Origin of the sequence: Loktanella fryxellensis (genome assembly GCF_900110065.1) — a bacterium.
GTDB lineage: Bacteria > Pseudomonadota > Alphaproteobacteria > Rhodobacterales > Rhodobacteraceae > Loktanella > Loktanella fryxellensis.
Window position 1 is genome coordinate 1 of record NZ_FOCI01000001.1, and the last position, 226,467, is coordinate 226,467.

Annotated in this window: 224 protein-coding genes, 4 tRNA genes and 1 other annotated feature (1 of these 229 only partly in view); of the genes, 114 read left to right on the forward strand and 114 right to left on the reverse strand. The window is 66.8% G+C overall.

Features of this window, described 5'->3' with window-relative positions; all coding sequences use genetic code 11:
* Positions 1–234, reverse strand: a 234-nt coding sequence (locus tag BMX16_RS00005) for a helix-turn-helix domain-containing protein (RefSeq protein WP_143057969.1), incomplete at its 3' end; no start/stop codon positions are given.
* Between the two features lie 234 nt (positions 235–468).
* Here BMX16_RS00005 and BMX16_RS00010 point away from each other — a divergent pair.
* Both BMX16_RS00010 and BMX16_RS00015 read left to right on the forward strand, forming a co-directional pair.
* A complete protein-coding gene (locus BMX16_RS00010) occupies positions 469–1,131 on the forward strand; it encodes a potassium channel family protein (RefSeq protein ID WP_089897420.1) in 663 nt (220 codons plus the stop codon).
* Positions 1,132–1,140: 9 nt separating this feature from the next.
* The gene (locus BMX16_RS00015; RefSeq protein WP_245731184.1) at positions 1,141–2,484 is read left to right on the forward strand and encodes a TrkH family potassium uptake protein; all 1,344 of its coding nucleotides are present in this window, start codon (positions 1,141–1,143) and stop codon (positions 2,482–2,484) included.
* A 96-nt stretch (positions 2,485–2,580) separates the two neighbouring features.
* Here BMX16_RS00015 and tsf read toward each other — a convergent pair whose 3' ends face one another.
* Positions 2,581–3,453, reverse strand: a complete 873-nt coding sequence (tsf, locus tag BMX16_RS00020; protein ID WP_089897422.1) for a translation elongation factor Ts — start codon at positions 3,451–3,453, stop codon at positions 2,581–2,583.
* Positions 3,454–3,542: 89 nt separating this feature from the next.
* Positions 3,543–4,328, reverse strand: coding sequence for a 30S ribosomal protein S2 (gene rpsB, locus BMX16_RS00025; RefSeq protein WP_089897424.1), 786 nt, complete (start codon positions 4,326–4,328; stop codon positions 3,543–3,545).
* Between the two features lie 205 nt (positions 4,329–4,533).
* On the opposite strand from rpsB, the gene BMX16_RS00030 reads away from it, so the two are divergent.
* The 4 genes from BMX16_RS00030 (at position 4,534) to BMX16_RS00045 (ending at position 7,737) form a co-directional block, all read left to right on the forward strand.
* Positions 4,534–5,427 carry a PfkB family carbohydrate kinase gene (locus tag BMX16_RS00030; RefSeq protein WP_089898259.1) on the forward strand — a complete coding sequence of 298 codons (894 nt, stop codon included), beginning with the start codon at positions 4,534–4,536 and terminating at the stop codon, positions 5,425–5,427.
* Entirely contained in the window at positions 5,424–6,338 is a 915-nt protein-coding gene (locus BMX16_RS00035) for a pseudouridine-5'-phosphate glycosidase (protein ID WP_089897425.1), read from the forward strand. The genes BMX16_RS00030 and BMX16_RS00035 overlap by 4 nt, the downstream gene beginning before the upstream one ends.
* Positions 6,339–6,406: 68 nt before the next feature.
* Positions 6,407–7,135, forward strand: coding sequence for a DUF502 domain-containing protein (locus BMX16_RS00040; protein WP_089897428.1), 729 nt, complete (start codon positions 6,407–6,409; stop codon positions 7,133–7,135).
* Complete coding sequence (locus BMX16_RS00045) at positions 7,132–7,737, forward strand: LysE/ArgO family amino acid transporter (protein ID WP_089897430.1); 606 nt, start codon at positions 7,132–7,134, stop codon at positions 7,735–7,737. Before BMX16_RS00040 ends, BMX16_RS00045 begins: the two co-directional genes overlap by 4 nt.
* 9 nt (positions 7,738–7,746) lie before the next feature.
* Here the strand turns inward: BMX16_RS00045 and BMX16_RS00050 are convergent, their stop codons facing one another.
* On the reverse strand, positions 7,747–8,778 hold the full coding sequence (locus BMX16_RS00050; protein ID WP_089897431.1) for a patatin-like phospholipase family protein: 1,032 nt from the start codon (positions 8,776–8,778) through the stop codon (positions 7,747–7,749).
* A 488-nt stretch (positions 8,779–9,266) separates the two neighbouring features.
* Between BMX16_RS00050 and BMX16_RS00055 the strand changes: the two genes are divergently transcribed.
* From BMX16_RS00055 to BMX16_RS00065, 4 genes are all read left to right on the forward strand, one after another.
* Positions 9,267–11,081 carry an extracellular solute-binding protein gene (locus BMX16_RS00055; protein ID WP_245731185.1) on the forward strand — a complete coding sequence of 605 codons (1,815 nt, stop codon included), beginning with the start codon at positions 9,267–9,269 and terminating at the stop codon, positions 11,079–11,081.
* Positions 11,078–11,203 (forward strand): hypothetical protein, encoded by a 126-nt coding sequence (locus tag BMX16_RS18145; RefSeq protein ID WP_281242534.1) that lies wholly within the window; start codon positions 11,078–11,080, stop codon positions 11,201–11,203. Before BMX16_RS00055 ends, BMX16_RS18145 begins: the two co-directional genes overlap by 4 nt.
* Before the next feature lie 317 nt (positions 11,204–11,520).
* The gene (locus BMX16_RS00060; protein WP_089897433.1) at positions 11,521–11,868 is read left to right on the forward strand and encodes a hypothetical protein; all 348 of its coding nucleotides are present in this window, start codon (positions 11,521–11,523) and stop codon (positions 11,866–11,868) included.
* Positions 11,869–12,063: 195 nt separating this feature from the next.
* Entirely contained in the window at positions 12,064–12,708 is a 645-nt protein-coding gene (locus BMX16_RS00065; protein WP_089897435.1) for a DsbA family oxidoreductase, read from the forward strand.
* A 3-nt stretch (positions 12,709–12,711) separates the two neighbouring features.
* Here the strand turns inward: BMX16_RS00065 and BMX16_RS00070 are convergent, their stop codons facing one another.
* Genes BMX16_RS00070 through BMX16_RS00080 form a run of 3 tightly spaced genes read right to left on the reverse strand, consistent with a single transcriptional unit; the run spans position 12,712 to position 17,053 of the window.
* Complete coding sequence (locus tag BMX16_RS00070) at positions 12,712–12,984, reverse strand: hypothetical protein (protein ID WP_218139804.1); 273 nt, start codon at positions 12,982–12,984, stop codon at positions 12,712–12,714.
* Positions 12,985–13,038: 54 nt separating this feature from the next.
* Positions 13,039–16,482, reverse strand: a complete 3,444-nt coding sequence (gene mfd / locus BMX16_RS00075; protein WP_089897437.1) for a transcription-repair coupling factor — start codon at positions 16,480–16,482, stop codon at positions 13,039–13,041.
* A 46-nt stretch (positions 16,483–16,528) separates the two neighbouring features.
* Positions 16,529–17,053, reverse strand: coding sequence for a component of SufBCD complex (locus tag BMX16_RS00080; RefSeq protein ID WP_089897439.1), 525 nt, complete (start codon positions 17,051–17,053; stop codon positions 16,529–16,531).
* 124 nt (positions 17,054–17,177) lie between these two features.
* On the opposite strand from BMX16_RS00080, the gene hemB reads away from it, so the two are divergent.
* The 3 genes from hemB to BMX16_RS00095 all read left to right on the forward strand — a co-directional run bounded on the left by hemB (position 17,178) and on the right by BMX16_RS00095 (position 19,434).
* Positions 17,178–18,179 (forward strand): porphobilinogen synthase, encoded by a 1,002-nt coding sequence (gene hemB, locus BMX16_RS00085; RefSeq protein WP_089897441.1) that lies wholly within the window; start codon positions 17,178–17,180, stop codon positions 18,177–18,179.
* A gap of 111 nt (positions 18,180–18,290) precedes the next feature.
* Positions 18,291–18,845 (forward strand): lipid-binding SYLF domain-containing protein, encoded by a 555-nt coding sequence (locus tag BMX16_RS00090; RefSeq protein ID WP_089897442.1) that lies wholly within the window; start codon positions 18,291–18,293, stop codon positions 18,843–18,845.
* A gap of 1 nt (position 18,846) precedes the next feature.
* Positions 18,847–19,434 (forward strand): nucleotidyltransferase family protein, encoded by a 588-nt coding sequence (locus BMX16_RS00095; protein ID WP_089897444.1) that lies wholly within the window; start codon positions 18,847–18,849, stop codon positions 19,432–19,434.
* Positions 19,435–19,539: 105 nt separating this feature from the next.
* Here the strand turns inward: BMX16_RS00095 and BMX16_RS00100 are convergent, their stop codons facing one another.
* From BMX16_RS00100 to ypfJ, 3 genes are all read right to left on the reverse strand, one after another.
* Entirely contained in the window at positions 19,540–24,306 is a 4,767-nt protein-coding gene (locus BMX16_RS00100; RefSeq protein ID WP_089897445.1) for a Hint domain-containing protein, read from the reverse strand.
* A 684-nt stretch (positions 24,307–24,990) separates the two neighbouring features.
* Positions 24,991–25,076, reverse strand: a tRNA-Leu gene (locus tag BMX16_RS00105).
* A 135-nt stretch (positions 25,077–25,211) separates the two neighbouring features.
* Entirely contained in the window at positions 25,212–26,069 is an 858-nt protein-coding gene (gene ypfJ, locus BMX16_RS00110; protein ID WP_089898269.1) for a KPN_02809 family neutral zinc metallopeptidase, read from the reverse strand.
* Between the two features lie 217 nt (positions 26,070–26,286).
* Here ypfJ and BMX16_RS00115 point away from each other — a divergent pair, with 217 nt between their 5' ends.
* Together BMX16_RS00115 and rocF are read left to right on the forward strand one after the other, a co-directional pair.
* Positions 26,287–26,769 (forward strand): disulfide bond formation protein B, encoded by a 483-nt coding sequence (locus BMX16_RS00115; protein WP_089897447.1) that lies wholly within the window; start codon positions 26,287–26,289, stop codon positions 26,767–26,769.
* A complete protein-coding gene (gene rocF / locus BMX16_RS00120; RefSeq protein ID WP_089897449.1) occupies positions 26,766–27,695 on the forward strand; it encodes an arginase in 930 nt (309 codons plus the stop codon). The genes BMX16_RS00115 and rocF overlap by 4 nt, the downstream gene beginning before the upstream one ends.
* A gap of 90 nt (positions 27,696–27,785) precedes the next feature.
* Here the strand turns inward: rocF and BMX16_RS00125 are convergent, their stop codons facing one another.
* The gene (locus tag BMX16_RS00125) at positions 27,786–28,055 is read right to left on the reverse strand and encodes an usg protein (RefSeq protein WP_089897451.1); all 270 of its coding nucleotides are present in this window, start codon (positions 28,053–28,055) and stop codon (positions 27,786–27,788) included.
* A gap of 194 nt (positions 28,056–28,249) precedes the next feature.
* Here BMX16_RS00125 and gyrA point away from each other — a divergent pair, with 194 nt between their 5' ends.
* From gyrA to gluQRS, 4 genes are all read left to right on the forward strand, one after another.
* Entirely contained in the window at positions 28,250–31,006 is a 2,757-nt protein-coding gene (gyrA, locus tag BMX16_RS00130; protein ID WP_089897453.1) for a DNA gyrase subunit A, read from the forward strand.
* Positions 31,007–31,145: 139 nt separating this feature from the next.
* A complete protein-coding gene (locus BMX16_RS00135; protein WP_089897455.1) occupies positions 31,146–31,817 on the forward strand; it encodes a hypothetical protein in 672 nt (223 codons plus the stop codon).
* 39 nt (positions 31,818–31,856) lie between these two features.
* Positions 31,857–33,218 (forward strand): methylenetetrahydrofolate--tRNA-(uracil(54)-C(5))-methyltransferase (FADH(2)-oxidizing) TrmFO, encoded by a 1,362-nt coding sequence (gene trmFO / locus BMX16_RS00140; RefSeq protein WP_089898271.1) that lies wholly within the window; start codon positions 31,857–31,859, stop codon positions 33,216–33,218.
* Complete coding sequence (gluQRS, locus tag BMX16_RS00145) at positions 33,215–34,015, forward strand: tRNA glutamyl-Q(34) synthetase GluQRS (protein WP_245731186.1); 801 nt, start codon at positions 33,215–33,217, stop codon at positions 34,013–34,015. Before trmFO ends, gluQRS begins: the two co-directional genes overlap by 4 nt.
* 39 nt (positions 34,016–34,054) lie before the next feature.
* Here gluQRS and hisI read toward each other — a convergent pair whose 3' ends face one another.
* Positions 34,055–34,417: a phosphoribosyl-AMP cyclohydrolase gene (hisI, locus tag BMX16_RS00150; protein ID WP_089897459.1), complete on the reverse strand. Its 363-nt coding sequence runs from the start codon at positions 34,415–34,417 to the stop codon at positions 34,055–34,057.
* 66 nt (positions 34,418–34,483) lie between these two features.
* Here hisI and BMX16_RS00155 point away from each other — a divergent pair, with 66 nt between their 5' ends.
* Positions 34,484–34,930 (forward strand): iron-sulfur cluster assembly scaffold protein, encoded by a 447-nt coding sequence (locus BMX16_RS00155; RefSeq protein WP_089897461.1) that lies wholly within the window; start codon positions 34,484–34,486, stop codon positions 34,928–34,930.
* Between the two features lie 149 nt (positions 34,931–35,079).
* On the opposite strand, the gene BMX16_RS18150 is transcribed toward BMX16_RS00155, so the two are convergent.
* The 5 genes from BMX16_RS18150 to sciP all read right to left on the reverse strand — a co-directional run bounded on the left by BMX16_RS18150 (position 35,080) and on the right by sciP (position 40,882).
* The gene (locus BMX16_RS18150; protein ID WP_281242535.1) at positions 35,080–35,202 is read right to left on the reverse strand and encodes a hypothetical protein; all 123 of its coding nucleotides are present in this window, start codon (positions 35,200–35,202) and stop codon (positions 35,080–35,082) included.
* Positions 35,203–35,308: 106 nt separating this feature from the next.
* Positions 35,309–37,399 carry an ATP-dependent DNA helicase RecG gene (recG, locus tag BMX16_RS00160; protein ID WP_089897462.1) on the reverse strand — a complete coding sequence of 697 codons (2,091 nt, stop codon included), beginning with the start codon at positions 37,397–37,399 and terminating at the stop codon, positions 35,309–35,311.
* Positions 37,396–39,651: an NAD-dependent DNA ligase LigA gene (gene ligA / locus BMX16_RS00165; RefSeq protein WP_089898273.1), complete on the reverse strand. Its 2,256-nt coding sequence runs from the start codon at positions 39,649–39,651 to the stop codon at positions 37,396–37,398. The genes recG and ligA overlap by 4 nt, the downstream gene beginning before the upstream one ends.
* Before the next feature lie 149 nt (positions 39,652–39,800).
* Positions 39,801–40,514, reverse strand: coding sequence for a response regulator transcription factor CtrA (ctrA, locus tag BMX16_RS00170; protein ID WP_089897464.1), 714 nt, complete (start codon positions 40,512–40,514; stop codon positions 39,801–39,803).
* A gap of 74 nt (positions 40,515–40,588) precedes the next feature.
* The gene (gene sciP / locus BMX16_RS00175) at positions 40,589–40,882 is read right to left on the reverse strand and encodes a CtrA inhibitor SciP (protein WP_089897466.1); all 294 of its coding nucleotides are present in this window, start codon (positions 40,880–40,882) and stop codon (positions 40,589–40,591) included.
* Between the two features lie 130 nt (positions 40,883–41,012).
* On the opposite strand from sciP, the gene mnmA reads away from it, so the two are divergent.
* The 7 genes from mnmA (at position 41,013) to BMX16_RS00210 (ending at position 47,135) form a co-directional block, all read left to right on the forward strand.
* Positions 41,013–42,152 (forward strand): tRNA 2-thiouridine(34) synthase MnmA, encoded by a 1,140-nt coding sequence (mnmA, locus tag BMX16_RS00180; RefSeq protein ID WP_089897468.1) that lies wholly within the window; start codon positions 41,013–41,015, stop codon positions 42,150–42,152.
* Positions 42,153–42,201: 49 nt separating this feature from the next.
* Positions 42,202–43,074 carry an ATPase gene (locus BMX16_RS00185; protein WP_089897470.1) on the forward strand — a complete coding sequence of 291 codons (873 nt, stop codon included), beginning with the start codon at positions 42,202–42,204 and terminating at the stop codon, positions 43,072–43,074.
* 40 nt (positions 43,075–43,114) lie between these two features.
* Positions 43,115–44,038, forward strand: coding sequence for a homoserine O-succinyltransferase (locus tag BMX16_RS00190; RefSeq protein ID WP_089897472.1), 924 nt, complete (start codon positions 43,115–43,117; stop codon positions 44,036–44,038).
* Positions 44,022–45,023, forward strand: a complete 1,002-nt coding sequence (locus BMX16_RS00195) for an alpha/beta fold hydrolase (protein WP_089897473.1) — start codon at positions 44,022–44,024, stop codon at positions 45,021–45,023. The genes BMX16_RS00190 and BMX16_RS00195 overlap by 17 nt, the downstream gene beginning before the upstream one ends.
* Before the next feature lie 44 nt (positions 45,024–45,067).
* Positions 45,068–45,937 carry a polyphosphate kinase 2 gene (gene ppk2, locus BMX16_RS00200; protein WP_089897475.1) on the forward strand — a complete coding sequence of 290 codons (870 nt, stop codon included), beginning with the start codon at positions 45,068–45,070 and terminating at the stop codon, positions 45,935–45,937.
* On the forward strand, positions 45,930–46,547 hold the full coding sequence (locus BMX16_RS00205; protein ID WP_089897477.1) for a TetR/AcrR family transcriptional regulator: 618 nt from the start codon (positions 45,930–45,932) through the stop codon (positions 46,545–46,547). Before ppk2 ends, BMX16_RS00205 begins: the two co-directional genes overlap by 8 nt.
* Positions 46,548–46,628: 81 nt before the next feature.
* Positions 46,629–47,135: an acyloxyacyl hydrolase gene (locus BMX16_RS00210; protein ID WP_143057970.1), complete on the forward strand. Its 507-nt coding sequence runs from the start codon at positions 46,629–46,631 to the stop codon at positions 47,133–47,135.
* On the opposite strand, the gene BMX16_RS00215 is transcribed toward BMX16_RS00210, so the two are convergent.
* The 6 genes from BMX16_RS00215 to BMX16_RS00240 form a co-directional block, all read right to left on the reverse strand.
* A complete protein-coding gene (locus BMX16_RS00215) occupies positions 47,132–48,214 on the reverse strand; it encodes an ABC transporter ATP-binding protein (protein WP_089897480.1) in 1,083 nt (360 codons plus the stop codon). The two genes, BMX16_RS00210 and BMX16_RS00215, sit on opposite strands and share 4 nt — an antisense overlap.
* A complete protein-coding gene (locus BMX16_RS00220) occupies positions 48,211–49,011 on the reverse strand; it encodes an ABC transporter permease (RefSeq protein WP_089897482.1) in 801 nt (266 codons plus the stop codon). The genes BMX16_RS00215 and BMX16_RS00220 overlap by 4 nt, the downstream gene beginning before the upstream one ends.
* The gene (locus BMX16_RS00225; protein ID WP_089897484.1) at positions 49,008–49,883 is read right to left on the reverse strand and encodes an ABC transporter permease; all 876 of its coding nucleotides are present in this window, start codon (positions 49,881–49,883) and stop codon (positions 49,008–49,010) included. Before BMX16_RS00225 ends, BMX16_RS00220 begins: the two co-directional genes overlap by 4 nt.
* A gap of 193 nt (positions 49,884–50,076) precedes the next feature.
* Positions 50,077–50,568, reverse strand: a complete 492-nt coding sequence (rpsI, locus tag BMX16_RS00230) for a 30S ribosomal protein S9 (protein ID WP_089898275.1) — start codon at positions 50,566–50,568, stop codon at positions 50,077–50,079.
* A complete protein-coding gene (gene rplM, locus BMX16_RS00235) occupies positions 50,568–51,029 on the reverse strand; it encodes a 50S ribosomal protein L13 (RefSeq protein ID WP_089897485.1) in 462 nt (153 codons plus the stop codon). Before rplM ends, rpsI begins: the two co-directional genes overlap by 1 nt.
* Positions 51,030–51,180: 151 nt before the next feature.
* Positions 51,181–52,620, reverse strand: a complete 1,440-nt coding sequence (locus BMX16_RS00240) for an aminotransferase-like domain-containing protein (RefSeq protein ID WP_089897487.1) — start codon at positions 52,618–52,620, stop codon at positions 51,181–51,183.
* An 84-nt stretch (positions 52,621–52,704) separates the two neighbouring features.
* Here BMX16_RS00240 and BMX16_RS00245 point away from each other — a divergent pair, with 84 nt between their 5' ends.
* The gene (locus BMX16_RS00245) at positions 52,705–52,932 is read left to right on the forward strand and encodes a DUF1127 domain-containing protein (RefSeq protein ID WP_089897489.1); all 228 of its coding nucleotides are present in this window, start codon (positions 52,705–52,707) and stop codon (positions 52,930–52,932) included.
* A gap of 55 nt (positions 52,933–52,987) precedes the next feature.
* Here the strand turns inward: BMX16_RS00245 and BMX16_RS00250 are convergent, their stop codons facing one another.
* Positions 52,988–53,425, reverse strand: a complete 438-nt coding sequence (locus BMX16_RS00250; protein ID WP_089897491.1) for a PaaI family thioesterase — start codon at positions 53,423–53,425, stop codon at positions 52,988–52,990.
* Positions 53,426–53,482: 57 nt separating this feature from the next.
* On the opposite strand from BMX16_RS00250, the gene BMX16_RS00255 reads away from it, so the two are divergent.
* Positions 53,483–54,286: an enoyl-CoA hydratase gene (locus BMX16_RS00255; protein ID WP_089897493.1), complete on the forward strand. Its 804-nt coding sequence runs from the start codon at positions 53,483–53,485 to the stop codon at positions 54,284–54,286.
* Positions 54,287–54,367: 81 nt separating this feature from the next.
* Here the strand turns inward: BMX16_RS00255 and BMX16_RS00260 are convergent, their stop codons facing one another.
* The 3 genes from BMX16_RS00260 to BMX16_RS00270 are packed head-to-tail and all read right to left on the reverse strand — an operon-like array spanning position 54,368 to position 57,786.
* Entirely contained in the window at positions 54,368–55,840 is a 1,473-nt protein-coding gene (locus tag BMX16_RS00260) for a carboxypeptidase M32 (RefSeq protein ID WP_089897495.1), read from the reverse strand.
* Positions 55,837–56,982: a heme A synthase gene (gene ctaA / locus BMX16_RS00265; protein ID WP_089897497.1), complete on the reverse strand. Its 1,146-nt coding sequence runs from the start codon at positions 56,980–56,982 to the stop codon at positions 55,837–55,839. Before ctaA ends, BMX16_RS00260 begins: the two co-directional genes overlap by 4 nt.
* A 27-nt stretch (positions 56,983–57,009) precedes the next feature.
* Complete coding sequence (locus tag BMX16_RS00270; RefSeq protein WP_089897499.1) at positions 57,010–57,786, reverse strand: GNAT family N-acetyltransferase; 777 nt, start codon at positions 57,784–57,786, stop codon at positions 57,010–57,012.
* A gap of 100 nt (positions 57,787–57,886) precedes the next feature.
* Between BMX16_RS00270 and msrB the strand changes: the two genes are divergently transcribed.
* A complete protein-coding gene (msrB, locus tag BMX16_RS00275; protein ID WP_089897500.1) occupies positions 57,887–58,279 on the forward strand; it encodes a peptide-methionine (R)-S-oxide reductase MsrB in 393 nt (130 codons plus the stop codon).
* A gap of 49 nt (positions 58,280–58,328) precedes the next feature.
* Here the strand turns inward: msrB and BMX16_RS00280 are convergent, their stop codons facing one another.
* On the reverse strand, positions 58,329–58,805 hold the full coding sequence (locus BMX16_RS00280; RefSeq protein WP_089897502.1) for an outer membrane protein assembly factor BamE: 477 nt from the start codon (positions 58,803–58,805) through the stop codon (positions 58,329–58,331).
* A gap of 110 nt (positions 58,806–58,915) precedes the next feature.
* On the opposite strand from BMX16_RS00280, the gene BMX16_RS00285 reads away from it, so the two are divergent.
* The 8 genes from BMX16_RS00285 (at position 58,916) to BMX16_RS00320 (ending at position 64,431) form a co-directional block, all read left to right on the forward strand.
* Positions 58,916–59,500 carry a YceD family protein gene (locus tag BMX16_RS00285; RefSeq protein WP_089897504.1) on the forward strand — a complete coding sequence of 195 codons (585 nt, stop codon included), beginning with the start codon at positions 58,916–58,918 and terminating at the stop codon, positions 59,498–59,500.
* Positions 59,501–59,694: 194 nt separating this feature from the next.
* Positions 59,695–59,898: a 50S ribosomal protein L32 gene (rpmF, locus tag BMX16_RS00290; RefSeq protein ID WP_089897506.1), complete on the forward strand. Its 204-nt coding sequence runs from the start codon at positions 59,695–59,697 to the stop codon at positions 59,896–59,898.
* A 31-nt stretch (positions 59,899–59,929) separates the two neighbouring features.
* A complete protein-coding gene (plsX, locus tag BMX16_RS00295; protein ID WP_089897507.1) occupies positions 59,930–61,030 on the forward strand; it encodes a phosphate acyltransferase PlsX in 1,101 nt (366 codons plus the stop codon).
* On the forward strand, positions 61,027–61,998 hold the full coding sequence (locus BMX16_RS00300) for a beta-ketoacyl-ACP synthase III (protein ID WP_089897509.1): 972 nt from the start codon (positions 61,027–61,029) through the stop codon (positions 61,996–61,998). The genes plsX and BMX16_RS00300 overlap by 4 nt, the downstream gene beginning before the upstream one ends.
* Positions 61,999–62,081: 83 nt before the next feature.
* The gene (ihfA, locus tag BMX16_RS00305) at positions 62,082–62,384 is read left to right on the forward strand and encodes an integration host factor subunit alpha (protein ID WP_089897511.1); all 303 of its coding nucleotides are present in this window, start codon (positions 62,082–62,084) and stop codon (positions 62,382–62,384) included.
* A gap of 13 nt (positions 62,385–62,397) precedes the next feature.
* Positions 62,398–63,108, forward strand: coding sequence for a MerR family transcriptional regulator (locus BMX16_RS00310; protein WP_089897513.1), 711 nt, complete (start codon positions 62,398–62,400; stop codon positions 63,106–63,108).
* 101 nt (positions 63,109–63,209) lie between these two features.
* Positions 63,210–63,286: transfer RNA gene (locus BMX16_RS00315), tRNA-Pro, on the forward strand.
* A 59-nt stretch (positions 63,287–63,345) separates the two neighbouring features.
* Positions 63,346–64,431, forward strand: a complete 1,086-nt coding sequence (locus BMX16_RS00320; RefSeq protein ID WP_089897514.1) for a 2'-deoxycytidine 5'-triphosphate deaminase — start codon at positions 63,346–63,348, stop codon at positions 64,429–64,431.
* Positions 64,432–64,567: 136 nt separating this feature from the next.
* Here the strand turns inward: BMX16_RS00320 and scpB are convergent, their stop codons facing one another.
* The 6 genes from scpB to BMX16_RS00350 all read right to left on the reverse strand — a co-directional run bounded on the left by scpB (position 64,568) and on the right by BMX16_RS00350 (position 71,195).
* Positions 64,568–65,203: an SMC-Scp complex subunit ScpB gene (gene scpB, locus BMX16_RS00325; protein WP_089898277.1), complete on the reverse strand. Its 636-nt coding sequence runs from the start codon at positions 65,201–65,203 to the stop codon at positions 64,568–64,570.
* Positions 65,196–65,990 carry a segregation and condensation protein A gene (locus BMX16_RS00330; protein ID WP_089897516.1) on the reverse strand — a complete coding sequence of 265 codons (795 nt, stop codon included), beginning with the start codon at positions 65,988–65,990 and terminating at the stop codon, positions 65,196–65,198. The genes scpB and BMX16_RS00330 overlap by 8 nt, the downstream gene beginning before the upstream one ends.
* 9 nt (positions 65,991–65,999) lie before the next feature.
* Complete coding sequence (locus tag BMX16_RS00335; RefSeq protein WP_245731187.1) at positions 66,000–66,989, reverse strand: glycoside hydrolase family 3 N-terminal domain-containing protein; 990 nt, start codon at positions 66,987–66,989, stop codon at positions 66,000–66,002.
* Positions 66,979–68,139 carry an SPOR domain-containing protein gene (locus tag BMX16_RS00340; RefSeq protein ID WP_089897520.1) on the reverse strand — a complete coding sequence of 387 codons (1,161 nt, stop codon included), beginning with the start codon at positions 68,137–68,139 and terminating at the stop codon, positions 66,979–66,981. Before BMX16_RS00340 ends, BMX16_RS00335 begins: the two co-directional genes overlap by 11 nt.
* A gap of 70 nt (positions 68,140–68,209) precedes the next feature.
* Positions 68,210–69,952 carry an arginine--tRNA ligase gene (gene argS / locus BMX16_RS00345; RefSeq protein ID WP_089897522.1) on the reverse strand — a complete coding sequence of 581 codons (1,743 nt, stop codon included), beginning with the start codon at positions 69,950–69,952 and terminating at the stop codon, positions 68,210–68,212.
* Positions 69,953–70,022: 70 nt separating this feature from the next.
* Positions 70,023–71,195: a deoxyguanosinetriphosphate triphosphohydrolase gene (locus tag BMX16_RS00350; protein ID WP_089897524.1), complete on the reverse strand. Its 1,173-nt coding sequence runs from the start codon at positions 71,193–71,195 to the stop codon at positions 70,023–70,025.
* A 72-nt stretch (positions 71,196–71,267) separates the two neighbouring features.
* On the opposite strand from BMX16_RS00350, the gene BMX16_RS00355 reads away from it, so the two are divergent.
* From BMX16_RS00355 to BMX16_RS00365, 3 genes are all read left to right on the forward strand, one after another.
* Complete coding sequence (locus BMX16_RS00355) at positions 71,268–71,591, forward strand: HesB/IscA family protein (protein ID WP_483869195.1); 324 nt, start codon at positions 71,268–71,270, stop codon at positions 71,589–71,591.
* A gap of 263 nt (positions 71,592–71,854) precedes the next feature.
* On the forward strand, positions 71,855–72,637 hold the full coding sequence (xth, locus tag BMX16_RS00360; protein ID WP_089897528.1) for an exodeoxyribonuclease III: 783 nt from the start codon (positions 71,855–71,857) through the stop codon (positions 72,635–72,637).
* A gap of 77 nt (positions 72,638–72,714) precedes the next feature.
* Positions 72,715–72,969: a hypothetical protein gene (locus tag BMX16_RS00365; RefSeq protein WP_143057971.1), complete on the forward strand. Its 255-nt coding sequence runs from the start codon at positions 72,715–72,717 to the stop codon at positions 72,967–72,969.
* A 6-nt stretch (positions 72,970–72,975) separates the two neighbouring features.
* Here BMX16_RS00365 and BMX16_RS00370 read toward each other — a convergent pair whose 3' ends face one another.
* Both BMX16_RS00370 and dksA read right to left on the reverse strand, forming a co-directional pair.
* Complete coding sequence (locus BMX16_RS00370) at positions 72,976–74,091, reverse strand: FAD-dependent monooxygenase (protein WP_089897532.1); 1,116 nt, start codon at positions 74,089–74,091, stop codon at positions 72,976–72,978.
* 1 nt (position 74,092) lies between these two features.
* Positions 74,093–74,515, reverse strand: a complete 423-nt coding sequence (dksA, locus tag BMX16_RS00375; RefSeq protein ID WP_089897534.1) for an RNA polymerase-binding protein DksA — start codon at positions 74,513–74,515, stop codon at positions 74,093–74,095.
* Between the two features lie 261 nt (positions 74,516–74,776).
* Here dksA and BMX16_RS00380 point away from each other — a divergent pair, with 261 nt between their 5' ends.
* The 4 genes from BMX16_RS00380 to BMX16_RS00395 all read left to right on the forward strand — a co-directional run bounded on the left by BMX16_RS00380 (position 74,777) and on the right by BMX16_RS00395 (position 78,650).
* Positions 74,777–75,622 (forward strand): AAA family ATPase, encoded by an 846-nt coding sequence (locus BMX16_RS00380; protein ID WP_089897536.1) that lies wholly within the window; start codon positions 74,777–74,779, stop codon positions 75,620–75,622.
* A 300-nt stretch (positions 75,623–75,922) separates the two neighbouring features.
* Positions 75,923–77,272 (forward strand): DUF2927 domain-containing protein, encoded by a 1,350-nt coding sequence (locus BMX16_RS00385; protein WP_245731188.1) that lies wholly within the window; start codon positions 75,923–75,925, stop codon positions 77,270–77,272.
* 13 nt (positions 77,273–77,285) lie between these two features.
* Positions 77,286–77,459, forward strand: coding sequence for a hypothetical protein (locus tag BMX16_RS17475; RefSeq protein WP_089897540.1), 174 nt, complete (start codon positions 77,286–77,288; stop codon positions 77,457–77,459).
* 6 nt (positions 77,460–77,465) lie between these two features.
* Positions 77,466–78,650 (forward strand): vWA domain-containing protein, encoded by a 1,185-nt coding sequence (locus tag BMX16_RS00395; RefSeq protein ID WP_089897542.1) that lies wholly within the window; start codon positions 77,466–77,468, stop codon positions 78,648–78,650.
* Between the two features lie 12 nt (positions 78,651–78,662).
* On the opposite strand, the gene BMX16_RS17480 is transcribed toward BMX16_RS00395, so the two are convergent.
* Positions 78,663–78,809 (reverse strand): hypothetical protein, encoded by a 147-nt coding sequence (locus tag BMX16_RS17480; RefSeq protein ID WP_177174529.1) that lies wholly within the window; start codon positions 78,807–78,809, stop codon positions 78,663–78,665.
* Between the two features lie 165 nt (positions 78,810–78,974).
* On the opposite strand from BMX16_RS17480, the gene BMX16_RS00400 reads away from it, so the two are divergent.
* Positions 78,975–79,658, forward strand: coding sequence for a M48 family metallopeptidase (locus BMX16_RS00400; protein ID WP_089897544.1), 684 nt, complete (start codon positions 78,975–78,977; stop codon positions 79,656–79,658).
* On the opposite strand, the gene BMX16_RS00405 is transcribed toward BMX16_RS00400, so the two are convergent.
* Positions 79,655–80,209, reverse strand: coding sequence for an RSP_2648 family PIN domain-containing protein (locus tag BMX16_RS00405; RefSeq protein ID WP_089897546.1), 555 nt, complete (start codon positions 80,207–80,209; stop codon positions 79,655–79,657). The two genes, BMX16_RS00400 and BMX16_RS00405, sit on opposite strands and share 4 nt — an antisense overlap.
* A gap of 11 nt (positions 80,210–80,220) precedes the next feature.
* On the reverse strand, positions 80,221–81,447 hold the full coding sequence (locus BMX16_RS00410; RefSeq protein ID WP_089898279.1) for an RSP_2647 family RNA methyltransferase: 1,227 nt from the start codon (positions 81,445–81,447) through the stop codon (positions 80,221–80,223).
* Positions 81,448–81,573: 126 nt separating this feature from the next.
* Between BMX16_RS00410 and edd the strand changes: the two genes are divergently transcribed.
* Both edd and eda read left to right on the forward strand, forming a co-directional pair.
* Positions 81,574–83,379 carry a phosphogluconate dehydratase gene (edd, locus tag BMX16_RS00415; protein WP_089897548.1) on the forward strand — a complete coding sequence of 602 codons (1,806 nt, stop codon included), beginning with the start codon at positions 81,574–81,576 and terminating at the stop codon, positions 83,377–83,379.
* Positions 83,380–83,460: 81 nt separating this feature from the next.
* Positions 83,461–84,105 carry a bifunctional 4-hydroxy-2-oxoglutarate aldolase/2-dehydro-3-deoxy-phosphogluconate aldolase gene (gene eda, locus BMX16_RS00420; protein WP_089897550.1) on the forward strand — a complete coding sequence of 215 codons (645 nt, stop codon included), beginning with the start codon at positions 83,461–83,463 and terminating at the stop codon, positions 84,103–84,105.
* Between the two features lie 98 nt (positions 84,106–84,203).
* Here eda and BMX16_RS00425 read toward each other — a convergent pair whose 3' ends face one another.
* Positions 84,204–87,008 (reverse strand): [protein-PII] uridylyltransferase family protein, encoded by a 2,805-nt coding sequence (locus BMX16_RS00425; protein ID WP_089897552.1) that lies wholly within the window; start codon positions 87,006–87,008, stop codon positions 84,204–84,206.
* 78 nt (positions 87,009–87,086) lie between these two features.
* On the opposite strand from BMX16_RS00425, the gene BMX16_RS00430 reads away from it, so the two are divergent.
* The 4 genes from BMX16_RS00430 to BMX16_RS00445 all read left to right on the forward strand — a co-directional run bounded on the left by BMX16_RS00430 (position 87,087) and on the right by BMX16_RS00445 (position 89,673).
* Entirely contained in the window at positions 87,087–87,557 is a 471-nt protein-coding gene (locus BMX16_RS00430; protein ID WP_089897554.1) for a YbaK/EbsC family protein, read from the forward strand.
* 153 nt (positions 87,558–87,710) lie between these two features.
* Entirely contained in the window at positions 87,711–88,154 is a 444-nt protein-coding gene (locus BMX16_RS00435; RefSeq protein WP_089897556.1) for a DUF2852 domain-containing protein, read from the forward strand.
* Positions 88,155–88,233: 79 nt separating this feature from the next.
* Positions 88,234–88,686, forward strand: coding sequence for an RDD family protein (locus tag BMX16_RS00440; protein WP_089897557.1), 453 nt, complete (start codon positions 88,234–88,236; stop codon positions 88,684–88,686).
* 159 nt (positions 88,687–88,845) lie between these two features.
* The gene (locus tag BMX16_RS00445) at positions 88,846–89,673 is read left to right on the forward strand and encodes an arginyltransferase (RefSeq protein ID WP_089897559.1); all 828 of its coding nucleotides are present in this window, start codon (positions 88,846–88,848) and stop codon (positions 89,671–89,673) included.
* 238 nt (positions 89,674–89,911) lie between these two features.
* Here BMX16_RS00445 and BMX16_RS00450 read toward each other — a convergent pair whose 3' ends face one another.
* The gene (locus BMX16_RS00450; protein WP_218139805.1) at positions 89,912–90,712 is read right to left on the reverse strand and encodes a Type 1 glutamine amidotransferase-like domain-containing protein; all 801 of its coding nucleotides are present in this window, start codon (positions 90,710–90,712) and stop codon (positions 89,912–89,914) included.
* A gap of 41 nt (positions 90,713–90,753) precedes the next feature.
* On the opposite strand from BMX16_RS00450, the gene yghU reads away from it, so the two are divergent.
* The 6 genes from yghU (at position 90,754) to BMX16_RS00480 (ending at position 97,282) form a co-directional block, all read left to right on the forward strand.
* Complete coding sequence (gene yghU / locus BMX16_RS00455) at positions 90,754–91,617, forward strand: glutathione-dependent disulfide-bond oxidoreductase (protein WP_089897563.1); 864 nt, start codon at positions 90,754–90,756, stop codon at positions 91,615–91,617.
* 402 nt (positions 91,618–92,019) lie between these two features.
* Complete coding sequence (locus tag BMX16_RS00460) at positions 92,020–93,771, forward strand: acetolactate synthase 3 large subunit (RefSeq protein ID WP_089897565.1); 1,752 nt, start codon at positions 92,020–92,022, stop codon at positions 93,769–93,771.
* Between the two features lie 58 nt (positions 93,772–93,829).
* Positions 93,830–94,402 carry an acetolactate synthase small subunit gene (ilvN, locus tag BMX16_RS00465; protein WP_089897567.1) on the forward strand — a complete coding sequence of 191 codons (573 nt, stop codon included), beginning with the start codon at positions 93,830–93,832 and terminating at the stop codon, positions 94,400–94,402.
* 89 nt (positions 94,403–94,491) lie between these two features.
* On the forward strand, positions 94,492–95,427 hold the full coding sequence (locus BMX16_RS00470) for a nucleoside hydrolase (protein ID WP_089897569.1): 936 nt from the start codon (positions 94,492–94,494) through the stop codon (positions 95,425–95,427).
* A complete protein-coding gene (locus BMX16_RS00475) occupies positions 95,424–95,876 on the forward strand; it encodes a GNAT family N-acetyltransferase (protein ID WP_089897572.1) in 453 nt (150 codons plus the stop codon). The genes BMX16_RS00470 and BMX16_RS00475 overlap by 4 nt, the downstream gene beginning before the upstream one ends.
* Positions 95,873–97,282 (forward strand): protein adenylyltransferase SelO, encoded by a 1,410-nt coding sequence (locus tag BMX16_RS00480; protein WP_089897574.1) that lies wholly within the window; start codon positions 95,873–95,875, stop codon positions 97,280–97,282. Before BMX16_RS00475 ends, BMX16_RS00480 begins: the two co-directional genes overlap by 4 nt.
* Positions 97,283–97,402: 120 nt before the next feature.
* Here BMX16_RS00480 and BMX16_RS00485 read toward each other — a convergent pair whose 3' ends face one another.
* The gene (locus BMX16_RS00485) at positions 97,403–97,951 is read right to left on the reverse strand and encodes a peptidylprolyl isomerase (protein ID WP_089897575.1); all 549 of its coding nucleotides are present in this window, start codon (positions 97,949–97,951) and stop codon (positions 97,403–97,405) included.
* Complete coding sequence (locus BMX16_RS00490) at positions 97,944–98,450, reverse strand: peptidylprolyl isomerase (RefSeq protein WP_089897577.1); 507 nt, start codon at positions 98,448–98,450, stop codon at positions 97,944–97,946. Before BMX16_RS00490 ends, BMX16_RS00485 begins: the two co-directional genes overlap by 8 nt.
* Positions 98,451–98,595: 145 nt before the next feature.
* Between BMX16_RS00490 and BMX16_RS00495 the strand changes: the two genes are divergently transcribed.
* From BMX16_RS00495 to BMX16_RS00520, 6 genes are all read left to right on the forward strand, one after another.
* Positions 98,596–99,774 (forward strand): phosphoglycerate kinase, encoded by a 1,179-nt coding sequence (locus BMX16_RS00495; RefSeq protein WP_089897578.1) that lies wholly within the window; start codon positions 98,596–98,598, stop codon positions 99,772–99,774.
* A 99-nt stretch (positions 99,775–99,873) separates the two neighbouring features.
* Positions 99,874–100,764 carry a fructose bisphosphate aldolase gene (locus BMX16_RS00500; protein WP_089897580.1) on the forward strand — a complete coding sequence of 297 codons (891 nt, stop codon included), beginning with the start codon at positions 99,874–99,876 and terminating at the stop codon, positions 100,762–100,764.
* Positions 100,765–100,881: 117 nt separating this feature from the next.
* Positions 100,882–101,181 carry an FtsB family cell division protein gene (locus tag BMX16_RS00505; protein ID WP_089897582.1) on the forward strand — a complete coding sequence of 100 codons (300 nt, stop codon included), beginning with the start codon at positions 100,882–100,884 and terminating at the stop codon, positions 101,179–101,181.
* Positions 101,182–101,296: 115 nt separating this feature from the next.
* Positions 101,297–102,319: a pyruvate dehydrogenase (acetyl-transferring) E1 component subunit alpha gene (gene pdhA, locus BMX16_RS00510; protein ID WP_089897584.1), complete on the forward strand. Its 1,023-nt coding sequence runs from the start codon at positions 101,297–101,299 to the stop codon at positions 102,317–102,319.
* A gap of 3 nt (positions 102,320–102,322) precedes the next feature.
* The gene (locus BMX16_RS00515) at positions 102,323–103,726 is read left to right on the forward strand and encodes a pyruvate dehydrogenase complex E1 component subunit beta (protein ID WP_089897585.1); all 1,404 of its coding nucleotides are present in this window, start codon (positions 102,323–102,325) and stop codon (positions 103,724–103,726) included.
* Between the two features lie 11 nt (positions 103,727–103,737).
* A complete protein-coding gene (locus BMX16_RS00520) occupies positions 103,738–105,114 on the forward strand; it encodes a pyruvate dehydrogenase complex dihydrolipoamide acetyltransferase (RefSeq protein WP_089897587.1) in 1,377 nt (458 codons plus the stop codon).
* 76 nt (positions 105,115–105,190) lie between these two features.
* Here the strand turns inward: BMX16_RS00520 and cysE are convergent, their stop codons facing one another.
* The 21 genes from cysE to fabF form a co-directional block, all read right to left on the reverse strand.
* Positions 105,191–106,009, reverse strand: a complete 819-nt coding sequence (cysE, locus tag BMX16_RS00525; RefSeq protein WP_089897590.1) for a serine O-acetyltransferase — start codon at positions 106,007–106,009, stop codon at positions 105,191–105,193.
* A gap of 56 nt (positions 106,010–106,065) precedes the next feature.
* Positions 106,066–106,332, reverse strand: coding sequence for a DUF7742 family protein (locus BMX16_RS00530; protein WP_089897592.1), 267 nt, complete (start codon positions 106,330–106,332; stop codon positions 106,066–106,068).
* Positions 106,332–110,237, reverse strand: coding sequence for a baseplate multidomain protein megatron (locus BMX16_RS00535; RefSeq protein ID WP_089897594.1), 3,906 nt, complete (start codon positions 110,235–110,237; stop codon positions 106,332–106,334). Before BMX16_RS00535 ends, BMX16_RS00530 begins: the two co-directional genes overlap by 1 nt.
* 3 nt (positions 110,238–110,240) lie before the next feature.
* Positions 110,241–110,666, reverse strand: coding sequence for an NlpC/P60 family protein (locus BMX16_RS00540; protein WP_089897595.1), 426 nt, complete (start codon positions 110,664–110,666; stop codon positions 110,241–110,243).
* Complete coding sequence (locus BMX16_RS00545; RefSeq protein WP_089897597.1) at positions 110,663–111,544, reverse strand: DUF2163 domain-containing protein; 882 nt, start codon at positions 111,542–111,544, stop codon at positions 110,663–110,665. Before BMX16_RS00545 ends, BMX16_RS00540 begins: the two co-directional genes overlap by 4 nt.
* Positions 111,541–112,173 carry a DUF2460 domain-containing protein gene (locus BMX16_RS00550; protein ID WP_089897599.1) on the reverse strand — a complete coding sequence of 211 codons (633 nt, stop codon included), beginning with the start codon at positions 112,171–112,173 and terminating at the stop codon, positions 111,541–111,543. The genes BMX16_RS00545 and BMX16_RS00550 overlap by 4 nt, the downstream gene beginning before the upstream one ends.
* A gap of 14 nt (positions 112,174–112,187) precedes the next feature.
* On the reverse strand, positions 112,188–112,847 hold the full coding sequence (locus BMX16_RS00555) for a phage tail tape measure protein (RefSeq protein WP_089897600.1): 660 nt from the start codon (positions 112,845–112,847) through the stop codon (positions 112,188–112,190).
* A gap of 4 nt (positions 112,848–112,851) precedes the next feature.
* Positions 112,852–113,046, reverse strand: coding sequence for a rcc01693 family protein (locus tag BMX16_RS00560; protein ID WP_089897602.1), 195 nt, complete (start codon positions 113,044–113,046; stop codon positions 112,852–112,854).
* Positions 113,043–113,357 (reverse strand): gene transfer agent family protein, encoded by a 315-nt coding sequence (locus BMX16_RS00565; protein ID WP_089897603.1) that lies wholly within the window; start codon positions 113,355–113,357, stop codon positions 113,043–113,045. The genes BMX16_RS00560 and BMX16_RS00565 overlap by 4 nt, the downstream gene beginning before the upstream one ends.
* Positions 113,358–113,774, reverse strand: a complete 417-nt coding sequence (locus tag BMX16_RS00570; RefSeq protein WP_089897606.1) for a phage major tail protein, TP901-1 family — start codon at positions 113,772–113,774, stop codon at positions 113,358–113,360. It lies immediately after the preceding gene.
* Positions 113,775–113,802: 28 nt separating this feature from the next.
* Positions 113,803–114,213, reverse strand: coding sequence for a DUF3168 domain-containing protein (locus tag BMX16_RS00575; protein ID WP_089897608.1), 411 nt, complete (start codon positions 114,211–114,213; stop codon positions 113,803–113,805).
* Positions 114,210–114,548 (reverse strand): head-tail adaptor protein, encoded by a 339-nt coding sequence (locus BMX16_RS00580; RefSeq protein WP_089897610.1) that lies wholly within the window; start codon positions 114,546–114,548, stop codon positions 114,210–114,212. The genes BMX16_RS00575 and BMX16_RS00580 overlap by 4 nt, the downstream gene beginning before the upstream one ends.
* Positions 114,545–115,144, reverse strand: a complete 600-nt coding sequence (locus BMX16_RS00585) for a head-tail connector protein (RefSeq protein WP_089897612.1) — start codon at positions 115,142–115,144, stop codon at positions 114,545–114,547. Before BMX16_RS00585 ends, BMX16_RS00580 begins: the two co-directional genes overlap by 4 nt.
* Positions 115,145–115,330: 186 nt before the next feature.
* On the reverse strand, positions 115,331–116,509 hold the full coding sequence (locus BMX16_RS00590; protein ID WP_089897615.1) for a phage major capsid protein: 1,179 nt from the start codon (positions 116,507–116,509) through the stop codon (positions 115,331–115,333).
* A 29-nt stretch (positions 116,510–116,538) separates the two neighbouring features.
* Positions 116,539–117,105: an HK97 family phage prohead protease gene (locus BMX16_RS00595; RefSeq protein ID WP_089897617.1), complete on the reverse strand. Its 567-nt coding sequence runs from the start codon at positions 117,103–117,105 to the stop codon at positions 116,539–116,541.
* Positions 117,106–117,116: 11 nt separating this feature from the next.
* On the reverse strand, positions 117,117–117,323 hold the full coding sequence (locus BMX16_RS00600; RefSeq protein ID WP_089897619.1) for a hypothetical protein: 207 nt from the start codon (positions 117,321–117,323) through the stop codon (positions 117,117–117,119).
* Positions 117,323–118,507, reverse strand: coding sequence for a phage portal protein (locus tag BMX16_RS00605; RefSeq protein WP_089897620.1), 1,185 nt, complete (start codon positions 118,505–118,507; stop codon positions 117,323–117,325). The genes BMX16_RS00600 and BMX16_RS00605 overlap by 1 nt, the downstream gene beginning before the upstream one ends.
* A 118-nt stretch (positions 118,508–118,625) precedes the next feature.
* Positions 118,626–119,927 carry a DNA-packaging protein gene (locus tag BMX16_RS00610; protein WP_245731189.1) on the reverse strand — a complete coding sequence of 434 codons (1,302 nt, stop codon included), beginning with the start codon at positions 119,925–119,927 and terminating at the stop codon, positions 118,626–118,628.
* On the reverse strand, positions 119,824–120,333 hold the full coding sequence (locus tag BMX16_RS17860; protein ID WP_245731190.1) for a hypothetical protein: 510 nt from the start codon (positions 120,331–120,333) through the stop codon (positions 119,824–119,826). The genes BMX16_RS00610 and BMX16_RS17860 overlap by 104 nt, the downstream gene beginning before the upstream one ends.
* 205 nt (positions 120,334–120,538) lie before the next feature.
* On the reverse strand, positions 120,539–121,699 hold the full coding sequence (gene mltG, locus BMX16_RS00615) for an endolytic transglycosylase MltG (RefSeq protein ID WP_089897624.1): 1,161 nt from the start codon (positions 121,697–121,699) through the stop codon (positions 120,539–120,541).
* Positions 121,699–122,961 (reverse strand): beta-ketoacyl-ACP synthase II, encoded by a 1,263-nt coding sequence (gene fabF / locus BMX16_RS00620; RefSeq protein ID WP_089897626.1) that lies wholly within the window; start codon positions 122,959–122,961, stop codon positions 121,699–121,701. The genes mltG and fabF overlap by 1 nt, the downstream gene beginning before the upstream one ends.
* A 261-nt stretch (positions 122,962–123,222) precedes the next feature.
* Here fabF and BMX16_RS00625 point away from each other — a divergent pair, with 261 nt between their 5' ends.
* Positions 123,223–123,564 (forward strand): GFA family protein, encoded by a 342-nt coding sequence (locus BMX16_RS00625; protein ID WP_245731191.1) that lies wholly within the window; start codon positions 123,223–123,225, stop codon positions 123,562–123,564.
* A gap of 68 nt (positions 123,565–123,632) precedes the next feature.
* On the opposite strand, the gene BMX16_RS00630 is transcribed toward BMX16_RS00625, so the two are convergent.
* The 3 genes from BMX16_RS00630 to fabD form a co-directional block, all read right to left on the reverse strand.
* On the reverse strand, positions 123,633–123,866 hold the full coding sequence (locus tag BMX16_RS00630) for an acyl carrier protein (protein WP_089897629.1): 234 nt from the start codon (positions 123,864–123,866) through the stop codon (positions 123,633–123,635).
* A 152-nt stretch (positions 123,867–124,018) separates the two neighbouring features.
* Positions 124,019–124,756: a 3-oxoacyl-[acyl-carrier-protein] reductase gene (gene fabG, locus BMX16_RS00635; RefSeq protein WP_089898281.1), complete on the reverse strand. Its 738-nt coding sequence runs from the start codon at positions 124,754–124,756 to the stop codon at positions 124,019–124,021.
* Positions 124,756–125,700, reverse strand: a complete 945-nt coding sequence (gene fabD, locus BMX16_RS00640; RefSeq protein WP_089897631.1) for an ACP S-malonyltransferase — start codon at positions 125,698–125,700, stop codon at positions 124,756–124,758. The genes fabG and fabD overlap by 1 nt, the downstream gene beginning before the upstream one ends.
* 139 nt (positions 125,701–125,839) lie before the next feature.
* On the opposite strand from fabD, the gene BMX16_RS00645 reads away from it, so the two are divergent.
* A complete protein-coding gene (locus tag BMX16_RS00645) occupies positions 125,840–127,036 on the forward strand; it encodes a cytochrome b/b6 domain-containing protein (RefSeq protein ID WP_089897634.1) in 1,197 nt (398 codons plus the stop codon).
* 126 nt (positions 127,037–127,162) lie between these two features.
* Positions 127,163–127,396: a hypothetical protein gene (locus BMX16_RS00650; protein WP_089897637.1), complete on the forward strand. Its 234-nt coding sequence runs from the start codon at positions 127,163–127,165 to the stop codon at positions 127,394–127,396.
* Here the strand turns inward: BMX16_RS00650 and BMX16_RS00655 are convergent.
* The 3 genes from BMX16_RS00655 to BMX16_RS00665 form a co-directional block, all read right to left on the reverse strand.
* Positions 127,393–127,710, reverse strand: a complete 318-nt coding sequence (locus tag BMX16_RS00655; protein WP_143057972.1) for a hypothetical protein — start codon at positions 127,708–127,710, stop codon at positions 127,393–127,395. The genes BMX16_RS00650 and BMX16_RS00655 overlap by 4 nt on opposite strands.
* 199 nt (positions 127,711–127,909) lie before the next feature.
* Positions 127,910–128,485 (reverse strand): YceI family protein, encoded by a 576-nt coding sequence (locus BMX16_RS00660; protein WP_089897641.1) that lies wholly within the window; start codon positions 128,483–128,485, stop codon positions 127,910–127,912.
* A gap of 120 nt (positions 128,486–128,605) precedes the next feature.
* A complete protein-coding gene (locus tag BMX16_RS00665) occupies positions 128,606–129,181 on the reverse strand; it encodes a hypothetical protein (protein WP_143057973.1) in 576 nt (191 codons plus the stop codon).
* A 298-nt stretch (positions 129,182–129,479) separates the two neighbouring features.
* Between BMX16_RS00665 and rpsF the strand changes: the two genes are divergently transcribed.
* From rpsF to BMX16_RS00690, 5 genes are all read left to right on the forward strand, one after another.
* Complete coding sequence (gene rpsF, locus BMX16_RS00670) at positions 129,480–129,833, forward strand: 30S ribosomal protein S6 (RefSeq protein ID WP_089897646.1); 354 nt, start codon at positions 129,480–129,482, stop codon at positions 129,831–129,833.
* A 26-nt stretch (positions 129,834–129,859) separates the two neighbouring features.
* Positions 129,860–130,087 carry a 30S ribosomal protein S18 gene (gene rpsR, locus BMX16_RS00675; protein ID WP_089897662.1) on the forward strand — a complete coding sequence of 76 codons (228 nt, stop codon included), beginning with the start codon at positions 129,860–129,862 and terminating at the stop codon, positions 130,085–130,087.
* Between the two features lie 12 nt (positions 130,088–130,099).
* Positions 130,100–130,699: a 50S ribosomal protein L9 gene (gene rplI / locus BMX16_RS00680; RefSeq protein WP_089897664.1), complete on the forward strand. Its 600-nt coding sequence runs from the start codon at positions 130,100–130,102 to the stop codon at positions 130,697–130,699.
* Between the two features lie 196 nt (positions 130,700–130,895).
* Positions 130,896–131,405 (forward strand): hypothetical protein, encoded by a 510-nt coding sequence (locus BMX16_RS00685; RefSeq protein ID WP_089897666.1) that lies wholly within the window; start codon positions 130,896–130,898, stop codon positions 131,403–131,405.
* Positions 131,406–131,501: 96 nt separating this feature from the next.
* On the forward strand, positions 131,502–133,460 hold the full coding sequence (locus tag BMX16_RS00690) for a bifunctional 2',3'-cyclic-nucleotide 2'-phosphodiesterase/3'-nucleotidase (RefSeq protein ID WP_089897668.1): 1,959 nt from the start codon (positions 131,502–131,504) through the stop codon (positions 133,458–133,460).
* Between the two features lie 33 nt (positions 133,461–133,493).
* On the opposite strand, the gene BMX16_RS00695 is transcribed toward BMX16_RS00690, so the two are convergent.
* The 4 genes from BMX16_RS00695 to BMX16_RS00710 form a co-directional block, all read right to left on the reverse strand.
* A complete protein-coding gene (locus BMX16_RS00695; RefSeq protein WP_089897670.1) occupies positions 133,494–133,961 on the reverse strand; it encodes a hypothetical protein in 468 nt (155 codons plus the stop codon).
* A gap of 86 nt (positions 133,962–134,047) precedes the next feature.
* Positions 134,048–134,530 (reverse strand): hypothetical protein, encoded by a 483-nt coding sequence (locus BMX16_RS00700; protein WP_089897672.1) that lies wholly within the window; start codon positions 134,528–134,530, stop codon positions 134,048–134,050.
* A gap of 161 nt (positions 134,531–134,691) precedes the next feature.
* A complete protein-coding gene (gene tig / locus BMX16_RS00705; RefSeq protein WP_089897674.1) occupies positions 134,692–136,026 on the reverse strand; it encodes a trigger factor in 1,335 nt (444 codons plus the stop codon).
* Between the two features lie 26 nt (positions 136,027–136,052).
* A tRNA-Leu gene (locus BMX16_RS00710) sits at positions 136,053–136,136 on the reverse strand.
* 429 nt (positions 136,137–136,565) lie between these two features.
* On the opposite strand from BMX16_RS00710, the gene BMX16_RS00715 reads away from it, so the two are divergent.
* The 4 genes from BMX16_RS00715 to BMX16_RS17485 all read left to right on the forward strand — a co-directional run bounded on the left by BMX16_RS00715 (position 136,566) and on the right by BMX16_RS17485 (position 140,101).
* A complete protein-coding gene (locus tag BMX16_RS00715; RefSeq protein ID WP_089897676.1) occupies positions 136,566–136,904 on the forward strand; it encodes a P-II family nitrogen regulator in 339 nt (112 codons plus the stop codon).
* A gap of 66 nt (positions 136,905–136,970) precedes the next feature.
* Positions 136,971–138,389 carry a type I glutamate--ammonia ligase gene (gene glnA, locus BMX16_RS00720; protein ID WP_089897678.1) on the forward strand — a complete coding sequence of 473 codons (1,419 nt, stop codon included), beginning with the start codon at positions 136,971–136,973 and terminating at the stop codon, positions 138,387–138,389.
* Positions 138,390–138,532: 143 nt separating this feature from the next.
* Positions 138,533–139,840 carry an adenylosuccinate lyase gene (gene purB / locus BMX16_RS00725; RefSeq protein WP_089897680.1) on the forward strand — a complete coding sequence of 436 codons (1,308 nt, stop codon included), beginning with the start codon at positions 138,533–138,535 and terminating at the stop codon, positions 139,838–139,840.
* A 102-nt stretch (positions 139,841–139,942) separates the two neighbouring features.
* Positions 139,943–140,101: a hypothetical protein gene (locus BMX16_RS17485; RefSeq protein ID WP_177174530.1), complete on the forward strand. Its 159-nt coding sequence runs from the start codon at positions 139,943–139,945 to the stop codon at positions 140,099–140,101.
* Between the two features lie 76 nt (positions 140,102–140,177).
* Here the strand turns inward: BMX16_RS17485 and BMX16_RS00730 are convergent, their stop codons facing one another.
* Entirely contained in the window at positions 140,178–140,774 is a 597-nt protein-coding gene (locus tag BMX16_RS00730; RefSeq protein WP_245731192.1) for a helix-turn-helix transcriptional regulator, read from the reverse strand.
* A gap of 143 nt (positions 140,775–140,917) precedes the next feature.
* Here BMX16_RS00730 and BMX16_RS00735 point away from each other — a divergent pair, with 143 nt between their 5' ends.
* Genes BMX16_RS00735 through BMX16_RS00745 form a run of 3 tightly spaced genes read left to right on the forward strand, consistent with a single transcriptional unit; the run spans position 140,918 to position 143,454 of the window.
* A complete protein-coding gene (locus BMX16_RS00735) occupies positions 140,918–141,421 on the forward strand; it encodes an autoinducer binding domain-containing protein (protein WP_089897684.1) in 504 nt (167 codons plus the stop codon).
* Between the two features lie 24 nt (positions 141,422–141,445).
* Complete coding sequence (locus tag BMX16_RS00740; protein WP_089897686.1) at positions 141,446–142,510, forward strand: flagellar motor switch protein FliG; 1,065 nt, start codon at positions 141,446–141,448, stop codon at positions 142,508–142,510.
* Positions 142,511–142,560: 50 nt separating this feature from the next.
* Entirely contained in the window at positions 142,561–143,454 is an 894-nt protein-coding gene (locus BMX16_RS00745) for a lysophospholipid acyltransferase family protein (RefSeq protein ID WP_089897688.1), read from the forward strand.
* Positions 143,455–143,475: 21 nt separating this feature from the next.
* Here the strand turns inward: BMX16_RS00745 and BMX16_RS00750 are convergent, their stop codons facing one another.
* Complete coding sequence (locus tag BMX16_RS00750) at positions 143,476–144,183, reverse strand: DUF1223 domain-containing protein (RefSeq protein ID WP_089897689.1); 708 nt, start codon at positions 144,181–144,183, stop codon at positions 143,476–143,478.
* 232 nt (positions 144,184–144,415) lie between these two features.
* Here BMX16_RS00750 and acnA point away from each other — a divergent pair, with 232 nt between their 5' ends.
* Positions 144,416–147,190 (forward strand): aconitate hydratase AcnA, encoded by a 2,775-nt coding sequence (gene acnA, locus BMX16_RS00755; RefSeq protein WP_089897691.1) that lies wholly within the window; start codon positions 144,416–144,418, stop codon positions 147,188–147,190.
* A 133-nt stretch (positions 147,191–147,323) separates the two neighbouring features.
* Here acnA and BMX16_RS00760 read toward each other — a convergent pair whose 3' ends face one another.
* The 5 genes from BMX16_RS00760 to BMX16_RS00780 form a co-directional block, all read right to left on the reverse strand.
* On the reverse strand, positions 147,324–148,091 hold the full coding sequence (locus tag BMX16_RS00760) for a squalene/phytoene synthase family protein (protein WP_089897693.1): 768 nt from the start codon (positions 148,089–148,091) through the stop codon (positions 147,324–147,326).
* Positions 148,092–148,116: 25 nt separating this feature from the next.
* Positions 148,117–149,742: a citramalate synthase gene (gene cimA / locus BMX16_RS00765; RefSeq protein ID WP_089897695.1), complete on the reverse strand. Its 1,626-nt coding sequence runs from the start codon at positions 149,740–149,742 to the stop codon at positions 148,117–148,119.
* The gene (gene cysS, locus BMX16_RS00770; protein ID WP_245731194.1) at positions 149,739–151,211 is read right to left on the reverse strand and encodes a cysteine--tRNA ligase; all 1,473 of its coding nucleotides are present in this window, start codon (positions 151,209–151,211) and stop codon (positions 149,739–149,741) included. Before cysS ends, cimA begins: the two co-directional genes overlap by 4 nt.
* Positions 151,212–151,472: 261 nt before the next feature.
* Entirely contained in the window at positions 151,473–152,072 is a 600-nt protein-coding gene (locus BMX16_RS00775) for an outer membrane protein (protein ID WP_089897697.1), read from the reverse strand.
* Between the two features lie 118 nt (positions 152,073–152,190).
* Positions 152,191–153,291 (reverse strand): anhydro-N-acetylmuramic acid kinase, encoded by a 1,101-nt coding sequence (locus BMX16_RS00780; protein WP_089897699.1) that lies wholly within the window; start codon positions 153,289–153,291, stop codon positions 152,191–152,193.
* A 61-nt stretch (positions 153,292–153,352) separates the two neighbouring features.
* Here BMX16_RS00780 and tyrS point away from each other — a divergent pair, with 61 nt between their 5' ends.
* Positions 153,353–154,603: a tyrosine--tRNA ligase gene (gene tyrS, locus BMX16_RS00785; protein WP_089897701.1), complete on the forward strand. Its 1,251-nt coding sequence runs from the start codon at positions 153,353–153,355 to the stop codon at positions 154,601–154,603.
* On the opposite strand, the gene BMX16_RS18155 is transcribed toward tyrS, so the two are convergent.
* Positions 154,600–154,728, reverse strand: a complete 129-nt coding sequence (locus tag BMX16_RS18155; protein ID WP_281242539.1) for a hypothetical protein — start codon at positions 154,726–154,728, stop codon at positions 154,600–154,602. The genes tyrS and BMX16_RS18155 overlap by 4 nt on opposite strands.
* A gap of 66 nt (positions 154,729–154,794) precedes the next feature.
* Here BMX16_RS18155 and BMX16_RS00790 point away from each other — a divergent pair, with 66 nt between their 5' ends.
* On the forward strand, positions 154,795–155,682 hold the full coding sequence (locus BMX16_RS00790; protein WP_245731195.1) for a GNAT family N-acetyltransferase: 888 nt from the start codon (positions 154,795–154,797) through the stop codon (positions 155,680–155,682).
* A 146-nt stretch (positions 155,683–155,828) separates the two neighbouring features.
* Positions 155,829–156,869 (forward strand): CorA family divalent cation transporter, encoded by a 1,041-nt coding sequence (locus BMX16_RS00795; RefSeq protein ID WP_177174531.1) that lies wholly within the window; start codon positions 155,829–155,831, stop codon positions 156,867–156,869.
* Here the strand turns inward: BMX16_RS00795 and BMX16_RS00800 are convergent.
* Positions 156,866–157,696, reverse strand: coding sequence for a DUF533 domain-containing protein (locus BMX16_RS00800; RefSeq protein ID WP_177174532.1), 831 nt, complete (start codon positions 157,694–157,696; stop codon positions 156,866–156,868). The genes BMX16_RS00795 and BMX16_RS00800 overlap by 4 nt on opposite strands.
* A gap of 175 nt (positions 157,697–157,871) precedes the next feature.
* On the opposite strand from BMX16_RS00800, the gene BMX16_RS00805 reads away from it, so the two are divergent.
* From BMX16_RS00805 to typA, 11 genes are all read left to right on the forward strand, one after another.
* Positions 157,872–158,300 (forward strand): Fur family transcriptional regulator, encoded by a 429-nt coding sequence (locus BMX16_RS00805; RefSeq protein ID WP_089897706.1) that lies wholly within the window; start codon positions 157,872–157,874, stop codon positions 158,298–158,300.
* A 90-nt stretch (positions 158,301–158,390) separates the two neighbouring features.
* Complete coding sequence (locus BMX16_RS00810; RefSeq protein WP_089898288.1) at positions 158,391–159,284, forward strand: DMT family transporter; 894 nt, start codon at positions 158,391–158,393, stop codon at positions 159,282–159,284.
* A 44-nt stretch (positions 159,285–159,328) separates the two neighbouring features.
* Positions 159,329–160,606, forward strand: a complete 1,278-nt coding sequence (eno, locus tag BMX16_RS00815; protein ID WP_089897708.1) for a phosphopyruvate hydratase — start codon at positions 159,329–159,331, stop codon at positions 160,604–160,606.
* Between the two features lie 55 nt (positions 160,607–160,661).
* Positions 160,662–161,084, forward strand: coding sequence for a cupin domain-containing protein (locus BMX16_RS00820; RefSeq protein ID WP_089897710.1), 423 nt, complete (start codon positions 160,662–160,664; stop codon positions 161,082–161,084).
* Between the two features lie 152 nt (positions 161,085–161,236).
* Positions 161,237–162,220, forward strand: a complete 984-nt coding sequence (locus tag BMX16_RS00825) for a quinone oxidoreductase family protein (protein WP_089897712.1) — start codon at positions 161,237–161,239, stop codon at positions 162,218–162,220.
* A 66-nt stretch (positions 162,221–162,286) separates the two neighbouring features.
* Positions 162,287–163,297, forward strand: a complete 1,011-nt coding sequence (locus BMX16_RS00830) for a serine hydrolase domain-containing protein (protein ID WP_089897715.1) — start codon at positions 162,287–162,289, stop codon at positions 163,295–163,297.
* Positions 163,298–163,396: 99 nt separating this feature from the next.
* Positions 163,397–164,605, forward strand: a complete 1,209-nt coding sequence (locus tag BMX16_RS00835; protein WP_089897717.1) for an NADP-dependent isocitrate dehydrogenase — start codon at positions 163,397–163,399, stop codon at positions 164,603–164,605.
* A 99-nt stretch (positions 164,606–164,704) separates the two neighbouring features.
* Complete coding sequence (locus BMX16_RS00840) at positions 164,705–165,310, forward strand: YitT family protein (RefSeq protein ID WP_177174533.1); 606 nt, start codon at positions 164,705–164,707, stop codon at positions 165,308–165,310.
* A gap of 255 nt (positions 165,311–165,565) precedes the next feature.
* Positions 165,566–166,576, forward strand: a complete 1,011-nt coding sequence (locus BMX16_RS00845; RefSeq protein WP_089897718.1) for a hypothetical protein — start codon at positions 165,566–165,568, stop codon at positions 166,574–166,576.
* A 106-nt stretch (positions 166,577–166,682) separates the two neighbouring features.
* A complete protein-coding gene (locus tag BMX16_RS00850) occupies positions 166,683–167,018 on the forward strand; it encodes a DMT family transporter (RefSeq protein ID WP_089898292.1) in 336 nt (111 codons plus the stop codon).
* 63 nt (positions 167,019–167,081) lie between these two features.
* Positions 167,082–168,899 (forward strand): translational GTPase TypA, encoded by a 1,818-nt coding sequence (gene typA, locus BMX16_RS00855; RefSeq protein WP_089897720.1) that lies wholly within the window; start codon positions 167,082–167,084, stop codon positions 168,897–168,899.
* Between the two features lie 173 nt (positions 168,900–169,072).
* Here typA and BMX16_RS00860 read toward each other — a convergent pair whose 3' ends face one another.
* From BMX16_RS00860 to recA, 4 genes are all read right to left on the reverse strand, one after another.
* Positions 169,073–169,477: an MOSC domain-containing protein gene (locus tag BMX16_RS00860; RefSeq protein WP_245731196.1), complete on the reverse strand. Its 405-nt coding sequence runs from the start codon at positions 169,475–169,477 to the stop codon at positions 169,073–169,075.
* 62 nt (positions 169,478–169,539) lie between these two features.
* Positions 169,540–169,830 carry a DUF1330 domain-containing protein gene (locus BMX16_RS00865; RefSeq protein WP_089897722.1) on the reverse strand — a complete coding sequence of 97 codons (291 nt, stop codon included), beginning with the start codon at positions 169,828–169,830 and terminating at the stop codon, positions 169,540–169,542.
* Complete coding sequence (gene alaS / locus BMX16_RS00870) at positions 169,827–172,478, reverse strand: alanine--tRNA ligase (protein ID WP_089897724.1); 2,652 nt, start codon at positions 172,476–172,478, stop codon at positions 169,827–169,829. Before alaS ends, BMX16_RS00865 begins: the two co-directional genes overlap by 4 nt.
* 172 nt (positions 172,479–172,650) lie before the next feature.
* Positions 172,651–173,730, reverse strand: coding sequence for a recombinase RecA (gene recA / locus BMX16_RS00875; protein ID WP_089897726.1), 1,080 nt, complete (start codon positions 173,728–173,730; stop codon positions 172,651–172,653).
* Between the two features lie 197 nt (positions 173,731–173,927).
* Here recA and BMX16_RS00880 point away from each other — a divergent pair, with 197 nt between their 5' ends.
* The gene (locus BMX16_RS00880; protein WP_089897728.1) at positions 173,928–174,530 is read left to right on the forward strand and encodes a sulfotransferase family protein; all 603 of its coding nucleotides are present in this window, start codon (positions 173,928–173,930) and stop codon (positions 174,528–174,530) included.
* On the opposite strand, the gene BMX16_RS00885 is transcribed toward BMX16_RS00880, so the two are convergent.
* From BMX16_RS00885 to BMX16_RS00900, 4 genes are all read right to left on the reverse strand, one after another.
* Positions 174,521–175,270, reverse strand: coding sequence for an RlmE family RNA methyltransferase (locus BMX16_RS00885; protein WP_089897730.1), 750 nt, complete (start codon positions 175,268–175,270; stop codon positions 174,521–174,523). The genes BMX16_RS00880 and BMX16_RS00885 overlap by 10 nt on opposite strands.
* A 66-nt stretch (positions 175,271–175,336) precedes the next feature.
* Positions 175,337–176,449, reverse strand: coding sequence for a Ppx/GppA phosphatase family protein (locus BMX16_RS00890; protein WP_089897731.1), 1,113 nt, complete (start codon positions 176,447–176,449; stop codon positions 175,337–175,339).
* A 70-nt stretch (positions 176,450–176,519) separates the two neighbouring features.
* Positions 176,520–177,317, reverse strand: coding sequence for an HpcH/HpaI aldolase family protein (locus BMX16_RS00895; protein ID WP_089897732.1), 798 nt, complete (start codon positions 177,315–177,317; stop codon positions 176,520–176,522).
* A gap of 3 nt (positions 177,318–177,320) precedes the next feature.
* Positions 177,321–178,970, reverse strand: a complete 1,650-nt coding sequence (locus BMX16_RS00900; protein ID WP_089897734.1) for an alpha-amylase family glycosyl hydrolase — start codon at positions 178,968–178,970, stop codon at positions 177,321–177,323.
* A 140-nt stretch (positions 178,971–179,110) separates the two neighbouring features.
* Between BMX16_RS00900 and BMX16_RS00905 the strand changes: the two genes are divergently transcribed.
* Together BMX16_RS00905 and BMX16_RS00910 are read left to right on the forward strand one after the other, a co-directional pair.
* Complete coding sequence (locus BMX16_RS00905; RefSeq protein ID WP_089897735.1) at positions 179,111–180,442, forward strand: GH1 family beta-glucosidase; 1,332 nt, start codon at positions 179,111–179,113, stop codon at positions 180,440–180,442.
* Complete coding sequence (locus BMX16_RS00910; RefSeq protein WP_089897738.1) at positions 180,439–181,428, forward strand: glucokinase; 990 nt, start codon at positions 180,439–180,441, stop codon at positions 181,426–181,428. Before BMX16_RS00905 ends, BMX16_RS00910 begins: the two co-directional genes overlap by 4 nt.
* A 387-nt stretch (positions 181,429–181,815) precedes the next feature.
* Here the strand turns inward: BMX16_RS00910 and BMX16_RS00915 are convergent, their stop codons facing one another.
* The 3 genes from BMX16_RS00915 to guaB all read right to left on the reverse strand — a co-directional run bounded on the left by BMX16_RS00915 (position 181,816) and on the right by guaB (position 186,913).
* Positions 181,816–184,170 (reverse strand): ATP-binding protein, encoded by a 2,355-nt coding sequence (locus BMX16_RS00915; RefSeq protein WP_089897740.1) that lies wholly within the window; start codon positions 184,168–184,170, stop codon positions 181,816–181,818.
* A 120-nt stretch (positions 184,171–184,290) separates the two neighbouring features.
* Positions 184,291–185,457 carry an RsmB/NOP family class I SAM-dependent RNA methyltransferase gene (locus tag BMX16_RS00920; protein WP_089897742.1) on the reverse strand — a complete coding sequence of 389 codons (1,167 nt, stop codon included), beginning with the start codon at positions 185,455–185,457 and terminating at the stop codon, positions 184,291–184,293.
* A gap of 4 nt (positions 185,458–185,461) precedes the next feature.
* Complete coding sequence (guaB, locus tag BMX16_RS00925) at positions 185,462–186,913, reverse strand: IMP dehydrogenase (RefSeq protein WP_089898296.1); 1,452 nt, start codon at positions 186,911–186,913, stop codon at positions 185,462–185,464.
* Between the two features lie 210 nt (positions 186,914–187,123).
* On the opposite strand from guaB, the gene BMX16_RS00930 reads away from it, so the two are divergent.
* Complete coding sequence (locus BMX16_RS00930) at positions 187,124–187,804, forward strand: hypothetical protein (RefSeq protein ID WP_143057975.1); 681 nt, start codon at positions 187,124–187,126, stop codon at positions 187,802–187,804.
* Between the two features lie 661 nt (positions 187,805–188,465).
* On the opposite strand, the gene BMX16_RS00935 is transcribed toward BMX16_RS00930, so the two are convergent.
* The 10 genes from BMX16_RS00935 to pdxH all read right to left on the reverse strand — a co-directional run bounded on the left by BMX16_RS00935 (position 188,466) and on the right by pdxH (position 199,903).
* Positions 188,466–188,696: a hypothetical protein gene (locus tag BMX16_RS00935; RefSeq protein WP_089897746.1), complete on the reverse strand. Its 231-nt coding sequence runs from the start codon at positions 188,694–188,696 to the stop codon at positions 188,466–188,468.
* 309 nt (positions 188,697–189,005) lie between these two features.
* A complete protein-coding gene (locus BMX16_RS00940) occupies positions 189,006–192,647 on the reverse strand; it encodes a vitamin B12-dependent ribonucleotide reductase (protein ID WP_089897748.1) in 3,642 nt (1,213 codons plus the stop codon).
* Positions 192,648–193,124: 477 nt separating this feature from the next.
* A complete protein-coding gene (locus BMX16_RS00945) occupies positions 193,125–194,030 on the reverse strand; it encodes an NAD-dependent epimerase/dehydratase family protein (RefSeq protein WP_089897750.1) in 906 nt (301 codons plus the stop codon).
* The gene (locus BMX16_RS00950) at positions 194,027–194,839 is read right to left on the reverse strand and encodes a glycosyltransferase (protein WP_089897752.1); all 813 of its coding nucleotides are present in this window, start codon (positions 194,837–194,839) and stop codon (positions 194,027–194,029) included. The genes BMX16_RS00945 and BMX16_RS00950 overlap by 4 nt, the downstream gene beginning before the upstream one ends.
* A complete protein-coding gene (locus tag BMX16_RS00955; RefSeq protein ID WP_089897754.1) occupies positions 194,839–196,056 on the reverse strand; it encodes an NAD-dependent epimerase/dehydratase family protein in 1,218 nt (405 codons plus the stop codon). Before BMX16_RS00955 ends, BMX16_RS00950 begins: the two co-directional genes overlap by 1 nt.
* Before the next feature lie 186 nt (positions 196,057–196,242).
* Positions 196,243–197,742, reverse strand: a complete 1,500-nt coding sequence (locus tag BMX16_RS00960) for a SulP family inorganic anion transporter (protein ID WP_089897756.1) — start codon at positions 197,740–197,742, stop codon at positions 196,243–196,245.
* 72 nt (positions 197,743–197,814) lie between these two features.
* Positions 197,815–197,870: a sequence feature (sul1 is cis-regulatory element that is thought to sense ions involved in sulfur or methionine metabolism; They are found in Alphaproteobacteria), on the reverse strand.
* A 131-nt stretch (positions 197,871–198,001) separates the two neighbouring features.
* Positions 198,002–198,078, reverse strand: a tRNA-Pro gene (locus tag BMX16_RS00965).
* 47 nt (positions 198,079–198,125) lie between these two features.
* Positions 198,126–198,590 carry a DUF192 domain-containing protein gene (locus tag BMX16_RS00970; protein ID WP_089897759.1) on the reverse strand — a complete coding sequence of 155 codons (465 nt, stop codon included), beginning with the start codon at positions 198,588–198,590 and terminating at the stop codon, positions 198,126–198,128.
* Positions 198,587–199,195: a cold-shock protein gene (locus BMX16_RS00975; RefSeq protein ID WP_089897761.1), complete on the reverse strand. Its 609-nt coding sequence runs from the start codon at positions 199,193–199,195 to the stop codon at positions 198,587–198,589. The genes BMX16_RS00970 and BMX16_RS00975 overlap by 4 nt, the downstream gene beginning before the upstream one ends.
* 84 nt (positions 199,196–199,279) lie before the next feature.
* Positions 199,280–199,903, reverse strand: coding sequence for a pyridoxamine 5'-phosphate oxidase (gene pdxH, locus BMX16_RS00980; RefSeq protein ID WP_089897763.1), 624 nt, complete (start codon positions 199,901–199,903; stop codon positions 199,280–199,282).
* 145 nt (positions 199,904–200,048) lie between these two features.
* Between pdxH and fabI the strand changes: the two genes are divergently transcribed.
* The 7 genes from fabI (at position 200,049) to BMX16_RS01015 (ending at position 207,372) form a co-directional block, all read left to right on the forward strand.
* Positions 200,049–200,879 (forward strand): enoyl-ACP reductase FabI, encoded by an 831-nt coding sequence (gene fabI, locus BMX16_RS00985; protein ID WP_089897765.1) that lies wholly within the window; start codon positions 200,049–200,051, stop codon positions 200,877–200,879.
* A 7-nt stretch (positions 200,880–200,886) separates the two neighbouring features.
* Entirely contained in the window at positions 200,887–201,501 is a 615-nt protein-coding gene (locus BMX16_RS00990) for a LysE family translocator (RefSeq protein WP_089897767.1), read from the forward strand.
* Positions 201,502–201,512: 11 nt separating this feature from the next.
* A complete protein-coding gene (gpt, locus tag BMX16_RS00995) occupies positions 201,513–202,043 on the forward strand; it encodes a xanthine phosphoribosyltransferase (protein ID WP_089897769.1) in 531 nt (176 codons plus the stop codon).
* Positions 202,044–202,271: 228 nt separating this feature from the next.
* The gene (locus tag BMX16_RS01000) at positions 202,272–203,447 is read left to right on the forward strand and encodes an aminotransferase (RefSeq protein WP_089897771.1); all 1,176 of its coding nucleotides are present in this window, start codon (positions 202,272–202,274) and stop codon (positions 203,445–203,447) included.
* 81 nt (positions 203,448–203,528) lie between these two features.
* Complete coding sequence (locus BMX16_RS01005) at positions 203,529–205,373, forward strand: peptidyl-prolyl cis-trans isomerase (RefSeq protein WP_089897774.1); 1,845 nt, start codon at positions 203,529–203,531, stop codon at positions 205,371–205,373.
* A gap of 175 nt (positions 205,374–205,548) precedes the next feature.
* On the forward strand, positions 205,549–207,057 hold the full coding sequence (gene trpE, locus BMX16_RS01010) for an anthranilate synthase component I (protein WP_089897775.1): 1,509 nt from the start codon (positions 205,549–205,551) through the stop codon (positions 207,055–207,057).
* Positions 207,058–207,081: 24 nt separating this feature from the next.
* Positions 207,082–207,372, forward strand: a complete 291-nt coding sequence (locus BMX16_RS01015; protein ID WP_089897777.1) for an SH3 domain-containing protein — start codon at positions 207,082–207,084, stop codon at positions 207,370–207,372.
* Positions 207,373–207,400: 28 nt separating this feature from the next.
* Here BMX16_RS01015 and BMX16_RS01020 read toward each other — a convergent pair whose 3' ends face one another.
* Positions 207,401–209,257, reverse strand: coding sequence for a divergent polysaccharide deacetylase family protein (locus BMX16_RS01020; RefSeq protein ID WP_089897779.1), 1,857 nt, complete (start codon positions 209,255–209,257; stop codon positions 207,401–207,403).
* Between the two features lie 192 nt (positions 209,258–209,449).
* Here BMX16_RS01020 and BMX16_RS01025 point away from each other — a divergent pair, with 192 nt between their 5' ends.
* From BMX16_RS01025 to lexA, 7 genes are all read left to right on the forward strand, one after another.
* The gene (locus BMX16_RS01025) at positions 209,450–210,031 is read left to right on the forward strand and encodes an anthranilate synthase component II (protein ID WP_089897781.1); all 582 of its coding nucleotides are present in this window, start codon (positions 209,450–209,452) and stop codon (positions 210,029–210,031) included.
* Complete coding sequence (gene trpD, locus BMX16_RS01030) at positions 210,028–211,044, forward strand: anthranilate phosphoribosyltransferase (RefSeq protein ID WP_089897782.1); 1,017 nt, start codon at positions 210,028–210,030, stop codon at positions 211,042–211,044. Before BMX16_RS01025 ends, trpD begins: the two co-directional genes overlap by 4 nt.
* Positions 211,041–211,685, forward strand: a complete 645-nt coding sequence (locus tag BMX16_RS01035; protein WP_089897785.1) for a uracil-DNA glycosylase — start codon at positions 211,041–211,043, stop codon at positions 211,683–211,685. Before trpD ends, BMX16_RS01035 begins: the two co-directional genes overlap by 4 nt.
* A gap of 23 nt (positions 211,686–211,708) precedes the next feature.
* Positions 211,709–212,521, forward strand: a complete 813-nt coding sequence (trpC, locus tag BMX16_RS01040; protein ID WP_089897787.1) for an indole-3-glycerol phosphate synthase TrpC — start codon at positions 211,709–211,711, stop codon at positions 212,519–212,521.
* Between the two features lie 3 nt (positions 212,522–212,524).
* Positions 212,525–212,995, forward strand: coding sequence for a cyclic pyranopterin monophosphate synthase MoaC (gene moaC, locus BMX16_RS01045; RefSeq protein ID WP_089897789.1), 471 nt, complete (start codon positions 212,525–212,527; stop codon positions 212,993–212,995).
* The gene (locus tag BMX16_RS01050) at positions 212,992–214,164 is read left to right on the forward strand and encodes a molybdopterin molybdotransferase MoeA (RefSeq protein WP_089897791.1); all 1,173 of its coding nucleotides are present in this window, start codon (positions 212,992–212,994) and stop codon (positions 214,162–214,164) included. Before moaC ends, BMX16_RS01050 begins: the two co-directional genes overlap by 4 nt.
* A 76-nt stretch (positions 214,165–214,240) precedes the next feature.
* Complete coding sequence (lexA, locus tag BMX16_RS01055) at positions 214,241–214,963, forward strand: transcriptional repressor LexA (RefSeq protein ID WP_089897793.1); 723 nt, start codon at positions 214,241–214,243, stop codon at positions 214,961–214,963.
* Between the two features lie 71 nt (positions 214,964–215,034).
* On the opposite strand, the gene BMX16_RS01060 is transcribed toward lexA, so the two are convergent.
* Positions 215,035–217,128, reverse strand: coding sequence for a ComEC/Rec2 family competence protein (locus tag BMX16_RS01060; RefSeq protein ID WP_342707790.1), 2,094 nt, complete (start codon positions 217,126–217,128; stop codon positions 215,035–215,037).
* Between the two features lie 84 nt (positions 217,129–217,212).
* On the opposite strand from BMX16_RS01060, the gene gltX reads away from it, so the two are divergent.
* Both gltX and BMX16_RS01070 read left to right on the forward strand, forming a co-directional pair.
* Entirely contained in the window at positions 217,213–218,625 is a 1,413-nt protein-coding gene (gene gltX / locus BMX16_RS01065; protein WP_089897795.1) for a glutamate--tRNA ligase, read from the forward strand.
* 94 nt (positions 218,626–218,719) lie between these two features.
* Complete coding sequence (locus BMX16_RS01070) at positions 218,720–220,015, forward strand: citrate synthase (RefSeq protein ID WP_089897797.1); 1,296 nt, start codon at positions 218,720–218,722, stop codon at positions 220,013–220,015.
* 67 nt (positions 220,016–220,082) lie between these two features.
* On the opposite strand, the gene BMX16_RS01075 is transcribed toward BMX16_RS01070, so the two are convergent.
* The 8 genes from BMX16_RS01075 to ccmE form a co-directional block, all read right to left on the reverse strand.
* On the reverse strand, positions 220,083–221,189 hold the full coding sequence (locus tag BMX16_RS01075) for an alkene reductase (RefSeq protein ID WP_089897799.1): 1,107 nt from the start codon (positions 221,187–221,189) through the stop codon (positions 220,083–220,085).
* A gap of 73 nt (positions 221,190–221,262) precedes the next feature.
* Positions 221,263–222,033, reverse strand: coding sequence for an enoyl-CoA hydratase-related protein (locus BMX16_RS01080; protein ID WP_089897801.1), 771 nt, complete (start codon positions 222,031–222,033; stop codon positions 221,263–221,265).
* Positions 222,034–222,106: 73 nt separating this feature from the next.
* Positions 222,107–222,547, reverse strand: a complete 441-nt coding sequence (locus BMX16_RS01085; protein ID WP_089897803.1) for a cytochrome c-type biogenesis protein — start codon at positions 222,545–222,547, stop codon at positions 222,107–222,109.
* Complete coding sequence (locus BMX16_RS01090; protein ID WP_089898301.1) at positions 222,544–224,523, reverse strand: heme lyase CcmF/NrfE family subunit; 1,980 nt, start codon at positions 224,521–224,523, stop codon at positions 222,544–222,546. Before BMX16_RS01090 ends, BMX16_RS01085 begins: the two co-directional genes overlap by 4 nt.
* A gap of 76 nt (positions 224,524–224,599) precedes the next feature.
* Positions 224,600–224,803 (reverse strand): hemolysin XhlA family protein, encoded by a 204-nt coding sequence (locus BMX16_RS01095; protein WP_245731198.1) that lies wholly within the window; start codon positions 224,801–224,803, stop codon positions 224,600–224,602.
* Positions 224,793–225,365 carry a holin family protein gene (locus BMX16_RS01100; RefSeq protein WP_089897807.1) on the reverse strand — a complete coding sequence of 191 codons (573 nt, stop codon included), beginning with the start codon at positions 225,363–225,365 and terminating at the stop codon, positions 224,793–224,795. Before BMX16_RS01100 ends, BMX16_RS01095 begins: the two co-directional genes overlap by 11 nt.
* Complete coding sequence (locus BMX16_RS01105; RefSeq protein ID WP_089897809.1) at positions 225,356–225,967, reverse strand: holin-associated N-acetylmuramidase; 612 nt, start codon at positions 225,965–225,967, stop codon at positions 225,356–225,358. The genes BMX16_RS01100 and BMX16_RS01105 overlap by 10 nt, the downstream gene beginning before the upstream one ends.
* A 45-nt stretch (positions 225,968–226,012) precedes the next feature.
* A protein-coding gene (gene ccmE, locus BMX16_RS01110; RefSeq protein ID WP_089897811.1) for a cytochrome c maturation protein CcmE crosses the window boundary here: on the reverse strand, positions 226,013–226,467 show its 3' portion. The gene runs 4 nt beyond the window's last position; 455 of the gene's 459 nt are visible here — the last part of the coding sequence; its start codon lies beyond the right edge, outside the window; its stop codon occupies positions 226,013–226,015.

Below are 226,467 nucleotides of genomic sequence, written 5' to 3' on the forward strand. Positions count from 1 at the left end.
CTCACGCACCAACAGGACAGCAAAGTCGCGTATCGCAGGATCGATCCGGTTGTTGGATCTGCGACCGCGCGCCTTGTGCCGGATCGCACCTGGACCTTCGCTCTGAAAATTCTTCAACAGCCTGTGGACCTGTCGTCGGCCCAGTCCCAGCACATTGGCAGCGGTCACGGCCGTCATGGTGCCGCGCGTCACCTGGCTCAGGACTTCAATGCGGTTCAGTTCGCGTTCGCTCATGATGATTAATCCCACGGCCACACTCCAATCCTGCTTGATCGACAGGGAAGTGTGACACTTCTACTTTGCAGATATGGGACATTCTAACTTTGCGCTTACAATCCAATATCGCATAATCAGTATTATGTAACTATTTCTTACATGCGGGCATCCGCCGACGTGCTGGGCCATGCCGCTGTTCGCCGCCTGCGATCTGCGCGATACTGTGCGCAATCTCATCACGGCAGTGGAATCATGGTCAAACGCAAACGCACGTTCGGTGTCATCGGGCTGGGCATCTTCGGCAGCACGGTCGCCACCGAACTCGCCCGCTTCGGCAATCACGTGATCGGCGTCGACACTAATGAAACGGCGGTCGCCGCCATCGCCGACCGGATCAGTCAGGCGATGATCGTGGATGCCCGCGACGATGCCGCCCTGCGCGAGGCCGGGATCACCGACTGCGACGTCGGTCTCGTGGCCATGGGCGACGATCTGGAGGCGTCGATCCTTGCGGTGATGAACCTCAAGCTGATCGGCGTGCCCGTGGTCTGGGCCAAGGCGCGGACCAAGACGCATCACCGCATCCTGTCGAAACTGGGCGTGGACCGGGTGATTCACCCGGAACTCGAGGTCGGCCAGCACGTCGCACAGGTGCTGAACAACCCGCTGGTGCGCGATTACGTCAGCCTCGGCAACGGGTTCCACGTGGTGAACTTCCGCGTGCCGCAAAGCCTTCAGGGTCGCAAATTGACGGATCTGCGGCACATGCGCGATTATGACCTGCGGTGTGTCGGCGTGATGCGCGGCACAGAATTCGTGGGGCAAGACGGCAGCGATTGCACGTTGCAGGGTGACGATCTGCTGCTGCTGCTGGGTCAGCGCAAGGACCTGTGCGATTTCGGCGACAGCCTCTAGGTCATGGCGATGCAACGCACACGCGGGCGGCTGGGGCTGCGGCATTTCAACATGTCGCCGCCTGCGGCGCTGGCGATGATGTATCTGGTGGCGATCGTCGTGGGCGCCGTGCTGCTGTGGCTGCCGATCTCGGTGACGGAACCGATCAGACCGATCCACGCACTGTTCCTGTCGACCTCCGCCGTAACTGTGACGGGACTGTCGATGCTGGATGTGGGCGCTGTGTTCACCACCTTCGGCGAAGCCGTGCTGATGGTTCTGATGCAGTTGGGCGGTCTGGGCCTGATGACCTTCGCGGTCCTCGTGCTGTCGGCGCTGGGGATCAACGTGGGCATGCCGTCCCGCCTGATCCTGCGCGAAAGCCTGAACCAGACGGCGATGAACAACCTGACCGTGCTGGTGCGGATCATCGTGGTCATCGCCCTGTGTTGCGAGGCGGTGGGCGTGCTCGTGCTGTCGGTCGTGTTCGTGCCGGACATGGGGTTCTGGCCCGGGGTTTGGACCGCGCTGTTCCATTCCGTGTCTGCGTTCAACAATGCGGGGCTGTCCACCCTGCCCGCCAGTCTGACCGCCTATGTCGGCGATCCGCTGATGAACGTCATGGTGACGGCGCTGTTCATCACCGGTGGCCTCGGGTTCGTCGTCGTCGGCGACATCGCGCAGAAGCGCAGGTTCGCGTCGCTGACGCTGCATACAAAGCTGATGCTGGTCGGCACCGCAGGTCTGATCGTGTTCGGATCAGTGGCCTTCGGCGCGCTGGAATGGACCAACCCGGGCACGCTGGGCGGTCTGCCGGACACCGCGTCGCGGCTGTGGGCCACATGGTTTCAGGCGACGACGCCGCGCACCGCCGGGTTCAACACGATCGACACCAGCGCCATGCACGACAGCACCACGCTGCTGACCATGGTGCTGATGGTGATCGGTGGCGGCAGCACGTCGACGGCGGGCGGCATCAAGGTGACGACCATGATCGTCCTGCTGTTGGCGACCGTGGCCTATTTCCGTCGCAGCCGGTCGCTGTCGGTCTTCGGCCGCAGCCTGAAGGTCGAGGAGGTGCTGAAGGTCATGGCCCTCGTGACGATCAGCATGTTTCTGATGACCGTGGGATTGTTCCTTGTCGCGCTGAACCACGACGGCGATTTCCTCGACCTGATGTTCGAGGTGACGTCCGCATTTGCCACCGTCGGCCTGTCGCGCGGGGCCACGGCAGAGCTCAACGACTTCGGCATGTACGTCATCATGGTCGTGATGTTCTTCGGCCGGATCGGGCCACTGACCATCGGGTTCTTCCTTGCCACGCGCAGCAGGCCCAAGGTGAGCTATCCGTCAGGTCAGATCTATCTGGGCTGACGCGGGCCCTGCCCCATCGCCACATGACCGCACGCGCCCATGAAAAAACGCGCCGGATCGCTCCGGCGCGTCGTATTGAGCAGAGAGTGACGCGGCTCAGCCGTGCAGCTTGGCCACTTCCGCGGCGAAGTCTTCCTTCTCGACGGTGATGCCTTCGCCGACTTCCAGACGGGTGAAACCGGTGATAACGACACCAGCGGCTTCGGCGGCCTGCGCCACGGTCAGGTCGGGGTTCACGACGAACGCCTGACCCAGCAGGGTCGATTCGGCCATGTACTTGGCCATGCGGCCCACGATCATCTTCTCGATCACGGCCTCGGGCTTGCCGCTTTCGCGGGCGATGTCCATCTGGACCTGCTTTTCCTTTTCGACCAGCGCCGGGTCCAGATCCGCTTCGCCCAGGGCTGCGGGGCTGGCGGCGGCGATGTGCATGGCGACCTGACGGGCGAACGTCTCGTCGCTGCCGTCGAAGGCCACAAGAACGCCGATGCTGCCCATGCCCGGTGCGACCGAGTTGTGGACGTAGGACACGACGTTGCTGCCGTGCAGGCTGGCCATGCGGCGCACGGACATGTTCTCGCCGATGATGGCGATGGCGTCGGTCACGGTCTGCTCGATGGTCTTGCCGTCGACGGACGTGGCCTTCAGATCTTCGACCGTCTCGACGGCGATCGCGGCGGTGGCGATCTTGCCGACCATCTTTTGGAAATCGGCGTTCTTGCCGACGAAGTCGGTTTCCGAGTTCACTTCGACGGCGATGCCCTTGCTGCCTTCGGTCGCCACGGCGACCAGACCTTCGGCGGCGGTGCGGCCGGACTTCTTGGCGGCCTTTGCCAGACCTTTGGTGCGCAGCCAGTCGACGGCGGCTTCCATGTTGCCATCGGTTTCGGTCAGTGCCTTCTTCGCGTCCATCATGCCTGCGCCGGTGCTGTCGCGCAGTTCCTTGACCATCTGGGCGGTGATTGCCATGTCTCGTCTCCTTGAGGGGGAATTCATCGAAAACGGGCAGCGGCCCTACGGCCCCTGCCCTGTTCTTTCATGCAGGCCTCGCGTGACGCTTATGCGTCGGCAGCGGCTTTCTGCTGGGCTTCCAGATCGGCGGCCTCTTCGGCCATCAGCTCTTCCATGGCGCCCATGTCGACGCCTGCGGCGCCCAGCTGCGCACTCATGCCGTCCAGCGCCGCACGGGCGGCCAGATCGCAATAGAGCGCGATGGCGCGTGCCGCGTCGTCGTTGCCGGGGATGACGTAGTCAACGCCCTTGGGGCTGCAGTTGGTGTCGACCACGGCCACGACCGGGATGCCCAGCTTCTGCGCCTCGAGGATGGCGAGGTCTTCCTTGTTCACGTCGATGACGAAGATCAGGTCGGGCACGCCACCCATCTCGCGGATACCGCCGAGCGATGCGGTCAGCTTGCCCTGCTCGCGCTCCATGCCAAGACGCTCTTTCTTGGTCAGGCCGGCAAAGCCGTTCTCGGCGGCTTCGTCGATCTGCTTCAGACGGTTGATCGACTGGGACACGGTCTGCCAGTTGGTCAGCGTACCGCCCAGCCAGCGGTGGTTCATGTAGAACTGCGCGGATTTCTCGGCAGCGTCCTTGATCGGGGCCTGCGCCTGACGCTTGGTGCCGACGAACAGGATGCGGCCGCCCTTGGCGACGGTGTCGCGGATGATCTGCAGCGCCTGATCCAGCATCGGAACGGTCTGCGTCAGGTCCATGATGTGGATGCCGTTGCGCGCGCCGTAGATGTATTCACCCATCTTGGGGTTCCAGCGGGCGGTCTGGTGGCCGAAGTGAACGCCAGCTTCCAGCAGCTGACGCATGGAGAACTCGGGAAGAGCCATGGTCTTATCCTTTTCCGGTTTAGCCTCGGCGGGGGTATCAGACCATGCTGGTCCAACCGGTGGATGCTGCGGGGATGTCTGTCCGCCTCACCCGCCCCCGCCTGCGGGATTGTCGTGGCAGCCCGTTACACGCAGGATCGCCCCATTGCAAGAGGCGCGCGGGATGCCCTTGCGCAGCCGGGTGCGGCGCGTCAGAAGCGGTGCCATGAACACGCAGACCGACATCCTGTGCATCGGCTCCGTCCTGTGGGACGTGATCGGCCGCACCGCCAGCCATATGCGCGCTGGCGCCGACGTGCCAGGCCGCATCACCCGTCTGCCGGGTGGGGTGGCCATGAACATCGCCATGACGCTCAAACGCTTCGGTCTGCACCCGGACCTGTTGACCGTCATCGGCCGCGACGCAGAAGGCGACGCGTTGCTGGCCGAGGCGCAGGCGATGGGGCTGGGGTGCGAGCATATATACCGCTCAGACGATCTGCCCACCGACGTCTACATGGCGATCGAGGCCGCGAACGGCCTGATTGCCGCCATTGCCGACGCCCATTCGCTGGAGGCGGCTGGCGACAAGATCCTGCGCCCCATGGCCGATGGACGTCTGGGGTCGGCGGACGCGCCGTGGCGCGGGTCCGTGGCGCTGGACGGCAACCTGACAGAGGACCTGCTGCGCATCATCGCCACCTCGCCGCTGTTCGCGCAGGCCGACCTGCGCGTGGCGCCTGCGTCACCCGGCAAGGCGGAACGGCTGCTGGCGCTTCTGGGGCATCCCAGTGCGACCCTCTACGTCAATCTGGAGGAGGCGGGTCTGCTCTGCCAGACCGCCTTTGCCGACAGCGCCACCGCCGCCGCCGCCCTGCTGGCGCGCGGCGCGCACCGCGTCCTCGTCACCGACGGCGGGCGTGCCGCGTCCGAGGGCACTGCGGGCGATGTCATCACCGCCCACCCGCCAGCCGTGCTGGTCACGCGGGTCACAGGCGCGGGCGACACCTTCATGGCGGCGCATATCGCGTCGGAACGGCAGGGGCTGGACCGTGCCACCGCCCTCGCCCGCGCCCTCGACGCCGCCGCACGTTATGTTTCAGGAGAGACGCCGCTATGATTCCCATGAGCTACAGTGCCGAAGTGCAGACCGCCCTCGATGCAGGCACCGCCATCGTGGCGCTGGAAAGCACGATCATCACCCACGGGATGCCCTATCCGCAGAACGTAGACACGGCGCGGCTGGTCGAACAGGACGTCCGCGATGCGGGCGCCACGCCAGCCACCATCGCCGTGATCGACGGCACCCTGCACATCGGTCTGGAAGAAGACGAGTTGTCCGCCCTCGGTCAGGCGACCCATGTGGCCAAGCTCAGCCGCGCCGACATCGCCGCCTGCATCGCCATCGGCGGCACCGGGGCCACCACCGTCGCGGCCACGATGATCGCGGCGCATCTGGCCGGCATCCGCGTCTTTGCCACGGGGGGCATCGGCGGCGTGCACCGTGGGGCAGAACTCAGCTTTGACATCAGCGCCGACCTGCACGAACTGGCCCAGACCCCCGTGACCGTCGTCGCGGCGGGCGCCAAGGCCATCCTCGATCTGCACAAGACTTACGAAGTGCTTGAAACCCTTGGCGTTCCCGTCATTGCCGTCGGTCAGGACAGCCTGCCCGCCTTCTGGTCGCGCACGTCCGACATGGCCGCACCGCTGCGCATGGACACCGCCCGCGACATCGCCACGGCGCAGATCGTGCGCCACGTCATGGGCCTGCCCGGCGGGCAACTGGTCTGCAACCCGATCCCCGAAGCCGATGAAATCCCCGCCGAAGACCTTGCCCCCGTGATCGCACAGGCGCTGGCGGACGCCGAGGCGCAGGGGATCGCTGCCAAGGCGGTGACGCCCTTCCTGCTCGACCGCATCTATGAGTTGACCGAGGGGCGGTCCCTGACCGCCAACATCGCACTGGTGCGCAACAACGCCCGTCTGGCCGCCGCCATCGCCCGCGAGATGATCCAGACGGCGGACTGACAGGCCGCGTCGCTTGTGAAGGCCCGCCCCAGCGCCTAGACAGGGCGGGCCAAGCGACGGACGAAGTGATGACCCTGCCACCCGAACCGGACAATCAAGGCCGCCACCGCCGCCCCGGCCTGATGGCGCGCGCGCGCAGCAACTTCCTTGCGGGCCTCATCATCATTGCACCCATCGGCCTGACGTTCTGGCTGATCTATACGGTCGTGGGCTGGGTCGACAGCTGGGTATGGCCCTTCGTCCCCGGCCGTTACCGCCCCGCGGCCCTGACCGACCGCTGGTTCGGCGACGGCACCGCCGAGATGATCCCCATCGACGTGCAGGGCGTCGGCGTCGTGATCTTTTTGCTGTTCACCGTCCTCGTCGGTTGGCTGGGCAAGGGGTTCATCGGCCGCGCCGTGATCCGCAGCGGCGAGCGGCTGGTCAATCGTACGCCCGTGGTGCGCAGCGTCTATGGCGGGGTCAAGCAGATCGCCGAGACGGTGTTCAGCCAGCGCGACACCACGTTCGAACAGGCCTGTCTGGTCGAGTTTCCACGTAAAGGCATATGGCGCATCGCCTTCATCTCGACCTCCGCACGGGGCGAGATCGCCGAACGGCTGCCACAGGATGCCGACCTTGCCACCGTGTTCATGCCCAACACGCCCAATCCCACCGCAGGGTTCCTGATGTTCCTGCCGCGCGCCGACCTCATCATCCTCGACATGAGCGTGGAGGATGCGGCGAAGCTCGTGATCTCGGCGGGCCTCGTCTATCCCAATCCCAAGGACCCGACGGGGCCAGCGGCCCCCGAATGATCGCCGCCGCCGCGACCGGGTTCGCCACCGGGTTCTCGCTGATCCTTGCCATCGGGGCGCAGAACGCCTTCGTGCTGCGGCAGGGGCTGGCAAGGGCGCATGTATTTTGGCTGTGCCTGTTCTGTGCGGCGTCCGATGCCGTGCTGATCGTGGCGGGCGTGCTGGGGTTCGGCACGCTGGTGGCGCTGTTCCCGGCCCTGCCCCGCGTCATGGCGCTGGCGGGGGCGGCGTTCCTGATCGTCTATGGCGTGCTGCGGATGATCGCCGCCTGGCGCGGCGACTACGCGTTGCAGCTTGCCGGGCAGACCCGCGCGCTGGGACCGACCATCGCCACCGCAGCCGCCTTCACCTGGCTGAACCCGCATGTCTATCTGGACACGCTGGGGCTGATCGGGGCGATCTCGACAAACTATGGGGACGCGAGCCTCAAGACGGCGTTCGCGACCGGCGCCGTCACGTCGTCGTTCACCTTCTTCTTCGCGCTCGGCTACGGCGCGCGCCTGCTGGCCCCGGTGATGCAGTCACCCCGCGCGTGGCGCATCCTCGACGTCGTCATCGCGCTGGTGATGTGGGCGCTGGTGGTGAAATTGGTCGGTTCGTGAACCGACTGGTCAGCTGAACAGCGCGTTCACGTCCACCGTGTCGCGCTTGCCGATGTCGTGCTTGTGCGCGCGCAGGAAGGCGTCAGCCGCCTCGCGTCCCGCAGCCTTCAGCCGCGCGAGGATGATCGGCACGGGGATCGTCTTGGTCGCCACGTTCAGATCGTTCATCAGGGCGTCATCTTCGACGAAATGCACCAGCACCCGCTTCATCGTGCCTGCCGGGATCCGGTTTTCCGCCAGCAGGCGGCGGACGAAATCGATCGACCGCAATTCGCGCAGCAAGGACGTGTTGAAGCCGATCTCGTTGATGCGGTTGGCGATGGCCTCTGGCGTGTCGGGCACCGCGTCGCGCACGATGGGATTGATGCCGACGATCACGATGTCGTCCGGCAAGTCCTTGGCATAAAGCGGGAACAGCGCGGGGTTGCCGGTATAGCCGCCGTCCCAGAACGCCTCCACCCGACCCGTGGTGGGATCGTGGATCTCGACCGCGCGGAACAGTGTCGGCAGACAGCTCGACGCCATCAGCGCGTCCGTCGTGATCTCCGCCCCGGAAAAGACGCGGATCTTGCCGGTGCGCACGTTGGTGGCGCCGACGAACAGCGCGGGGCCCGCGTCGCTGCAGATGTCCTCGAACCGCATGTTGGCCAGGATCTTGTCCAGCGGATTGCGCATCAGCGCACCGAACACATAGGGCGAGGTCATGCGCGACATGGCGTCGAATGCACGGTAGCCGGGCGACACTTCCAGTATCGCGGCCATGCCGGCGATGGACGGGGCGAGCGCCGCCAGCCAGTCCTGCACCCAGGGCGCGTTGACCGCGCCGACCTGTTCCCAGAACCAGTCCAGCGTCTCGCGCGCGCCGGCGCGGCCACCGGCGACCAGACCCGCCTTGTAGGCGGCGGCGTTCATCGCCCCCGCGCTGGTGCCGCTGATCGCCGCGATCTCGATGTCCTCTTCGTCCAGCAACCGGTCGAGGACGCCCCACGTGAATGCCCCATGCGCGCCGCCGCCCTGCAGGCCAAGATTGATCCGGATCATAGGCGACGCTCCTGTTATGCGGGACAGCGATCATGCTGCAGGTGCAGCATATGGGGCGCGACGCCCGGTTGGACAACCCGCAGCGACCGATGGTGCTGCAGGGTCATGGTGGAATGGCGTCGTCGGCATCTTTCAGCCGATCGAATCCCCTGATTCCCTAAAAGTGATTCACGCCAACAGCTTGGCAGACGAAGTGGATTCAGGGTGAGTCGCCCGGGGAAAAAGGCGTGCGGAACAGCCATTTCAGCCCTTGCCCCCCGATTCGCACCACTGTAACCCGTTGAAATCTGCGGATTGGCCAAAAAAAACCCCGGCACAAGGCCGGGGTGTAGTTATTGAGGCAGGTTTCATACAGGCAAGAAACCTATCGAGCAGTGAGTTATGTATAAGCATATTCGCTGAACTGTCCAAGCTAAAAGTTTGATAACCCTCGAAACCCTCTTTAGCGTATCCGTGAACGATCACGCACACCGGGGACATCCGCCGCCATGAGATTTCGACACGTCACGCGCCTGACCCACGGCGCCATCGCCGCCCTGTTGATCGGTGCGGCCCCCGCATGGGCCGAACCCCAGCACGGCATCGCGATGTACGGCGAACCGGCGATGCCCGCCGACTTCACACACCTTCCTTACGTCAATCCGGACGCCCCCACCGGTGGCCGCATCGTCACGGCAGAGGTCGGGACCTTCGACAGCATCAACCCCTATGTGCTCAAGGGCAATCCGCCGTGGCAGCTGCGCTTTCTGATCGGCGAGTCGCTGATGGGCCGCAGCCTCGACGAGCCCTTCACGCTCTATGGCCTGCTCGCCCAGTCGATCGAGACGGGCCCCAACCGCGAATGGGTGGAGTTCGTGCTGAATCCCGCCGCCACCTTCAGCGACGGCAGCCCCGTGACGGTCGAGGATGTGATCTGGTCCTTCGAGACGCTCGGCACCATCGGCAACCCGCGCTACCTCGGCTTCTGGGCCAAGGTCGAAACGATCGAGGAGACGGCCCCCGGCACCGTGCGGCTGACCTTCAACACCGCCGACCGCGAGCTTGCATTGCTGGCGGGCCTGCGCCCGATCCTGAAAAAAGCGCAGTGGGAAAACGTCGATTTCGCCAACGGCGGTCTGGACGTGATGCCGATCACCTCCGGGCCTTACGTGATCTCCGAAGTGGATGCGGGCCGGTCCGTCACCCTGACGCGCAACGCCGACTACTGGGGCCGCGATGTGGTCCCGTTCGAAAAGGGCCTGCACAACATCGACGAAATCCGACTGGAGTTCTTTGCGGATGAGACCGCCGCCTTCGAGGCGTTCAAGACCGGCGAGGTCAACTCCAACCGCGAGTTCAACGTGGCCCGCTGGGACCAGCAATACGATTTCCCGATGGTGCAGTCCGGCGACGTGGTGAAGTCGGTGATCCCGCACGGTCGCCCCTCCGGCATGACCGGCTTCGTGATGAACAGCCGCCAGCCGCAGTTCGCCGACTGGCGCGTGCGGGACGCGATGATCGCGGCCTTCAACTTCGAATTCATCAACGACGCCATGACCGGCAGCCAGCAGCCGCGCATCACGTCCTACTGGTCGAACTCGCCGCTGGCGATGGATGCGGGCCCCGCCACGGGGCGCGTGGCCGAACTGCTGGACCCCTTCGCCGCCGACCTGATCCCCGGCACGATGGACGGCTACGCCCTGCCCGTGTCGGACGGCACGGAACGCAACCGCCCCGGCACCCGCGCGGCGCTGGCACAGATGGAGGCGGCAGGCTGGACAGTGCAGGACGGCGTCATGCGCAACGAGGCGGGCGCGCCCTTTACCTTCGACATTCTGCTGCAGCAGGGCGCGTCGGAAAATCAGGCCATCATCGACATGTATGTCGAAAGCCTGACGCGGATCGGCGTGACACCGACCGTGACCGTCGTCGATGACGCGCAATACACCGAACGCACCTCCGCGCTGGAGTTCGACATGACCTTCGGCAGGCTGGCGGTGTCGCTGTCGCCCGGCAACGAACAGTACCTCTACTTCGGGTCAGAGGCTGCGGATCAGCCCGGCACGCGCAACCTGATGGGGGTCAAATCCCCCGCCGTGGACAGCCTGATCGACACGCTGCTCACATCCGAGGACGAGACAGACTTCGTCGCCGCCGTGCAGGCGCTTGATCGGGTGCTGACCGCGGGTCGCTACTACATCCCGATCTACCAGTGGAACGACAGCCGTCTGGCCCATGCACGCCAGCTGCGCTTTCCCGACGTGATCCCGGTCTACGGCGACTTCAACGGCTGGCAGCCCGACGTCTGGTGGTGGGAGGAGTGAGGGTCGCAGCCCTCCTGCTGGCGCTGTTCACCCTTGCCGCCTGCACACCCGCCCGCGTGGTCGGCAATACGGCCATCGGCGCGGGTCAGGTGGCACTGGGGGCTGCCGATCTGGCGATCTGACCGCCAGCCCCGAACGCGACCGACAGGGGCCCTCCGGGGCCCCTTTTGCCGTGGCATGGCATCGGCGGTTGCAACGACCGCCTGCGCGGCCTATGGCTGACCCTCCGGTGTTGCAGTGCGCGCCCTTCTGGTGCGATCTGCGGACCCGCGTGCCGCACGGTATTGTCCATGCGGCCTCAATCGGCGCTGACACCGTCGTCCGACCCTTGCAACGGCCTGCTCCCGTCAACGGGGCCGGCCCGGTCGTCCGGGCGCGCGACATGGAACCAATGCCAGACGGGACCGTTCGTCCCGTGAACATACAAAGGAGCTTTCACATGCAATGGAGAGACGTTTCCCAGAACTGGGCCGCCTACATTCCCCGGATCCTGACCGAATGGCCCGACCTCGACGAGGACGAGGTTCAAAGCATCGACGGCGATCAGGATGCCTTCATCGCCTATCTGTCCAAGTCCAAGGGCGAGGACCGCGTCGCGGCCCAGATGGCGCTGGCCGACTGGCTGATGGGCGGTGAGCCCATCGACGTCAGCATGGCCGCCCAGAACGACAACGCCAACATCATGGCCTCCGCAGCCGACGTCCCCGCAGGCGAGGATGTCAGCGACGACGACGCCAAGTTCGGCGACGACAACGTGGCTGCCGAACCCGTCGGCCGCGCGTCCTGACGACATGACCGCCGCCCGACGGATCAACGCATCCGTCGGGCCACCCACGCGACACCCTCTGCCAGCGTCTCGCGTTTGCGACCTTCCCCAGCACACCAGCCATGATAAGAGCGCGCCAGCGACCCGGTGCTGCGTCTGCACCCCGAATTACACCCGCCACGCCGCATGCTGCGCTGCAACGAAAAGAGGCCCCCCATGGTCAAGCTCGACATCCTCTCCGACCCGATCTGTCCGTGGTGCTACATCGGCAAGGCCAATCTCTTTGCCGCACTGGCGCAGGTGCCGGACCATCCCTTTACGCTGGAATGGCATCCGTTCCAGCTAAACCCGGACATGCCGCACGCCGGTGCGGACCGCCGCAGCTATCTGGAGGCCAAGTTCGGTGGCCGTGCAGAGGCGGTCAGGGCCTATGCCCCGGTCGCCACCGCCGCAGAGGCGGCGGGTCTGACGTTGAACCTAGACAAGATCACGCGCACACCCAACACGCTGAACGCGCACCGCCTGATCCACTGGGCCGGGATCGAGGGGAACCAGACGCCGATGGTGGATCTGCTGTTCGCCGCCTACTTCGTCGACGGCCGCGACATTTCCGACCCCGAGGTGCTGTCCGATCTGGCGGATACCGCAGGTCTGGATGCGGCGCTGGTCCGCCGCCTGCTGGCCAGCGATGCGGACGTGACCGCCATCCGCGACCGTGACGCGCACAGCCGCAAGATGGGTGTCACCGCTGTTCCCACCTTCATCGTGGCAAGCCAGCACGCGGTGCCAGGTGCACAGCCCGCAGCGACATGGGTGCAGATCATCGCCGAGATCCAGTCGCAGATCGCCGCAGACGACTGACGCCTAACACCGGCGGCTGCATACGGATTCGCACGGGATGCCGTCGTTGTCGCGGTCCCGGATGGATTGGCCGCAGACCAGCAGCTTGTGACACGCCTCTTCGCAGCCCGACAGCATGTCGCAGGTCTGGTTGCTGCAATCGAAGGATTGCACCGCGATCATGCGATCCAGATCCGCCAACGTCGCCATGGGGGGCTGAAGCACCTGCGTCTGCGACGCCACTGACAGTGGCAACAGGATGCAACAGACCGACAACAGGCCGATAAGACGCACCATGACTGGCTCTCCCGAAAGGTTAACGCATTGTTAACCATTCGCGTGCCGGTTGTCCTAGCCCTTCTGTCCTGCCGCCCGCTTTGCCGCCAGATCGCGGGCGATATCGAACGCGCCCTGGATCTTGTCGCGCTCGCGCGTCCAGTCCTGCATGACGACGATCTTGTTGTCGCGCACCTTTGCCTGACCCTTGTAGTCGCCGATGAACTCCACCAGTCCTGCCGCATTGCTGAACTTGTCGTTGTGGAACCGCACGGTGGCGCCCTTGGGCCCCGCATCCAGCTGACCGATTCCGGCTTTCTTGCACATCGCCTTGATGCGCACGACCAGCAGCAACGTGTTCACCTCGCGCGGCAACGGGCCGAAGCGGTCGATCAGTTCGGCGGCAAAGCCTTCCAGCTCCACCTTGGTGCTCAGGTCCGACAGACGGCGATAAAGGCCCAGACGCACGTCGAGGTCGGGCACATAGGCCTCCGGGATCAGTACCGGCACGCCGAGGTTGATCTGCGGTGACCATTCGCCATCGTCCTGCAACCCTTCCGCCACGCCGGACCGGATCGCAGTGATCTGATCCTCCAGCATCTGCTGATAAAGCTCGTACCCCACTTCGCGCATCTGCCCGGACTGCTCCTCGCCCAGCAGGTTGCCAGCACCGCGAATGTCGAGATCCTGCGATGCCAGCGTGAACCCCGCGCCAAGGCTGTCGAGGCTGGCCAGCACGCGCAGACGCTTCTGCGCGGCAGGCGTCAGCTTCTGGCGCGGGACCGTGGTCAGATAGGCATAGGCCCGCGTCTTGGACCGGCCCACGCGGCCACGGATCTGATAAAGCTGCGACAGCCCGAACATGTCCGCGCGCCACACGATCATCGTATTGGCCTGCGGAATGTCGAGGCCGCTTTCCACGATGGTCGTCGCCACCAGCACGTCATACTTGCCGTCGTAGAAGGCGTTCATCCGGTCGTCGAGCTCGCCCGCCGCCATCTGGCCGGTTGCGGTGACGAAGGTGACTTCCGGCACCTCGCGCTCCATCCACGCCACCATCTCGTCCATGTCGGAAATGCGTGGCACGACAAAGAACGACTGCCCGCCCCGGTAATGTTCGCGCAGCAGCGCCTCGCGGATGGTGATCGTGTCGAACTCGGACACATAGGTACGGATCGCCAACCGGTCGATCGGCGGCGTACCGATGATGCTCAGGTCGCGCACGCCAGACAGCGACAGCTGCAGGGTGCGCGGGATCGGCGTCGCGGTCAGGGTCAGCACGTGGACGTCGGTGCGCAGGGACTTCAGCCGTTCCTTGTGCTGGACGCCGAACTTCTGTTCCTCGTCGATGACAAGCAGGCCGAGGTTGCGGAACCGCACGGATTTCGCCAGCAGTGCATGGGTGCCGACGACGATATCCACGCTGCCGTCCGTAAGGCCCGCACGAGTCGTGGCCGCATCCTTGGCCGACACGAACCGCGAAAGGGGCCGCACGTTCACGGGAAATCCGCGGAAACGCTCTGCAAAGCTTTGATAATGCTGGCGGGCCAGCAATGTTGTTGGGGCTATGATCGCCACCTGCACACCGGCCAGTGCGGCAACAAATGCCGCGCGGATCGCCACCTCGGTCTTGCCGAAGCCCACGTCGCCGCAGATCAGGCGATCCATCGGCTGCCCGCTTTCCAGATCATTCAGCACGTCGTCGATGGCGCTCAACTGGTCGTCGGTTTCCGCATAGGGGAACCGCGCCAGAAACTGGTCCCAGATGCCCTCCATCGGTTCCAGCACCGGCGCCTTGCGCAAGGCGCGCTCTGCCGCAACCCGGATCAGGCGTTCGGCGATCTGGCGGATGCGCTCCTTCAGGCGCGCCTTCTTGGCCTGCCACGCGCCGCCGCCCAGCTTGTCCAGCAGGCCTTCGTCGTGGCCATACTTGCTCAGCAGCTCGATATTCTCGACCGGCAGGTAAAGCTTGCTGTTCTCGGCGTATTCCAGCGCAAGACATTCGTGCGCGGCCCCCAGCGCGGTGACGACCTCCAGCCCAAGGAACCGCCCAACCCCGTGATCGACGTGCACCACCAGATCGCCCACCGACAGGGCGTTCGCCTCGGTCAGGAAGTTGTCGGCGCGGCGCTTGCGCTTGGCCTGCCGGATCAGCCGGTCGCCCAGCACGTCCTGTTCGGAAATCACCGTGACGCCGGGCGCCTCGAACCCCGCCTCCAGCGCCCAGACGGCCAGATGAACGCCGGACTTGCCGACGCGGGACCAGTCGCTGACGGGGATCACCTCGCCGATGCCCTCGTCCTCGATCAGGCCTGTCAGGCGTTCCCGCGCACCTTCGGAATAGGACGCGATCACGACCGGACCTGCCTGAACCTTTTTGCGAACATGCTCCGCCAAGGCGGTGAACAGGCTCAGGTTTTCCTGCTGACGCTCGGGGGCGAAGTTGCGCCCCGGTCGCGCGCCCGCGTCCAGCACACCCATGCCCACAGCCTGCGGCAGCGGGTTCAAGCGGATCACGCGCCGCCCGGCCAGCGCCGCATCCCATGCGGTATCGTCCAGATAGAGCTGATCCGGCGGCGCGGGCTTGTAGACGGAATCCATCCGCCCCTTCTGCGTCAGGGCGTGTTTGCGGGTCGCATATTGGTCGGCGATGCTGTCCCACCGGGCCAGCCGCTGCGGGCTGACCTGATCGTCCAGCGTGACGCTACCCTGCGGCAGATAGTCGAAGAGCGTTTCCAGATCGTCCTGAAAGAAGCCCAGCCAATGCTCGATGCCGGCATGCTTGCGCCCGGCGCTGACCGCTTCGTACAGCGGATCGTCGGTCCCTGCGGCCCCGAACTCGATGCGATAGCTCTGGCGGAACCGCGTGATCGCCGCCTCGTCGAGGATGACTTCCGACACCGGCGCCAGTTCGACCTCGGTCAGCTTTTCGGTCGTGCGCTGGGTGCCGGGATCGAACCGCCGCGCCGCGTCCAGCGTGTCGCCGAACAGATCGAGGCGCACCGGACCGCTTTGGCCCGGCGGATAGATGTCGATGATGCCGCCGCGCACGGCGTAATCGCCCGCCTCGCTCACGTTGGCGGTTTGGCTGAACCCCATCCGCGTCAGAAAGCCGCGCAACCCCGCCTCATTGATGCGGTCGCCCACACGGGCGGTGAATGCCGCCTCGCGCAGGGTGGCGCGGGCGGGCACCCGCTGCGTCGCGGCATTCAGCGTGGTCAGCAGGATGAACTGCGACGGCATCCCGTGCACGAGGGCCGCCAGCGTCGCCATCCGCGCGGCGGACACGTCCGCATTCGGCGATACCCGGTCATACGGCAGGCAATCCCACGCGGGAAACACGAACACCGGCATCGCGGGGGCGAAGAACGCCAATGCCGCCTGCATCGCCGCCAACCGCTTGTCGTCGCGCGCGACGTGCAGCACGGGCGCGCCCGACCGGTCGAGCTCCGACAGGATCAGCTTGGCGTCATAGCCCTCCGGGGCGCCTGACAGGGTGATGTGGGTGGGATCTGACATGGATGCTGACCTATCCGCATCCGGTGCCGTGTCAAGGCGCGCGACGCTACAGCCCGCGCACCGTGGCGAGCACGTGGATCATGCCATACATCGCGGTCACGAAGATCGCAGTCATCCCGATCACCTGCATCCATAGCCTGTGCCGCAGCAACATCGCGTAAAGCTGCGCAGGCTCCGGGTCCGCCGCGCGGATGCGCCGGGCGCTGGCCAGCGTGACGGCAAACGCGATGCTCAGCGGCAGGGTCAGCAGAAAGATCGCCTGCGCCATCTCGACGTCATAGACGAACCCCAGCAGCGCCAGCGTCGTCAGCAGGAAACACAGGAAAGCGGTCAGTGCGAGACCCGCCGATCCCGCGATGCCCAGCAGGCGGTTCACGTTGATCCGCACCAGATCGACCATGTCATCCTCGGTCTGTCCACCGCTGCGGCGGGCACGCGTGATCATGTCGAACGGCACGCCAAGGACATAGTAGCTGACCGACGACCATGTCACCGCCAGCATGATCCAGTACCAGACGGACGAGAACGACCGCAGGTCGATCACCTGAAAGAGGACGTTGCTCCAATCCAAATCGCGTTCTTTCCCAGCCCGTGGCGTTGCGCGGACCCTAGTCCGGCGATCCGCCCTTGCCCATACTTGTGACACCGCATGTTTCGTGCAAGTTCATGGTGTGTGACAAGAAAGGCCCTGCCCCATGAAACCGACCGTCGCCCCGTTCCCCGCCACGCGCCTGCGCCGTCTGCGGGCGATGCCCGCCGTGCGCCGTCTGTCGCGCCAGCACCGGTTGAGCGTGGATGACCTGATCTGGCCGATCTTCGTCATGGCGGGCCGCGACGACGAACACGCCATCCCCTCGATGCCCGGCGTCACGCGCAAGACAGTCGACCGCGCCGTGCAGGCGGCACAAGAGGCGCACAAGCTGGGCATCCCCGCCATGTGCATCTTTCCCTATACGGGCATGGCTGAACGGACAGAGGATTGCGCCCTCGCCTGGTCGCCGGACAACATCAGCAATCAGGCGATCCGCGCGATCAAGGACGCGGTTCCCGACATCGCGATCATGACCGACATCGCGCTCGACCCCTACAACATCAACGGCCACGACGGCTTTGTCGAAGATGGCCGCATCGTGAACGACCGCACGGTCGAGGCGCTGGTGAAGATGTCGCTCGCACAGGCGGAGGCTGGGGCCGACATCCTCGGCCCGTCGGACATGATGGACGGTCGCATCGCCGCGATCCGGTCGGCACTGGAAGCCGCGGGCCACATCGACGTGGCGATCCTGAGCTATACCGCGAAATACGCGAGCGCCTTCTACGGCCCGTTCCGCGATGCGGTGGGGGCATCGGCGGCGCTGACGGGCGACAAGAACACCTACCAGATGGACCCCGGTAACGCGCAAGAGGCGCTGCGACTGGTCGAACGCGACCTGATGGAAGGCGCGGACATGGTCATGGTAAAGCCGGGGATGCCCTATCTGGACATCTGCCGGCTGGTCAAGGACACCTACGGCGTACCGACCTATGCCTATCAGGTCAGCGGTGAATACGCGATGTTGCAGGCCGCGATCCAGAACGGCTGGCTGGACGGACCCAAGGTGATGATGGAGAGCCTTCTGGCCTTCAAGCGTGCCGGATGCGATGGGATCCTGACCTATTTCGCCCCCGAGGCGGCGAAACTGTTGCACCGGCTTTGACGGATTGTTGCCGCATCTGGAATTAGCGTGTGACACATTCGCCTGATTCGCTTATCCTGCACCCCATAACAGGGGCGGCAAACGCCCCGATGGCAGTATGGGGCAGCACGGATGATACGGATCACACGACGGCATTTCGTCATGGCGGCAGCGGCCTTGCCGCTGGCGGCCTGCGGCAACGGCATCAACGGCAACGGCGCATCGACCATCGACGCCCGCGTCGCATCGACGCTCGACTTCATGTACGACACATATCCCGGCACCACGGACCTGCGCGACAAGGCGGCGGGTGTGCTGGTCATGCCGCTTGTGACAGAAGCCGGGCTTGGCCTTGGCGGGTCGTTCGGTCGCGGTGCGTTGCAGGTCGGCGGGACGACGGTGGATTACTACTCCGCCACCTCCGGCTCTGCCGGGTTGCAGATCGGCGCACAGCAATACAGCCACGTCCTGTTCTTCATGACCGAAAGCGCGCTGGCGGATTTCCGGTCGTCGATGGGCTGGGCGGCGGGCGCGAACCTGCAATACGTCGCCGCCGATCAGGGCGAGATCCTGCGTGCGGAAACCATCACCTCGCTGGCCCCCGTGATCGCCGTGGTCTTTGCGCAAAGCGGTCTGCGCATCGGGGCCACGCTCGAAGGGACGAAATACACCCGCATCATTCCCTGACATGACGCCCATCCTGATCCTCGCCGCCGGGCTGTCCACCCGGATGCGGGGTGTGGACAAGCTGGCGCAGGACGTGGGCGGCGTGCCGCTGCTGCGCCGCATCGTGCAACAGGCCGCGACGGTCGGCCCCATTTACGTGGCATTGCACCACCGCGCGGCGGAACGGCGCGCGCTGCTGGCCGGTCTGGACGTGACGGCCCTGCACGTGCCGGAGGCCGCCGAGGGGCAATCCGGCACCCTGCGTGGCGGCGTGGCCCGCCTGCCCGACTGCGCCGCGTTCATGGTGCTGCTGGCCGATCTGCCGCTCTTGACCGGGCCTGATTTGGCGGCGGTCGTGGCCGCACGGGCGGCACACCCTGACGCGCTGATCTGGCGCGGTGCGACGCCGGACGGACGGCCCGGCCATCCCCTCCTCTTCGACGCCAGCCTGCGGCCGGGCTTTGCCGCGCTGTCCGGCGACGATGGCGGTGCGGCCCTTGTGCGGCCCTTGCGACACCGCACGCATCTGGTGCCCTTCGCCGACGACCGCGCCCTGTTCGATCTGGATACGCCAGAGGCGTGGGCCGCCTTCCGCGCCCGCCCGGACTGATCCCCACGTCATCGGCCCCAAAACGGACACGGGCCGCAGGATTTCTCCTGCGGCCCGCCCCGGTGTCTTCCGTCACAGCCCCCTGATCGGGAAAGCTGCAACCGTTTACTTCATCAGAAGCTTTGCTTCGTGCTTCTTCAGCGCCTTGCGGGCCGACTGGTAGCCGTTCAGCCCCTCGGTCGTGGCCAGTTCCGGGAACAGCTCAAAAATCTCGTTCCGCTGGCTGTTGCCAAGACCGTTCAGCGAGTAGTCGCCGGGGTGGAAGCTTTCGGTCCACGCGCCGTTCGACAACACCACTTCGTGACGCTCGAACATGAAGTGGATGTAGGTCGTCCGCATCACGTCCAGCGTGTGGATACCCTTCGCGCCCGTCATGTGCTTGGCCGCCGCAAGAACTTCACGCTCCTCGAAGTAGAGCTGGGTCTTTTCGCTTGCGACCAGCACCCGGTGGTTGGGCGACAGCAGCATGTCCCGCTCGGGCAGACCGTTGCCAAGCGCACCGGCCTTGATGAGGATCGGCTTCATGTGCGGCTTCGCGGCCAGCTCCTTGCCAGTCATCTCCTTGGCACCGACCCAGGCGATTTCCTGGATGCCGTTGTCGCGGGTGATCACCTTGTCGCCCGGGCGCAGATCCTCGACCAGACGCTCGCCACGGGGTGTGGCGATGGTCGTGCCGGGGGTAAAGCAGGGCGCCTCGATCTCCTTGAAGGTGGCCGTCGTGCCATCCTTGAAGAAGATGGTGCCGGACTCGCGCAGTTCCTCGCTGTCGCCCGCGCCGCCATTGCGGACGATGCGGTCGATCTTGTGTAGCGTGGCCTGATCGAAGTTGAACGTGTCGATGTCCTTGTCGTCAGGATCCTCGCCACCCACGATCACGTCGCCGGCGGAGGCATCGGTGAACCGGTCGGTTCCCAATCCGCCGAACACCTTGTCAGCCCCCGCGCCGCTGCTGATGACATCGTCGCCCGCATCGCCGTTGATGACATCGTGACCTTCGCCGCCAAACAGCGTGTCGTTGTCCACACCGCCGAACAGGGTGTCGTTGCCCGCATCGCCAAAGATCGTGTCCGCATCGTCGCGGCCAAAGATCGTGTCGTTGCCGTCACCGCCAAAGATCGTGTCGCGGTTGTCGTCCACGGCCGGATCAAAGGAGTCGTCCAGCTCGATCTCGGCGACCAGACCGCCATAGATCAGGTCGTTGCCGCCGTTGCCATACAAGGTGTCTTCGCCCTGGCTGCCGATGATCGTGTCGTCGCCGTCGCCGCCTTCGACATAGTCGTCGTCGATGCCTGCATCGATCGTGTCGTTCCCGATGCCGCCAAAGATGGTGTCATCGTCGTCGCCGGTCGTGATCGTGTCGTTGCCTGCCCCGCCAAAGACCACGTCGCGGTCGTCGTTCGGGAACGGGTCATTGTCGCCGATGGGCAGGCCCGGAACGATGGGGCCCGGATAGTCGTAGTCGGTCGCAGGCGTTGCATGGTTGCCCGTGTTGATGACATCGTCGCCATCGTCGCCGTGAACCGTGTCGTTGCCGATCCCGGCCGTGATGGAGTCGTTGCCCTTGCCGCCGAAGATCGTGTCGTTACCCTCGCCGCCGGTGATCAGGTCGTCACCATCCTCGCCGTACAGCGTGTCGTTGCCGCCGTTGCCTGCGATGGTGTCGTTGCCGTTGTCGCCTTCGACATAGTCGTTGCCGTCGCCACCCTGGATGGTGTCATGCGCGCCGCCGGCATAGATGAAGTCGTCGCCGGCCCCGCCCTGCAGGTCGTCGTTACCGGTTCCGCCAAAGAGCGTGTCATTCCCGGTTCCACCAAAGAGCGTGTCGTTGCCAGCCCCACCGATCAGCGTGTCGTTGCCGGCATCGCCGAACAGCGTGTCGTTGCCGGCTCCGCCGTCGATGCTGTCGTTGCCGATGCCGCCGAAGACTTCGTCGTTGCCGTTGCCGGCATTGATCTTGTCGTCGCCGCCCAGACCAAGGATCAGGTCGTCGTCACCCACGTCGCCGGGCAGGATCGCGTCGTTGCCGTCGACGATGTCACCGTTGGCATCGATGAAGCCGGGGTTGATCACATCGCTGCCATCGGTGCCCAGGATCGTGCCGTCACGGGTGCCGACCACCTCGAACGATACGGTCGCGGTATCGAAGCCGCCCTTGCCGTCGCTGACGGTGTAGGTGATGCTGGTCGTCGCGGTCTCATTCAGGACCAGATCGTCGAAATCGCCGTTGGCATCGAAATCCACGCTGCCGTCGGCATTGATCTTGACCAGACCACCGTTGCTGGCGGCCACGAAGGTGCCGACACCGCCAGCGGCGGCACCGACGCCCACGACAGACAGACGATCACCGTTGGCATCCGTGTCGTTGGTCAGCACGTTGCCGTCGATGTCACCGCCCATTTCGCGCGGGGCGACGGTGATGCCGTCGTCCCTGGCGTCGGGGGCCGTGTTGAACGGCGTACCGCCATCGACCTTTTCGATCTCGGTATAGTCGATGAATTCGCCCGTCGGCTTGCCTGCCGTGTCCACGAACACGATCCGCCCGGTAAAGCTGTTGCCATCGGCGTCCAGCACGGGCGTGCCGATGCCGCCGGGACCGGTGTTGAGGTAGATCGTGCCAGCCGGCAGGATCAGCGTGTCGAAGTCGTCGCCACCCGCGCCGCCATCCACGACGTCACCGGCACTGCCGGTGATGACGTCGCGGTCGTCGCCACCGAACAGCCGGTCGTGACCGACACCGCCATTCAGGGTGTCGGCGCCAGCGCCGCCCAGCATGGTGTCGTTGCCCAAACCGCCGGTCATGATGTCGTTGCCGGCACCACCTTCCATGTGGTCGTCACCGGCACCGCCGTCCATGGTGTCGTTGCCCGCATCGCCATAAAGCTTGTCGTTGCCGCCAGCGCCCAGCACGATGTCGTTGCCGTCGCCGCCAAATGCCACGTCGCCCGCAGCACCGGTCTGGAGGTTGGCCAGACCCTGCTCGTTGTCGGCCCAGGAACCGGTGTGGATCTCGTCGTTGCCGGCACCGCCAAAGATCGTGTCGCTGCCGTCGGCACCGGCATTGAAGGCCTCGCCCGTCTTGACCGAGGCGCGGCTGTCGTCATCGCCGGTGATAATGTCGTCGCCGCTGCCGCCGATGATGGTGTCGTTGCCGGCGCCGCCGGCAAGCACGTTGGCGTAATCCGCCGCAGGACGCGTGCCGGAGGCGGCACCCGTGGATACCGCGCCGTCGTCCGCTTCAGAGATGGTGTCGTTGCCGGTGCCGCCGGTCACGACATCCTTGCCGGCACCGCCGGAGATGATGTCGTTGCCGCCCTGACCCGCGATGATGTCATCGCCCGCCCCGCCGAACAGTGAATCGTTGCCGTCCTGCGTGTCCGCACCCGGCACGACCGTCGTGTCGAAATAGACGTCGGTCACGTTGATGCCCGCGTCGGAGTTCGTCTGCAGGGCCTGCACTTTGGTGTGAATGATTTCGATCCGGTCGACCGGGCCCTGGATGTTCACCAGCGCCGAATAGAAGTCATTCGTCTCGGAGCTGTCGCCACCGCGCGACAGCAGCAGTTCGTTGCCGCCGACGCCGTCATTGTTGGACGCGTGAATGCCGTTGCCCGTCGCGACATGGATCGGGATCAGCTTGCCCTGCGCGTCGTAGGCCCGGATCTCGACCTTGGACGAATTGTCGATGTCGTTGATGCGGAAGCTGACGTTGTTCACGTCGCGCGAGAAGTCGAGGTTGTAGGTCGCCGTCTCGCCGTCCTTGTCGAGGACCGAATCGAGCGAGCTGTGCGGATTGACTGCTGCGCCGTCCGCCGAGATCGAGTGGACCTTCTGCTGCTCTGTCTCGAAGGTCGTCGCGGGATGCTCGTTCGCGCGGGTGACCGAGAATGCCACGTTCACGTTGCCGGTGTTCTGGACGAACCCGCCGTTCAGGTTGTCGCCGTCGTCGATGGCGCTGCCGTCCTTGCCGGGGTCGGGGGCCTTGGACCATTCGAAGCTTTCGCGCACGGTCTTGGGCCCCGGCGCCACGGCGTTCGGGCCGTTGTCGCCATAGATCACGTCGTTGCCGTCGCCGCCGGACGCCTTGTCGTCACCGCCGCCACCGATCAGGCGATCGTGTCCCGCACCACCGTCCAGCACGTCGTGACCGGCGTTGCCTTCGATATGGTCGTTGCCGGCATCGCCGTTAAGCGTGTCGTTGCCGGCGCCGCCGAACAGCTTGTCGTCGTCCGCACCGCCGTTGACGATGTCGTTGCCGTCGCCGCCGAACGCGGTGTCGTGGCCTGCGCCACCGAAGATCGTGTCGTTGCCGGCGCCGCCTTCCAGCGTGTCGTTGCCGGCACCGCCATCGACGAGGTCATTGCCTTCCTCGCCGTTCACGTAGTCGTTGTCGTTGCCGCCAAAGAGCTTGTCGTCACCGACGCCGCCCCAGATTTTGTCATTGCCGTCGTCACCATAGAAGGTGTCGTTGCCGGACCCTTGGCCCGCGCCCGTCTCGTCGTCGATGGTGTCGTTGCCGGCACCGCCATAGACGATGTCGTTGCCGTGAAAGGTCTGGACGTGATCGTCGCCGGCACCGGCGCGGACGAAATCGTCGTTTGCCGCAGCACCGGTCAGCCGCGCATCGCCGTTGTCGATCCGGTCACCTTGCGGGTCGCCGCGATAGTTGAGGTCGATGACGTCGTTGCCGGCGGTGCCGTCCACATAACCGTCGAGTTTCGCAGCGCCTGCAGGGGTGCAGTCGATCCAGCGGCCGAACAGGTCCAGCTTGTAGACGGAAACGCACTTGGACAGGTCTGTGGGTGTGCCGTTCCACCACTTGCCGTCGGTGTCACACCATTTGTAGGTGCCAAAGCCAAACAGGGAAAGCGTCATCTCTCAATTCCTCACACAGGGCCGCGCGCGGCGCCAGAACATGCCATTGTGCGCAGTCCCTCAGGAACTGCGCAACGTACCGAACAGCGGCCGAAACCACTGCACCATAATCCTCAGCATGGGATGACCCCGTTGCCGCAGACACCAAAACATTCGCCGATGCGCCTGAACATCGACCCGACCGCCCCAATCGGCCGGTTTTGCCCCCCAGTTGGGCTATTGAAGTGATATACTGTCGGAGGATTTCGAAAAAGGATTAAAATCGGGCACGGGGCCGAAACCGAACCACCAAATGCGCCTTTTTTGGGGCCGATGGTGCCGCAACTTCCTCAACAGGCAAGCTACTGTTTCCTTTACGGAAACAAAGATGCGGTGGCCGTTGTGCCAAAGGGTTGAAAACTTGTGGTTTCACACTGTGAAACCCGCAAAGTGGGCGTCGGCTGATGCTCAAGTGGCACCAATGTCCGTGACGTTAACTTTCTGTTCTTTTTTTGCACCGCGTCACAGTTCCGCCCGATTTCAGCGCTGGTGCCGGGCATGACTGTTCGGTGGACGGTGACAAGAGCGGCCTGCAGCGTAGATTGTCGCTGAACGTGCTTTTCCAGCCTGCTCGGCCCGCAGAATCAAGGTGGAAAACTGAAAGGAACGTGAACCATGCCCGACGTGCAGACGACGTCGTCTGCGTGGTACCGGTGGTCGGACTCGAACCGACAAGACCTTGCGATCGGGGGATTTTGAATCCCCTGCGTCTACCATTCCGCCACACCGGCAGGTGCGCCTGTCACGTATCCGCACCGCCGCGCGGCGTCAATCCGTTGCACGCAGCGGGCGCATGGTTTCAGGGCGGGGGCCACCACCCAGCGTCAGATACTCCGACGCAAGGGCGGGGACGCAGAGGGCGGTCCTCAAAGACGATCGACGGAAAAGGTGTCGCACGCCGTCAGATCTCCGCTCTCATAGCCTGTCGCGAACCACCGCTGGCGCTGCGCGCTGCTGCCGTGGGTAAAGCTGTCGGGGCGCACCGCCTGCCCCGCGCCCCGCTGCAGGGCGTCGTCGCCGATCCGTGCGGCGGCATTCATCGCCTCGTCGATGTCGCCCGGCTCCAGCGTGCCGAACATCGCCTGCGCCCCTTGCGCCCAGACACCGGCATAGCAATCGGCCTGCAACTCGGTCCGCACCGACAGGGCATTCGACTGCGCCGCGTCCACCTGACCGCGCATCCGGTTGACCTGCCCGAGGATGCCAAGCTCGTTCTGGACGTGATGCGCGACCTCGTGGGCGATCACATATGCGGCGGCGAAATCGCCACCGGCGCCAAGCTGGTCGCGCAGCGTGCGGAAGAAGGCGGTATCCAGAAAGATCTCCGCATTGGCGGGGCAATAGAACGGTCCCGTCGCCGCATCCGCCGTGCCGCAGGCCGACTGCGTGATGCCGTCGAACAACACCAGTCGCGGCGGCGCATAGGGCTCGTCCACCTGTGCGGCAAAGATCTTCGCCCAGACCTCCTCGGTGTCCGCAAGGACGACGCCGACGAACTGCTCCAGCTCCGGGTCGGCGGCGTCGATCGGGCCGCGGTCAACCTGTTCGCTGCCCGTGCTGGTCCCGCCGGACCCCACGAGGGCCGAGACATCGACACCGAAATACCAGCCGATCAGCAGCACCACGATACCCGCGATGCCGCCGATCCCGCCCACGGCGCGCCCGCCGCCGCCGCCGCTGCGGCGCTCGATGTTCCGGCTGACCCGGCGCCCTTGCCATTTCATCGCATGTCTCCCCGGCGCGCCGCGCGCCACGATCACGTTATAGTGTCGCCCTGCTGCGCGACAACAGGCCGCCGCACGGTGGGGCGGCGCGCGCATCGGCGCGGCCCCGGACTTGACCCCGCCGTCCGATCCGTGGCTTAACGCCAGCAGATCGCAAGAGGTGTCCGATGCCCGTCTGCCGCAGCACGTCCCACCCGCGTCCCGCCGGAGCACGCCTGTGACCCGCAAACCCCTGATCGTCGCAGCGGCCGGCGGATCGGCCCTGCTGCTGGCGGGCGCCTATGTGTTCCAGGCCCTCGGCTATCTGCCGTGTGCGATGTGCCTATGGCAGCGCTGGCCGCACTGGGCTGCCATCGTCATCGGCATAGCGGCTCTTGCGTTGCCGGGCCGTGCAATGCCGCTGCTGGGGGGCGTGGCCGCCGCCGTCACCAGCGGGATCGGCGTCTATCATACCGGTGTTGAACGGGCCTGGTGGCCCGGTCCTGCGTCTTGCACGGGCGGCGGCGGCGGCGCGCTGTCCGGCGATCTGCTGTCCATGGACGGCCCGCGTCTGATCCTGTGCGATCAGGTCAGCTGGGAGTTTCTGACCCTCTCCATGGCAAGCTGGAATGCCCTGTTCTCGGCCATCCTCGTCCTGATCTGGATCGCCGCAGCCCGCGCCCCCGCCGCATCGCCCCCCCTCGCAGGAGCAGCCCGATGACCGCCACCCACTGCATCCTGATCGGTGCGCCCGTCGACAGCGGCAAGCGCCGCCGCGGCTGCCTCATGGGGCCCGACGCCTACCGCACCGCCGGCTTGCTGGAGGCGATCACCGCGCTGGGCCACACGGTCGAGGATCTGGGCAACCTGGCACCCGCCGAAGCCTCTCCCGCACCGCACCGCAACGCTGCCATTCATGCACTGGCGCAGAACGTGGGCTGGACGCAGACCCTGATGGATGCCGCCCGCACGGCGGCCCCACGTGGCCTGCCGATCTTCCTCGGCGGCGATCATGCGCTGGCGCTGGGCAGCGTCGCAGGCATGGCGGCGCATGCGCAGGATGCGGGCCGTCCCTTCTTCGTGCTGTGGCTCGACGCGCACAGCGACATCCACACCCCCGATACCTCGGACAGTGGCAACCTGCATGGCACACCCGTGGGCTACGTCACCGGACGCGACGGGTTCGACGCGTTCCCCCCCCTGCCCGCCCGCGTCGATCCCGCGAACATCTGCATGATCGGCCTGCGGTCCGTCGACGCCGCCGAACACACCACGCTGCTTGCGATGAACATCGACGTGGTGGACATGCGCATGATCGACGAAACCGGCATCCGCGCACCGCTCGCAGCCTTCCTCGACCGGGTGCAGGCGGCGGACGGCCTGTTGCACGTCAGCCTCGACGTGGACTTCCTCGACCCGGCCGTGGCCCCCGCCGTCGGCACCACCGTCCCCGGCGGCGCCACCGTGAGAGAGGCGCATCTGGTGATGGAGATGCTCTGCGACAGCGGTCGCGTCACCTCGCTCGATCTGGTGGAACTCAACCCGTTCCTCGACGACCGGGGCAAGACCGCGTCGCTGATGGTCGACCTCACCGCTTCCCTGCTGGGCCGCCGCGTGTTCGACCGCCCCACCCGCAGCCACGCATAAGGCTGCAGACAGCCGCCGACACCGGGTCCCCCGTTCTTCTGGTCCCAAATATCCCGGGGTCCGGGGCAGCGCCCCGGTGGCCTGCCGCCCTCAGTGGTAATGGAACTCACCCACCACGTTGCGCCACTCCCCCGGCGCGATCAGCTTGCGGTGGGTGAACCGCACCGAATGCAGCGGCCCCTCCAGCGTCTCGCGCCAGAAGCCGATGAATTTCAACAATCGGGCGTGATCGGGCGCCAGATCGTAGTCCTGCCAGACGTAGGTGTTCAACACATGCGGATAGTCCGGCATGTGATAGGTCATCTCGGCCGTGGTCAGCCCGTAGCCCTTCAGCATCAGTTCCGTTTCCGTCGACATCATACATTCCCTTGCCGCATGGCCCCCCCCTGACGCCCACGATTCCACGGATTGATTAAAAGTCAACGAAAACAGGTTGTTGGCAATCATGCGCCACGGCTGTCAAAGCCTTCGGGCATCAGGCGTTGCGCACCAGATCGTGTATCTGATATGGTCCCGTGAACCAGATACAGGTCCGCTTGCAGCAAGGCAGTCACGTGAACGATACCCCGGAAACGCCTGAAAACGATGATGAAAACGCCACGCCAAAGTGGACGTATGACGGCCCGTCCGTCACCATCGAACACGAGCTCAAGACGGCCTATCTCGATTATGCCATGTCGGTCATCGTCAGCCGGGCGATCCCCGACCTGCGTGACGGGCTGAAACCTGTGCACCGCCGCATCCTCTATGCGATGCACGACACCAACAACACCTTCGACAAGCCCTACCGCAAATCCTCGCGCCCGGTGGCCGAGACGATGGGCAAATACCACCCGCACGGCGACAGCGCGATCTACGACGCGCTCGTGCGGATGGCGCAGGACTTCTCGATGAGCCTCGTGCTGCTCGACGGTCAGGGCAATTTCGGCTCCATGGACGGGGACAAGGCCGCCGCCTACCGCTATACCGAAGTGCGGATGCGCAAGGTGGCGAACTACCTGCTCGACGACATCGACAAGGACACCGTCGACTTCCAGTACAACTACGACGGCAAGGACCGCGAACCCACGGTTCTGCCTGCGAAATATCCCAACATGCTGGTCAACGGCGCGGGTGGCATCGCCGTCGGCATGGCGACCAACATCCCGCCCCACAATCTAGGCGAGGTGATCGACGCCACGCTGGCGCTGATCGACAACCCCGACATGACCTCCGAGGACCTGATCGATTTCATCCCCGCCCCCGACTTTCCCACCGGCGGGCAGATCATGGGCCGGTCAGGTGCGCGCAAGGCGTATCTGGAGGGGCGTGGGTCCGTCATCATGCGCGCGACGACCCACACCGAAGAAATCCGCAAGGATCGCTATGCCATCGTCATCGACGACGTGCCCTATCAGGTGAACAAGTCCGCGATGATCGACCGAATCGCAGAGGCCGCCCGCGACAAGCGGATCGAGGGCATCGCCCACGTACAGGACGAATCGGACCGCAACGGCGTGCGCGTCGTCGTCGAACTGAAACGCGACGCCACCGCAGAGGTGGTGCTGAACCAGCTCTACCGTTTCACGCCGATGCAGACGAACTTCGCCTGCAACATGCTGGCGCTGAACGGCGGACGCCCCGAAACGCTGACCCTGCGCCGCTTCCTGACCGCCTTCGTCGATTTCCGCGAAGACGTGGTCGCCCGCCGCACCGCGTTCGAATTGCGCAAGGCGCGAGAGCGCAGCCACATCCTGTGCGGTCTGGCCGTCGCCGTCACCAACATCGACGAAATCGTCGCGACCATCCGCAAGTCCGCAGATGCCGCCGAGGCGCGAGAGGCGCTGATGACCCGCCGCTGGCCCGCGCAGGATATCCTCGAATACATCGCGCTGATCGACGATCCGACCCATACCGCCAACGACGACGGCACCTACAACCTGAGCGAGGCACAGGCCCGCGCCATCCTCGAACTGCGTCTGCAGCGCCTGACGCAACTCGGCGTCAAGGAAGTCACCGACGAACTCAAGGAACTGGCCGCCAAGATCCGCGACTACCTCGAAATCCTCGGCTCCCGCGACCGGATCATGCAGATCATCCGCGACGAGCTGCGCGACGTCCGCGACCAGTTCGCCGTGCCGCGCCGGTCCGCCATCGTCGACTGGGCCGCCGACATGGACGACGAGGATCTGATCGAGCGCGAGGACATGGTCGTGACCGTGACCTCCGGCGGCTACATCAAGCGCACGGCGCTGGCCGACTTCCGCGCGCAGCGCCGCGGCGGCAAGGGCCTGTCGTCGATGGCGACCAAGGAAGAGGACGTCGTCACCACCCTCTTCGTCGCCAACACGCATACGCAACTGCTGTTCTTCACGACCGACGGCATGGCCTACAAGCTGAAGTGCTGGCAGTTGCCGCTGGGCAGCCGCACGGCCAAGGGCAAGGCGGTCGTCAACATCCTGCCGATCCAGACCGGCATCAGCATCGCCGCGATCATGCCCGTCGACCGGGCCGAGGCGGACTGGGACGACCTGCAGGTCGTCTTTGCCACGTCGCGCGGGACCGTGCGCCGCAACAAGCTGTCGGATTTCACCACCGTGAACCGCAACGGCAAGATCGCGATGAAATTCGAAGGCGAGGATGTGGGCAACACCCTGATCAATGCGCGTATCGCATCGAACGACGACGACGTGATGCTGGTCACCAACGCCGGCCGCGCCATCCGCTTTCCGGCGACCGACGTGCGTATCTTCAACTCCCGCGCCTCCACCGGCGTGCGCGGCATTCGTCTGAACGGCGACGACCGCGTGGTGTCCATGTCGATCATCCGCCACTTCGACGCCGCCGCAGAGGAGCGTGCCGCCTACCTCAAGATGCGCCGCGCCATGGCGGGCCTTGCGGACGACGCCGAGGTGTCCGATGACGAGGACGACGTGACGCCGGGCACGATCAGCCCCGCCCGCTATGCCGAAATGTCAGCAGCCGAAAACCTGATCCTCACGATCACATCAAGAGGGTCAGGCAAGCTCAGCTCCAGTCACGATTATCCCGTGCGCGGGCGTGGCGGCATGGGGGTCACGGCGATGGACAAGGCGATGCGCGGCGGCGATCTGGTGTCGTCCTTCCCGGTCGATCTGTCCGACCAGATCATGCTCGTCACATCAACCGGCCAGTCGATCCGGGTGCCGGTCGACGGCATCAGTTTCCGCTCTCGCGGGGCTGGCGGGGTCAAAGTGTTCGACACCGCCAAGGGTGAAGAGGTCGTCAGCGTCGCCTGGATTGCCGATCAGGGTGATGCAGAAGACACAGAGACGGCGGGGCCTGCGGCATAATCCTGCCGCAATCGCCTGCATCTGTTGTCGGACAGGGCTGCGTTCTGTAACGTCATGGGCAAGAGGGGCTAACCCTCAGCACATAACAAACGAACGAGGCGCGTAAATGAACACATCAGCAGCATGCGCTGCCGCCATTATGTTGGCAGCAGCATCCCCCGCACTGGCACAGGTCTCCGGCGGTGAGCTGGGCATCGAATACAACGCCCCGCTGAACGGGTCCGACTTTGGCGGCACGACCTATTCGGGTGGACTCGGTTACGGCGTCATGAACGTGGCGAACGTGTCGGCCAACGTCGCGGGCTACAAGTTCGACAACCTCGGCACCGATGCCAGCAACGTGACGCTGCACGCCACCTACCTCATGTCGTCCGACATCGGGGTCGGCGCCTTCGTCGCCTCCGACAGCATCGAAGGCGAAAATGCCACCCTCGTCGGCGTCGAAGGGCGCGGAACACTCTACGGCGCGTCGCTTGGTGGCTATCTGGGCCGGGCGGACGATGGCACCGACACGGGCACGATCTTTGGCGTGGATGGCGCCTATGCCCTGCGCTCGGGCTTTTCCGCCATCGGCAACATCGACTATTTCGATGCGGGCGGTGACAACCTGAGCCAGATTTCCGTAGGCGGCGAATATCAGATGGCCGTCGGACCGCAGTTCTATGCCCAGATCGGCAGCGTCACCGGCGACTTCGACGGCGTGTCGGAATCCTACGGCTTCTTCACGGTGGGCGCCAAGGTCGCCTTCGGTGCGGATCAGGGCACGCTGTTCACGAACCGCAGCATCCTCGAGGTTCTGCCGGGCTTCTGACCCTTTGCAAATCGGCCCGCGGTGGCCTACATCGCGGGCATGACACATCATCTGAACATCATCGGCGGCGGCATGGCCGGGTCAGAGGCCGCCTGGCAGGCGGCCAATGCGGGTCTGCGCGTGACCATCCACGAAATGCGGCCAAAGGTCGGCACCTTCGCCCATCGCACCGGCGATCTGGGCGAGATGGTCTGCTCCAACTCCTTCCGGTCCGACGACCACGAACAGAACGCCGTGGGCCTGCTGCATTGGGAAATGCGTGCGGCGGACGGCCTCATCATGCAGACCGCGCAGAAACATCGCCTGCCCGCAGGCGGCGCACTGGCCGTCGACCGCGACCCCTTTGCCGCCAGCGTCACCGCAGCGCTGAAGGCGCACCCGAACATCGACGTCGTCTATGACGAAATCACCGACCTGCCCCGCGACGGCCAGTGGATCATTGCCACCGGCCCCCTGACCAGCGGCGCACTGGCCGAAGCGATCCGCACGGAGACCGGTGCCGACAGCCTCGCCTTCTTCGACGCCATCGCGCCCATCGTCTATGCCGACACGGTGAACATGGACGTGGCCTGGCGGCAATCCCGCTACGACAAGGGCGAGACGGAGGACGAGCGCACCGCATACCTCAACTGCCCGATGACCAAGGACCAGTACGAGGCGTTCATCGACGCGCTGCTGGCCGCCGAGAAGACCGAGTTCAAGGACGGCGAAACCGCCGCCTACTTCGACGGCTGCCTGCCAATCGAAGTGATGGCCGAACGGGGCCGCGAAACTCTGCGCTTCGGCCCGATGAAACCCGTGGGCCTCACCAATGCCCATGACCCCGAGACAAAGGCCTATGCAGTCGTGCAGTTGCGCCGCGACAACGCGCTCGGCACGCTCTACAACATCGTGGGCTTCCAGACCAAGATGAAGTACGGCGCGCAGAAGACTGTTTTTGCGATGATTTCGGGGTTGGAGACGGCAGAGTTCGCGCGCCTTGGCGGCATTCACCGCAACACGTTCATCAACTCGCCCGTACTGCTCGACCATCAGATGCGGCTGAAATCGAGGCCGAACATCCGCTTTGCGGGGCAGATCACCGGCGTCGAAGGCTATGTCGAAAGCGCTGCGATGGGCCTGCTGGCCGCCCGCTTGGCCGTGGCGCAGGCGCATGGCATCGACCTGCCACCGGTGCCCAACACCACGGCGATGGGCGCACTGGTGCACCACATCACCGGCGGCGCGGATGCCAAGACGTTCCAGCCGATGAACGTGAACTTCGGTCTGTTCCCGCCGCTCGAGGCGTCCGGGATCAAAGGTGGCCGTCGCGGGCGCAAGGACCGCTACAAGGCCTACACTGACCGCGCCAAGGCCGACTGGACCGCATGGCTGGCTCAGACGGAAACCGTGCCCGCTTGATCACACGCTTCGCCCCGTCGCCGACCGGGCCGCTGCATCTGGGCCACGCCTATTCGGCGATGCTGGCGCATGACATGGCGATGGCTGCGGGCGGCACGTTCCTGCTCAGGATCGAGGACATCGACCAGACCCGCGCTCGTCCCCAGTGGGAGGCGCAGATCCTGGACGACCTGCACTGGCTGGGCCTCACGTGGCCCACGCCCGTCATGCGACAATCGGACCGCGGGCCGGCCTATGACGCGGCGCTCGACGCGCTGTGGCAGCGGGGGCTGCTCTATCCCTGCACCTGCAACCGCCGCGACATCCTGACCGCCGCCAGCGCCCCGCAGGAAGGCGCGCCGATGGGCCCCGATGGCGTGATCTATCCCGGCACCTGTAGTGGCAAACCCCGGTCAGGTCCGCGCCCGACGGACAGCGCCTTGCGGCTCGACACGAGCTTGGCCCTGCAAGGCAATGACGCGCATGGATTACCCGATGACGTGCCGACCACGATCGGCGACGTGGTGCTGGCCCGGCGCGACATGGGCACGTCCTATCACCTGTCGGTGGTCGTGGACGATGCGGCCCAGGGCGTCACCCATGTCTTGCGCGGAGAGGACTTGTCGGACGCTACGCCGATCCACATCCTGCTACAACGCCTGCTCGGCCTTGTCACGCCCACCTACCGCCACCACCGCCTGATCCGCGACGAGGCTGGCAAGCGACTGGCAAAGCGCGACGACGCCCGGGCCATCGCGATCTACCGCGCGGACGGGGCCTCGCCGCAGGACATCCGCGCGATGGTCGGGCTGGCCTGACATCATCTTGCCCGAAATACCCGCCCGCGGCAGGCGTCCTCAACCCACCATCGGCGCAGCCGTCACCGTTTCCCCACTACCGTCCACCAGCGTATAGAAACACGACTGACGCCCGGTGTGACACGCGGGCCCGGTCTGATCGACGCGGACCAGCAGGCAGTCGCGGTCGCAATCGATGCGGAACTCCACCAGCTCCTGTACGTGACCCGATGTCTCGCCCTTGATCCAGAACGCCTGCCGGGACCGCGACCAATAGGTGACGCGCCCAGTGGCCAGCGTCCGCGCCACCGCATCGGCATTCATCCAAGCCATCATCAGCACCTGCCCGCTGGTCGCGTCCTGCGCGATGGCGGGGATCAGCCCTGCAGCATCATAGCGCAGCGTGAGGGGGTCGAAGGGCATGGGTGCAACCTTTGCAACAGGACCAATGCCGCCTATCTAGGGGGCACGCTGCGAAAGGGCAAACCGATGACCGACAAGGCCGAGATGATGAAGCTCTATTCGACGCGGATCCTCGCCCTCGCCGCCGACGTGCCACATACGACCCGGCTGACGGCCCCTGACGGCACCGCGCGCCGCCGCGCGCCGCTCTGCGGCTCGACCGTGACGGTGGACGTGGGCGTCAACGACGGGCACGTCACCGCCTTCGGTCAGGACGTGAAAGCCTGTGCGCTGGGTCAGGCGGCCGCATCGGTGGTGGGTCACGCGGTGATCGGCCTCGACCGGGCGACGATACAGCGCGGCCGGGACGAGCTTCTTGCGATGCTGACGACCGACGGCCCGGTGCCCGCAGCCCCCTTCGAAGGTCTTGCGGTGCTGGAACCGGCGCGCGATTACAAGAACCGCCATGCGTCCATCATGCTCAGCCTCGACGCCACGCTGGACGCCCTGACCGCAGCGCGGGCGAAGCCATAAAAAAAACCGCCGCACATCCGGGCAGGATGGCGGCGGCAAGGGGTGCGACCCGGCGGAAACGGTCAGGGCAGGCAACCCGGTGACCGTGGGGACAGGCGGATGCAGCGGCCCGGTGGGACAGGCGCGCCGCGATGCCGAATCGCGGCAGGTCAGATCATCGCAGGCAGGGACAATCCGACAAACAGCATGACAACCAGTGAGGCGACCCCGATCGCGTCGGCCAGAAGTGTATCGCGGCTACGGTGGATCGCGGTCTTGATATCCTTGGCCATGGGCTCTCTCCTCCGGTTGGCTTCTGTTGCTTCTTTGTTCTCACATCTTTGTGGGTTCTGTAAAGAACTTTTTAAGAACATTCGTGAACATTGTACCCCGATGTTCTCAACCCACTGAAATCAGGCGGATCCCGCGGTCCTGTTCCATCAGCCACAGCAGCACCCGCGCCGCCTGACCCCGCGGGGTGGTCAGCGCGGGATCGTCGTGCAGCAGCTTGCGGGCGTCCGACTGCGCCACGGCCATCAGCGCCGCCTGCCGTTCCAGATCGGCGATGCGGAATCGCGGCAGTCCCGACTGCGCGGTGCCGATCATGTCGCCTGCGCCACGGATCGCCAGATCCTCCTCCGCGATGCGAAAGCCGTCCGCGGTCTCTCGCAGGATGCCAAGCCGCCGCTGCGCCGTCTCGCTCATCGGGGCCTGATACAGCAGCAGACAGGTGGACGCCGCTGCCCCGCGCCCGACGCGGCCACGCAGTTGGTGCAGCTGGGCCAGACCGTAACTCTCGGCCCGTTCCACCACCATGATGGAGGCGTTGGGCACATTGACGCCCACCTCGATCACCGTCGTGGCCACCAGCACGCGGGTCTGCCCGGCCGCGAACCGCGCCATCGCCGTGTCCTTGTCCGCGGGCGGCATCTGCCCGTGCACCAGCCCCACGACACCGTCGCCCAAGGCGGCACGCAGCGCGGCAAAGCGTTGCTCGGCTGCCGTCATGTCCAGCGTCTCGCTTTCCTCGACCAGCGGGCAGACCCAATAGGCCTGCCGTCCGTCGGCCACGGCGGCGCGCAGACGGTCCACCACCTCGTCCAGCCGGTCCGTGGGGATCAGCGCGGTGGTGACGGGGGTGCGACCGGGCGGCTTTTCGTCCAGCACGCTCAGGTCCATTTCGCCATATTGCGCAAGGCTCAGGCTGCGCGGAATCGGGGTGGCGGTCATCACCAGCACGTCGGCCGCCTGCCCTTTGGCCCCCAGTTCCATCCGCTGCGCCACGCCGAAGCGGTGCTGTTCGTCCACCACCGCCAGCCGCAGATCGTGAAACACCACGTCCTTCTGGAACACCGCATGGGTGCCGACCAGAATATCGATCCGACCCTCCGCCAGGGCCGCCAGCTTGTCGCGGCGCACGGCGCCCTTGTCGCGGCCCGTGAGAATCTCCAGCACGACGCCCGCATTCGCCGCCAGCGGGCGCAACCCGTCGAGGTGCTGGCGGGCGAGGATCTCCGTCGGAGCCATCATCACGCCCTGCCCGCCCGCCTCTACCGCGGCCAGCAGCGACAGGAGTGCCACGAGGGTTTTCCCTGATCCCACATCGCCTTGCAGCAATCTGTTCATGCGGTGCGGTGCGGCCATGTCGCCCTGGATTTCGGCCACCGACCGCCGCTGCGCAGCAGTGGGGGCGTAGGGCAAGGCGGCCAGCACCCGGTCCTGCAACAACCCGGTCGCCTGCGTCACCCGCCCCGGCTTGCGCCGGATCTGTGCACGGGCCAGCGCCAGTGTCAGCTGATGCGCAAAGAGTTCGTCATAGGCCAGACGCGTGCGCGCTGGCGTGAACGGTGACAGGTCGGTGCTGGCCTGCGGGCGGTGCGCCGCAGCCAGCGCCGTGTGCCAGTCAGGCCAGCCTTCGCGCACCAGCAATGGGCCGTCGATCCATTCCGCCAGCGGCGGGGCCAGTGCGACCGCTGCCTGCGTCGCCTTGAACATCAGCTTTTGCGTGATCCCCGCACTCAACGGATAGACCGGCTCATAGGCGGGAATGGTATCGGCATCGGCGGGCGACAGGATGTAGTCGGGATGCGCCATCTGGCCGATGCCGTCGAAAGGTTCGATACGCCCCGACACGATCCGCCGCGTCCCTTCGGGCAACTGATGCGTCAGATAATCGCCCTTGGCGTGAAAGAAGATCAGCTGAAACGTGGTCTCAGCATCGCTCACCGTGATGCGGTAGGGCCGCCCCTTGACGGTCGGCGGCATGTGCGGCCCCACCGTCACCTCGACCGTCACGACCGCAGGCGGGACGACATCGTTGATCGTGGCGCGCCTGTGGCGGTCGATGCCGCCCTGCGGCAAGGTGAACAACACATCGCGCGGGCGCGTGATGTCCAGATGCTTCAGCAATTGCGCGGATTTCGCGCCGATCCCCTTCAGCGTGACGATTTCACCAAAAAGGGGAAAGAGGACCTCCGGCCTGCCGGTCACGCGTCACCGATCAGGGTCAGCCACCCATCCTCATCGATGGTTTCCACCCCAAGTTCTGCGGCCTTGGCGGCCTTGGACCCCGCACCGGGGCCGGCCACCAGCAGATCTGTCTTGGCGCTGACAGAACCTGCCACCTTGGCGCCAAGCGCCTCGGCGCGGGCCTTCGCCTCGGCGCGGGTCATCTTTTCCAGCGTGCCGGTGAACACGACGGTCTTGCCCGCCACGGGGCTGGTGCTGGACGCGCGGGCCACCACCGGCTGCACCGTCAGCTCCGCCACGAGGCGGTCGATCGACGCCCGCTCCGCCGGTTGTTGCAAGGTCGTGACCAGCGCCGTGGCGACCGTGGCGCCGATCCCCTCGATCCCCACCAGATCGTCCCATGCCGTGCGGGCGTCGGGCGGGACGCTGGACCAGGCCGCGTCGCGTACCGCTTTCAGACTGGCGCGACGCCCGGCGTCGGCGGCCGCACGACGCTCCTCAGCCTCGGCCCGGTCGGCCTGAAGTTGTGCGACGGCGGCGGGGGCTGCGGCATCCACGGCGGTCATCAGCGCTGTCCACGTGCCGAAGTGGCGCGCGAGATCGGACGCTGCAACCTCGCCCACATGGCGGATACCCAATGCGAAGATCAGGCGATTGAGCGGGATATTCCTTTTCTCGTCAATGGCATCGAACAGGTTTCTCACGCTGGTCTTGCCGAACCCATCGCGGTTTTCCAGCCGCGCGATCGCGGCGTCGTTGCGGGCGCGCAGGGTAAAGACGTCGGCCGGTTCGCGTACCGCAAGCGCGTTATCGCCAAAGAAGTATTCGACCTGTTTCGCGCCAAGCCCCTCGATGTCGAAAGCCGCGCGGCTGACGAAGTGCCGCAGCTTTTCCAGCGCCTGCGCCGGGCAGATCAGCCCGCCCGTACAGCGCCGCACCGAATCGCCGTCTTCGCGCACGGCATCGGACCCACAGTCCGGGCATGTCTCTGGAAAGACATAAGGCACCGCGTCCGCAGGCCTGCGCGCCAGATCCACGTCGCGGATCTTGGGGATGACGTCGCCCGCGCGAAAGACCTCGACCCAGTCGCCGACGCGGATGTCGCGGCCGTCGCGGATCGTGTTGCCGTCGCTGCTGCGTCCGGCAATGTAATCCTCGTTGTGCAGGGTCGCGTTGCCGACGACGACGCCACCCACCGTGACGGGCGCCAGCCGCGCCACCGGCGACAGCGCGCCCGTCCGCCCGACCTGGATGTCGATGCCCGCAAGCTGCGTCCAGGCCCGTTCCGCCGGAAACTTGTGCGCGATGGCCCATCGCGGCGTGGTCGACCGAAAGCCGAGCCTGCGTTGCAGGGCGAGGTCGTCCACCTTGTACACCACGCCGTCGATATCGTAGCCGAGCGTGGCGCGGTCGACCGCGATCCTGTCATAATGTGCGATCATCTGGTCCGGGCCGTCGCAGACCTGCGTCAACGGATTGACCGCGAAGCCGAGGGCGGCCAGCCGGTCGATCGCGCCGGACTGCGTGTCTGCCAGCGCCTCCGACACCTCGCCCCAGGCATAGGCGAAGAAGCGCAGCGGGCGCGCTGCGGTGATGCCGGCATCGAGTTGCCGCAGCGACCCTGCCGCCGCATTGCGCGGGTTGGCAAAGGTCTTGCTCCCCGCTGCCACCTGCCGGTCATTCAGCGCCGCAAAATCGTCGTGGGCCATATAGACCTCGCCCCGCACCTCAAGGATCTGCGGCGCGCCGGTCAATCGCTGCGGGATCGTGTCCAGCGTGCGCGCGTTCGGCGTCACATTCTCGCCGACGGTGCCGTCGCCGCGCGTGGCCGCATGGACCAGAACGCCACCCTCGTAGCGCAGCGACAGCGACAGGCCGTCGATCTTGGGCTCTGCCACGTAGCGCAGGGGCACGTCGGGCGCGATCCCGAGGTAGCGGCGGATCCCGCTATCGAAATCGACGATGTCCGCATCGGCAAAGGCATTGGCCAGCGACATCATGCGATGGGCATGGGTGACCTTGCCGAAACCGTCGCTGATCGGTGCACCGACCCGGTCGCTGGGCGAATCGGACCGCTTGAGGTCCGGGAAGGCCGCCTCCAACGCCTGATTGCGGCGCTTCAGCGCGTCGTAGTCGGCATCCGACAGGACAGGGGCATCTTTGCCGTGATACGCATCGTCAGCGGCCGTCAGCCGGACGGCCAGATCGGCCAGTTCCGCGATGACGGCGCTGCGGTCCATCTGCGATGGCACCGGTGCCTCTGTCCGGGCCATGTCGCCTGTCGTCTGCGATGCCATTGTGACGTCTCCGGTCTGCACCCGCCGCTGCGCGGAGCCTCGCAGAAGCTAGGGCCTGCGGCGTCGGACGTCCAGCAGCGACTCATCCGTGCCGCCGTCGCGGCACGACCTGGCAGCGCACGGTGTCAGGCGCCGAGGGCGATCTGCGTCTTGGCCATCTGGATCTGCGGATCGCGCAGGACGTAACCACGTCCCCAGACCGTCTCGATGAAATTGTCGCCGCCCGTGGCCTCGGTCAGTTTCTTGCGCAACTTGCAGATGAACACGTCGATGATCTTCAATTCCGGCTCGTCCATGCCGCCGTACAGATGATTGAGGAACATTTCCTTGGTCAGGGTCGTGCCCTTTCGCAGGCTCAGGAGTTCCAGCATCTGATACTCCTTGCCGGTCAGATGCACGGCGGTGCCGTTCACCTCTACCGTCTTGGCGTCCAGGTTGACGGCAATGGTCCCGGTGCGGATCACCGACTGGGCGTGTCCCTTGGACCGGCGGATGATGGCATGGATGCGCGCCACCAACTCCTCGCGGTGGAAGGGTTTGGTCAGGTAGTCGTCTGCACCGAAACCGAAACCCTTCAATTTGTTGTCGGTATCATCCTCGCCGGACAGGATCAGGATCGGCGTGTCGATGCGCGCCAGCCGTAATTGCCGCAGCACCTCGTGCCCGTTCATGTCCGGCAGGTTCAGATCGAGGAGGATCAGGTCGTAGTCGTAGAGCTTTGCCAGATCGATGCCCTCTTCACCCATGTCGGTGGCATAGACGTTCAGATTGGCGTGGCTCAGCATCAGTTCGATGCTCTTGGATGTGGTGGGATCGTCTTCGACCAACAATACGCGCATGAAGCCTCTCCGCTCTCTATGTCGACTTACAAATTGATCTTTAAAAGTTAACGCTCCGTTACGAATAAAAGGTTTTATGCCTGTTCATCCTTCGGTTGTCTATATTGCTGCAACGCTGTCGTGCGCAGGGCATCACGACCATGCAGCCGCATCGCGGTTTCCCAGGATGCGAATTCGTCTTCCGTCAGATCGTATGTGGCAAGTGCCGCCTCGCGCGGGATCAAGCCGTGGGTCACGGCCGCCACCACCGCCGCCTTGCGCGAGGCGACCCAGCGCCGCGTGCGGGCAGGCGGCAGGTCCGCACGTGTCATGATCGACCCGTCAGGCAGGGTCACGGACCGCGGCCCATCGACTTTCTTCAGAAACATGCCGCATCTTTCCCATCAACCTTGCGGAACCGACACTCGGTGAAAGGCTTTAAGGACTGGTAAGCGCGGGTCGCAGCATATAGATCGCATTCGTCTCGACTTTGACCCGACCTGTCGCAAGGTGACTGCCATGCCCCTCGACCACGCTTTGAATTCGCTCGGTTTTGCCAAGCCACCCGCGCAGACGCGGGTCGTCGTCGCCATGTCGGGTGGGGTCGACAGTTCCGTCGTGGCCGCTCAACTGGCAAGCGAAGGCTATGACGTCGTGGGGGTGACCCTGCAACTTTACGACCATGGCGCAGCGCTGGCCCGCAAGGGCGCCTGTTGCGCCGGGCGCGACATTCACGACGCCGCGCGCATCGCTGAAAAGATGGGATTTCCGCACTACGTCCTCGATTACGAGAATATGTTCCGCGAGGCGGTGATCGACGAGTTCGCCGACAGCTATCTGGCGGGTGCCACGCCGGTGCCCTGCATCCGCTGCAATGAGCGGGTGAAGTTCAAGGATCTGCTGGCGACAGCGCGCGATCTGGACGCGGACTGCATGGCAACGGGGCATTACATCCAGCGCAAGACGGGCACGCTGGGGCCCGAGCTGCACGCCGCGGCCGATGCCAACCGCGACCAGAGCTATTTCCTGTTCTCGACCACCGCAGAGCAGCTGGATTACCTGAGGTTCCCGTTGGGACATCTTGAAACGAAAGCACAAACGCGCGCGCTTGCCGCGCAGTACGGCCTGTCCGTCGCGGACAAGCCCGACAGTCAGGACATCTGTTTCGTACCCGACGGCAACTATGCCGCCGTGATCGAGAAGCTGCGCCCCGGTGCCGCCGCCCCCGGCGAGATCGTCGATGTGGACGGCACCGTGCTGGGCACGCATCGCGGGCTGATCCACTATACCATCGGGCAGCGTCGCGGGCTTGGCATCGGCGGGTTGGAGACGCCGCTTTATGTGGTGAAGCTGGACGTGGACACGCGCCGCGTGATCGTCGGACCGAAAGCGATGCTGGCGACCCGCCGCGTGCCGCTGCGCGAGGTCAACTGGCTGGGGGACGGCGGTTTTCTGGCCGGTGGCACCCGCCAGATCGCGGTCAAGGTGCGGTCCACCAAGCCGCCCGTGGAAGCGACGCTGCGCCCGATCAGCGACACCGAAGCCGAGGTCGAGCTGTTCGCCGCCGAGGAAGGCGTGAGCCCCGGTCAGGCCTGCGTATTCTATGATCCCGCCAGCACGCGCGTGCTGGGCGGCGGCTGGATCTGGCGCGGGCACTGACCGTCACAAACCGCTGGAAAACGGCGCGAGGCCGCCGTAACCAGTCGCCATGATCTATTCATCCTCAGCCGACTGGCTGGCCGCACCGCACAAACACCTGCTGCTGATGGGCATGTCCGGTCTGGGCAAGACCCATGTCGCCAGCCTGCTGCGGCGCAGCGGCGACTGGTTCCACTATTCGGTCGATTACCGCATCGGCACCCGCCACATGGGTGAACTCATCGCCGACAACGCCAAGGCGGAGGCGATGAAGGTGCCGTTCCTGCGCGACCTGCTGCTGTCCGACAGCATCGCCATCGTGTCCAACATCACCTTCGACAACCTCGATCCGGTGTCCACCTATCTGGGCAAGCCGGGCGATCCGGCGCGTGGTGGCCTGCCGCTTGCGGAATATACCCGCCGGCAGGAGCAGTTCCGCCGGGCAGAGGTCGCGGCGCTGCTGGATACCGGGCATTTCATCGACCGGGCCCGCGCGCTCTATGGTTATCCGCATTTCGTGTGCGACACGGGCGGGTCGATCTGCGAATGGGTCGATCCCAAAGACGCGAACGATCCGGTGATGACGCATCTGGCCGCCCGCACGCTGATCGTCTGGATCGAAGGGTCGGATGCGCATACGGCGGAACTGGTACGCCGGTTCGATGCGGCACCGAAGCCGATGTCCTATCAGGCGGGGTTCCTGATGGACGCATGGCGCAGCTATCTGGCCGACAACGACTGCACGGAAGGAGACGTCGATCCCGACGCCTTCATCCGCTGGACCTATGCCCGCGCCTTGGCGCACCGTCAGCCGCGCTATCGCGCCATCGCTGAGCGGTGGGGGCTGACGATCCCTGCGAGCGACGTGGCGACCGTGCGCACGTCGTCCGACGTGGAGGCGCTGATCGCCCGTGCGCTGATGCAGGTTGAGATGCGGGGCTGACCCGCCTATCTGCCACGCACCGACTGACAGGATACCAGACATGCCGATCAAACTGCCATCCACCCTGCCCGCCTATGCCGTGCTGTCGCGCGAAGGCGTCATGGTCATGGCCGAGGATACGGCCGACCGGCAGGACATCCGCCCGCTGCGCATCGCGCTGTTGAACCTGATGCCGAAAAAGATCCAGACCGAGAACCAGTTCGCGCGCCTGATCGGCGCCACGCCGCTGCAGATCGAGTTGAGCCTGATCCGCATGAGCGAGCACCAGACCCGCAACACCGCCGCAGAGCACATGGAGGAGTTCTATCGCCCCTTCGCGGACGTGGCGGCGACGGGCGAAAAGTTCGACGGCCTGATCATCACCGGCGCGCCGATCGAGCATCTGGCGTTCGGGGACGTGACCTATTGGAACGAGCTGCAACAGGTCTTCGACTGGACGCAAAGCCATGTGCATTCGACCTTCGGCGTCTGCTGGGGCGGCATGGCGATGATCAACCATTTCCATGGCGTGCAGAAACATGCGTTGGAAAACAAGGCCTTTGGATGCTTTCGTCATGTGGTGACATCGCCCGCCTCGCCCTATCTGCGGGGGTTTTCGGACGACATCGTGGTGCCGGTCAGCCGCTGGACCGAGATGCGCCAGAGCGAGATCGACGCGCATGGGTCGTTGCAGACCCTGATCACCAGCGCAGAGACCGGGCCATGTCTGGTCGAGGACCCGCAGCACCGCGCGCTCTATGTCTTCAACCATTTCGAATACGACAGCGGCACGTTGAAACAGGAATACGACCGCGACGTGGCGGCGGGGACGCCGATCAACGTGCCCTGCAACTACTATCTCGGTAACGATCCCGCCAATCCGCCGCAGAACCGCTGGAGAAGCCACGCGCACCTTCTATATGGCAACTGGATCAACGAAATCTATCAATCCACAAAGTATGATTTGAATGAAATTGGCACGTAGAGCGTTCACCCTGTCGGCCCTGACGCTGGGTCTGGGCGCCGTCCTGACCGGCTGCACGGCCAGCCAGCGCTTTCAGTCGGCAGAGGCCGCGTTTCCGCCGATCGGCGAATTCGTGACCGTCGCAGGTGGCGCGCGCGTCCATTACATCCAGGCGGGCAGTGGCCCCGACGTGGTGCTGATCCACGGGGCGGGCGGCAATTTGCGCGACTACAAGTTCCAGCTGTTCGACCGGCTGGCGGAAAACTACCGCGTGACGGCGTTCGACAGGCCGGGCTTGGGATATACCGACCGCTTTCCGGGCCTGCCGGACGGGCCGTTCGCGACGGCTGGCGAAAGCCCGCTGCAACAGGCCATGATGCTGCGCGACGCGGCCAACCAGTTGGGCGTCACCGATCCGGTGGTCGTGGGACATTCGCTGGGCGGCATCGTGACCTATCAGTGGGCCCTGATGGGACTGGATGAGGAAAGCCCTGTAAACGCTTCTGCCATCGTGTCTTTCGCCGGTGTTGCAATGCCTTGGCCCGGTGGCCTCGGGGCTTATTACACCATCAACGGCAGTGCGTTCGGCGGGGCCGTGACGATCCCGCTGATCGCGGCCTTCGTGCCGACATCGACGGTCGAGAACGTGATCGAGGGCACCTTCGCCCCACAAGCCGCGACCCCCGGCTATGGCGAGTACATCGGCGCGCCGCTGGCGCTGCGACCAAGCACGTTCCGCGCAAACGTGCGGCAGGTGAACACGATGCGGCCACATACGGTCGAGATGGTGAAACGCTATCCCGAACTGACCCTGCCGGTCGAAATCCTGCATGGCACCGAAGACAGCACGGTTCCCATCGACATCCACTCCGACCGGATCGCCGAGATCATCCCGACCACCAATCTGGTCCGGATGGAGGGGATCGGCCACATGCCCCACCACGTCGATCCTGATGCGGCCATCGCCGCAATCGACCGCGCCGCGACCCGCGCCGGATTGCGCTGACGGCGTCCTCTGACATAGTGCGGCAGCACACTGCGGAGGATGCCATGACCAAACCGTTCGACGGCGGGATCAGCCGCTTTTTCGAGGATGACGCCCCGGACGCGGTGCGCGATCTGATCCGCAACGCGGACAAGGACCACATCTCGAACCCGGACTTTCCCTATCCGGATGAGTGGTCCAAGACGCCCTACGAGGCGGCGCTGGCGGACCTGCAGATCGAACTGGCGAAACTGCAGGCCGCGACGCAGTCCGACGGACAGCGCATCGTCGTGCTGTTCGAGGGCCGCGATGCCGCAGGCAAGGGCGGCACCATCGCCCGCTTTCGCGAGAACATGAACCCGCGCCACGCCCGCGTCGTCGCCCTGTCGAAACCCACCCACACCGAGGCGACGGAGTGGTATTTCCAGCGCTACATCCGCCAACTGCCCGCCGCCGGCGAGATCGTGTTCTTCGACCGAAGCTGGTACAACCGCGGCGTCGTCGAACACGTCTTCGGCTTTTGCACGCCCGCACAGCGCGAAGCGTGGTTCAGGCAGGTCACGGCGTTCGAAAAGCTGCTGGTGGACGACGGGATCAGGCTTTTTAAGCTCTGGCTGACCGTGGGACGCGCGACGCAGTTGCAGCGCTTTCTCGACCGCGAGAATGACCCGCTCAAACAATGGAAGTTGAGCCAGATCGACGTGGACGGGTTGCACAAGTGGGACGACTACACGACGGCCATCGACGAGACGTTGACCCGCACCCATACCGCCGATGCGCCCTGGACGGTGATCCTGGCCGACGACAAACGCCGCGCGCGGGTGAATGCGATCCGTGCAGTGCTGACGCCGCTGGAATATGCAGGCAAGTCGGCCAAGGCCATCGGCGACGTTGATCCCTTGATCGTCGGTGCCCCAGATCTGCGCCATGGCTAAGCAGGGCTATCACCACGGCAATCTGGCGCAGGCCCTCGTCGATGCGTGCCTGTCGCTGATCGAGGCGCGTGGTCCCATGGGCTTCACCCTGTCGGAGGCCGCACGCGAGGCGGGGGTCACGCCTGCCGCCGTCTATCGCCACTTTCAGGGCCGCGACGACCTGATCGCAGAGGCGGCGTTGCAGGGCTACACCGTGTTCGCCGACCGGATGGAGGCGGCGTATGCCACGGGCCAGCCGTCAGACCTGCGGGCGTTCCTCGCGACCGGGGCGGCCTATCTGCAGTTCGCCCGCGACAATCCCGGCCACTACGTCGCGATGTTCGAAAGCGGCATCTCCGTCAACCGCTCGCCCGCGCTGAATGCCGCGGCCTCACGGGGGCTGGGCGTCCTCGAACAGGCAGCGGCCGACCTGTCGCGCCACATTCCACCGGCCCGCAGGCCGCCGCCGCAGATGTTCGCCGCCCATGTCTGGGCCCTGTCGCACGGCGTGGTCGAACTCTTTGCCCGCGGCAATCCCGGCAGGACGAGCCCCTATTCCCCCGACGATCTGCTGGAAACCGGCGTCGGGATCTACCTGCGCGGTCTGGGCCTGCTGCCCGCCGATACCTGAGACGGTGCTTGCCAGCGGCGGCGATGCGGTCCACAGCGGGCCGCACAACCGACCGACACACAGCAGACAGGCGCGCACACCTTGGACGGATCACTTGCGGCGATATTCATGGCCATCAGCCTTGCGGATGCGGGCTTTGGCACCGCGTCAGGGACCGACCGCGCCCCCGTGACGCCGCGCTTTTCCATGCAGGCCGGCACCGTGATGTTCGACGGCGACCACATCGGGCAGGAGTTGTATCTGGGCGTCGATTCCGCCCGCCGCCTTGGCCCGGTGCAACCGACATATGCCCTGTCCATCACCACCGATGGCGATGTCTGGGTGGGCGCCGGCGCGAAGTGGACCAGCAGCGCCGTGCTGCCCGGTCCGCTGTTTTTCGAGACCAGCCTGATGCCCGGCCTCTATGCGCGCGGCGGTGGGCCCGATCTTGGCAGCGTGCTGGAATTCCGGTCTGCCATCGGCGTGGGATATACCTTCGACACCGATGCGACGCTGACGGTCAGCTACGACCACCGCTCGAACGGCGACATCGCGCACATCAACCCGGGGCTGGAGGTGCTGTCGCTGCGCGTGGCGGTGCCATTCTAGAACACCACGATGGCGCGCTCGTCCCAGCCGATCCGGGTCTGCGCCCCCACCTCGAGCACGGGACGCCCGATCAGGTTTTTCATCGCGATCGTCAGGGGTTCCGGCACGTCCTTTACCCGGACGTCGTAATAGGTCATGTCGCCGTAATAGACGACCTCGTCCACGGTCGCCGTCGTCTCGTGGCGCGACGCCGTTTCGCCCTCGAACAGGATCGCCAGCGTTTCCGGGCGGATGCCGACCGCTGCGGGACCGATGACCGCCCCTTCCGGCACCTGCACATGGGGCACCTGCGTCACGCCGAACCCGGCGATGTCCAGCGTCACGGCCCCGTCGATGCCCGTGACCTGGGCGGGCAGGAAGTTCATCTTGCCGATGAACTCCGCCACCCGGCGCGAGTTCGGGCGACGGTACAGCGTTTCGGGATCGTCCAGCTGACCGATTTCGCCCGCGAACATGACGGCGATGCGGTCCGACATGACCAGCGCCTCCTCCTGGTCGTGGGTGACGAGGATGAAGGTGATGCCGATATGGCGTTGCAGGCGGATCAGTTCGACCTGCATGTGTTCGCGCATCTTCTTGTCCAGCGCCGACAGCGGCTCGTCCAGCAGCAGCACCTTGGGCTTCAGGATCAGCGCGCGCGCCAGCGCCACGCGCTGGCGCTGGCCACCGGACATGGCATGGGACGCGCGATTCTCGTACCCGTCGAGGCCGACCAGATGCAGCGCTTCCTTGACCAGTGCGGCATGCTGAGACTTGGCGATGTCGCGGCGCGTGCGCAGGCCGAAGGCCACGTTCTGGCCCACCGTCAGGTGCGGGAAGATCGCATAGGACTGGAACACCATGTTGGTGGGCCGCTTGTTCGGCGGCACGTCGCTCATGTCGCGGCCAGAGATCATGACCGTGCCGCCGGACACCCCCTCGAACCCCGCGATGACGCGCAGCAGGGTGGTCTTGCCGCAGCCAGACGGGCCCAGCAGGGAAAAGAACTCGCCCTCTCGGATGGTCAGGTTGATGTCGCGCAGCGCATGATAGTCGCCATAGTATTTCTGGACGCCGCGCAGCGTGATGAGGTCGGTCAAAGGAAGCCCCCGGTATCGGTGCCGCCGGCGCGACGTACGCCCCGCCTGCGGAAGATTTCGGCAATGGTCAGCAGCAGGATCGAGAGCGCCACGAGGATCGTCCCCAGCGCCATGATGACCGGCAGCGACGACGGGAACCGCAAGAGGCCCCAGATATAGACCGGCATGGTCGGATTCGCGCCGGTCAGAAAGAACGCGATGATGAACTCGTCCAGGCTGATGGTGAAGGCGATCAGCATGGACGACACGATCCCGGGCATGACCAGCGGCAGCGTGACCAGCCGGAACGCGGACCAGCGGGATTCGCCCAGATCCAGCGCCGCCTCCTCCATCGCCGGATCGAGGGCGGCGAAGGCGCCGTTCAGGATCGCGATGGAGAACGGCGTGCAGATCAGCACGTGCGCCATGATGATCGTCCAGTTGCCCAAAGACAGCCCCAGCACCTGCCGCAGGACCACCAGCAGCGACACGGCCACGATGATTTCCGGCAGCACGAGCGGCAGCATGATAAAGCCGGTGATGCCCTTCTTGCCGCGAAAATCGCTCATCGCACCGGCGCGGGCGGCGCACAGCCCGAGGATGGTGGCGAAGACGGCGGTGCAGGCGGCGATGACCAGCGAATTACGCACGGCGGCATGCAGGGCGGCGTTCTGCGTCAGTTCGGTGAACCACTGCGTCGTGAATCCCGACAAGGGAAAGGCGATGATCGTCCCATCGTTGAACGCGAATACCGGCAGCAAGGCGATCGGCGCATAGAGGAAGATCAGATAGGCGATGACATAGACGCGCAGGCTCACGAGCGGCCCCTCAGGTACTTCCGGTTCAGGAACACGAAGATCAGCGAAATCGCCGTCACGCACAGCATGGCGACCACGGCCAGTGCGGCCCCCAGCGGCGCGTTGTTCAGTTGCAGGAACTGCGTCTGGATCATGTTGGCGATCAGCTTGCCACCGGCACCGCCCATCAGTTCAGGCGTGACATAGTCGCCGATGGTCGGGATGAACACGATCAGCACCGCCCCCACGACGCCCGGCATCGACAGCGGCAGGGTGATGCGCAGGAACGTGCTGAACTTGCTCTCGCCCAGGTCCTGCGATGCCTCCAGCAGGCTGCGGTCGATCTTTTCCAGCACCACGAAGATCGGCAGGATGGCGAACGGCGCGAACGCATGCGCCAGCGTGATGATGACCGCGTTCACGTTGTACAGGATGAAGGTCAGCGGTTCGGTGATCACGCCGAGTTCCAGCAGGCCGGAGTTGATGACACCGTTGTAGCCCAGAATCACCTTCCACAGGAACACGCGGATCAGGTAGCTGGTCCAGAACGGGATGGTGATCAGGAACAGCCACAGACTCTTGCGGCTGGGTTTGACGTGAAAGCTGATGAAATACGCCACCGGATAGGCCAGCACGACGGTGACGGCGGTGACGATTCCGGACACCATGAGCGAGCGTTGCAGCAGCAGCCCATAGATCGGGCTGTCCCAGATCTCGCGGTAGTTGGCGGTCGTGAACGTGGTGTCCACGGTCATGAAATCCTGCGTCCAGAAACTGAACAGGATGATCGCGCCCAACGGCACCGCCAGCAGCAGCAGCGCATAGGCGAAGGGCACCCCCAGCAGGGTGATGCTGCGGGTCTGATCGGGCGAAAGTGATGTGCGGCGTGCCATGCGCTGATCGTTTCGCCACCGCAGCAAAAGATCAAGGCCGGATCGTCCGGCCCCCGTTCTTCTGGTCAAAAATATCCCGGGGGACGGCGCAGCCGGGGCGCAGCCGGGGCGCAGCGCCCCCGAACCGCGCATCCATGAAATGAGACGGGCGACCCCGCAGGGCCGCCCGTTCCATGTCGACAGTTTCCGACGCTTAGCGCTTGGAGAACTGGAAGCTCTTGCGGGCCTTCGCCTTGCCGTACTTCTTGCGTTCCACGACGCGGCTGTCGCGGGTCAGGAAACCGGCGGCCTTGAGTGCGGCACGCAGGGTCGGATCGTACAGCTGCAGCGCCTTGGACACACCGTGCTTCACAGCACCGGCCTGACCGGACAGACCGCCACCGGCGACCGTCGCCATCACGTCGAACTGGCCGACGACACCGGCGATCTGGAACGGCTGCTTGAGGATCATCTGCAGCACGGGACGGCTGAAGTAGTCGTCGATCGGCTTGCCGTTGACGACGACCTTGCCCGAGCCCGGCTTGATCCACACGCGGGCGACTGCGTCCTTGCGCTTGCCGGTGGCATAGGCGCGGCCGAGGCTGTCGCGGACCGGCTCACGGGGTTCCATGGCGGTTTCGACCGCACCGATGTCGGCGGTCACAGCGCCGCCCAGCTCTTCGAGCGAGTTGATCTGATCGGCCATCATGCAGTCCTCGTGTTCTTCTTGTTCATGGACGCGACGTCCAGAACTTCGGGCTTCTGGGCTTCCATGCCGTGGGCTTCGCCCGCAAAGACGCGCAGGTGGGTCATCTGCTGACGGCTCAGCTTGCCGCCGGGCAGCATCCGCTTGACGGCCTGCATGACGACGCGCTCGGGGTGCTTGCCATCGAGGATCTCGCCGGTGGTGCGGAACTTGATGCCGCCCGGGTGGCCCGTGTGCCAGTAGTTCTTTTCGTCACGCTTGTTGCCCGTGATCTGCACCTTTTCGGCGTTGATCACGATGACATTGTCGCCCATGTCCATGTGCGGCGTGAAGGACGGCTTGTGCTTGCCGCGCAGACGCATGGCGATGATCGACGCGAGGCGGCCCAGGACGACGCCTTCGGCATCGACCAGGATCCACTTCTTGTCGATATCCGCCGGGGTCGCGGTAAAGGTTTTCATTATCTCACCAAGGATATTCGGGGGCCAACGTCGGCCCGTCATTCGGATGAGTGGCTTATACGCACCGCGAACGCACCGTCAAGCGCCGCATACTCAAAATACGAAAGCAAAATCAGCGACTTGCGATTAAGGTATCATAATACCCCATAAATCACACCGCGATCCGCGCCGGCGGCGCGTTCAGCAGCGCGCGCAGGCGCTGCATGGCGGTGCGAAAGTCCGCGTGGCTCACCTGCCCGTTGATCGCGATGCGCACCGCATGGACCATGCGGCTGTCGCGCTGCACAAAGGCCTCGGCGGATTTCAGCACGACCCCCTGCGCCTTGGCCGCATCGACGAAGGCCTCCGCCCGCCATGGCGGCGGCAGCGTCAGCCAGACGAAGGGCGCACCATCCGCCCAGGCCAGATTGTGCCCCGCCAGCACCTCGACCGCGCAGGCGACGTCCTGCGCGATCCGCGCGGTGACGGCGGCCATGATCTGCGGCAGCTCCGGTGCCGCCATGACACCCGCATAGGTATGGCACACCAGTTGCGACACGCCAAAGCTGTGGCCCGTCGCTGTCCGCACCAGTGCGGGCCCGCAGGACTGCGGTGCCACCGCGAAACCGATGCGCAGCGCGGGTGTGAGCGATTTCGACGGCGAGGTGACATACCACCCCAGTTCCGGCAGCAGCGCACGATAGCTTGGCCCCAGCCGCTGCGTCCGGCTGTAGCAGTCGTCGTCGATCACGTGCACGCCGTGGCGGCGCGCCACCGCCGCGATCTCGGCCCGGCGCGCCGGCGTGGTGGCACGGGTCGTCGGATTGCAGACCTCGGCCGCGGTGCAATAGATCTGGACCCGGTGCTGCCGCACCAGTTGCGTGAACACCTCCACGCTCGGCCCTTCGGTGTCCCACGGCACGGACCACACCTCGGCGCGGCACAGCTCTGCCGCGCTGCGAAAGCCGTTGTAGCTCAGCTCGTCCACGATGATCGCGGGCTGCGGGCCGTGCAGCAGGGTCTGCATGATGAGGACGACGGCATTCTGCCCGCCATGCGCCAGCACGATGTCGTCGACCGTCGCCGGCCCGATGGCTGCGGGGTCGAGAGTCGCATGAAACGCGGCCCGCGCCGCCACATCGGTGCTGCGGCTGGGATAGCGCATCAGCGTGTCGGGCGGTGCCGCCGCCAGCTGTCCCAGCACGCGCACCATCAGGGCACCCTGCCCCATGTCCGGCATCCGCGGACTGACCAGATACCCCGGCTCGCCCTGCGCCACGGGGAAATCCGCCATCAGCGAGGGCGCCATATGCTGTGCGATGTCCTGCGTCAGCCCGGGCGGCAGGTGTGCGGGCCGGTCGGCCACGAAGGTGCCACGCCCGACGCCCGCCACCAGCACCCGATCATCGACCAGCAGGCGGTAGGCCCGCGCGACGGTCCCCGGCGTCACGCCGACACGGTAGGCCAATTCGCGCACGGGGGGCAATTGCGCGCCCGGCGCAAGCTGTCCACCGGCCACACCTTCGCGGATCGCCAGCGCAAGAGCCTCGTATTTCGAGCGCTGCGGCGCTTGCGACAGATCGGGCATCCACATTGTATCGGATACAATCATTTTCTGGACGCCTCTATGATCGCTTTGTATCCATACACCATAGCAGATCGCTACATTGTGTCAATACAATTCAAGGACAGGACCATGACCGCCGCCCTCCACACGTCGCAACTCAGCCTTCTGAACAGCCAGGCCGCCCTGCCGCGCTTGGCCCAGATCTGCGTGACGGCCGCCGTGGCGGTCACCGTCTGGGACATGCGCCGCCGCACCCGGCATACGCTGGCGCGCCTCGACGCGCACGAGCTGCGCGATATCGGCCTGACCCCGGGTCAGGCCCGCGCCGAGGCCGACAAGGCCTTCTACCAGCGCTGAACGGTTACCACGAACGACCCCGAGCACCTCGGCCAGCCTTCGGGCTGGCCTTTTTTCATGGTGCGACGGGTTCGCGGACGGGCGGAATGGCATAGGTCAGCCCGGCGCGGGCCACGGGGGCGTCCAGCCCCTCGGACCGGATCATCGCGTCCACCACCGCCAGCTGCCGCCCCAGCTTCAGCACGCGGCAGTCGCAGATTAGGTCCACGCCGCTGGCGGGCTTGCGCATGAAGTCGATGCTGCAATTCGTCGTGACGGCCAGCGGCACCGGCCCGATCCGCGACAGGATCGCCAGATAGGCCGCCACATCCGCCAGCGCGAACATCGCAGGCCCCGATACGGTGCCACCGGGCCGCAGATGCCGGTCCGCAGTGACAAGGCGCACGCGCACGCCGTCCGCCGTGACCGCGTCCACGGCGAAATCGCCGGCCACCTGCGGGAACGATTCCGCAAGGAAGGCCATCATCGCCGCCGCATCCATCTTCGGTTCCAAACGCGCCTCCCCTGCCCTAGGCTGATCCCAAGACAGCAGAGAAGGCGCCCCATGACAATGCGCAGCGACACGACCGCACCGCTGGTGACCCGCCATGACGCGGCGCATGTGGCCACCTTGACGCTGCAATCGCCGGGCAACCTCAACGCGCTGTCCACCGCGATGATGACGGCCCTGCACGCAACGCTCGACACGATCGCGAAAGATCCGACCGTGCGCGTGGTGATCCTGCGCGGTGCGGGCCGCGCGTTCTGCGCGGGTCACGACCTGCGCGAACTCCTGACCCTGCGCGACGGGCCGGACACCGGTGCGGCGGGGCTCAAGGCCCTGTTCGACCGCTGCACGGCGCTGATGACGCGCATCCAGTCGCTGCCGCAGCCGGTCATCGCACAGGTCCACGGGCTGGCGACGGCGGCGGGTTGCCAGCTGGTCGCGACCTGCGACATGGCGGTGGCCGGCGACGCGGCCCGTTTCGGCGTGAACGGGGTGAACATCGGGCTGTTCTGTGCCACGCCGATGGTGGCCCTGACCCGCAACATGCCCGCGAAGTTGGCGTTCGAGCTTCTGACAACGGGCCGTTTCCTGACCGCGGCAGAGGCACGCGACGGCGGCCTCGTGAACCGCGTCGTGCCCGACGGCGACCTTGATGCCGCCACCCGCACCCTTGCCGACACCATCGCCACGAAACTCCCCGCCGCCGTCCGCATCGGCAAACAGGCGTTCCACGCGCAGATCGGATTGCCCACTGCCGCCGCCTACGCGCTGACCGGCGACGTCATGGTCGCCAACATGGCCCGCGACGACACCACCGAGGGGATCGACGCCTTCCTCGCAAAACGTGCCCCCGACTGGCCGGGGTAGCTCGTCGTCCCACGTTCTTCTGGTCGAAAATATCCCGGGGGGCGTCCGCTTTGCGGACGGGGGGCTGGCCCCCCGACACCCTCACACCCCGTAGATCGCCCCGAACTTCTGCTCCAGATAGTCCAGCAAAGGCCCTTCGGTCGGGGCCCCACCCGCCGCCTGTGCGATCACGTCGCGGGGCGCATGAAGCCCGCCGTGACGCTGGACACTGTCGCGCAGCCAGCCGGTGGCGCGGGACGTGTCGCCACGCGCGAGGTCCGCATCGAGGTCGGGCACGGCATCCCGCAGCGCCGCATGCAGGCAGCCTGCATAGACGTTGCCCAGCGAATAGGTCGGGAAGTAGCCGAAGAGCCCCTCCGACCAGTGCACGTCCTGCAGCACGCCGTGCGAGGGACGGTCCACGCTGAACCCGAAATCGCGGACGAACCGCTCGTTCCACGCGCCCTCCAGATCGGCCACCGCCAGATCGCTGCTGACCAGCGCACGTTCGAGGTCGAATCGCAGCAGGACGTGCAAATTGTATTGCACCTCGTCGGCCTCGGTCCGGATGAACCCGTCGCCGATACGGTTCACGCAGGCGTGGAAGTCATCCTCGGACGCGATCCCGACGTCGCCGAAGGTGTCGCGCATCCGGCCATAGAGCCACCCGGTAAAGGCCCGGCTGCGGCCAAGCTGATTCTCGTAGATGCGGCTCTGGCTCTCATGCACGCCCATCGACACGCCGGCCCCCAGCGGCGTCAGCAGATAGGCGCGGTCGATGTTCTGCTCGTAGCACGCATGTCCGACCTCGTGGATCGTGGAATAGAAGCAGTTGAACGGATCATCGGCACTCGTCCGCGTCGTGATGCGCACGTCGAGGCCGGACCCGGACGAGAACGGATGCACTGCCTTGTCGATGCGCCCCCGGTTCAGGTCGTAACCGAAGGCCGCCGCCAGTTCGCGGGTCAGGGCCATCTGGCCGTCCTCGGGGAACGTGCCCTGCAACTGCGGTGCGGGCGGGGCCTGCCGGACGCGGTCGCGCAGGGCCACCAGACGGGGCCGCATCGCGCCGAACATCGCGGTCAGTTGCGCACCCGTGGCACCGGGCTCGAAGTCGTCCAGCATGGCGTCATAGGGGTCGGCACCGCCGGCTATCGCCTGCGCCTCCTCGCGCTTCAGATCCAGCACGCGCGACAGGGCGGGCAGGAAGGCCGCCACATCCTCTTCCGCGCGGGCCTGTGCCCAGATGCGGTGCGCGCGGCTGGTCTCCCGTGCGATGGCCCCGGCAAGGGACGCGGGCACCTTCGTCGCGCGGTCATGGCTGCGGCGGATGTGGTGCAGTTGCGCCAACGCCACCGGGTCGGTGGTCTGCACGGCGGCCAGCCCTTCGGCGATCACGGGCGAGGTGCGGCGCGCGTGCAGCACGCCCGCCATCGCGCCATGCTCCTCGGCGCGCTGGTCGAGCGCGCCGTCGGGCATCACCGTTTCCTGATCCCAGCCCAGACGGCCTGCGACCTGCCCCAGCGCCTCGGTATCGCGGACGTAGGCCATCAGGGTCTCATAGGCGGTGGTCATGCGCGCGCGCCTCTCACGGATTGGGCAAAGGGATAGCGGGACAAAAAGCGGGCGCGCAGCACCAGCACCCACAGCAGGACGGCCCCGGCCTGATGGACGATGGCGACATGCGGCGTGGCCATGGTGACGACGGTGACGATGCCAAGCACCATCTGCACCACCATCATGCCCATCATCATGTGATGCGCCTGACGGGTGCGGACATTGGCCGATGCCCGCGCCCGCCACCACACGAAGAGGGCGAAGGCGAACAGGACGTAGCCGCTCATACGGTGGATGAACTGCACGGTGCCGTCGTTCTCGAACAGGTTGCGCCACAGCGGCGTCAGCTGCCACATGTCGGGCGGCAGCAGGCCACCGGCCATCAGCGGCCAGTCGGGGTATCCACGTCCCGCGTCGATGCCCGCGACCAGCGCGCCAAGGATGATCTGCACGAAGGTCAGCCCCATCAGCACGGTTCCCAGCGTCCACAGCCGCGCATCCCCCGCGCGGCGCGCGGTCAGCAGATCCGCAGGCTTGCGCCCGATCTTCATGATGTACCACGTGATAAAGCCGAAGATGACGAAGGCCAGCCCCAGATGCGTGGCCAGGCGATAGGAGGCGACGCTGACGCGCTCACCCTCCAGCCCGGAGGACACCATCCACCAGCCGATGGCGCCCTGCAGACCGCCGAGGGCCCCGACGAAGAACAGCCGCCCGGTCCAGCCCACGGGGATGCGGCGCGCGATCAGGAACCCGGCAAAGCCCACGGCCCAGACCAGACCGATCACGCGGCCCAACTGCCGGTGGCCCCATTCCCACCAGTAGATCGTCTTGAACTCGGCCAGCGTCATGCCGACGTTCTGCAGCTGGTATTGGGGAATCAGACGGTACTTGTCGAACTCGGACTGCCAGTCGGCGGCGTTCAGCGGCGGGATGGCCCCGGTGACGGGGGCCCATTCGGTGATCGACAGGCCCGAATCGGTCAGCCGCGTCAGGCCGCCCACGGCGATCATCACGACCAGCAGTGCGAACAGCACCATCAGCCAGATGCGGATCGCACCCCGCGCGTCGCGCTTGCCGCCGTCGATGCCGCCGGGGGTCGCCACCGCCTTGGTGGTCGTGTCGACCTCTTCGAATATGCTGCGGGTCTTGGTCGTCATCGGGGCCTCCTGTGATTGCGGCGCAACCTATGCCCCGTGCGCCACAGGGGCAAGCGACAGACCGTCACGGGACAGCGGCGTCACCGTCTGCGCCAGCGCGCGCAGCGCCCGCGCCCGTGCGGGCGGCACGTCGGCGACGGGCAGTGCCGTGAAGACGTGCAGCGTGTCCATCCGGCGGTCGATCACCGCGTGATCCCCGACCCAGCCGCCAAGGCCCAGATAACTGCGCAGCAGCGGCGGCAGCCCCGCCAGCGCCGCACGCCGGTCAGGCACGGCACCCGTCAGCGGCACCGTCAGCACAGCCCGGCGCCCCGGACGCAACGCGGCCGGCCCCTGATGCGCGGCCCCGAGCAGCGCCAGTGCCGCGCGGTGGCCCACCGGGTCCGCACCGCGAAAGCTCGAACAGCCGATCATCAGGCCCACACCATGCACATCCACCAGCGCCGCCAACGCCCCCCAGGCCAGCCGCAGCACATCGGCGATGGCGGCACCCGGTGCTGTGCAGAACCGTCCCACCTCCAGCATCGGGGCAGTGTGCGGCGCAAGGGGCGTCAGGTCATAGGCCTGCCCCGTGTAGGTGAGCTGCAGATCGGACCCCGGCGGCAACAGCGCCACCCGGCAGGTGCCGGCCAGCCCCTGCGCATCCGCGATCATCAGATGCAGGCATCCGGCGTCGAACCCGTCCGCGTCGATCCCGGGCCGCCCGAAGAACGCCACGTGACGCAAGCTCTGACAGGCGGCCAGATCGGCGGGGCTGCGGGCCAACCCGACCTGCAGGGGGGCGTGCGGAACTGTCGGCCTCATGCACCCTCTCCACTCGCCGCGGTACGGGCCCGCCTCCCTTGGCGGACAGGCGCCTGCGCCCTACATTCCATGGCAGACCCATTGAGGAAAGATGACAAAGATGGACAAGATCAACAAGACCGACGCCGAGTGGAAAGAGGTGCTCGACCCCGAGGCGTTCAAGGTGCTGCGCAAGCATGGCACGGAACGCGCCGGCACCCACGACGATTTCCCCAAGGACAGTGGCACGTTCCTGTGCAAGGGCTGCGGCAACCCGTTGTTTACGCAGGATACCAAGTTCGAATCCGGCACCGGCTGGCCCTCGTTCTATGCGCCCATCGACGACGACGCGGTGGGCGAACAGACCGACCGCAGCCTGTTCATGCGCCGGACCGAGGTCCATTGCGCGCGCTGCGACGGTCATCTGGGCCACGTGTTCCCCGACGGCCCCGCCCCCACGGGCCTGCGCTATTGCATGAACGGTGTCGCGATGACGTTCGAGCCCGAGAACTGACCCACGCCGATCGCCCCGCGCCGGTCCGGCGCGGGATCGTGCTCAGGGCTCAGGGCTCGCCCAGCACGTCCTGCGCGTTCACGCGACCCACGCTGCCCAGCAGCTGGCGCAGGAACGTGTTGTCGCGGGAATTGTCAGTGGTGACGCGGCGCGATAGGGTCACGATGCGCCCGTCCTCCAGCGTGAAGCGTTCGACGTTGGACACCGTGCCCGCAGCGGAGAACGAGATCGCCACGACCTGACGGTCCACCTCGACGGCCGCTGCGGCGCCCCGCGTCTCGAACCGGCTTTGCACATAGAACCAGGCCTGATCGCCCAGCACGCCGGTCGTCGTCGGCGGACCCACGGCGGCGGTGATCGTCTCTCGCGTGTCGGCGCCCACGGTGATCGCGGCAAGGTCCGTTTCGGTCGGCACGTAGCCCGTATTGCGCACGATGGGTGTGCAGGCGACCGCAAGGACCACGCCCAATCCCAGTGCCGTACCCCGAAGACTTCCGCGCCACGACCCCGTGCTGTTGTCCGTCATGGCCCGCTGTTCCCCGTGCTGCGGCCCGTGCGGACCCTTGCCTTGGTGCCGTGCACCTCCTAACTCCCCTACAACATGCGTTACCCCTTGTTCAAGAATGGAACCGTCCGATGACCACGCCCCCATCCGGTTCGTCGTCCGGCCCCGCGCTGCTGCCGACGCAGGTGCTGCGGCTGGGGGATCTGACCAACCGCCATGCGACGCGCTTCGATTTGTCCACGACCCCCGCCGACCGCGATGCGGTGGCGGCGCATCTGGGCATCCTCGGCATCAAGAAACTGACCTTTGCGGGAGAGATCACGCCGCTGGGCCGCGGCGACTGGCAGCTGTCGGGCACGCTGGGCGCCACCGTCGTGCAGGAATGCGTCGCCACGCTGGACCCGGTCACCACCCGACTGGACGAAGCCGTGCGCCGTACCTACGCCCGCGATTTCACCTATCCCGAGGGCAGCGAGGCGGAGATGCCGGAGGATGACACGGTAGAGCCGCTGCCGCAGACCCTCGATCTGGGGGCCGTCATGGTCGAGGCGCTCAGCCTCGCGCTGCCGCCGTTTCCCCGCGTCGCAGGGGCCGAACTGGGACAGGTGCTGGTGGCCGCAAAGGGCGTGGAGCCGATGACCGATGACGACGCGAAACCCTTTGCAGGTCTGGGCGCGCTGCGTCAGGCGCTGTCACGGGACGATTCCGCCACGTGACCCGGGACGCGACCCGATTGTCCAGCCGACGAAGACCGGCTATCTGACAAATCGGTTGCACCGGCGACGTTTCGCAGTATGTTCGCGACCTCTTGCACACCCTCTCGACAGGCCCGCCCCGATGGCATAAGTGCCCTGCGAGAACTAACACTTCACGGGCCTTTCGCGCCCATCATCAACAGATAGGTTGCGACATGGCCGTCCAGCAGAACAAAGTCTCCAAATCCCGCCGCAACATGCGTCGCTCGCACGATTCGCTGTCCGCCGCGAACCCGAACGACTGCACCAACTGCGGCGAGCAGAAGCGTCCTCACCACATCTGCCCGTCCTGCGGCCACTACGCCACGCGCGAAGTGATCGCGCAGGACGCCGTCGAACTGGACGAAGACGCCGCCTGATCCGGCGCGGACCACGGGCGGGGATGTGACCATGACCGATGCGGGGCCAACCTCGACCGGCGTGGAAACGTCCCGTGTCCTGTCCATCGACGCCATGGGCGGCGACAACGGGCCTGCGACTGTCGTCGCGGGCCTTGCGCGTTTCCTCAAGAAGAAACCCGGCACCCCGGTCATCCTGCATGGCCGCAGCAGCGAGCTTGCGCCGCTGCTGGCGCGTCATGGCCTGACTGACGCGGTCACGCTGCGCGATGCGGCGGACGTCGTGACGATGCACGACAAGCCCAGCCACGTGGTGCGTCACGGCAAGACCACATCGATGTGGTCCGCGATCGAGGCCGTCCGCGACAACGAGGCGGGCGTCGTCGTGTCCTGCGGCAACACCGGGGCGCTGATGGCGATGTCGATGCTGCGCCTGCGCAAGCTCGAAGGCGTGAACCGTCCCGCGATCGCCTGCCTGTGGCCGTCGCGCAACCGCCAGGGTTTCAACGTGATGCTGGATGCGGGGGCCGACATCCGCGCCGATCAGGACGATCTGCTGATCCATGCGCTGATGGGCGCATCCTATGCCCGCACCGCGTTCGATCTGGCGCAGCCCCGCGTCGGTCTGCTGAACGTCGGCACGGAAGAACACAAGGGACGCGCCGAGTTGAAGGTCGCGCACGAACTGATCGGAACCTCCGCCGACAAGGGTGGCTTTGTCTATGTCGGTTTCGTCGAAGGCGGCGATCTTCCGGGCGACGCCTGCGACGTGATCGTGACCGACGGGTTCACGGGCAACGTGGCGCTGAAGACGGGCGAAGGCATCGCCAACCTGATCGCCGACCTTCTGCGCGATGCGTTGCGGCGGACGCCGCTGTCGATGATCGGCGCGCTGCTGGCCAGCGGTGCGTTGCGCGCCCTCAAGAAGCGGATCGACCCGCGCCGGGTGAACGGCGGCGTCTTCCTCGGCCTGACGCGGACAGTCATTAAGAGCCATGGCTCTGCCGACGAGACCGGCGTGGCGGCGGCGATCATGCTGGCGCACCGTCTGGTGGATCAGGGCTTCTCCGACAAACTCGCGGCCCGGCTTGCCACCGCGTTGCCGCATGACGCCGACCGCACGCCCCCCCTCACAGACGGAGCACAGCCATGACCATCCGCGCCGTCGTGCAAGGGGTCGGTCACTATCTGCCGGACCGGGTCGTGCCCAACAGCTGGTTCGCCGAAACCCTCGACACCTCCGACGAGTGGATCCGCAGCAGGTCAGGCATCGAACGCCGCCATTTCGCAGCCGAAGGGCAGACGACGTCAGACCTCGCGGCCCGCGCTGCGCGGGCGGCATTGGCCGATGCCGGCATGGACGGGTCCGAGATCGACGCGATCATCCTCGCCACGTCGACCGCCGACATGACGTTTCCGTCGGCGGCGACCATGGTGCAGGCCGCCATCGGCAACACCACGGGATTCGCCTTCGACGTGCAGGCGGTCTGCGCGGGCTTCGTCTATGCGCTGGCGACCGCGAACGGCATGATCATGTCCGGTCAGGCCCGCACCGTGCTGGTGATCGGGGCCGAAACCTTCAGCCGGATCATGGACTGGACCGACCGCAGCACCTGCGTGCTGTTCGGCGACGGGGCCGGTGCGCTGATTCTGCGGGCCGAGGACGGCACGGGGGCGGCCACGGACCGCGGCATCCTCGCCAGCGACCTGAACTCCGACGGACGGTTCCGCGACCTGCTCTATGTCGATGGCGGCATCGCCACACAGAACACCGGCATGCTGCGAATGGAAGGGCGAGAGGTGTTCCGCCACGCGGTCGAGAAGCTCGCGCAGACCGCCGATGCGGCCCTGCACAAGGCGGGGCTGACCGCAGAGGATGTGGACTGGGTCGTGCCGCATCAGGCCAACATCCGGATCATTCAGTCCACCGCACGCAAGCTCGGCGTCGACATGGACCGCGTCGTCGTCACGGTGGCGGATCATGGCAACACCTCTGCCGCGTCCATCCCGCTGGCGCTGTCGGTGGGCGTGGCCCGCGGCCAGATCAAGCGCGGCGATCTGGTCGTGACCGAGGCGATCGGTGGCGGGTTGGCGTGGGGCGCCGTCGTCCTGCGCTGGTAGTTTGGCCACTGCGTTCCCCAAGTCATTGTTATTGACTTTCAAATTGCCACTCACATAAGGTTGCGCAAACCTTGGGGGCTGCCATGACCGACAAGACGCTGACGCGGATGGATTTGTCCGACGCCGTTCACACGCAGGTGGGCCTGTCCCGCAACGAAAGTTCCGATCTGGTCGAGAGTGTGCTGCGCCACATCTCGGACGCGCTGGTTTCGGGATCGTCGGTCAAGATCAGCAGTTTCGGCACCTTTTCGATCCGTGACAAGGCGGCCCGCGTCGGTCGCAACCCCAAGACCGGCGAGGAAGTGCCGATCCATCCGCGCCGGGTGCTCACATTCCGCCCCAGCCATCTGATGAAGGACAAGGTTGCCGCCGGCAACAAGTCCTGAAGGAGGCACGCCCGTGGCCAAGGCCCCAGATGCCTTCCGCACGATCTCGGAAGTCGCAGAACAGCTTGACACGCCGGCGCATGTCCTGCGCTTTTGGGAAAGCAAGTTCACGCAGGTGAAACCGGTCAAGCGCGCGGGCGGCCGGCGCTATTACCGCCCCGACGACATGGCGCTGCTGGGTGGCATCAAGGTGCTGCTGCACGATCAGGGCATGACCATCAAGGGCGCGCAAAAGGTGCTGCGCGATCAGGGCATCAAGTCCGTCATGGCGCTGGCCCGCCTGCCCGAGGATGACGTGGCAGACACGGCCGTGGATCAGCCCGCCACCCCGTCCCGCGGTGTCACCATCGACGCAGTCTATACCCGGCAGCCGCTGCCCGCCGACGACGGGGCACGGGCCGACAACGTGCTGTCGCTGACCATCACCGGCGCACGTCATGTCGCTGCCCCTGCGCTGCGCGCGGTGCCGATGCCAGCCGTGGCGGCGGACGCAATCCCCGATGCAACGCCCGTGCCCGCGACCGCGCGCAATGCGGACGCTGTCCCCGATGTCGCCCCACCGCGCGTCCTGCCCGACGATCCGGCGCCACGGGGGCCCGTCGCATCGCGTCTGCTGGGCGATCTGGTAGCCATCGACCCGCAAACCGTGATGCGCCGCAGCGACCGGATCGGGCCCCTCGTGGCGCGTCTGACAAGGCTGCACGCCCGCATGACGGCCGACTGATCACCGCACCCGCCGGGGATCGTCGGGTCCTCGAAAAAACCGGAACTGCACCCCGGATCGCCCTTGCCCTCTGCCCCGTTTCGGTTAAACACACGCTCAGTCGGGCTATAGCGCAGCCTGGTAGCGCGTCCGTCTGGGGGACGGAAGGTCGCAGGTTCGAGTCCTGCTAGCCCGACCAAACAAACCGCCCGCAGGTCGCAAGACCGCGGGCGTTTTGCTGTGAAACGGGGATGGATCATGGATTTCGCCACCGGCGTTCTTGCCGACCACCAGATCGGCCAGCTGATCGCCAGCGGGGCCGTCACCGCCACCGCCCCCATCGCGCCGGGCCAGATCCAGCCCGCATCGCTCGATTTGCGGCTGGGCGACGTGGCCTACCGCGTCCGCGCGTCGTTCCTTGCGGGCGCGCAGCGCACGGTGGCGCAGCGACTGGCGGATTTCACCATGCACGAGGTGTCGCTGGCAGGGGGTGCCGTGCTGGAAAAGGGCTGCGTCTACGTCGTGCCCCTGCAGGAATCGCTGTCGCTGCCCGCAGGCATGACGGCGGCGGCCAGTGCGAAATCCTCCATCGGCAGGCTCGATCTGCTGACGCGGATCATCACCGACCGCGGCGTGGCGTTCGACCGGGTGCCCGCAGGCTACATCGGGCCGCTTTACGTAGAGATCTGTCCGCGCAGCTTTTCGGTCGTGGCGCAGCCCGGTCAGATGCTGAACCAGATCATCTTCCGGCAGGGCCAGACCCTGATGAGCGATGCCGACCTTGCCGCCCTGCACGCGGTCACACCGATCGTGGACGGCACGCCGGTCATTGCCGACGGCCTGGGGTTCTCCGTCGATCTGCGCCCCGCCACCGGCACGCTGATCGGCTACCGGGCCAAGCCGCATACCGGCGTCGTGGACCTTGCCCGCCTGAACCACTACGCGCCGTCCGAGTATTGGGAGGAGGTCCACACCGACACCGGGTGGATCATCCTCGATCCCGGCGCCTTCTACATTCTCGTCAGCCGCGAGCAGATCGCGATCCCGCCGATGCAGGCGGCGGAGATGGCCCCTTACCTCGCCATGGTGGGCGAGTTCCGGGTGCATTATGCGGGCTTCTTTGATCCGGGCTTCGGTTGGGCGGCGGCTGGCGGATCAGGCTCGCGCGGCGTGCTCGAGGTGCGCTGCCACGAGGCGCCCTTCGTGCTGGAACATGGCCAGATTGTCGGGCGGCTGGTTTACGAGCATATGTCGTCCCACCCCGATGCCCTCTATGGCAGCGCAATCGCGTCGAACTATCAGGGGCAGGGCCTGAAACTCAGCAAGCATTTCAAGGCAGTGTAGCCTGTCGGTCATCCGACCGGACAAACGCCGGTCGCAGGCAAGCGGGACTTACGGCGATGCGCCACACGCCCCCCTGTCCTCGCTTTTTGCCAAATACTCCCGCGCGGCGCGCTCCGGTTCTGCATGCAGAACCGGATCAGCCGGCCCCGTCCGGCGATCTTTCGAACAGATCGTCCTGCGTCTCGACCGGCTCCTCCTCGGTCCCCGGTACGGTGCGGCTGTCCAGCAGCCCTGCGGCGCGCAGCTCCTTCAACCCCGGCAGGTCGCGGGCGGTCTCGAGGCCGAAGTGATCGAGGAACCCTTGCGTCACGATAAAGGTCACGGGCCGACCCGGCGACATGCGGCGCTGACCCAGCCGCACCCAACCCAGTTCGATCAACTGATCCAGCGTGCCACGGCTGACGCCGACGCCGCGGATCTCCTCGATCTCGGCGCGGGTGGCGGGCTGGTGGTAGGCCACGATGGCCAGCGTCTCGATCGCGGCGCGCGACAGCTTGCGCGTCTCGACCACCTCGTGCCGCATCAGAAAGCCGAGGTCGGGTGCAGTGCGAAAGGCCCAGGCTTCGCCCACACGGACCAGATGCACACCGCGCCCCGCATAGCGCCGCCGCACGGCGGCCAGCGCCGTCACCGGATCGCAACCGTGCGGCAGGCGGCCCGCCAGTTGCGTGGGCGTCATCGGGTCTGCGGTGGCGAACAGGATCGCCTCGACCATCCGCTCTTGATCGGCAAGTGGCGGGGCCTCGAACAGGCTGTCGCGGGGCTCAGACATCGCGCGGCGCCCGCTTGCGCACATGGATCGGGGCAAAGGCGTCGCCCTGACGGATGTCGATGCGGCCTTCCTTCACCAGTTCCAGACTGGCGGCAAAGGTCGCCGCCGTGGCCGTCCGCCTGCGGACCGGATCGCCGGTCCAGTCACCGGGCAGCCAGCTGGCGATGTCGGTCCACGTGCCGGCAAAGCCGATCAGGTGCCGCATCCGGTCCAGCGCCTGTTCCATCGTCATCAGGTTGTCGCGGTCCATCACGAAGGGGCGGAAATCGTCGCGGGTGCGTACGCGGGCATAACCCTGCATCAGGTCGAGCAGCGAAGCGGTATAGCTGATCCGACGCACGCGGGTCACATCCTCGGTGATGCCGCGGGCGAACACGTCGCGGCCCAGCTGATCGCGCGCCATCAGCCGTGCGGCCACGGCGCGCATCGCCTCCAGCCGCTCCAGCTGGAACGCGAGATGCGCCGCGAGGTCGGCACCGGAGGGTTCATCGTCCGTAGGGTCCGGCGGCAGGAGCAGGCGCGATTTCAGGAACGCCAGCCATGCGGCCATCACCAGATAATCCGCCGCAAGCTCGATCCGCAGGGCGCGGGCATTCTCGACGAAGGCGAGGTATTGCTGCGCCAGCGCGAGGATCGAGATCTGGCGCAAGTCGACCTTTTGCGTGCGCGACAGCGACAAAAGCAGGTCGAGCGGCCCTTCGAACGCGCCCACATCGACGATCAGCGCCTCGGCCGCGATGCGGTCGGCCACGCCCATCTCCGGCGGAGTGATCTGGTCCTGCGCCATGCCGCCCTCTTACGCGATCAGCGCGTCAAGTTCCGCAACGCAGGCCGCGATGTCAACGGGCACAGGTGTCTGCCGCAGGGCCAGTGCAGCGGCGGCACGGGCCTGTGCCGTGCTGCTCAGCGCGCCCGCCGCCGCCACCACCGTCCGCATCGCCACCAGATCACCGTTGCAGTGCAGCACCACGTCGCAGCCTGCGGCGATGGACGCCGCGGCGCGGTCGGCGGGCGTGCCCGACAGCGCCGCCATCCCGATGTCGTCGGTCATGATCAGGCCGCCAAAGCCGATGTCGTCGCGGATCACGCGCATCATGGCCGCCGAGGTGGTCGCCGGGTTGGCGGCGTCGATCGCGGTAAAGCGGATGTGCGCGGTCATGCCCATCGCCATGTCCGACAGGGCGCGGAACGGCGCGAAGTCCCGCGCGTCGAGGTCTGCACGGGACGCGTCCACCGTCGGCAGGTCGTGGTGGCTGTCCACGCTGGCGCGGCCGTAACCGGGGATATGTTTCAGCACCGGCAGCACGCCACCCGCCAGCAGCGCCGCAGCACCGGTGCGGGCGGCATCGACGACGGTCGTGATGTCGTCACCATAGAGGCGGTTCAGCAGCACCGGATGGGTCTGCGGTTCCACTAGATCGGCCAAGGGGGCGCAGTTCACGTCGATGCCCACATCGTGCAGTTCCGCCGCAATCAGCCGGTTGCGCAGCCATTGCGCGCGCAGCGGATCGCTGGCGCGGCGCATCTGGTCCAGCGCGGGAGGATACTCGCGCCAGTGCGGCGCGCGCATCCGCTGGACGCGGCCACCTTCCTGATCGATCAGCACAGGCACGTCGCGGCCCACCAGATCGCGCAAGGATGCCGTCAGCGCGCGCACCTGATCCGGATTGTCCACGTTGCGGGCGAACAGGATGAAGCCCCACGGGTCCGCATCACGATAGAACGCGACCTCCTGCACCGTCAGGCGCAGGCCCGCCAGCCCGAGGATGGTGGCATTAGCGGACAACGACGGGGATGCAGGCCACGCGGCCCGCGTCCAGCGTGTCGCAGAAGGCGCGCGCATCGGCCAGCTCGGCAAAGCCGCTCGCGCGCAGGCGGTAGAAGGTCGCCCCGCCGGAGGAGGCCTGCTGGATCACCTCGTCCTTGCCGCCCATCACGTCGCCGAACCGGCCCTGCAGCTTCTGCCATTCGGCGCTGGCGGCCTCCGGCGTCGGAAAGGCACCAAGCTGCACCAGCTTCGTGCCCACCGGCAGGTCGTCGGTCAGCACGGCGGCGGCGGGCAGCGGTGGCACCTCGGCGGTGCTGACGGCCGCGACGGTCACAGGTTCTGGCGCCAGATCGGCTGCCGTCGCCACCGCCGGACTGACGGCTGCGGCTGCCTGTGCGGGCCGGTTCACGGGCCGGATCACGGGCCGGATCACGCTGCGGACACCGCTGGCCACGACCACCGGTGCCGCCTCTGGCGCGGGCGTGCCCATCGCCTCGGCCAGTGCGGCGGCGATCGGGTCGATCTCTACGGCGGCGGTATCGGTGATCCCGGCCGCGTCCGGGTCCACCGTCAGACCGGCAGTGGACGAGGCTTCGTCGATCAGCGGGGCTGCGGTGGCGGCGGCAGGTGTCGCAACCGCAGCAGGGGCAGCGGCTTCGAGACCTTCCAGCGCCTGCATCGGTGTGGCACCGGCGGCGATCTGATCGGCCATGGCGAGGATGTCGTCGGCGCTCATCGGACCGGTCGGGGGCGTATCAGCGGTTGCGACCTCGGTTATCTGCGGGTCTGTCGCGTCATCTGTCCCGCCGGTCGCGGTGTCGGTCAGCGGCGCGGTATCCAGATCCTCTTCCGCCAGATCAAGCGTGCGCGGGGCCAGCGTCAGGGTGTCTTCGGGCGCACCAGCGACGCCGACGGCGGCGACGGTGTTGACCGCAAGCCCCCGGTGCGTCGCCACGTCGCCGCCCGGTTCGGCGGGGGCCACACGCATCTCGCCCTGCATGGCGCGGACCACGGGCACGCCGCTGACGTCGCGCATGATGGTGCGCCCACCCCAGATGGCGACGCCGATCATCAGCGACAGGCTGACGGCCGCACCCGCATACTGCGAATAACGTCCTGCGATCTCGGTCAGACGGCCGGTGGCGTCTCCCTCGTAATGCACTGTCATGACTGCCCTATATCTTCACGCGGACTCTGACGGCCCGCCTATGTCTCTGCCTCGAACCCCTTGCGGACACTTAACGCATCTCTGTTGCGGGTGTGACGCCAAGGATACCCAGACCAGCCGCGATCACAACCTGCACGGCCCGGATCAGGGCGATCTTTGCCTGCGTTGTGGCATTGTCGCCATCCTGGATGAACCGCAGCGCGGGGTCCGCATGGCCGAGGTTCCACAATCCATGCAGGTCGGACGCCAGATCGTAGAGGTAGAACGCCACCTTGTGCGGCTCGTGACCCTTGGCCGCGATGTCGACCAGACGCGGCCATTCGGCCACCTTGCGCGCGATGGCAAGCTCTGCCGCGTGGGTCAGGCCGGTCAGGTCCGCGTGGGCCAGCGTGGCGTCATCCACGGCGATCCCGGCCTCTGCGGCGCGCCGCAGGACCGAGTTCACCCGCGCATGGGCGTACTGGACGTAGAACACCGGGTTGTCTTTCGACTGTTCGGTGACCTTGGCGAAGTCGAAGTCGAGCGGCGCGTCGTTCTTGCGCGTCAGCATATGGAAGCGGGTCACGTCGGGGCCGACCTCTTCGACGACGTCCGCCAGCGTGATGAAGGTCCCTGCCCGCTTGCTCATCTTGAACGGCTCGCCGTTCTGCGTCAGCTTCACCAATTGCGTCAGCTTGACGTCAAGCGGCACGCGACCGTTCGACAGGGCCGAGACGGCGGCTTTCATCCTTTTGACATAGCCGCCGTGGTCGGCACCGAACACGTCGATCAGCGCGTCATAGCCGCGGTCGATCTTGTCGTAGTGATAGGCGATGTCGGGCGCGAAATAGGTCCAGGCGCCGTCGGATTTCTGCACGGGCCGGTCGACGTCGTCGCCGTGGGCGGTGGATTTGAACAGCGTCTGTTCGCGCGGTTCCCAGTCGTCGGGCATCTTGCCCTTGGGCGGTTCCAGCGTGCCGCGATAGATCAGGCCCGCCGCGTCCAGCCGCGCAATGGCCTGTTCGATCCGGCCAGAGCCATAAAGCGACTTTTCCGAATAGAAGCTGTCCATGCTGATGTTCAGCAGCGCCAGATCCTTGCGGATCAGGTCCATCATGGCCTCGGTCGCGAACAGACGCACGTCCTCGAGCCAGACCTCCTCCGGCGCGTCGAGCCAGATGTCGCCGACCTTAGCCTTCAGCGCCTCGCCGACCTCGATCAGGTAGTCGCCGGGATAGGTGCCTTCGGGCCAGTCGACGGACAAATCATGCGCCTCGCGGTAGCGCAGATAGACGGACCGGGCGAGGACATCGACCTGTGCGCCGCCGTCGTTGATGTAGTATTCCCGCGTCACGTCCCAGCCCGCATAGGCCAGCAGGCTGGCCAGCGCGTCGCCGAACACGGCCCCCCGCGTGTGGCCCACATGCAGCGGGCCGGTAGGATTGGCGCTGACGTATTCCACCAGCACGCGGTTGTGGGCGAAAGGCGCACCGCGCCCGTAAGCGGGATCGGTCAGCGCCGCGTTGATCAGCCCGTGCCAGACCGTGTCCGCCAGTCGCAGGTTCAGGAACCCCGGCCCGGCCACATCGACGCGCGTAACGCGCGGGTCGGCGGCCAGCCGGGTCGCCAGCGCATCTGCGATGTCGCGCGGCCTCAGTCCGGCAGGCTTTGCCAGCACCATCGCCGCGTTCGTGGCCATGTCGCCGTGGCCCGCATCGCGCGGCGGCTCTACCGTGACCGCGTCGGTTGTCAGCCCGGCAGGCAGTTGGCCGTCACGCACCATGTCGTCCAACGCGTCGATGACGAGGTGGCGCAGGTCGGTGAAGATGTTCATGGGCGTGGGCTTTCGGTTGGGTGTGGTGCGGTCATACCACTGCCACGGGCGGGGTCAACGCGGGCCGGGGTCAGTGGCCATCCGTCACGCTGGGCGGCACGGGCGTGCCACCGATCAGGCGCGTATGTTCCTGAATGGCGAAACGGTCGGTCATCCCGGCGATATAGTCGGCGACAAGCCGCGCCAGCGCCTGATCGTCCGTGGCGTCGGCCACCTCCTTGCGCCATTGCTTGGGCAGCTCGCCGGGATTGCCGAGGTAGAAGGGAAAGAGCTCGTCGATCATGCGGGTGACGGCCACGCGCATTTCGACCACGGCGGGGGCGCGGTACATCCGCTCGAACAGGAACTGGCGGATCACCTTCAGGTCGGACCACAACGCCGGCGAGAACTGGATCACCATGCGCCCCGCATGACGGATGTCGGCCACGGTGGCGGGGTTCAGGTCCGCGAGGTTCCGGCGGCTGACCGCGATCACATCCTCGACCAGCACGCCGAAGTAGCGGCGCAGCGCCTCGTGACGGCGGCGGTAATAGTTCAGACCGGGGTATTTCGCATCGACGCGGGCAAAGCAGTCGCGCAGCACCGGCAGGTCCACCAGCTCGTCGGTGCTGAACAACTCCGCGCGAAGACCGTCGTGCAAGTCGTGGTTACTATAGGCAATATCGTCGGACAGGGCCGCCGCCTGCGCCTCGGCGCTCGCATGGGTATCCAGCTCCAGATCGTGGCGCTGGTTGTAGACCGCCAGCGCCCACGGCACGGGCGCGCGGACCGGGCCGTTGTGCTTGGCGATGCCTTCCAGCGTTTCCCACGTCAGGTTGAGGCCGTCCCATTCCGCATAGTGCCGTTCCAGATCGGTGACGATCCGCAAGGACTGCGCATTGTGATCGAACCCGCCGTAAGGGTGCATCAGACGGTCGAGCGCCTCCTCTCCCGTATGACCGAAGGGGGTGTGGCCCAGATCGTGGGCCAGCGCCACCGCCTCTGTTAGTTCCACATTCAGGTCGAGGGCGGCAGCAACGGTGCGGGCGACCTGCGCCACCTCGATCGAATGCGTGAGGCGCGTGCGGAAATAGTCGCCCTCGTGTTCGATAAACACCTGCGTCTTGTGCTTCAGCCGCCGGAAGGCCGACGCATGAATGATCCGGTCGCGATCCCGTTGGAACGGCGTGCGGAAATGGCTTTCTTCCTCGGGGAAGAGCCTGCCGCGCGCCGCGGCGGGATCTGTCGCATAGGGGGCTGCCATGGGATGCCTGCTTGTGACGCCTGTTTGGCCCACCTATATTGAAACCACAGGCTTACCGATAGGTGCTCTATGCTGACCCTTCCGCCCACCGTGACACCCCGCGCCTTTGAACGGCTGAGCGAGATCGGAGCGAGCGCGCAGGGCAAAGCCCTGCGCATCGCCGTCGAAGGCGGCGGCTGTTCCGGCTTTCAATACGAGATCGCCCTCGACGATCCGCGCGACGACGATCTGCGGCTGGAAGCGCAGGGCGAGACGGTCGTGATCGACAGCGTCTCGCTGCCGTTCCTCACATCCGCCGTCATCGACTTTTCCGAAGAGCTGATCGGCGCGCGGTTCGTGATCCAGAACCCGAACGCCACGTCGTCCTGCGGATGCGGGACGTCATTTTCAATCTGATGTGATGCGACCTTGTGGAACTTTCCATCCACGGCCACACTTGTTACGCATATAAAAGAACAAGACGGAGACTGCCATGACTGCCATGACTGCCATCATCGCCATCACCATTCTAGCTGGTATCGCTGCAACTGCAGCCGTCGTCGGTGCAACGGCGCAGCAGCCCGTACCGGTCCGTGTGCGCAACAAGCGCTGACCGGCGTCGCCCCAATCTTGCGAGGGTTGCGTTGCGCGGATAGCGTGACGGAAAACAGGGGCCGCACATGAAGATCGCCACTTTCAACATCAACGGCGTCAAGGCTCGGATCGAAGCCCTGACGGCGTGGCTGCAAGACCAGTCGCCCGACGTGGCGCTGCTGCAGGAAATCAAATCCGTCGACGATGGTTTTCCCCGCGAACAGATCGCGGACCTCGGCTACAACATCGAAACGCATGGGCAAAAGGGTTTCAACGGGGTCGCGATCCTGTCGAAGCTGCCGCTGGAAGATGTCGTGCGGGGCCTGCCCGGCGACGACGCCGACCAACAGGCCCGGTGGATCGAGGCGACGGTGGTCGGCGAACACACCGCTGTGCGTCTTTGCAACCTCTACCTGCCGAACGGCAATCCCGCGCCGGGGCCAAAGTTCGACTACAAACTGGCTTGGATGGACCGCCTGCACGACCGGGCGCAAGTCCTCCTCGCGTCCGAGATGCCCGCCCTCATGGCCGGCGATTACAACATCATCCCGCAGGCCGAGGATGCGGCGCGACCCGATGCGTGGCGCGATGATGCGTTGTTCCGCCCCGACAGCCGGGCGGCGTTCCGCCGGATCCTGAACCTCGGGTTCACCGAGGCGTTCCGCGCCCGCACGAAGGGGCCCGGTCACTATTCGTTCTGGGACTATCAGGCGGGGGCCTGGGACCGGAACGACGGCATCCGCATCGACCACCTGCTGCTGACCCCGCAATGCGCCGACCTGCTGCGCGACTGCACGATCGAGCGGCAGGTGCGCGCGGGTGAAAAGCCCAGCGATCACGTGCCGGTCTGGGTTGAACTTGCCGCATGACATGCGGCATGTCACGCAGTGCGCTGATAAGCTTGCTCATTGTCGCGGCGACATCCACGTCGGCCCAGTGCCGTATCATGGCGGCAGGCGCGCGCTGCGCCGTGCCGCCGACCAAGGCAGAGATGCCAGCCCCGCCACCGCCCGTCGCCATCGGTGAGATCCTTGCACCCGGCCGCTATTCCATGGTGATGGACGCGACGTGGTATGGCCTGCCGCCCGCCCAGGATGGCTGGGTCTATTACCGGATCGCGGATGACGTGTACCGTGTCGACTGGCGCACGATGGAGGTGCTGGAACGCGCGACGGACGAAGCGGGCGCGAACTGGCCCTGAAGCGCCCTAGCGCGTCGCGTCGAAGCCGTAGAGCCAGTCCATCCGCCCGATGAACGCATCCGGCGCAACACGCCCCAGCGCACGCAGCCCCAGATGGGCCACCACCCGGCGCGGGCCGCGCAGGTGGTAGTTCACCGCATTGGCGCTGGCCGCCGCAATGGCGCGCGTCACACGCGGCACACGGGCTGCCTGATAATGCGTCAGACCGTCAGCGATACCGTGCCATGCCAGCAGGCGGGCGAGGACGGCGGCATCCTCCAACGCGAGGTTGGCCCCCTGCGCCAGGAACGGCAGCGTGGGGTGCGCGGCATCACCGACGAGGGCCACGCGGTCGGTCACCCAGACCGGAGCCACGGGGTGCTGGAACAGTCCCCACAGGTGTGGGGTATCCACGCGGGCCAGCAGCGCCTGGAGCGAGGGACACCCATCGGCAAAGGCGCGGCGCAGATGCGCCGGGTAGTCCGGGTGATGCCAGCCTTCGTCCGCCCAGACGTCGCGTTCCTGCACGGCGACGATGTTCACCCGATCCCCCGGCAACGGATAGGTGACGACATGGCGTCCCGGCAGCATCCAGATCCGCGCCTCGGGCGGGGCGGTGGCCGAAATGACGGCCCGCCATGCGACCTGACCCGTGAAAGCGGGTGCGGCGGGTCCGTTCAGCACGCCCCGCATGACCGATTTTATGCCGTCGGCGCCAATCACCAGATCGGCGTCCGGCAGGCTGTCGCGGCGGTGGTTCAGGATGATGTCCACGCCGCGCGCGGCACAGGCATCGGCCAGCAGGGCGATCAGGTCCGACCGCGCCACGAAGCGGTAAGGCGGCACCTGCCGCGACAGATCGAAGCGTGCGAGCGTGCGGCCCGTCAGGCCGTCGGTCGGCAGCACTGCGCGTGCGTGCAGACCCAGTCGCCCCATTCCGTCGCTCAGACCGAGTGCAGCCAGCACGCGTGCGCCGTTCGGCGTGATCTGGATACCGGCGCCCACCTCGGCGATGCGGGGGACCCGCTCAAAGACTCTGACGCTGGCGCCCTGCATAGCCAGGGCCAGTGCCGTGGACAGCCCGCCGATGCCGCCCCCGACGACGGCCACCTGCAGCCCGGTGATGCGGCTGGCGTGTGCCATGTCAGTCGTCGCGATGGACCTTCTCACGGCGCTCGTGACGCTCCTGCGCCTCCAGCGTCATGGTGGCGATCGGGCGTGCATCGAGCCGCTTGAGGCTGATCGGCTCTCCGGTGATGGTGCAATAGCCGAATTCGCCCTCGTCGATGCGGCGCAGGGCGGCGTCGATCTTGGACACCAGCTTGCGCTGACGGTCGCGGGTGCGCAGTTCCAGCGAGCGGTCGGTTTCCTCGCTGGCGCGGTCGGCGACATCGGGGATATTGCGGGTCTGGTCCTTCATGCCGGCCACCGTGTCGCGGCTGTCCTCCAACAGGTCGGCTTTCCAGGACAACAGCTTGCGGCGGAAATACTCGATCTGCCGCTCGTTCATGAAGGGTTCATCTTCGGCAGGACGATAGTCGTCCGGCAGGAAGCCTTCTGCTTTCATATCGCGTTTCCCATGTGTGGTATCAGGGCGGGGGCTGGTCGCGGGCTGCGTTGCAGCGATCGTGTCGGTTGCGTCACCTGACATCTGGCCATCTCCCCTATGATGGCGTCCCTTTATTCCCATTGCCCGGGGGTGTCACCCCCACAACCGGCGGTGATCGGGGTGAATACGATCACAAGTTGCCGCATTGCACGGATCTTTCGCCCTTGCCCCGGGCGCGCAGGCACCACACCATCGCCGCAGACCCGCAGGAGAAACGCCATGACACCGCACTTCACCGGAACCGAAGCCTATGTGGCGACGGCCGACCTGACCATGGCGGTCAACGCCGCGATCACGCTGGAACGCCCCCTGCTGGTCAAGGGGGAGCCGGGGACCGGCAAGACCGAGCTCGCGCGGCAGGTCAGCGCCGGTCTGGGCATGCCGATGATCGAGTGGCACATCAAATCTACCACGCGGGCGCAACAGGGCCTGTACGAATACGACGCCGTCAGCCGGTTGCGCGACAGCCAGCTGGGCGATGTCCGCGTGAACGACGTGGCGAACTATATCAGGCGCGGCAAGCTGTGGCAGGCGTTCACCGCGACCGAACGGTCCGTGCTGCTGATCGACGAGGTCGACAAGGCCGACATCGAGTTTCCCAACGACCTGCTGCAGGAACTCGACCGGATGGAATTCCACGTCTACGAGACGGGCGAAACCGTGCGCGCCGCGATCCGGCCGATCGTCATCATCACGTCGAACAATGAAAAGGAGCTGCCGGACGCCTTCTTGCGGCGCTGCTTTTTCCACTACATCCGTTTTCCGGACATCGACACGATGCGACGGATCGTGGCCGTCCACCACCCGGGCATCAAGGACGCGCTGCTGACGACGGCGCTGACGCAATTCTACGAGGTCCGCGACACGGCGGGGCTGAAGAAGAAACCCTCGACGTCGGAGGTGCTGGACTGGCTGAAGCTGCTGCTGGCCGAGGATCTGAGCCCGGAGGATCTGCGCCGCGACGCGAAATCCGCCCTGCCCCGCCTGCATGGCGCGCTGCTGAAGACCGAGCAGGATGTCCACCTGTTCGAGCGTCTGGCCTTCATGGCCCGGTCGCAGCGCTAGGGGTGTGGCTGCGGACGGGGCATTGCTGCAACGGCGGACAAATCTCGTGGCCCTGACCCGCCGCGACCCTCGCCTCCGGCGGCGCGGTGGTGCAGCGTCACCGGGGCATGCCGTGTCATCGCCGCAAACCGGCCCTGCTGTGGTCGCAGTCGTTAACCAATCGTTGACGGCACAAGCATGAGGAGAGTGGCATTGGTCATCGGGACGGTCGCGGGCTTTGGTCGCAGAACAATCGGCACGAACGCAGACGCTGAGTCGGGTGTCGGCCCTGCGGGGACACCGTCGCGTGGTCGGCGTGCCTTGACGTGTCTGGCCGGCCTTGGCGTGGTGGCCCTGCTGGCGTCCTGCGCCGCGGCCCCCGCGGCACCGCCGACCCGTGCCGCCGCATTGCCAAGCACCCTGCCCGCGATCCGCAGCTTTGCCGACACCAGCGCCGTGCCCGTCCGGCGCAGCAACGGCGAGATGGCGCAGGATTTTCTCGACCTGACGTTCCAGCTCGAAAGCGGGCGCAACGTCGTCGCCATGACCCGCTATGAGGGGCCGATCACCGTGCGCGTGGCCGCCGGCGCGCAACCGACGCTGATACAGGATCTGGATCTGCTGCTCGCCCGTCTGCGTAACGAGGCGGGCATCAGCATCGCACGCACCAATGACGCGGTCGCCAGCATCCACATCGTGCCCGTTCCGCAACGCGACCTGCAGCGCGCAGTGCCGCAGGCGGCCTGTTTCGTCGTGCCGAACGTCATGGACTGGAACAGCTATCTGCAACTGCGCCGCAGCCCGTCCGTCGACTGGACCCGGTTGCAGACCCGTGGCACCGCCGCGATGTTCATCCCCGCCGACGCCGCCCCGCAGGAAATCCGCGATTGCCTGCACGAGGAGCTGGCGCAGGCGCTCGGCCCGCTGAACGACCTTTATCGCTTGCCCGATTCGGTGTTCAACGACGACAACATCCACACCGTGCTGACCGGTTTCGACATGCTTATGCTGCGCGCGACCTATGCGCCGGAATTGCGCAGCGGCATGACCCGTGCGCAGGCGACGGCGGTGATCGGCCCCGTGCTGCAGCGCCTGAACCCCGCTGGCGGCAGTGCCAGTGCGCCTGCCGTGCCGTCGACACCCCGCGACTGGATTACCGCGATGGAAACCGCGCTGATCGGCGGGTCGTCACCCGCCGCGCGCCGTCAGGCGGTGAACAATGCCGTGAGCATGGCCCGGACCCTGCGATGGGACGGCCCGCGTGCCGGGTTCACCTATTACGCACAGGGCCGGTTGATGATCGGCCACGATTCGGCTGCGGCCGTCACCGCTTTCAACAATGCCGACCTGATCTATTCCAGCTCTCCGCTGACCCGGATCCATGCAGCTCACATCGCCGTGCAGAAGGCCGCCTTCAGCCTGCGGGCGGGCGATGCGATGACCACGATCCGCCTGACGGACGGGGCCATTCCCGTGGCCGCCGCACATCAGAACGCCGCCCTGCTGGCCACGCTGATGACGTTCAAGGCTGCCGCATTCGACATGCAGGGCGACAGTGTCGCGGCACAGGCCCTGCGGGTGGACAGTCTGGGATGGGCACGTTACGGGTTCGGCAGCGATGCCAACGTGCGCGCCCGACAGGCCGAGGTCGACGGGTTGCGCCCCTATTGAAAGCCGCCCCATCATGATCTTTCCCGTCGGCGGCTTTGTCATCGGTGCCCTGTTCGGTGCAATCCGCGCCAGCATGAAGGGGGGCAAGACGCTGGACCTGCTGCAATGGGGCGCCGTGCACGGCATCCTGTTCGCGATGGTCGGGCTGTTCGTGCTGGTCTTCATCGAACGCAGCATGGTCGGATAGGGCGCGATGTTCCTGCGGTTCTTCGACACGCTCCGCGCTGCCGGCGTGCCGGTGTCGATCCGCGAATTCCTGGCCTTCCTCGACGGGGTGCAGGCGGGTCTGGCCACCTATGACGTGGATGCATTCTATCATCTGGGCCGCACGATCATGGTCAAGGACGAGCGGCACATCGACCGCTACGACCGGGCCTTTTCGATTGCTTTCCAGGGGCTGGACAGCGTGACCGATCAGGACGTGCTGGACTCGGTGGACATCCCCGCCGACTGGCTGGAGAAGCTGGCCGAAAAGCACCTGAGCCCTGAGGAACGCGCCGAGATCAAAGCCATCGGGGGGTTCGAGGACCTGATGGAGCGGTTGCGACAGCGTCTGGCCGAACAGAAGGGCCGCCATCAGGGCGGGTCCAAGTGGATCGGCACCGCAGGCACCTCGCCGTTCGGGGCCTACGGCTACAATCCTGAAGGCGTGCGGATCGGGCAGGACGCCAGCCGCCACCAGCGCGCGGTCAAGGTCTGGGACAAGCGCGAGTTCCGCGATCTGGACGACACCGTCGATCTGAACGTCCGCAGCATCAAGGTCGCCCTGAAGCGCCTGCGCAAATGGGCCCGCGAGGGGGCGGCGGAGGAGCTCGATCTGGACGGCACGATTCGGAAGACCGCTGAACACGGCTATCTCGACGTGCAGATGCGGGCCGAACGGCGCAATGCGGTCAAGGTGCTGCTGTTCCTCGACGTGGGCGGCAGCATGGACAGCCACGTCAAGGTGGTGGAGGAGCTGTTCAGCGCCGCCCGGTCGGAGTTCAAGCACCTGCGGCACTTCTATTTCCACAACTGCCTGTATGAGGGCGTCTGGACCGACAATCGCCGCCGGTGGACCGCGCAGACTCCCACATGGGACGTGCTGCGCACCTATGGGCCGGATTACAAATGCATCTTTGTGGGCGATGCCAGCATGTCGCCCTATGAGGTGGCCAGTGTCGGCGGCGCAAACGAGCACTGGAACGCGGAGGCCGGGTCGACGTGGCTGATGCGCGCCCGCGACCAGTGGCCCTCGCATGTCTGGATCAATCCCCTGCCCGCACCATATTGGGATTTCACGCCGTCCATCGGCATGATCCGCGACATCTTCGGCGCTGACCGGATGCAGCCGATGACGCTGGCCGGCCTCACGTCGGCGATGAAGTCGCTGACCTGACGTCCGCTTGCGTCACGCCTGATCTGGTGCCGGTGGTGTGGCGCGCGCAAGCCGGGACAGCAGGTCGGCAAAGCGGGCGGGCTGATCCTGCGGCAGCGGATAGACGCGCCGCAGGGCGGGCAGCGGCAAGGCGGCTGGCATGTCGGGTTCGGAGCGCATGGCGATCATCCTGTTCTGTCTTGATACGTGTCAACGTCGGCCGCGGCTGTCGGGGTCCCTGCCCACGACCGGCCCGCGACATCCGACCACCAATCTGTGGCGGAACTGCTGCGCATCGGTGTCGCAGGCATGGCAATTGCACCTTGCTGCCACCATATCCCTGACATGTTAAAATTTACCCCAATCCTGCTGGCGCTCGCCTATGGCTTCGCGATCTACCACTTTTCGGCGTTGCGGACGCGACAGGAACTGGATGCCGCCTCGACCGAGCTTGCGGACCCCGCACTGAAGGCGGTGATGGACCGCATGGCCCGCGCCCTCGATCTGGACCGCATCCGCGTCCACATCTACGAGGTGGCGATGGTCAACGGTCTGGCCGCCCCGGACGGTCGCATCTTCATCACGCGGGGGTTCTACGACCGCTACCGCGCGGGCGACGTGACGGCAGAGGAGATCGCAAGCGTCATCGCACACGAGCTGGGGCATGTGGCGCTGGGCCATTCGCGCCGCCGCATGACAGATTTCGCCGCCCAGAACGCCATGCGGACGGCGATCGCCATGGTGCTGTCGCGCATCCTGCCGGGGATCGGGCTGATGATCGGCAACGCGCTGATCGCGCTGCTGGCCGCGCGCCTGTCGCGCGCCGACGAGTTCGAGGCCGACGCCTATGCCAGCGCGCTGCTGATCAAGGCGGGGATCGGCACGGGGCCGCAGGTATCGCTGTTCACCAAGCTGGAGCGTCTGACCGGCGGCAAGGCGGGCAACGCGCCCGCCTGGCTGCTGAGCCACCCCAAGACGGATCTGCGCATCAAGGCGATCGCCGCCAACGATGCCCGCTGGCAGGGTTAATCCCCGAAGGCGGCCATCAACCGTTTGCCCAGTCGCGGCATCCGCGCCTTCTTCATCAGCGCACGGATCGTCCACGGCTGCGGCGACAGGCGGTTCGCCTCGGCCAGCGTGGCGCTGCAGATGCGCGCCACGACATCCGGTGCCTCGTCATGCAGTCGCAGCATGAAGCCGTCGGGATCGGCGCGAAAGAGCCCCTCCTCGGCCAGCAGGTTGCCGGGGAAGTCCTTGGCGTTCAGCGTGAGGATCGCATCGCAATGCCCCGCCACGGCGGCGGCGAGCACGTGGATGTCGTCCGCGTCAGGCAGCCAGAGGCGGCGCAGCAACCCGTCATCGGGCCGCACGCTGGCGCGGGGAAAGCGGGCGGTCAGCGCCGCGATCTCGCCACGGGCATAGACCTCCGCCTCCGGTCCCAGCTTCACCGTCGCACGCGCCCATTCCTCCAGCACGCGGGGCGACCAGCAGGGCTGGAACAGTCCTGCGGCGGCGGATTCCACCAGCACCTCGCGCATCACGGTGGGATAAAGGACGCAGGCGTCGAGCAGGACCTTCATGGGCAAGCCCCTTACAGCCGGAACGTGACGACCTTCAGATACCCGCTCTCGGCCAAATGCGGCAGCAGGGGGTGGTCCGGCCCGGCAAAGCCCGTCTGGATCACCTGTGACCGCCGCCCGGCGCGCCCGATGCCACGTGCAGAGGCGTTGCGGAAGCGCGTCAGGTCTGCCGCATGGCTGCACGAGCACAGCATCAGGTAGCCATCCTCGGCCACCAGTCCCGCGGCCAAACGTGCCACACGCTCATAGGCGCGCAAGCCCGCCTCCAGCGAGGCTTTGCCGGGGGCAAAGGCGGGCGGATCGCAAACCACCAGATCGAAGGTGGCGCCCTCTGCGGCCAGCGCTTCCAGCACCTCGAACGCATCGCCGCGGCGGGTGGTGAAACGGTCGCCGACACCCATCGCGGCGGCCCCTTGGTCGGCCAGCGCCAGCGCAGGCTCCGACCCGTCCACGGCCAGCACGGACGCGGCACCGGCAGCGAGGGCCGCGAGGCCAAAGCCGCCTACGTGGCTGAACATGTCCAGCACGCGTGCGTCCTTCGCCAGCGTCGCGGCAAAGGCGTGGTTCGGGCGCTGGTCGAAGAACAGCCCCGTCTTCTGTCCGCCCATGACGTCGGCCATGTAGGTGGCCCCGTTCATCGGCACCGCGATGGGGGCCGTGGGGGCGGTGCCGCGGATAACGTCCGTCCGGTCGTCGAGGCCTTCCAGACTGCGGGCACGGCCGGTGCCGTTCAGGATCACCGTGGTCACGCCCGTGACCTGCACAAGCGCATCGGTCAGCGGCCCGATCAGCGCGTCGGCCCAGGCGGCGTTGGGCTGCACCACGGCCACGTCGCCGAAGCGGTCGATGACGACGCCGGGCAGGCCGTCCGCCTCTGCATGGACGAGGCGATAGAACGGCTGGTCATAGATCCGCGCCCGGTGTGCCAGTGCCCGGGCCAACTTCGCCGCGAACCACGCGGTGTCGATCACCGCCTCGGGGTCGCGGTCGATCATCCGGCAAATGATCTTGCTGACCGGGTTCACGGTCACGAGGCCGAGGGGGACGCGGTTGGCATCCTCCAGCACGGCGAGCGCGCCGGGGGTCAGACCCTTGGTGCGCCGGTCGGTGACCAGTTCGTTGGCATAGACCCAAGGATAGCCGTGCCGGATCGCGCGGGCATCGCCCTTGGGCATCAGGCGGACGACCGGATAAGAGGCGGTGAGATCGGAGGCGGTGGGGTTTGGTTCAGTATTCATGCCCCCCCATACCGCGCCCACCGCCGCAAGGCCAGCGATCCCGCGCATCATGCGCCCCTGCGCGGTTGTTAGCGCTAACCGGATGTGGTAGTGGGGCTTGATCCCCCATACCGAAAGAGGCAGCCGATGGCCCTGCATCCCAAGATCGCCGAAGTGACCGACCGCATCCGCGCCCGGTCCGAGGGGCCACGCCGGACCTACCTCGACACGATGGCGCGCGCGGCGGCGACGGGTCCGCGCCGGTCGCACCTGACCTGCGGCAATCAGGCCCACGCCTATGCGGCGATGGAGGGGCAGAAGGACGCGCTGGTCGCGGACACCGCCCCGAACATCGGGATCATCACCGCCTACAACGACATGCTGTCGGCGCATCAGCCGTTCGAGAGCTATCCCGCGCAGATCAAGGCCGCCGCCATCGCGTTCGGTGCCACGGCGCAGGTCGCGGGTGGCGTGCCCGCCATGTGCGACGGCGTCACGCAAGGCCAGACGGGGATGGAGCTGTCGCTGTTCAGCCGCGACGTGATCGCACTCGCCGCCGCCGTGGGCCTGTCGCACAACACCTATGACGCAGCGATCCATCTGGGGGTCTGCGACAAGATCGTGCCGGGCCTCGTGATGGCCGCAGCCACGTTCGGCTACATCCCCGCGATCTTCGTGCCCGCAGGCCCGATGACCAGCGGTCTGCCCAACGACGAAAAGGCCCGAGTGCGCCAGCGCTTCGCCACCGGCGACGCCAGCCGGGCCGAACTCATGGCCGCCGAAATGGCGTCCTATCACGGGCCGGGCACCTGCACCTTCTATGGCACCGCCAACAGCAACCAGATGCTGATGGAGTTCATGGGACTGCACCTGCCGGGCGCATCATTCGTGAACCCGAACACGCCGCTGCGCGATGCGCTGACAGTGGCCGCGACCGAGCGCGCGGCGCAGATCACCGCGCTGGGCAATGAATACACGCCGGTCAGCGACATTCTGGACGAACGCGCCTTCGTGAACGGGCTCGTGGGGCTGATGGCGACGGGCGGATCGACGAACCTCGTGATCCATCTGCCTGCGATGGCGCGGGCGGCGGGCATCATCCTCGATCTACAGGATTTCGCGGACCTGTCGGCGATCACACCGCTGATGGCCAAGGTCTATCCCAACGGTCTGGCCGACGTGAACCATTTCCATGCTGCGGGCGGCCTCGGTTACATGATCGGCGAATTGCTGAATGCGGGGCTGCTGCACGATGACGTGAAGACCGTCGCGGGCGACGGCCTCGACCTCTATACGCAGGAACCGCGGCTGGATGGCGGGCGGATCACCTACGTCAAGGGCAGCGGCGTCAGCCACAACGACAGGATCCTGCGCCCCGCCAGCGATCCCTTCCTGCACCACGGCGGCCTGCAGCAGCTGCAGGGCAACCTCGGGCGCGGCGTGATGAAGACATCCGCCGTGGCCGAAGAGCGTCACATCGTCGAGGCCCCTGCCCGCATCTTTCACGATCAGGACGCGGTCAAGGCGGCCTTCAAGGCGGGCGAGTTCACCACCGACACGATCATCGTCGTCCGCTTTCAGGGGCCGCAGTCGAACGGGATGCCTGAACTGCACAGCCTGACGCCGACCCTTTCGGTGCTGCAGGACCGCGGGCTGAAGGTCGCCCTCGTCACCGACGGGCGCATGTCGGGCGCGTCGGGCAAGGTGCCATCCGCGATCCATGTCTGCCCGGAGGCCGCCGCCGGAGGCCCGATCGCCCGCATCCAGGATGGCGACATCATCCGCCTCGATGCGGTCGCGGGCACCATCGACGTGCTCGGCGTGGACCTCGACAGCCGCACGGTGGCCACCGCCGACCTCAGCGGCAACGGCACCGGCGTGGGGCGGGAGCTGTTCGCCATGTTCCGCCGCACCGTGGGTCAGGCGACAGAGGGTGCCGGCGTCGCGGTCTGACCGCGGCCCCCTCGCTTTTTTTCAAATACTCCCGCCGGAGGCGCCTTTGCAGACGACCCGGCCCCTTACAGGATACCGACCATGACCCCCGAACAAGCCTCTGCCCTGAACCGCGACCTGTGCCTGCTGGCGCCCGTGATCCCGGTGCTGGTCCTCGACGACGCGGGCCTTGCCGCAGACCTCGCGCGCGCCCTCGTCGCCGGTGGGCTGCCCGCGCTCGAGGTGACGCTGCGCACGCCCGCCGCCCTCGACGCGATCCGAGAGATGGCATCCGTCCCCGGCGGCGTCGTCGGCGCCGGCACCCTGCTGACATCGCAGGACGTGGAGAATGCCAAGGCGGCGGGGGCGCAGTTCGGCGTCTCTCCCGGTGCGACGGACCGCATCCTGGATGCCTGCGAGGACAACGACCTGCCGCTGCTGCCCGGTGCCGCCACGGCGTCAGAGGCGATGCGCCTGCTGGAGCGCGGCTATACGGTCCAGAAATTCTTTCCCGCCGAGGCGAACGGCGGCGTGCCCGCGCTGAAGGCGATCGGCGCGCCGATCCCACAGGTCAGCTTCTGCCCCACCGGCGGCGTCACGCTGGCCAACGCGCCCGCCTATCTGGCGCTGTCCAACACGCTGTGCGTCGGCGGCAGCTGGGTCGCCCCGCGCGACGCGATGCTGGCGGGCGACTGGGCCGAGGTCGAGCGCCTGGCCCGCGAGGCGGCGGGGTTAGCGCGGACCTGATTTTTATGGGGGGCGTCGTCGTGGGGGCCAGCCCCCACACCCCCGGGATATTTCTGACCAGAAGAAGGGGACGGCGGCATTTGCGCCCGATCGCAGCGTCACCGCGGGCGGGCCAGTCTTGCGCTGATCGCCTGATCCGCGGCATGCGCCGTCTTGGCCATCTCGGCCTGAAGCGCGTCCATGTCCACGAACTCCGTCTCGCGCAGGATCATGCGGCGACCGCCTTCGCCCAACGCTTCCGGATCGAGGACGCCGCCGGTCAGCAGCCGTCCGGCGGTCTGAAGCCGCCAGAACAGGGCGGCGGCGCGGGTCAGGGCAGCGCCTTCGGTCTCTGACAGCCAACGGACTGCGACACCGGCGGCGATCTGGCCCGGCACGTCGTGCAGGGGCGATCCGGTGACGAGGGCCGCGGTCTGCGCGGCCAGTTCCACATCCATCAGCCGGCCCGGCCCCATCTTGGCGTCCCAGCCGCCTTGCGCGGGTTTCGCGTCGGCAAGCCGCGCGCGCATGTCCGCCACATCGGCGGCGACGCCGATGCCCTGCCCTTTTTGCCGCAGCAGGCTGCGCCGGAACGCCGCGAACCCGGACCGCAGGACGGCGGGCCCCGCGATGGGCCGCGCGCGCGTCAGGGCGAGGTGTTCCCAGGTCCATGCCTCCTCTTGCTGGTAGTCGCGGAACGCGGACCAGGCGGTGGCGACAGGCCCCTGTTTGCCGGAGGGTCGCAGGCGCATGTCCACCGCATAAAGCCGCCCGTCCGCCATGGGTGCCGACAGCGCCGTGACCAGCGCCTGCGTCAGCCGCGCGTAGTAGCTGCGCACCGGCAGCGGGCGCGGGCCGTTGGAATTGCCCCAGATGTCGGCGTCGTAGATCACGATCAGGTCCACGTCGGACTGGGCATTCAGCCGCCCCGCCCCGAGCGAGCCCATGCCGATCACCGCAGCCCCCAGACCGGGGGGCGGGCCGTGACGGCGAGCGAAGTCGGCGATGACCACGGGCCAGATCGCCGCGATCACGGCCTCGGCCAGATCGGCGTATTGCGCACCGGCACCCGCGGCATCGGTCAGGCCGCGCAGGTGGTGCACCCCGATGCGGAAATGCCATTCCCGCTGCCACCGGCGCAGGGCGTTCATCGCCCCCTCGTAATCGCCAGCGCCCTGCATGGCGTGGGTCGCCGCCAGCGTCAGCGCCGCCGCACCCGGCCAGTCGACGAAGAAGTCGCCGCCGATCACCGCATCGAGCACGCCTGCGTTGCGCGACAGATACTGCGCCAGCGCCGGCGCCGTGGCGCAGATGTCCACGATCAGCCGCGTCAGGGCGGGGTTCGCCTCGAACAGCGCAAAAAGCTGCACGCCGGCGGGTAGCCCCGCAAGGAAGGCGTCGAAGGTGAGCAGCGCCTCGTCCGGTTTGGCGGCCTCGGCCAGTGCGGCCAGAAGGCCGGGCGCGAGCCTGCGGAAGGTCTGCGCGGCGCGGTCGGAGCGCAGGGCCGGATAGGTGGGCCAGCGGGCGGTGATGTCGCAGCCCCAGCCGGCGGGCAGGTCGGCGGCGGGCGCGGCGGGCGTCGTCGCCGCCTTGCCGGTGGGGGCGAAGAAGCCTTCGATCCGCTCGTGCACCTCGGTCAGGCAGGCGGTCAGGTCGGCGCGCAGGGCATCGTCGTCGCGGTCCATGAAGGCGGCAAGGCGAGCAAATCCCGCCGCGTCCTGCGGCAAGGCGTGGGTTTGCGCGTCGTTGATCATCTGCAGCCGGTGTTCCACCGTGCGGTGGGCCACGTAGTGATCGGTCAGGGTGGCGGCCAGGGGCGCCGGGATCCAGCCGCCCGCCGCCAGCCGCGAGAGCCCTTCCACCGTGCCGCGCACCCGCAGGTCCGGGTTGCGGCCACCGGCGATCAACTGATGGGTCTGGGTGAAGAACTCGATCTCGCGGATGCCGCCGCGGCCGAGTTTCATGTCGTGGCCCGGCAGGCGCAGCGGGCCGCCCAGCCCCTTGTGGTCGCGGATGCGCAGCCGCATGTCGTGGGCGTCCTGGATCGCCGCGTAGTCCAGATGCTTGCGCCAGACGAAGGGCCGCAACGTGTCGAGGAACCGCTGCCCCGCCGCGATGTCGCCAGCACAGGGCGCGGCCTTGATGTAGGCGGCCCGTTCCCACGTGCGCCCGACGCTCTCGTAATATCGCTCTGCCGCGGTCATCGACAGGCAGACGGGCATGACGGAGGCGTCGGGGCGCAGGCGCAGGTCGGTGCGAAAGACGTAACCCTCGCCTGTGTTGTCGGAGAGGAGCGCGCACATGCGACGTGTCACGCGCACGAAGGCGGCGCGGGCCGTCGCCGCGTCCTGCGGGGTGAAACGGTCGTCGTCGAAGAGGCAGATCAGGTCGATGTCGGAAGAGTAATTCAACTCTCCCGCACCCTGCTTGCCCATGGCGAGGACCACCATGCCGCCGGCGGTGGCCGCGTCGGCTGGGATCAGGCCGGGCAGCTTGTCACGGGCGATCTCTGCCGCCACGAGCGGCAGGATGCAGGCCTGCACGGCTGCGGCGGCGAGGTCGGTCAGAGCTTGGGTCACCGTGGCCAGCGGCCAGACGCCGCCCAGATCGCACAGGGCCGCCAGCAGGGCCACGCGGCGCTTGGCCTGTCGCAGGCCGGGGCCGAGGTCGGCGAAGGGGATCTGCGGGATGGCGGCGAGTGTCGCGGCCAGGGCCGCCTCGGGGTCGTCCACTGCGCCAGCCAGCCAGTCGCCTTCGCGCGCGATCAGCCCCGCGAGGTAGGGGCTGCACCCGGCGGTGCCCGATATCAGGTCGCGCAGGCCGCCCGCAGCCCACGGCACCTGTGCCACCGCATCGGCAGCCCTGCCCGGATCGAAGACGCGCGGGTGGCCGGTCATGCGGGTGCTCAGGGCGGTGACGGTCATGGGTGCGGGGGCTTTCCGGGCGATCTGTCGGGATGATACGGTGACGTGCGTGACCAAAGGGTGGCGAAAGGACAGCCGATGAGCAAGAGTTTGAAGCGCGTGAGCGACGCACTGGGCGCCGCGGGGTTGCAGATCATACCGGTCGAGATGGCGGACGGCACCCGCACGGCGGCGGATGCGGCGGCGGCGGTCGGCTGCGACATCGACCAGATCGCCAAATCCATCGTGCTGCAGGGGGCGACCAGCGGTCGGGTCGTGCTGTTCGTGACACCCGGAGGGCGGCAGGTCGATCTGGACCGGGCGGCGCAGCTGGCCGGAGAGCCGCTGGGCCGGGCCGACGCGGCGGCGGTGCGCGCGCAGACGGGGTTCGCCATCGGCGGGGTGTCGCCGGTGGGACATCTGACGCCCGTCACGACATTCTTCGACGCAGGACTGTCGGCATTCGCGGTGGTCTGGGCGGCGGCGGGCACGCCGCGCCACGTGTTCGCGATCGCACCCGACGATCTGGCGCGGATCAGCGGCGCGGTGGTGGCGGAGTTCGCTGGCTGACGAGGGGCACGGAACGGCGTGCGGCGCGGGTCCCGAAGCGCGATGTGAAAAACATTCACATACCCTCTTGATGGCGTTGGGCGGCATCCACATATCGGTGATGTGAAACACGTTAACATCAACCCGAACCCCAAGCCCGACAGGAGCCTGCCCATGTATTCGACACCGTCCTATCCCGCAGCTTCCGGCCCGATGGTCTGGCTCAAGCGCACGGAACACTGGCTTGATGCCCGTGGTCGCGGTGCCTGGATCGCCGCCATGGTCGCCGGTTTCGTCGTCTTCTGGCCCGTGGGCGCAGCCCTTCTGGCCTACATGATCTGGAGCAAACGCATGTTCAACCGCACCGTCACCACCGGACCGTCCCGCATGTCGCGCCGTTTCGGCGGCAGCATGATGCAGTCGTCCGGCAACGCCGCCTTCGACGCCTACAAGGAAGACACGCTGCGCCGCCTGCAGGAAGAGCAGGACAGCTTTGCCGATTTTCTCGGCCGTCTGCGCGCCGCCAAGGACAAGGCCGAGTTCGACCAGTTCATGGCCGACCGCAAGACCGACCGCCCGGTGGATGACACCGCCGATGCGCCCCGGGATGCCAACTGACGTCCGCTGACTGCACCGGATGCGGCCCCGTCTGACGGGTCCGCATTCCCCCATCTTACCCGACTGGAGAGTTCCGCCGATGACCACGACCCTGTCCCGCCTGCACGCCCTGCCCGATCCGGTGGCCGATGCGCCGTTCTATGCAGGCGTGCCGACCAAGCGGCTGTTGGCCTGGGTCGTCGACGTGACCCTCGTGGCGATCGTGTGCATCCTGATGCTGCCGTTCACGGCCTTTACGGGCGTGTTCTATTTCCCGTTCCTGATGATGTGCGTGGGCTTTCCCTATCGCTGGGCGACGATTGCGGGGCGGTCCGCCACCTGGGGGATGCGCCTGATGGGGATCGAGTTGCGCGACCACGACGGCCAGCGACTGAGCGGCACGACCGCGTTCCTGCACACCGCGGGCTATACCGTCAGCCTCATCACGGCGCCCCTGCAGATCCTGTCCGTCGTGCTGATGGCGGTCGCGCCGCGCGGTCAGGGCCTCAGCGATTACGTGCTGGGCACGACCGCGATCAACCGCCCCGCCTGACCGCGGATCGGTGGCACCGCTGACCACGGGCGGTCGGCGGTTCCACCGGTGCCCCGGCACGCGCACGGGGGCATGGAAACAGCGATTCCACCGAAATCGCCGCAATTGTGCCGCCGCAAGGACTTGTCAGCGTGCCGGTCCCGCACCACTCTTGTCATCATGCGACATCTACTTCCGCCTTCGCCACAGTTCTACGTGACCGCGCCACAGCCCTGCCCCTATCTTGCGGGCCGGATGGAGCGGAAGCTGTTCACCGCCCTGCAGGGCGAGGAGGCGACAGCCCTGAACGACATGCTGTCCAAGCAGGGGTTCCGCCGGTCGCAGAACGTGCTCTATCGCCCATCCTGTACAGAATGTGCGGCCTGCATGTCGGCCCGCATCCGCGTCGCCGACTTTGCGCCGACCCGCAGCCAGCGCCGCGTGCTGAAGCGCAATGCGCACCTGCGCCGCCGCGCGACTTCGCCCTGGGCGACCGAGGACCAGTTCGATCTGTTCCGCCGCTACCTCGACGCGCGTCACGCGGATGGTGGCATGGCGGACATGGACATGTTCGAATTCGCCGCGATGGTCGAGGAGACGCCGGTGCGATCCCGCCTGATCGAATACACCGACACCATCCGGGGCGACGGCCTGCCCGTCGCCGCCTGTCTGACGGACATCCTCGACGACGGGCTGTCGATGGTCTATTCCTTTTTCGAGCCGGAGCTGGAGCGGCACAGCCCCGGCAGCTTCCTGATCCTCGATCATATCGCCGTCGCGCGCGAACTGGGTCTGCCTTACGTCTATCTGGGCTACTGGGTGCCCGGCAGCCCCAAGATGGGCTACAAGGCGAACTTCGCGGCGCTCGAGATCTTTCGCGACGGATCATGGCGCGACATCGGCGATCCCCACGACCACGATGCGGCGCTGCACCCGTTGTCCACCGCGCCCATCGCCGAACAGGTCGCCCGGATCACCCTGCCGAACGGTGCGCGGGTGCTGCGTTAGGGTTTTTGCGGGGACGTATCGCCGTTGCCTTGGGTGGAGCGCGTTTCGCCGGCGGTCTGAGAATGAGGTGCGACGCCTGGCGGAGGTACCCTGCGCAAAAGGGCATATCCCCCGCCGTCGCTTCGGGCATCCTCGCTGGCCATTCTAGGGTTGCATCGCCCTGATCTGCGCCATCGCAAATCCTGCGCCGCGACCGCAATCGCAGCGGGCCCCGCCCTTACCCCTGCACCCTCCGCCGTCAGGGCAGCAGCACGGTCCGGTCCCCGTCGACGAGGATCGCCTGACCATCCTGCAATCCCACGAACGGCAGTCCCTGCTCCGTCAGCCAGTCGGCCGCGCGATCGGCACCGGGGCTGTCGCGGTGGGCCGACTGGACATGCGGCACGACGGAGCGTGGAAACAGCCCCAGCCCCGCATAGGACACCGGCTCGTCGCCCCAGGTGCCGGGCGCGGGGTCGTCCATCAGGTCAAGCCCGCGCAGGGTGGGTGCGGCGACGATGGCACCGGCACTCGAACCACCATAGACCAGTGCGTCCTGTTCCAGCAGCCCGTGGATCACCGCGTCGAATCCGCTGGCCCGCATCGCGCGGCGCAGCACAAAGGCGTTGCCCCCCGGCACCCAGACCAGCCCGCAGGTGCGCAGCACGTCGTACAGGCGGATCGGCGCGCCGATGTAGTCGCGCAGGTCCAGCCAGCCGGCGGGCAACCCCAGCCGGGTCAGTTCCGCCACCGGATCATAGGCGGTCGCCTGATACAGCGCGCGGGCGGCGGCGGGGATGTGGTCCTGCGCATTGCCGACCACCAGCGCATTGCGGCGCGCGCCCACCAGTTGCAGCAACCGGTCCTCATGGCGGCCAAGACGGTGAGAGGACAAAAACAGGCGCATGACGGATGGTCCGGGGGCTGAATTGGGCCGATCCTGCACCTCTGCCACGTGGTGACAAGAGGGGATCGTGCCGTATGGTTGCTGACCGCGCACACCGCAGCGCCACGTGCCGCACAGACGCTGCCGCAGCAACGCAGATTGAACATGCGACATCAGGGGCTAACTCTGTCCCGACAACAGCAAGGAGCGTCGAGATGACCGACTACACCCCGCCCAAGGTCTGGACCTGGGACGCCGAGAACGGCGGCAAGTTCGCCAGCACCAACCGCCCCATCGCTGGTGCCACCCACGACGCGCCCCTGCCCCGCGGCGATCACCGGTTCCAGTTGCACTCGCTGGCGACACCCAACGGCGTCAAGGTCACCGTGATGTTCGAGGAGCTGCTGGAGGCGGGTCACGCGGGGGCTGAATACGACGCATGGCCGATCCGCATCGGCGATGGCGACCAGTTCGGGTCGGGGTTCGTCGGGATCAACCCGAACTCCAAGATCCCGGCCCTGCTCGACACCGCGACCGATACCCGCGTGTTCGAATCCGCGTCGATCCTGCTCTATCTGGCAGAGGAGTTCGGCGCCTTTTTGCCGAAGGACCGCAAGGCACGGACGGAAGTGATGAACTGGCTGTTCTGGCTGCAGGGGTCCGCCCCCTACCTCGGCGGCGGCTTCGGGCATTTCTACGCCTATGCGCCCAGCAAGATGGAATACCCGATCAATCGCTTTTCGATGGAGACGAAGCGACAGCTCGACGTGCTGGACCGCGCGCTGGCGGACCGCGCCTATCTGGGCGGGGACTCCTATTCCATCGCCGACATGGCGACGGCGCCGTGGTACGGCGCGTTGGTCAAGAACGAGGTCTACGGCGCTGCCGAATACCTCGACGCCGGCAGCTATACCCATGTGAACCGCTGGGCCGACAGCGTGATGCAGCGGCCCGCCTATCTGCGCGGGCGCAAGGTGAACCGCCTGTTCGGCGAACCCGGCGATCAGCTGCACGAGCGTCACGCCGCCGTGGATTTCGACACGCAGACGCAGGACAAGATCGGCGGCAAGGACGCCTGAGGCACGCGCCGACATGGCAGCCGGGCATCGGATCGGCGTGGCCCCACGGGGCTGCGCTGCCGATGCCCGCCACCGCCGGTGCGCTCCGCACCGGCACACGATCCGCATCCCCACCCCCGCCGGGCTTTAACAATGTTGCGACAAATGCGGCTGTCGCGACATTTTCTCCGCGCATGTGGTTGACCCTGTCCGGTGGCTTGCCTAGAACGGCACCAGAATAAGGGAATCCACCGCATGACGCTGCTAGACCCCGTAACAATCAGGATGCGCATGGGCCGCTGACCGCGGTGTGACCTGACAGGTCTCCATGCGCCCCCCGCGACGGGGGCTTTTTTACGCGATGCGATGTCTTTCCAGACGACAAGACCGGGGCATGCGGCCCCGCAGGCAAGGGACACAACGATGACCAAGATGATGACCGGTGCGAAGATGGTGGTGCAGGCCCTGATGGATCAGGGGGTCGAGGTCGTGTTCGGCTATCCCGGCGGTGCCGTCCTGCCGATCTACGACGAGATCTTTCAGCAAAACCAGATCCAGCACGTCCTCGTGCGGCACGAACAGGGCGCCGTCCACGCCGCCGAAGGCTATGCGCGATCGACCGGCAAGCCGGGTGTCGCCCTCGTCACCTCCGGCCCGGGTGCCACGAATGCCGTCACCGGTCTGACGGACGCGCTCATGGACAGCATCCCGATCATCGTGCTGACGGGTCAGGTCCCCACCTTCATGATCGGCACCGATGCGTTCCAAGAGGCGGACACCGTCGGCATCACGCGGCCCTGCACGAAACACAACTGGCTGATCAAGGACACCGACAAGCTGGCGAACACCATCCACGAGGCATTCCATGTCGCGACCTCGGGCCGGCCCGGTCCGGTGCTGATCGACATCCCCAAGGACGTGCAGTTTGCCACCGGCACCTATTCGGAGAAGTCAAAGCGCAAGTCCCACTACGCCCCGCAGGTCAAGGGCGACATCGCCATGATCACCGAGCTGGCCGAGGCGATGGCCACAGCCAAGCGCCCGGTGTTCTACACCGGCGGCGGCGTCATCAACTCCGGCCCCGCCGCAAGCCAGCTGTTGCGCGAGCTGGTCGAGGCGACGGGGTTCCCGATCACCTCCACCCTGATGGGTTTGGGCTGCTATCCCGCCTCCGGTCCCGCGTGGCTGGGGATGCTGGGCATGCACGGCACCTATGAGGCGAACATGGTGATGCACGACTGCGATCTGATGATCAACGTCGGTGCGCGATTCGACGACCGCATCACCGGGCGGCTGGACGCCTTCAGCCCCAAGTCGGTCAAGGCGCACATCGACATCGACGCCAGCAGCATCAACAAGGTGGTGCGCGTCGACATCCCGATCCTCGGCGACGTGGCGCATGTGCTGGAGGACCTGCTGAAGGTCTGGAAAACGCAGGGCCGCCGCACCGACAAGGAGGCGCTGGCCAAGTGGTGGAAGCAGATCAAGACGTGGCAGGCGACCGACTGCCTCGGCTTCACGCAGGACGGCCCGGTGATCCGCCCGCAATACGCGATGAGCCGTCTCGAGGCGCTGACCAAGGGTCATGACCGCTACATCACGACCGAAGTCGGCCAGCACCAGATGTGGGCCGCGCAATACCTCGGCTTCGAGGACCCGAACCGCTGGATGACCTCCGGCGGGTTGGGCACGATGGGCTACGGCACGCCCGCCTCCATCGGCGTGCAGATGGCGCACCGCGACGCACTGGTCATCAACGTCGCCGGAGAGGCGTCGTGGCTGATGAACATGCAGGAGATGGGCACGGCGATGCAATACGGCCTGCCGGTCAAGCAGTTCATCCTGAACAACGAACGCCTTGGCATGGTGCGCCAGTGGCAGCAGTTGCTGCACGGCGAGCGCTATTCGCAATCGTGGTCGCAATCCCTGCCGGATTTCGTGAAATTGGCCGAGGCATTCGGCGCCAAGGGCATCCGCTGTTCCGACCCCGCCGATCTGGACGAGGCGATTGCCGAGATGATCGCCTATGACGGTCCGGTGATCTTCGACTGTCTGGTGGAAAAGCACGAGAATTGCTTCCCGATGATCCCGTCGGGCAAGGCGCATAACGAAATGCTGCTGCGCGACGCGCAGGTCAAAGGCGCCATCGGTGCCACAGGCGCGGTGCTGGTGTGATCCTGCTGCCCCTCTGCCTGCCAGACCAACCGACGACACCCGATCAAGGAACCGTGCCATGTCACCACTGAACATCAAGAAAGGCGCGAGCAGCCATTCCGCCTACGACCTCCGTTCGACCTTTGGCGATACCGTGGAACGGCACACGCTGGCGGTGATCGTGGAGAACGAACCGGGCGTTCTGGCGCGCGTCATCGGCCTGTTCGCCGGGCGCGGCTACAACATCGAAAGCCTGACCGTGGCCGAGATCGACCACACGGGCCACCGGTCGCGCATCACCATCGTCACCACAGGCACGCCGCAGGTGATCGTGCAGATCAAGGCGCAGCTGGGCCGCATCGTGCCCGTCCACGAGGTGCACGACCTGACCGTCGAAGGCCCGTCGGTGGAACGCGAACTGGCGCTGCTGAAGGTCGCGGGGCGTGGCGATGCGCGGGTCGAGGCGCTGCGCCTAGCCGACATCTTTCGCGCCAGCGTGGTGGACAGCACCCTGCAATCCTTCGTGTTCGAGATCACCGGCACGCCGGAAAAGATCGACGCCTTCGCCGACCTGATGCGGCCTTTGGGCCTGCAGGAGGTGGCGCGCACCGGCGTCGCGGCCCTGTCGCGGGGCAGCGACACGCTGGTGTGACGCACCGGGGCCGCGCCGCATTGGCCCGGCCCCCCTTGCCCCCCGGCATGGCGGCGTCCAAAGTGGCGCAAATCGCAGCAGGACGTGCCATGGCCCAGAAGATCATCATCGACACCGACCCCGGTCAGGACGACGCCGTCGCCATCCTGCTGGCGCTGGCGTCCCCCGAACTCGACGTGCTGGGGCTGACGGCGGTGGCGGGCAACGTGCCGCTGTCACTGACAGAACGGAACGCCCGTATCGTCTGCGAACTGGCCGGACGGCCCGATCTGCCGGTCTATGCGGGCTGCGATGCGCCGCTGCTGCGCAAGCTGGTGACGGCGGAACATGTGCACGGCAAGACCGGCCTCGACGGGCCGCAGATGGGCGATCCCACCATGCCACTGCAGGCACAACACGCCGTCGATTTCATCGTAGAGACGCTGCGGGGTGAGCCCTCCGGCAGCGTGACGCTGTGCGTACTGGGGCCGCTGACGAACATCGCCACGGCGTTCCGCCGCGCCCCCGACGTGATCGGCCGCGTGCAGCAGATCATCCTGATGGGCGGCGCCTATTTCGAGGTGGGCAACATCACCCCCGCCGCCGAGTTCAACATCTATGTCGACCCGGAGGCTGCGGCAGAGGTGTTCGCCGCGGGCGTCCCCCTCGTGGTGATGCCGCTCGATGTCACGCACAAGGCGCTGACCAATCGCGCCCGCATCGATGCGTTCCGCGCGATGGGCACGACAGTGGGCGATATGGTCGCCGCCTGGACCGACTTCTTCGAGCGGTTCGACAAGGAGAAATACGGCGCCGAGGGTGCACCCCTGCACGACCCCTGCGTGATCGCGTATCTGCTGCAGCCCGGCCTGTTCACCGGGCGGCACGTCAACGTCGTGGTCGAAACCGGGTCGGACCTGACGCTTGGCATGACCGTCGCCGACTGGTGGCGCGTCACCGACCGCGCGCCCAATGCGATGTTCATGGGCGACGTGGACGCGGAGGGGTTCTTTGCCCTGCTGACGGACCGGCTGGCCCGGTTGTGAGCACCGCCATCGCCCTTGCCACCCCCGCCGACGCGGACCGCCTGATGGACCTCATGGCGCGCTATCACGCGGAAGCTGGCCTGACCCACGACGACGCGCATCGCGCCGCCGTGCTGGGCCCGCTGCTTGACGGCTCTCCACTGGGCGCCGTCTGGCTGATCGGGCCGAAAAGCAGCCCGCTGGGCTATGTCATGGTGACCTTCGGCTGGTCGATATCGCAGGGCGGTCTCGTCGGCTGGCTGGAGGAGTGTTTCATCCGCGCGAGCGTGCGCGGGCGCGGCATCGGGACCGAAGTGCTGCACGCGGTGGCGGTGAACCTTGCCCGTGCGGACATGCGGGCGATGCACGTGATCCTGCCCGCAGCCAACCCCGACGCGGCGGGACGGTTCTGTGCGCGGGCGGGCTTTCGCGCCGTGCCGGGCGCGCGGCTGATGACGGACCCGCTATGATCCGTTTCGAGAACAGCTTCGCCCGCCTGCCTGCCTGGCTGTTCACGGCACAGGACCCGACCCCCGTGGCGGCCCCGCGGCTGCTGGCGGTCAATGCCGACCTTGCCACGGCGCTGGGCCTCGATCCCGCGTGGCTGGCCACGCCAGACGCGCTGGCGGTCCTGTCCGGCAACGCGGTGCCGCCGGGGGCCGCGCCGCTGGCGCAGCTCTATGGCGGGCACCAGTTCGGGCATTGGAGCGGTCAGCTGGGCGACGGTCGCGCGATCCTGCTGGGCGAGGTCCGTGGCAGCGACGGTCACGCCTACGACCTGCAGCTCAAGGGCTCCGGCCCCACCCCCTACAGCCGCAGCGGCGACGGGCGTGCCGCCCTCGGCCCCGTGCTGCGCGAGTATCTGGTGAGCGAGGCGATGGCGGCCCTCGGCGTGCCCACCACACGTGCGCTGGCCGCCGTGCTGACCGGAGAGGATGTGTGGCGCGAGAGCGGCCCCCTGCCCGGTGCGATCCTGACCCGCGTGGCGCGCAGCCACGTGCGCGTCGGCACGTTCCAGATCCACGCGGCGCGCGGCGACCGGGCTGCGCTGCAGGCGCTGGCCGATCACGTGATCCAGCGCCTGAACCCGGACGCGGACGGCATCGGCGGGCTGCTGGACGCCGTCGTGGCTGCACAGGCGCGATTGATCGCCCGCTGGATGGGGCTGGGGTTCATCCACGGCGTGATGAACACCGACAACATGAGCGTGGCAGGCGAGACCATCGACTATGGACCCTGTGCCTTCATGGAAGGTTACGATCCCGCACAGGTGTTCAGCGCCATCGACCGTGGTGGGCGCTATGCATATGCCAACCAGCCGGGGATTGCGCTGTGGAACCTCGCGCAACTGGCCACGGCACTGATCCCGCTGATGCCGGACCCCGATACGGCGGTCGAGGATTTCACGATCCGTATCAACCGCTTCGCGGACCTCTACCAGACCGCGTGGGTGCAGACCTTCGGGGCCAAGATCGGCTTGGCCGACCCCGGCCCGGACGACGCACCGCTGATCCAGCGCCTGCTCGACCTGATGGCGCAGGACCGCGCGGATTTCACCACGACCTTCGCCACCCTTGGCACCGATCCCGCGCCCCTCACCAACACCGCCGCCTTCGCCGCGTGGTCCGCCGACTGGCAGTCCCGGCGCTCACCGGACCACACCGCGATCATGGCACGGGTCAATCCGCGGATCATCCCCCGCAACCACCGCATCGCCGAAGCCATCGCTGCCGCAGAGCATGGTGACATGGTTCCGTTCCACACCCTGGTGGCCATGGTGACGCAGCCCTTTGCGCCGCTCGATGCCGCGCGCGCCCCCTTTGCGCAGCCTGCGGCGGCGGATGAGGTCGTGACGCGGACCTTCTGCGGCACCTGATTCTCGCTTTTTGCCAAATACTCCCGCCGGAGGCCCCCGGTCCACCACGCACCACGGTCAGACCTCGGACAGCAAAACGGGCCCCGCAGGGCCCGTTTCGTGACAGCGATGGCTGCCTGATCACTCGGTGACGACGACGCTCGTCATCACGTCGGGTGCGTCCGACACGGCACCATTGGCACCCTCGCCGCGCTTGATCTGATCGACGATCTCCATGCCTTCGGTGACCTCGCCGACGATGGTGTATTGACCGTCGAGGAACGGACCCGGCGCGAACATGATGAAGAACTGGCTGTTGGCCGAGTTCGGGTCCTGGCTGCGCGCCATGCCGACCACGCCGCGATCGAAGCTGCGGTCGGTCGTGAATTCGGCGGGGATGTCGGGCATCGCCGACCCGCCTGTGCCCGCGCGGGCCACGTCGCCGTCCGCCTTGCCGAACTCTACGTCGCCGGTCTGCGCCATGAAGCCGTCGATCACCCGGTGGAACACCACGTTGTCATAGCCGCCTTCGGCGGCGATGGCCTCGATCTGGGCAACGTGCTGGGGCGCCAGATCCTCGAGCAGGTCGACGTGGATCACGCCGTTGGCCTGACCGGCCACGGTGATGTCCAGACCGCTGGCAAAGGCGGGGGCCGCCAGCAGGGTCAGTGCGGTGGCGAGCTTAAACATCGGACGCCACCTTGACGCTGATCATGCGGTCGGGGTTGCGCGGCGGCTCACCCTTGGCGATGGCATCGACATGGGCCATGCCCGAGATCACCTGACCATAGACAGTGTATTGTCCGTTCAGGAAATCGTTGTCCTTGAAGTTGATGAAGAACTGGCTGTTGGCCGAATTCGGGTTCGCGGACCGCGCTGCACCCAGCGACCCGCGCGCATGCGGCAACTTGGAGAATTCGGACGGCAGATCGGGCAGATCGGAACCGCCCGTGCCGGCGCGACCGGGGTTGTAGTCCTTTTCCATGTTCGCGTGTTCCACGTCGCCGGTCTGCGCCATGAAGCCGTCGATCACCCGGTGAAACGCCACGTTGTCGTAGGCCCCGGCGCGGGCCAGTTCCTTCATCCGTTCCACATGCTTGGGTGCCACGTCGGGCAGCAGCTGGATGACCACCTCGCCGTCCTTCAGCGTCATGATGATCGTGTTTTCCGGGTCTTTGATGTCGGCCATTGTGGCACCTCTTTCAGTCGTTGCTGGCCCTGACATATGGCGAATGACCCGCAATGCCAAGGCACGGCCCCGGTTGACGCCGCCGTTGACGTTGCCGTGACCTTGGCACAGGTATGGCGCAACACCTATGACAGGAGAGATGCAGATGAGCTGGAAAACCCTCGACGACATGGACCTGAAGGGGCAGCGCGTCCTCGTGCGCGTCGACATCAACGTGCCCGTGGAAGACGGCCGCGTCACCGACACGACCCGCATCGACCGGATCGTGCCCACGGTAAAGGACATTCAGGCGGCGGGCGGCTTGCCCATCCTGCTGGCGCATTTCGACAGGCCCAAGGGCCGCGTCGTGCCCGAGATGTCCCTGCGCCAGATCGTGCCCGCGCTGGAGGCGGCGTTGGGGCAGGACGTGATCTTCCTCGACGGCAAGTATGGCGAGGGGGTCGCCGCGATGGGCGACGGCGACGTGGCGCTGCTGGAAAACCTGCGCTTCAACCCCGGCGAGGAATCCAACGACGCGGGCTTTGCCCAGCGGCTGGCAAGCCTCGGCGACGTCTATGTAAACGACGCGTTTTCCGCCGCACACCGTGCCCACGCGAGCACCGAGGCGCTGGCCCGTCTGCTGCCCGCATGTGCGGGCCGCCTGATGGCCGAAGAGCTGACAGCGCTGGACAAGGCACTTGGCACGCCGGACCGCCCGGTGGTCGCCGTCGTGGGTGGGGCCAAGGTGTCCACCAAGCTCGACCTGCTGAGCAATCTGGTGGAGAAGGTCGATGTGCTGGTGATCGGCGGCGGCATGGCGAACACCTTTCTTGCGGCCAGCGGCATCGACGTGGGCAAGTCCCTGTGCGAGCATGATCTGGCGCAGACCGCCCGCGACATCGCGCAGAAGGCCGCCGACACCGGATGCGAGATCCTGCTGCCCCGCGACGTGGTCGTGGCGCGGGAGTTCAAGGCGGGTGCCGCGTCCGAGGTCGTGAAGGCCGAGGATTGCCCGGCGGACGCCATGATCCTCGATGCCGGGCCTGACAGCGTGGCGCATATCCGCATGGTGCTGGAACGGGCCAAGACGCTGGTGTGGAACGGCCCGCTGGGCGCGTTCGAGATCGCGCCCTTCGATGCGGCGACGACGGCAGCGGCGCAGGCCGCGGCAGAGTTGACGCGCGACGGCAAACTCGTCTCCGTCGCGGGCGGCGGCGATACGGTGGCTGCGCTGAACAAGGCGGGCGTGGCGGGCGATTTCACCTATGTCAGCACGGCGGGCGGCGCATTCCTGGAATGGATGGAAGGCAAGACCCTGCCCGGCGTCGCCGCACTTGAGGATTAATACCAGAGCGTTAGCGTAACCAGAATTGTCAGCCTGCCGCCCCCTGCCTAAGACATGGCCGGGGGCGGATCGCAGCCCCGGTCACAGCGGAGCGACACGATGAACGACGACATGGCGGCACAGGTGCGGGCAGGCAACGGGTTCATCGCGGCCCTCGACCAGAGCGGTGGGTCGTCGCCCAAGGCGCTGGCCGCCTATGGTGTGACCACCGACGCCTATACTACCGACAGCGAGATGTTCGGCATGATCCATGCGATGCGCGAACGCATCGTGATGGCCCCCGACTTTACCGGCGCAAAGGTCGTCGGCGCGATCCTGTTCGAGGATACGATGGACCGCATGTTCGCGGGTCAACCCGCCGCCGCGTTTCTGTGGCAGGCGCGCGGCGTCGTGCCGTTCCTGAAGATCGACAAGGGACTGGAAGCGCAGGCGCACGGCGTGCAGCTGATGAAACCGATGCCCGATCTGGATGCGCTGCTGGACCGCGCCCACGGGCTGGGCGTGTTCGGGACCAAGGAACGGTCCGTCATCCACGCTGCCGACGCCGCAGGGATCGACATGATCGTCGCACAGCAGTTCGAGGTGGGCGCACAGGTGCTGTCGCACGACATGATGCCGATCCTCGAACCCGAGATCACCATCGACATCCCAGACAAGGCGGAAGCCGAACAGATGCTGCTGGACAGCATCCTGCGGCACCTCGATCAGTTGGCGGACGGCACCGTAGTCATGCTGAAGGTCACGCTGCCAGAGGTGGCGGGGCAGTATCAGCCGCTGGTCGATCATCCACGCGTCATGCGCGTCGTCGCGCTGTCGGGCGGTTACGACCGCGACACGGCCAACGCGAAACTGGCACAGAACCCCGGCATCATCGCCAGCTTTTCGCGCGCGCTGACCGAAGGGCTGTCGGTGCAGCAATCCGACGATGCCTTCAACGCCGAGATCGGCCGCACCATCGCGGCCATCCACGCGGCATCCGTGGCAGGCTGACGCATCCGGGCCACGACGGCGGATTTTTCCGCTGTCGTGGCCCGGGACTGTTTTCATCAGCGCGCCGCTGTGAAACGATCGCGACAAGCGCCGCAACAGGCGCGCATGGGGCAGCACATGAACGAGACGAACCGGCCCGGACTGGGCACACTCATCTATTTCCTGCTGACGCTGATGATGGGCCTCTATTTCATGTTCGCCGCGATTCAGGGCGACTACGGCGTGTTCAAACGCGCCGAGGTCGCGGCAGAGCGCGCGGAACTGACCGTCGAGCTGGCAGCCCTGCAGGCGGAGGTCGCGGTGATGGAAAACCTGACCAAGCGGCTGTCCGACGACTTTCTCGACATCGACCTGCTCGACAGTCAGGTGCGCGACGTCCTGGGCATGGTCCGCACCGATGAGATCGTGATCGAATAACCCCCATAGCGTCCGCGCTAAAAACCACGGCACCGGATTGCCTTGGCCGCAACCGCACTCTATCATCGCAAAGTAGTTTAACGCTAAACTATTCCGTCGATGCAAGGGAGCGACCATGCCGCCGAAGAAAGACGCCGAGACCGCAGCGAACCGGGCGAATGTCTCGGCCGAGGAATTGCTGGGGCATTACCGCGAGATGCTGATGATCCGCCGCTTCGAGGAGAAGGCGGGACAGCTGTACGGCATGGGCCTGATCGGCGGGTTCTGTCACCTCTACATCGGTCAGGAAGCGGTCGTCGTCGGCCTCGAGGCCGCGGCGAGCGAGGGCGACAAGCGCGTCACATCGTACCGCGACCACGGACACATGCTGGCCTGCGGCATGGACCCCAAGGGGATCATGGCCGAGCTGACGGGACGCGAGGGCGGCTTTTCCAAGGGGAAAGGCGGGTCCATGCACATGTTCTCCAAGGAAAAGCATTTCTACGGCGGGCACGGGATCGTCGCGGCACAGGTGCCACTGGGCGCGGGGCTGGCGTTTGCGGACAAATACCTTGGCAACGACCGGGTGACCTTCGCCTATTTCGGTGACGGGGCCGCGAACCAGGGTCAGGTCTACGAGACCTACAACATGGCGGAGCTCTGGGATCTGCCGGTGATCTTCGTGATCGAGAACAACCAGTATGCGATGGGCACGAGCGTGAAACGGTCGACCAAGTCGCCATCCCTGTGGGAACGCGGTGTCGCCTACGGCATCCCCGGCGAGGAAGTGGACGGCATGGACGTGCTGGCCGTGAAGGCCGCCGGCGAAAAGGCCGTCGCCCACTGCCGTGCGGGCAAGGGTCCCTACATCCTCGAGGTGAAGACATACCGCTATCGCGGGCATTCCATGTCGGACCCGGCGAAGTACCGGACCCGCGAGGAGGTGCAGAAGATGCGCGACGAGCGCGATCCGATCGAGCAGATCCGCAATATGCTGCTGACCGGCAAGCACGCCACCGAGGACGACCTGAAGGCCATCGACCGCGACATCAAGGCCATCGTCAACGAAGCCGCCGAGTTCAGCAAGGAAAGCCCGGAGCCGCATCTGGACGAGCTCTGGACCGACATCTACGCAACCGAAGTCCCGCAGGAGGCCTGAGCGATGGCAACCGAGATTCTGATGCCCGCCCTGTCCCCCACGATGGAGGAAGGCACGCTGGCGAAATGGCTGGTCAAGGAGGGCGACACCATAGCCTCCGGCGACATTCTGGCCGAGATCGAGACCGACAAGGCCACGATGGAGTTCGAGGCCGTGGATGAAGGCGTGATCGGCAAGCTGCTGGTCGCCGAAGGCACCGAAGGCGTGAAGGTCAACGACGTGATCGCCGTGCTGCTGGTCGACGGCGAAAGCATGGACGACGCCGAGGGTGCGAAGGCCAAGGGCGAGGTCAAGGCCAGCGCCCCCGTCGCCGCTGACAAGGCACAGTCGAGCGAGACGGCCCCCGCCGATGGCATGGAACACCCCAAGCCTGCCGCAAGCGCCAAGGTCGCCGACACCACCCCCGACTGGCCCGAAGGCACGCAGGTGAAATCCACTACCGTGCGCGAAGCCTTGCGCGACGCGATGGCCGAGGAAATGCGCCGCGACGATCACGTGTTCCTCATGGGCGAGGAAGTCGGCGAATATCAGGGTGCTTACAAGATCTCTCAAGGCCTGCTGGACGAGTTCGGTGCCAAGCGCGTGGTGGACACGCCGATCACCGAACACGGCTTTGCCGGTATCGCGGTCGGTGCGGCATTCGGCGGGTTGCGCCCCATCGTGGAGTTCATGACCTTCAACTTCGCCATGCAGGCGATGGACCACCTGATCAACTCGGCGGCCAAGACGCTGTATATGTCAGGCGGCCAGATGGGTGCGCCGATGGTGTTCCGTGGCCCGAACGGCGCCGCCGCCCGCGTGGGTGCGCAGCACAGCCAGGACTTTGCTGCATGGTTCATGCAGATCCCCGGTCTGAAGGTCGTGATGCCCTACTCCGCATCCGACGCGAAGGGTCTGATGAAATCCGCGATCCGCGATCCGAACCCGGTCGTGTTTCTGGAAAACGAGATCCTCTATGGCCGCACCTTCGACGTGCCGGTGATGGACGATTTCACCATCCCCTTCGGCAAGGCCAAGATCGAGCGTGCCGGTGACGACGTGACCATCGTCAGCTTCGGCATCGGGATGACCTATGCCCTTGCCGCCGCCGAGAAGCTGGCCGAGGACGGGATCAGCGCCGAGGTCATCAACCTGCGCACCCTGCGTCCGATGGATACCGAAACGATCCTTGCGTCGGTCAAGAAGACCAACCGCTGCGTCACCGTCGAGGAAGGCTGGCCGCAGGGCAGCGTCGGCGGCTACATCAGCGGCGTCATCATGCAGGAGGCGTTCGACCATCTGGACGCGCCGGTCCTGACCCTGACCGGCAAGGACGTGCCGATGCCCTATGCGGCGAACCTTGAGAAGCACGCCCTGCTGACGGTGGACGAAGTGATCGCCGCCGTGAAAAAAGTCACCTACCGGTAAGGAACAGAGCGATGCCAACGGAAATCCTGATGCCCGCCCTGTCCCCCACGATGGAGGAAGGGACGCTGGCGAAATGGCTGGTCAAGGAGGGGGACACCGTCTCCTCCGGCGACCTGCTGGCGGAAATCGAGACCGACAAGGCCACGATGGAGTTCGAGGCCGTGGACGAGGGCGTGATCGGCAAGCTGCTCGTCGCCGAAGGCACCGAGGGGGTGAAGGTGAACACCGCCATCGCCACGCTGCTGGTGGACGGCGAGAGTGCGGATGCGGACCCGGCACCGAAGGCCGCGCCGAAGGCCAAGGCCGCCGACGCCGGGGATGACGCGAAGGCTGCCACCCCCGCCAAGGGCTATGGCGACGACGGCGGTGCGGCGCAGGAGGCGAAGGACGCCGACTTCAAGGCCGAGCCTCAGCCGCAGGCGCGGGCCAGCGGCGAGCGGGTGTTCGCATCGCCGCTCGCGCGGCGCATCGCGGCGGACAAGGGGCTTGACCTGTCGCAGATCACCGGCACCGGACCGCATGGCCGCATCGTGAAGGCGGATGTGGAGGGTGCGTCGGCGCAGCCGAAGGCGGCGAAGGCCGACACGGCCGGCAAGGCGGAGGCCCCGGCGCCTGTCGCAGCCGCAGCCGCGCCAAAGGGTGCAGCGATGGCCAGCGGTCCCAGCACCGAACAGGTCATCAAGATGTATGATGGTCGTGCCTTCGAGGAAGTGAAGCTGGATGGGATGCGCAAGATCATCGCCGCCCGCCTGACCGAAGCCAAGCAGTCCGTGCCGCACTTCTATCTGCGCCGCGACATCCATCTGGACGAGCTGATGAAGTTCCGCAGCCAGCTGAACGCGCAGCTCGAGACGCGCAAGGTCAAGCTGTCGGTCAACGATTTCATCATCAAGGCCTGTGCGCTGGCGCTGCAACAGGTGCCCGCCGCCAATGCGGTCTGGGCCGGTGACCGCACGCTGAAGTTCACACGCTCCGACGTGGCGGTGGCCGTGGCGATCGAAGGCGGGCTGTTCACGCCGGTGCTGCGCGATGCGGACCAGAAGTCGCTGTCGGCGCTGTCGTCAGAGATGAAGGATCTGGCCACCCGTGCCCGCGACCGCAAGCTGGCCCCTGCGGAATATCAGGGCGGCAGCTTCGCGATCAGCAACTTGGGCATGTTCGGGATCGACAACTTCGACGCGATTATCAATCCGCCACACAGCGCGATCCTTGCGGTCGGTGCCGGCGTCAAGAAGCCCATCGTGGGCAAGGACGGCGAACTGGCCGTCGGCACCGTGATGTCGGTCACGCTGTCGGTCGATCACCGGGTGATCGATGGTGCGCTCGGGGCGGACCTGCTGCGCGCGATCAAGGACAATCTGGAAAACCCGATGACGATGCTGGCCTGATCCAAGGGTCGGCCGGAACGGCAAAAGGCCCCGCAGTGCTGCGGGGCCTTTTTCATGTGGGGTCGGCAGCGCCGGATCAGATATCGGTCGAGTCCACGCCGAGGATCTGGTTCATCGACAGGGCGGGCTGGGAACAGCCTGCTTCGCCCACGATCTTGGCGGGCACGCCCGCCACGGTCTTCATCGGCGGTACGTCGTGCAGCACCACCGACCCGGCGGCGATCCGGCTGCAATGACCGATGGTGATGTTGCCAAGCACCTTGGCACCAGCGCCGATCAGCACGCCGTCGCGGATCGTCGGGTGGCGCTGTTCCTCCTGCTTGCCGGTGCCGCCCAGCGTCACGGAATGCAGCATCGACACGTTGTCGCCGACGACGGCGGTTTCGCCCACCACGATGGAATGGGCGTGGTCGATCATCAGACCCTTGCCGATCCGGGCGGCGGGATGGATGTCCACGCCGAACACCTCTGACACGCGCATCTGCACGAAATAGGCCAGATCGCGCGCACCGTCGGTCCACAGCCGATGGCTGAGCCGGTAGGCCTGCACGGCCTGATAGCCCTTGAAGAACATCAACGGCTGCAGGAAACGGTGGCACGCGGGATCGCGGTCCATCGTCGCCACCAGATCGGCGCGTGCGGCCTGCGTCAGGCTGGTGTCGGCGCGATAGGCATCGTCGGCGATCTCCCGGATCGTCTGGGCGGGCATCTCGCTGGACGCAAGCTTCATCGCGATGCGGTAGGCCAATGCCGCGTCGAAGCTGTCGTGCTGCAGGATGCCCGCGTGATACATCGCACCCATCGCGGGGGATGCGTCGATGGCGTGCCGCGCCTCGTCCGCGATCCGTTGCCAGACCGGGTCGACGCTGATCAGTCGGGGCTGGATCTGGTTCATCGGGATGGTCCTTCGCCGGTCAGGTTTGACGAGCATATAGCGTTTTGCGGCGGCAATCAAAGGGGCGCGGCCAGTGCGGCCAGCACTGCCGCCAGCGCTGTGCGGTAAGCTGCGTCGCAGGCGCCCGGCGGGGCCGCGGGGCCGATGGCCGCACAAGCCCCCGCCAACGTGCCATCGCCCCACAGCCGGTGCCGCCGCCGCATCCGCTTGCGATAGCGGTCGGCGAGGCGCGCACCGGCCACGATCCGCACCGCCGTGACGGGACCGTACGCCAGCACCGTCCGTGCGGCGATGTCGAGGTCGGTCACGTGGACGGGGCGCATCAGGCGACCACGTCGATCCGCACGAACGGCCCTGCGCCGTAACGGGCCGAGATCTGTGCCACCGCCAGCACGTAATCGCCCGCAACGCCGTCCCCCAGCCGCGCGTCTTGCGCATAGATCCAGCGCGCTTGCGTCACCGTCACCTCGCGCAGGATCGTATCGCCCTGCCGCACCTGCACGACATAGGCCTCGCTCTCTTCGCCCAAGGGCACGTCACCGCGGTCCCACAGGTCGCCGTCGATCCGCGTCTGCCTGATCCAGCGCAGGTCCAGATCGCCGCCGCTGCGCCGCGTCGTCAGATGCACCACCGGATAGGGGCGCAACCCGTTCCCCTTTGGCACCGTCACCACGTGGCGATAGCTGCGGTCGGTCACGGGCCGCTTGACCGGGCCATAACGGAAATGCCGGGTGCGCCCGCGGGCCGCCGTGGGAATCGTCACCTGTTCCGGGCGACCGTCCAGCACCACGACGCGGGTGCCTGCGGGCCAGACCGCAGGCATCGACGCCCGGGTCCCACGCTGTCCGCGCAGCATCTCGGTCAGTGCCCAGGTCCGGTCGCCCACCAGTTGCGCCTGCGCGAACTGCACGATTTCCCATGCGTCCAGACTGCCGTCGCCCAGCGCCACCACGTTGGCCCCCGACAGCACCGCGTCGGGATCGACCGCCTTCAGCGCACCGCTGACCAGCCGGACCCGCAGGGTCTGCCTGTCCCACAGGTCCATGCGCCCCGCAGGCAGCGGCGCCGTCAGCGTTCCGATCACGCTACGCTGCCGCACCACGTCCTGCAGGATGTAATCGTTGTCCTGCGCCGCCCCGTACAGCGCCACGCCCCCCGCCCAGACCTGTGCCGTGGCCGCAAACCACGGCGAGGTGTCGCTTTCGTCGCCCCGGATCAGCGGCAGGTCCATGAAGAGCCCGACAACCGGCGTCGGTGCGCGGAAGGGCGTGAGCTTTGCATCCTCCTCCAACCGCCGCTGCGGCAGGTAGATTTCAGGATCGACGCGGGTGGCGTCGATCAGGCGCAGGCCCGCATCCTCGATCCGGTCGATGCGATAGGTGTCGGTGCCCAGTGTCACCACGTCGCCCGCGCCCAGATTGCCCTGCGACGGCGGCAGGGCCAGCGTGACGGTGTCGCGTGCCACGCGGGATTCGTTGATCCAGCGCGCGGCGATGCGCGCGCCCTCGCCCTGCGTCAGGCCCAGCGCGAATTCGCTGCGCGCGACACCGCGTGTCTCGTCGCGGGGATGGATCGCCTCGGCCACGCGCACGGCATAGTCGCCTTCGGTCTCGACGTAGCCGATCTGCACGCGACCCTCGATCTCGGACTGCGGCTGGCGGGTGTGGACTGCGGCACCGTCGCCATCGGGTCCGACCGCCAGCATGTCGGCGGTGAGGGTGCGGACCGGCACCCCGTCGCGGTTGCGGAACACGAGCTGCCCGTCGCGTTCCGCCACCTCGATCCCGTAGGCCAGCAGCAGCGGTTGCAACTGCGACCGGGCGGTCGCAACGTCGGCCACCACATAGCCGCGCACGATGCCGTGCAGGCGCGAGACGTCGATGTCGGTGACACCGGCGCTCGCACAGACCTCGGCCACCACACCGGCGAGGGTGCGCGACACGGCCCGCCCGTTCAGCCAGTGCCCGCGCATGTAGTTGCCGCCGTCGGACCACAGGTCGGCGTTGGCGGGAAAGAACGGATAGGGCCGCGCGTCCCAGCACCAGACATGGGCGCGGGCCATGTCGACCATCGGCCCGCGATACAGCGCGTTCGCCGCGACCGGGTTGTGCGCGGTGCGCCTGAAGTGGCGATAGACCGCCCGCAGATACTGCATCTGGATCGTGTCGTCACGCATCCCGTTGGAATGATATGGCAACATGCTTTCGGACGATTTCGGGTCGAGGAACTTGTTGGGCTGGTTCGTCCCCTTGTCGAGGGCGGCACAGCCGAACTCGGTGAACCAGAACGGCTTCGATTGCGGCACCCAAGGGGTCTTGGCCGCCACCCGCCGGCCACCGATGCGGTTATGGTGATCGTTCTGCCACCACCCCTTCAGGTCCTTGTAACGCCAAACCCACGGCTCTCCGTCGCCGTCGGTAATCGGCGTGCGGATCTGCGCCGCCCGCGCCTCTGGCGAATGATAGAACCAGTCGTAGCCTTCGCCGCCCGCCACGTTCCCCGACAGGTAGTCGAGGTCGTAGATCGCGCCTGCGCCCGCATCGCGGTGCGTGGTACCGTCGCGCCAGTCGGACAGCGGCATGTAATTGTCGATGCCGATGAAATCGATGTGCGGGTCGGCCCAGAGCGGGTCGAGGTGGAAGTATTTGTCTGCCGTCCCCGCAGGCTGGTAGCCGTGATATTCCGACCAGTCGGCGGCGTAGCTGATCTTGCAATCGGGGCCGAGGATGCCGCGCACCTCTGCCACCAGCTGCCGCAAGGCGGTCACGGCGGGAAAGCTGTCACCCGCGCCACGAATCTGCGTCAGGGCCACCATTTCGGACCCGATGCAGAACGCATCGACGCCCCCTGCCGCCTTGCACAGGTGGGCATAGTGCAGGATGAACCGCCGGTAACGCCACGCGTCCGGGCCGGTGTAGCGCACCGTGGTGCCGTCCAGTATGAAATCGCCCACCTGTGCGGTGCCCATGAACGCCGCGACCTCTGCCGCCGCCTGCGCGCTCCGGTCTGGGCTGCCCGCCTGCCCCGGTGCCGCCGACAGGGTGATCCGTCCGCGCCACGGCAGGCGCGGCTGGCCCGCCTGCCCGGTGTAGGGGTCCGGCAGGGCATTGCCGCCCATCTGGTCCATCAGGATGAAGGGATAAAACATCGCGCGCATGCCGCGCGCGTTCAGGGCCGCGATGGCCTCGACCACCGCCGCATCCGCGGGCGTGCCGCCATAGATCGGCCTGTCATCCTGACGGGCCACCAGCGCCGCCTGCGCGCGCCCGATGTCGGCCACGCGCCACGGCATCGCGTCGCCGTCCACATCGCGCTGTTCCACCTTGGGCTGCACGGTGCAGACCCCGCAGCGCAGGTCGTCGCCGAACCACGACACCACGAGGCTGACCGATTTGCAGGCCGGAAGTTCCTCGTCCAGTGCGGTCAGCGAGGTGGTGAAATCCGTGCCGCCTCTGGGCGAGTTGACGTTGATGGCCACCTCCTCGCCGTAGGCCGCCGCAAGGTTCACCTGCGTCGTGGCCAAGGAATATTCTCCCGTGCCGGGGATCAACGCCACGCCGCGCACCTGCCGCGCGATGTCGGCCAGATCGTCCGGCGTGCCGGGTTCCGCCGGGCGCATCACCTCGAACGTGAACTGCGGGACGCGGTTGCCGAACTGACCAAGCGGCAGGTCCTCGAACACGACATAAGCGGTGCCACGATAGGCGGGGGTCAGGCTGGCTCCCTCGACCGCCGCGATCTTGGGGTCGGGTTGCTGATCCTCGGTCCCCGGATAGACCCGCATATTGAGGCTCGCGGGCGACACCTCCTCGCCGTCCGCCCAGACGCGGCCCACGCGCAGGATGCGACCTGCGCACAAGGCGAGCGCGAGGCTGATGGTATAGCTGAAGGTCGTCGTTTCCGGTTGCGGGCCGGCCCCCTTGCCGCCGCCGCCGGTGGTATCGCTGCTTTCCTGAAACCGGCTGGCCCAGATCACCTGACCGCCCAGCCGCATCCGCCCGTGCAGACGCGGGATCGCAGCCCCTTCGCTGGCGCCCATCAGGCGAAAGCGGTCGACGCGGCCGACCTCGACCGCGTCGGACCCGGACCCCAGCAGGCGCTGGTCGATCACGCGGCCCAGCACGGCCCCCGCCGCGCGCCCCACCGTCGCCATCGACAGGCCCAGCACGGTGCCGCCCACCGACCCGCCCAGCGCCATGCCCGCAGCCGCAAGAACCAGCGTCGCCATCCTTCATCCTTCCTGAAAATCGAACCGTGCCACGATCCGCCGCGCCCAGGGGGCGGACAGCGGGCTTTCCAGCACACCGTGCCGGCTATAGGCGTGGATGAAGCGGGGGTGGTCGCCGCCCGCGCTGAGCACGCCCAGATGCTTGGCCACCGCGCCCTCGCGCATGCGGAACAGCAGCACCTGACCGGGCTGCAGGTTGCCCGCCACAGGCCGCAGATGTGCCCGCGCGGCGGCCCAAAGCACGTCGTGCCCTTGCACCTCATCCCAGTCCGGGGTGTAGCGCGGCATCGCCTGCGGCTCATCCCCGTGCAGGTGCCGCCAGATGCCGCGGATCAGACCGAGGCAGTCGCAGCCCGCCCCCTTGGTCGCGGCCTGATGCACGTAAGGCGTGCCGATCCACGTCAGCGCCTCGACCACGACGGCGCTCACGACGAAAGGCTCCCGCCGTCGTTGGTGCCGGTGCTGCGCGGCACGCTCATCAGCCAGTCTTCGCCGGGCATGGTGGGAAAGCCGCGGAAGTTCGCGAGGTTGGCGAATTTCACGCGGCAGGTCTCGGCCCGGCGGTCGCAGCCCGCAACCAGACGCAGCGTATCCCCGATGGCGAGGGGGGACGGCAGCGCATCCCAAAGGGTCAGGCGCCGCCGCCCCCCTTGCAGCAGGTCGTGCTTTATCGCGACGACCAACCCCGCGCCCTGCCCGGTCAGTACGGTCATCACCCCCTGCTCGAACCAGCGGTCAGGATGTTGGCCCGCCGCGACCTCGATTGACTGACCGGCGTCCTGCGCCAGCACCGGTGCTGTAGTCATCACAAGCGGATCGTCGGTCCGAACGCCGCAGCGCGCATCCCCCAGCACCGCATCGCAACTGCGCAGATAGGTGCGGCCCGACGGCTGGTTCAGCAGGTCGGTCAGACCGCGCAAATCCACCCGAAACGTGCCCGCCTGACGCACGATCTCTCCGATCCGGCCACGGAACCGCAACTGGCGCTGGGCCACGTCGTCCCAGCGCACCAGCCAGTTGCGCACGGCGGCCCCGTCATAGCGGCCCGCCACGATGTCGGCCTCTGTCACCACATCCGCCTGCAACAGTCCCACCGCCTCGGAATTGTCGGCGGCCAGCCCCGCGACCGTGGCCAGTGCCCGCGCGCTGAGCCCGCTGTCGGCCATGAAGGTGATGCCCTCGAACCGCAGGGGGCGGTCATGGTCGGTGAAGCCGAGCGTCACGCCATCGCGGCGCGTGATCGCCCAGGCCTGACACACATGCCCCGCCCCGGTGGCGAGATGCGCGAACAGCGCATCCGCGTTCACAGCCGCACCTCGATCACCGGGACGCTGGGGGCCTGACCCGCATGAAAGCTCGAAACCGAGGTCTCGATCCGGTCCGTGTTGAAGCGCACCGGCACGTCGAAGGCGAAGCCCGCCCGCACCTCTGCCCCGATATCAGGCGCGTGCACGAAGGTGACGCGGCCCGTGGTCAGATCGATGGTCCAGTCGATCCCCTCCTGCACCTCGTCGCCGCCGACGGCGATGCGCACCGTGCCCTCCACCGGTTTCGCGATAGGCCGCGCATAGCTCTGCGCACCACTGACATAGTGTTTGACCAGTGGAATTACGGTCGTCACCTCGTCGCCCACGGCGATCAGCTGATCAAGCATGCCGGGTTCGCGCGACGGCGGGCAGGACTTGTAGTCGCCCCAGTCCTTCCAGCGGAACCCGTGCAACTGCCCCTCGCGCGCCTCGAAGAACGCGACAAGCTGCGCAATGTCGTCCAGCGACCGCAGGCCGACGCCCGCGTCATAGCGGCGGCGTCCATGCGCCCAGGGCGTGTTGCGCTCCTCATAGCCGTTGGCCAGCGTCACGATCTCGGTGCGCCGTTCGGGACCGCCCAGCGCCCCGAAGCTCAGGTTCGCCGGAAAGCGTATGTCGTGAAAGGCCATGGCCTGTTCCCTCTCTACCTGTTGCGTTGACCGCGCCCCAGCATCCGGCCCATCTGGGCGGCGATCTGGCTCTGGCTGCGCTGGAATCCCTGCACGTCCGGCGTGCTGACGTGCATGGTGACGTTGACCGCAGGCCCCGCACCGCCGCGCACGCCCAGCCGCCCATCGGGACCGCGCGCCAGCGGCATGATCGCCTCGGGGCCCGCTTCGCCCATCAGGCCGATGCCGCCGCGCATGGGGAACGTTGTGGGGCCGCCGACCACGCCGCCCTTGGCGAACGGCATGACGCGCCCTTGGGCGAACGACCCACCCTGCGCGAATGGCATCATGCCCGACACGGCGGCATTGATGCCCTGCGACAGCAGACCGCCCGCGTGCTGCATCACCGGGTTCACCGCCGCCGCATAGGCCGTGTCGATCATGCTGGACGCCACCTTGCCCAGCGTGTCCGACACCGACTTGCCATCCAGCACCAGCCCGTCGAAGGCACGGCGCAGGCCGCCCGCAAAGCCGCGTTCGAGGTTGCCCAGATCGCGCGTCGTCTCGCCCAGCGTGCCCTGCATGTCGCGCAGGGTGGCGTCGAACGCGCCGGTCATGGCGCGGGCGTCGCCGAGCGTGCGCTCCAGGGCGGCCACATCCGCCTCCAGCCCGTCGATCTGATCGCTTTCGTTCATCGCATCACTCCTTTCCAATATCGGGAAACGCCTGCATCAGGGCGTCCAGCCCACCGCGGCCCAAGGGCCGCATGGCCGTCGTCTGCCCCAGCATCAGCGCCAGTTCCGCAGGCGTCAGCCGCCAGAACTGATCCGGCGTCAGGCGCAGGTCATGCAGCCCCGCCCGCATCAAGCCTGCCCAGTCCAGCGCCCGCCTCATTCCGGCGGGGTGAATGCGCGGGCCAGCAGTTCCGCCGCCACCCGTGCCGCCTGTACCGGGCCGCCCGCCAGATCCGCGCTCAGCAGATCGGCCGCAGACCCGCGCCAGCCGCCGCCGCGCAATCCTGCCACCAGCAAGGCCAGCACGTCGCGGCCCCGATAATGACCCGCCTCAAAGCGTTCCACCAAATCGATCAGCGTGTCCGCCTGCAACTGCGCCTCCAGCTCCGCCAGCGCGCCGAGCGTCAGCTTGGCCACATGCGGCACACCGTCGATGGTCACGCTGACCTCGCCCGCCAGCGGATTGACCACCTACAGGTCCGCCACGAAGGCAAGCTGACCTGCGCTGGTCAGCGCGATCTCGTAGGTTGCCTCGCCGTCGAAGGTGCCCGCGTATTCGATGGACGTGATCTGGAACCGGCCCGTCACGGTGCCGAACGACGGGATCACGACCTGGAACTCCGGCGTCTCGCCGTCGAAGAACACCTGCCGCATCCGCTCGTCCGTGGCCGCGTCGCGAAAGATGCCCGACCCCGCGATGGCCGCCGTCTTGACGCCGGCGCCCGCCAGCAGCTCTCGCCAGCCGCCCGCGCTGTCCAGCCCCGTCACATCCACGCTTTCCGCGTTGAAGCTGAGGCGCGTCGCCCGCAGGCCCGCCGCGCTCTGGAACGATCCGTCGCCGGTCATGTCGACTTTGATCAACAGGTCCTTGCCACTCTGTGCCGCCATTGCCGTGCTCCCTTGATGAAATAAACGCCTAGTCGTCGGAAAGACGTGCGCGAAAGATCAGGTCGATGCGCCGCACATCGCCGCTGCCGACACGGGCCGCCTGCGCGCGGGTAAGGCGCAGATCCAGCACCCGCCCGCGCGTCAACAGCAGTGCGCCCCACGCCAGCGCGTCGTTCACCGCCGCCGCCGCCGCCTTGACGCCCGCGAACCCCGCCGCCGTGCCGACCACGCTGATCGTCAGGTCGTGCACCGCCCCCGCGCCGTCCGCGTCGGAGGCATCGCGCACCTTTTCCGCGCCCAGCGCCACGTGCAGCGGCGGCACGGCACCCGCGGGCCGCGCGTCGAAGATCGCGTCGCCCACCAGCGCGGAAAGTGCGGCATCGCCTGCCAACCGGGCATAGACCGCGGTCTGCAGCGCCTGCGCCATTGCATAGCTCATGCCACCACCTCCTCTGCGGCGTGGCAGGTCAGATACCGCCCCTCCGTGTCCCGTTCCGTGACCGCGAGGATCGCATAGGTCCGCGCACCGGCGCGGAACCGCTGGCCTGCGACCGGGCGCGATGGCGCCCCCGGCGGGGCGGCCCGCACCGTGACGACCAGCGGCACGCGGGACAGAGTCAGGCCGTTCGCCGCCCGTTCCACCCCCGCACCGGGTGCAACCTGCGCCCACAGCGTGCCGAGGGCGGTCCACGTGACCGCCTGCCCACCGCTGCCGTCAGGGACGGCCACGGGCGCCTCAAGCACCAGACGGCGGTTGAGGTGCAAGCCGTTCACGACCGTCCCCCCATGAACATCCGCACCGTGCGATAGCGTTCGATCAGCGACGTGACGCCGAACGGCAGCGCCGCCCCCGGTACCCCGACATTGCTGCGATATTCGTGAAAGTGGGCAGCCAGCATCATGACCGCCTGTGCCAGATCAGCGGGCAGGTCTGACCATTCCGGACCGTAGCCCGCCAGCAGATCGACCTCGACCCGGCCATCGCGGGGCACGGCAGGCAGCCCGCCGCTGGGCGCGCTCAGCACCGGGCGCTGCGCATCGGGGATCAGCACGGTGCGCGTGGGCGTTACCGGGATTTGCGTGCCGTTGCGGTCCACCTGACGCACGGCCACCACCGCGCTGACAGGCGCCAGCGGCAGCGGCTGGCGGTCGCGGTCGCGCCAGGCGGTGACGCTCCAGCGGAACTCGCGCTCCAGCAGGACCTTGCCGGTCCGCGCCTCGATCGCGGCAAGGGCGGCGCGCAGCACCGCTTCCAGCACCTCGTCCTGCACCCCGTCGTCGGCGAAACCCGACCCCAGCCGCAGATGATCCTTGAACCCGGCCAGCGGCAGGGCTGCGGTCGCGACACCGCTCAATTCCTCTAACGTCATAACCTGTCTCCGCGCAGGGGGTGTGGGCTTGGTGTGGGTCTGGGGTGGGGTCTGGTCCGGGTGCGCCGCCTGCCCGCATCGCTCGGACGGAAGTGAGCAGCTGGACGACACGGGACTTTGCCGGTGGCGACGCACCCGGGGTCCGCACCGCACCCCCTCCCCAGAGGATGCGGCACGGATCTCGGATCAGGCCGTGGCGAACTTCAGCAGCTTGATCGCCGCATAGTCGCTGACCGCCCCGCCCACGCGCTTGGTGGCGTAGAACAGCACATGCGGCTTGGCCGAAAACGGGTCGCGCAGCACGCGCAGGTCGGGGCGTTCGGCGACGGTATATCCTGCGCCGAAGTCGCCGAAGGCAATGGGCGTGGCCCCCGTGGCCGCATCCGGCATGTCCTCGGCGATCAGCACAGGATAGCCCAGCAGGCGCGCAGGCTCGCCCGACGACAGACCGTCGGACCACAGGAAACGCCCGTCCGCGTCCTTCAGCTTGCGCACGGACCCCGCAGTGCGGCTGTTCATCACGAAGACCGCATTGGCGCGGTATTCCGCCTCCAGCGCATAGACGAGGTCGATCATCGCGTCCGTCTCGCCCAGCTCTCCGTTCACGCCGGTGGGCACGGTGCCGATGTTGCCCCACGCCCAGACGTCGTTGTCCACACGCGGGTACGACAGAAATCCGCGCGGCTTGTCGACGCCGTCGCCCTTGACGAAGGCGGCGGCCTCCGACCGCGCGAACTTGTCGGCGATGCGCTGCGCCAGCCAGCCTTCGATGTCGAAGGCGCTGTCGTCCAGCAGGCGCTGGCTTGCCTTGGGCAAGGCCGACAGCTCGTGCAGGGGGATGGTGATGCGGTCGATCACCGGGCTTGCGGTTTCATCCTGGTCGTCCACCTCGGTGGCCCAGCCTGCGCCCATCTCGGTGTGGTCGACCAGCACGTCATAGGATGTGGCATCCACATGCACGACATTGGCAATGGCGCGGATGCTGGCGGTGGCGCTCAGCGTCGACTTGATCGTGTCGGACGTCTGCGGATCCACCAGATAGCCACCGTCGGCGGCGACCACCGTGGACAGGCCCTTGCCCTCCAGCGACAGGCCGCGCAGGCCGTCGTCGTCGCCGGACCGCAGATAGGCGGCGAACGCCTTCTGGTGGGGTGCGTCCATCTCGGCCGTGGTCGCCAGCGCGGGGCGGGTCATCGTCTTGGCGTGCAGCTTGGTCATGCGATCGTCCTGTCGTTGCAAAGCGGCGGAAATGCCGGTTGAGAAATCCTTGAACTCGGCCACGAAACCGCCCAACGCGGCCCGCAACTCCTCGGTCGGTGAAGGCGTGCCTCCACCGGCCCGCGACATCGTCTCGGGGGTCGTCATGTCAGTCCTCCTGTTGTGGTGATTGCGCGTCAGCGCCCGCGCAGGGCGGCTGTGGCCCCGGCAAAGATCGCCGCCAGCTCCCGCAGCCCGCCAGAATCTAAGGCAGGATCGAATGCGGGATCGGGCGCCTCGGCCTTGGCCGCCACGCGGGCCTCGGTCAGCATGGGAAATGTCACCAGCGACACCTCCCACAACTCGAGCTCCGACAGCACGCGGTGGCCCTTGTCGTCCTTGGTGGCGCGCAGCGTGCGATAGCCGATGGACAGCCCGTCGATGGCCCCTGCCCCGATCAGCGCCGCCGCTTCCCGCCCGCGGGCCACGTCGGTCAGGATACGGCCCTTGACCCATAGCCCTCTGGCATCCTCGCGCACTTCGTCCCAGACGCCGATGGGCTGGGTGGGATCGTGCTGCCACAGCATCTTGACGCTGCGCCCGCGGTCCTTGAGATCGGCGAGCGAGGCCGCATAGGCCCCCACACCGACCCGGTCGCCGCCCTGATCCGTCACCCCGAAGAGCGACGCATAGCCCGCGATCACCGCATCGTCGGTCACGGTCAGCGTCGTGTCCGGGCGGCAGAACTTGTGTTCCAGTGTCATGTGCACTTCCTTCAGTTGTCGGTGAACAGGCGCAGCACCTGCACCACCAGCGTGCCTGCAGCGCCGCAGGCCAGCGCCCAGACCTGCCATTCCAGCCGCCGCATCAACCGTTCGATCCCGGCCAGATGACACGTCACCTGCGCATGCCACGCGTCCTGCGCTGGTGCGGCACGGGGCGTCAGCTTCAGCGCCACGACCTTCTCCGGTGTCTCGGCCATCACTCCACCTCCTGCACCGGCAGCCCCAGCAGCCGCCGCTTTTCCGCATCGCTCAGGAAATCCGCCCCGGCCACGCGCCGCCACTGGCTGTCACGTTCCACCGACAGGGCAGCGATCTGGTCCAGATCGGGGCGGATATCCAACCGCTCGCCGGTGAAGTCAGACAGCCAGTCCGCCACCGCGCTGGAGACGCGCGTCGCCAGCGGCAGCACCGTCAGGCGATAGAACGCGCGGTTCGCCTCTTGATAATTGGCATAGGTGGCGTCGCCGGGGATCCCCAGCAGCATCGGCGGCACGCCGAAGGCGATGGCGATCTCGCGCGCCGCGGCTTCCTTGGTCTGCCGGAACTCCATGTCCGACGGCGAAAATCCCATCGGCTTCCAGTCGAGGCCGCCTTCCAGCAGCATCGGCCGCCCCGCATTGCGGGCGCCCTGATGCTGGCTCTCCATCTCGTCCACGAGGCGCGCGAACTGATCCTCGCTCAGCTGACCCTGCCCGTCGGTGCCGCGATAGACGATGGCACCCGACGGCCGCGCCGCATTGTCCAGCAGCGCCTTGGACCAGGCACTGGCCGCGTTGTGTACGTCGATCGCCTGCGCGGCCGCCTGCATCGGGCTGAACCCGTAATGGTCGTCCTGCGGATGAAAGCTCTTGATGTGGCACACCGGGCTGACATCGCCCACGACGGCAAACGTGTGCTTGCGCCCGCCGACGCTGTATTCATAACCCGCAGGCCAGCCGTCGGCACCGGGGATCAGCCGCATCCGGTCGGACCGCAGCACATGGATCTCGCCCGGCAGGGCATCGTCCTCGGCCACGCCCTCCAGATAGGCGTTCCCGCTCAGCAGCAGCTGCGCATAGACCGCCTCCAGCAGTTCGGCCCGCCCCTGTGCCGCGTTGGGCCGTGCCAGCAGCGCCAGCACCGGATGGGTGTCGAACCGTTGCAGACGGTCCTGCACCACCAGCGGCAGTGCCGCCGCCGCCTCGGCGATCAGCTTGACCGCGCGAAACCCGACCGGGTTCGCCAGAAACCCCGTACGCGTCAGCGACGCCGTGTCCCGCGCGCTCCACGCGGCACGGCCATGCGCCGCCATCGCGATCAGCGGCCCGGTGCCAGAGGCCTTCACCTCCGGCACCGCTCCCGTGGCCGCCCTTGCGCCGCCCTTGCCGAAGAACTCGAACATCCGTCTCTCCTTGCGCCGACCGCATCCGGTCATCACGTGCTGTGGGATCGTTTTGCCCGGCAAAGGTTTCGGATCTGCGCCCCCACCGCGCGGTGGCGGGGGCACGGCGCAACGCCCGTTACAGGCTGCGCATGCGCGGCGCGCGCCAGTCCTGCGCCGGGGCGATCATCAGCGCATGCAGCGCCCAAACCAGCGCATCCACCCGGTCCGGCGATCCCGTGCCCACATAGCCCCCCGTGGTCATCAGGCACATCTGGTCCTCCAGCGCGCCCAACCCCCGCAGGTGCGCCACACGGCCCTGTTCATAGAGTGCCGCCACCGGTTCGGCCCGTGCCACCTTGCCCCGCGTCGCCGTGACCTTGCCGTAGGGCACGAGGGGGTCGACCTGCCGCACGATGGCTTCGACCATGTCGCCGCCTTGGTTAACCTCGGCGATCAGCCGGTCCGCGCCATGCCGGTGCAGCGCCGCCACCGCCGCCCGCGCCCAGTCGAGCGGCGAGGCGGCAGCCACCGTCGCATCCTCCAGCACGTAGCCGCGCCAGTCCTGCGGCGGCCCCTGCATGACGACGCCCGCCACAACGATGCCGCAGGCGTCCGACCTCTTGTGCGCCGTGGTCGGCGGATCGACCGCCACCACGATCCGATCCATCACCGGGGCCGTGTCCACGCCCACCGCAGCCAGTGCCGCACCGCCCCACAGCGCCCCCGGCGCATCGCTCAGCAGCACGCCGTCCAGCTCTTGCCGCCCCTGACGGGTGCCGCCATAGCGGCGCTGCACCTCGATCAGAAAGGCAGGCGCCAGATTGGCCGCGTTGGCATAGGTCGTCGCATGCGTCACGACCGTGCTGTCGCGGGCGAGCATGTCGCGCAGCAACGGCACATTGCGCGGCGTCGTGGTGATGCAGGCCTGCGGATTGCGGCCCAGCCGCAGACCGAACGCGACCATGTCCCATGTCGCCTCGCCCTGCTTCCACTTGGCCAGCTCGTCCGCCCAGACCGCATCGAACTGCGGCCCGCGCAGCGCCTCGGGATCGAACGCCGAATAGACGGTCGCCACAGCACCATTGGGCCATTCCAGCATCCGCCGCCCGGCGATCCAGACCGGCCTGCGGTCGGGCGGTGCACAGGCCATGATGCCGCTGTCGCCGAACACCATCACCTCGCGCGCCTGATCGTACGTCTCTCCGATGATCCCGACGCGCCGCGCCCGGCCACGGGCGCGCGGCACTGCCCCCTCGACCATCGCACGCACCCACTCCGCACCGGCCCGCGTCTTGCCCGCACCGCGCCCGCCCAGGATGACCCAGGTCCGCCAGTCACCCGCCGGCGGCAGCTGGTGATCCATCGCCCAGAATGCGAACAGATGCGGCAGCGCCAGCAGCGCCTGCGGGCTCAGCCCCGCCAGAAACGCCGCCTGCAAGGGCGGTGTCCCTGATGCGATCAAGCGTGCGCCCGATGTCACGCCGCAAGGCATCGTGATCGACGGCGGACACGTCCGCCCCGGTTCCGAATTTTTCAATGAAGGAATCCTCGGCTTTCAGCAGATGCACATGGGTGGCCTGCAATTCGGCCAGCTTGGTGGTCATCGCCTTGGGGGGGGATGTGTCGCTCATCCCGATATGCGCCATCTGCAGCAGGAATGCGGCCTTCAGGCCTGCATAGAACCCCAGCAGTTCACGCACCCGCGCGACGGAGGCCGCACGGTCCGACGGATCCGGCTCGCCCGCAACCTCGCCCGTAGGGTCGGTGTCGCCCGCAGTCCTGCCAAAGGGACCGGAGTCGGCGTCAACCCGGCCCGATGGGCCGGGGTCATCTGCCTGTGTCATGGTATGCGCCTGTCCGTCAGACATCCGTGACAGTCGAGAGAGGTTCCCGGTCCCGAACGGGGCATCGCCCCCCACAGGGATTGGACCGGACAGCGCACCTCCTCCAGCTCACGCCACGGCTATCACACGCATGCGAAAAGTCAACCATTCCAATACGTTGACCGCGCGGTGCAGTTGCGCGGACCTTAACGGCCCGCGCGGCACCCTACTCCTGCGCGGCGGCCTGTTCAGCCTCGATCACGCGCCACGCGGCGACGTTGCGGTTGTGGTCGTCCAGATTGGTGGCGAACGCATGGCCGCCGCTGCCGTCGGCCACAAAGAACACGTAATCCGTCGTATCCGGGTTCAGCGCCGCCTCGATGCTGGCCTGACCGGGGTTGGCGATCGGCGTGGGTGGCAGGCCGGGGATGACATAGGTGTTCCACGGCGTCGGCGTATCCAGCTCGCTGCGCCGCAGGCCACGGTCAAGGATGCCCTCGCCCTCCGTCACGCCGTAAATCACCGCCGGGTCCGTCTGCAGACGCATCCCCCGTTCCATCCGATTGACAAAGACACTGGCAACCTGACGCCGCTCGGCGGCCAGCGCCGTCTCCTTCTCGATCAGGGACGCAAGGATCAGCGCCTCTTCGGGCGTCTCGACCGGCAGGCCATCGACCCGCGCGGCCCAGGCGTCCGCCAGGATCTGGGTCTGCGCCGCCTGCATCTGGGCGATGATCGCGGCGCGGTCGGCCCCCGGCGCGAACTCATAGCTGTTGGGCGCAAGCGATCCTTCCGCAGGCGTCTCGGCGATCTCACCCTCCAGCACGTCGATCTGGCGCAGCGCCTCGGCGACCTGCCAGCTTGTGGTGCCTTCGGCCACAGCCAGACGATAGCGCGTATCGGCTTGCGCCTTCACCGCTACATATTCCGCCGGGGCCGCATCGGCTGCGGGATCGAACGCCGCCACCTCTGCATAGGTGCCCGTCGCGGGATCAAGGTCGCGCACCTCGGCCACGTTGAGGCGCACACCGACGCGATAGACGACTTCGGTGCCACATGTGCTCTGCCCGCTGGCCGTCACCAGATCGACGATCTGCGCCATCGACGCGCCCTCCGGCACCAGAAAACTGCCCGCCTTCAACTGATCGGCCTTCTCGGCATAATCCGCGCCGATGCGGAACAGCGCCGCATTGCTGACGGCGCCCTTGTCCGCGAGCTCTGCACTGACAACGCGCATGTTCGACCCCGGTGCGACCTGCAGGCAGATGCCCGCCGCCAGCGGCCCCGGCGATTTGTATTCCTGCGACCCCCAGACGACGACGCCCGCCACGAGGAACAACGCCACGATCAGGAACGTGATCCCGTTGGCCGCGATATGCCGCCACATCAGCGCAGTTTCCCCAGCACCAGACTGGCGTTGGTGCCGCCGAACCCGAAGGAATTCGACAGCGCCACGTCGATGCGCCGTTCGACCTTGCCGTTGGCGCACAGATCGACCGCCGTCTCGCAGTCGATGGTGTCGAGGTTGATCGTCGGCGGCGCCACCTGATCGCGGATCGCGAGGATGGTGAAGATCGCCTCGATCGCACCGGCAGCCCCGAGCAGGTGGCCGGTCATCGACTTGGTGGACGACATCGATAGCTTCGCCGCCGCCTCTGGCCCCACCATCCGCTCGACCGCACCCAGTTCGATGGTGTCGGCCATGGTCGAGGTGCCATGCGCGTTGACATAATCGATCTGCTGCGGCGTCACCCCCGCATTGCGGCAGGCGGCGCGCATCGCACGTTCCGCACCCTCGTGGTCGGGGGGCGGTGCGGTGATGTGATAGGCGTCGCCGGACAGCCCGTATCCCAGCACTTCGGCATAGATCTTGGCCCCGCGCGCCTTCGCGTGCTCCAGCTCTTCCAGCACGACGATGCCGGCTCCTTCGCCCATGACGAAGCCGTCGCGATCCTTGTCCCACGGGCGGCTCGCCGTGGTCGGATCGTCGGCACGATCGGTGGACAGCGCCTTGCAGGCGTTGAAGCCCGCGATCCCGATCTTGCAGATCGCAGCCTCGGCCCCGCCGGCGACCATCACGTCCGCATCGCCGTACTGGATCAGACGGCTGGCATCACCGATGGCGTGCGCGCCGGTGGAACAGGCGGTCACCACCGAATGGTTCGGCCCGCGAAAGCCATAGCGGATGCTGACCTGACCCGAAATCAGGTTGATCAGCGCGCCGGGGACGAAGAACGGCGACACGCGGCGCGGGCCCTTCTCCTCCATCATGATGGCCGTGTTCGCGATGGAGTTCAGGCCACCGATACCGGACCCGATCAGCACGCCAGTGCGCTCCTGATCGCTGCGCTCGGTCGGCATCCAGCCGCTGTCCTCGACCGCCTGCTGGGCCGCCGCCATGCCGAACAGGATGAAGGTATCGACCTTCCGCTGGTCCTTCGGCTCCATGTAGGTGTCGGGATTGAAGGTGCCGTTGCTGCCGTCTCCGCGCGGCACTTCGCAGGCATAGGTCGTGGCAAGGCCCGTGGTGTCGAACCCGGTGATCGGCCCCGCACCCGACTGGCCCGCTAGGATACGCTCCCAGCTGGCCTCGACTCCGTCGGCCAATGGCGTGACCAGTCCCAGACCTGTGACGACAACACGGCGCATCCGACTTCCCTTCGATCAAAACTCGGGCCCTGATACCGCAGCGACGCGTTCAGGGGCAAGGGGCGAGCCGCACTGGCCCGCCCCGCCTGCCAGACGGGCCGACCCGTCGCACAGTATCGCCGAACCCCAGCACACCAATGGTCCCCATGCCGACGCCATCCCTGCCCCTCGACGGGGCCTGCCGCTGCGGTCACGTGACCGTGCGCCTGACTGCAGCCCCCCCTCGTGACACGCGCCTGCCATTGCACGGGCTGCCAGAGGATGAGCGCCAGCGCCTACTCCCTCAGCGCGATCGTGCCAGAAGCTGGCTTTGACATCACCGCAGGCAAGACGACCCGCGGCGGCCGGGGCACTGGTCCCCTCGACCACCGCTTCTGCCCGCGCTGCATGACATGGATCTGCACCCGCATCGCGGGCATGGGCGACATGGTGAACGTGCGGCCCACCCTGTTCAACGACACCACACGGGCCGCGCCCTTCGTGAAAACCATGATCGTCGACCGCATGCCCTTCGCCGTGACGGGGGCCGCGCACAGCTATGCAGGCTTCCCGGCCGAGGCGGATTTCCCCGCCCTGATGGCCGCCTACGCCGCCCAAGCCTGACGCCGCAACGCAAAAGGCCCCCGCTGTTGCGGGGGCCTTTGCGATCCGACCGGGGTCGGACTTGCGCTTTACAGCGCGCCGTTGATGAACTTGACCGCGTCGCCGAAGGTCTGGATCGTCTCGGCGGCGTCGTCGGGGATCTCGATGCCGAACTCTTCTTCGAAGGCCATCACCAGTTCCACGGTATCGAGGCTGTCTGCGCCCAGATCGTCGATGAAGGACGCGCTTTCGACGACCTTGTCTTCTTCGACACCCAGATGTTCCACAACGATCTTGCGGACGCGGCTTTCGACATCGCTCATGAACAAATCCTTACGTTCTGATGGGCCGCCACACAGGCAGAACCCCGGTTGTTGAACCGACCGCCAGGGGCGGGTCCGTCCGTTGCTGCGTGGCCTATAACAGAGATTTGAGGACGCGCAAACGCTTTCCCCGGCGCACCCGTCAGCCCCTCTCAGACCATGGCCATTCCGCCATTCACATGCAAGGTCGCACCCGTGACATAGGCCGCCTCGACGCTGGACAGATAAAGCACCGCAGCCGCGATCTCCTGCGCGTCGCCCATGCGACCCGCCGGGATCTGGGTCAGGATCGCGCCCTTCTGGTCGTCGCTCAGCTTGTCGGTCATCGCGGTAGCGATGAACCCCGGCGCGACGCAGTTCACGGTGATTCCACGGCTCGCCACCTCATAGGCGATGGATTTGCTCATCCCCACCACACCGGCCTTGGAGGCGGCATAGTTCGCCTGCCCCGGATTGCCCGTGGTGCCCACGACGCTGGTGATGTTGACGATCCGGCCCCAGCGGGCCTTCATCATGCCGCGGATGGCCCCTTTGCACAGGCGCATGGTGCTGGTCAGGTTGACCTCCAGCACGGATGCCCATTCGTCGTCGGACATCCGCATGAAGATGTTGTCGCGCGTGATGCCCGCGTTGTTCACCAGAATGTCGACGCTGCCCATCGCTTCGACCGCCTGCTTGTTCAGCGCGGCTACCGCCTCCGCGTCGCTCAGGTTGCAGGGCAGCACATGGGTGCGATCGCCAAGGCTGGCGGCCAGCGCCTGCAACGGCTCCACCCGCGTCCCCGACAGTGCCACGGTGGCGCCTGCGCCATGCAGCGCGGTGGCGATGGCGCCGCCGATGCCGCCCGATGCGCCGGTGATGAGTGCCGTCTTGCCGGTCAGATCGAACATCATGCCGCTCCCTTCATGTCATTGGCCGCAGCCTTTGCCTCGTCCGCCGTGCCGACGGTCAGTGTTGCCGCATCCTTTGCGATGCGTCGGATCATCCCCGACAGGGCCTTGCCAGCGCCGATCTCGACGAACTGCGTCACACCCTGCTGCGCCATCCAGTCGACTGATGCCGCCCAGCGCACGCGGCCCGCGACCTGATCGACCAGCAGCGCCCGGATCGTGTCGGGGTCGGTGACGGGCATCGCCGTCACGTTCGCCACCAGCGGCACGGCAGGCGCCTGCATCGCCACCTGTTCCAGTGCTGCACGCATCGCATCCGCCGCAGGTTGCATCAGCGCGCAGTGGAACGGCGCGGACACCGGCAGCATCAGCGCGCGTTTCGCACCCGCCGCCTTGGCCAGCGCCGCCGCCCGTTCGACCGCCGCCACGTGACCCGAGATCACGTTCTGCGCCGGATCGTTCTCGTTCGCCAACTGACAGACCTCGCCCTGTGCCGCATCCGTGGCGATCTGCGCCACGGTCGCCGCGTCGAGGCCGAGGATCGCCGCCATGGCACCGACACCCTGCGGCACCGCCGCCTGCATCGCATCGCCGCGCAGCCGCAGCAGCCGTGCGCAATCGGCCAGCCCCAGCGACCCTGCCGCCGCCAGTGCCGAATATTCACCCAAGGAATGCCCCGCCACGAAGGCCGCGTCGGTGATCGTCACGCCCTCCGCCTCCAGCGCGCGGAAGGCGGCGAGCGAGGTCGCCATCAGCGCCGGTTGCGCGTTGCGCGTCAGCGTCAGGGTGGCCGCGTCGCCGTCGAAGATCAGCGCCGACAGCGCCTCTCCCAATGCGTCGTCCACCTCTTCGAAGACGGCGCGGGCGGCAGGATAGGCCTGCGCCAGATCGCGCCCCATGCCGACCGCCTGCGCGCCCTGCCCCGGAAATACGAATGCCCTCATGGGCGTAGCCCCCCTCGTCGGTCCTGTTGCGCTTGGGTCTAGCCTGCGCCTGCCTGTCGCACAATGCCCCTGCACGGTTGCAAATTGTGCGGGGGCCCGGTGCGATATAGGTTGCAGCGACTTCGCAAAGGATGCGCATATGTCCGCCACGTCGATCACCGCCCCCACGACCTACGGCACCGTCACCAAGGTGTTCCACTGGCTGACCGCCGCCCTGATCCTTGCGATCATCCCACTGGGCATCATCGCCACCGACATGGGGTTCGAGACGAACGAACAGCTGGCCCGCAAGGCGCAGCTGTTCACCATCCACAAGACGCTGGGCGTCGCGGTGTTCGTCGTGGCGCTGCTGCGCATCCTGTGGGCCGTCAGCCATGCCAAACCCGGCCCCCTGCACCCCGAACGCCGGGCCGAGACGCTTCTGGCCGAAACCGTGCACTGGCTCCTTTATGCATCTCTCGTCATCACGCCGCTGTCGGGCTGGATCGGCCATGCGGCCACCACCGGTTTCGCGCCGATCTGGTGGCCGTTCAGTCAATCGCTACCCTTCGTGCCCAAGGATGACGGCGTGGCGCATCTGGCCGAGAGCGTGCATTGGGTCTTCGGCAAGGTGATGATCGCTACACTGCTGCTGCACATCGCGGGCGCGCTGAAACATCACCTGATCGACCGCGACGCCACCCTGCGCCGCATGTGGTTCGGTCGCACCGCCACGCCGCAGGTGGGCTACCACCGCACCACCATCGCGGCCCCGCTGGCCGCCCTGCTGATCGTGCTGGCGGGCGGCGGCACCGCGATCGCCCTTGGCGGTGGTGACGCCCCAGAGGCCGAGACCGCCGCACTGGAGACCGTCGCCTCTGACTGGACCGTGCAGGAGGGCACCCTGTCCATCGGCGTGACGCAGTTCGGCAGCACCGTCACCGGCAGCTTCACCGACTGGACCGCCGCCATCGCCTTCGACCCCGAGGCTACGGATGTGGCGGGAGAGGTCACGGCCACCATCGCAATCGGCTCGCTGACACTCGGGTCCGTGACGGATCAGGCGATGGGGGCCGACTTCTTCGATGCGGCGACGCATCCGACCGCCACCTTCACTGCACCGATCACCCGCACGGCGGACGGGTATGTCGCCGACGGTACCCTGACGCTCAAGGGGCAGACGGCCCCGCTGTCCCTGCCCTTCACCCTGACCCTCGACGGCGACACGGCGACGATGCAGGGGCAGACCACGCTGGACCGCCTGACGTGGGGGATCGGCCAGACCATGGCGGACGAGACGAACCTCGGCTTCGGCGTCACCGTGGAGATTGCCCTGACGGCGACCCGCGCGCCCTGATCCGGTTGCATGCGGCGGACGGGCCACAGTCCCGCCGCCGCACGCCGTTCCAGACCCCTGCGGTTGCGACACGGGTCGCGGTTGTCTACACACTGGACCACGTCGCATTCGCCAGCCGAGGACGCCATGACCGCACCCGCCACCCGCCGCATCCAGATCACCGCATTCGCGCTGGCGCACATCCCGTTGGCCGCGACCGCAACGGTGCTGGCAAGCGACGGTGTGCAGGGTGATCTCTGGGCCATCGTGACAGCCTTCGGCGCAACGCTGGTGACGGCAGTGGCGCTTGTCATCTATCTGGGACAGGCGCTGTCACCAAGCGTGCCGGCCCGCAGCGCGACACCGGAACAGGCCCGCTAGCCTGCGAAAAGCAGCCAGATCAACGCGGCCACCAGCAGCACCTTCGCCGTCGCGACACCGATCAGGAGCGGCCTGTTTCGCGGCGCGAACAGCGCGTCCAGCCATCCCGTGCGGTCCTCGTCGAACAGGGTGACACGCACCTGGTCCAGCACATGCGGGGGCACCGGCACGCCGCGACCGGGTACCAGCGCGCTGAACTCGTCCTGCCAGAACGCCAGCTCCGCCCGCAGGTCCGCATCCCTGTGCAGCAGCCGCTCGAAGTCGCCACGCTCATCCTGATCCATCAGGCCAAGGGCGTATTCGGCGGCCAGCATCTTGCGGTCCTCCGCGTCCACACGCACCCTCTAATACCGACGCCTGCGCGCCGCATCCGGCTGCACCATTGCACCCCATGCCATCATCGCAAGAAAAAGCGGATTTCGCAATCATGGCGAACGGCCCGCATCCACACACGCAAGGGGCCGCGCCGGATCACTCCGGCACGGCCCCCACACGTCGCAGCGGATGGCTGGCTTATTCGGCCTGCATCGCCTCGACCGAGATCATCACTTCGACTTCGTCGCTGACGAAGGGGGCGAACTGTCCCACACCGAAATCGGACCGCAGCAGCGTCGTGGTGGCGTCGAAGCCGACCCAGGGCTTGCCCTCCATCGGGTGCTCGCCAGCCTGGTTCAGGGTGGCTTCCAGCACGACCGACTTGGTCACGTCGTTCATCGACAGATCGCCGGTGATGTTGGCGGTATTCTCGCCGGTCACTTCGATCGCGGTGGACGTGAAGGTCACCATGTCCTCTTCGGTGGCACCGAAGAAGTCATCGGACATGAAATGCTCGAAACGGGCTTCCCAACCGGTCATCATGCTGCGCACGGGGAAGGACACGTTGACCGTGGACGCGGACGGATCTTCCTGATCGAACATGATCTCGCCTTCGAAGCCCGAGAACATGCCCATGCCCGTCGAGAAACCGAGGTGGTTGTACTGGAACAGGATCTGGCTGTGGCTGGTATCCAGCGTATAGGCGACGGGGGCGGCAAGGACGGGGGCGGCCAGCAGGGTCAGGGCTGCGGCGGACGACAGAAGGGTCTTCATGGATGGCTCTCCAGATATGGGGCAAAGGGTTGATCTTGCGCCATCAGATGCCGCGCGACAGCCTTTCTGGCAACCCGCAAATCCGAACATGACCTGTTCGTGTCCCGGTGGGCGATCCCTTCAGGATGCCGGTCGGGACAGCATCACATCCCGCCCCATCCGGTCGCGCAGCGCCAGCAGATCGGCCTCCGGTCCCGTGGCGACGGTCATTTTCCGGGCCGATGCGCGGTATCGCAGGGTCAGCGCGGGGACCCGGCCCGCCGGGCGCGCGATGAACACCGAATCCACCGAATCGAACCCATGCCGTGTCAGCACCGACGACGCCCCCGTGCGGTGCTGCACCACCTCGCGCAACTCTCCGCGATGGGTGTCCACCTCGACCCGGACCTGTGTGCCGCGGCTGGCGAACCACATCAGCACGGCACCGATGCCGAAGATCAAAAAGATGGCGGGCACCCGCATCGCAAGGTCCGTCCCGGCCACCAGCACGCACAGGGCAAAGGCCATGGCCACGCACCCTGCCCCCGCCAGCATCGCCAGCGTCTGCGCCGCGGTCAGCCATGCCGCGACCGTGCCGGTCGGCACGATGCGGTAGCCCCATGATGCCTCCTCGATCCGCCACGCGCACGCCGCCTGCGCCGGGGATGCGGCGGTGCGCGGGATCAACTGGCGGACGGCATTGGCGGCGTCGATCATGGACATCTTCCCTCTGGTTTTGACGAACCGGGTCATCTCATGCGATCATGGCGGCGGAAAAGCGGCGGGGCCCGGGTTTCATCGGGGTATCATCGCGGTATATCCGGGTCGCACCGGACCCCCTGCATCCATGCCGCACGGGCATGGCGTGAACGGGCGGCTTGCACCACGAGGCGTGCTGTGTATAAGCGGCCCACTTCCGCAATGGTGATACACTGCGCAGCCTCTCGTGGTCGGGACGCGGAAGGGCAACTTCCCCGGCCTATGAAATGCGTCGAACAAGATGAAAAGGAATGCCATGCCGCTTTACGAGCATGTGATGATCGCGCGTCAGGACTTGTCCAACACGCAGGCCGAGGCGCTGATCGAACACTTCGGCACCGTGCTGGCCGACAACGACGGCAAGCTGGTCGACAGTGAATACTGGGGCGTCAAGACGATGGCCTACAAGATCAACAAGAACCGCAAGGGCCACTATGCCTTCCTGCGTTCGGATGCGCCCGCCGCCGCCGTGCAGGAAATGGAACGCCTGATGCGCCTGCATGAAGACGTGATGCGCGTCCTGACCATCAAGGTCGACGATCACGCCGAGCTGCCCTCCGTGCAGATGCAGAAACGCGACGAACGCGACGTCCGTCGCGAGCGCCGCTAAGCCACATCAGGAAAGGACCGTAAATCATGGCAACCAAACCATTCTTCCGCCGCCGCAAGTCCGATCCGTTCGAGGGTGAAGGCGCCCCCGCGATCGACTATAAGGACACGCGTACCCTGCAGCGCTACATCTCCGAGCGTGGCAAGATCGTGCCCGCCCGTATCACCGCCGTCGGCTCCAAGAACCAGCGCAAGCTCGCCCAGGCGATCAAGCGTGCCCGGTTCCTGGCCCTGCTGCCCTACGCCGTGAAGTAAGGAGCACACAACATGCAGATCATTCTTCTGGAACGTGTGGCCAAGCTGGGCCAACTGGGTGAAATCGTCTCCGTCAAGGAAGGCTACGCCCGCAACTACCTGCTGCCGCAGGGCAAGGCGCTGCGCGTCAACGCCGCCAACATGGCCCGCTTCGAGGCCGAGAAGGCCGCGATGGAAAGCCGCAACGCCGAAACGCGTGCAGCCGCACAGGCCGAGGCCGACAAGATCGACGGCGAAACCTTCGTCGTGATTCGCTCCGCCTCCGACGCCGGTGCGCTCTATGGCTCCGTCACGCCGCGTGACGTGGCCGAGGCCGCCGACGCCAACGGCTTCAAGGTCGACCGCAACCAGGTCGTCCTGCGCGGTCCGATCAAGGAACTGGGCCTGCACGACGTCACGCTGACGCTGCACCCCGAGGTCGAAGCGACGGTCACGCTGAACGTCGCCCGCTCCAAGGAAGAGGCAGAGCTTCAGGCCGCCGGCAAGTCGATCCAGGAACTGGCAGCGGAAGAAGAAGCCGCCGCCGAGTTCGAGATCCAGGAACTGTTCGACGACATCGGTGCCGCCGGCAACGACGACGACGCGAACCAGCGCCGGGCCGACGCCGAGTAATCGGACCGTCTCTTGCGTGATGAAAGGCCGCTCCTCCGGGGGCGGCCTTTTGCGTTCGGGCCCCCTTTCGGCGGGGTCCGCCCCGTCCGTGGGCGGACGTGTGCCGCCGCGCACCTGCCCATTGGAAACAAGACTTGACGAATCCGACTAAAAAAATCAGGCTTTATGCAACCCGTGCAGCCGCGAAAGATTGCCCATGACCCTCCCCTCTGCCGACCCCGTCCACGCCCGCGGCGGTGCCCCCGTCGGCCAACTGGACGAGCTGCCGCCGCTCGAGATGATCGCGATCCTGTTCATGCGGATGTGGTGCGATGGCGGCACCAACCGCCAGCGGATCACACAGGACATGGCGCTGGCCCTCGGCCAGACCGACGCGGACGCCGCCACAGCCCTGTTCGACGACCTGATGCGCCTGACGCTGGGCTGCGCGCGCCGCCCGCTGGTCCGCCACGGCGTGCCGTGTCGGTGTTTCGGCGGCGACGAATGTGCCTTCGCCAATATGCTGGTGGCTGCCACGACCGGCGACCGGGACGAGGCGATGCTGTTCTCATCCATCCTCGTCACCGGACAGGCGGCCTTTCCGGCGATCGCGCTGGCACAGGATCTGTCGCCGTACCTGCTGCGCTTTGCCCGCGCCACGCAGGCGACGATGACCCCCGCCGCACCCCAGGCGACGCATCCGGCACAGACCGCGATCCGGCACTGACCCGTCAAGGTTCCGCGCAACCGGGCCGCGTGTCGTGACAGGGTTGCAATCGCGCGTCAGTCTGGCGGCACACCCAGCCAAAGGATGCCGCCGCGCATGACCCTGACCCTTTCCCGCCGCACGTTCCTCGCCTCGACCGCCGGTTTCATCGCGCTGCACCCGCTCTCGGTGCGCGCGCAGGCGGGTCAGGCGCACCTGCGTCTGATGGAGACGACGGACCTGCACGTCCACGTCTTTCCCTACGACTACTACGCGGACCAGCCCATCGATACTGTGGGCCTTGCGCGCACCGCGTCCATCGTCGCCAACATCCGGTCAGAGGCGACGAATGCCCTGCTGCTCGACAACGGCGACTTCCTGCAGGGCAGCCCGATGGGCGACTACATCGCCTACGAACGCGGAATGCCGGACGGCAGCCTGCACCCGATCATCGCCGCCATGAACGCGCTGGGCTTCGATGCGGGCACGCTGGGCAACCACGAGTTCAACTACGGCCTCGACTTTCTGACCGCGTCACTCGCCGGCGCCGCCTATCCGATGGTCTGCGCCAACGTCACCACCACGCAAGGGACGACCCCGACCGAGGACGAGACCCTGATCGCGCCCTACACCATACTGGAGCGTGAGCTGACCGACGGCGCGGGCGACACCTGGCCGATCCGCATCGGCGTGATCGGCTTCGTGCCGCCGCAGATCATGAACTGGGACCGCCAGCATCTGGAAGGGAACGTGCAGGCCCGCGACATCGTGCAGACCGCCGCCGCCTACATCCCCCGGATGCAGGCAGAGGGTGCGGACATCATCGTGGCGCTGTGCCACTCCGGCATAGGGGCCGCCGATCCTGCGGAGATGATGGAGAACGCAGCCACCGCACTGGCGGCCCTCGATGGGATCGACGCGGTCCTGACCGGCCACAGCCATCTGGTGTTCCCGTCCGACGACTACGCCGATGTGCAAGGCGCCGACATCGCCGCAGGCACGCTGATGGGCAAACCCGCCGTCATGGCGGGCTTCTGGGGCAGCCATCTGGGCCTGATCGACCTGCTGCTGGAACGCGACGGCGACGGCTGGCGCATCGTGTCGCACGAGGTGGAGGCGCGGCCCATCTCATCGCGCGCAGAGGATGGCACCGTCAGCGCGCTGGTCGACAGCGCACAGCCCGTGCTGGACGCCGCACAGGCCGACCACGACGCCACACTGGCCTATGTCCGCCGTGCCGTGGGCCAGACCGATGCGCCGCTCTACAGCTATTTCGCGCTGGTGGCGGATGACCCCTCCGTCCAGATCGTCGCCAACGCGCAAAGCTGGTACATCGCTCAGATGATGCAGGGCACCCCGGACGAGGGGTTGCCCATCCTGTCCGCCGCTGCCCCGTTCAAGGCCGGTGGTCGCGGCGGTCCCGCCTATTATACCGACGTGCCGGCAGGCGACGTGGCGATTCGCAACGTGGCCGACCTCTACCTTTACCCCAACACGATCCGTGCGGTGCGCATCACCGGCGCGCAGGTCAAGGATTGGCTGGAGCGGAGCGCGGGCATGTTCAATCAGATCACGCCGGGCGACCGGGATGTGCCCCTGCTGAACTCCGACTTTCCCAGCTACAACTTCGACGTGATCGACGGCGTCACCTATCGCATCGACCTGTCGCAGCCCTCGCGCTTCGATAGCGAGGGTGCCGTGGCGAACCCGGACGCCAACCGGATCGTGGATCTGGCCTTCGACGGCGCACCCATCGACCCTGCGGCGCAGTTCATCGTCGCCACCAACAACTACCGCGCGGGCGGCGGTGGCAGCTTTCCGGGGGCCGACGGCAGCACGATCGTGTTCGAAGGGCCGGACACCAACCGCGACGTGATCGTGCGCTACATCGTCGATCAGGGCACGATCAGCCCGTCAGCGGACGCGAACTGGTCCTTCGTGCCGCTGGGCTACACCACGGTGCTGTTCGAAACCGGGCCGAACGCGGCGCAATATGCGGGCAGCGTGGCGGGCCTCACGCTCGAACCCGCCGGCGACACGCCGAACGGATTCGCACTCTACCGCATGACGCTCTGACGCAGGCGGACCGCCGGGCGACCGGCGGCCGCCTCAGCTGGCCCGCAGCGTCATCACCGCATCGCAGACGGCACCGTCATAGGTGCCGACCCAGATGTCGAGATAGCCGTCGGCGGGCTGCGTCAGCACGATCCGCGGGTCCAGATTGCCGTTGTCGTCGTCGTCATAGAACCAGCTCGCCGATGCCGTATTGATCAACAGCGCCGAATCGCACGCACTCGTCACGCTGACGGACAGTTGCCGCCCCGCCATGCCGGACAGCTGGAACGTGAAATCCGGACGGGACGTGAAATAGCCTGCCCCCTGATCGGTGCCCGGCTGCACATTGCTGCAGTTCCACACGAGGTTGTCGCCACCGGCCATCACCTCATAGCTGACACCGCTGGTCAGTTGCGCGCCCGTCAGCCCGCCACCGGGACCGCTTTGATTGAAATCCGGGCAGGCCTGTGCCGCCCCCGCCACCAGACCAAGACATACCGCCGTTCGAATGACCGATCCCATGCTATCCCCCGAGAATCGCTTTCCACCACGGCACTATGGCACGGCGATCACGGACTGCTCACAAAAAGATGATCTGGATCAGGTTCTCAGCCAAACATGGTCTGCAGGGTGACCCGCGCGGTGCAGGTCTGACCATCCGGTGTCCCGACCCAGACCGACAACGTGCCTGACGACGGTTGCGTCAACAGCAGCCGCGGACGGCCCGGCCCCTGCCCGTCGCTGTCGTGAAACCAGCGGTTGTCGGCGGTGCGCACCAGCAGCGCGGTGGCACAACGACTGACGACCGCGATCTCGATCGCAAGGCCCGTCATGCCCGCCAGATCCGCCGTCAGGCTGGGCACGGTGTTGAAACGCCCGTCAACCGGCGCATCCAACCCCATGGCGCATCCTGCCAGATCGGTGTCGCCGCCCGCATCGACGCGGCGACTGTCGCCCAGCCGCAGGGTGGCCCCGTTGGCGTCCAACCGGCTGAACGCACCGATCGCCGGGTTCGGGCAGGCCACGGCAGCGCCCGACCATGCGCACAGCGTCACTCCAAGAAACAGAACGGCAAGGCACCGGGCGGCCATCGGGAACCTCTGATGTCGGGATGCGGGCCATGTCAGGACCCTTGTTTCACTAGCATCGGCCCAAGGCCCCGCATTGACAAGACGTTAACCACTTCGCCCACGAAAAATGGCATCCCCTTGCGGGGATGCCACCTTGTCGCACATCAGCCTTGCGGCTGGGATCAGTCTTCGGTCTCCAGCGCCTCGACGGCGGCCTGCAGCTCTTCCTTGGTCACGTCCTTGTCCGTCACCTTGGCCTTGGCAAAGATGTGGTCCACGACCTTGTCCTCGAACATCGGCGCCTGGAGTTGCTGGCGGAACTGCGCGTTCTGCTGCACGAACTCGAAGAACTGGCGCTCCTGACCCGGATACTGGCGCGCCTGGTTCATGATGGCCTGCGTCAGCTCCTGATCGGTGACCTTCACCTCGGCCTTCTGGCCGATGTCGGCCAGCAGCAGACCCAGCTTCACGCGACGCTTGGCCAGCGACTTGTGCTCGTCGGTGGGGTCGATCTGCGGGTGGTCGTGCCCCTGATGATCGGGGTTTTCCTCGTGCCACAGCTGGTGCGCGATCTGACCGGCCTCGGCCTCGACCAACGACGCGGGCAGATCGAAATCCACCATGCCGTCCAGCACGTCCAGCAGCTTGCGCTTGGCAATGGCGCGGGATGCACCCTTGTATTCCGCTTCCAGCCGCTCGCGGATCTGGCCCTTCAGGGCCTCCAGATCGTCGGCGCCGAACTTCTTGGCCAGTTCGTCGTCCAGCTCGGGGGCCTTAGCGGCGCGGACTTCCTTCACCGTCACGTCGAACACGGCTTCCTTGCCGGCCAGATGCGCGGCCTGATACTCGGCGGGAAAGCTGACCGTGACGGCCTTCTCGTCGCCGGCTTTCGCCTTCAGCAACTGATCCTCGAAGCCGGGGATGAAGCTGTTCGATCCCAGCACCAGCGGATAATCCTCGCCGGCACCGCCGTCGAACGCCACGCCGTCGATCTTGCCTGTGAAGTCGATGACGACCTGATCGCCGTCCTTGGCCGCACCCTTCTTCTCGGCAAAGGTCTTGGCCTGCGGGCTCTCGGACAGGTTCTTCAGCGCCTCGTCGACGGCGGCCTCGTCGGCCTTCACGACCAGACGCTCCAGCGCCACGTCGCTCAGGTCCGGGGACGGCACGTTCGGCAGCGTTTCGTAGGTGACGTTGACGACGACATCGTCGCCTTCCTTCCAGTCGGGATTGTCCATCTTCATCTCGGGCTGCGCTGCGGGGCGGTCACCAGAGCTTTCGATGTGCTCGTTCAGCGCAGCGTCGATGGCATCCTGCATCGCTTCGCCCATCAGGCGCGGGCCGAACTGCTTGCGCATCATGGCCATGGGGACCTTGCCCTTGCGAAAGCCCTTCATCTCGACCTCGGGCTGCGCTTCCTTGAGCTTGCCGACAACCTTTTCGTCGAGCTCCGCCGCCGTCACGGTGATGGTGTAACCGCGCTTGAGGCCGTCGTTCAGGGTCTCTTTGACCTGCATGGGCTTTCCTTCTTTCTCATCGACGTTGGTGCGGGTGAAGGGACTCGAACCCCCACGCCTTGCGGCGCCAGAACCTAAATCTGGTGCGTCTACCATTCCGCCACACCCGCATGTGAAACGGGGGCGGATTGACCCACCCCCGTCGTTGATCGGCTGTCTATCAAAGGTCGCAGAGTGATGCGAGTGCAAATTGCGCGACCAACGCCGGCGTCATCTGGCACGCCACCGGTCGCGTCGCGCGCCGGTCCCGCCCTTCTTCTGGTCGGAAATATCCCGGGGGGTGCGGGGGGCTGGCCCCCCGCCTGCATGGTGTGTCGCACGACACCCAAACGCCACGAAATCAGGCAGGCTCGACGCCCTTGGCGCAACAATCGGCAGCACTCGTTCATAAACCGCACTAAAGTTAATCATTTTGCACATTTTATCGTCAAATGGGCGCGATTTCGTGGCCCGACCCTTGCGCCCGGCGCCTGCCCGATTGTTCCTGTCATGCGAAGGTGGTCTGACCGCCACAACGTGCAACCGCAGGAGCCGTCGGCATGAAGAAGATCGAAGCCATCATCAAGCCGTTCAAGCTCGACGAGGTGAAGGAAGCGCTGCAGGACGTGGGCATCCAGGGTCTCTCCGTCGTCGAGGTCAAGGGCTTTGGCCGCCAGAAGGGCCACACCGAGCTCTATCGCGGTGCCGAATACGTCGTGGACTTCCTGCCCAAGGTGAAGCTCGAGATCGTCATCGCCGACGATCAGGTCGACGCCGCCATCGCCGCCATCATCGCTGCCGCCAAGACCGACAAGATCGGCGACGGCAAGATCTTCGTCTCGACCGTCGAACAGGCCATCCGCATCCGCACCGGCGAGATCGGCGACGACGCGCTCTGACCCCCATCCGGTCGCCAAACGCCGGCGCACCGCATCCCACACGATACGACTGAAAGGACATCACCCATGAGTGCCAAGGAATTCCTAAAGCTGATCAAGGACGAGGAGGCCGATTACGTCGATATCCGGTTCACCGACGTCAAGGGCAAGCTGCAGCACGTCACCATCGTCTCCGACCTGGTGGACGCCGACTTCATCGAAGAAGGCTTCATGTTCGACGGCTCGTCCATCGCCGGCTGGAAGTCGATCGACCAGTCCGACATGAAGCTGATGCTGGACACCGCCAGCGCCTACGTCGATCCGTTCTATGCGGAAAAGACCATTTGCGTGCATTGCACCGTGGTCGAGCCGGACACGATGGAACCCTATGACCGCGATCCGCGCGGCACCGCCGAAAAGGCCGAAGCCTACCTCAAGGCGTCGGGCATGGGCGACACGTTCTATTGCGGCCCCGAGGCGGAATTCTTCATCTTCGACGACGTGCGCTACAGCGTCTCGATGAACAAGGTCAGCTTCCAGGTCGACGCCATCGACGGCGCATGGAACACCGACACCGATTTCAAATCCGAAACCGGCGTCGGCAACACCGGCCACCGCCCCGGCATCAAGGGCGGCTACTTCCCCGTGAACCCGATCGACGACGCGCAGGACATGCGCGGCGAGATGCTGTCCACGATGAAGCGCATGGGCATGAAGGTCGACAAGCACCACCACGAGGTGGCGTCCAGCCAGCACGAACTCGGCCTGATCTTCGGCACGCTGACCAAGCAGGCCGACGAGATCCAGAAGTACAAGTACGTCATCCACAATGTGGCACAGGCCTACGGCAAGTCGGCGACCTTCATGCCGAAGCCGATGGCGGGCGACAACGGCACCGGCATGCACGTGAACATGTCGATCTGGAAGGACGGCAAGCCGCTTTTCGCAGGCGACAAGTATGCTGACCTGTCTCAGGAAGCGCTCTACTTCATCGGCGGCATCCTGAAGCACGCCAAGGCGCTGAACGCGATCACCAACCCGACCACGAACAGCTACAAGCGTCTGATCCCCGGTTTCGAGGCCCCCGTGCTGCGTGCCTATTCCGCCCGCAACCGGTCCGGCTGCGTTCGCATCCCGTGGTCCGAATCGCCCAAGGCCAAGCGCGTCGAGGCCCGCTTCCCCGACCCCGCCGCCAACCCCTACCTGGCCTTCGCGGCCCTGTTGATGGCAGGCCTCGACGGGATCAAGAACAAGATCGATCCGGGCCCCGCGTCGGACAAGGACCTCTACGATCTGCCGCCGGAAGAACTGGCGTCGATCCCCACCGTCTGTGGGTCCTTGCGCGAAGCCCTGACCGAGCTGGAAGCCGATCACGAGTTCCTGCTGCAGGGCGACGTGTTCACCCGCTCGCAGCTGGAAGGCTACATGGCGCTGAAGTGGGAAGAAGTCTACGCCTACGAGCACACACCGCATCCGATCGAATACAAGATGTATTACAGCTGCTGATCCGCAGCACCGATCACGCAAGGGGCGCCCCATCGGGCGCCCCTTTTGCATGTCCGCCTGCCCTCGCGTCACGGGCGGTTCTTTCCATTCCGGCACCACCCCGCTAAGACGCCGCCAACCCCATCCCCCGAAAGGTCCATGCCATGATCCCGCGCTATTCCCGCCCCGAGATGGTCGCCATCTGGTCCGCCGAGACCAAATACCGCATCTGGTTCGAGATCGAGGCATATGCCTGCGACGCGATGGCCGACCTTGGCGTGATCCCGCGCGCGAATGCCGAAGCGGTGTGGAAGGCAAAGGATGTGACCTTCGACGTGGCCCGCATCGACGAGATCGAGGCCGTGACCAAGCACGACGTGATCGCGTTCCTGACCCATCTGGCGGAACACATCGGCAGCGACGAGGCGCGATTCGTGCATCAGGGCATGACCTCCTCCGACGTGCTCGACACGACGCTGAACGTGCAACTGGTGCGCGCCGCCGACATCCTGCTGGCCGACATGGACCGCGTGCTGGCCGCGCTGAAATCGCGCGCCATGGAACACAAGGACACGGTCCGCATCGGCCGTAGCCACGGCATCCACGCCGAACCCACCACGATGGGCCTGACCTTCGCCCGCTTCTATGCGGAAATGGACCGGGGCCGCGCCCGTCTGGTGAACGCCCGGGCCGAGATCGCCACCGGGGCGATCAGCGGTGCGGTCGGCACATTCGCCAACATCGACCCGGCGGTCGAAGAACATGTGTGCAGGCAGCTCGGCCTGACGCCCGAGCCGATCAGCACGCAGGTCATCCCCCGTGACCGCCACGCCATGTTCTTTGCCACGCTCGGTGTCATCGCCAGCAGCATGGAAAACATCGCGACCGAAATCCGCCACATGCAGCGCACCGAGGTGCTGGAGGCGGAGGAGTTCTTCAGTCCCGGGCAGAAGGGCTCGTCAGCGATGCCGCACAAGCGCAACCCGGTGCTGACCGAAAACCTGACAGGCCTTGCGCGACTGGTGCGCATGTCCGTCACGCCGGCAATGGAAAACGTCACCCTCTGGCACGAACGCGACATCAGCCATTCTTCCGTCGAACGCACCATCGCGCCGGACACGACGATCACGCTGAACTTCGCGCTGAACCGCCTTGCGGGCCTGATCGAGAAACTGGTGATCTATCCCGACACCATGCTGGCCAACATGAACAAGTTCCGCGGTCTGGTCATGTCGCAGCGCGTCCTGCTGGCCCTGACGCAGGCCGGTGTCAGCCGCGAGGACAGCTACCGTCTGGTGCAGCGCAACGCCATGAAGGTCTGGGAAAAGGGCGCCGATTTCCAGACGGAACTGCTGGCAGACCCCGAAGTGACCGCCGCGCTGACCCCGGCCCAGATCGCCGACAAGTTCGACATCGGCTATCATACCAAGCACGTGGACACGATCTTTGCCCGCGTCTTCGGCAAGGACTGACAACGCGGCGGCAGGGACATCCTGTCGCAGCACAAATCATTTGGCGATTGACCCGGCGTCATGCGACGCTGGGCCATTGTGAAACCGAATGGAGGCTGCACGATGCTGAAGACCACACTCGCCGCGCTGATCCTGACGCTTGCACCGGGATTGGCCTTTGCCGCCGGATGCAGCATGGCCAAGACCACCGCCATGTCCTGCGCCGACGGCGCGATGCCCGATGCCGAAACCGGCACATGCGTGCCCGTCACGACTAGCTGATCCGCCCCATCCGCTGATCTGTGACTTGGCCGGGATCAGCCGCCCCCATAGTGGCGGCTGATCTCGCCACCGGGCGTCAGATCAACCGGAACTGCCGCGCCATCGCGGCCGCCTGCGTGCTCGTATTGGCGTGAAGCTTGACCTTTGCATTCTTCAACCGCTGTTTGACCGCACCCTCTGTGACGCCCAGATCGTAAGCGATCTGTTTCAGCCGCATTCCGTCCTTCACCATGCACAACGCCTGCAACTCGGCCGCCGTCAGGTTGCGCGGTGGTGCCATCTCGGTGTGGCGGCGCGTGACATAGGTCAGCAGCAGACGCTTTTCCAGCCCCGTGAAATCCCGGTCGCCACGACTGAAGTTGGCCAGCGACCGCTGCCCGTCCGCGTTGTCGTCGAACACGGACACCGCGACGCCGAACCGCAGCCCGAACGCGCTCGCCATCGCCAGCACGCCCTGCGGGTCCTGATGTCGCAGATCGGTCCAGTCGATGATGCCGGTATGGGCATAACCCCACCGCATGACCGGGTCATGCAGCAACAGCCGGCTGCGGGTGTAATGTTCGATCCACGCCTGTGGCAGGGCGTTCACTTCCTCCATCGGAAAGGCGAAACCGATGCGCAGCGCCATGTAGTGCCCGGCAGGTGCCAGGCGCGCCAGATCATCAGGGGTCATGCGTCGCGTCATCGTGGCAATCGTTTCCTGCCCATCTTGGGTTGCGACCTGCACATTTGACACTAAAACAAGCGCAAGCAAAAGGAAATGCCACGATCACCGATCCCTCCGCCACGTGCGGTGGGTCAAAATGGACCATTACGATGACACGCGCCATGACCCTCGACGATACGATGCGCATGGCCTGCACGCTTGCACCCGCAGGCGTGGCGCTGGGGCTGCACGTGGGATTCGCGGCGCCGCGTTTCCTGCTGCAGACCTATCCAAGGGCCTGGACGCAGATCTATTCCGGCGAATCGCTGGCGGTCACCGACCCCACGATCCACTGGGGCTTTGCCCACACCGGGGCATGCCGCTGGTCGGCCCTGCCGGCGCCGGTGGGCGGGGTGCTGTCGCGCGCCGCCGATCATGGGCTTCGCTTTGGCGTGGTGTGTGCGGTGGCGCAGGGCGGCGGCCGCAGTCTGGGCAGTTTCGCCCGCAGCGACCGCGAACTGACGGCGCCCGAGACGGCGCAGGCGCTGCAGATCCTGACCGACCTTCATACGCTCGCGCTCAATGTCGACACCCTGTCCCCGGCCGAGGCCGCGCGCCTGCGCCAGTGGTCGGGGGATTCGACGATCGCACCGCAGACATTTACCGCCCATTGAGACATCGCGGGCTAACGTCGGGACATGTCATATAGCACAGTCCCCCTGCCCGTTCCGTCTGGCCCCTCCGCAACGCCGCTGTCGCGGCGACGCAAGGCGGCCATGATCGTCCAACTGCTGATCAACGACGGCACCAAGCTGCCGCTGTCGGCCATGCCGGATCATGTGCAGGAAGATCTCGCGCGTGAACTGGGGGCGATCCGGCTGGTGGACCGTGACACGGTGACGGCGGTGGCCACGGAATTCGCCGATCTGCTGGATGCGGTCGGCCTGTCCGCCCCCGGTAACGTGGACGCGGCCCTTGAATCGCTCGCCGGCCAGATCTCGCCCCATCTTGCGGACAAGCTGCGCGACCAGATGTACAACCGTCAGGGCACCGACCCGTGGGTGCGCATCCTGAACATGGCTACCGACGACATCATGCGCGTGCTGTCGGACGAAAGCATCCAGATCGGCGCCGTCCTGCTGTCGAAACTCCCCGTCGCGCGCGCGGCAGAGGTGCTGGGCAAGCTGCCCGGCCCCCGCGCCCGGCGCATCACCTTTGCCGTGCGGCAGACGGCGGACATCGGCCCCGACGCGGTGCGCCGCATCGGTCAGGCGCTGGTTGCCGATTACTGCCGCACCCGCGTCACCGCCTTCGACAAGGCGCCCGTGGCGCGGGTCGGGGCAATCCTGAACTCCAGCCCTGCACCGACGCGCGACGACATGCTGGCGGGGCTGGACGAATCCGATGCGGTCTTTGCCAACGACGTGCGCAAGTCGATCTTCACGTTCGAGAATATTCCCACACGCGTCAAACCGATCGACATTCCCACCTGCCTGCGCGACATCGACCAGAACGATCTGGCCGTGGCGCTGGCCCATGCCTTTGCCACCGGCGGCGCACGCGACGCGGCGGCGAACTTCATCCTCGACTGCATCTCGCTGCGCATGGCCACCGCGCTGAAGGAAGCGGCGGCTGAAAAAGGCAGGGTGAAGGCTGCGGACGGCGAAGTGGCGCTGAATGCGGTCAGCGCCGCGGTCCGCACGCTGGCCGATGCAGGCAGCATCACGCTGCTGAGCCCCGATGCGGATGCAGACGGCGCCTGACCCGACACCTGACCCTTTTCAAACCGTCCCCGGCGGATTAGCTGGCTGGCATGGCCCGCACCGACACCCCTGCCGACGACGACACACCCAGCGGCACCCGCGCCGAATGGTGGCAGGACCGCGTCCTGCGCGGTGTGATCGGTGGCCTGAACCGCCTGCCCTATGCACGACGGATGGCGCTGATGGGGGGCCTGACGGCCCGCGTCATCGGCCCGCTTGCGGGTTATCATCGCCGTGCGCGCGAACAGCTTGCGCTGATCTATCCCGACATGGCACCGGCGGCGCGCCACGCCCTTGCCACCCGCGTGTGCGACAACTTCGGTCGCACCCTGCTCGAAAACTACGCCAATCGTGACTTTGCAGCACAGCTGGCCGACGTGCGGCCCACCGGCGACGGTCTGGCACCGCTGGCGCAGGCGCGCGCCGACGGGCGCCCCGTGATCTTCGTCACCGGCCACTTCGGCAACTTCGAGGCACCCCGTCACGTCCTGACCCGCGACGGTGCCGTCATTGGCGGCCTCTACCGCCCGATGGCGAATGCCTATGTGGACAGCCACTACCGCGAGACGATGACGCGCTGGGGTGGCCCGGTGTTCCCGCAGGGGTCGCGCGGCACCATGGGGTTTGCGCGCCACATCAAGGGCGGCGGCATGGGCACGCTGCTGTTCGACGTGCACGTGTTCCGCGCCACCCCGATCGACTTCCTCGGGCGGCCCGCGCTTACCTCGCTCGCGGCGGCCGACATGGCGCTGCGGTTCGACGCGCTGCTGATCCCCTATTTCGGCACCCGCCGTCCCGACGGTCTGTCATTCGACGTGGCCGTCGAAGCGCCGATCCCCCACAGCGATCCCGTCACGATGATGACAGAGGCGTCGCGCCGTTTGGCGGCGCGCATCGCAACCCACCCCGAACAATGGTTCTGGGTCCACCGCCGGTGGCGGTAGGCGGCCTCAATGCGGGCGGCCTCAACGCAGGCGGGCGGCACCCAGCACCGGGCCGTTTGCCCCGTCCTGCACGATCACGACGACCGGGGCATCGCCCTGCACCGTGACATCCAGCGCCAGCGGCCGGTCCGTATCCCACGTCCCGGCCACCGACCAGTCCGTCACGACATTGCGGTAAACGACGGTCCTGCCGGCATTTTCGCCGCGTTCGATGGCGCGCACGACCTCGGGGGTATAGCGGACGACCTGCACCACGGCCCGGGCAGGCACGGCACCCACGGCCTGCGCGTCGATCGTCAGCAGATCGCCACTGCGCGACAGGCCGACTGTCACCGGATCGCCGTCGAGGACGTGCGACGCGACGCTGTCCAGCGCCGTGACGTGATGACTGCCCACGAACTCGGTCACGCCCGCCACGACCATCTGGGGGGTATAGACGTTGCGCGCATCCCATGCTTTGGCATAGGCGCGCTGCCGGGCCGTAAACATCGGATCGGCCAGATCGTCGGCCCAACCGATGTAGTCCCAGTAATCGACGTGCAGCGCCAAGGCGATGACATGCTCCCGGTCCGCCAGCTCTGCGAGGATCTCGTCCGCGGGCGGGCAGCTCGAACAACCCTGAGAGGTGAACAGCTCGACAACCGTGCCTTGATCGACGACCCCTTCGGCCAGCGCCGGTGCGACCTGCGATGACGCGGCAAGCGCAAGGATGGCGATGGCATGACGCATGAGGAACTCTTTCCCGTCGTTGGAGTGCATGTTCCCTAGCCGTCCGCCGTTGAAATAACCAATCAAGCAATCGTTCCTGCCCGATCCCGCTCCGTGATCGCGTTCAACGGGTCACACCCGACAATTTCGGTATGCCATTGCATACATTTAATCGCATCCCCCTCTTGATTGGCTTTCCCGCTTGGGGCAAAAGCGGTGCAAGCCCCCTTTTCCCTTGTCTGAAGGACCCGCCATGACCGTCATCGTCGGCACCGATACCGCCAAGACACGCACCACCCTGACCGTGGGCAACCAGTCGGTCTCCTACTACTCCATCGACGCGGCCACCGCCGCCGGTCTGGGCGATTTCAGCAAGCTGCCCGCCGCACTCAAGGTAGTGCTGGAAAACATGTTGCGCTTCGAGGACGGCAAGACCGTCACCGTCGACGACATCAAGGCCTTCGCGACCTGGGCCGATCAGGGCGGCAAGAACCCGATCGAGATCGCATACCGCCCCGCCCGCGTGCTGATGCAGGACTTTACCGGCGTCCCCGCCGTGGTGGACCTGGCCGCGATGCGCGACGGGATCGTGGCACTGGGTGGTAACGCGCAGCAGATCAACCCGCTGAACCCGGTCGATCTGGTCATCGACCACTCGGTGATGATCGACGAATACGGCAACCCCCGCGCCTTCCAGATGAACGTGGACCGCGAGTATGAGCGGAACATGGAACGCTACCAGTTCCTGAAGTGGGGCCAGAACGCCTTCAACAACTTCCGCGTGGTCCCGCCGGGCACCGGCATCTGCCATCAGGTGAACCTCGAATATCTGGCCCAGACCGTCTGGACCGACACCGACCAGAACGGCGACATGGTGGCCTATCCGGACACTCTGGTCGGCACCGACAGCCACACGACGATGGTCAACGGTCTGGCCGTCCTCGGCTGGGGCGTCGGCGGGATCGAGGCGGAGGCCGCGATGCTGGGCCAGCCCATCTCGATGCTGATCCCCGAGGTCATCGGCTTCAAGCTGACCGGCGAAATGACCGAAGGCACCACCGCCACCGATCTGGTGCTGAAGGTGGTCAAGATGCTGCGCGACAAGGGCGTGGTGAACAAGTTCGTCGAATTCTACGGCCCCGGCCTCGACCATCTGCCGCTGGCGGACCGCGCCACGATCGGCAACATGGCCCCCGAATACGGCGCCACCTGCGGCTATTTCCCGATCGACGACGAAACGCTGAAGTATCTGCGCCTGACGGGCCGCGACGAGGACCGCATCGCACTCGTGGAAGCCTATGCCAAGGCGAACGGTTTCTGGCGCGGTGCGGATTACGCGCCGGTCTATACCGACACGCTGGAGCTGGACATGGGCACCGTGGTCCCCGCCATCTCCGGGCCGAAGCGTCCGCAGGACCACATCGACCTGGATAAGGCCGGTCGCGCCTTCGGCGAATATGTCAAAGGCATCCGCGGCGGCAAGGACGTGACCAAGAAGGAAGAGGTGCGCTGGGAAGGTGAGGGCGGCCAGCCCGAACCCCGCACCATTCCGGGCGACGAAGGCAGCCACAGCCGTGGTTACGTGCACACACCGGAGGGGAACTACCAGATCCACGACGGCAGCATCGTGATCGCCTCGATCACGTCCTGCACCAACACCTCGAACCCCTATGTGATGATCGGCGCAGGCCTCGTCGCCCGCAAGGCGCGTGCGCTGGGCCTGACCCGCAAGCCGTGGGTCAAGACCTCGCTCGCCCCCGGCTCTCAGGTCGTCACCGCGTATCTTGAGGCTGCCGGCCTGCAGGAAGACCTCGACGCGCTCGACTTCAATCTGGTGGGTTACGGCTGCACCACCTGCATCGGCAACTCCGGCCCGCTGGATCCGGCGATCAGCAAGGCGATCAACGACTACGACCTGATCGGCGTGTCGGTCCTGTCCGGCAACCGCAACTTCGAGGGGCGCATTTCACCCGACGTGCGCGCCAACTACCTCGCCTCTCCGCCGCTGGTCGTGGCCTACAGCCTTGTGGGCGACATGAACGTCGACATCACCAAGGACGCGCTGGGTCAGGACCAGAACGGCAACGACGTGTTCCTCAAGGACATCTGGCCCACGCAAAAGGAGATCGCAGATCTGGTCGAAAAGACCGTGACGCGCGAAGCCTTCATGTCGAAATACGCCGACGTGTTCAAAGGCGACGAGAAGTGGCAGGCGGTCGAGGTCACGGACTCCGAGACCTACGACTGGCCAGCGCAGTCGACCTACGTGCAGAATCCGCCCTACTTCAAGGACATGCCGAAGGACGCCGGCACGATCCACGACATCCACGACGCCAAGGTGTTGGCGATCCTCGGCGACATGGTCACGACCGACCACATCAGCCCCGCTGGGTCCTTCGCGGAGTCCAGCCCCGCAGGCCAGTATCTGATGGAACGTCAGGTCCCGGTGCGCGAGTTCAACTCCTACGGCTCGCGCCGCGGCAACCACGAAGTCATGATGCGCGGCACCTTCGCCAACATCCGCATCAAGAACGAGATGCTGGCAGGCGTCGAAGGCGGCTACACCAAGGGCCCGGACGGCGCGCAGACCTCGATCTTCGACGCGGCCATGGCGCATGCGGAAAACGACACGCCGCTGGTGATCTTCGCGGGCGAACAGTACGGCGCAGGGTCCAGCCGCGACTGGGCGGCCAAGGGCACGGCGCTGCTGGGCGTCAAGGCGGTGATCGCCGAGAACTTCGAGCGCATCCACCGCTCCAACCTCGTCGGCATGGGCGTCATCCCGTTCGAGTTCACGAACGGCGACACGCGCACATCGCTGGGCCTGACCGGGGACGAGACGGTCAGCATCGACGGTCTGGACACGATCAAGCCGCTGCAGACGGTCAAGGCGCACATCACGATGGCCGACGGCACGGTGCAGGATATCGACATCAAGTGCCGGATCGATACGGCGATCGAGATCGAATACATCGAACACGGCGGCGTGCTGCACTACGTCCTGCGCGACCTCGCCAAGGCCTCCTGAGGCTACGGCATCAAGGAAATCGGGCCGCGCATCGCTGCGCGGCCCGTATTTTTTACCACCAGTCGCTCAACGTTGATCTGACCGCGCGTCGGACACGCGACGACCGGCCGGTCACGTCCCAGACGCATCCTGCCTAACGCCACCACCCCAAGCCAGCCGCCCGCATCAGGCGCAACTGGTCCGCCAGCGGCGCAGGCTCCAGACCACCCACAGCCACCAGCCCCGGATCGCGGACAGCGGCCTGCAACACGGCCCGCGCAGGCCATCCCGCCAGCAAGGCCGCCCCGGCCGCTGGCGATACGTCACGATGCCGCCGCCGCGCCGCGTCCAGCCGCGCCAACGCGCCGTCCGCCAGATCGCGCACGCCGCTGGCCGTGCCATCGACCAGCGGCCGCCGCCCCGCCGCCTCCAGCGCCGGGATCGCCCGCAGGAACGCGGCCACACCGACACCATGCGCAAAGTCGGCCACCACTTGCGCATCCGCAGGCCCCAGCAACCGCGCCGCCGTCCCCATCAGGGCGCCACTCGTGCCGTCGATGTAACGGTCGAAGTGCGCCCGGTCGGCAAAGCCGTCACGATACACGTCCCAGCGCCGCACCTCGACCAGTGCATCCAACGCCAGCGCGCCTTCCGCATCCAGCACCTGCGCCAGTGCATCCGTGACCTCGTGCCGCCGCACCGGGCCGCCCGCCGCCACCTCGGCCAGCACGTCACGCCACCATTGCAGCCGCATCTCCGCCAGCATCGCCTCTGCCGTCACCCACGGCGCGCGCGCCACCTCGACGTTCAGGGCATAGAGCGGGAACAGCACCCGCCGGGCCGTGACAGGCGCCGCCATCGCCGCACGGAACCGCAATGGATCGCCCCGTTCCACCACGGCGGCACAGGCCTCGATGCTCATCTGTCCTCGCTTTTTTCTGAAATACTCACTTCTCTGCAACGGCCCCGTCGCGGATCAGCTTCCAGTTGATCGCATCCAGCAGCGCATCGAAGGACGCATCGACGATGTTGGCGCTGACCCCCACCGTGGACCATGTGCGCCCCTGCCCGTCCGCACTGTCGATGATGACGCGGGTCACGGCCTCGGTCCCGCCATCGGTGATCCGAACCTTGAAATCCACCAGCCGCAGATCGTCGATGATCGCCTGATACGGGCCAAGGTCCTTGGCCAGTGCGCGTGACAGCGCGTTCACCGGCCCCCGGTCCGACCCGTCCGGCCCGGTGGATTCAGACACGTTCAGCACCTTTTCGCCGCCGACCTTCACCACCACGACCGCTTCCGACAGGCTGACCATGCGGCCCCGCTTGTCGCGTCGCCGTTCCACCGTGACGCGGTAACGCTTGACCTCGAAGAACGCGGGCAGCAGCCCCAGTTCGGCCCGCGCAAGCAATTCGAAGCTCGCCTGCGCCGTGTCATAGGAATAGCCGCGCGACTCCATCTCCTTGATCCGGTCGAGGATGCGCGGCAGCGCAGGATCGTCGCGCGCGACGTCCAGACCCGCCTGCACCAACCGTTCGCGCAGGTTGCTCTGCCCCGCCTGGTTGGACATCGGCACGACGCGGGCATTGCCGACCAGCGCCGGGTCGACATGCTCATAGGTCGTGGGGTCCTTGGCGATGGCGCTGGCGTGCAGCCCCGCCTTGTGCGCAAAGGCGGACACACCGACATAGGCCGCCTGTTTTGCGGGCACCCGGTTCAGGATGTCGTCCAGCACGCGGCTGGCCTTCTTCAGACCCTTCAGCGCCTCGAGGGTGACACCCGTCTCGAACCGGCTCGCAAAGGGCTCCTTCAGCAGCAACGTCGGGATCAGCGTCGTCAGGTTGGCATTGCCACACCGCTCGCCCAGCCCGTTCAGCGTGCCTTGAATCTGCCGCGCCCCGGCCAGCACGGCGGCCAGCGTGTTGGCGACCGCATGTTCGGTGTCGTTGTGGGTGTGGATGCCCAGCCGGTCGCCGGGGATGCCGGACGCGATCACCGCGTCCACCACGCGGCCCACATCGGCAGGCAGGCTGCCGCCGTTCGTGTCGCACAGCACGATCCAGCGCGCCCCCGCGTCATGCGCGGCATGGACCGCCTCCAGCGCATAGGCGGGATCGGCGGCGTAGCCGTCGAAGAAGTGTTCCGCGTCGAACAGCGCCTCGCGGCCCTGCGCCACCACATGGACGATGCTGGCGCGGATGTTCTCGGTGTTCTCGGCGTTGGCGATGCCAAGGGCGGTCGCCACGTGGAACGAATGGCTCTTGCCCACCAGACAGACGGCGGGCGTGTCCGCGTTCAGCACGGCGGCCAGCACGTCGTCGTTCTCCGCCGACCGGCCCGCGCGTTTCGTCATGCCGAAGGCCGCCAGCACGGGCCGCATCGCGCCCACCTGCGCGAAATACTCCGAATCCGTGGGATTCGCCCCCGGCCAGCCGCCTTCGATGTAATCGACGCCAAGCGCGTCCAGAACGGCGGTGATCCGCAGCTTCTCACTCGTGGAAAATTGCACGCCCTGCGTCTGCTGCCCGTCGCGCAGGGTCGTGTCGTACAGGTACAGCCGCTCGCGGGTCATGCGTCACCGTCCAGTGCGGCGGCGTCGAAATCCGGCCCCGCAGCCCAGCTTGCCTGACCGCCCACATCCGTCACGACGACGCCCGCGCGCGTCAGCACCTCGCGCACGCGGTCTGCGGCGTCCCAGTCCTTGGCCGCCCGCGCCTGCGCGCGCGCCGCCAGCAGCGCGTCGATGCGCAGCGCGATCACCTCGTCCACATCCGCACCGCCTTCGCCGCCAGCCAGCCGCGGCAGGTCGGCCCAGTCGGGCACCAGCCCCAGCATCTGCATTCCGTGGGCAAAGCCCGCCAGCTGCGCAGGCGTCTTGCCCTTTGCCAGCACATGCAGCCGCGCGATCGCACCCGGCGTGTTCAGGTCGTTCGCCAGCACGCCGAGGAATTCCGCATCGGGGCGCCATTGGCCATCCGCCTGCAACGCACGGATCAGCGCCGGACCGAACCCGTGCCCGTCGAGGATGCCATACCAGCGTCGCAGGGTCGCGTCCGCCTCGTCGCGCTTCCTCTCCGTCCAGTCCATCGGCTTGCCATAGTGGGTGCCCAGCATGACCATGCGGATCACCTCGCCGGATACGCCCTGATCCAGCAGGTCGCGCACGGTGAAAAAGTTGCCGAGGCTCTTGGACATCTTCTTGCCCTCGACCTGGAGCATCTCGTTGTGCAGCCAGTAGGCGGCGAAGTCCGTTTCGGGATCGGCACAGCAGGACTGGGCGATCTCGTTCTCGTGGTGCGGGAACATCAGGTCGTTGCCGCCGCCGTGGATGTCGAACTCCGGCCCCAGGATCGCGCGGGACATGGCAGAGCATTCGATATGCCACCCCGGACGCCCCACGCCCCACGGGCTGTCCCACCCCGGCTGACCGGGGCCGGACGGCTTCCACAGCACGAAATCCATCGGATTGCGCTTGTAGGGTGCGACCTCGACCCGCGCGCCTGCGATCATGTCGTCCAGCGACCGGCCCGACAACGCACCGTATTCGGGATAGGTGTCGACGGCGAACAGCACGTGACCTTCGCCCTCGTACGCGTTCCCGTTGGCGATCAGCTCGTGGATCATGTCGACCATCGCGCCAATGAACTGCGTGGCACGCGGCTCAAAGTCCGGGCGCAAGGCCCCCAGCGCGTCCATATCCTCGTGATACCAGCGGATCGTCTCGGCGGTGATGTCGCCGATCTCGCGGCCCGTCTCGGCGGCGCGGGCGGCGATCTTGTCGTCGACGTCGGTGAAGTTGCGCACGTAGACCACGTGGTCGCGGCCATGGACCTGCGCCAGCAGCCGCACCAGCACGTCGAACACCAGCACGGGCCGCGCGTTGCCCAGATGCGCACGGTCATAGACCGTGGGTCCGCACAGATAGATCCCGATGCGCGCAGGGTCGCGCGGCACGAATTCCTCGCGCCGCCGGGTGCGGGTGTTCTGCAGGCGGATGATCGGCTGGTCGCCGGTGGTGGTGTCGGTCATGGGGTCGGACATGGATGGGCCTCGCACGGGCTTTGCGCCTGTGGGCCGGATCATCGGTTCTGGTGAAACGTGAAAAAGCGGCCCGCGGACTGTGTCAGCAGGGAATGATGCAGCAGATAATGATGATGCAGCGCTTGGTCATGCCCACTGCGTTACCACTGCCCCGCCCCCGAGTCGATAGGGTAGTGGGGGATGCGACGCCGCGGGTCCCTGCCGCAATGCAAAAAGGGCGCCCCGAGGGACGCCCTTTCGCATGAGTCACGTATTCCGAAATCAGAACGCGTAGTTCACTTTCAGCGAGGTGGTCTGTGCGTTGATGTCGGTGCCCGAAGACGCGAAATCGTCGAACTGGTGATCCAGATACTCGATGCCGACGTTCAGGCTGTCGGTGACCGCATACATTGCGCCCACGCCGTAGTAGTAGCCGTCGTCGCTTTCGTCCAGCAGGCCCACGTCCAGCGACGCATATCCACCAGTCAGGTAGGGCAGGAAGCGGCCGGCGTCGTAACCGGCGATCACACCCACGCGGGTGACGGAGTTGTCGTCGCCCAGCGTGTCGATGTCGAGCACGTTGTAGGAGGCTTCACCACCTAGGACGAAGCTGCCCAGGTCGTAGAGGTAGCCGGCCTGCACGCCGTAGGACGACAGGTCCTGCTCTACGGCGGCAACACCATTATCCAGCTCGACGTCGCCGGTGCCGATCTGGCCACCGAGGTAGAAGCCGGACCAGTCGTTGGTCACGATGACGGGGGTGGCCACGGCGACGGGCGCGACGGGCGCTGCTTCCATCACGGGTGCAGCGATGCCACCGGCGAATGCGGTGGTTGCGGTCGCGATCAGGGCGACGGCAGAGGTGATGACGATGTTCTTCATGGGAGGATTCCTTGTTCGTGTGTCTGATAGCGGTGAGGTAGTACTCGATTGCACAGTCTGCAAATCACGCTGCTCTCTTTTGGTGTCGCGCCGAATAAGCGTGACATTTCAGGCACCCTCACGAAAATGTGGGATGGCTCACCGTGCCGCCGCCGACGGCCGCCTGCACGCCCGTGGTGCCCCGGCACGAGGTTGGCAGTCCACGGGCCACGCGCACCGCAAGATATGCAAATGCCTGCGCTTCCAGCATGTCACCGTCCAGACCCGCATCCTCGACCGGCTGTACGGGCACGCCTGCGGCGGCCGCGATCATCCGCATCAGCGTCGCATTGTGGCGACCGCCGCCGGCCACGAAAATCGTCTTCGGGGCTTGCGGGCAGTATTGCAGGGAATCGGCCACGGCCATCGCACTGGCCGCCGTCAGCGTCGCCGCAGCGTCCGCATCGCTCAGCGGGGCTGTCGCCCGCGCCAGTGCCGCAAAGGTATCGCGGTCCAGCGATTTGGGCGGCATCCGAAAGAAATAGGGGTGCTGCAGGAAATCGGCGACGATGTCGTCATGGATGTGCCCCGTGGCGGCCAGCGCCCCGCCCTCGTCCCGCGCGACGCCGCGCCGGGCCAGCATAGCGTCGTCCAGCAGCGCATTGGCGGGCCCGGTGTCGAACGCCAGCAGCGCGCCATCGTCCTCTGGTCGCGCATGGCCGGGATCGATCCACGTCAGGTTGCCGACGCCGCCGAGGTTCAAGAAGGCCAGCGGCGCATCGGCCCCCATCCAGCGGGCGAGCGCAAAGTGATAGAACGGCGCCAGCGGCGCACCCTGCCCGCCCAGCCGCACGTCCGCGCTGCGGAAATCCCACACCACAGGCCAGCCCAGCGACTGCGCCAGCGCCGCACCGTCGCCCGCCTGATGCGTGCCGCGCCCGGCGGGATCGTGGGCCAGCGTCTGCCCGTGGAACCCCACAAGGTCCACGTCGTCGAACCCGGCCAGCACCGCGTTGTGCCCGTGGGCGATCACGGCCGTGGCGGCGGCCACGTCATACTCCGGCCAGCGACCCAGCGCGGATCGCAGCACCGCCCTTTCGGCTGGCGAATACTCGCGGTAGTCGCTGTCGCCGAAGGCCGTGATGTCGATGCCGTCCGTCACCAGCACGGCGGCGTCGATCCCGTCCAGAGAGGTGCCCGACATGGCACCCAAGGCCCGCACGGGTCCGGTGATCTTCATGGTCTTTCCCTCTCGGCAAGCGGCAGCTATTGATGCCCCGGCACGAGGACAGGAACAAGACATGACCTACCACCCCAAATCGGACTTCATGGCCGTGATGATGCAGCGCGGTTTTCTGGCCGACTGCACCGATTATCAGGCCCTCGATGACGCGCTGAGCAACGGGGTCGTGCCCGCCTATATCGGTTATGACGCCACGGCCGCCTCGCTGCATGTGGGCCATCTGATGAACATCATGGTCCTGCGCTGGCTGCAGAAGACGGGGCACAAGCCGATCACCCTGATGGGCGGCGGTACCACAAAGGTGGGCGATCCATCGTTTCGCAGCGACGAACGCCCGCTGCTGGGCCCCGACCAGATCCAGTCGAACATCGACGGCATGGGACAGGTGTTCGCCAAATACCTGACCTACGGCGACGGTGCGACCGACGCCATCATGCTGAACAATGCGGAATGGCTCGACGGGCTGAACTACCTCGACTTCCTGCGCGACATCGGGCGACATTTCAGCGTCAACCGCATGCTGGCGTTCGAGAGCGTGAAATCGCGTCTGGACCGGGAACAGTCGCTGAGCTTTCTCGAATTTAACTACATGATCCTGCAGGCTTACGACTTTCTCGAACTGAACCGCCGCCATGGCTGTCTGCTGCAGATGGGCGGGTCGGACCAGTGGGGCAACATCATCAACGGCATCGACCTGACGCGGCGCGTCGCGGATCAGGAGATCTTCGGTCTGACCACGCCGCTGCTGACGACCAGCGACGGGCGCAAGATGGGCAAGAGTGCGGGTGGTGCCATCTGGCTGAACGGCGACATGCTGGCCCCCTACGGGTTCTGGCAATTCTGGCGCAACACGACGGACGCGGACACCGGAAAGTTCCTCAAGATCTTCACCGAACTGCCGGTGGACGAATGCGACCGCCTGGGTGCGTTGCAGGGGTCGGAGATCAACGCAGCCAAGATCATCCTCGCCAATGCCGTCACCACCCTGCTGCACGGGGCGGACGCGGCGCAGGCGGCAGAAGCCACGGCCCGCGAAGTGTTCGAGCAGGGCGGCGTCGGTGACGACCTGCCGACGCTGGACCTGACGCGCGCCGAGGTGGGCGACGGCGTGTCCGTGGCCCAGCTTCTGGTGCGCAGCGGTCTGGCCGCCTCGGGCAAGGAGGCCAAGCGCCTGATCGCAGACCAGGGCGCGCGGATGAACGACGAAAGCCTCAGCGATGCGGGGCAGATGGTGACGGCCGACATGCTGGCCTCCCCGCTGAAGCTCTCGGCCGGTCGCAAGCGGCACGCGCTGGTGCGGCTGGTCTAAAGGACGGCGACCAGCACCAGCAGCGGCAGGCAGGTCAACGCGGCCAGCACCGCCGCTGCCGGCGGCGTCAGGCGCGGTGCCGTCGCATGGATGCCATAGACGGTGGATCGTCTGTGTCTGGTCATGGCGTCTCCTCTAAAGGTCATCCCGACATTAAGGCCGCATTAGGTGAAAGCTGGTTTAACGACCCCATGCTGATGCGCCCCGACCCGCCCTTGTCCGATGCGCCGCTGCCTATGCAGCAATCGCCCGGCTTTGCCCGTGCACTGACGTCAATGGGGCATGACGCAGGAATCGTGGCCTTGGGCTGCGTGGGACAGGTGCTTGTCGTGACGCGGGCCCTGCCGCTGGTGGGGCCCGTCCGCTTCGCCTCGCGCGGGCCGGTGTTCAGGGCGGGGTCCAGCCTGTACGACCGGGTCGATGCGCTGCGCGCTGCGCGGCTGCATTTGGTGAATGCGGGCGCGCCGGGCGATGCGGTGGCGCTGCGCCGGGCGGGATTCGTGGCCGTCCTGACGCCGGCGACCGTGGCGATGCTGCCGCTGTGCGACGACCCGGATGCGCAACTGGCAGCATCCCACCCGAAATGGCGCCATGCCGCCCGCCGGGGTCTGCGGGCGCGGCTGCGGATCACGGCGGCCCCCTTCGATGCGCGCCGCGATGGATGGTTGCTGACAGCCGATCTGACGCAGCAGCGGATCAAGCGATTCCGCGCCCTCCCCCATGCTCTGACGCTGGCCTTTGCCCATGCCAACCCGGGGGATGCGATCATGCTGACGGCCCGCGACGACACGCCCGCGCGGGGTCCGGTGGCGGCGATGCTGATCCTGCGCCACGGGGCGCTTGCGACCTATCAGATCGGGTGGTCCGACGATCGGGGCCGCGCAACCTGCGCCCATCACGTGCTGTTGCTGGATGCGACGCGGCGACTGGCGGCGGCGGGGGTGCGGACCCTCGATCTTGGCACGCTCGACACCGACGCCTCCCCCGGTCTGGCGCGGTTCAAGCTGGGCAGCGGCGCTGCGGCACAGCCCCTTGGCGGCACCTGGGCGCGCGTTCCGGGATGGCAGGGCTGGCGCTAGGCGGCGGGCCATGGATCGCACATTCTCCGCGCCACCATGGACGCAGCCCACCGTTGCGGTATCAAGGGGGTGCTGCGCGCCCCGATGCGGCTGTCATCACGGCCCCGTCCCCGCAGCGCACCCCATTGCCGCAAAGGCTACGTCCCATGTTCCCGCCTGCCGCCACACCGTCGCCTGACGCCGACCCATCGACGCGACCGCAAGACAGCGTCCAGACGCCGGGACGGGCCGCACGGCTGAGACCCCTTGCCGCCTATGACATCGGCACCGATGGCGGGGCCGCGGCGCTGATCGATCCCGACGGCACGCCCCGACCGGGCGCCACCTATCGCTGGCTGCATCTGGATCTGGCCGACCCCGCCCTGCCGGACTGGGCCGACGCGCATCTGCCGCCTCTGGCGCGGCGCACCCTGCTGGCGGACCGGACCCGGCCCCGGCTGGACACCGAGGACGACGGGATGGCGATCACCCTGCGCGGGATCAACCTGAACGCCGGCGCGGCTGCCGCCGACATGGTGTCGCTGCGGATCTGGCTGACCGCGACCCTCGTGGTCAGCGTGCGCCGCCAGCGGGTCTTCGCCCTCGACGACGTGCGGGCCCAGATCGACGCGGGCGACGCGCCGCGCAGCCCCGGCCACATGCTGGCCCGGATCACCGACAACCTCGTGCACCGGCTGGAGGAGGTGGCGAGTGCCCGCGAGGACATCACCGACACGATGGAGGAGGCGGTCTATGCCACCAATCCCGCCCCGATCGCGGATCTGGCCCCTTTGCGGCGCGAGATCATCAAGTTCCGCCGCCACGTTGCCCCCCTGGCCGAAACGCTGACCCAGATCAGCCAGTCACCCACCGACCTGATCCGCAAGGATCTGCGCCACCGGCTGCGCGAAACGGCAAGCCGGTCGCGCTGGGCGCTGGACGAGTTGTCAGAGGTGCATGACCGCCTGACCGCCATGTCGGACCACCTGGACACGGTGCAGAACGCGCGGCTTGAACGCAACGGCTACCGACTGTCGATCGTCGCGGCGATCTTCCTGCCGCTGGGATTCCTGACGGGGCTGTTCGGCGTGAATGTGGGGGGATTGCCCGGTCTGCAGGACGAGAAGGGGTTTCTCGTCCTGTGCCTTGGCATGTTGGGGATCGGGGGCATGACCGCCGCCGTCCTGCGCTGGTTGCGCTGGTTCTAGTACAGCGGCGACGCGCCGACCTTGTCATGGATCTCGTTCACGACCGCCTTGTCCAGTCCCAGACGGTCGGCGAAGTCGCGCAGGAAGTCCACTTCCGCCGGATGGTCGAGGTCGATGGCCAGCACGGCCATGGTATAGACCTGCGCCTCGGCACCCTCTGGCACCTGTGCGACGATCTCGGCGGTGTCGATACGCGTGTCCATCGCCTCTCCGACAAAGCGCCGCTCCTCCGGCGTGGCATCGCCCAGCTGGTCGGTGATCCGGGCCCGCTCGGTCGCGTCGAGGTTGCCGTCGGACTGCGCGGCCTGCACCATGGCCAGCAGCATCACGGCGGCCAGACCCTCTTCCTCGGCGGTGTGCTCGACGGGCGTGTCGTCCAGTTCCGACTGCAACGACCGTCCGAATCCCCCGGACGACCGTGCACCGGCCAGTGCGCCGACGATGCCGCCCAGACCGGCGCTGCCCGCCAGACCGCCCAGACCGCCCGCATTGCGCGTGTCGGGACGCGACCGCTGGCGGTCGGTGTCGCCGCCCAGCAGCCCGCCGATCATGCCGGCGAGGCCACCGGCGCTGCCGCTGCTGCCCAATCCGCCGCCGCGCTGGCCACTGCCCTTGTTCTGCAGGCTGTCGAGCAATCCGCCCAGACCGCCACCCAGACCGCCGGTGCTGCCCATGCGGGATGCGCCGCCCCGGTTGGTGCCGCGGTTCATCATGTCGTCCAGCATCGTGCCGGACCGGCCGGCCTTGGCATTGCGGGCCAGTGCGCTGGCGCCCTTGGCGGCGGCGACGCCGACGGCCACGCGTGCGAGGGTTCTCATCAGGCTCATCGTCGAAACTCCTGTTGTTCGGGTGCCACGTTGCACCAAGCTTGCTGCGACATCCACGTCGCCGCATCGTGTCACAACGCCGGATCCCGCGATCCGGTTGCAGGACCGGTGGCCCTGTGCGTGAATATTCGCTAAGCCCGTGGCAGCCTGCAAGCCAGCCTGTCCGAGCATGACCATGAGCAAGACGATCCAGACCAGAGCCACCGACGCCGGACTGCGGATGACCGGTCAGCGCCGCATCATCGCGCGGGTGCTGGATGCATCCACAGACCACCCGGACGCCGAGGAACTGCATGCCCGTGCCGCGGCACTGGACAAGCGCATTTCGCTCGCCACCGTCTATCGCACCGTCAAGCTGTTCGAGGAGGAAGGCATCCTCGAGAAACATGCCTTCGGCGACGGGCGCGCGCGCTACGAGGCGGCGCATACCGCGCACCACGACCACCTGATCGACACCGCCACCGGTCAGGTGATCGAGTTCGTGGACCCCGAGATCGAGGCGCTGCAGGACCGAATCGCGCGCAGGCTGGGCTACCGGCTGACCGGGCACCGGCTGGAACTGTTCGGCACCCGCATCGAAGGCGCGCCCCGCGATCCGGACTGACCCGCACGGCAGCGCCTGCGCTTTCGCATCTTTGCATTCGGCTTGTCCGGGCGTAACCCCGGCAGGCAACGGTGAAAGGGGCGTCACATGGTGGACAATTTGCGCGGCAGCATCCTGATGGTGCTGGCCATGGCGGGCTTCGCGCTCGAAGACATGTTCGTCAAGCAGATGGCGGGGGCGCTGCCGACGGGTCAGATCCTGATCATGGTGGGGCTTGGCGGCGGTCTTTTGTTCTGGCTGATCTGCCTCACGCGCGGCGAAGGCCTGTGGCACCGGGACGCCCTGCAGCCGATGGTGCTGATGCGCAACGCCTGCGAAATGCTGGGCACCGTGGGCTACGTCACCGCCGTGGTGCTGACGCCGCTGTCCTCCGCCTCCGCCATCCTGCAGGCGACACCGCTGTTCGTGACGCTGGGGGCCGCGCTGGTGCTGGGGGAAACGGTCGGCTGGCGACGCTGGCTGGCGATTTCCGTAGGCTTCTGCGGCGTGCTGCTGATCATCCGCCCCGGTCTGGACGCGTTCGAACCCGCATCGCTTTTTGCCGTGCAGGGCGTGATTTTCCTCGGCCTGCGCGATCTGGCGACCCGGCGGATTCCGCCGGGCGTTAGCTCCATGCGCCTGTCCACCTACGGCTTTCTGGTCATCGCGCCTGCCGGGCTGGTGCTGATGGCGCTTGCGGGTGACGCCCTCGTGGTGCCCGGCACCACCGACCTGCTGCGCGTCGTGGCCGCCATCGTGGTCGGTGCGCTGGGCTATTTCGCGCTGATCTCGGCCACGCGGATCGGCGATATGAGCCATATCGCGCCCTTCCGCTATACCCGTCTGGTCTTTGCGCTGCTGATCGGCGTGGCAGTGTTCGGCGAACGCCCGGATGCCGCGACGCTGACCGGGGCCGCGATCATCGTGGGCTCCGGCAGCTATGCGGCCTGGCGCGAACGCCAGCGCCAGCGGCGCGCTTCCCTTGAGGCAGCGACGTTGCTATGACCCCACCGGAACGACCGCAACCCACACGCCCACCGGAGAACCCCATGAGCAGCATCGTCGACATCCACGCCCGCGAAATCCTTGACAGTCGTGGCAACCCCACGGTCGAGGTCGATGTGACGCTCGACGACGGCACCATGGGCCGCGCCGCCGTCCCCTCTGGTGCGTCCACCGGCGTGCACGAGGCGCACGAGCGCCGCGACGGCGACAAGTCCCGCTACATGGGCAAGGGCGTGCTGGAAGCGGTCGCGGCCGTGAACGGCGAGATCTTCGAGGCGCTGGTCGATTGCGACGCCACCGACCAGACCGGCATCGACGAGACGATGATCGAACTGGACGGCACCGCGAACAAGGGCCGTCTGGGTGCCAACGCGATTCTCGGCGTGTCGATGGCGGTGGCCAAGGCGGCGGCAGACTACACGGCGCAGCCGCTCTATCGCTACATCGGCGGCACTGGCGCGCGGATGCTGCCGGTGCCGATGATGAACATCATCAACGGCGGCGAACATGCCGACAATCCGATCGACATTCAGGAATTCATGATCATGCCGGTGGCCGCCACCAGCATCCGCGAAGCGATCCGCATGGGGTCCGAGGTGTTCCACACGCTGAAAAAGGAGTTGTCGGCGGCAGGCTACAACACCGGCATCGGCGACGAGGGCGGCTTTGCCCCCGGCCTGTCGTCCACCCGCGAGGCGCTGGATTTCATCCTGAAGTCGATCGAGAAGGCAGGCTACGCGCCGGGTGAGGAGATCTACCTCGCCCTCGACTGCGCCTCGACCGAATACTATCGCGGCGGCAAGTACGAGATGAAGGGCGAAGGCATTTCGCTGACCGCCGCCGAGAACGTCGACTACCTCGAGAAGCTGGTGAACGACTATCCGATCATCAGCATCGAGGACGGCATGTCCGAGGATGACTGGGACGGCTGGCACATGCTGACCGAACGCCTCGGCGACCGGGTGCAACTGGTGGGCGACGATCTGTTCGTGACCAACCCTGCACGTCTGGCCGATGGCATCGCGCGCAAGTCCGCCAATGCCATGTTGGTGAAGGTCAACCAGATCGGCACCCTGACGGAAACGCTGCAGGCGGTCGAGATGGCGCACCGTGCCGGTTTCGCAAACGTGATGTCGCACCGCTCCGGCGAGACCGAGGATGCGACCATCGCCGACCTCGCCGTGGCGACGAACTGCGGGCAGATCAAGACCGGGTCGCTGTCGCGGTCGGACCGGCTGGCAAAGTACAACCAGCTGATCCGCATCGAGGAAGCGCTGGGCGAGACCGCGCGCTACGCCGGGCGCAGCATCCTGAAACGCTGATAAGACGGTCCGGGCGGGGGCTGCGGCCCCTGCCCGTCTGACGAAAGGGTTGCCCATGTCCGCCGATGACCTGATCGCAAAGCTGGCCCTGGCCCCGCATCCCGAGGGGGGCTGGTATCGCCAGACATGGATGGCTGACGGACCCGGGCGGCCCACGGGCACCGCGATCCTGTTCATGCTGAAACGTGGCGAGGTCAGCCATTGGCACACGGTGGATGCCACCGAGATCTGGTTCCATCACGCGGGCGCACCCCTGATCCTGTCCCGGTCTGCGACGGAGCTAGGTCCCGCGCATGACGCCGTGCTGGGCGGCGACGTGCTGGCCGGGCAATCGCCGCAACTGATCGTGGAGCCTTTCCACTGGCAATCCGCCCGCAGCACAGGGGACTGGACCCTCGTCAGTTGCACCGTGTCGCCGGGGTTCGACTTTGCGGGCTTTACGTTGGCGGAACCCGGATTCCACATTCCGCGGGCCTAAGCCGTCGTGAGCGAGATCAGGGGGGCCAGCCCCCCTACTCCCGGGATATTTTCGACCAGAAGAACGGGGGACCGGGGGGCCGGCGGCGGTTTGTCCTTGCGACCGCCGTGTGGGGTGGCACGATGCGCGCGTCACGCCCGGAGGAGCATCCCATGACCACCACAGCCCGCACCGTCGTCATCGCGCAGACCGGAGGACCACAGGTCCTGCACCTGATGGATCGCCCCGTCGGCGATCCCGGCCCCGGCGAGGTGCGTATCCGGCACAAGGCCTGCGGCCTGAACTATATCGACGTCTATTACCGCTCGGGCATGTATCCGCTGGCGCTGCCCCACGGCATCGGGATGGAGGCGGCGGGCGTGATCGAGGCGGTGGGCGACGGCGTCACCCATCTGAAGGCCGGCGACCGCGCCGCCTATGCCAGCCAGCCCCCCGGCGCCTGTACGGAGGCGCGGGTGATGCCAGCCGCTCAGGTCTGCCCCCTGCCCGATGCCATCGGCTTCGACGAAGGCGCCGCGATGATGCTGCAGGGCATGACGGTGGAATACCTGTTCCACCGCACCGTGCCGCTGAAGGCGGGCGACACGGTGCTGTTCCATGCGGCGGCCGGTGGCGTGGGTCTGATCGCCTGCCAGTGGGCGAAGTCGGAAGGCATCACCCTGATCGGCACGGCGGGGTCCGATGCCAAGTGCCAGCTCGCGCTGGATCACGGGGCGGCGCACATGATCAACTACGCGAGCGAGGATTTCCCCGCCCGTGTCCGCGAACTGACGGGCGGGCGCGGCGTTGACGTGGTGATGGATTCGGTGGGGCGCGACACGTTCGAAGGCTCGCTCGACTGTCTGCGGCCCCTGGGCATGATGATCACCTTCGGCAATGCGTCCGGCCCGGTGCCGCCGGTGGATCTGGCGGGGCTTGCGCGGCGGGGGTCGTTGCAGATCACCCGGCCCACGCTGTTCACCCATATCGCCGACCACGAGACCTGTCAGGCGATGGCGGCGCATCTGTGCGACAAGGTCGCCAGCGGCGCGGTCAAGATCACCATCGGCCAGCGGTTCGCGCTGGCGGACGTGGCGGTGGCACATCGCGCGCTGGAGGCGCGGCAGACCACCGGATCGACGATCCTCACGCTGTGACGGGTCTGACGCAGGCGTGATGGACATCGACTGGTGCGCGCCGAGCGTCGCGCCATAACCTGTGGCATGACACATTTATCCCGCCGCCTGTTCCTTGCCGCCACGCTCGGCACCGCCGCCACCCGCCTTGCGGCACAGACCGCCGTACCACCCGCGTGGCAGGCGGTCGCCGACCGCGCCACGGCGCTGGATCAGTTGCACAGCCTGATCGTGGCGCAGGGCGGCGAACGGGTGATCGCCGCTGCACCGCGCGGGCGCGGACTGGACGGTCTGGCAAACGTCAAATCCGTGTCAAAGACGCTGGTCGCTGCCCTGACGGGGGCGGCCGTCGACCGGGGCGAGGTCACGTTGCAGAGCACGCTCGGCGACGTGGCCCCCGCCCTGATCCCGGCAGGCGCCGATCCCCGCGTGGCGAGGATCACATTCGAGAACCTCGTGACCATGCGCGCGGGGCTGGAACGGACGTCGGGCGGCAACTACGGCGGCTGGGTCTCCAGCGGCGACTGGGTCGCCGATGCCCTGTCGCGCCCGATGGAGACGGAGCCAGGCGGGCGGATGCTCTACTCCACCGGCTCGATCCACATCCTCGGCGCGGTCCTGTCCGAGGTCGGCGGCGCCAGCCTGCTCGATCTGGCGCGCGCGCGTCTGGGCCGCCCACTGGGAATCGACGTGCCCCCATGGACCCGCGATCCGCAGGGCCGCTACCTCGGCGGCAACGAGATGGCGCTGACCCCCACCGCCATGCTGCGCTTTGCGGAAATGGTGCGGCAGGGCGGCGTCTGGGACGGCAACCGCGTGCTGAGCGAGGCGTGGATCGCGGCGGCGTTCCGGCCCAACACCCGCTCGCCCTATTCCAGGCTGTCCTATGGCTATGGCTGGTTCCTGGGTCAGGCGCAGGGCACGGACTATGCCCTCGCGCGGGGCTATGGCGGTCAGATCATCGCCGTGGTGCCGGAACTGGACCTGAGTGTTGTCATCACGTCCGACCCCACCCTGCCCGCACGCAGCGATGGCTATTTCGGCGTGCTGATGGACCTGATCGAGGACGCGATCATTCCCACGGCCCGCAGCATCTGACTGGGATTATTTGCGGTATACCGACGTATACCGTCTTCACGGGCGTGCGATAATCCGGTAAGGCAGCGCCAAAGCAACCTAGCCACCGGAGAGCGCCCCATGTCCAAGATCAAGGTAGCCAACCCCATCGTCGAGCTCGACGGTGACGAGATGACCCGCATCATCTGGGATATCATCAAGCAGAAGCTGATCCTGCCCTATCTGGACGTGGACCTGCTCTATTACGATCTGAGCATGGAAGAGCGCGACCGCACCGACGATCAGGTGACGATCGACGCCGCCCACAAGATTGCCGAAGTCGGCGTTGGCGTGAAATGCGCCACCATCACCCCGGACGAACAGCGGGTCGAGGAATTCGGCCTGAAGAAGATGTGGAAGAGTCCCAACGGCACGATCCGCAACATCCTCGGCGGCGTGATCTTTCGCGAACCGATCATCTGCAAGAACGTGCCCCGTCTGGTCCCCGGCTGGACCCAGCCGATCATCGTGGGCCGCCATGCGTTCGGCGACCAGTACAAGGCGACCGATTTCCGCTTTCCGGGCAAGGGCAAGCTGACGATCAAGTTCGTCGGCGACGACGGTGCGACCATCGAGCACGAGGTGTTCGACGCGCCCTCCTCCGGCGTGGCGATGGCGATGTACAACCTCGACGACAGCATCCGCGACTTCGCCCGCGCATCGCTGAACTACGGGTTGAAGCGCAACTACCCGGTCTATCTATCCACCAAGAACACGATCCTCAAAGCCTATGACGGCCGCTTCAAGGATATCTTCCAGGAGGTGTTCGACGCGGAATTCGCCGATCTGTTCAAGGCGGCGAACATCACCTACGAGCACCGCCTGATCGACGACATGGTGGCGGCGTCGATGAAGTGGTCCGGCGGCTATGTCTGGGCCTGCAAGAATTACGACGGCGACGTGCAGTCGGACACCGTGGCACAGGGCTTCGGCAGCCTCGGCCTGATGACCAGCCAGCTGATGACCCCCGATGGCAAGATCGTAGAGGCCGAGGCCGCCCACGGCACCGTCACGCGCCACTTCCGCCAGCACCAGAAGGGCAAGGCGACGTCGACCAACTCCATCGCGTCGATCTTTGCCTGGACCGGTGGTCTGAAGCACCGCGCCAAGCTGGACGACAACGCCGAACTCGCCCGCTTTGCCGAAACGCTGGAGCGCGTCGTGGTCGAGACCGTTGAAGGCGGCGAGATGACCAAGGATCTGGCCCTGCTGGTCGGTCCCGATCAGACGTGGCTGACGACCGAAGGCTTCCTCGACGCCGTCGACCGGAACCTGAACGCCGCGATGTAAGCCCGTTTCGCAGGCAGACCCTTGCAAAAGCGAAGGCCGCCCCCGTCCAGGGCGGCCTTTCCCATTTACAAGGTCAGCGAGACTGCCCTATCGCGGGGCATGATCACCAATCCGACACGCCATACGCTGATCGAGGATGTGCAGGGCATGTCCATCGGCGTGCTGTTCTGCGCCGTGGGGCTGCACCTGTTGACGACAGTGGGCCTCATCACCGGGCAGACGGCGGGGATCGCGGTCATCACCTCCTATCTGACCGGCTGGGCCTTCGGGCCGGTGTTCTTTGCCATCAACCTGCCGTTCTATGCGCTGGCCTATCTGCGCCTGGGTCGGGCATTCACCGTCAAGTCGCTGATCTCGGTCACGGCGCTGTCGGCGCTGACGACGTGGATTCCGCCCCGTTTCGTCATCGCGGAACTGGACCCGCTGCTGGGCGCCGTCACCTTCGGCACCATCACCGGGCTCGGCCTGCTCGCGCTGTTCCGCCACAACGGCAGCCTCGGCGGCCTTGGCGTGGTGGCCTTGCTGATCCAGGACAGCACCGGGTTCCGGGCGGGCTATGTGCAGCTGATCGCTGATGCGGTGATCTTCGCCGTCGCGGCGTTCCTGTTTCCGCTGACGGTAGTGGCGTGGTCGTTGCTGGGTGCGGTGGTGCTGAACCTCGTCATCACGTTCAACCACCGGCGCGACCGCTACATCGCGACCTGATCCAGCGCAGCTTCGGCGGCTTTCCGCAGTGGATTGCGCAAAGAATCGCCGGATGCGGCGGAACCGCACATCACCGACATGTGTTCATTACTCACGAACCCCTGCGCGACGCAGGGGGCACATGAAGAAGGACGCATCCCGATGGGCGGCATTATCTATATCGTAGGCCTCGTGGTGGTTGTCATGGCAGTCCTGTCGCTGCTCGGTCTGAGCTGACCGACACATCCCGATTTTCAAGTTTCGAAAGTGAATTCCATGAATACGACACAACCCACCACCCCGACCGACGGCTCCTACGTCGATTGGCCCGCGATCTTTGCGGGCACGGTCGTCGCAGTCGCCATCGGCGTGCTGCTGACTACGTTCGGCACGGCGCTGGGCCTGTCCAGCATCACGCTGGACGGCACCGACGACGGTTCCACGATGGAACTAGTGCTGACAGCCGTCTGGATGCTGTTCACGCTGATCGCGGCCTACCTGACCGGTGGCTACATCGCAGGCCGCATGCGGCGCCGGGTCGGATCCGCCACCCGTGACGAAGTGACCGCCCGCGACGGGATCAACGGTCTGGTCGTCTGGGGTCTGGGCACGATCCTGACCGCCGTGATGCTGACAAGCGTCGTGGGTGCCGCCGCCCGCACCGCCGGTGCCGTCGCGTCGACCGCAGGTCAGGCCGCAGGTGCCGTCGTGCAGACCGCAGGGTCCGCCGTGGGTGGTGCCATGTCCGGCATCGCATCCGGTGTGGCCAATGCCGCAGGTGCCGCCATCCCGCAGGACGTGCAGGACAACCCGACGGAATTCCTGTCGAACCGTCTGCTGCGTCCCGCGAACATCGATCCGGCCAACATCGACCCCGAGCAGATCGCCACGCAGGCGGCCAGCATTGTGTCCGACATCTACCGCACCGGTGAGATCAGCGATCAGGACCGTCAGTACCTGATCAACGCCGTGGCCGCCCGTACGGACCTGACGCCGCAGCAGGTCGAAGCCCGCGTGGACGAAGTCGTCACCGGCGCGCAGGACGCCCGTCAGCAGGCTGCCGACGCGCTGGAAACCGCCCGCGCCGAGGCCGAAGTTCTGGCTCAGCAGGCCACTGACGCGGCTGTCGAAGCGGCGCGTACCGCCCGCAACGCCGGTATCATGACCGCCTTCGGTCTGGCCGCAGCATCGCTGCTGGCTGCCATCGCTGCTTTCGTGGCCGCGATCCGTGGTGGCCGCGACCGTGACGAAGGCCGCATCCACGCCGGCCTGCGCTACAACGGCTAAGTCGCCTGTAGCGTGACGCGAAGCCCCGGTTGCCCCGTGCAACCGGGGCTTTCGTTTGCGTACCGTGCCGATTGACAGCGTGGCCCGGATCGGCGATTCCGCCCTCATGCCACCGCATTACCTGCACCTGATCCTTGCCATCATCGCCGAAACCATCGGCACAACCGCGCTGCACGCCAGCCAGCAATTCACGAAACCCATTCCCGCCGTGATCTGCGTGCTGACCTATGGCGCGTCTTTCTATTTCATGGCGCTCGCGTTGAAGGTGATGCCCGTCGGCATCGTTTATGCGATCTGGTCCGGCCTTGGCATCGTGCTGATCGCCGGGATCGGGTTCGTGGTGTTCGGCCAGCGGCTGGACCGGGCGGCGATGCTGGGTCTCGCGCTCATCATTTCGGGAATCGTGGTGATCCAGCTCTTCTCCAAGGCCGCCCCCCACTAAGGGACTAGCCTTTGCACCCCATGCGGGGTAAAGGCGCGGCAACTCCGGACAAAGGCTGACCACATGGACATTCGCAACATTGCGATCATCGCACACGTTGACCACGGCAAGACGACCCTGGTGGACGAGCTTCTGAAGCAGTCGGGCGTCTACCGCGCGAACGAGGCGACGACCGAACGCGCCATGGACAGCAACGACATCGAACGCGAGCGCGGCATCACGATCCTTGCCAAGTGTACGAGCGTCGAGTGGAAGGGCACCCGCATCAACATCGTCGACACGCCCGGCCACGCCGACTTCGGCGGCGAGGTGGAGCGCATCCTGTCGATGGTGGACGGTGTCGTCCTGCTGGTCGATGCCGCCGAAGGCCCGATGCCACAGACGAAATTCGTCACCTCGAAGGCGCTGGCGCTTGGCCTGCGTCCCATCGTGGTGCTGAACAAGGTCGACAAGCACGACGCCGAACCCGACCGCGCGCTGGACGAGGTGTTCGACCTGTTCGCCGCTCTCGACGCCAACGACCAGCAGCTCGATTTCCCGGCTATGTATGCGTCAGGCCGGTCCGGCTGGTGCGACATGGAACTGGACGGCCCGCGCGAGAACCTCGACGCGCTGTTCGACATGGTGCTGAAACACGTGCCGATGCCCGCGCAGATTTCGCGCCGCGCAGAGCCGTTCCAGATGCTGGCGACGACACTGTCCGCCGACCCGTTCATCGGCCGCATCCTGACCGGCCGGGTCGAGGCAGGCACCCTGCGCGCCGGCGAAACCGTCAAGGCGCTGAACCGCGACGGCGAAAAGCTGGAGCAGTTCCGCGTGTCCAAGATCCTCGCCTTCCGCGGGTTGCAGCAGACCGCCATCGACGTGGCAGAGGCGGGCGATATCGTGACGCTGGCCGGCATGTCCAAGGCGACCGTCGCCGACACGATCTGCGATCCGAGCGTGGACACCGCGATCCCCGCACAGCCCATCGATCCGCCCACGATCACCGTGACCTTCGGCATCAACGACAGCCCGCTGGCCGGTCGTGACGGCAAGAAGGTGCAGTCCCGCGTCATCCGCGAGCGCCTGATGCGCGAATCGGAAGTGAACGTCGCGATCAAGATCGCCGATACCCCCACCGGCGACGCGTTCGAAGTGTCCGGCCGCGGCGAATTGCAGATGGGCGTTCTGATCGAGAACATGCGCCGCGAAGGTTTCGAGCTGAGCATTTCGCGTCCGCAGGTGATCTATCAGACCATCGACGGCGTGCGCCACGAGCCGCTGGAGGAAGTCACCATCGATGTGGATGACGAATACACCGGCGCCGTAGTCGAGAAGCTGACCGGCCCCCGCAAGGGCGACCTGCTGGAGATGAAGCCCGCCGGTGCCGGCAAGACCCGCATCATTGCGCACGTCCCTTCGCGCGGCCTGATCGGCTACCACGGCGAATTCCTGACCGACACCCGCGGCTCCGGCGTGCTGAACCGCCTGTTTCACGGCTGGACCCCGCACAAGGGCCCTATTCAAGGGCGGCGTCAGGGCGTCCTGATCTCGATGGAAAACGGCACCTCGGTCTCCTACGCCCTGTGGAAGCTCGAGGATCGCGGCAAGTTCTTCATCGGCGCGCAGGAAGCGGTCTATACCGGCATGATCATCGGCGAGCACACCCGTGAAAACGACCTCGAGGTGAACCCGCTGAAGGGCAAGCAGCTGACCAACGTCCGCGCGTCCGGCACGGACGAGGCCGTGCGCCTGACGACCCCCGTCACGCTGACGCTGGAACAGGCCATCGCCTACATCGACGACGACGAGCTGGTGGAGGTCACGCCGAACGCCATCCGTCTGCGCAAGCGCTACCTCGACCCGCACGAGCGCAAGCGCCACTCGCGCGCCAGCTGACCCCGCACACGACAAGGCCCGCACCCCCCGGTGCGGGCCTTTTTGCATCCCGCTGCGATCAGACACGCGCCCGCCACAGCGGACAGGGCCTGCCCCGTCCCAGAGTTCTTCTGGTCAGAAATATCCCGGGGGGACGGCGCAGCCGGGGGGGCTGGCCCCCCTCCACCCTCGCCTCAGCCCGCCACGACCGGATCGCCCACGGCGACAGCCCCACCCGTCACGGCGCTGGCGTACCACCCGCCATGCCCGCGCACGGCGGAATAACCGCCGTGCCCCAGCACCTCCTCCATGCGGCTGCAGGGCGGACACGGCCCTTCGACCTGCAACACGACGGCGCCGACGCGGATCCGCCCCTTGCGCAGCGCGGCCAGATTGATTCCGCAGATCACAATATTGCGCCGCAGATCGCCGGCAGCGACGGGCCGCCCCAGCAGGGCCGCGATCACATCCAGATGTTCCGCCTGCAGCAGCGTCACTGCCCGTGGCCCCTTGCGGCCATGATCGCCGACCAACCCTGCGTCCGTGACCTCGCCACCGGCGACCGGCACGACAGCCCCGCGCCGGACCGGACGCAGCATGATCGCATCAAGCCGTCCCGCTTGCGCGTGACGGCTCATCATCTCGGCCAGCGAACCGGCGATCACAGTTCTTCGATGATGCTCAGTTCGCGGGTGGCGGCACCCTCTGCATGGCGCAACGCGGCCTGATAGGCGTCGGAGTAGTAGCAATCATGCGCCGCCTGCATCGACGGGAACCGGGCCACCACGTTGCGGGGACGCACAGGCCCCTCCAGTGTCTCGACCGCACCGCCGCGCGCAAGGAAGATCCCGCCGTGATCCGCGATCGCACCGGTGGCGAGGGCCGCATACCTGGCATAGGCGTCGGCATCGGTCACGTCCACATGTGCCACCCACAGGGCTGTCTTGGTCATTGCATCGCCTCTACGATTTTGCGCGCCGCGGCCAATGCGGCATCGGCGTTGTCCACAGATGCGCCACCACCCTGCGCCATGTCCGGGCGGCCACCGCCGCCCTTGCCACCCAGTTCCGCCACGGCTGCCCGCAGCAGATCGACCGCCGACAGGCGACTGGTCAGATCGGCCGTCACGCCCGCCGCGACGGCGGCCTTGCCGCCCGCCTCGGCGATCAGCACGACCGCACCCGATCCCATCCGCGCCTTCATCTCGTCGATCAGCGCGGGCAGATCCTTGCCGGTGACGCCCTGCATCAGCTGCGCCTGAAACGCGATGCCGTTCACCGTCTCGGGCCCTGCTGCCGCACCGCCGCCCATCGCCAGATCGCGGCGCAGCTGCGCGACCTCGTTGGCCAAGGCACGACGTTCATCGCTCAGGGCACGCACGCGGTCTGCCACCTCGGCCACGGGAGCTTTCAGCGTGGCCGCGACCTGCGCCAGCGTATCGGACTGGCCGCGCAGATGATCCAGCGCCGCTTGTCCGGTCAACGCCTCGATCCGCCGCACACCGGCGCTGCTGGCGCTGTCGCCCAGTAGGACGAAGGCGCCGATCTGACCCAGCCGCTGCACATGCGTGCCGCCGCACAGCTCCAGCGACCACGTCTGGCCGTCGGCGCCCTTGCCGGAGCCGGGCTGCCGCCCCATCGCCACGACGCGCACCTCGTCGCCGTATTTCTCGCCGAACAGCGCCTGCGCACCCAGGGCGCGCGCATCGTCGGGCGTCATGATCCGCGTCTCGACGGCGGTGTTCTGGCGGATCATCGCGTTCACGTCACGCTCCACCTGCGCCAGATCGTCCACTGACAGCGCAGCATTGTGGCTGAAGTCGAAGCGCAGCCGATCGGCGGCGTTCAGCGACCCGCGCTGCGCGATACGGTCGCCCAAGCGGTCGCGCAGCGCCTCGTTCAGCAGGTGGGTTGCAGAGTGATTGGCCTGCACGGCGTCGCGACGGGCCGCGTCGACCTGCAGTTGCGCGCCCTGACCGCGGGCAATGGAGCCCTCGGTGACCTGACCGATGTGGATGAACACGCCCGCCACCTTGCGGGTGTCGGTGATCCGCACGAGACCGGTGTCCGTGCGGATGATGCCCGTATCGCCCACCTGACCGCCCGATTCCGCATAGAACGGCGACTGGTTCAGAACGATCTGCACTGCGCCGTCCGCACTTTCGGCCAACGCGCCGCCGACGACCAGCGCCTGCACCTGCCCCTCGGCCGTCAGCGTGTCGTAGCCGAGGAAGTCGGTGACCCCCTTCTCCTCCGCCAGATCGAGCCACAGGGTCGCATCCGCCGCCTCGCCGGTGCCGGACCATGCGGCGCGGGCCTTGGCCTTCTGCGCGGCCATGGCGACCTCGAACCCGTCGGTGTCCACGGTGCGGCCCTGTTCGCGCAACGCATCCTGCGTCAGGTCCAGCGGAAAGCCGAAGGTGTCGTAAAGCTTGAACGCCGTCTCGCCGGGCAGCGTCGCACCATCGCCCAGACGCGACACCTCGTCGTCCAGAAGGCGCAGACCCCGGTCAAGGGTCTGGCGGAAGCGCACCTCCTCGTTCTTCAACGTCTCTTCGATCAGGCTGCGCGCCTGACCGAGCTCCGGGTACGCCGCACCCATCTCCTGCACCAGCGCCGGCACCAGACGGTGCATCAGCGGATCGGCAGCACCCAACTGGTGTGCGTGCCGCATCGCGCGCCGCATGATCCGGCGCAGCACGTAGCCGCGCCCGTCGTTCGACGGCATCACGCCATCGGCGATCAGGAACGACGTGGCGCGCAGATGGTCTGCGATCACGCGGTGGTGAATCTTGCCGGGGCCGTCCGCGTCGGTGCTGGTCGCATGGGCCGATGCCTCGATCAGCGACCGCATCAGGTCGGTGTCGTAGTTGTCATGCTTGCCCTGCAGCAACGCGCCGATCCGTTCCAGCCCCATGCCTGTGTCGATCGACTGCATGTCGAGGGGGCGCATGCTGCCGTCCTCGAACTGCTCGTTCTGCATGAACACGAGGTTCCAGATCTCGATGAAGCGGTCGCCATCCTCCTCGGCCGATCCCGGCGGACCGCCCCAGATCTTGTCGCCGTGGTCATAGAAGATCTCGGTACACGGCCCGCACGGCCCGGTCGGCCCCATCCGCCAGAAGTTGTCGTCGGTGGGAATGCGGATGATCCGGTCGTCGGTCAGACCTGCGACCTTCTTCCAGATCTGTGCCGTCTCGTCGTCGGTGTGATAGACGGTGACAAGCAGCTTGTCCTTGGCCAGACCGAAATCGCGTGTCAGCAACTCCCACGCGAAGGCGATCGCGTCGTCCTTGAAATAGTCGCCAAAGCTGAAGTTGCCCAGCATCTCGAAGAAGGTGTGGTGACGCGCGGTGTAACCCACGTTGTCCAGATCGTTGTGCTTGCCGCCCGCGCGCACGCATTTCTGCGCGGTGGTGGCGCGGTTGTAATCCCGCGTCTCGACGCCCGTAAACCGGTTCTTGAACTGCACCATGCCAGAGTTGGCGAACATCAGCGTGGGGTCATTGCGCGGCACGAGGGGGCTGGACGGCAGCACCTGATGCCCGTTGCGACCGTAGAAGTTCAGGAATGTCGAACGGATGTCGGAAAGGGATGTCATGTCAGCGCCTGTCAACTGGAGTTGCCGATGAAATAGCCCCCGGCCACCACAGGGTAAAGCCATAACGAAAAAGGGCGCGGCTTGTGCCGCACCCTTTTCCGGATATTGTCCGTACCTTGCGGCCCGTCAGGCGACTAGGATGTCACCCCGCACCGTGCCATGTGGCTGCGCCTTACATCTCGACCAGATCGTCGTCCGGAGTCGCATCGTTGTCCGACATGGCGAAGTCCAGACCGTGCGCGGCACGGATCTTGTCCTCGATCTCCAGCGCGGTGGCGGGATTGTCCTTCAGGAACTGCTTGGAGTTCTCGCGGCCCTGCCCCATGCGCTCGTCGCCATAACTGAACCAGGCGCCCGACTTCTCGACCACACCGGCTTTGACGCCCAGATCCAAGAGTTCGCCGGTCTTCGAGATGCCTTCGCCGTACATGATGTCGAACTCGACCTGCTTGAACGGCGGCGCGACCTTGTTCTTGACGACCTTGACGCGGGTGGCGTTGCCGACCACTTCGTCGCGGTCCTTGATCGACCCGATGCGGCGGATATCCAACCGGACGGACGCGTAGAATTTGAGCGCATTGCCGCCAGTCGTGGTTTCGGGCGAGCCGAACATCACGCCGATCTTCATGCGGATCTGGTTAATGAAAATCACCATGCAGCCGGACCGGTTGATCGACCCCGTCAGCTTGCGCATGGCCTGGCTCATCAGGCGGGCGTGAACGCCCACGCTGCTGTCGCCCATGTCGCCCTCGATCTCGGACTTCGGCGTCAGCGCTGCGACCGAGTCGACGACCACGAGGCTGACGGCCCCGGACCGGACCAGCGTATCGACGATTTCCAGCGCCTGCTCGCCCGTATCGGGCTGAGAAATCAGGAGCTCGTCCAGATTGACGCCCAGTTTCTTGGCGTAACCCGGATCGAACGCGTGTTCCGCATCGACAAAGGCGCACACGCCGCCCTTCTTCTGCTCTTCCGCGATGGAATGCAGGGTCAGGGTCGTCTTGCCAGAGGATTCAGGGCCATAGATCTCGATGATCCGACCCTTGGGCAGACCACCGATCCCCAGCGCGATGTCGAGCCCGAGCGATCCTGTGCTGGTCGCCTCGATGTCGCGCATCTGATTCTGTCCGCCAAGGGTCATGATCGACCCCTTGCCGAACTGGCGTTCGATCTGCGCCAGCGCGCTTTCCAGCGCCTTTTGCTTGTCGGCGGTTTTCTTGTCGGTCATTTTCAGAAGTTCTGCCGTTGCCATGTCAGTCGGATCCTTATGTCATGCCCTGTGGGGGTGCTGCAATCGCCACCGCCCCGTTCCTGATCTGTTCCTTGCACTGGATATGGGACCAAATGGGGAACATTACAACCTTTTTATCAATGTTTTCACCCTGCGCCCGCTGTGGTTAAGAATGCGTGAACGACCTATGATGACACCGGCGCACGACAGGAGTGTTCATGCTGATCTTCTGGAAGGAAAAACTGGTCATCCTTGCGGTGCCCAAGACCGGCACGACCGCGATCGAAGGCGCGCTGGCCCCCCGCGCCGCCATGGTCCTGCGCGATCCACCGGAAATCAAGCACGCGCCGATCTATCGCTATCGCCGGTTCCTGCAACCGCTGCTGGTTCAGACGGGGCAGGACCCTGAAACGCTGGCAGTGCTGCGGCACCCTATCGACTGGCTGGGCAGCTGGTATCGCTACCGGGCGCGGCGCGACCTGATCGGTCGCCCCAACAGCACGCAGGACATGTCTTTCGACGATTTCGTGCTGGAATACATCAAGGGGAAACCCGCCTCCTTCGCCAACGTCGGATCGCAGGCCAAGTTCGTCTGCGACGGCGAGGGCCGGATCGCCGTCGATCACCTGTTCAGGTATGAGGATCAACCCCGCCTGATCGCGTTCCTGGAACAGCGCCTGAACGTGACCCTGACGCTGCCGCGCCTGAACGTCTCGCCCCCCGGCGACACGCAGCTCAGCCCGGAGGTGGAGGCAAGGTTGCGCGACAAACGCGCCGCCGAATTCGCCGTGTGGGAGGCGGCGGGCGCGGTTCAGTCCTGATCCGCGTCTGCGTCCACGTCGGGCAGCGGGCCTTTAAAACCGGTCGCGACCACGAACTTTTCGGAACTGTCGGCCCGCGACGAGGGCGGCTTGACGTTCTCGACCTTCTTGAAGCGGGACTTCAGCATCTTCTGCAACTCGCCCTCCGCACCGCCCGCCAGCACCTTGGCTACGAAGGTGCCGCCCTCGACCAGCACGTCGAAGGAAAAATAGGCCGCCGCCTCGCACAGGGCGATGATCTTCAGATGGTCCGTCTGCTTGTGACCCGACGATGACGCCGCCATGTCGGACATCACGACGTCGGCGGGGCCGCCAAGCCACGCCATAACCTGCTTTTCCGCATCCTCGGCCAGGAAATCCAGCTGGTGGATTTCAGCACCGGGGATCGCCTCGACCTCCTGCAGGTCGATGCCCAGCACGCGGCCCTGCGCCTTGGACGGGCGTTCCGACAGCGCGTTCACCCGCTTGACCGCCACCTGACACCAGCCACCGGGCGCACAGCCCAGATCGACGACCCGCGCACCGGGGATGAGAAAGCGGAACTTGTCGTCCAGATCGCGGATCTTGAACGCGGCACGACCCCGGAACCCTTCGGCCTTCGCCATCTTCACGTACGGATCGTTCAACTGCCGCTGCAGCCACCGGGTCGAGGACAGGGACCGCCCCCGCGCTGTCTTGACCTTGACCGTCAAATCGCGCTGCCCCCGGCCGGAGGTGTTCTTGGTCGGTTTCTTCACCATGGCTTCTTCTCGTCCCAAATATCCCCGTGCGGCGCGCTTTGGCTTTCCACAGGAAAGCCAAATCACTCAATACGGCGCGTCTTCCAGCACCCCATCTGCCGACATCTGCGCATAAAGCAACCCCTCGCGCAGGCCGCGGTCCGCCACCGACAGCCGGTCCGTGGGCCATAGCCGCATCAGCGCCTGCAGGATCGCTGCCCCCGACATGATCAGGGCCTGCCTGTCGCGCCCGATACGCGGATCGCTGCGCCGCCCCAAGGGGCCCAGCGTCAGATAGCTGCGGATCACCCGGTCGATCTGGTCGGACGTCATGCGCAGGCCGTCGACCTTGGCCCGGTCATAGCGTTTCAGCCCCAGATGGCTGGCCGCCACGGTGGTCACGGTGCCGCTGGTGCCGATGATCTGGAAATTCTCGCGGGCCTGCGCCGCCGCATAGGGGGCGAAGTTCGCAAGGCTTTCCTCGAACGACCAGCTCATCAGCGCGAACCGCGCGGCGTCGTCGTCCACGTCGGCGAACTGATCGCGCAGGGTCGCCACGCCCAGCGGCACGCTGATCCAGTCCACCACCTTGGCGGCCGCGAACGGCCCCGGATCGGCGGTGAAACCCGCATGCAGCCGCATGATCGCGCGGGGACGTTCGCGGGCCGGCACATGGCTCAGGTCGATCCACACCAGTTCCGTGGACCCGCCACCGATATCCACCACCAGAAGTTGTTCGGTCCGGGTGCTGACCAGCGGCGCACAGGAGATGACGGCAAGGCGTGCCTCCTCCTCCGGCTTGATGATCTCGAGGCTCAGACCGGTTTCGCGCCGCACCTGTGCGATGAAGTTCGCACCGTTGCGCGCGCGACGGCACGCTTCGGTCGCGACCAGCCGCATATGCGTGACCTTGTGACGGTCCAGCTTCTGCTTGCAGATGCGCAACGCCTGGATCGTGCGCGTCATCGACGCGCGCGACAGCTTTCCGGTGCTCTCCAACCCCTGCCCCAACTGGACGGACTTGGAAAAGCTGTCGACCACATGGAACTGACTGCCCTTGGGTTGGGCAATCAGCATGCGGCACGAGTTTGTCCCCAGATCGAGGGCCGCATAGAGCGTGGCCGGATCGGGGGTGTGTGGCGCGGGCTGTTCGACCGCAACTGGAAACGCGCCCGCACCAGGGGAACGCCTGGGCGTCATGTCACGCCCTCCATATCGAGTTGCGCTCACGCTAGGCGGTCTCCCGCCAACTGGCAAGGCAAGCCTTGCGTCAGGGCCCGGACAGTTTGCCACCCACCCCGGCGCCACGCGATTGCAGCGCCAGCGCGCGCAACGCTTTTGCCAGCACCGCGATGTCGCCGCCAACCCCCAGAAACTCCACCCCCATGCCGCGATAGCGCGCGATGCGGTCGGGGTTGAATGTCAGCACACCGGCGAATTTGCCCGCCGCATGGGTGCGTGCGATGATATGGTCGATGGCTTCGTCCACCTCCGGGTGTTCCAATTGTCCGACAAAGCCCATGTCGGCGGACAGGTCGGCGGGGCCGATGAACACGCCGTCCACGCCGTCCACCGCCGCGATGGCGTCGATGTTGTCCAGTGCGGCGCGGCTTTCGGCCTGCACGATCAGGCAGGCATTGGCGTTGGCCTGATGCACATAGCCCGTCACGGCGCCGAAGCGTGACGCCCGCGCCATCGCAGCCCCCATGCCGCGATGGCCGTGCGGCGGATAACGCATGGCGCTGGCCATCAGGGTCGCCGTGGCGGCGTCATGGACCAGCGGCACCAGCACCGCCGCCGCCCCCAGATCGAGGGCCTGTTTCACCATCCAGTCAGCGGCGGCGGGAATCCGGATCACCGCCGCCGTGGGCGTCGATGCCAGCGCCTGCACGACCGGCAGCATGTCGGGCAGGCTCTGGGGGCTGTGTTCACCGTCGATCAGGCACCAGTCGAACCCCGCCTGCCCCGCCAGTTCCGCGATCAGCGTCGATGCGCTCGACAGCCACAGGCCGGTCAGCACCTCGCCCGCCTGCAACCGCTGCTTGAGGGTGTTGGGTGCCAGATCCATCGCTCAGCGTCCCGTGCGGTCGAGGGCGAAGCACGCCTGCCACGGCCCCAGATGCAGCCAGCCATCCTCGTTCACCGTGGCGCTGCCCAACTCCTGCCCGATGGACCGCCAGTCGCCCTGCGGCATCCGGTAGCTGCTGGGGCTGTCGGACACGTTGAACACGCAGAACAGCTTTTCCGTCGCACTCTCGCGCGTGAAATAGATCACGTCGCCGTCGGATTTCAGGCCGTCGTGGACCCCGGTGCGCAGTGCGGCGTGGCTGTGGCGGAACCCGATCGCCTTGCGATAGTGGTGCAGCAAGGCGGAGGGGTCGGTTTCCTGCTGCATCACCGCCAGATCGTGGTGTGCGTGATCGACCGGCAGCCACGTGCGCGCGGCGGTGGAAAAGCCCGCGTTCTGCGCGGTCGCGTCCCAGACCATCGGCGTGCGGCAGCCGTCGCGGCCCTTGAACTCGGGCCAGAATTCCTTGCCGTAGGGGTCCTGCAGGTCCTCGAACCGCACGTCCGCCTCCGGCAGACCCAACTCCTCGCCCTGATAGACGCAGACCGACCCACGCAGCGCCATGATGAGGGTCACGAACATCCGCTGCGCCCCGGTCGACAGGTTCCAGCGGGTCGCGTGGCGCGTCACGTCGTGGTTGGAAAACGCCCAGCAGGCCCAGCCGTCGGCGGCGACGCGGTCCACGTCCTCCATCACCTCGACGATGCGGGCGGCTGTGGGTTGCGTGTCCGACAGGAACTCGAACGCATAGCACATCTGCATCAGGTCGTCGCCACGGGTGTACTGCCCCATGATCTCGAGGCCCCGCTGCGCATCGCCCACCTCGCCCACTGCGGCGGCGCCGTAGGGTTGCATCACGGCACGGAACTTGCGCAGGAAATCAAGGTTTTCCGGGCGGTTCTTGTCGTAGATATGTTCCTGATGGTTATAGGGGTTCACCGCAGGCGCGATGTTGGCGTTCCGCCGCTCGGGTGCCAGCGGGGGATTGTCGCGCAGGTCCGCATCACAGGTATAGAAGTTGATGGTGTCCAGACGGAAGCCGTCCACGCCCCGGTGCAGCCAGAACCGCGCCACGTCCAGCAACGCCTCGTGCACCTCCGGGTTGTGAAAGTTCAGGTCCGGCTGGCTGGTCAGGAAGTTGTGCTGGTAATACTGCTCGCGCCGCGGCGACCACTGCCAGCCGCTGCCGCCAAAGATCGACAGCCAGTTGTTGGGCGGCGTGCCATCCGGCTTGGGGTCGGCCCACGTGTACCAGTCAGCCTTCGGATTGGTGCGGTCCTGCACGCTTTCGCGGAACCACGGGTGCTGATCGGAGGTGTGCGACAGCACGAGGTCGATCATCACCCGGATGCCGAACTGATGCGCGCTGTCGATCACCGCATCGAAATCGGCCAGCGTGCCGAACATCGGATCCACGTCGCAATAATCGCTGACGTCATAGCCGAAATCCTTCATCGGCGACGTGAAGAACGGCGAGATCCAGATCGCATCGACACCAAGAGAGGCGATGTAGGGCATCCGGTTCACGACGCCCAGCAGGTCGCCGATCCCGTCGCCGTTGCTGTCCTGATAGCTGCGCGGATAGATCTGATAGATCACGGCGCCGCGCCACCAGTCGGGGTTGGCGATATTGTCGATCTTGCTGGTGCTCATGCTCACGGTCCTTGGCGGAATGGGTTGCCATTTGCTACGCCGCCGGCCCCCTGAACACAACCGGTGGGCGGCTGGCGCGGTCTTGTCATTCGGCCGCCTATCGGCAACTGATGGCGCAACAAGACCGAAAGGAATGACCCATGAAACTCGGCCGCAGCGACTTTCCGCAAGGCTTCCTGTTCGGCGCCGCCACCGCTGCCTACCAGATCGAAGGGTCGTCCTTCGGCGGCGCGGGGTCCACCCACTGGGACACCTTCGCCAAGGGCCCCGGCAACGTCATCCGGGCCGAAGATGGGGCCATCGCCTGCGACCACTACAACCGGATGGACGCGGATCTCGACCTGCTGGCGGATGCGGGCATGGACGCCTACCGCTTTTCCACCAGCTGGGCGCGGGTGCTGCCCGAGGGGCGAGGTCCGGTCAATCAAGAGGGCCTCGATTTCTACGACCGCCTCGTGGACGGCTGCCTGTCCCGTGGGCTGAAGCCGTTCCAGACGCTCTATCACTGGGAAATGCCGTCAGCATTGGCCGATCTGGGCGGCTGGACCAATCCGGACGTGGCCGACTGGATGGCCGACTATGCCGAGGTCATCACCAAACGCATCGGCGACCGGGTCCATTCCATCGCGACCATCAACGAAAGCTGGTGCGTGGCGTATCTCTCGCACTTCCTGGGCCACCATGCGCCAGGCCTGCGCGACATCCGCGCCGCCGCCCGCGCCATGCACCACGTGAACAAGGCCCACGGCCGCACCATGACACGCCTGCGCGATCTGGGCATGCAGAACTGCGGCATCGTCCTGAACTTCGAGGCGACCGAGGCCGCCAGCGACAGCGCCGCCGACCGCACCGCCGCCACAATGCAGGACGCCACCCACAACCGCTGGTTCATCGAGGCGATCACCAAGGGCACCTACCCCGCCGATGCGCTGGACGGGCTCGCGCCCCACATGCCACGCGGCTGGCAGGACGACATGGCCGAGATCAGCCAACCCATCGATTTTCTGGGCGTGAACTACTACACCCGCGGCCTCGTCGCCGCCGACCCAGAGGCAGCCTGGCCACACACCAAACCCGTCACCGGCCCCCGCGACAAGACCCAGATGGGCTGGGAGATCTATCCCGAAGGGTTGGAGCGGACCCTGACCCGCATGGCGCGCGACTACGTCGGCGACCTGCCGCTGTTCGTCACGGAAAACGGCATGGCCTGGCCCGATGCGGTCGGTGTGGATGACGACGCCCGCATCGCCTTCATTGACGACCACATGCAGGCGATGCACCGGGCCATCGCAGGTGGCGCGAACTTGCAGGGCTTCTTCTACTGGTCGCTGATGGACAACTACGAATGGGCGTTCGGCTATGAAAAGCGCTTCGGCCTTGTCCATGTCGATTTCGATACGCTGGACCGGACCCCGAAAGCGTCCTATCACGCCCTGAAATCGGCCATCGCCCCGCGAAGGAACGCGCCATGACCACAAGCTTTTCCCTGCCTGCCGCCAATACCTACAGCCTTGTGGCCGATATCGGTGGCACCAACACACGCGTCGCATTGGCCGTCGGGCCCCAGGTGCTGGCCGAAACCGTGCGCCGCTATCGCAACGAATCCTTTCCGGGGCTGGAATCGGTGATCACCCAATACGACACCGACATGGGGGGCATCGACTGCATGGCCGCCTGCGTCGCCGTCGCAGGGCCCGTGCGCGACGGCCGGGCCACGATGACCAACCTCGACTGGACCATCGACAAGGACACGCTGGCCCGCGCGACCCGGTCAGAGACGACGGCGATCCTGAACGACCTGCAGGCGCAGGGTCATGCCCTCGGATTTCTGGCGTCGGACCACGTGCTGCCGATCCTGAGCGGGCCCGACGCACCCGGTCACGCGGCGATGCTGGTGATCGGCGTCGGCACCGGGTTCAACGCGGCCCCGGTGTTCGACACCGCGGCAGGTCGTCTTGTCCCGCCATCGGAAAGCGGTCACGCCAATCTGCCAATCCGCACAGAGCAGGAATTGCGCCTGTGCCAGTTCGTCTCCAACGCGCACGGCTTTCCGGCGATCGAGGACGTGCTGTCGGGCCGCGGACTGGAACGCGTCTATGCCTTTCTCGGGCAGGAGGAGGGCGACCCCCGCGAGGCCCGTGCACAGGACATCATGTCGGCCCTTGGCGATGGATCCGACCCCCGCGCCGTCGCCGCGGCGCAGATCTTTGCCCGCGTTCTGGGCACCGTCGCGGGCAATCTGGCGCTGATCCAACTGCCCTTCGGCGGCGTCTATCTGGTGGGCGGCGTTGCCCGCGCCTTCGCGCCCTACCTCAATCAGTACGGCTTTGGCGAGGCGTTCCGCGACAAGGGCCGCTTTGCCGGTTTCATGGGTAACTTCGCGGTATCGGTGGTCGACGACGACTATGCGGCGCTGACCGGATCGGCGGCGCATCTGGTCGCACTCGCCGCCGACTGAGGCGCATGGGCGCGGCGGGGACAAGAGTGGGGTCCGTTCCGTGCGCCGCATGGCGCACGCCACCCGCGGCGCTGCACGAAAGGTCCTGCGTCCCATGCATGCAGGTGACGGATCCTTTCTGGACCGTGGGCACCGACGCACAGTGGCAGACACATCCACCCGCTATGCAACGTGCCACGGCATCGCCGCGCCATTCCGACAGGGCGGCAAGCGGTCCACTGTATCTGCGCGCTTCGCCAACGGTCCAGCACGCTGCCCGTGGCAAGCCGGCCGGGTCAATCACCAAGCTGGCGCATCACCGGCCGGCACACTGATATCGTACGCCGCCATGCACCCAGACATCGCGCATCACGCCGCCTTCAGGGTGAACCCACCCAGCAGCCTGCCTCAGGACAGCTGTTCCTGCACGGTCATCGTCAACTCGTTCAGCGAAAACGGCTTTGGCAGGAATACCGCATTCGCGATCCGGTCGTTGTCGTTTGCAAAGGCATCCTCGGAGTAGCCGGAGACGAAGATCACCTTCGTGCCCGGACGGTCGATCAAGGCCTCGCGGACCCATGTCGGGCCGTCCTTGCCGGGCATGATGACGTCGGTGACGAAGATATCGACGTGCAGCTCGGGGTCGGTCAGCAGGTCCAGCGCGCCCTCCGCGCAATCCGCCTCGAGCACGGTATATCCCCGCAGCCGCAGGGCCCGCGACGCAAAGGCGCGCACCGGCGCCTCGTCCTCGACCAGCAAGACGACACCGTCGCCATGTCGCGCGACCGACGCCGCCTGCGTGGTTGCAACGACGGGGGTTTCACCGACGGGCAGCGCATAGTGCGGAAACAGCAACTCGAACTCCGTGCCGACGCCGACCTGCGAATGGGCAAAGATGTAGCCGCCGGTCTGCTTGACGATCCCGTACACCGTGGACAGGCCCAGCCCCGTCCCCTCGCCCGGCCGCTTGGTGGTCCAGAACGGCTCGAAGATCTTGTGCAGGCGGTCGGCCGGAATGCCGCAGCCTTCGTCCTCGACCCGGACCACGACGTAATCGCCGGCCGGAATGGTGACCTGATCGCGCATCTCGGGATGTACGAGGGTGCGGTTCTCGGTCTTGATGCGGATCTCGCCGCCCATCGGCATGGCGTCGCGCGCATTGACGACCAGGTTCATCATCACCTGTTCCAACTGCCGCTTGTCGGCCTTGATCGCCCCCAGGTCCGGGTCGTGATCAAGCTCCAGCGACACCTTCTCTCCGACAAGACGGTTCAGCAAATGGGTCAGGTCGGACAGCGTGTCGCGCAGGTCGATACGCTCGGGTTGCAGGTTCTGCTTGCGCGAGAACGCAAGCAGTTGCCCGACGAGCCCGGCGGCGCGGTTGGCGTTCTGATGGATCTGGATCAGGTCGCCGTAATCGTGGTCGCCCTGATCGTGGCGCAGCAGCAGCAGGTCGCAATGGCCGGAAATCGCCGTCAGCAGGTTGTTGAAATCATGGGCCACGCCACCGGCGAGCTGGCCGATCGCCTGCATCTTCTGGCTTTGCACGAATTGCGCCTCGAGGGTCTTGAGCTCTGTCACGTCGTTCAGCACCGCGATCAGATGCCGCCCCTCGGGTCCATCGGCGGTGTTCAGCGTCACCTGCACAAAGGTTTCCTGACCGTCGCCGCGTCCGCGCAGGAACTGGCTGCCGTGCCCGCATTGACCATTGATCGATTCGCGGACCCAGTCGCTGATCGGTCGCCCCAGCCCGTCCAGTACGTCCTGCACCCTGCGTTCCTGCGTGGTGGACAGCCCCAGCAACATCCGCGCCTCGCGGTTGGACGCGGTGATCGTGCCGTCCTCGACGATCTTCAGCAGCGGGACCGGCAGATCCTCGATCGCGTGCCAGCCGGCGGCCAGCGCGGGCGGGCCGTTGCGCCCCCCCTCGGGCTTGCCCGGCGGCAGCAGATAGATCTCGCGCCGGCCTGCAGCACCGTCGACCACGCCGGTCAGCATCGTGCAGGGCCCCTGCGGGGTCGCGATATCGCGCAACTGCCCGCTGGCGACAGGGTCGGTGCCGAAGATGTCGGTCAGCGACTTGGGCCGCTGTCCCAGCAATTTGCGGAACGCCTCGTTCAGATACAGGATCGCGTCGGTCGGTCCTGCCGTCAGCATCGGCAGCGTCAGGTGATCGGCGGCGCGCCCGTCGGTGCGCAATCCGGGCCTGCCGATTTCGTCCAGGCGCCACAGCTGCCGGTCGGGCCCCAGCAACATCAGCGACATGCGGAACTGCCCCGCGCGGGTGATGATGTCCTCGCGCGCGATCCCGCCCGCCTCGGCCCGGGCCTGCAGGCGGAACAGCACCGCTTCGGGGTTGGCGAGGATGCGACCGAACGCCGTCGCCACATGCCGGTCGGCGGTCTGGCCGAACCGGTCCTGTGCCACCGGATTGGCATAAAGGATGCCGCCGTCCGCATCGGTCAGAAACGCCGCATCCGCATCCTGCTGCAACAGCGTCTGCACTGCGTCGAACGTATCCGGTGCCGTCCCATGGGGCGCGGCACCCGCGGCACCCGGATCAACACCCTCGCGCCGGCGCCATTGCATCACGCAGGCCGCCAGCAACAGCACCGCCGATCCGCCTGTCGCCACCGCCGGCAGGACCGGACCCGCAGCGAAAAGGGCTGCCGCGCCAAAGGCGGCGGACCCGGTCAGCAACACCCAGAACCCCAGCGGCTGCGCCGTCTGCAGACCCGCCCTGACGGGTCGCAAGGCATCCATCTTTGCGTCACCTGTCTGCACGTTGGCCGTCACGCTGCCTCGCTCCGCTTGTGTGTATCAAGGGGTAGTGCGAAGCCGTCAACAACTTGTTAACGCGGCCCGAAGCCACGCAGCCGGCATTCAGGGGGCGCGCAGCAGCGCCATGAAGAAACCGTCGTGGTCCGGCGTCGGCAACAGGCGCAGACCGCCGTCGCGCCGCCAGCCCGGATGGCCCGCCAGAAAGGCGTCCACGACGGCGTCGTTCTCTGCCTCGAGGATCGAACATGTGGCATAGGCCAGCGCGCCGCCCGGTGCCACGCAGGCCGCACCTGCCGCGATGACATGGGCCTGCGTGATGGTCAGCCGGTCCAGGTCGTCGGGCGTCAGGCGCAGCTTTGCATCCGGCGTGCGCCGCCACGTGCCGCTGCCCGAACAGGGCGCATCGCAGACCACCAGATCAAAGGGTGCGGCGCGCGCCACCTCTGCCGTGGTCAGCTTTCGCACGTCGACACCCGCACGGGCACTGCGCGGAACGATGTCTGCCATGCGGCGCGGGTCGATGTCATGGGCCCAGACGGGGCCGCGCAACCGGTCGGCCAGCGCCAGCGCCTTGCCGCCGCCACCGGCGCAATAGTCCAGCACGCGGTCGCCCGGCGCCACCGGCAACGCCGCGATCATGCGCTGCGAGGCGGTGTCCTGCACCTCGACCAGACCGTCGCGATATGCGGTGCTGGCGGCGACGCGGCGGGGATTTTCCGTGACCCGCAGGGCGGTCGCGACATCGCCGACGGGTTGGGTCGCCACACCGTCGGCGCCCAGGCTGGCCTGCGCGCCGGCCACCGTGCCACGCGACAGGTTCACGCGCAGGAACACGTCCGCCCGACGTTGCAGCACCTGCGCCACCGCCAGCGCGTCCGTGCCGAGGGACGCGTGCCACACCGGCCACAGCCAGTCCGGCAGGTTCGCCGCCTGCGCGGGTGTCAGGTCCTGCACCGCCACCGTCGCGTCCTCTGCCGTCAACGCGGCCGGGGCATGGCCCCCACTGCCGAATACGGTGGCAGGTTCCGGCCCGTCGCGCCGCAGCAGGCCCAGCACCAGCGCACGGCCCGTCTCGCCGCCGCCAAGGGCCGCCAGCGTGCGCCGGGCGCGCAGCACGTCATAGACATGATCGCGCACCGCAGCCCGGTCGCCGGAGCCTGCAAAGCGGTTGCTCCGCCCCCAGTTGGTCAGCGCCCGTTCCGCAGGTTCGCCCGCCACGATGGCATCGAGCACCGCGATGGCGGCGGCATAGCGTGCGGCCGGCATCACGGGATCAGCCGCCGACGCGGTAATTCGGGCTTTCGCGTGTGATCTGCACGTCGTGCACGTGGCTTTCGCGCAGACCCGCCCCCGTGATCTTCACGAAGGTGCAATTGGCGCGCATTTCGGCGATGGTGGCGTTGCCGGTATAGCCCATCGCGGCCCGCAGACCGCCGACCAGCTGATGCACCACGGCAGAGGCGCTGCCCTTGTAGGGCACCTGACCTTCGACGCCTTCGGGCACCAGCTTGTCGCTCGCTGCATCCTTTTGAAAGTAACGGTCCGCGGACCCGCGCGCCATGGCGCCGAGGCTGCCCATCCCGCGATAGGATTTGAACGACCGGCCCTGATACAGGATCACCTCGCCGGGGGATTCGTCAGTGCCCGCGATCATGCTGCCGACCATCGCGCAGGACGCCCCCGCCGCGATCGCCTTGGCGAAATCGCCGGAAAACTTGATGCCGCCGTCCGCGATCACCGGCACGTCGCCTGCGGCGGCGGCGCAATCCATCACGGCGGTCAGTTGCGGCACGCCCACACCCGCGACCATGCGCGTCGTGCAGATCGACCCGGGGCCGATCCCCACCTTCACCGCATCCGCGCCGGCGCCGATCAGGGCGCGGGTCGCCTCTCCTGTCGCCACGTTGCCCGCGACGACCTGCACCTCGTTCGAGAGCGCCTTGATGCGTTCCACCGCGCGCGCCACGCCGTCGGAATGGCCGTGGGCGGTGTCGACCACGATCATGTCCACGCCCGCCTCGATCAGCGCCTGAGACCGCTCGAACCCCGCGTCGCCGACGCCGGTGGCGGCACCGACCCGCAGGCGGCCCAGATGATCCTTGCAGGCGGCAGGGTTCAGCACGGCCTGTTCGCTGTCCTTCAGCGTCAGCAGGCCGGTCAGCTTGCCCTTGCCGTCGGTGATCAGCAGCTTTTCGATCCGGCGGGCCTGCATCAGGCTGCGGGCCTCGTCCAGATCGGCGGGTTCCTGCATTATCGCGAGGTTGTCGGAGGTCATCATCACGCTGACGGGTGTTCTGTCGTCGGTGGCGAACCGCATATCGCGGTTCGTCACGATGCCCACGACCAGCCCCTTGTCGTTCACCACGGGAAAGCCCGTGACGCGGTAGCGGTCCATCAGCACGCGCGCGTCGGCCAGCGTCTGGTCCGGCGTCAGCGTGACGGGGTTGTAGACGGTGCCGGATATGAATCGTTTCACCTGCCGGATTTCCCGCGCCTGTTCGGCGATGTCGAGGTTCTTGTGCACGATGCCCATGCCGCCCGCTTGCGCCATGGCGATGGCCATGCGCCCTTCGGTCACGGTATCCATCGCGCTGGACAGCAGCGGGATGTTCATGGCGATGCTGCGCGTGACGAACGTGCGGGTGTCTGCGGTGCTGGGCAGCACGCTGGACGCTGCCGGCACCAAAAGCACGTCGTCAAAGGTCAAGGCCTCGCGAATCTCGATCACGGTCTTTCCCTTCGCTGTCTCTGTTGCGTTGCGCTATTGCATGAATGGCAGGCGGGAAAAAGGCCGAAACGCGTTGCACGTTGGGTGCGCCGGTGCAGGGCGCCTCCGCGCAGGGCACGCAGCACCGTCGCTTGCGCGCAAGCGGCGATGCACGCAAAAGGCGGCATGTCAGATGACCGCCCCTCCCTGCCACCAGCGGGTCCACCAGTGCCGACAGCATCAATGCCCCGGTCGCGGATCCGGGTCTGGGCGATGCTGGCGCTGCGGTTGCTGATCCTCGCGGCGCTGGTGGCCGGAGGACTGGCGCTGGTCGGATGGATGCAGGGCCACGTCGCCGATCTGGAGGCGGCGGCCCAGCGGCGCACACTGACCAGCCTCGTGATCGTGGCCATGGTGGCCTATGCCCTGATCATCGCGATCCCCTTCATTCCGGGAATCGAGATCGCGGTGGCGCTGATGGTGATGGCAGGGCCGGTGGTCGCCCCCTTCGTGTGGATCGCCACGGTGCTGGGCCTGATGCTGGCCTATCTGGCGGGACGGTGGATCGCACTTGGCTGGCTGGCGGGTCTGCTGACGGACCTGCGGCTGCACCGGGCGGCAGGTCTGGTCTGCGGCATCGCGCAAGAGGCGCCGGAGGCGCGCCTGGCCGCCCTGGCCCGCCGTCTGCCGCGCGGGTTGGCGCCGCTCGCCACGCGCTACCGCTATGGTCTGATCGCGCTGCTGCTGAACGTGCCCGGCAACATCGCGCTCGGCGGCGGCGGCGGCATCCTGCTGGGGGCCGGTGTCAGCCGTCTGTTCACGCCGGGCCGGACGCTGCTGACGATCGCCCTTGCGACGGCACCGGTGCCGCTGGCGGTGTGGCTTTGGGGCGCGGGTCTGCTGACATGACCGGACCGGGCTGCCCCGGTCGCTTCAGGCCGCGCTATTGAATGACCAGCATCGGGCGCGATTTCGCGCTCGACGGCGATGAAATCCATGGCCGCCAAGGTCCTGGCTATGCACGACATTTCACGAAAAACTGATGCAGATGCAGGCCTTGGCCACTGTTTAGGGGCCACGGCGACGAGTGATCCCGTCATGGATCAGGGGTTGTCCCATGTCTCGCATCACGCGCGTCCTGCAGCGCGGTCTCATCGCCGTCACGCTTGCCCTGTCGTCCCACGTCGCCACCACAGCGGCGGCGCAGCCGCAGTCACAGATCGTCGGAAACGATCGTGGTGGGGTTGTGGCGATGCGCGCGCGGTCAACGACCTGCGTATGATCGGTCATACGGTCGAGATCAGGGGCAAGATCTGCTATTCGACCTGCATTCTGTATCCGGGCACACCAAACGTGTGCATCAGCCCTACGGCGACCCTCGGGTTTCACGGCCCCGGCCGCAGTGGCCAGCCGCTGTCCGCCGCCCAGTTCGAGGCGTGGTCCAAGGTCATGGCGGGCGGCTGTTCGCCCGCCCTGCAACAGCGGTTCGTGTCGGGACGCTCTGTCATCGACGACATCTACAGCATGTCCGGTAGCCAGCCTGCCGCATTCGGCTATCGGACGTGCCAGATCAGTTGGAGGTGCTGTTGGCCGCGCCGCCGCCGGCCGCCACGGCCGCCACGGCCGCAACCGCGGCAATCGCAACCGCCGGCCCGAGACCGCCGATCAACGGCACTACTGCAGTTGCAGCCGTCGTCAGACAGGTCCCGGTGATCTGGGCGTCGGCCGTCAACACGGCCGTCGCGACGCCGAATTCGCACATGCCCGGGGCTTTTGCAGCCGCCGCGGCCGCTTCGTCCATGAGCAGCGGGATTTCGGTGTCGCTGTCCTATGCCCCAGGGGCGGATGGCATCGCGGCGCAAGAAGCCGCAGCAATCAATGTCTCTATCTGATCGCCGGTCCTCGTTTCGATATCGTGCCTTGCCCGAAGCTTTGTGTCAGGACGACCCTCGTTGGGCCGGTCGGCCAGCCGCCTGCGCATCCATATGGCGTGGTGCCGCCATGCGATCCGACAGCCTGTCGTCCGGACACTTCGGCCACGTCACGCACGGATCGCAAGCGGCATTGGCGATGCGCAGCCGGGCGATATGCGCCCGGCCGCGCCCGATGTTCAGCTACAGCCGCTGGTGCCGCCGCAGGTGTTGCACTTCATGCAAGTGCCGTTGCGCACGAGCGTGTAGTTCTGGCACTCGCCGCACGGATCGCCCTCGTACCCCTGCATCCGCGCCTTGTCGCGCAGCGTCAGGGTGCCTGTCGCGGCCATGGTGCCGGACGACAGCGCCGTGGCGACCCCCGCCTGCGGCTGGGCGGCGAACGCCTCCATCGTCGCGGTCATGGCGGCCATGCCACCCTGCAGCACGACCAGATCCTGTGGCATCCGCTTGCGCAGATACCCGGTGCTGCTGATCTGGCGCAGCACCTCCAGCGACCGGCTGGCGGCGGCCTCGGTGGGCGTGGCGACGTTGGACACCCCTTCCTCCACACCGCGCCCGATGTCGTCGAAGGCCGCCCCTTCGGGCTTCACATGCGCGAGGTCGGTGCGGTCGAGATAGCTCACTGCCAGTTCGCGGAAGATGTAGTCGAGGATCGAGGTCGCGTTCTTGATGCTGTCGTTGCCCTGCACGCCGCCCGCAGGCTCGAACTTGGTGAAGGTGAAGGCGTCCACGAACTCCTCCAGCGGCACGCCGTATTGCAGGCCCACGCTGACGGCGATGGCGAAGTTGTTCATCATGGCACGGAAGCCCGCACCTTCCTTGTGCATGTCGATGAAGATCTCGCCCAGCTTGCCGTTCTGGTATTCGCCGGTCCGCAGATAGACCTTGTGACCGCCGACGATGGCCTTTTGCGTGTAACCCTTGCGCCGCTCGGGCAGCTTGTCGCGCTGGCTTTTGGCGATTTCCTTGATGATGATGCGCTCGACGATCTTCTCGGCCAGCACGGCGGCCTTCTCGTGGTTCGACCCGGTCGACAGGATCTCGGCCGCTTCCTCGTCATCCTCGACCAATGCGCTGGCCAGCGGCTGCGACAGCTTTGATCCGTCGCGGTAGAGGGCGTTGGCCTTGATCCCCAGCGACCACGACAGCTCGTAGGCCTTCTGGCAATCCTCGATGGTCGCGTCGTTGGGCATGTTGATCGTCTTGCTGATCGCGCCGGAGATGAAGGATTGCGCCGCCGCCATCATGTGGATGTGGCTGTCCACCGACAGATACCGCTTGCCGGTCTTGCCGCAGGGATTGGCGCAGTCGAACACGCTGTAATGCTCCACCTTGAGGAACGGCGCGCCTTCCAGCGTCATGGTTCCGCAGACATGGGCGTTGGCCGCGTCGATGTCGGCGCGTGAATACCCCAGATGCCGCAGCAGGTCGAACGTCGGATCGGCCAGCTTCTCGGCGGGGATGCCCAGCGTCTTGCGGCAGAAATCCTCGCCCAGCGTCCACTGGTTGAACACGAAGCGGATGTCGAACGCAGCCTTCAGCGCGCCTTCGATCTTGTCCAGCTCGGCGGGGCCGAAGCCGTGGCCGATCAGCGACGACGTATTGATGGCAGGCGCCTGACCGAGGCTCGCGTGACCCACCGCATAGGCGATGATCTCGCTGATCTGGGCAGAGCCGTAGCCCAGTTTCTCCAGCGCCGCAGGCACCGACTGGTTGATGATCTTGAAGTAACCGCCACCGGCCAGCTTCTTGAATTTCACCAGCGCGAAGTCGGGCTCGATCCCGGTGGTGTCGCAATCCATCACCAGACCGATGGTGCCGGTGGGTGCGATCACGCTGACCTGCGCGTTGCGATAGCCGTGCTGTTCGCCAAGGCGCAGCGCCTCGTCCCAGGCCCCCGTCGCCAGCCCGATCAGGCGCTGGTCCGGGCAGCCGGCATGGTCCAGCGGCACCGGCTTGATGTCCAGCGCCTCATAGCCGCGGCTGTGCCCCAGCGCCGCCGTGCGGTGGTTGCGGATCACGCGCAGCATGTGCTGTGCGTTACGCGCGTATCCGGGGAATGCGCCCAGCTCGCCCGCCATCTCGGCACTGGTGGCATAGGCGACGCCGGACAGGATCGCGGTCAGCGCCGCCCCCATGCTGCGCCCCTCGCGGCTGTCATAGCCGAGGCCCATGTTCATCAGCAGACCGCCGATATTGGCATAGCCCAGCCCCAGCGTGCGGAAGTCGTAGGACCGCTGCGCGATCTCCTTGGACGGGAACTGCGCCATGGTCACGCTGATCTCCAGCGTCACGGTCCACAGGCGGCAGGCGTGGATGTAATCCTCGGCCTGGAACGCGCCGTCTTTGTAGAACGTCAGCAGGTTCAGGGATGCGAGGTTGCAGGCGGTGTCGTCAAGGAACATGTATTCCGAACACGGGTTGCTGCCGCGGATCGCGCCATCCTCGGGGCAGGTGTGCCAGGCGTTGACCGTGTCGTGATACTGAATGCCCGGATCGGCGCAGGCCCATGCCGCGTGGCCCACCTGATCCCACAGGTCGCGCGCCTTGATGATGCGCGCGACCTCGCCGTTGCGGCGGTTGATCAGCTTCCAGTCCGCATCCGCCTCGACCGCCTTCAGGAAGGCGTCGGTCACGCGGATCGAGTTGTTGGAGTTCTGGCCGGAGACGGAGGAATAGGCCTCCGAATCCCAGTCGGTGTCGTAGGTCGGGAACTCGATGCCCGTGTGGCCCTGCTTGGCGTAATCCAGCACGCGCTTGATGTAGGTTTCGGGGATAGCGGACTTCTTGGCGTCCTTGATCGCGGCGGCCAGACCGGTGTTCGCCTTGGGGTCGTAGGCTGCATCCTGCGCCCCGTCCCACGCCTTGATCGCCGCAAAGATGGCGTTCAGATACCGCTCGTGCATCTTGGAGCCTGCCACGATGCTCGCGACCTTCTGCTCCTCGATCACCTTCCAGTTGATGAACTGCTCGATGTCCGGGTGGTCCGCGTCCACGATCACCATCTTGGCCGCGCGCCGCGTGGTGCCGCCCGACTTGATCGCGCCCGCCGCGCGGTCACCGATCTTGAGGAACCCCATCAGGCCGCTGGACTTGCCGCCGCCGGACAGCTTCTCGCCCTCGCCGCGCAGGCTGGAGAAGTTGGTGCCGGTGCCGGAGCCATACTTGAACAGGCGCGCCTCGCGGACCCACAGGTCCATGATGCCGCCCTCGTTCACCAGATCGTCCTGCACGGACTGGATGAAGCAGGCATGCGGCTGCGGATGCTCGTAGCTGCTGGTGGACTTAGTCAGCGCGCCGGTCTTAAAGTCGACGTAGTAGTGGCCCTGCGCCGGGCCGTCGATGCCGTAGGCCCAGTGCAGGCCGGTGTTGAACCACTGCGGGCTGTTGGGTGCCGCACGCTGCGTCGCCAGCATGTAGCGCATCTCGTCGAAATAGGCGCGGGCGTCGGCCTCGGTCGTGAAATAGCCGCCCTTCCAACCCCAATAGGTCCATGCCCCCGCCAGACGGTCGAACACCTGCCGCGCGCTGGTCTCGCCGCCGAAAGTCGCCCCATCGGCCGGCTCCGACCGCCACAGAAAGGACGGCACGCCCTTTTCCTTGATGCGCGTCACGGCGGACGGAACACCGGCCTTGCGGAAGTATTTCTGCGCGATCACGTCGGACGCGACCTGAGACCACGCGGCGGGAATCTCGCAATTCTCGAGCTTGAAGACCACGGTGCCGTCCGGGTTGCGGATCTCCGAGGTGGCGCTGCGAAAGGCCACGTCGGCATAGGCATCGGCGCCTGCGGTCGTGAACGTGCGGTCGATCTTCATGGTCGGTCCCCTCTGGCCGCCGCGCGGGGCGGCGTGTTCTTGGTTTTTTGTCCTGCACCGGCAGGGCGGAATGCACGGGGTCTGCGACACGGATCGGCCAGATGCGCCGCATGGCGCTTCTTCGATTTGCCCATCACTGAACTGCCTGCGCCACCATATTTAGTGGCATTACCCTCAACGTCCACTACCTGACGTAGATCCACCAAGGGGGTCAAGGATTCGCTGCGATCTTCATGGGAAATTTAGAACTGATGTGGGACGGTCACAGGACGATCCGCGCACGTCCCGATCCGTCCACAGATCTGTCCACAGGCCCACTCACAGACGGGTGCGCAAAAGTGTCGTGGGACTGCGGGTTTGACCGCTACTGGTGATGCTGTGGATGAAGAGGGGTGTGGATGGATCGAGGATCGGGGTGACAGGCGCTGCGTTAACCCTTCTGCACAGGAAACGTGCAGACCCGCCACGTGGCAGCCTTCAGCCCGGATGTGGTCCCGGACCAGAGAGAATCGGTTGAGTGCGTGCTGCGTCCTGCAGCCACGTCGCCAGCCCCGTCATGCCGCGCGGGTGCCAGCCGAGGGCGGCCAGCCGTTCGCATGTCATCACGCTGACAGCACCCGAATCGGCGCGGGGCGGCAACACGCCCACCTGCCCCGACACGTCAGCCCACAGCGTCAGCAGATCGTGGTGATCCAGCAGGATGTCGCTGACGTTGAAGCTGTGAGGGGCCAGCGCCGCCGCATCGGCCCGCAATAGCAGCGCCACGGCGGCGGCAAGGTCATCGCCATGCACCTCGGTCGCCACGCGGGACGGCGCGGTGGTTCCTGCGGCAAAGGCACCGAACAGGTCCGCCCATTTGTGCGGCTGACCGGGGTCGGTCACGCCATAGACGCCCGTCGCCCGCAGGCTGGCGGTGGCAAGGCCCGGTCGCGTCAGCGCCGCAAGCCCCGCCTCGACCTCTGCCTTGACCAGACCATAGAGGCTGTGGGGTCGCGGCGTCAGCCCGTCGGACAAGGGCGTGCCCGCAGGCCAGCCATCATGCACCGCCCGCGACGACAAGAAGATGATGCGGCCCACGCCGCTGTCCGCCGCGTGGTGGAACAGGCGCAGCGATCCGTCGACGTTCGCACGGCGGAACCCGTCAGGGTCGTCGCCTTCGCCGCCGCGATAGCGACCGGGCACGTGGGAAAACGCACAATGCACCAGCGCATCCAGCCCGGTCAGGTCAGGCAACGGACCGTCCAGATCATAAGGCCGGTGCGCCACGCCCGGCAGCGGCGACGCCTTGCGCCCAAGCGCCGTGACCGCCATGCCCTGTCCCGCCAGATGGGCCGCGATGGCGTGCCCCACCATGCCTGTGGCCCCGGTGACCGCAACTTTCATCGTGGCGGAACAGGTCCGGGCAGGTCCGCCACCACCGGCACCGGCCAGTCGCCCGCATAGGCCTGCCACAGCGCGATCAGCGGCGCGAGGGCGTCCGCCTTCGCATGATCCATCTGCCACGGCTTCTCATACTGGTAATGCAGGATGTTGATGTCCGGCCAGTGCCACAGGGCGGGCATGGCGAACCACACGTATTGCAGCATGTTGAACGTCACCGGCAGGCCGTGCCAGTCGGGAAAGAAGTCCTGCAGAAAGCTCTGATCCGTGCGCGGCCAGAACGCGCCGGGCTGATCCAGCCGCGCCATCATTGCGGCAAAGGTCGCCGCATCGGGCCGCGCCGTGAACACGCCGGAGTTCATGCGCCGGAAATCCGCCAGCCCTTCGTAGACGTTGGGAGCTGCACAAAACTCCGGATAGTCGAAGAGCCTGTCGCAATTCCGCAGCACCAGCGTATCGGCATCGAGGAACACGACACAGTCGTAGTCCAGCTGCCACAGCCGCAACTTGGCGAAGTTATCCAAAGGCGTGTGAAAGCTGGGCTTGTTGCCCTTGGTGAACGGCACGCGCCCGTGCAGCGTGGCGCGGTCGTGGGCGGTGTTGAACGCGTCGGACGTGTCCAGCAGATCGACCGCCACCAGCCGCGCACCACGCGCGGCCAGCGGGGCCAGATCCCCTGCCCTCACCCCGCCGGTGTGCATCACCACCAGATCGGCGGTGGTGCCTGACAGCGTCAGCGACCGGACCAGCGCCGCCGCCCCGCGGGCGAAATCGGCGTTGGTCACGAGCGTGACATAGGCACGCCGTGTCATCAGACGGCGCGCAGCTTCTTGGCTTCCGGGTCGTGTTCGACCTTGTCGGCCAGATCGCGGGTCCAGGCACTGACGGCGGGCATCCGGCTGCGGTCGATGCGATAGCTGTATTTCTTCGCCACCTCGACCACCTCCTCCAGCAGGCCGTCGGCCAGCGTGGTGGGGTTCAGACCGAGGGCAAGGAACTGCGCGTTGCGCACGATCAGGTCGTTCTCGGGCGCTTCCTTGCGCGGGTTCGGCAGGTTCAGAACCTCTGCCCCCGTCAGCCGCGAAATCATCGCGGCCAGATCGCGGACCCGGTGGGTTTCGGTCATCTGGTTGAAGATGCGGACCCGGTCCCCCGCCTTGGGGGCGTCGGCCATGGCGAGTTCGATGCAGCGCACCGAATCCTGGATGTGGATGAACGCGCGCGTCTGCCCGCCGGTGCCGTGCACGGTCAGAGGATAACCAATGGCGGCCTGAATGAGAAAGCGGTTCAGCACGGTGCCGTAGTCGCCGTCGTAGTCAAAGCGGTTGATGAGCTGTTCATGCCGCCGCGTCTGTTCCGTGTGCGTGCCCCAGACGATGCCCTGATGCAGGTCGGTGATCCGCAGCCGGTCGTTCTGCGCATAGAACTGGAACAGGATCTGATCGAGGCTCTTGGTCATGTGATAGACCGAGCCGGGTTTCGTCGGATAAAGGATTGCCTGATCCGCCATGCTGCCGTCAAGCGTCTGCACCTTCACGTCCAGATAGCCTTCGGGGATCGCCGCACCGACACTGGAATAGCCATAGACGCCCATCGTGCCCAGATGGATCACATGCGCGTCGATGTCGGTTTCCACCAGTGCTGCCAGCAGGTTGTGGGTCGCGCCGATGTTGTTGTCGACGGTATAGACCTTGTGGCGGTCGGTCTTCATCGAATAGGGCGCGGCGCGCTGTTCGGCGAAATGGATCACCACGTCGGGCTTCACGTCGCCCAGCCACGCCTTCACCCGTTCGTATTCCTTGGCAAGGTCAAGCAGGTGGAACTGGATGCGCCGCCCCGTCACGTCGTGCCAGATCCGGCAGCGTTCCTGAATACTGTCCATCGGCGTCAGGGACTGCACGCCCAGTTCCGCGTCGATCCAGCGGCGCGACAGGTTGTCGAGGACATGCACCTCGTGGCCCTGATCGGACAGGTGCAGTGTGGTGGGCCAGCCGACAAAGCCGTCGCCGCCGAAGATCGCGATTTTCATGGTCTGGACCTTTGTCCTGAAGGGGCCGCCGCCCCTGACCGGCCGCGCTGGCCGGTGAAGCGACTGGTCTGCCCGTTGCTGCTGTCCGCTGATTAACAGCATCCGTGTGACAGGTATATATCACTTGCCACGGCAATGGGCCGAAAACTGCCGGTTACGGACCTGTCGCGCCGTCAGAAGAGTGTATCAATGATCCATCAGTCCGTCCAAGGCACCGGGCTTGTCGTGAACGGCAAGTTTGTCGACGATGGTCTCGGAGGCGCTGTTCATCCCGATGACCTCGACCACCGTACCGTGACGGCGGAACTTCAGGATCGCCATGTCCAGCGCCTGCACGGAACTGATGTCCCAGATATGCGCGCCGCTCACGTCGATCACGACCCGCTCCGGTGCGTCGCCGAAATCGAAGGCCTTGGCAAAATCCTCGGCCGAGCCGTAGAACAGCTGGCCTTCGACCACGTAAGTCCGCGTGCGACCGTCGTCCGAAAGTCTGGACGTGATGCGGAACAATTGCGCGATCTTGGCGGCAAAGAAGATGCCCGACAGCAGCACGCCCACCAGCACCCCGATGGCAAGATTGTGGGTGGTGACCACGGTGGCGACCGTCGCCAGCATCACCACGCTGGACGAGCGCGGATGCACCCGCAGCGCCGCGATCGACGCCCATGAAAACGTGCCGACGGAGACCATGATCATGATGGCCACAAGCGCGGGCATCGGGATCATGCCCACCAGATCACCCAGACCCACGACGAGGATCAACAGCACCACGCCGGCGGTAAAGCACGACAGCCGCCCCCGCCCGCCGGATTTCACGTTGATGATCGACTGCCCGATCATCGCACAGCCCGCCATGCCACCGATGAACCCTGTCGCGGTGTTGGCAATGCCTTGCCCGATGCACTCCATGTCGCGGTTCGACCGCGTGTCGGTCAGATCGTCGATCACGTTCTGCGTCATCAGGCTTTCCAGCAGGCCGACGACGGCGATGCCCAGCGAATAGGGCAGGATGATCAGCAGCGTCTGAAACGTCAGCGGGATCTGCGGGATCAGGAACACGGGCCACGTGTCGGGCATCGCGCCCATGTCGCCCACCGTGCGCACCCCGTCCCAGCCCATCGCCGTCACCAGCAGCGTCAGCACGACGATGGTGACCAGCGGCGACGGCACGGCGGTCGTCAGCCGCGGCAAGCCGTAGATGATCGCCAGCCCCAGCGCCACCAGCGCATAGGTCAGCCCGGTGACACCCGGATTGGCCGGGTTCAGTTCGGGCAGTTGCGCCATGAATATGAGGATCGCCAGCGCGTTCAGGAACCCTGTCATCACCGATTTCGAGACATAGCGCATGAAGCGCCCCAGTTTCAGCAGGCCCATGCCGATCTGGACCAGACCCGCCAGCACCGTGGCGGCCAGCAGGTATTGCAGACCATGGTCGCGCACCAGCGTGACCATCAGCACCGCCGTGGCGGCGGTGGCGGCAGAAATCATGCCGGGCCGCCCGCCGACGAAGGCGATCAGCACCGCGATGGAAAACGAGGCGTAGAGCCCCACCTTGGGATCGACGCCGGCGATGATGGAAAACGCGATCGCCTCTGGAATCAGGGCGAGCGCCACCACGAGACCCGCCAGCAGGTCGCCGCGGATGTTGCCGAACCACTGTCGGCGATAGTCGGAATAAGAGATCATGTGTTCAATACCCGGCACAGGACGGCACCCGTCAGGGGCGCGGTCTGTCTGCGATGCGATGTGTGTCATCAGGGTTGTCCAGCGGATCGGCGGCCGGAAGAGCCACCCGGATTTGCACCGGGTCCGTGCGAGTTGAGGAACCCTATAAGGCCAATCGCCATGCCACCTCAACCCTGCGCGATGCGGGGGGCTGGACATCCGTATTGAGTGAAATCACTTGCGGCAGACATCCCGATCGGGCCTGTGCCGTGTGTCGTGCTGGTCGGGGCGATAGGATTCGAACCTACGACCCTCTGTTCCCAAAACAGATGCGCTACCAGGCTGCGCTACGCCCCGAACCGAGGGCACGTCTAGCCGCCCCGGCCGCGCTTGGAAAGCCCCAATCAGCTGACGCAAGGCATCGCGGGGTCGGGGCCGATGGCCGGGTGCTGCATCACGTCGCCCGGCGACAGGCCCAGCCGGTCCGCCATGCCGCCGTTGACCTCCAGCACGTACTTGATGTCGTCGCCGCCCAGGATCGGCGTTTCGTCCAGCGGGATCGCCTCGGCGTGGATGTGCTGCACCACCCCGTCCTCGTCGGCAAAGATCATGTCGAGCGGGATCAGCGTGTTGCGCATCCAGAAGCTGGCTATCTGCGGCCCTTCGTAGACGAACAGCATGCCCGTCATGCGGGGCATGTCTTCCACGTTCATCAGGCCCTGTGCCCGTTCGGCGGGATCGTCGGCGACGGTAACGGCAAAGCTGGCCTGACCGAAATCGCCCGTCAGCAGCACCGCATCGTCACGGCAGGCGGCCTGCGCCGTCCCCGTCGTCGCCATCAGTGCAAGTGCCGCTGCGAAACGTCTCATGTCTTCAACCCCTGATCCCATGCCGCCACGTCGATGGCCATGCGGCCACGCTGGCCGGGCATCACCCGCAGCGCCACCGCCTCGCCGGTCGCCACATCGGCCAACCCGCTGCGCCGCAACACCTCGACATGTAGGAAAATGTCGTCCTGCTGGCCAAACACATTCGCGAAACCAAAACCCTTGGCCTTGTCGAACCACTTGATGCGCGCAGGCTCCAGCGGGCAGCTTGCGATGTCTTCGGCGGTGATGTTTTCCATGTCGGCCAGCGGCACCGCCGACATTGTCGCCGGCGGCGTGATCGACACGATGCGATCCGCCTGATCGCCGCGCGGCGTGCTGACGACGGTCATCGCCACCAGCGCGCCTTCGACCACGGACCCCTGCCCGTAGTTGCGCAGCACGTTGGCATGCAGCAGGATATCCGGTCCGCCGCCATCGCGCACGACGAATCCGAAACCCTTGGTCGCATCGAACCACTTGACCTGGCCGGTCACGACCGTACTGGATTCGTCGGCATCGGCCGCGGTCGGCGCACCGGCGGTCGCATCGCCGGATCCGGTCGTGGCGTCACCAGCGGGGGGGGGCGCAAGGTCGTCGGTGTGCATGGCAACTACTCTCAAAACAGTCCGGCAAGCGGGTCGGATCTGCGCAACTGGGCTACAAGGTCGCAGCCCCGCCGGGCGTCGTGGTCAGGGCGACAGTCGGGATACGGTCCAGCCGGTCGCGGTGCGGTGGGTGTCGGATGGCGCGGCCGCCGTCCAGCGATAGCGGTCATGAAGGCGGTTCGGGCCGTCCGCCCAGAACTCGATCTCGGTCGGCGTGATGCGGAAGCCGCCCCAGAACGGCGGTCGCGGCGGCGCGTCACCCCACGTCTGGCGCATCGCCTCCAGCTTGTCCATCAGCACGGCACGGCTGTCCAGCGGGTTCGACTGGGCGCTGGCCCAGGCCCCCAGACGGCTGTCCAGCGCGCGACCGGCATAGTAGTCGTCGGCGATGGCACCATCCTCGCGCGTCACGGTCCCGCGCACCCGGATCTGGCGGCGCAGGCTCTTCCAGTGCAACACGAAGGCGGCGGTGCCGCTGGCCCCGATCTCCCGCCCCTTGGCACTGTCGTAGTTGGTGAAGAAGACGAAGGCATCGTCCTCGATCCGGCGCAGCAGCACGATCCGCACATTTGGCATGCCCGCAGGGTCGACCGTCGCCAGCGCCACCGCGTCGGGATCGTTCACCTCGCTGTCGCGCGCGACGGCCATCCAGTCGCGCGCCAGCGCAAAGGGATCGTCGCCTGCAAATATTCCGTCCCGGTCCGACATGGGTGTGCGCGCCTTCTTGTCGACCCGTTCTAGGGGATGGCTGCCATCCTCACAAGGCCGTGTCGTGATGCCACCGCTTGCTGGCACCGCGCGCTTGGCCTAAACCCGGCGTCAACGCGCACGCACCCCTATGGAACGGACCGGCATGACCTCGCAACTGATGGTAGGAAAACGCGGCCTCATCATGGGGCTGGCCAACGACAAGTCGATCGCGTGGGGCATCGCGCGCAGCCTGGCGGACGCGGGCGCAGAGCTTGCGTTTTCGTATCAGGGCGATGCGTTGAAGAAGCGGGTCAATCCGCTGGCGGCCTCGGTCGGATCGACGTTGGTGCTGCCCTGCGACGTGGGTGACGAGGCATCGATCGACGCGCTCTTCGCCAGCCTCAAGGACGCATGGGGCAGCCTCGATTTCATCGTCCACGCCATTGGCTTTTCGGACAAGAACGAATTGCGCGGCCGCTATGTCGACACGTCGCGGCAGAACTTCCTGACCACGATGGATATCTCGGTCTATTCCTTTACCGCCGTGGTGAAACGTGCGGCCGCGATGATGAACCACGGTGGCTCTGCGCTGACGCTGACCTATTACGGTGCGGAAAAGGTCATGCCCCATTACAACGTGATGGGCGTGGCCAAGGCCGCGCTGGAGGCGTCGGTCCGCTATATGGCCGAGGATCTGGGCAAGGACGGCATTCGCGTCAACGCGATCAGCGCCGGCACGATCAAGACACTGGCCGCTTCGGGCATCGGCGACTTCCGCCTGATCATGAAATGGAACGAATACAACAGCCCCCTGCGCCGCACCGTGACGCAGGAGGAGGTCGGCAAGTCCGCCCTCTACCTGCTGTCCGATCTGGGCAGCGCGGTCACGGGTGAGGTGCTGCACGTCGACGCGGGCTACCACGTCGTCGGCATGAAGGCCGTGGACGCCCCCGACATCACCAAGGAAAGCGGCAAAGAGAGCGCCGGGGACTGACGCCGTCATGACCTGGGCCGCCTTCGCATCGGTCGTGCTGATCCATCTGGCGGCCGCGATCTCTCCGGGACCGGCCTTCGTGGTGGCCCTGCGGGTCGCGGCGGCCGAAGGATTCCGCGTGGCCGCGGCGCTGGCGCTGGGCTACGGGATCGGCGCAATGCTGTGGGCGGGCGCCGCGCTGGCGGGGCTGGCGCTGGTGTTCACGCTGGTCCCCGCGCTCTTCGTGGCGCTGAAGATCGGCGGTGCGGCCTTCCTGCTCTGGCTGGCGGTGCGCATGTGGCGCCATGCCGCCGATCCTTTGCCACAGGCCGTCGTGACCGCAGCGCCCCGGTCCGTCGGACAGGCGGTCCGCCTTGGCGTGCTGACATTCGCCAGCAATCCCAAGACGGCGGTTTTCTTCGGTGCCGTGTTCGCCACCTTGATCCCGGTCGATACACCGACGGGTTGGAAACTGGCCATCCTGCTGGCCGTGGGTCTGAACGAAACGCTGTGGTACCTCGTGGTGGCCCGCGTGTTTTCGTGGCCCCGCCCCCGCGCCGCCTATGCCCGCGCCAAGACCTGGATCGACCGGGGTTTCGGCACGCTTCTCGCCCTGCTGGGCCTCAAGATCGCCCTGACATAAGGATCACCGACATGCCCGACGCCCAAGCGCCTGCAAAAGACCCCAGCCGCCTGCCCCACGAGAAGGGCTTTCACATCAGCTGGGACCAGATCCACCGCGACAGCCGCGCGCTGGCGTGGCGGCTGGACGGCTATGGCCCCGACGACGGCGCGTGGCGGGCCGTGGTGGCGATCACCCGCGGTGGCATGGCCCCCGCGATGATCGTGGCGCGCGAACTCGACATCCGTACCGTGGACACGATCAGCGTGAAATCCTACGACCACCAGGACCAGTCCGAGGCACGGGTGCTGAAATCACCCGACGCGGACATCATGGGCGACGGCACCGGCATCCTGATCGTGGATGATCTGGTCGACTCGGGCCGCACGCTGGAACTGGTGCGCGCCCTGTATCCCAAGGCGCATTTCGCCACCGTCTACGCCAAGCCCAAGGGCCGCCCACAGGTCGACACCTTCATCACCGAGGTCAGCCAGGACACGTGGATCTTTTTTCCGTGGGATATGGCGCTGCAATACGTCGAGCCCTACCGCGGCAAGGACTGAGGCGGGTCCACGCCGCGACGTCGGAGCCTCCGGCGGGAGTATTTGGGCAAAAAGCGAGGATGAGGATGGCGCGCGGTCGGCCTGATCGGCACCGGGTCCGGATCGCCGGGCCCTACAGGCGGTCCTGCGGCGTGCGACGTTGACGGCCCCGCAGCGCCCGCCCATCATCTTGCCTCCAATACGCCCGCCGGAGGCTCCGCGGGCGCAGCCCGCCGGACAGGAGAGCACATGACCATCCCCCGCACCACCGCCACGATCGCGCCCCCCGTGATGCAGGCGCGCCGCTGGCTGGACGGGGTCGTGCATCCGGCGGACCGTCCGCTGCTGAACGTGAGCCAGGCCGCGCCGACGGCACCGCCGCCGCTGGCGCTGCGGCAGGCGATCGCCCGCAGCGCGATGGAGGATGACGCAGCCCATCTCTATGGCCCGGTGCTGGGACTTCCGGCGCTGCGGGCGGCGGTCGCGGACCGCTGGACGCGGCTCTATGGCGGTGCGGTCGCGGCGGGACAGGTCGCCATCACGTCCGGGTGCAATCAGGCCTTCGCGGCGGCCATCGCCAGCCTGTGCGGCGAGGGGGACGCGGTCATCCTGGCGGTGCCGTGGTATTTCAACCATGCGATGTGGCTGGACATGGCGGGCGTCGCCGCCATCCCGCTGCAGACCGGGCCGGACCTGCTGCCGGACCCGGACGCCGCCGCAGCCCTGATCACCGCGCGCACGCGGGCCATCGTGCTGGTGACGCCGAACAACCCCTGCGGCGTGGCCTATCCCGCCGCCACCCTGAGGGCGTTTCGCGACCTGTGCCGGGCGCACCGCATCGCGCTGATCGTGGACGAAACCTACCGCGACTTCGATGCGCGGGTCGGCGCACCGCATGATTTGTTCGCCGACGCCTCCTGGGACGACACGCTGATCCAGCTCTATTCCTTTTCCAAGGCGTACCGCCTGACCGGGCACCGGGTGGGCACCATCGCCACGAGCCCTGCCCGCCTGGCCGAGATCGAGAAATTCCTCGATACCGTCACGATCTGTCCCAACCAGCTGGGTCAGCGCGCGGCGCTGTGGGGGATGGAGAACCTCGACGACTGGCTGCAGGGCGAGCGGAGCGAGATCATCGCACGTGCGGCCGCCATCGCCACCCATGCCGCGCCACTGACGGCGCAAGGCTGGCAGGTGCTGGGCTGCGGCGCCTATTTCGCATATCTGCGCCATCCCCATCCCGTCGCCTCCGTCGAACTGGCCGAACGCCTCGTGGCGGAGGCGGGCATCCTGTGCCTGCCCGGCACCATGTTCCGACCGGCGGACGATCCCGCTGGAGCGCGCGAGCTGCGCATCGCCTTTGCCAACATCGATACGGGCCAGATCGCGGAGCTGTTCGACCGGCTGGCCCGCTGGCAGCCCTGATCCGTCGTGCGGGACCGCTTGCGTGCAGGCGGGGGGCCACTTATGCAGATGCCGGACCACCGGCAGGAAAGACGACCCATCATGGCTGACAAGAAAAAGCGCACACCCATCGCCGTGTGGATCATCATGATCCTGATCATCGGTGGTCTGCTCAGCTTCGGCACCGGGGGGTTCAACGGCACGCTGCGCACCATCGGCAGCGCCGGGTCCAAGGACATCTCGGTCGCCGCCTATCAGACGGCCCTGAACGAACAGCTGCGCGCGATCGAGGCACAGGTCGGCAGCCGCGTGACGTTCGCGCAGGCGCAGTCCATGGGTCTCGACACCGCGGTGCTGAACCAGGTCGTAACACAGCGTACGCTGGACAACGAGGCAGCCGAACTCGGCCTGTCCATCGGCGACGAGCGGGTGCTGGAGGCGGTGCTGGGCAACGGGGCGTTCCAGTCCCTCTCGGGCAGCTTCGACCGCGAGGCCTACGGCGCCGCCCTGCGGCAGGTGGGCCTGTCAGAGGCGGACTACGAAGCGGCGATCCGTGACGAGATGGCCCGCACCCTGCTGCAGGGCGCCGTCGTCGGCGGCGTGACGTCTGCGCCCATCTATGCGGAAACGGTCACGTCGTTCCTGGGCGAGACGCGCGACATCACCTTTGCCCCCGTCACCGCCGCGGCCCTGACCACGCCGGTCCCCGGCCCGACGGACGCCGACCTGCAGACCTTCTACGACGCCAACCCGGACATGTTCACGGCCCCCGAAGTGCGCGAGATCACCTATGCGCTGCTGACGCCCGCCATGCTGGCCGACGATGTCGTGATCGACGACGCACAGGTGCGTGACCTTTACGACCAGCGCATCGACACGTTCCAACAGCCTGAACGGCGGCTGGTTGAGCGCATCGTGTTCGAGACGCCGGAGACGGCGCAGGATGCCGCCGACCGGCTGACCGCAGGCGAGACCAGCTTCGAGGATCTGGTGACCGAACGCGGCCTGACGCTGTCGGACGTCGATCTCGGCGACGTGGCGGCCGATGCGCTGGGCACCGCCGCCGACGCCGTCTTTGCCACAGCCGCTGGCGACGTGGCGGGTCCGATCGACACCGACCTTGGCCCCGCGCTGTTCCGCGTCAACGCCGTGCTGAACGCCGAAGAGACGCCGTTCGAGGACGCGGAGCCGGAGTTGCGCGCCGAACTGGCCACGGCACAGGCGCGCCGCGTGATCCAGACCGATGCCGAGGCGATCAACGACCTGATCGCCGGGGGTGCATCGATCGAGGATCTGGCAGAGCGCACGGATCTGGAACCCGGCAGCATCGCCTTCACCACCGCCAGCACCGACGGCCCCGCCGCCTATGCCGAGTTCCGCGAGGCGGCCGCCGCCGCGACGACAGGGGCATTTCCGCAGGTCTACAACCTCGAGGATGGCGGCATCTTCGCGCTGCGCCTCGATGGCATCGTGCCCCCCACGGTGCAGCCGCTGGACGATGTGCGCGACCGGCTGGAGCGCGCATGGCGCGCCGCCGCGGAGCAGACGGCGATCCTGACACGTGCGGAAGAGATCGCGGCACAGGTGACGCCACAGACGGACCTGACCACGCTGGGCCTGACGCCCACCACCACGTCGAACCTGACGCGGGGCGCCTTCGTGGCGGATGCGCCGCAGAACCTGATGCAGACGGTCTTTCAGATGTCGGCAGGAGAGGTGCGTGCCCTGCCCACCGACACCGGCGCCATCGTCGTGCGGCTGGATGCAGAGACGCCAGCCGACCTGACCGCCGAACGGCAGGTCGCACAGGCCGCCGACATTGCGGCGCAGGCCGCGGCCGGGTTGTCGCAGGACCTGTTCGAGGTCTATGCCGCCGCCGTCCGGTCGCGCACCGACGTGACGGTGGATCAGGCGGCCGTGGCGGCGATCAACGCACAGCTTCAGTGATTGCCAGCCGTGACGGGGTCTGACCCCCGTCGCGGCGCCGCCCGGCCGGAATGTGCCCGCCCCGGCCCTGCCAGTCCCAGCCTTGCCAGATTCAGCCTTGCCCAAATCAGCCTTGCCCGGCACAGCATTGCCCTACACAGACCTGCCCGGAACAGCCTTGAAGGACGACAATCCCATGGCGCTATCGCCCGACTTTGAGACGTTCGCCGCTGGCTATGACCGTGGTGAAAATCAGGTGGTCTGGACCCGTCTGGCGGCTGATCTGGACACGCCGGTGTCGTTGATGCTGAAACTGGGCGATGCGGGCATCAACACCTTCATGCTGGAAAGCGTCACCGGCGGCGAGGTGCGCGGCCGCTATTCGATGATCGGCCTGAACCCCGACCTGATCTGGGAGTGTCGCGGCGCCACCAGCCGCACCAACCGCGCGGCGCGCTATGACCCGGACGGTTTCGTGACGGACGGCACCGATCCCCTGACCGCCCTGCGCGGCCTGATCGCGGAAAGCCGCATCGCCTTGCCCGCCGATCTGCCCGCCGCCAGCGCGGGGCTGTTCGGATATCTCGGCTATGACATGATCCGGCTGGTGGAACGCCTGCCCCATGTGAACCCCGACCCGCTGGACCTGCCCGACGCGGTGATGCTGCGGCCGTCGGTCATGGCGGTGCTGGACGGGGTGAAGGGCGACGTGATCCTTGTGGCACCCGCATGGACGGGCGGCGATCTGTCCGCGCGGGCCGCCTATGCGCAGGCCGCCGAACGGGTGCACGACGCGGAACGCGCCCTCGACCGCAGCGTGCCGCAGACCCATGCGCTGGCCGACCCCGCCCCCATCGCAGAGCCGGTGTCGAACTTCACCCACGCGGGCTACCTCGCGGCGGTCAAGGCGGCGAAGGACTACATCCGCGCCGGCGACATCTTTCAGGTGGTCCCGTCGCAGCGCTGGACGCAGGACTTCCGAGAGCCGCCCTTCGCGCTCTACCGCTCCCTGCGGCGGACCAATCCGTCGCCCTTCATGTTCTACTTCAACTTCGGCGACTTTCAGGTGATCGGCGCCAGCCCGGAAATCCTCGTGCGCGTCTTCGGGCGCGAGGTCACGATCCGCCCCATTGCAGGCACCCGCAAGCGCGGTGCCACCCCCGCCGAGGATGCGGCGCTCGAGGCGGATCTGCTGGCGGATCAGAAGGAGCTGGCGGAACACCTGATGCTGCTGGATCTGGGCCGCAACGACACCGGCCGCGTCAGCAAGGTGGGCACCGTGCGCCCGACGGAACAGTTCATCGTGGAACGCTATTCCCACGTCATGCACATCGTCAGCAACGTGGTGGGCGAGTTGCGCGACGACCAAGACGCGCTGTCGGCGTTCTTTGCAGGCATGCCAGCCGGGACCGTGTCAGGTGCCCCCAAGGTCCGCGCGATGGAGATCATCGACGAGCTGGAGCCGGAAAAGCGCGGCGTCTATGGCGGCGGCTGCGGATACTTTTCGGCCAACGGCGACATGGACATGTGCATCAGCCTGCGCACCGCCGTACTGAAGGACGGGAAGCTCTATATTCAGGCCGGTGGCGGTGTCGTCTATGACAGCGACCCCGAGGCGGAGTATCAGGAAACCGTCCACAAATCGAACGCCATCCGCAAGGCCGCCGCCGATGCAGCCATGTTCACCGCCAAGGGCAACCGTTAGCCTGACAGCCAGAGGAGACCCGCGATGCGCACCCTGATCCTGATGCTGCCCCTGATCGCCGCCGCCTGCGCGTCCAGCACCGCCACGGGCCCACTGGGCCGGCACGAGGTCGTGGCCGTCGAGGCCGACGACCTGCTGAAGCTGCGCGCAGGTCCCGGCACCGGTTACGACGTCATCATCGGCCTGCCGAACGGTGCCGTGGTGGACGTACTGACCTGCGAACCCGCCGGCAGCACGCAATGGTGCGAAGTCAGGCTCGACCAGCCCGGCGGGCCGCGCGGGCACGTGTCAAAGGCGTATCTGCGCAAGCTCTGATCGCGTGACGCGCCCCCGCGCTGACAGCCTAACCCTGCGGCAGCGCCAGCAGCGTGGCCGACAAGGGGGCCAACGACACCTCGTCCGCGCGGGCGGCGGATCCCCACAGGATCAACGCGCTGATCGTGTCGGGCCGCAGTCGCCCCAGCAGGACGATGCCGGACTGCTGCCGGGCCCGAAACGCCGCCTCGTCCACGAAACGGCGGATCACGCGGGCGTCCTGACCGTTGCCGTCCAGATCGCGGTAGATCGTGGTGGCGGGCACGGCGGCGTCCGCCGCCACCCGCAGGCCGCTGTTCAACCCCTGATCCGGGATCACCAGACCGCGGCCCGTCACCGCAAGGTCGGCCACGATCCGGTCCGTCACCGCCGCATCCGGGGACGTGTCGCCCGTCTCGACCACCGCCACCGCGCGCGGCAGGGCGGCAAAGGTCGCCTCCAGCGTCACGGCGGCGTCCGACGGGGTCGCACCTGCGGGAAAGGCGGCCAGCGCCGCGACCTCGATCCCGGCTGCGGTGTAGTCGGCCATCCGTGCGGCGGCGTCGGGGGCGGAGGGGTCCAGCAGGACGGTCACGGCAAAAGGCACATCCGCCAGCAGCCGCGCCCCGTCCGGCAAGGAGCCGTCGTCGAGGATCACGATGCTCATCAACGGCAGGTCGAGGGCGTTGTCATGAAAGGCGCCGTATTGCACGAGGGCCGACACGACGGCGGGTGCAGCCTCGGGCGCGGGATCGTCGGACGGCAGCGGGTCCGTCACGGCGGGACGACGCACGACGACGCCGCCGGTGCCACCGGGCAGGCCGGTCGTGGGGGTGCCGATCAGGGCGGTCACGCCGGGCCTGTCGCCGGGGGTCGTGTCCGCACCGGGGCCATCCGCACCGGCGTCATTGCCCGCGGCTGGTGCCGCCACATCCGCGTCCTGCACCGTTTCCGCACCTGCCACCGCAGCCGCACCGCCATCCGGTTCAGGCACGGCGACAGTCATCGTCGCACTGCCCTGCGATGGAGCAGCGTCGGCCATGTCATCGCCGGAGGTCGCGGGTGTGGCGGCGGCGGTCGCGCGGCCCGCCGCGTCGTCCGCCGGTGTGGCCTGCGGCGTCGTGGGTGGGGTCGCGTCGGCGGGCAGCACTTCGACCAGAGCGGTCCCTTCGGACGGCGGCGCAATGCTGCCCGCATCGTCGATCACCGTCACCTCGGCTGGGCCGGGAGGCGTGGCGGTGTCGGTCCCGATGACGATATCGGCCTCAGGCGCGGGGATCGCCGGGGCAACGCCCTGCGGATTGGGCAGCACGGTCGCCTCGCCGGTTGGGGCGGTCACGGGCGCGGCCTCGACCGGGGGCGATGGCGGCACGATCACGGCCGCTGCCGTCTGCGGCGGGACGGCGGGGGCCGGATCGGGCGTGGCAGGGGGCGTGCCGGCGATGGGTGCGACGGGTTCGGCCGGTGTTGCGCCACGGCTGGCTGGCGCATCGTCCGCCACGACCGGCGCTGGCTGCACCGATGGCACGGCTGGCGACACGATCACCGGCGCATCCGTCAGGGGGGCGGCTGCGGGCGCGGTGCGGCTCCCGGCCTCATCTGTTGCCGGCGCGACCGAGGCGACGGGCGTGTCGATGCTGGGGGTGTCGCCGACGGGCGCATCGTCGGCAGGAGTTTTGCCGACAGGCACATCGCCGACAGGCTCATCAGCGGCAGGCACCACAGGCACTCCAGTCTGCGATGCTGCGACATCGGTCGCCGTCGCGGCCTCCGCAGGTGCGCCTGTCCCTTCGCGGCCCGCCACAGGCGATGCGTCGCCGCCAGGTTGTGGCGTCACCAGTGACAGGCCCGCAAGTCCCGCCCCGCCGATCACGATGCCCCAGACCGCGCCCTTGAGAAATGCCATCGCCCTGCCCCTACCTTGCGTGACGCCGTCACCTCGCGGTCCGCGTCATCATCCGGCCGTCCAGCCCATGCCGGGATGCGACGGCCTGCGGCCTTGACGCCTGCCCGCGTCCTGCCCCATATCGTCCCAACCTATACCGTGAGGCGCCGGGCCTTCGGTAGCCCCTAATTGCCCCGCGATGGGGGAGGCGTCATGATCCTGCTGATCGACAACTACGACAGTTTCACCTACAACCTCGTGCATTATCTGGGCGATCTGGGGGCCGACGTGGTCGTCCACCGCAACGATGCGCTGGATGTGCAGGCGGCGATGGCCCTGCGCCCCGACGCCATCGTGCTGTCGCCGGGCCCCAAAGCGCCCGCGCAGGCCGGCATCTGCCTGCCCCTGACGCTGGCCGCCGCCGAGGCGCGCATCCCGCTGCTCGGCGTGTGCCTGGGCCACCAGACCATCGGCGAGGCGTTCGGCGGCACCGTCGTGCGCTGCCACGAGATCGTGCACGGCAAGATGGGCACCATGCATCACGCAGGCCAGGGCGTCTTCCGCGGTCTTCCGGACCCGTTTCAGGCCACCCGCTACCACAGCCTCGTGGTGGACCGCGCCACCCTGCCCGACGTACTGGAGGTGACGGCGCATCTGGAGGACGGCACCATCATGGCCCTGCGGCACCGCACGCTGCCCATCGAGGGCGTGCAGTTCCACCCCGAAAGCATCCGCAGCGAACACGGCCACCGGATGCTGCAGAACTTTCTCGACACCGCGGGCGCGCCTGCATGAGCGATGCGCTGAAGCCGCTGATCGCCGCTGCCGCCGACGGCCCGCTGACCCGCGCGCAGGCCGAGGCCGCCTTCGGCATCCTGTTCGCCGGAGATGCCACGCCCGCGCAGATCGGCGGGCTGCTGATGGCGCTGCGCACGCGCGGCGAGACGGTGGATGAATACGCCGCCGCAGCAAGCGTGATGCGCGCGAAATGCCTGCCCGTGCAGGCCCCTGCGGGCGCCATCGACATCGTCGGCACGGGGGGCGACGGCAAGCATACGCTGAACATCTCGACCGCGACCGCCTATGTCGTGGCGGGGGCCGGCGTGCCTGTGGCCAAGCACGGCAATCGCAACCTCAGCTCGAAATCCGGCACCGCCGACGTGCAGACCGCCATGGGCGTCAACGTCATGGTCGGGCCCCGCGCGGTCGAGGCGTGTCTGGCCGAGGCCGGGATCGGCTTCATGATGGCCCCGCTGCACCATCCGGCCATGGCGCATGTCGGGCCGGTGCGCGCGGAACTGGGAACGCGGACGATCTTCAACATCCTCGGCCCCCTGACCAATCCCGCCGGGGTGAAACGCCAGTTGACGGGTGCCTATCGCCGCGACCTGATCCGCCCGATGGCCGAAGTGCTGCTGAACCTCGGGTCCGACGCCGCATGGCTGGTCCACGGATCGGACGGCACCGACGAGCTGGCGATTTCGGGCGTCAGCTGGGTCGCCGAACTGCGCGACGGCACCGTGACCGAACGCGAGGTTCACCCCGAAGATGCGGGCCTGCCCGTCCACCCGTTCGAGGCCATCGTCGGTGGGTCGCCGGAGGAGAACGCGACCGCCTTCCGTGCCTTGCTGGCGGGAGAGCGCGGTGCCTTCCGCGACGCCGTGCTGCTGAACGCCGCCGCTGCCCTGCTGGTGGCAGGTCGCGTGGATGCGCTGCCGGATGGTGTGGCACTGGGAGCGTCCAGCATCGACAGCGGACGCGCGGCACAGGCGGTGGCGACCGTGGCGCGCATCACCAGCGCCGCGTGACCGGCGCCGCCCTCGGCATCGGCGCATGGGCCGACCTGCCGTTCTTCAGCCAGACTTGGCCCGCCATTGCCGCACGGCTGGATGCATCGACCAACCCGGTGCTGCCCCCCGCCCATCTGCGGTTCAAGGCGCTTGCGCTGACGCCGCCCGATGCGGTGCGCGTCGTGATCCTCGGGCAGGACCCCTACCATACCCCCGGCAAGGCGGATGGTCTGGCCTTCTCGATCCCGCAAGGCTTCGGTGGACGGCTGGATAGCCTCGGCAACATCTTCAAGGAGTTGCGCGACGATCTGCATGTCGCGCGCAAACAGACCGACCTGTCCGACTGGGCCGCGCAAGGCGTGCTGCTGCTGAACACCGCGCTGAGCGTGCCGCAGGGCCGTGCCGGCGGTCATGCCCGGCTGGGGTGGGACACCCTGACCCGTCAGGTCATCGCAAGGCTGTCAGACCGCCCCCGCGCCTACGCCCTGTGGGGCCGCCACGCGCAGGGCTTTGCGCCGGACACCGCGCGCGGCGATATGGTCATCGCCAGCGCCCACCCGTCGCCCCTGTCCGCACACGCGGGGTTTTTCGGATCGCGGCCATTTTCAACGGTGAACGACTGGCTTAGATACCGGGGGGAACCACCGATAGACTGGTGACCCTTTCAAAGGTGAAGCCCGACATGAGCGCGACCATCCTCGACACGATCAAGACCTACAAGCTGGAGGAGATCACCGCCGCCAAGGACGCCGTGCCGCTGGCCACGCTGGAACAGCAGGCCCGCGACGCCACGCCGCCACGCGGCTTTGCCCGCGCCGTGCAGGCGGCGGCACGCGACGGCTACGGCCTGATCGCCGAGGTGAAGAAGGCCAGCCCGTCCAAGGGTCTGATCCGCTCCGACTTCGACCCCGCTGCCCTCGCCGCCGCCTATGCGGCGGGTGGTGCCGCCTGCCTGTCGGTGCTGACCGACACCCCGTCGTTCCAGGGCAGCCCAGAGGCCCTGATACAGGCCCGCGCCGCCTGCGACCTGCCGGTGCTGCGCAAGGATTTCATGTACGACACCTATCAGGTGGTACAGGCCCGCGCCTGGGGCGCGGACGCGATCCTCATCATCATGGCCAGCGTCAGCGACGCGCAGGCGCAGGAGCTGGAGGCGGCGGCGACCCAGTGGGGCATGGACGTGCTGATCGAGGTGCATGACCGCAGTGAGCTGGACCGGGCGGCGCTGCTGGCGGCCCCCTTGCTGGGGATCAACAACCGCGACCTGCGCAGCTTCGACGTCAGCCTCGACGTGACGCGGACCCTGTCCAAGCATGTGCCGGCCGACAAGACCATCGTCAGCGAAAGCGGTCTGACCGGCCCCGCAGACCTCGCCGACCTCGCCCGCTACGGCGCGCGGTGTTTCCTGATCGGCGAAAGCCTAATGCGGCAGGCGGACGTGGCGCAGGCGACCCGCGACCTGCTGGCCAGCCCGCTGACCGCCGCGGGGTTCTGACGGATGCCGCTGTCGCACTTCGACGACCAAGGCCATGCGCACATGGTCGATGTGTCGGACAAGGCGGTGACGTCCCGCGTGGCGGTGGCCGAAGGTCACATCACGATGACCGCGCAAACCCTTGCATTGATTACACAAGGCCGCGCCGCCAAGGGCGACGTGCTGGGCACAGCACGGCTGGCGGGGATCATGGGTGCGAAACGCTGCGCCGACCTGATCCCCCTGTGCCACCCGCTGCCGATCACCAAGGTCGCAGTGGATCTGACGCCGGATGACACGCTGCCCGGCGTCCGCATCACCGCCACCGTCAAGACCACCGGCCAGACAGGAGTCGAGATGGAGGCGCTGACCGCCGTCAGCATCGCCGCCCTGACCGTGCACGACATGGTCAAGGCGGTACAGAAGGACATGGTCATCGGCGGCATCCGCGTGACGCTGAAGGACGGCGGCAAGTCGGGCCGCTACAGCGCATGATCAGCGTCGAAGACGCCCTGCAAAAGCTGCTCGCCCTCGTGCAGCCACTGGGGGTCGAGGATGTGCCGCTGGGCCGCGCCCATGGCCGCGTTCTGGCGCAGGCTGTCGTGGCGCGGCGCAGTCAACCGCCCTTCGCCGCCTCCGCCATGGACGGCTATGCGGTGGCGGGTGCGGCTGCCGCGCCCGGTGCCACCTTCCACGTGACCGGCGCCTCCGCGGCGGGCCACATGTTCGACGGCGCCGTGGGGCCGGGTCAGGCCGTGCGCATCTTTACCGGCGCACCGCTGCCGCCCGGCACCGACCGCGTCGTGATCCAGGAGGATGTGGACCGCACCGGCGACAGCATCCGCCTGCACGATGCGCTGGACGACAGCCTGCACGTCCGCCCCGTCGGCGCCGACTTCTCTGAAGGTATGACACTGTCCGCCCCCCGTATCCTGCGGCCCGGCGACATCGCCCTTCTGGCCGCGATGAACGTGGCGACCGTGCCCGTCATGTGCCGCCCCACCGTGGCGATCATCGCCACGGGGGACGAGCTTGTGCAACCGGGCGAGGTCCCCGGCCCCGACCAGATCATCGCATCGAACAGCCACGGCCTTGCCGCGCTGATCGCACAGGCTGGTGCCGTGCCGCGCCTGCTGCCCATCGCGCGTGACACCCGCGAAAGCCTGTCGCTGGCTTTCGATCTGGCGGCGGGTACCGACCTGATCCTGACCATCGGCGGTGCGTCCGTTGGCGACCACGATCTGGTCGCGGCGGCGGCGGCGGACAAGGGACTGGACCGCGCGTTCTACAAGGTCGCGATGCGTCCCGGCAAGCCGCTCATGGCAGGCCGCATGGGCGCTGCGGCGATGATCGGCCTGCCGGGGAACCCTGTGGCCGCAATGGTTTGCGGCCATGTCTTCGTGTTGCCGGTGCTGCGGCGGATGTTGGGGCTGGGCGATGCCCCCACGCCGCGCACATGGGCCACGCTGACCCACGCGCTGCCCGCCAACGGGCCGCGCGAACACTACATGCGGGCGCATCTGGACGGCGACCACCTGACCGTTGCCGACCGGCAGGATTCGTCGCTGCTGACCGTGCTGGCGCAGGCCAACGCGCTGGCGGTGCGACCGGTCGGCGATGCGGCGCGGGCGGCGGGCGATCAGTTGCAGGTGGTGGCGATCTAGGCTTTGACACAAAACGGGAACAGGTGTAGAACATCCATGACTACACCTTTTCCGATCTCTGCCAGCGGGGCCAGCCATGTTGACCAAGAAGCAACTCGATCTTCTGAACTTCATACATACCCGCGTGCAGCGCGATGGTGTCTCCCCCTCGTTCGAGGAAATGAAGGAGGCGCTTGATCTGCGGTCGAAGTCGGGCATCCACCGCCTGATCACGGCGCTGGAGGAACGTGGTTTCATCCGTCGCATGGCGCACCGCGCGCGCGCGCTTGAAATCGTGAAGCTGCCGGATGCGATGATGGGTGGTGCCATGATGGGTGGCACACCCAAGGCCCCCCGCGCAGGCTTTGCGCCCAAGGTGATCGACGGCGACCGCCCCGACCGGATTCCCGCCGCCGCGCAGGCGGTCAGCAGCATCGCCGCAGTCGAATTGAACGTGATGGGACGCATCGCCGCCGGTGTGCCGATCGCCGCCATTTCGGAAGTGTCGCATTCCGTCGCCGTGCCGCAATCGATGCTGGGACGCGGCGAACACTACGCCCTCGAGGTGCGGGGCGATTCGATGATCGAGGCTGGGATCAACGACGGCGACGTGGTCGTGATCCGCGAAACCACCAGCGCCGACAACGGCGACATCGTCGTGGCACTGGTCGACGATCAGGAGGCCACGTTGAAACGGTTCCGCCGCGTCGGCACTTCGATCGCGCTGGAGGCGGCGAACCCGGCCTATGAGACGCGGGTGTACCGCGACGATCAGGTCAAGGTGCAGGGCAAGCTGGTGGGACTGATCCGCACGTATTGAAACGTTGCAGGGCGATGTGTCGTCGGTGCACCTGATGGACTGCGGTTTACGGTAGCGCTGCGGGTCCAGCGTCAGCGGCTCTGCGTTGAGGCGGCGACGACGGCCGTCAGACCTTGCGGCTGTGACGCTCTTGCGCGCGGTGCGCCCGTCCATGGCCGCATCCCCGTCACCGCATTCGCCGACGTGACGACCAGCCCGCCGTCCGCATCCAGTCCCAGTGCCACGGCACCCGTGTCGCGCAGGGTCCTTTCGTCGAAGACGCGGCAGGGTCGCGGTCCGGCGTCCGGTTCATTGCTGATCAGGATGTCGGCCCCGGCGCAGCCTTGCAGTTGCGCCAGTTCGACCTTGCCGCGCACCAACAGGATGCGCCATTGGCCAAGTGCGGCCGTAGCCTGCCGCCCGTCAACGACGATGCCGCGGCGCGCGGCGGCGATGACCTGATCTGCCGCCGTGCCGTCGTTTTCCAGCCAGACGCCTGCGATGAAGGCATCGGACTTCGGCGCGGACAGGGCGCGCCCGTCGGACCCCATAACCCCGATCAATCCGCCGCTGTCGGCGATCAGCACGGCAGGTCGTGGGCTGGTGGACCAGATCAGCGCGACAGCGGCCAGCCCCGGCAGGCCCAGCCAGCGCGCGCGGCCCTGCCACAGGATCAGCCAGACCAGCACCAACGCCAGCAGCGGCAGCACGATGGGGTCCGGCGTCGGCACGTGGCTGACGGCACCGCCCCAACCCGCGACGGTCGCGGCCACCCACAACGTCCACCGCAGGCCAAGGCCCGCGACCCACAGCGCCAATGGCGCCAGACCCAGCGGGGCCAGCACCGCCGCCGCCACCATCGCGGGCATCGTCACGGCGCCGATCACCGGCACCGCCAATAGGTTGGCGATCAGACCATAATGCGAAATCTGGTTGAAATGCAGGGCCGCGAAAGGTGCCGAGCCGAGCCCGGCCACCAGCGAGGAGACGACCAGCGCCACCGCGGGCCGCAGCCAGCGTGGCCCCAGATTGCGGCCGCGCATTGCCCGGAACGCCACGATCAGCGCGGCGGTGGCGGCGAAGGACATCTGGAACCCCGGCCCGGTCAGGGCGTGCGGTTGCAGCATCAGAACGAGGGTCGCAGCCACCGCCAGCCCCCGCAGCGATAGCGCCTGCCTGTCCAGCAGGATCGCGATCAGCAGCACAGCGACCATGATGTAGGACCGCTCGGTCGCCACGTCGCCGCCCGACAGCGCCAGATAGACCGCGCCGACGGCCAAGGCCACGACCGCCGCGATCTTCTTGACCGGCAGCCGTAGGGCCACGGCGGGCCACAGCGACAGACCGACCCGCACGATGGCAAAGATGAACCCCGTCAGCATCCCCATATGCAGGCCAGAGATCGACACGATGTGATACAGGTTCGACGCCCGCAGCGCCTCCTGACTCTCGACGCTCATGCCAGAACGGTCGCCGATGGCGATGGCGGCGGCGAACCCGCCCGCATCGCCCGGCAGGCGCGCCTGGATCGCGGCGGAAATCGCCATGCGGGTGTCGAATACCCACAGCCGCCAGTCGCCCGTGGGCGCCGCCAGCGACAGGACCGGGGTTTGCGTATAGCCGATGGCGCCCAGCCCTTGAAACCACGCATGGCGGCGGAAATCGAAGCCGCCGGGTTCCGCCGGCCCCGCGGGCGGCGACAGGTGCCCGGTCAGGATCAGCGTCTGGCCGGGCAGGAACGGGGCCCCCGGCTGATCGCCGTGCAGCGACACGCGCACGCGCCCCGGCGTGCGGTCGGGGGCCACGCGGTCCAGCCGCACGCGGTCCAGCGTCAGGCGCACCGCCTCGCTGGCCGAGCGGTCGATGTGCACCAGACGCCCCTCGATGGGTCCATAATAGCGAAAACCGAGCACTGGATCGGCGGCGACCTGCGTCTCGATCTTGGCCAGCACCGCGCCGCTGGCAATCAGGGCAAGGGCCAGCCACAGCGGTCTGACCGGCAGCGCGATCCAGCGGGCGGCCAGCACCACGACGACGGCCAACCCCGCCAACGCCACGAACGCCGCTCCACCCGGCTCGGACAGCAGCGCGAAATAGCCGCCGATCCCCAATGCGAGCGCCACCGGCACCCAGCAGATCAGGCTGCCCCGCTGGGCCAGCAGGGCGCCGGACAGGATCGCTTGCACTTGTGTCCGCCCCCCGCTTTACCTATCCCCACACCACGCACGCCACCCTGCGCCACGCGTGGTAAACCAGAGGTTAACGCCAGCATGACGACACCCACCCCCACCCCGCCCGTGACCCGCTTCGCCCCCTCGCCCACGGGTGCGCTGCACATCGGCGGCGCACGGACGGCGTTGTTCAACTGGCTTTATGCCCGCGGTCAGGGCGGCACGTTCCTCTTGCGGATCGAGGATACGGACACCGCCCGGTCCGACCCCGCGCATACGCAGGTGATCCTCGACGGACTGCGGTGGCTCGGCCTCGACTGGGACGGAGAGCCCGTGCATCAGGGCACCCGCGCCGCGCGCCACGCCGACGTGGCGCAGCAGATGCTGGCCGCCGGGACCGCGTTCAAATGCTTCTCCACCCCCGAAGAGATCGAGGCGTTCCGTGAAAAGGCCCGTGCCGAGAAGGGCTCGACCCTGTTCCGCTCGCCCTGGCGCGACGTGGCCCCGGCGGACCATCCCGACGCCCCCTTCGCGGTGCGGATCAAGGCGCCGCGCGACGGGTCCACCACGCTGCATGACGAGGTGCAGGGCGATGTGACGTGGTCGAACGACCAGCTCGACGACATGGTGCTGCTGCGCTCGGACGGCACGCCGGTCTATATGCTTGCTGTCGTCGTGGACGACCACGACATGGGCGTCACCCACGTGATCCGCGGGGACGACCACTTGTCGAACGCCTTTCGCCAGAACATGATCTACGACGCAATGGGCTGGGCGAAACCCGTGCTGGCGCATATCCCGCTGATCTTCGGCCCCGACGGCAAGAAGCTGTCCAAGCGTCACGGTGCCACCGCGGCGGCGGAATATCAGGCGCTGGGTTATCCGGCGGCGGGCATGCGCAACTACCTGACGCGACTGGGCTGGAGCCATGGCGACGACGAGGTGTTCACCGACGCGCAGGCGCGCGACTGGTTCGATCTGGAGGGAATCGGCAAATCGCCCGCCCGTTTCGACACCAAGAAGCTGGAGCATGTCAGCGGCCAGCACATCGCCATGACCGACGATGCGGCCCTGCTGCAGGAACTGGAGGCGTATCTGGCCGCCACAGGTGCTGCAGCCCTGACCCCGCGTCAGCGCGACGGCATGCTGCGGGCCATGCCGCATCTGAAGGACCGCGCAAAGACCTTTCCCGAGATCATTGAAAAGGCTCACTTCGTCCTGATCGAAGGGCACGTCGTGCCGGACGAGAAATCGGCGGCACAGCTCGATGCTGTGGCGCAGCGATATTTCGCAGAATTGACGCCGCACCTGCAAAATGTTACGTGGGACCGCACTGCACTGGAGGAGGCGATTGCCACCTTTGCGACCGCCCACGACACCAAATTGGGCAAGCTTGCCGGGCCGCTGCGCGCCGCCCTTGCAGGACGGTCGGTTTCCCCCAGCGTCTTTGACATGATGCTGGTGCTGGGACGGGATGAAACCCTGTCGCGGCTCCGGGCCTTCGCAGCTTGAGGTCACGCCGCCTTTACGCAACCCGTGTAAGTCTGGCGGACCTTCGACGACACGCAGGCCGCCGACGGGGCGGTCGCCGACAAAAGGGACTGACATGGCCGAATCCACGAAATCCGCGACACTGATCATCGACGGGCAATCCTACGAATTGCCGATCTTCACGCCGACCGCAGGCCCCGACGTCATCGACATCCGCAAACTCTATGCGCAGGCGGGCGTGTTCACCTACGATCCGGGTTTCACCTCGACCGCGTCCACCGACAGCACCATCACCTTCATCGACGGCGACAAGGGCGAATTGCTGCACCGCGGCTATCCCATCGACCAGCTGGCGGCACAGTCGCACTACCTCGAGGTGTGCTACCTGCTGTTGCACGGCGAATTGCCGAACGCCGAACAACTGGAAGAGTTCGAATACCTGGTCACGCATCACACGATGCTGCACGAGCAGATGATGAACTTCTTCCGGGGCTTCCGGCGCGATGCGCACCCGATGGCCGTCATGGTCGGCGTGGTCGGCGCGATGTCCGCGTTCTATCATGACAGCACCGACATCCACGATGCAAAGCAGCGCGAAATCGCGGCCTTCCGCCTGATCGCCAAGATGCCGACGATCGCCGCGATGGCGTTCAAGTATTCGGTCGGCCAGCCGTTCGTCTATCCGCGCAACGATCTGGATTACGCCTCGAACTTCCTGCACATGTGCTTCAGCGTGCCGTCGGAAACCTACCGCGTCGATCCGATCCTCGCACGTGCGATGGACCGCATCTTTACCCTGCATGCGGACCACGAACAGAACGCATCGACCTCGACCGTGCGTCTGGCGTCGTCATCGGGGGCCAACCCCTTCGCTTGCGTCGCCGCCGGCATCGCCTGCCTGTGGGGCCCCGCGCACGGCGGTGCCAATCAGGCCTGTCTGGAAATGCTGCGTGAAATCGGCACCGTGGACCGCATTCCCGAATACATCGCGCGGGCCAAGGACAAGAACGATCCGTTCCGCCTGATGGGCTTCGGCCACCGCGTCTACAAGAACTTCGATCCCCGCGCGACCGTGATGAAGGAATCCGCCGACGAGGTGCTGAACCTGCTGGGGATCGAGAACAACGAGGTGCTGAAGGTCGCCAAGGCGCTGGAGAAGGCCGCGTTGGACGACCCCTACTTCACAGAGAAGAAGCTGTTCCCGAACGTCGACTTCTATTCGGGCATCATCCTCGAGGCGATGGGGTTCCCCACAGCCATGTTCACGCCGATCTTTGCCGTGTCGCGGACCATCGGTTGGGTCAGCCAGTGGCAGGAACAGCTGTCCGATCCGCAGTTGAAGATCGGTCGCCCCCGCCAGCTCTATATGGGTGCGACGGAACGCGACTACGTCGATATCGAAAAACGCTGACCGCACACCGCAGACGTGAAAAACGCCCCGCCGATCCGGCGGGGCGTTCTGCGTTCAGGGGTCGGACTTAGGCGGCCTCGGCATCGTCCAGCGTCGGGTAATCGGTATACCCCTCTGCCCCGCCACCATAGAACGTGTCCTGATCGCCTTCGTTGAGCGCCGCGCCATCCGCGAACCGGCGCGGCAGGTCGGGGTTGGCGATGAACGCACGCCCGAACGACACCGCATCCGCATGGCCATCTGCGATCGCCTTGGCGGCGCTGTCCGCGTCGTAGCCACCGTTGGCGATGTAGAATCCGTCATAAAGCTTGCGCAGGCGCTTCAGCAGATCGGCCCCCTTCGGGTCCGCGTTGCTTCCCGGAAAGCTCTCCACGACGTGCAGATAGGCCAGGTTGTAGCCGTTCAGCATCTTGTAGATTTCGGCGAAATGCGCTTCCGGGTCGCTGTCGGACATGTCGCTGGCCTGACCCAGCGGCGACAGGCGGATGCCGGTCCGGTCGGCGGGCCAATGATCGGCCACCGCGTCCAACACTTCCTTCAGGAACCGCATCCGGTTCTCGGTGCTGCCGCCATAGCCGTCTGTGCGATCGTTCACGCCGTCCTGCAGGAACTGGTCAATCAGATAGCCGTTCGCCGCATGGACCTCGATCCCGTCGAAGCCCGCGACCTTCGCCAGTCGCGCCGCCTCGGCGTAGTCGGCGACGGTCGCCTTGATCTGTTCCTCGGTCAGCGCATCGGGCTTGGAACAATCTTCGAACCCGTTGGCGGTGAAGGTCTGGCTTTTCGCCGCGCGGTCGGTGGAGGACACGGGGTTGCGGCCATCAGGCAGCAGCGACACGTGGCTGATCCGACCGACGTGCCACAGTTGCAGGATGATCTTGCCACCCTCGGCGTGGACGCCATCCACGATCTTCTTCCACGCATGGGCCTGCTGTTCGGTGTGGATGCCCGGCGTGTCGAGGTAGCCCTTGCCCATGGGCGAGATCTGCGTGGCTTCCGCGATGATCACACCGGCGGTGGCGCGTTGACGATAGTAGGTCGCGGCAAGGTCACCTGGTACGCCGTCGCCCTGCGCGCGGTTGCGCGTCAGCGGGGCCATCAGCACGCGGTTCTGCATGGCGATCGCACCCATGCGTGCGGGTGCGAACAACGGGTCGGTCTGGTCGGTGGTCATCGAGAAACTCCTGCGACGTGAACTGTCGCAGGGCGAACGCCGGCTGGCCGGGCTTGTTCCGCGCCTCTGCCCCTCAACGCCCGGTGAACTGCGCCTTGCGCTTCTGCATGAAGGCCGTGACCCCCTCGCGGAAGTCATCGGTGCGTCCGCAGGCACCCTGCAACCGCGCCTCCAACGCCAGTTGCTGCGTCAGATCGTTGTCGAAGGAGGCGCGCAGCGCCGTCTTGATGTGGCCGTAGGTGGCGGTCGGGCCCTGCGCCAGATGCCGTGCCCGGGCCTGCCAGTGATCGGCGAAGGTGGCGGCGTCCGCCACCTCGTAGATCATGCCCCAGTCCAGCGCCTGTGCCGCCGAAATCTGGTCCGTGAACAGCGCCGCCCCCATCGCCCGCGCCAGCCCCACCTGTCGCGGCAGGAACCACGTGCCGCCCGCGTCCGGGATCAGCCCGATCCGGGCGAAGGCCTGCACGAAATACGCATCCGACGACGCGATCACCACGTCGGCCACGAGGGCGAGGTTCGCCCCCGCCCCCGCCGCAGGGCCGTTCACGGCGGCGATGGTCGGAATCGGGCAGTCGATGATCGCCTGCAGCATCGGCACGTATTCGTCGCGCAGCGTCGCTTCCAGATCCAGCGTGGCGCTGCCGTCGTTCAGGTCCTGCCCGGAACAGAACGCACGGCCCGCCCCGGTCAGAACCACGACGCGGCCCATGTCGGGGGCGTCACGGAACGCCTGCGTCACCTCGGCCCGCATGCCGGAGTTCATGGCGTTCATCTTGTCGGGACGGTTCAGGGTGATCGTGACCACGTCCGCTGCGGTCGTCACGGTGATGTCGGTGTAATCCATGGTGCGCTCTCCCAGCCGCTTTGGCGCAGGATAGATGATGGCACGCCGTCATAAAGCGGAACGGTACGTCAGATCAGGGATGCAGGATGCGGTCCAGATCGCGCTGTTCCGCCTCGGTCAGCGCGACTTCGGTCGGGGGACGCCTGCGGATCGTGACCCAGCCGACGATCAGCGCCAGCAGCAGCAGCACGGGCGCGGCCGCCCACAGGATTAGGTTGGCCCCCCGCGTGTCCGGTTCCAGCAACACGAACTCGCCGTAACGCGCCACGAGGAAATCGATCACTTCCTGATCGCTGTCGCCTGCCACCAGCCGTTCGCGCAGCAGGATGCGCAGGTCGCGGCTGATCGGGGCGTTCGATTCGTCGATGCTCTCGTTCTGGCAGACCGGGCACCGCAACCCTTCCGAGATGTCGCGCGCCCGCGCCTCCAGCGCCGCGTCGGGCAGGATCTCGTCCGGTTGGACGGCCCATGCGGGGGCCGCCAGCAGCGTCAGGATCAGCAGCAGCCATTTCATTCCGCGGGCACCGCCTTCGCGTCGGGCTTCGGGTCGCGCGCGCCGACGGCGAACCGCAACCGCCGGTCGGTGAGGGATATGATGCCACCGATGGCCATCAGGATCGCGCCGCCCCAGATCCAGTTGGCGAAGGGCTTGATATAGACGCGCATCGCATAGCCGCCGTTCGCCTGCGGATCGCCGATCACCACGTAGACGTCTCGCAGGATGCCGTTGTCGATCGCGGCCTCTGTCGTGGGCATCTGGGCCACGGGATAGAACCGCTTTTCCGGCTGCAGGATCATGGGCGCACCGTCGCCGCGCACCGCCGTCACCGTCGCCATGGTGGACTGATAGTTCGGCCCCTCCACCGCCTCGACCGCGTCGAGGGTGAAGGTATAGGCGCCCACGTCGAACGTCTCACCGGTCTGGACGATGCGGATATCCTCCTGCTGCCACGCGGTCATGGCGGCAACGCCGAAGATGGTCACGCCCATGCCCGCATGGGCCACCGTCTTTCCCCAGTCGCCGCGCGGCAGGCGCGTGATCCGGCCCAGACGGTCAGGCAGCCCGCCGCGCCCGGCCCGCAACCACAGGTCCACCACGGCACCGCCGACGACCCAGACGCCCAGCAGCACGCCCGCTGGTCCGACCATCGACCGTCCCGCATAGATCGCATAGAACAGCCCCGCCATCGCGAACGACAGCACGCCCAGCCCCAACAGCGGCATGCGCGCGCGGGTCAGGGTGCCGCGCTTCCACGCCAGCAGCGACCCCAGCGGCAACACGATGGCCAGCAGCACCATGAACGGCGTAAAGGCGGCGTCGAAGAACGGCGGACCGACGCTTAGCGTGCGTCCGAACACCATTTCCGCCACCAGTGGCCAGATCGTACCGATGAAGACCACGAAACAGCTGACGGCAAGCAGGATGTTGTTCAACACCAGCGCGCTTTCGCGGCTGACGGTGCCGAACGCACCCTGCGCCTGCATCACACCCGCACGCGCGGCATAGAGCGTCAGCGACCCACCAAGGAAAATGCCGAGGATCAGCAGGATGTAGACGCCCCGCTCCGGATCGTTGGCAAAGGCGTGGACAGAGGTGAGCACGCCGGACCGCACAATGAACGCACCCAGCAACGAAAACCCGAAAGCGAGGATCGCCAGCAGGATTGTCCAGCTTTTCAGCGTCTCGCGCTTTTCCACCACGATGGCCGAATGCAGCAGGGCGGCGGCGATCAGCCACGGCATGAAGCTGGCGTTTTCCACCGGGTCCCAGAACCAGAAGCCGCCCCAGCCCAGCTCGTAATACGCCCACCACGATCCCAGTGCGATGCCAACGGTCAGGAACATCCACGCGGCCAGCGTCCAGGGCCTGACCCAGCGGCCCCAGGCGGCGTCCACGCGCCCCTCGATCAAGGCGGCGACGGCAAAGCTGAACGTTATGCTCAGACCGACATAGCCGAGGTAGAGAAACGGAGGATGGAACGCGAGGCCGGGATCCTGCAACAACGGGTTTAGGTCGCGCCCGTTCAGCGGCGCATCGACCAGCCGTGCGAAAGGATTCGAGGTGAACAGGATGAAGGCATAGAACGCGACCGAAATGCTCGCCTGCACCGCCAGCACGCGCGCCTTCAGCGTCGCGGGCAGGTTGCCGCCGAACCACGCGGCGGACGCGCCGAACAGTGCCAGCGTCAGCACCCACAGCAGCATCGACCCCTCGTGGTTGCCCCACACGCCGCTGACCTTGTACAGCATCGGCTTGTCCGTGTGGCTGTTGGCATAGACCAGCGACACGCTGAAGTCCGAGGTGACGAAGGCCATCGTCAGCACGGCAAAGCTGAACCCCACGAGGATCAATTGGCTGTTGGCCGCAGGTTCGGCAAAGGTCATCCACCCCCGCCAGCCTTTGTGGGCGCCGACCAGCGGCACGATGGTCTGGGCGATGGCGACGCCAAAGGCCAGGATGAGGGCGAAGTGTGCGAGTTCAATCAACATGCCCCGGATATAGCGCATCCGCGCCGCCGGCGGAACGGGGCGGCGCACAATTCGCTGTGCGCCGCATTGTCTCGCCTCACCCCGGCAGGCCGCCCTGCACGGCCAGCGTCAGGCCCGCCACCATCAGCGTGCCGATGATCAGCCGGACCAGCCACCGCAGCGTATCCTCGATGGCACCGAGGCGGTCCGCCACGTTGGTGCGGTGCACCGTGTTGACCGCGTTGTGCGTCTCAAGTTCCGCCAGACGCCGCTCGATTGCTTCGGGCCAATCAGTCTGCACGGGCCTGCCCCCACCAGTCGGCCAAGGCCGCATTGTCGGCCGGTGCGACTGGCGCTGCGGCCGTCGGTGCGACTGGCGCTGCGGCCGTCGGTGCGACTGGCGCGGGCGGCACTGCCCGGTCCGCCTTCAGCGCCTGCCCCAGCAGCACGGTTTCCGCAACAGAGCGTTGAAATTCCTGCCCCTTCGCCTGATAGCGCGATCCGAAGTAGAAGCTGACGATCGCCCCCATCAGCCACCACAGCGGTTCCGGGATCAGCGCCACGCCGATCATACGGGTGGAAAACCAGTCGGGGCTGGTCATGGCGGAGGCGAACAGCGCCAGCGTTCCCAGCGCCAGCATTGGACGCGGCAGGCGGTTCAGCCCGTCGATCATCCGGTCGAATACGCCGGGCTTGCTGCCTGCGAACTCTGCCGCCAGTTGCGCCAGCGCCGCCTGACGGTCGTCGGAATCGCGCACCGCGCCCGCTTCCGTGTTCTCGCGGAACGCCTCGACCGTGCGGACCAACCCGCCCTGCGCCACCTGCCTCAGGACCACGCCCGCTACCTTGCCGATCACCCCCATGCTGCAATCCTTTCGCGGTGCTGTGCGTTAGTCAGGTGATAGCGCGGCGCGATGAAGCTTTCGGCCCGCGTGATCCAGCCGCCCTTGCCGCCGTCCCGTTTGCGGGCATAGCGCCTGCTGGCGGGCCGCGTGTCGGCCAGCGCGTAGTAGTAGTTGCGCCGCGCGATGCCGTAGGCATCGACCAGATGCAGCGGTGCGGCGGCCATCGCCCGTCCCGCAGCCGCCACCGTCTGCGGCCCGATAATGCCATCCACTGCGACCGCGATCCTCATCCGGTTCAACAGCCGTTGCAGGATCTTCACCGCGTGGCTGCCAGCGTTCACCTGCATGTCGAACACGGTTGCCTGCAAGGGTGCAGGAAGCCGACCGATCCCCGGTGCCTCGAAGTATTCCCTGATGAAGATGTCGATCGCCTGCGCCCGGCTGATGCGCCGCACATCGACCACATCCACCCGCCCGTCGCCGGTCAGATCGAGGCCGAGCCTGCGCAGGGTATGGATCGTGACCCCGTGGTTGGTGGCGCCACCCGGATCGTTCGGGTCGTCGACGAACCCACCTTCGCGCTGCACGATGTCTCGCGCGATGTCCTGCACGCTCTGCATGATCCGAACTCCCCATTGCGACGGGGGCAGGATCAGGCGCGGGGGTTAATTGGTTGCGACCTCATCGTCCGGTGCCACGTAGACGCCCTGATCCTTCAGCGCGTCCAGCACCTCCTTGGGCATGTAGGTCTCGTCGTGTTTCGCAAGGATTTCAACTGCCTCGAAGGTGCCGTTCACGTAGCGTCCCTGCCCGACCATGCCTTGACCCTCGGTGAACAGATCCGGAAGGATCCCCGTGTAAGTCACGGGAATCGTCGCACCCCCGTCGGTGACGCTGAACCGCACCTCGGTGCCCGTCCCCCGCTCGATCGACCCGTCGGCGACCAGACCCCCGATGCGGAACAACTCCGTCTCGCGGGGCGGGTCGCTGGCCACTTCGCTGGGCGAGTGGAAGAACTGGAACGATTCGTCCGGCAGCAGGGCCAGCAGGCCCAGTACGGCGGCGACGCAGACCCCGGACAGGGCCATGACCTGCACCCGGCGTTTCTTCTTCAGACCCT

Bases quoted from the DNA above. Each gene is read 5' to 3' on its own strand.
- BMX16_RS00010 (WP_089897420.1), top strand. From the start codon at position 469: ATGGTCAAACGCAAACGCACGTTCGGTGTCATCGGGCTGGGCATCTTC.
- BMX16_RS00015 (WP_245731184.1), top strand. From the start codon at position 1,141: ATGCAACGCACACGCGGGCGGCTGGGGCTGCGGCATTTCAACATGTCG.
- tsf (WP_089897422.1), bottom strand. From the start codon at position 3,453: ATGGCAATCACCGCCCAGATGGTCAAGGAACTGCGCGACAGCACCGGC.
- rpsB (WP_089897424.1), bottom strand. From the start codon at position 4,328: ATGGCTCTTCCCGAGTTCTCCATGCGTCAGCTGCTGGAAGCTGGCGTT.
- BMX16_RS00030 (WP_089898259.1), top strand. From the start codon at position 4,534: ATGAACACGCAGACCGACATCCTGTGCATCGGCTCCGTCCTGTGGGAC.
- BMX16_RS00035 (WP_089897425.1), top strand. From the start codon at position 5,424: ATGATTCCCATGAGCTACAGTGCCGAAGTGCAGACCGCCCTCGATGCA.
- BMX16_RS00040 (WP_089897428.1), top strand. From the start codon at position 6,407: ATGACCCTGCCACCCGAACCGGACAATCAAGGCCGCCACCGCCGCCCC.
- BMX16_RS00045 (WP_089897430.1), top strand. From the start codon at position 7,132: ATGATCGCCGCCGCCGCGACCGGGTTCGCCACCGGGTTCTCGCTGATC.
- BMX16_RS00050 (WP_089897431.1), bottom strand. From the start codon at position 8,778: ATGATCCGGATCAATCTTGGCCTGCAGGGCGGCGGCGCGCATGGGGCA.
- BMX16_RS00055 (WP_245731185.1), top strand. From the start codon at position 9,267: ATGAGATTTCGACACGTCACGCGCCTGACCCACGGCGCCATCGCCGCC.
- BMX16_RS00060 (WP_089897433.1), top strand. From the start codon at position 11,521: ATGCAATGGAGAGACGTTTCCCAGAACTGGGCCGCCTACATTCCCCGG.
- BMX16_RS00065 (WP_089897435.1), top strand. From the start codon at position 12,064: ATGGTCAAGCTCGACATCCTCTCCGACCCGATCTGTCCGTGGTGCTAC.
- BMX16_RS00070 (WP_218139804.1), bottom strand. From the start codon at position 12,984: ATGGTGCGTCTTATCGGCCTGTTGTCGGTCTGTTGCATCCTGTTGCCA.
- mfd (WP_089897437.1), bottom strand. From the start codon at position 16,482: ATGTCAGATCCCACCCACATCACCCTGTCAGGCGCCCCGGAGGGCTAT.
- hemB (WP_089897441.1), top strand. From the start codon at position 17,178: ATGAAACCGACCGTCGCCCCGTTCCCCGCCACGCGCCTGCGCCGTCTG.
- BMX16_RS00090 (WP_089897442.1), top strand. From the start codon at position 18,291: ATGATACGGATCACACGACGGCATTTCGTCATGGCGGCAGCGGCCTTG.
- BMX16_RS00095 (WP_089897444.1), top strand. From the start codon at position 18,847: ATGACGCCCATCCTGATCCTCGCCGCCGGGCTGTCCACCCGGATGCGG.
- BMX16_RS00100 (WP_089897445.1), bottom strand. From the start codon at position 24,306: ATGACGCTTTCCCTGTTTGGCTTTGGCACCTACAAATGGTGTGACACC.
- ypfJ (WP_089898269.1), bottom strand. From the start codon at position 26,069: ATGAAATGGCAAGGGCGCCGGGTCAGCCGGAACATCGAGCGCCGCAGC.
- rocF (WP_089897449.1), top strand. From the start codon at position 26,766: ATGACCGCCACCCACTGCATCCTGATCGGTGCGCCCGTCGACAGCGGC.
- BMX16_RS00125 (WP_089897451.1), bottom strand. From the start codon at position 28,055: ATGATGTCGACGGAAACGGAACTGATGCTGAAGGGCTACGGGCTGACC.
- BMX16_RS00135 (WP_089897455.1), top strand. From the start codon at position 31,146: ATGTTGGCAGCAGCATCCCCCGCACTGGCACAGGTCTCCGGCGGTGAG.
- trmFO (WP_089898271.1), top strand. From the start codon at position 31,857: ATGACACATCATCTGAACATCATCGGCGGCGGCATGGCCGGGTCAGAG.
- hisI (WP_089897459.1), bottom strand. From the start codon at position 34,417: ATGCCCTTCGACCCCCTCACGCTGCGCTATGATGCTGCAGGGCTGATC.
- BMX16_RS00155 (WP_089897461.1), top strand. From the start codon at position 34,484: ATGACCGACAAGGCCGAGATGATGAAGCTCTATTCGACGCGGATCCTC.
- BMX16_RS18150 (WP_281242535.1), bottom strand. From the start codon at position 35,202: ATGGCCAAGGATATCAAGACCGCGATCCACCGTAGCCGCGATACACTT.
- ligA (WP_089898273.1), bottom strand. From the start codon at position 39,651: ATGGCCCGGACAGAGGCACCGGTGCCATCGCAGATGGACCGCAGCGCC.
- ctrA (WP_089897464.1), bottom strand. From the start codon at position 40,514: ATGCGCGTATTGTTGGTCGAAGACGATCCCACCACATCCAAGAGCATC.
- sciP (WP_089897466.1), bottom strand. From the start codon at position 40,882: ATGTTTCTGAAGAAAGTCGATGGGCCGCGGTCCGTGACCCTGCCTGAC.
- mnmA (WP_089897468.1), top strand. From the start codon at position 41,013: ATGCCCCTCGACCACGCTTTGAATTCGCTCGGTTTTGCCAAGCCACCC.
- BMX16_RS00185 (WP_089897470.1), top strand. From the start codon at position 42,202: ATGATCTATTCATCCTCAGCCGACTGGCTGGCCGCACCGCACAAACAC.
- BMX16_RS00190 (WP_089897472.1), top strand. From the start codon at position 43,115: ATGCCGATCAAACTGCCATCCACCCTGCCCGCCTATGCCGTGCTGTCG.
- BMX16_RS00195 (WP_089897473.1), top strand. From the start codon at position 44,022: ATGAAATTGGCACGTAGAGCGTTCACCCTGTCGGCCCTGACGCTGGGT.
- ppk2 (WP_089897475.1), top strand. From the start codon at position 45,068: ATGACCAAACCGTTCGACGGCGGGATCAGCCGCTTTTTCGAGGATGAC.
- BMX16_RS00205 (WP_089897477.1), top strand. From the start codon at position 45,930: ATGGCTAAGCAGGGCTATCACCACGGCAATCTGGCGCAGGCCCTCGTC.
- BMX16_RS00225 (WP_089897484.1), bottom strand. From the start codon at position 49,883: ATGGCACGCCGCACATCACTTTCGCCCGATCAGACCCGCAGCATCACC.
- rpsI (WP_089898275.1), bottom strand. From the start codon at position 50,568: ATGGCCGATCAGATCAACTCGCTCGAAGAGCTGGGCGGCGCTGTGACC.
- rplM (WP_089897485.1), bottom strand. From the start codon at position 51,029: ATGAAAACCTTTACCGCGACCCCGGCGGATATCGACAAGAAGTGGATC.
- BMX16_RS00240 (WP_089897487.1), bottom strand. From the start codon at position 52,620: ATGATTGTATCCGATACAATGTGGATGCCCGATCTGTCGCAAGCGCCG.
- BMX16_RS00245 (WP_089897489.1), top strand. From the start codon at position 52,705: ATGACCGCCGCCCTCCACACGTCGCAACTCAGCCTTCTGAACAGCCAG.
- BMX16_RS00255 (WP_089897493.1), top strand. From the start codon at position 53,483: ATGCGCAGCGACACGACCGCACCGCTGGTGACCCGCCATGACGCGGCG.
- BMX16_RS00260 (WP_089897495.1), bottom strand. From the start codon at position 55,840: ATGACCACCGCCTATGAGACCCTGATGGCCTACGTCCGCGATACCGAG.
- ctaA (WP_089897497.1), bottom strand. From the start codon at position 56,982: ATGACGACCAAGACCCGCAGCATATTCGAAGAGGTCGACACGACCACC.
- BMX16_RS00270 (WP_089897499.1), bottom strand. From the start codon at position 57,786: ATGAGGCCGACAGTTCCGCACGCCCCCCTGCAGGTCGGGTTGGCCCGC.
- msrB (WP_089897500.1), top strand. From the start codon at position 57,887: ATGGACAAGATCAACAAGACCGACGCCGAGTGGAAAGAGGTGCTCGAC.
- BMX16_RS00280 (WP_089897502.1), bottom strand. From the start codon at position 58,805: ATGACGGACAACAGCACGGGGTCGTGGCGCGGAAGTCTTCGGGGTACG.
- BMX16_RS00285 (WP_089897504.1), top strand. From the start codon at position 58,916: ATGACCACGCCCCCATCCGGTTCGTCGTCCGGCCCCGCGCTGCTGCCG.
- rpmF (WP_089897506.1), top strand. From the start codon at position 59,695: ATGGCCGTCCAGCAGAACAAAGTCTCCAAATCCCGCCGCAACATGCGT.
- plsX (WP_089897507.1), top strand. From the start codon at position 59,930: ATGACCGATGCGGGGCCAACCTCGACCGGCGTGGAAACGTCCCGTGTC.
- BMX16_RS00300 (WP_089897509.1), top strand. From the start codon at position 61,027: ATGACCATCCGCGCCGTCGTGCAAGGGGTCGGTCACTATCTGCCGGAC.
- ihfA (WP_089897511.1), top strand. From the start codon at position 62,082: ATGACCGACAAGACGCTGACGCGGATGGATTTGTCCGACGCCGTTCAC.
- BMX16_RS00320 (WP_089897514.1), top strand. From the start codon at position 63,346: ATGGATTTCGCCACCGGCGTTCTTGCCGACCACCAGATCGGCCAGCTG.
- scpB (WP_089898277.1), bottom strand. From the start codon at position 65,203: ATGTCTGAGCCCCGCGACAGCCTGTTCGAGGCCCCGCCACTTGCCGAT.
- BMX16_RS00330 (WP_089897516.1), bottom strand. From the start codon at position 65,990: ATGGCGCAGGACCAGATCACTCCGCCGGAGATGGGCGTGGCCGACCGC.
- BMX16_RS00340 (WP_089897520.1), bottom strand. From the start codon at position 68,139: ATGACAGTGCATTACGAGGGAGACGCCACCGGCCGTCTGACCGAGATC.
- argS (WP_089897522.1), bottom strand. From the start codon at position 69,952: ATGAACATCTTCACCGACCTGCGCCACCTCGTCATCGACGCGTTGGAC.
- BMX16_RS00350 (WP_089897524.1), bottom strand. From the start codon at position 71,195: ATGGCAGCCCCCTATGCGACAGATCCCGCCGCGGCGCGCGGCAGGCTC.
- xth (WP_089897528.1), top strand. From the start codon at position 71,855: ATGAAGATCGCCACTTTCAACATCAACGGCGTCAAGGCTCGGATCGAA.
- BMX16_RS00365 (WP_143057971.1), top strand. From the start codon at position 72,715: ATGGCGGCAGGCGCGCGCTGCGCCGTGCCGCCGACCAAGGCAGAGATG.
- BMX16_RS00370 (WP_089897532.1), bottom strand. From the start codon at position 74,091: ATGGCACACGCCAGCCGCATCACCGGGCTGCAGGTGGCCGTCGTCGGG.
- dksA (WP_089897534.1), bottom strand. From the start codon at position 74,515: ATGAAAGCAGAAGGCTTCCTGCCGGACGACTATCGTCCTGCCGAAGAT.
- BMX16_RS00380 (WP_089897536.1), top strand. From the start codon at position 74,777: ATGACACCGCACTTCACCGGAACCGAAGCCTATGTGGCGACGGCCGAC.
- BMX16_RS17475 (WP_089897540.1), top strand. From the start codon at position 77,286: ATGATCTTTCCCGTCGGCGGCTTTGTCATCGGTGCCCTGTTCGGTGCA.
- BMX16_RS00395 (WP_089897542.1), top strand. From the start codon at position 77,466: ATGTTCCTGCGGTTCTTCGACACGCTCCGCGCTGCCGGCGTGCCGGTG.
- BMX16_RS17480 (WP_177174529.1), bottom strand. From the start codon at position 78,809: ATGCGCTCCGAACCCGACATGCCAGCCGCCTTGCCGCTGCCCGCCCTG.
- BMX16_RS00400 (WP_089897544.1), top strand. From the start codon at position 78,975: ATGTTAAAATTTACCCCAATCCTGCTGGCGCTCGCCTATGGCTTCGCG.
- BMX16_RS00405 (WP_089897546.1), bottom strand. From the start codon at position 80,209: ATGAAGGTCCTGCTCGACGCCTGCGTCCTTTATCCCACCGTGATGCGC.
- BMX16_RS00410 (WP_089898279.1), bottom strand. From the start codon at position 81,447: ATGAATACTGAACCAAACCCCACCGCCTCCGATCTCACCGCCTCTTAT.
- edd (WP_089897548.1), top strand. From the start codon at position 81,574: ATGGCCCTGCATCCCAAGATCGCCGAAGTGACCGACCGCATCCGCGCC.
- eda (WP_089897550.1), top strand. From the start codon at position 83,461: ATGACCCCCGAACAAGCCTCTGCCCTGAACCGCGACCTGTGCCTGCTG.
- BMX16_RS00425 (WP_089897552.1), bottom strand. From the start codon at position 87,008: ATGACCGTCACCGCCCTGAGCACCCGCATGACCGGCCACCCGCGCGTC.
- BMX16_RS00430 (WP_089897554.1), top strand. From the start codon at position 87,087: ATGAGCAAGAGTTTGAAGCGCGTGAGCGACGCACTGGGCGCCGCGGGG.
- BMX16_RS00435 (WP_089897556.1), top strand. From the start codon at position 87,711: ATGTATTCGACACCGTCCTATCCCGCAGCTTCCGGCCCGATGGTCTGG.
- BMX16_RS00440 (WP_089897557.1), top strand. From the start codon at position 88,234: ATGACCACGACCCTGTCCCGCCTGCACGCCCTGCCCGATCCGGTGGCC.
- BMX16_RS00445 (WP_089897559.1), top strand. From the start codon at position 88,846: ATGCGACATCTACTTCCGCCTTCGCCACAGTTCTACGTGACCGCGCCA.
- BMX16_RS00450 (WP_218139805.1), bottom strand. From the start codon at position 90,712: ATGTCGCATGTTCAATCTGCGTTGCTGCGGCAGCGTCTGTGCGGCACG.
- yghU (WP_089897563.1), top strand. From the start codon at position 90,754: ATGACCGACTACACCCCGCCCAAGGTCTGGACCTGGGACGCCGAGAAC.
- BMX16_RS00460 (WP_089897565.1), top strand. From the start codon at position 92,020: ATGACCAAGATGATGACCGGTGCGAAGATGGTGGTGCAGGCCCTGATG.
- ilvN (WP_089897567.1), top strand. From the start codon at position 93,830: ATGTCACCACTGAACATCAAGAAAGGCGCGAGCAGCCATTCCGCCTAC.
- BMX16_RS00470 (WP_089897569.1), top strand. From the start codon at position 94,492: ATGGCCCAGAAGATCATCATCGACACCGACCCCGGTCAGGACGACGCC.
- BMX16_RS00480 (WP_089897574.1), top strand. From the start codon at position 95,873: ATGATCCGTTTCGAGAACAGCTTCGCCCGCCTGCCTGCCTGGCTGTTC.
- BMX16_RS00485 (WP_089897575.1), bottom strand. From the start codon at position 97,951: ATGTTTAAGCTCGCCACCGCACTGACCCTGCTGGCGGCCCCCGCCTTT.
- BMX16_RS00490 (WP_089897577.1), bottom strand. From the start codon at position 98,450: ATGGCCGACATCAAAGACCCGGAAAACACGATCATCATGACGCTGAAG.
- BMX16_RS00495 (WP_089897578.1), top strand. From the start codon at position 98,596: ATGAGCTGGAAAACCCTCGACGACATGGACCTGAAGGGGCAGCGCGTC.
- BMX16_RS00500 (WP_089897580.1), top strand. From the start codon at position 99,874: ATGAACGACGACATGGCGGCACAGGTGCGGGCAGGCAACGGGTTCATC.
- BMX16_RS00505 (WP_089897582.1), top strand. From the start codon at position 100,882: ATGAACGAGACGAACCGGCCCGGACTGGGCACACTCATCTATTTCCTG.
- pdhA (WP_089897584.1), top strand. From the start codon at position 101,297: ATGCCGCCGAAGAAAGACGCCGAGACCGCAGCGAACCGGGCGAATGTC.
- BMX16_RS00515 (WP_089897585.1), top strand. From the start codon at position 102,323: ATGGCAACCGAGATTCTGATGCCCGCCCTGTCCCCCACGATGGAGGAA.
- BMX16_RS00520 (WP_089897587.1), top strand. From the start codon at position 103,738: ATGCCAACGGAAATCCTGATGCCCGCCCTGTCCCCCACGATGGAGGAA.
- cysE (WP_089897590.1), bottom strand. From the start codon at position 106,009: ATGAACCAGATCCAGCCCCGACTGATCAGCGTCGACCCGGTCTGGCAA.
- BMX16_RS00530 (WP_089897592.1), bottom strand. From the start codon at position 106,332: ATGCGCCCCGTCCACGTGACCGACCTCGACATCGCCGCACGGACGGTG.
- BMX16_RS00535 (WP_089897594.1), bottom strand. From the start codon at position 110,237: ATGGCGACGCTGGTTCTTGCGGCTGCGGGCATGGCGCTGGGCGGGTCG.
- BMX16_RS00550 (WP_089897599.1), bottom strand. From the start codon at position 112,173: ATGGCCTTTCACGACATACGCTTTCCGGCGAACCTGAGCTTCGGGGCG.
- BMX16_RS00555 (WP_089897600.1), bottom strand. From the start codon at position 112,847: ATGAACGAAAGCGATCAGATCGACGGGCTGGAGGCGGATGTGGCCGCC.
- BMX16_RS00560 (WP_089897602.1), bottom strand. From the start codon at position 113,046: ATGAGGCGGGCGCTGGACTGGGCAGGCTTGATGCGGGCGGGGCTGCAT.
- BMX16_RS00570 (WP_089897606.1), bottom strand. From the start codon at position 113,774: ATGGCGGCACAGAGTGGCAAGGACCTGTTGATCAAAGTCGACATGACC.
- BMX16_RS00575 (WP_089897608.1), bottom strand. From the start codon at position 114,213: ATGAGCTATGCAATGGCGCAGGCGCTGCAGACCGCGGTCTATGCCCGG.
- BMX16_RS00585 (WP_089897612.1), bottom strand. From the start codon at position 115,144: ATGACGTTAGAGGAATTGAGCGGTGTCGCGACCGCAGCCCTGCCGCTG.
- BMX16_RS00590 (WP_089897615.1), bottom strand. From the start codon at position 116,509: ATGACGACCCCCGAGACGATGTCGCGGGCCGGTGGAGGCACGCCTTCA.
- BMX16_RS00595 (WP_089897617.1), bottom strand. From the start codon at position 117,105: ATGACACTGGAACACAAGTTCTGCCGCCCGGACACGACGCTGACCGTG.
- BMX16_RS00600 (WP_089897619.1), bottom strand. From the start codon at position 117,323: ATGGCCGAGACACCGGAGAAGGTCGTGGCGCTGAAGCTGACGCCCCGT.
- BMX16_RS00605 (WP_089897620.1), bottom strand. From the start codon at position 118,507: ATGTTCGAGTTCTTCGGCAAGGGCGGCGCAAGGGCGGCCACGGGAGCG.
- BMX16_RS17860 (WP_245731190.1), bottom strand. From the start codon at position 120,333: ATGACACAGGCAGATGACCCCGGCCCATCGGGCCGGGTTGACGCCGAC.
- mltG (WP_089897624.1), bottom strand. From the start codon at position 121,699: ATGTGGCGGCATATCGCGGCCAACGGGATCACGTTCCTGATCGTGGCG.
- fabF (WP_089897626.1), bottom strand. From the start codon at position 122,961: ATGCGCCGTGTTGTCGTCACAGGTCTGGGACTGGTCACGCCATTGGCC.
- BMX16_RS00625 (WP_245731191.1), top strand. From the start codon at position 123,223: ATGAGCGCCAGCGCCTACTCCCTCAGCGCGATCGTGCCAGAAGCTGGC.
- BMX16_RS00630 (WP_089897629.1), bottom strand. From the start codon at position 123,866: ATGAGCGATGTCGAAAGCCGCGTCCGCAAGATCGTTGTGGAACATCTG.
- fabG (WP_089898281.1), bottom strand. From the start codon at position 124,756: ATGTTCGATCTGACCGGCAAGACGGCACTCATCACCGGCGCATCGGGC.
- fabD (WP_089897631.1), bottom strand. From the start codon at position 125,700: ATGAGGGCATTCGTATTTCCGGGGCAGGGCGCGCAGGCGGTCGGCATG.
- BMX16_RS00645 (WP_089897634.1), top strand. From the start codon at position 125,840: ATGTCCGCCACGTCGATCACCGCCCCCACGACCTACGGCACCGTCACC.
- BMX16_RS00650 (WP_089897637.1), top strand. From the start codon at position 127,163: ATGACCGCACCCGCCACCCGCCGCATCCAGATCACCGCATTCGCGCTG.
- BMX16_RS00655 (WP_143057972.1), bottom strand. From the start codon at position 127,710: ATGCTGGCCGCCGAATACGCCCTTGGCCTGATGGATCAGGATGAGCGT.
- BMX16_RS00660 (WP_089897641.1), bottom strand. From the start codon at position 128,485: ATGAAGACCCTTCTGTCGTCCGCCGCAGCCCTGACCCTGCTGGCCGCC.
- BMX16_RS00665 (WP_143057973.1), bottom strand. From the start codon at position 129,181: ATGATCGACGCCGCCAATGCCGTCCGCCAGTTGATCCCGCGCACCGCC.
- rpsF (WP_089897646.1), top strand. From the start codon at position 129,480: ATGCCGCTTTACGAGCATGTGATGATCGCGCGTCAGGACTTGTCCAAC.
- rpsR (WP_089897662.1), top strand. From the start codon at position 129,860: ATGGCAACCAAACCATTCTTCCGCCGCCGCAAGTCCGATCCGTTCGAG.
- rplI (WP_089897664.1), top strand. From the start codon at position 130,100: ATGCAGATCATTCTTCTGGAACGTGTGGCCAAGCTGGGCCAACTGGGT.
- BMX16_RS00685 (WP_089897666.1), top strand. From the start codon at position 130,896: ATGACCCTCCCCTCTGCCGACCCCGTCCACGCCCGCGGCGGTGCCCCC.
- BMX16_RS00690 (WP_089897668.1), top strand. From the start codon at position 131,502: ATGACCCTGACCCTTTCCCGCCGCACGTTCCTCGCCTCGACCGCCGGT.
- BMX16_RS00695 (WP_089897670.1), bottom strand. From the start codon at position 133,961: ATGGGATCGGTCATTCGAACGGCGGTATGTCTTGGTCTGGTGGCGGGG.
- BMX16_RS00700 (WP_089897672.1), bottom strand. From the start codon at position 134,530: ATGGCCGCCCGGTGCCTTGCCGTTCTGTTTCTTGGAGTGACGCTGTGC.
- tig (WP_089897674.1), bottom strand. From the start codon at position 136,026: ATGCAGGTCAAAGAGACCCTGAACGACGGCCTCAAGCGCGGTTACACC.
- BMX16_RS00715 (WP_089897676.1), top strand. From the start codon at position 136,566: ATGAAGAAGATCGAAGCCATCATCAAGCCGTTCAAGCTCGACGAGGTG.
- glnA (WP_089897678.1), top strand. From the start codon at position 136,971: ATGAGTGCCAAGGAATTCCTAAAGCTGATCAAGGACGAGGAGGCCGAT.
- purB (WP_089897680.1), top strand. From the start codon at position 138,533: ATGATCCCGCGCTATTCCCGCCCCGAGATGGTCGCCATCTGGTCCGCC.
- BMX16_RS17485 (WP_177174530.1), top strand. From the start codon at position 139,943: ATGCTGAAGACCACACTCGCCGCGCTGATCCTGACGCTTGCACCGGGA.
- BMX16_RS00730 (WP_245731192.1), bottom strand. From the start codon at position 140,774: ATGACCCCTGATGATCTGGCGCGCCTGGCACCTGCCGGGCACTACATG.
- BMX16_RS00735 (WP_089897684.1), top strand. From the start codon at position 140,918: ATGACACGCGCCATGACCCTCGACGATACGATGCGCATGGCCTGCACG.
- BMX16_RS00740 (WP_089897686.1), top strand. From the start codon at position 141,446: ATGTCATATAGCACAGTCCCCCTGCCCGTTCCGTCTGGCCCCTCCGCA.
- BMX16_RS00745 (WP_089897688.1), top strand. From the start codon at position 142,561: ATGGCCCGCACCGACACCCCTGCCGACGACGACACACCCAGCGGCACC.
- BMX16_RS00750 (WP_089897689.1), bottom strand. From the start codon at position 144,183: ATGCGTCATGCCATCGCCATCCTTGCGCTTGCCGCGTCATCGCAGGTC.
- acnA (WP_089897691.1), top strand. From the start codon at position 144,416: ATGACCGTCATCGTCGGCACCGATACCGCCAAGACACGCACCACCCTG.
- BMX16_RS00760 (WP_089897693.1), bottom strand. From the start codon at position 148,091: ATGAGCATCGAGGCCTGTGCCGCCGTGGTGGAACGGGGCGATCCATTG.
- cimA (WP_089897695.1), bottom strand. From the start codon at position 149,742: ATGACCCGCGAGCGGCTGTACCTGTACGACACGACCCTGCGCGACGGG.
- cysS (WP_245731194.1), bottom strand. From the start codon at position 151,211: ATGTCCGACCCCATGACCGACACCACCACCGGCGACCAGCCGATCATC.
- BMX16_RS00775 (WP_089897697.1), bottom strand. From the start codon at position 152,072: ATGAAGAACATCGTCATCACCTCTGCCGTCGCCCTGATCGCGACCGCA.
- BMX16_RS00780 (WP_089897699.1), bottom strand. From the start codon at position 153,291: ATGAAGATCACCGGACCCGTGCGGGCCTTGGGTGCCATGTCGGGCACC.
- tyrS (WP_089897701.1), top strand. From the start codon at position 153,353: ATGACCTACCACCCCAAATCGGACTTCATGGCCGTGATGATGCAGCGC.
- BMX16_RS18155 (WP_281242539.1), bottom strand. From the start codon at position 154,728: ATGACCAGACACAGACGATCCACCGTCTATGGCATCCATGCGACGGCA.
- BMX16_RS00790 (WP_245731195.1), top strand. From the start codon at position 154,795: ATGCTGATGCGCCCCGACCCGCCCTTGTCCGATGCGCCGCTGCCTATG.
- BMX16_RS00795 (WP_177174531.1), top strand. From the start codon at position 155,829: ATGTTCCCGCCTGCCGCCACACCGTCGCCTGACGCCGACCCATCGACG.
- BMX16_RS00800 (WP_177174532.1), bottom strand. From the start codon at position 157,696: ATGAGCCTGATGAGAACCCTCGCACGCGTGGCCGTCGGCGTCGCCGCC.
- BMX16_RS00805 (WP_089897706.1), top strand. From the start codon at position 157,872: ATGAGCAAGACGATCCAGACCAGAGCCACCGACGCCGGACTGCGGATG.
- eno (WP_089897708.1), top strand. From the start codon at position 159,329: ATGAGCAGCATCGTCGACATCCACGCCCGCGAAATCCTTGACAGTCGT.
- BMX16_RS00820 (WP_089897710.1), top strand. From the start codon at position 160,662: ATGTCCGCCGATGACCTGATCGCAAAGCTGGCCCTGGCCCCGCATCCC.
- BMX16_RS00825 (WP_089897712.1), top strand. From the start codon at position 161,237: ATGACCACCACAGCCCGCACCGTCGTCATCGCGCAGACCGGAGGACCA.
- BMX16_RS00830 (WP_089897715.1), top strand. From the start codon at position 162,287: ATGACACATTTATCCCGCCGCCTGTTCCTTGCCGCCACGCTCGGCACC.
- BMX16_RS00835 (WP_089897717.1), top strand. From the start codon at position 163,397: ATGTCCAAGATCAAGGTAGCCAACCCCATCGTCGAGCTCGACGGTGAC.
- BMX16_RS00840 (WP_177174533.1), top strand. From the start codon at position 164,705: ATGATCACCAATCCGACACGCCATACGCTGATCGAGGATGTGCAGGGC.
- BMX16_RS00845 (WP_089897718.1), top strand. From the start codon at position 165,566: ATGAATACGACACAACCCACCACCCCGACCGACGGCTCCTACGTCGAT.
- BMX16_RS00850 (WP_089898292.1), top strand. From the start codon at position 166,683: ATGCCACCGCATTACCTGCACCTGATCCTTGCCATCATCGCCGAAACC.
- typA (WP_089897720.1), top strand. From the start codon at position 167,082: ATGGACATTCGCAACATTGCGATCATCGCACACGTTGACCACGGCAAG.
- BMX16_RS00860 (WP_245731196.1), bottom strand. From the start codon at position 169,477: ATGCTGCGTCCGGTCCGGCGCGGGGCTGTCGTGCCGGTCGCCGGTGGC.
- BMX16_RS00865 (WP_089897722.1), bottom strand. From the start codon at position 169,830: ATGACCAAGACAGCCCTGTGGGTGGCACATGTGGACGTGACCGATGCC.
- alaS (WP_089897724.1), bottom strand. From the start codon at position 172,478: ATGACATCCCTTTCCGACATCCGTTCGACATTCCTGAACTTCTACGGT.
- recA (WP_089897726.1), bottom strand. From the start codon at position 173,730: ATGGCAACGGCAGAACTTCTGAAAATGACCGACAAGAAAACCGCCGAC.
- BMX16_RS00880 (WP_089897728.1), top strand. From the start codon at position 173,928: ATGCTGATCTTCTGGAAGGAAAAACTGGTCATCCTTGCGGTGCCCAAG.
- BMX16_RS00885 (WP_089897730.1), bottom strand. From the start codon at position 175,270: ATGGTGAAGAAACCGACCAAGAACACCTCCGGCCGGGGGCAGCGCGAT.
- BMX16_RS00890 (WP_089897731.1), bottom strand. From the start codon at position 176,449: ATGACGCCCAGGCGTTCCCCTGGTGCGGGCGCGTTTCCAGTTGCGGTC.
- BMX16_RS00895 (WP_089897732.1), bottom strand. From the start codon at position 177,317: ATGGATCTGGCACCCAACACCCTCAAGCAGCGGTTGCAGGCGGGCGAG.
- BMX16_RS00900 (WP_089897734.1), bottom strand. From the start codon at position 178,970: ATGAGCACCAGCAAGATCGACAATATCGCCAACCCCGACTGGTGGCGC.
- BMX16_RS00905 (WP_089897735.1), top strand. From the start codon at position 179,111: ATGAAACTCGGCCGCAGCGACTTTCCGCAAGGCTTCCTGTTCGGCGCC.
- BMX16_RS00910 (WP_089897738.1), top strand. From the start codon at position 180,439: ATGACCACAAGCTTTTCCCTGCCTGCCGCCAATACCTACAGCCTTGTG.
- BMX16_RS00915 (WP_089897740.1), bottom strand. From the start codon at position 184,170: ATGGATGCCTTGCGACCCGTCAGGGCGGGTCTGCAGACGGCGCAGCCG.
- BMX16_RS00935 (WP_089897746.1), bottom strand. From the start codon at position 188,696: ATGGACGAAGCGGCCGCGGCGGCTGCAAAAGCCCCGGGCATGTGCGAA.
- BMX16_RS00940 (WP_089897748.1), bottom strand. From the start codon at position 192,647: ATGAAGATCGACCGCACGTTCACGACCGCAGGCGCCGATGCCTATGCC.
- BMX16_RS00945 (WP_089897750.1), bottom strand. From the start codon at position 194,030: ATGAAAGTTGCGGTCACCGGGGCCACAGGCATGGTGGGGCACGCCATC.
- BMX16_RS00950 (WP_089897752.1), bottom strand. From the start codon at position 194,839: ATGACACGGCGTGCCTATGTCACGCTCGTGACCAACGCCGATTTCGCC.
- BMX16_RS00955 (WP_089897754.1), bottom strand. From the start codon at position 196,056: ATGAAAATCGCGATCTTCGGCGGCGACGGCTTTGTCGGCTGGCCCACC.
- BMX16_RS00960 (WP_089897756.1), bottom strand. From the start codon at position 197,742: ATGATCTCTTATTCCGACTATCGCCGACAGTGGTTCGGCAACATCCGC.
- BMX16_RS00970 (WP_089897759.1), bottom strand. From the start codon at position 198,590: ATGAGACGTTTCGCAGCGGCACTTGCACTGATGGCGACGACGGGGACG.
- BMX16_RS00975 (WP_089897761.1), bottom strand. From the start codon at position 199,195: ATGCACACCGACGACCTTGCGCCCCCCCCCGCTGGTGACGCCACGACC.
- pdxH (WP_089897763.1), bottom strand. From the start codon at position 199,903: ATGTCGGACCGGGACGGAATATTTGCAGGCGACGATCCCTTTGCGCTG.
- fabI (WP_089897765.1), top strand. From the start codon at position 200,049: ATGACCTCGCAACTGATGGTAGGAAAACGCGGCCTCATCATGGGGCTG.
- BMX16_RS00990 (WP_089897767.1), top strand. From the start codon at position 200,887: ATGACCTGGGCCGCCTTCGCATCGGTCGTGCTGATCCATCTGGCGGCC.
- gpt (WP_089897769.1), top strand. From the start codon at position 201,513: ATGCCCGACGCCCAAGCGCCTGCAAAAGACCCCAGCCGCCTGCCCCAC.
- BMX16_RS01000 (WP_089897771.1), top strand. From the start codon at position 202,272: ATGACCATCCCCCGCACCACCGCCACGATCGCGCCCCCCGTGATGCAG.
- BMX16_RS01005 (WP_089897774.1), top strand. From the start codon at position 203,529: ATGGCTGACAAGAAAAAGCGCACACCCATCGCCGTGTGGATCATCATG.
- trpE (WP_089897775.1), top strand. From the start codon at position 205,549: ATGGCGCTATCGCCCGACTTTGAGACGTTCGCCGCTGGCTATGACCGT.
- BMX16_RS01015 (WP_089897777.1), top strand. From the start codon at position 207,082: ATGCGCACCCTGATCCTGATGCTGCCCCTGATCGCCGCCGCCTGCGCG.
- BMX16_RS01020 (WP_089897779.1), bottom strand. From the start codon at position 209,257: ATGGCATTTCTCAAGGGCGCGGTCTGGGGCATCGTGATCGGCGGGGCG.
- BMX16_RS01025 (WP_089897781.1), top strand. From the start codon at position 209,450: ATGATCCTGCTGATCGACAACTACGACAGTTTCACCTACAACCTCGTG.
- trpD (WP_089897782.1), top strand. From the start codon at position 210,028: ATGAGCGATGCGCTGAAGCCGCTGATCGCCGCTGCCGCCGACGGCCCG.
- trpC (WP_089897787.1), top strand. From the start codon at position 211,709: ATGAGCGCGACCATCCTCGACACGATCAAGACCTACAAGCTGGAGGAG.
- moaC (WP_089897789.1), top strand. From the start codon at position 212,525: ATGCCGCTGTCGCACTTCGACGACCAAGGCCATGCGCACATGGTCGAT.
- BMX16_RS01050 (WP_089897791.1), top strand. From the start codon at position 212,992: ATGATCAGCGTCGAAGACGCCCTGCAAAAGCTGCTCGCCCTCGTGCAG.
- lexA (WP_089897793.1), top strand. From the start codon at position 214,241: ATGTTGACCAAGAAGCAACTCGATCTTCTGAACTTCATACATACCCGC.
- gltX (WP_089897795.1), top strand. From the start codon at position 217,213: ATGACGACACCCACCCCCACCCCGCCCGTGACCCGCTTCGCCCCCTCG.
- BMX16_RS01070 (WP_089897797.1), top strand. From the start codon at position 218,720: ATGGCCGAATCCACGAAATCCGCGACACTGATCATCGACGGGCAATCC.
- BMX16_RS01075 (WP_089897799.1), bottom strand. From the start codon at position 221,189: ATGACCACCGACCAGACCGACCCGTTGTTCGCACCCGCACGCATGGGT.
- BMX16_RS01080 (WP_089897801.1), bottom strand. From the start codon at position 222,033: ATGGATTACACCGACATCACCGTGACGACCGCAGCGGACGTGGTCACG.
- BMX16_RS01085 (WP_089897803.1), bottom strand. From the start codon at position 222,547: ATGAAATGGCTGCTGCTGATCCTGACGCTGCTGGCGGCCCCCGCATGG.
- BMX16_RS01090 (WP_089898301.1), bottom strand. From the start codon at position 224,523: ATGTTGATTGAACTCGCACACTTCGCCCTCATCCTGGCCTTTGGCGTC.
- BMX16_RS01100 (WP_089897807.1), bottom strand. From the start codon at position 225,365: ATGGGGGTGATCGGCAAGGTAGCGGGCGTGGTCCTGAGGCAGGTGGCG.
- BMX16_RS01105 (WP_089897809.1), bottom strand. From the start codon at position 225,967: ATGCAGAGCGTGCAGGACATCGCGCGAGACATCGTGCAGCGCGAAGGT.